This window comes from Paenibacillus sp. FSL P4-0338 (assembly GCF_038002365.1).
Lineage (GTDB): Bacteria > Bacillota > Bacilli > Paenibacillales > Paenibacillaceae > Paenibacillus_AQ.
This window is the reverse complement of sequence record NZ_JBBOCG010000001.1, coordinates 5,193,617-5,424,302: the sequence shown is the minus strand read 5'-3', so window position 1 is coordinate 5,424,302 and position 230,686 is coordinate 5,193,617. Positions and strand designations below refer to the sequence as shown.

Below are 230,686 nucleotides of genomic sequence, written 5' to 3'. Positions count from 1 at the left end.
AGACTAGAACAGGTTTTTAATTCCTTTGAACAGATCACCGAAAAAATCACCGATGGCTCTCAGCAGCAGCTTGAACCAGCCCGCTTTCTCCGCTTCCTCGGCAGTAATCAGGTTCACCGTCTTCTCTTGCGTCTGAGACATTCCTTCAATCTTATAGGAATACGTGACCTTACCTACCTTGCTGGCTCCGGCAATCGGTGCAATCAGCGTAGCCGGATCATTCGTGACCACTGTAGTCTTGATCTGCGGCGATACAGTACCCTTAGGAACCATGAACGTTACACCAGCGTCCGTTACTACGGATACGTCTTTATTCTTGCCCTTCAGCACAGGCACAGTTTCAGTGCCGGCAATCACGGCCTTAGGCGCAACTACCTGCTTAATCTCAAAATTATTAAAGCCGAAATCCAGCACCTTCTTCGTTTCGGTGAAACGGTGGGCTTCGGAGTCTGCTCCCATTACTACGCTGATAAGACGCATACCGTCACGCACCGCTGTACCGGTGAAGCAGTTACCGGCGTTAGTCGTATGTCCGGTCTTCAATCCGTCCAGTCCCGGATAAGCGTAAGCCTTGAAATTGGGGATATCCTTGTTGGCTTCCAGCATCCAGTTATAGTTAATCATCGGCTTCGAATCACGCTCACGGAATTTATACGATTGGATTGTCGTAAAATCTGTAAACTCCGGATGATCCGTAACAATATACTTAGCAAGAATAGCCGCATCCATTGCAGACATTACCGTCTCACGGTCCTCTTCAGGCCGGTATTTAGCAGGCATGTCTTTCCGGTCAAGACCGGTGGAATTAATGAAATAAGCCGTCTTCATGCCCATCTTCTGTGCGGTCTCATTCATCTGGGTCACAAACTGCTGCTCCGAGCCCGACACCAGTTCAGCCAAGGCAACGGTAGCATCATTGGCAGAGCCTACCGCCATAGCTATGTAGAGTTCTTTAACCGTATGTTCATCGCCCGCTGCCAAAAAAATACGCGATCCTATCTGCTTGGAAGCATTCTCCTGTATAATTACTTTCTGGTCCCAGGAAATCTTGCCGCTATTCACCGCTTCTGTGACAAGATATTCTGTCATCATCTTCGTCATACTCGCCGGAGGCATAGGCTGGTCCGCATTAAGCGAGAGCAGAACCTCACCTGTAGTAGGCTCAATCAATACTGCCGATTTCAATTTCAATCCGAGGGATTCCACGGTTGGAATCTTGGCTACTGCCGTTTTGGCAGGGGTAGCCGCCGCCTTGGTTCCAGCCTCTGTTGTAGCCGGTTTATTCACTGCCTCTGCCATCGCAGAAGCCGCAGGAAATGCTAACATATTTAAAAGCAGACCTACTGTCGCTGTCTTAATCACAATTTGCTTACTGCTTAGTTTTCGCTTGGACTTCAATGATTACTACTCTCCTTTAATCCTCAGATCAGTGCTTGTTCTATTCTAACACAGGGGTATCTGCAAAAAAAGACAGACAGGACTAAATTAGTCCTGTCTGTCAGCAAAAATAGGCGATTCTTCCCGGCTTATAGGGAATAGTTCGGAGCTTCCTTGGTGATCTGCACATCATGAGGATGACTCTCACGCAGGCCTGCTCCAGTGATCCGGATGAACGAGGTATCATTGCGCAGTTCTTCTAATGTCTTCGTTCCGCAATAGCCCATACCGGAGCGCAGTCCGCCGATCAATTGGTGAACCGTGTCTGACAACGGCCCTTTAAAAGCTACACGGCCCTCAATACCTTCCGGTACCAGCTTCTTATCATCATCTTGGAAGTAACGGTCTTTACTGCCCTGCTTCATGGCGCTCATGCTGCCCATGCCACGGTACACCTTGTATTTACGTCCCTGATAGATTTCCGACTCTCCGGGGCTTTCTTCCGTACCAGCGAACAGGCTTCCCATCATGACTGCAGCAGCACCAGCGGCGATGGCCTTGGTAATCTCTCCGGAGTACTTAATCCCCCCGTCTGCAATCACTGGAATACCGTATTCACGGGCTACTGTCGCACAATCGTAGATCGCAGTAACCTGCGGAACGCCGATCCCGGCAATTACGCGGGTAGTACAGATAGAACCTGGACCGATACCCACCTTGATTACGGAGGCTCCTGCTTCAATCAATTCGCGGGTAGCTTCGCCTGTAGCCACATTACCGGCTACAATCGTTAGATCAGGATAAGTCTCGCGCAGCTTACGCACTGCATCGATAATATTAATGTGATGGCCATGTGCGGAATCCACGGTAATCAGATCCACACCGGATTTTACCAATGCTTCTGTCCGTTCAAACGTGTCCTTGGAGATCCCAATTGCCGCTCCAACCAGCAAACGTCCGTGGGCATCCTTGGCACCGTTGGGGAACTGGATGGCTTTCTCTATATCTTTAATAGTAATGAGACCTTTGAGAATATTATGCTCGTCTACCAGCGGCAGCTTCTCAATCTTGTGACGCTGCAGAATGCCCTTCGCCTCTTGAAGAGTGGTTCCTACAGCAGCCGTAACGAGATTCTCATGAGTCATCACTTCTTTGATCTGAATATTGAAATCATGGATGAAACGCAGGTCGCGGTTCGTCAGAATACCGACAAGCTTGCCCTCTTCATCTACGATAGGCACACCCGAAATGCGGTATTTGCCCATCAGGACTTCAGCGTCGGATACCCAGTGGTCCGGCGTAAGTGAGAATGGATTGGTAATAACCCCGCTCTCCGAGCGCTTCACACGGTCCACCTCTTCTGCCTGCTGCTCCACGGACATATTCTTATGAATAATGCCGATTCCGCCCTCACGGGCGATAGCAATCGCCATAGCGGCTTCTGTGACTGTGTCCATACCTGCACTCATCAAAGGAATATTCAGCTTCACATTCTTGCTGAGTACAGTGGTTAGATCCACTTCCTTAGGTAATACCTCGGATTTACGCGGAACCAGCAGCACATCATCGAAAGTGAATCCCTCTTTACCAAACTTATCTTCCCACACCTGGGTCATTCCTCCTCTAAATTCTTTTCTCTACCCGCCCGCCAACTTATGAATAAAGAAACTCCTGCGTCAAGTCCATACCCGATAGACAGCGGTAGAGGCCTGGGAGTTATACATAATCGTGTCTTCTGTTAAGGTTTGAGAGGCTTGTCCAAAAATATATTAGAGCTATCTTAGCAAAGGGCATTTGGCCTGTCAAGAATATTACACTGCCCTGTGAAGGGATTAGGCAATCCGGCCTCCGGTAAGCGAATTCTTGGACTAAAGTCCGTCTACAGTGGACAACGGAGCAGCTCTTGGCGGCATGGGCTAAGTAATTGGATAAAATTCAACTGCTTCCTTTAAATGTTACATCGCTATCTCTCAGACTGTGTCCAGGCATTCCAGAATATACAAAAAAGCCATTGTCGAATTGTCGACAATGGCTCATGTGTGCTTGGCAACGTCCTACTCTCCCAGGACCCTTCGGTCCAAGTACCATCGGCGCTGGAGGGCTTAACGGTCGTGTTCGGGATGGGTACGTGTGGAACCCCTCCGCTATCGCCACCAAACATGCGTCTGTGAAACAGACGCTGCCGCTAGAAATTCGGTTCATCACGAATGTGTGAATGAATTTCGTTGCGTTCAGGAACTTGATTCCTGAAAACTGAATCCGAAACAAATCTGCGTGATAGAAATTTGGATAAGCCCTCGACCGATTAGTATTGGTCAGCTCCATGCATTGCTGCACTTCCACCTCCAACCTATCTACCTCGTCGTCTTCAAGGGGTCTTACATACTGGGAAATCTCATCTTGAGGGGGGCTTCACGCTTAGATGCTTTCAGCGCTTATCCCGTCCGTACGTAGCTACTCAGCCATGCTCCTGGCGGAACAACTGATGCACCAGCGGTACGTCCATCCCGGTCCTCTCGTACTAAGGACAGCTCCTCTCAAATTTCCTGCGCCCACGACAGATAGGGACCGAACTGTCTCACGACGTTCTGAACCCAGCTCGCGTACCGCTTTAATGGGCGAACAGCCCAACCCTTGGGACCTACTTCAGCCCCAGGATGCGATGAGCCGACATCGAGGTGCCAAACCTCCCCGTCGATGTGGACTCTTGGGGGAGATAAGCCTGTTATCCCCAGGGTAGCTTTTATCCGTTGAGCGATGGCCCTTCCATGCGGTACCACCGGATCACTAAGTCCGACTTTCGTCCCTGCTCGACTTGTAGGTCTCGCAGTCAAGCTCCCTTATGCCTTTGCACTCTGCGAATGATTTCCAACCATTCTGAGGGAACCTTTGAACGCCTCCGTTACTCTTTAGGAGGCGACCGCCCCAGTCAAACTGCCCGCCTGACACGGTCCCCGTACCGGGTTACGGTACTAGGTTAGAACCTAGATACGATCAGGGTGGTATCCCAACGGCGCCTCCAGCGAAGCTTGCGCTCCACTCTCAACGGCTCCCACCTATCCTGTACAGATCGTACCCAAATTCAATATCAAGCTGCAGTAAAGCTCCATGGGGTCTTTCCGTCTTGTCGCGGGTAACCTGCATCTTCACAGGTATTAAAATTTCACCGGATCTCTCGTTGAGACAGCGCCCAAGTCGTTACGCCATTCGTGCGGGTCAGAATTTACCTGACAAGGAATTTCGCTACCTTAGGACCGTTATAGTTACGGCCGCCGTTTACTGGGGCTTCGGTTCACAGCTTCGGGTTTAACCCCTAACCACTCCCCTTAACCTTCCAGCACCGGGCAGGCGTCAGCCCGTATACTTCGCCTTACGGCTTCGCACAGACCTGTGTTTTTGCTAAACAGTCGCTTGGGCCTTTTCACTGCGGCCCCCTCGGGCTATTCACCCTACCGAGGCACCTCTTCTCCCGAAGTTACGAGGTCATTTTGCCGAGTTCCTTAACGAGAGTTCTTCCGCGCGCCTTAGAATTCTCTTCTCGCCTACCTGTGTCGGTTTGCGGTACGGGCACCTTCTCCTGACTAGAGGCTTTTCTTGGCAGTGTGAGATCATGACCTTCGCTACTATAATTTTCGCTCCCCATCACAGCCTGGCCTTAATAGTGTGCGGATTTGCCTACACACCAGCCTCACTGCTTAGACGGACATCCATCAGTCCGCGTCACTACCCTCCTGCGTCACCCCATCGCTCATAGCGGATTACGGTGGTACAGTAATTTCAAACTGTTGTCCTTCGACTACGCCTTTCGGCCTCGCCTTAGGTCCCGACTTACCCTGAGCGGACGAGCCTTCCTCAGGAAACCTTGGGCTTTCGGCGGATCAGATTCTCACTGATCTTTTCGTTACTCATACCGGCATTCTCACTTGTATGCTGTCCAGCGCTCCTTACGGTACACCTTCAACCCACATACAACGCTCCCCTACCCCAGATGCAAAGCATCTAGCCATAGCTTCGGTGGTGTGTTTAGCCCCGTTACATTTTCGGCGCAGAGTCACTCGACCAGTGAGCTATTACGCACTCTTTCAATGGTGGCTGCTTCTAAGCCAACATCCTGGTTGTCTGTGCAACTCCACATCCTTTCCCACTTAACACACACTTGGGGACCTTAGCTGATGGTCTGGGCTGTTTCCCTTTTGACAATGGATCTTAGCACTCACTGTCTGACTCCCGGCAAGAAGTTAATGGCATTCGGAGTTTGACTGAGCTTGGTAACCCTTGCGGGCCCCGCACCCAATCAGTGCTCTACCTCCACCACTCCATTCACCGAGGCTAGCCCTAAAGCTATTTCGGGGAGAACCAGCTATCTCCGAGTTCGATTGGAATTTCTCCGCTACCCCCACCTCATCCCCGCATTTTTCAACATGCGTGGGTTCGGGCCTCCAGTGCGTGTTACCGCACCTTCACCCTGGACAGGGGTAGATCACACGGTTTCGGGTCTACGTCCACATACTCAGTCGCCCTATTCAGACTCGCTTTCGCTGCGGCTCCGGCTTCTCACCTTAACCTTGCATGTTAAACGTAACTCGCCGGTTCATTCTACAAAAGGCACGCCATCACCCATAAAGAGGGCTCTGACTTTTTGTAAGCACACGGTTTCAGGTTCTATTTCACTCCCCTTCCGGGGTGCTTTTCACCTTTCCCTCACGGTACTGTTTCACTATCGGTCGCCAGGTAGTATTTAGCCTTAGCAGATGGTCCTGCTGGATTCATACGGGGTTTCACGTGCCCCGCACTACTCGGGATCCGTCTCGGAGAGAACACAGTTTAGGCTACAGGGCTTTTACCTCTATCGCGGGCCTTTCCAGACCTCTTCGCCTACCATATTCCTTTGTAACTCCATGTGAGACGTCCCACAACCCCAAGAGGCAAGCCCCTTGGTTTAGGCTGTTCCGCGTTCGCTCGCCGCTACTGACGGAATCACTATTGTTTTCTCTTCCTCAGGGTACTTAGATGTTTCAGTTCCCCTGGTCTGCCTCTGCGTATCCTATGTATTCAGATACGAGTAACTGCGAATTACCACAGCTGGGTTTCCCCATTCGGACACCCCCGGATCAAAGCTTGCTTACAGCTCCCCGAGGCAGTTTCGTTGTTCGCCACGTCCTTCGTCGGCTCCTGGCGCCTAGGCATCCTCCGTGTGCTCTTAGTAGCTTAACCAACGTTCCGGTGTTTTGCTTGTTTGCACAATCAAAAACCTTCACTTTGTAGCAACTAATAACTATTTCAACTTGCTTACACAAGTTTCAGCTAAAAGATGTTCTAAAACGCAAATTCGTTTCGGTATCCAGTTTTCAAGGATCAAGGTAAAGATGAGAGCTTAAACTCTCAAAACTGACCAACGAGTGAGTAACAGGCCTAAACCTGATTGGTGGAAGCAAGCTTCCGATTTGAATGTCACCGTTGCAGGTGACAATTCTCCATAGAAAGGAGGTGATCCAGCCGCACCTTCCGATACGGCTACCTTGTTACGACTTCACCCCAATCATCTACCCCACCTTCGGCGGCTGGCTCCCTTGCGGGTTACCCCACCGACTTCGGGTGTTGTAAACTCTCGTGGTGTGACGGGCGGTGTGTACAAGACCCGGGAACGTATTCACCGCGGCATGCTGATCCGCGATTACTAGCAATTCCGACTTCATGCAGGCGAGTTGCAGCCTGCAATCCGAACTGAGACCGGCTTTGCTGGGATTGGCTCCACCTCGCGGCTTCGCTTCCCGTTGTACCGGCCATTGTAGTACGTGTGTAGCCCAGGTCATAAGGGGCATGATGATTTGACGTCATCCCCACCTTCCTCCGGTTTGTCACCGGCAGTCACTCTAGAGTGCCCAGCTTAACCTGCTGGCAACTAAAGTCAAGGGTTGCGCTCGTTGCGGGACTTAACCCAACATCTCACGACACGAGCTGACGACAACCATGCACCACCTGTCTCAACTTTCCCCGAAGGGCACCTGATGCATCTCTGCTTCGTTAGTTGGATGTCAAGACCTGGTAAGGTTCTTCGCGTTGCTTCGAATTAAACCACATACTCCACTGCTTGTGCGGGTCCCCGTCAATTCCTTTGAGTTTCAGTCTTGCGACCGTACTCCCCAGGCGGAGTGCTTACTGTGTTAACTTCGGCACCAAGGGTATCGAAACCCCTAACACCTAGCACTCATCGTTTACGGCGTGGACTACCAGGGTATCTAATCCTGTTTGCTCCCCACGCTTTCGCGCCTCAGCGTCAGTTACAGCCCAGAAAGTCGCCTTCGCCACTGGTGTTCCTCCACATATCTACGCATTTCACCGCTACACGTGGAATTCCACTTTCCTCTTCTGTACTCAAGTCACCCAGTTTCCAGTGCGACCTCAGGTTGAGCCCAAGGTTTAAACACCAGACTTAAATAACCGCCTGCGCGCGCTTTACGCCCAATAATTCCGGACAACGCTTGCCCCCTACGTATTACCGCGGCTGCTGGCACGTAGTTAGCCGGGGCTTTCTTCTCAGGTACCGTCACTCCGGCAGCAGTTACTCTACCGGACGTTCTTCCCTGGCAACAGAGCTTTACGATCCGAAAACCTTCATCACTCACGCGGCGTTGCTCCGTCAGGCTTGCGCCCATTGCGGAAGATTCCCTACTGCTGCCTCCCGTAGGAGTCTGGGCCGTGTCTCAGTCCCAGTGTGGCCGTTCACCCTCTCAGGTCGGCTACGCATCGTCGCCTTGGTGGGCCATTACCCCACCAACTAGCTAATGCGCCGCAGGCCCATCCCCAAGCAGCAGATTGCTCCGCCTTTCATTCTCTCCTCAGGAGAAAAAAGAAATTATCCGGTATTAGCTACCGTTTCCGGTAGTTATCCCAGGCTTGAGGGCAGGTTGCCTACGTGTTACTCACCCGTCCGCCGCTAAGTCTGAAAGGAAGCAAGCTCCCTTTCAGACTCCGCTCGACTTGCATGTATTAGGCACGCCGCCAGCGTTCGTCCTGAGCCAGGATCAAACTCTCCAAATTGGTATTTAGAAAGAGCGATTGCTCATTTTAAAACATCTGACGAGAATTTACATTCTCTAATTTGGATCTCGCCGAAGCGATCTCCAGGTACTCACTCGTTGTTCAGTTTTCAAAGATCAAGCTCGTTGTCAGTGCCGCTCACCGCGTCACCAGCAACTCTTATAATATATCACATCCAACCGATCAATGCAAGCTCTTTTTTCAACTTCTTTTCGAGCTCGGCGTTGATGTTTCGCGGCCAGAAATAGAATATATCACGGATAGAGATTCATTGCAAGCATTATTTCTAAATCATTTGACCAGAGCATTTAATCCCCCGATGCCAAGAGAACTGCCTGAGCAGCTCTCTTAGTTATCCGGGTCGGACTAAGAGAAACCCTTAGTCTTTATTACGCATATGTGGGAACAGCAGTACATCACGGATAGACGCTGAATTGGTCAGCAGCATGATCAGACGGTCTACACCGATTCCAAGGCCCCCTGTTGGCGGCATGCCGTACTCCAGAGCACGGATGAAATCATCATCCATCTCATGGGCTTCATCATTGCCCTGCTCTTTCTCGTGAATCTGTGCTTCGAAGCGCTGGCGCTGGTCAATCGGATCATTCAGCTCGCTGAACGCATTGGCATGCTCGCGGGCTACAATGAACAGCTCGAACCGGTCGGTGAAGCGCGGGTCCTCTTCATTCTTTTTGGCAAGCGGTGAGATCTCTACAGGATGTCCCATAACGAAGGTCGGCTGAATCAGCGTCTCTTCCACAAACTGCTCGAAGAACGCATTGAGGATATGTCCAAAGCTCATATGCTTCTCCACTGGTACCCGGTGTTCCTTAGCCAGAGCCTGTGCTTCTTCATCCGTCATCTGAACACCGAAGTCCACCCCGGTTACTTCCTTAACGGCATCCACCATAGTCACACGGCGCCAGCCTGGAGACAGATCTACTTCCTGTCCCTGATAATTAATCACCTGGGAGCCAAGTACCTCCTGGGCAATATGAGCGATCAGGCTCTCTGTCAGATGCATAATGTCCTTGTAATCCGCATACGCTTCATACAGCTCGATCATTGTGAATTCCGGATTATGGCGTGTTGAAATACCTTCATTACGGTATACACGGCCAATCTCATAGACTTTCTCCAGACCGCCGACGATTAGACGCTTCAAGTGCAGTTCAATGGCAATCCGCATATACAGCTGCATGTCCAGCGTGTTGTGGTGGGTAATAAACGGACGGGCCGCTGCTCCGCCTGCGATAGCATGCAGGGTTGGAGTCTCCACCTCCAAATAGCCCAGCGAGTCCAAATAACGGCGCATCGACTGGATGATCCGTGAACGCATGATGAAGGTCTGCTGTACCTCAGGATTAATGATCAGGTCCACATAACGCTGACGGTAGCGGAGTTCTACATCCTTCAGACCATGATACTTCTCAGGAAGCGGGAGCAGGGACTTGGACAGCACCTCAAGGTTATCTACTTTAATAGAGGTTTCGCCGGTCTTTGTCTTGAACAGGGTTCCCCGGATACCGACGATATCGCCAAGATCAAGGATCGTGAAGGCTGCATATTGTGACTCAGGGATACTGTCCTGGCGCACATAGATCTGGATTTTGCCGCTAAGATCCTGGATGTGAGAAAAGCTTGCCTTGCCCATGACCCGTTTCGCCATAATGCGTCCAGCCACACTGACCTCCAGCGCCAGCTCGTCCAGCTCTTCCTTGGTTTGCCCGTCGTATTTGGCCAGAAGATCGCCAGCAGCAGCGGTACGCTCATATTTCTTGCCAAAAGGATCGATCCCGAGTGCGCGGAGCTCGTCCAGCTTACCCCGGCGGATCTGCAGCAATTCACTTAATTCATTCTCTGTAGTTTCGACGTTGTTGATTTCTTCCGTCATGTTCTTCATCCTCTCTTACTCACTATACAAAAGAAGAAACGGCTCCACCCCGATCTTGAGGACAGTCCGTTCCGGTACAAAATATAAGCTGTATGTGTTCACCCATATTTTACGGCTGGTATTTACTTTGAAAAAAGCTTCCCTAAGGAAGCTTTCGGAACCGTCTTACTTCATTTTGATATCAAGAATTTTATATTGAATGACGCCTGCAGGGACACTAACATCCACAATCGTACCAATCTTCTTGCCGATGATCGCTCTGCCTACAGGGCTCTCATTAGAAATTTTGTTGTTCAGCGGATCGGATTCGGCAGTACCCACGATAGTGTACTCCATAATGTCGCCATACTCCATATCCTCAACGTTCACCGTTACCCCGATGCTTACCACATCTGTCACGATCTCATCGCTATTAATGATACGGGCATTGCGGAGCATCTTCTCCAAAGTAAGAACCCGTCCTTCAATAAAAGCCTGTTCATTCTTCGCGTCTTCATATTCCGAGTTTTCACTGATATCTCCGTAGCCGATGGCCACTTTGATACGCTCCGCCACCTCGCGGCGCTTCACGGATTTGAGGAACTCCAGTTCTTCTTCCAGACGCTTAAGTCCGTCCGGTGTAAGGATGACTTCTTTATCGCTCATCTCAACCGATTCTCCTGTCGTATACATTTATTGAAAACACCATACTATATGCGAATCCGGAGGGATCAGAACCCTCCTTCACCATTGCTCCTGCTGTAACGGCGATTTTATACTGTGAAATTATATTGGAACCGCTACAAAATGTCAATGACGCCCCATATAATGTTTAGCAATACTCAATAAAGCACACAGGAACGGGGCTTAGTCCCAGGAATATGTGAGGCTCATACGGCGAAAAGCTCGCTATCCGCGCTATTCTGGTCCTCATCCTGCCTAAGCTGACCGACAAAATCATTCAAAATCCGCACCATCTCGTCACGTTTCGTTTCTTCCATAATAACGTCCTTCACGCGGGCCGCCGCCTTAAAGCCCTTCAAATACCAGGCCAGATGCTTGCGCATCTCACGGACTGCCACCGCTTCACCCTTAAGGGCAATCAGGCGGTCCATATGAAGAATAGCTACCTTAATCTTCTCTTCGGCGCCAGGCTCCGGCATCAGCACACCACTATCCAAATATTGAATCGTCCGGTACAGCATCCACGGATTGCCCAGTGCGCCACGCCCGATCATTACACCGTCGCAGCCGGTCTGGTCCAACATCGCCCGCGCATCCTCCGGCGTATTCACATCGCCATTGCCGATCACCGGAATCGATACTGCCTCTTTAGCCATACGGATATAATTCCAGTCGGCGCGTCCAGTATAGAGTTGTTCGCGGGTCCGCCCGTGTACGCTAACTGCCGCTCCGCCAGCCCGTTCCACCGCACGCGCATTCTCTTCAACGAAGATATGCTCGCTGTCCCAGCCGATCCGCATCTTCACGGTGACCGGTTTGTCCACGGCCTCGACTACTGCGGATACCATCTCATAGATTTTGTCCGGATTCAGCAGCCAGCGTGCTCCGGCATCGCATTTGGTCACCTTCGGCACCGGGCAGCCCATATTAATGTCGATGATATCGGCATTGGTTTCTTTGTCGACAATTCTCGCCGCATCCACCAGCGATTCCCGATCTCCGCCAAAAATCTGCAGGCTCAGCGGTTTCTCGCGCTCATCGACAAACAGCATCTCACGCGTACGCTGGTTGCCATGTACGATCGCCTTGCCGCTGACCATCTCCGCACAGACCAGGCCAGTCCCGAATTCCTTGGCAATCAGACGAAATGCCGGGTTACATACGCCAGCCATAGGCGCCAGCACGACCTGATTCTTCAATTCAATATCACCAATCTTCAGCATGGCCCAATCACTTCCCTACCTCAATTTGTAACGTTCAGCCCAGTCTTATGGTGCCGGATGGGCCAATTCCTCTACTGTCACTTCCAGAAAATCCGCAATTTTATTTAAAATTTGATCTTCCAAACGTCGGTTGCCCCGCTCCACTGCGCCAAGCACAGCAAGTGATATTCCGACAGAATCCGCCAGTTCCTGCTGCGTGTAGCCCTTCAGCTTCCGGAACGCTCTGACCCGCATTCCCATACGTTTGTTGTCCACAGGCGAATTCCTGCCTTTCCGTCTATGTCTTGCAGCGCTGTTGTAATTAATCTGCGGAATCCGGAAGACTCTTCGTTCTGCGATAGGATATCGCTTAGCGGCAGAAGGACAAACGCCCGCTCCAGCATCCTCGGATGAGGCAGCGTCAGATCCGGCGTGTCCAGGGTCAGCCCCTCTACCCACAACAAATCCAAATCTACCGTTCTCGGTCCATACCGCACATCCCGGACCCGGCCTAACTGGTTCTCTGTGTCCAGCATCACATGAAGCAGCTCCTCGGGTGCCAGTGTGGTGCGCAGAACAGCCGCCATGTTAAGAAACTGAGGCTGATCCAGATAACCGACAGGCTCCGTCTCGTAGACCCGGGAGGTGCGCACTACTTCAATCTTGTCGTGATGCTCCAGCCGGTGCAGGGCTTCTCTCAAGGTGCCTTGACGGTCACCCAGGTTAGCCCCTAAAGCAATATAAGCCTCTGATGCCTCAGAGGTGGAAGGTATGTTCATCAGTCTGTCTCACTTTCTCGTCCGGCGCAATTCTACAGTGACTCCCTGGAAATGAATATCAAAAGGAGGATGCGGCTTGGTCACCTGGACCGTTACTGCATTGATAACAGTATAAGTGTCCAGTAACCCGGATGCAATATGTTCCGCCAAAGCTTCAATCAGCTTGAAGGACTGGGTTTCGACAATTTTTTTGACTACAACATGAACTTCAGCATAATTCACGGTCTGCTCCAGATCATCGCTGAGCCCTGCTCCCTGCAAATCAAGCTCCAGCTCAAGGTCGATATAATAACGCTGGCCGAGCTTCCGTTCCTCTTCAAACACTCCGTGGTAACCGTAGTACTCCATGCGGTGCAGCTTCATTTTATCCATTAAGGGTACCTGCCTTCTCTTGAAGAATATAGTCTATACGCAGAGCACAGGTGTCCCTGCATATAACATGGCGTCACACATCTCTACGGTACGTTTCATCGCCGCAATATCATGAACCCGAACAAGCTGACAGCCCTGCGCAATCCCGAAGGCGACAGTAGCCGCGGTTCCCTCAAGAACATCATCTGCGGGCAGACCGAGGGCGGTGCGGATGAATTTTTTGCGCGAAGTGGCCAGCAGCACCGGATATCCCAGCTTCGTTAGTGCGCTCAGACCGGTCATGACCTGAAGATTCTCTGTATAGTCCTTGGCGAAGCCGATTCCGGGGTCCAGAATAATATTCTCCGGCTTCACTCCCGCTGCCAGCGCCAGGTGAATGCTCTCGCTCAGGTCATCCGTCATATCGCTGATCAAATCGTTATAATTACGGTCATGCCGGTTATGCATCAGAATGATCGGACAGTCTGCCTGCGCAGCAACCGCCGCCATCTGCGGATCGGCCTTGGCTCCCCATACATCATTGATGATATGCGCACCGGCCTGAACCGCCTGACGGGCGACTTCCGCCTTGTAGGTATCTATAGAGAGGGAGAGATGCGGGGCGGCTTGATGGATGCGCTCAATGACAGGAAGTACACGGGCCAATTCCTCTTCAGCACTCACCGGCTGGTGACCCGGACGCGTGGATTCTCCGCCTATATCGATAATATCGGCCCCCTCTGCCGCCATTTGCAGCGCATGCTCTACGGCTCTATCCCGCTCCGTCCACAGGCCCCCATCCGAAAAGGAGTCCGGCGTCACATTGAGTATCCCCATAATCAGCGTACGCTTGCCCAATTTCAGCTCACTGCTTCCGCAGCGGTAAGTCCGTTCATAGATCATCGGCTTCATATCAGCATATCCGTCCTTTCTCTGTACAGCTTCATAAGTGCAGCCGTCTGCTCTCCACAGCGCCCGCTGCCTATGGTTACCCGCCGGTCTCCATTCCATAAGGTGCTTACTGGTACAATCTCCTGCACAGAATTGGTGAGGAAGATTTCATCCGCAGCCGCAAGCTGCTCCCAGCGGTACAAGCCCTGTTCAGGCTGAAGGCTGGCCGCTGCCAGCTCAAGCACCATTTCCCGGGTAATTCCCGGAAGAATCCCGGTGGCTACATCGGGGGTATAGAGCCTTTTATTGGAGATGAAAAAAATATTGCTCACAATGCCTTCGGCGAGCTCTCCCTGTGCGGTCAGCATCAGCCCCTCGGCCCCTCGCTCTGCAGACGGATATCCGGCCAATTCACGTTTTGCCAGAATGTTGTTCATATAGTGCAGCGATTTGAGTCTTACCGGGCCCTCTGGGGTATTGCGCCTGTGGTTCAGGAGCTGTAGCTCTTTGCCTTCCGTGTAAAGGCTGGCTGGTGTAACCGGAAGGGCTTTGATATAGAGCAGATGATTAGGCTGCTTATAGGCTACGGATGGCAGACCCAGAATATCCTCACCGGCCGTAACGGTGTAGCGGATATACGCCTCGTTAAGCTCATTCTTGTCCATTACAAGCCGAATCCATTCCCGCAGCCCCCGTACATCCGGCTCGAAGGGAATGCCCAACTGGCGGCAGCCCTCTGCCATTCTGCTCAGATGACGCTCCAGCAGGAAGGGCTGCCCCCCATAGGTGCGGAAGGTCTCGAACAGACCCATGCCGTACAAAAAGCCGTGATCCAGAGCGGAGACCACGGCGTCTTTGGCGTCGACTGCTTTGTTGTTAAGTCCTATATATTTCATGCCGGTTCTCCGGCTCTCCGTTTCAGGAAATTGCGCAGTATGGTATGCCCGTGATTCGTAATGATCGACTCGGGATGGAACTGTACCCCTTCAATCGGGTATTCCTTATGCCGCAAGGCCATAATCTCGCCTTCAGCGGTCTCGGCGGTAATCTCCAGACAATCCGGCAGACTCTCGCGTTCCACGATCAGTGAATGATAGCGTGTCGCTGTGAATGGAGACTCCAGCCCTTCAAATACGGAGGTGCCGTTGTGATGAATCGGCGAGGTTTTGCCATGCATAAGACGTTCTGCACGGATGACATTACCGCCAAAAGCCTGTCCAATCGCCTGGTGTCCGAGACATACGCCGAATATGGGGATGATGCCTTTGAAATGCTGCAGCAGCGCAAGGCTGATGCCTGCCTCATTCGGTGTGCAGGGACCCGGAGAGATCAGAATATGATCGGGGGCTAATGCTTCTATCTCCTCAATGCTGATCTCATCGTTGCGTGCTACCTTAACTTCTTCCCCCAGCTCACCCAAATACTGCACCAGGTTATACGTAAAGGAATCATAATTATCGATGACCAAGATCATAATGCGCTTCCTCCTTCGGCGCCGAGGGCAGCCCGCTCTTCCTGCTCGCGTTCACTGCAGAGAATGGCTTTGACTACCGCTTTGGCTTTGTTGTGGCATTCCCGGTACTCACGGTAAGGGTCCGAATCGATCACAATTCCCGCACCTGTCTGAATGTAGCCGATTCCGTCCTTCACTGCGAGCGTACGTATGATTATATTTAATTCCATATTGCCGTTATAGTCAATCCAGCCCATTGATCCAGTATATGGCCCCCGGCGGACCGGCTCCAGCTCTTCGATGATCTCCATGGTGCGCACCTTGGGCGCGCCCGTGATGGTGCCGCCGGGGAACAAGGCGGCAATGACATCGTACGCATCCCTGCCGGGTGCGACGATTCCCTCGACCTGCGAGACGAGATGCATCACATGCGAGTATCGCTCTACGGTCAGCAGCTCCGGCACGCTGACCGTTCCGTAGGCAGCGACACGGCCGATGTCGCTGCGCTCCAGATCGACAAGCATAATATGCTCGGCGATCTCCTTCTCGCTCCCGCGCAGTTCCGCCTCCATGGCGGCGTCCTCCGCGGGAGTATGGCCCCGCCGCCGGGTGCCGGCAATGGGGCGGGCGCTGACCTTGTCCCCGTGCAGCTTGACGAGCAGCTCCGGCGATGCGCTGGAGAGCGCGAAGCCGGGCGTGCGGAGCAGCCCCATGTACGGGGACGGGTTGAGTCTACGGAGCCATTCGTAGACGTCCTCGGGTGTCGATTTGAGCTGCGCCTGCTGGCGCAGCGAGAGGTTTACCTGGAATACATCCCCGGCGCGGATGTATTCCTGGACCTTCAGCACAGCCTGCTGGAAAGGCGCAGCAGAGAAATCCGAGCTCATGCCGGGCCACTCGCCGGTAATCTCGGCCTCGCTCTCTACCCTGCGGGTAAGCCCGGCGTACCTTGCAGCGGCGGCTTCTTCCGGCCCTGCCGGTGCGTAGAGAAGGCTCCACTGCTCCAGCATCCACTCCGCACGGTGCACAGCAGCCTCATACAGACTCCTTAGCCCGTCCAGGTTACCGGATAAAGTATCCGTTACAGGAATATGAACTGCACAGTAGAGCTGCTGCTCCTGCTCATCGTAGATCCACACTTCTTCCAGTCTCATGAACAGATAATCCGGAAATTCAGGGTTGTTCCTAGCAAGCGACGGCAGCTTCTCCAGGGAACGGGCCACATCATAGCCAAGAAATCCGATACAGCCTCCGGTGAATGGCGGCAGACCGTCAAGCGGCAGGCGGGGAGACGTATATTCCCTCATCCATTCCTGCAGCACTTGCAGCGGTTGGCCTTCCGTTACGGCAGACTCTATATGCCCTGAAGCCTTGGCTCCGGGAGTATAGCTCTGTGCAACAGCTCCTCGGCCTTCAATGATGGAGACAGGACTTAGACCCAGATAGGTGTAGCGTCCGCCCTTGCCGCTCTCCAGGACAACCGAATAGGGGGAAGCCTGTTCCCAGGCCTGCTTCCAGCTGCGGGGCAAGCCCTGATTGTCCTGCCGTTTCCTCAGGATCAGGGGCAAGACGCTCCAGGCTTCATCTGCCTCTGCCCACTGCTCCCAATCCTGCCAAGCCGTTAAGATCTCCACAACCATTCTCCCGCCTCATCGATAGTTTATTGCCTGTCAGTATACTGTACATAGGGTTACTTTGAAAAGCCCAAACGCCGCATGAAATATATTCATTCTTATATTTTCACAAAAAGAGCCTGCGCTATCCCTGTGAAAGCGGATAGGGCAGGCTCTTCTAACGAGCTGAATTCTCAGCAATTATACTTCAAAGTTATAGAGCGGAGTGCTCAGGTAACGTTCGCCGTTACTTGGGATGATAACAACAATCTTCTTGCCTGCGCCCAGTTCCTTCGCTACCTTCAGTGCAGCAAACACAGCCGCACCGGAGGAAATGCCGGACAGCACGCCTTCTTCCTTGGCTACGCGGCGGGCAGTTTCGAACGCTTCATCATTCTCAACATGAATAATCTCATCATAGATATCCTGGTTCAGAATTTCTGGCACGAAGTTAGCGCCGATACCCTGAATCTTGTGCGGGCCCGGTTTGCCTCCAGCCAGAATCGGTGAAGCTGCAGGTTCTACCGCATAGATCTTCACGCCCGGATATTGACTCTTCAACACTTCACCCGCACCGCTGATCGTTCCGCCTGTGCCGACACCGGCAATGAATGCATCCAGCGGGCCGCCGACAGATTCAATCGCTTCAACGATCTCCGGTCCAGTGGTCTCGCGGTGGATCTTCACGTTAGCCTTGTTCTTGAACTGCTCCGCAAGGAAATAATCCGGATTCTCGCTCAGAATCTGCTCAGCCTTCTTAACCGCACCGTTCATTCCTTCCGATCCCGGAGTCAATACCAGCTCAGCGCCGTAGGCACGCAGCAGGTTGCGGCGCTCAAGGCTCATCGTTTCCGGCATAACAATAATGGCCTTGTAACCTTTGGCAGCTGCCACAAGCGCCAGGCCGATCCCTGTATTACCGCTGGTTGCTTCTACAATCGTGCCACCCGGCTTCAGCTTGCCTTCTTTCTCAGCCTCTTCTACAATGCTGATGGCAATACGGTCTTTCACACTGGAGCCTGGATTCTGGTATTCCAGCTTCAGGAAGATCTCTGCCGAACCTTCCGGAACAATCCGGTTCAGGCGGACGAGCGGTGTGCCACCGATCAAATCTGTTACACTGTTGACGACTTTAGCCATGAGTAAAAACCTCCTTGGAATGATAAATGAATTAGGGTGCGGAACTTATGACAGATGCTATCAGCATATATTACCGTAGCTCCCGGTTCGCAATGCCTGGGTAACTAACAGTTGAAATTGTACCGCTTAATATTCCCGACTAAATCAGTAGGTTTTATATTTAATTTCATATTATCAATCTTGCAGGCTGTTGTCAATATATATTGCTGTATCGTATTTGACCCGTAATTCACGCTCCACCTGCTGCAAGGGCGCTGCCTGCTCCAGTCTCAGCTGCTGGCCGATCATCCGGTGCAGCTCCTCCTGGTCCGGCTTCACAGGATCAATCAGCTTCTCCAGACGGATCACCGCATACCCGCCGTCAATCTGCAGCGGTCCTGCGATATCCCCCTTCTCAAGCCCGGCTGCTGTCTCCAGCAGCTCCTCAGGCCAGAACGGGTCCTTCTCCTCGACCGTTCCGATACTGCCGCCGTGCTGGCGGCTTTCCTTGTCGATCGAGACCTCCCGGGCCAGCTCTGCAAAATCCTCCCCCTGCTCCAGGCGGTCCATCACTGTACCGGCCTCGTTATAGGTGGAGGTCTGGATGATAGAGAGCTGCATTTGCTTGCGGGGCATGAATCTCTCGCTATTTTGCTTCAGATAATCATCAATTTCCGCTTCACTGACCGTAATTCCGGCCGTAGCTATTGCCTGGAGTGTCAACCGGTATGCCGTCTCCTCACGCAGCTCCTGGCGGGATAGTCCAAGCTCAGACTCCATCTGCTGATAATACTGCTCTTCTGAGCTATAACCGGAGATACCGCGCAACAGTTCCTGCTCAATCTCTTCATCCGTGACCGTAATTCCCAGCGCTGCAGCTTCCTTACCCACCACAATGTGATTGAGCATATTCAGCAGCACTTCTTCCCCGTGCTTCTTCTGAAGCTCCTCTATCCATTCCTGTTCCGTGACCGGCTGGCCTCCGGCAGCAGCGACATCCGAGGCTTCTCCTTCAGCCGTCTCTGCCTTCAGCAGTGCCATGGCACGCAGGCTCCAGAATAATAGCCCTCCCAGCACCAGCGTTGCCACGGCAAGTAATATAACGGCATTGCGCAGCGCGCGCTCCTGTCTTGTCACCATCTCATATCCCTAAGACTTCGCTTGATCGAGGATTACCTGCAGTTCATCCTTGTTAAATACATAGCTCTCATTGCAATAATGGCAGACGACTTCTGCCGTATCATCTTCTTCAATCAGCCGTTCCAGTTCGTGCTCACCCAGGCTGACCAGAGTCTGCTCAATCCGTTCCCGTGAGCACTGACATACAAAGCGGACCTCCAGCTCATCCAGGATCACAGCATCCGGCAGCAGCAGCCGCAGCATTTCCTCAGGCTCAAGCCCCTGATCCAGCACGGACGTAACCGAAGGCATGGCTCCAACCGCTTGCTCAACCTCGGTAATTTGCTCATCTGTCAGGCCGGGCAGCAACTGAATAATAAAGCCTCCAGCAACTCTAACCGAATTATCAGTCTCCACCAATACTCCAAGTCCTACAGCAGCAGGCGTTTGCTCCGAGAGAGCAAAATAATAAGTGAAATCCTCACCCAGCTCTCCCGAAACGATAGGCACACTGCCGCGGTACGGCTCCTTCATCCCCAGATCCTTGCTGACATCAATGAAGCCTTCCGTTCCTACCGCCCCTGCGACATCCAGCTTGCCCATACTGTTGCTTGGCAGATGAACATGAGGATTGTTAACATAGCCGCGAACTTCTCCCAGGGCATTGGATTCAGCCGTAATCTGCCCGAGTGGACCGTTTCCTTTGACCATAATCGCGAGTTTCTCCTGCCCCTTGAGCATGGCCCCCATTATAGCTGCGGCCGTAACCGTACGTCCAAGCGCTGCCGTAGCCGTCGGATACGTATCATGTCTGCGCCGCAATTCATCGACAAGCTCTGTGGTACGGACAGCGAACGCTCTGACTCTTCCGTTCATAGCCGTCCCCCGGACCAGCCGGTCCTTCTTATTATCCATTGGGTGCATACTCCTCCTATCTATCTGTTCTGTATAGGTTCATCTTTAAGATTATTTGTTACGGTTGTAAATAATGCGCAATCCTTCAAGCGTCAGCATCGGATTAACCTCGTCGATACATTCTGTCTCACTGGCAATCAGTGAGGCCAGCCCCCCGGTGGCAATAACCTTGAGAACAGGAGCGTTCATCTCCTGCTTGATGCGTCTGACGATACCCTCAACCTGACCGGCATAGCCAAAAATTATCCCTGCCTGCATCGCATGTACAGTATTGCGTCCGATTACCTTCTTGGGCTTCTCCAGCTCGATCCGTGGCAGCTTGGATGCCCGCAGATACAGGGCCTCCGTGGAAATGCCCAGACCCGGCACGATAGCACCGCCCAGATAGTTGGCCCCGGCATCAATGCAGTCGAAGGTGGTTGCCGTACCGAAATCAACAACGACAAGCGGACATTTATACTGCTCAATCGCCGCAACGGCGTTCACAATCCGGTCCGCCCCCACTTCGCGCGGGTTCTCATAACGCAGATTAAGCCCGGTTTTGATACCGGGTCCCACAAGCAGCGGGTCCTTGCCAATGAATTTGACACACATCTCCACGATGACCTGCACGAGCGGCGGAACAACGGATGAGATGATGACCCCCTCGACATCCCTGAACGACAGATTCGACATGTTGAACAGATTATGAATCATCACACCGTATTCATCGACAGTGGACCCGCGGGCAGTGCTCAGCCGGAAATGGTGCAGCAGCTCACTGCCCCGGTAGACACCCAGTACGATGTTTGTATTGCCGATATCAACGACAAGTATCATCAGAGGGTTCCCTCCTTCTTGGCGTTCAGGTCCAGACTGATATCGAGACTCGCGAAGGAATACGTTAGCCGTCCTACCGAAATCACATCCACACCCGATTCAGCAATGCCCCGGACCGTCTCCAGAGATACATTGCCCGATGCCTCAATGGTGACATGCTTCGCCTTGGTCCGGATTCTTCTCACGGCTTCAGTCATCTGCTCAGGAGACATGTTATCGAGCATAATAATATCCGCTCCGGCCGCTAGCGCTTCCTCTACCTGCTCCAGACTCTCCGTCTCTACTTCAATGGTCATGGTGTGCGGGATATTGGCACGGGCACGCCCTACTGCCTGACGGATGCCACCGGCCCCCTTGATATGATTATCCTTAATCATTACCGCATCATACAGACCGTAACGGTGATTGGCTCCGCCGCCTATACGGACTGCATATTTCTCCAGCATCCGGTGGCCTGGTGTGGTCTTGCGGGTATCCACCAGGCGGGTCGGCAGTCCTTGAAGCTTCTCTACAAAGGAAGCCGTTCGTGAGGCCACACCGGATAACCGCTGCATCAAGTTGAGAGCAAGCCGTTCACCGGTCAGGATGGCATGGGTGCTGCCTTCTACTTCAGCAAGCACAGTGCCCTTGGAGACAGCCTGCCCTTCCTGGACCAGCGCCGTGAATACAAGCCCAGGATCAACGACCTCGAACACCAGCTCGGCCACGGGGATTCCACAAATAATCCCGTCCTCCTTAGCATGGATAATTCCCTTGGACTCATGCCCTGCGGGTATGGTTGTACGGGTGGTAATATCCCCCGAGCCGACATCTTCCTGCAGCCAGCCCTTAATAGCCTTAAGCAGGTCTTCATTATATCCGTTAAACATCATCACTTAATTCCTCCACTATTCCAAGTTCGCGAATCTGGAGCAGATGCTTCTGCCACTGTGCGTCACTGCGCAGTGGATAATCCTCACGATAATGCGCACCGCGGCTCTCCTCCCGTGCCAGGGCCGATTCGGTGATCAGCAGACAGCATGTAAGCATATTGGCGAACTCGTATTCTTCCCGTGTTGTCAGTTTGGTCTTAAAAATCGGCAGCTGGCGCTTTATCTCATCCAAGCCTTTATTCAGCATTTCCCGGTTCCGCCTCAGTCCGGCGTACCGTACCATAGCCTTTTGCAGCTTGAGCCGCCGTTCTACAATCGCCTGTGCAGGAGCTTCCACCCTTGCCTGATGATAGGCTGAGGGCAGGTTATCCCGGTCAAGCGGCGGAAGCTGGCGGATGCGTTCAATAATCCGGCGGCCGAACACAACGGCTTCCGACAAGGAGTTGCTGGCCAGCCGGTTAGCTCCCTGCACACCAGTAGATGATACCTCACCACAGGCAAACAGGCGGGCAACTGTGCTCTCTCCACTCAGGTCGGTCTTCACGCCCCCCATCATATAATGCGCAGCAGGAGCCACCGGAATCCAGTCACTTGTAATATCCAGCCCGTAGCTCATGCAGGTCGCATAAATGGTCGGGAAGCGGCGTTTAACCATATCCGCCGGTTCATGTGTAATATCCAGATAGACAAAGGTTGATTTGGTCAATTCCATCTCGCTTACAATGGCACGGGCAACAATATCCCGCGGGGCCAGCTCCTGCAGCTCATGATAACGTTCCATGAACCGCTCACCTTTAATGTTCCGCAGCACAGCACCTTCTCCCCGCACAGCCTCCGAGATCAGGAAGCGCGGAGCACCAGGATAGCTGAGTGCAGTCGGGTGAAACTGAATGAACTCCATATCCCGGATATGGGCACCGGCACGGTAGGCAATAGCTACCCCATCTCCGGTAGCCACCTCAGGATTGGTCGTGTAACGGTATAGCTGCCCTGCTCCACCGGAGCACAGGATTGTTGCATCTGCCTGCAGGAATAACCGCCCTCCATCAGGCCGCTGTACAAGCGCTCCCAGACACTCTCCGCCCTCCGTAATCAGGTCAATGACATAATGGTCATCCCAGGTCTCAATATTCTGATGCCGGGCAGCCTGTTCAGCGAGTGCGCGGACAATCTCATATCCAGTAGCATCCCCATTTGCATGTAAAATACGGCGGTGGCTATGCGCCCCCTCCTGGGTTAAGGCTAGTACACCATTCTCCTTATCGAAAATAGTGCCAAGCCGGATCAGCTCGCGTACGCCTTCGGGTCCTTCATTGACCAGCACATCGACAGCCGCAGAGGAGTTCAATCCCGCGCCGGCCATCAGGGTATCCTGACGGTGATACGCCGGCGAATCGTCCTCCGAAATGACGGCTGCAATTCCGCCCTGGGCATACCGTGTGTTGCTCTCCATTACGGTCTTCTTCGTAAGCATAATAACCTTCCGGTCTTCGCTGGCCTTGATTGCTGTGAATAACCCGGCAATACCGGAACCAATGACAAGGCAGTCTGTCTTAACTACAGGAAGTCCCTGAAGATCAAAATCAACCAAATATTGTGGAATCATGACCGCTTTTCACCTGTTTCAACGAAAGAGTAGCGCATGCTACCGGACTTGTAGCATGCGCTCTAGGGATGTTCTGGCTTTGTCGGCGACTGCAGGCGGTACATAGATCTGCGGCTTCATCGTCTCCAGGCATTTGACCAGCTTCTTCAAATTATTAACCTTCATATTAGGACACACCAGGAATTTGGTGGCAAAATGAAACTCCTTATCCGGGCTGTCCAACCGCAGCTGATACCCGGTTCCATCCTCAGTACCTACAATAAACTGCCGGCGGTCCGATTTCCGGCAATATTCCAGAATTGAGGTAGTGCTGCCTACATAATCCCCCATTGCCACGACTTCCGGGCGGCATTCGGGATGTACAACAAATTCAGCTTCCGGGTATTTGGCTCTCATCTCCATCACATCTTTGACGGTAAGCATGTCATGAGTATTGCAATAGCCCTCCCAGATAATCAGCTTCTTACCGGTCTGATCCTGCACATATTGACCCAGATTCTTGTCGGGTACCCAGATGATTTCTTCGGCATCAAGCGATTCGATCACCTTCACCGCATTCGCTGAGGTGCAGCAAATATCTGTCTCCGCCTTAATCTCTGCCGAGGAATTGATATAGGTTACTACCTTCGCACCCGGATGCTGCGCCTTCAGTTTCCGCAGCCCATCCACATTGACCATGTCAGCCATCGGGCAACCCGCACGTTCGTCAGGAATCAGGACCGTCTTGTTCGGCGCCAGAATCTTGGCACTTTCCCCCATGAAATGAACGCCGCAGAATACGATTACATCTGCCTCTGTCTCCGCTGCCTTCTGGGCCAGCAAAAAAGAGTCTCCCCGGAAATCGGCGACTTCCTGAATTTCATCACGCTGATAATAATGAGCCAGAATAATAGCATTCCGTTCCTTCTTAAGCTGTTCGAGGCGCACACGAAGTTCACGATTCTGTTCCTGCTTGCGCTCAAGCGCCAGAGCTTCCACGGTCAGTCTCCCCCTTATGTCTTCATGGCTTGCCGCCAATACATTTCTTATAAATGATAAATTTAATATTTATTCACTAATGTACACAACGTTCCACCCCCTGTCAATCCAAGCGGGTGCTCTGTTTCAGAGCGAAACCGGAGGACAAGTTACCATGTGAAACCTATACATTCTTATATTGTAAAAGAAAAGCCCGGAGAACCAGTGGTTCTCCGGACTAGATTACACAATTTCCTACGGTACAGCTTAGATTAGGCTTCCGCCACCCTTATTCCCGTCATCCGGTCCGTTGCCCTCTTCAGGGTCCGGCTTGTTCGGAATATCCTTAGACAGGTCTAATGGGGACTCTTCGTCATTCTTACCTTGAATCCGGACACGCACATCACCGATGGAATCAATAATCGGCTCGCCCGCTTCATTGGTAATAGCATCGCCTTCTTCTGGCTTACCATCCTCACTCAGGTAGCCTTTCTCAATCAGTTCTGCGATCTGATCAAGTTCCAGCGTTTCCTTCTCAAGCAGGGTGTTGGCAATCAGGTGCATTTCTTTGGAATGCTTAGTCAGCAGATCTCTGCAGCGCTCATAGCTGCTGCGGATAAGGTTCTGCATTTCCTGATCAATCTCATAAGCGATGGAATCGCTGTAATTCTGTTCATGTCCGATATCCCGGCCCAGGAAGACTTGGCCTTGGGTTGCGCCGAACTGCAAGGGCCCGAGCTTATCACTCATCCCATATTCCATAATCATCGCACGCACAATGCGCGTAGCCTGCTGGAAGTCACTATAAGCGCCTGTGCCGATTTCACCAATGAATAATTCTTCAGCAACACGTCCTCCAAGCAATCCGGTAACCTTATCCAAGAGTTCCTGCTTGGTAACGATCATCCGGTCTTCCTTAGGAAGCATAATGACATATCCGCCGGCACGGCCACGCGGGATAATCGTAACCTTGTGAACCACATCAGCATGCTCAAGGAAGTAGCCGGCAATGGTATGGCCTGCTTCGTGATAAGCGACAATCCGTTTCTCGCGGTCACTGATGACGCGGCTGCGCTTCTCGGTACCGACGATGACACGGTCAATCGCTTCATCCACTTCACGCATCGTAATGTCCTTGCGGTTACGGCGTGCAGCAAGCAATGCCGCTTCGTTCAGCAGGTTCTCCAAATCCGCACCAGTGAAGCCGGTAGTACGCTTGGCGATAACGTCAAGTCTTACATCCTTAGTCAGCGGTTTGTTGCGGGAGTGAACCTTCAGTACAGCTTCACGGCCCTTCACATCTGGACGGTCAACCGTAATCTGACGGTCGAAACGGCCCGGACGGAGCAGCGCCGGGTCAAGAATATCTGCGCGGTTGGTAGCCGCGACAATGATAATGCCTTCGTTGCCGCCAAAGCCGTCCATTTCAACGAGCAATTGGTTAAGGGTCTGTTCACGTTCGTCATGTCCGCCGCCAAGTCCTGCGCCGCGCTGACGTCCCACAGCATCGATCTCATCAATAAAGATAATACAAGGTGCGTTCTTCTTCGCGTTCTCGAACAAGTCACGTACGCGGGATGCGCCGACACCGACGAACATTTCCACGAAGTCGGAACCGGAGATGCTGAAGAACGGAACGCCTGCTTCCCCTGCAACTGCACGGGCCAGCAAGGTTTTACCTGTTCCCGGAGGACCTACAAGGAGTACCCCCTTCGGAATCCGGGCACCCACCGCTGCGAATTTGCGGGGGTCCTTAAGGAATTCAACAACCTCAACCAGCTCTTGCTTCTCTTCATCAGCCCCTGCAACATCCTCGAAGCTGATCTTCTTCTTCTCTTCATTATATAACCGGGCCTTGCTCTTGCCGAAGTTCATCACCTTGCCGCCGCCGCCCTGTGCATTATTGAACAGGAAGAAGAACAGGATGAACATGATGACCAGTGGAATCATGGAAGAGAGGAATGTCAGCCAGATGCTGTCACCTTCCATTTTTTTCTGGCTCAGTTCTACGCCGTTCTTATCGCTTGCAGCCACAAGTTCATCAAGGGCCTGGTCTGTAGGAGGAACATAAGTGGAGAAATTCTTCGATTTAGCCTCGGGTGGCAGCTCTCTATATTCGCCAGTAACCAGAAATGCATTCCCCTCAAACTGAACCGTCATGCTCTTCACATTATTGTTCGAGATCTCCTGCCGCAACTCGTCATATCTAGGGAGATCGGCGGATTCATTTCCATTGCTTACAAACTGGACTATGCCCACCACGACTAAAAATAAAATCAAATAAAAACCAGAATTCCGGATGAACCGATTCATCCCCTACCTCCTCTCGCAACGCTCAAGTTATTGTACCATAGCCTGACCGGACTCCTCAAATTGTCAGGAAATCCAGAAAAGTGATCCGTAGATCTAAGGCTGTCGGGTAGTTCATTTGGTATAAATCTCAGGCTTCAGTACACCGACATAAGGGAGGTTCCGGTACAGCTCGGCATAGTCCAGTCCATAGCCTACGAGGAATGCATCAGGAATCACAAAGCCGGTATACTGGGCTTCAAGATTCACTGCACGGCCTGACGGCTTGTCGAACAGAGTGACTACGTTGACAGAAGCAGCGTTGCGCCCCTGCAGCATGTCAATCAGATAGCTGAGTGTAAGGCCACTGTCGATAATGTCCTCGACAATCAGAACATCACGGCCTTCAACCGATGTGTCCAAATCCTTGATGATTTTGACTACGCCGGATGATTTAGTTGTACCGCCGTAGCTGGATACCGCCATGAAGTCCATTTCAACGGGTACTGTAATCACTTTAACCAGATCCGCCATAAAAATAAACGCACCTTTGAGTACACAAATCACTAAAGGTGTGCGGTCTGCATATTCCTTGCTCAGCTGGGCGCCAAGCTCCCTGATTCTTTGTTGAATTTCTTCTTCGCTGATCAAGATTTCCTGAATATCATTCTGCAACTTGCGAACCTCCTAAGATATACTTATGAAAGACTTACTTCGGCCATTACGATTCTTCGCCCTGTTCCAGGTCTTCCAGGGTCAGGAGCAGAACCGAGGCCGTGTGCCGCCCAACTGCGGCATGCACCGAGCGCCTTACGCCCGGAATCCAGACGATATTGCCGAGTGCATCACATACGAGGGGAATTGCAGGCCGTTCGGAAGAAGGTATTTTATCATCAATGTAAATATCTTTTACCTTTTTGCTTCCGTTTAATCCCATAACCCTTATGGTATCTCCAGGCAACCGGGAACGAATGGTGAGCGGCAGGACAAGATCATCCCAGTCAAACCAAGCCGAGTTCTTCCCGTAATCCTCCTCCTGTGCAGAAAAAACTTCCCCCGCAAGCCCCCTCATCGTCATAACCTTTCCTATCTCCATAAGCTTAATCCGGGGATGAGTCAAAGACAGCCGGTATGTATAGCCTACCTGCCGGGTCAAGGGCTTGGACGAGAACACAATGGTATCATATTGCCGCACGCAGACATAACCGCCACCCATATCCAGCGTCCAGACGGTAGGGTATTCCTGCAGCGTTCCCCGGCGTACTGCTTCAATCTTGGAAAAATCCATGAATGATGAATCCGCCGACAGATAATTTAATATTAGTTTAATCAAACGCCGTTGTAAAGCGGAGGGTATGGCCGCAAAGGCAGCTCTTTTCAAGGTGTATTTTCCATGCTCGGTGAAAACAAGCTCATCAAAGCATTTTGCCGCATTCGCCTCCATATATTCATCTTCCGCCGAGGCAATTTCAGCCAGCTGCAGAAGCGATTGTCTCACTCTCGGATTATGCTGCTCCAACACAGGCAACAGCTCCAGCCTAACTGCATTCCGCTTGTACTGCGTCAGAAGGTTTGTCGCATCCTCCGCATAGGCCAGGCCCTCCTCCCGGCAAAAGCCGACAAGAGCCGTTTTGTTAATACGCAGGAAGGGGCGGATGAGTTCCACCTTTTTTTCAGTCCGTTTCCAGCGCATGCCGGCAAGGCCCGAAGGCCCGCTCCCCCGCAGCAGCCGCATAAGCACCGTCTCGGCCTGATCGTCTGCATGATGGGCCAGCGCCACCGATCGCGCCTGATAACGGTGTGCGGTTGCGATCAGGAACTGGTAACGCTTCTCCCGTGCAGCGCCTTCCGGGCCAAGCCCGCTCTCCTTAATGATGGATGGAATATCGAATTCGCCCAGCTCGAAGGGAACGCCCAGCTCTGCCGCGAGGGTCCGGACCAGCTCTGCTTCCTCTGCCGATTCGGCTCTGAAACCGTGATTGACATGGGCGCATATCAGCGTCAGCGGCATCCGGGTCTGGGAGATCTCATGCAGAATACGCAAAAGAGCCACAGAGTCCGGCCCTCCGGAAACTGCGACTACAATGGTGTCATGAGGCGCCCACAGCTCATATTCAACCGCAGCCTCCATTACGGATTCCACCAGTTCCTTCCTGTGCTCCATAGGGGCTTCCTTTCCTGCCATCCCTAACACGGCCTGATCCGGCGGTCAGCATCTTGGTGATTATGTACGATTACAGCATACAATTAATTATCAGAAACGGAAAACCCAGTATAGCGTGAATGCCAGCAGAAATAAAGACAGCGCGAACGCATTTTTGAGCCAGCGCGGGGTCGCCATCGTCTCATGTCCGGTCTTCCGTCCTCTGTAGATGTGGCTTCTCCAGATCTCCGCAGCCTGCGCAGAACCGGGGAAACCGCCTTTGAGCGCGAGGCATAGCCAGGAGGACAGTTTCTTGTCCGGCAGCTCCCGGGCCAGCTTCATCAGCTCCTCTACGCTCCTTGTCTGCGGCAGCTGCTGGGCGGCAGACTTCAGCCCTTCTTCATTAAGGAGACGCAGGCACAGGACGGCAAAAGCAAACAGGTCATAGCTCTGGTCACCTGTCCGGCTGCCGGCATTCCAGAATCCGCGGTCATGCCATTCGGTGAACTGCTTCACGCTGCGTCCGATGGGACTTGCCCCTCCGTAATCAATCAGCTCGGCTTCCCCGTAGCTGGATACCATGACATTCTCCGGCTTCAGGTCTCCGAATACGAAGCCGCACTCATGTAGCGTCTGCAGCTTCTCCAGAATCGTCATTCCGACAAGCCCCAGCCAGGAGGCACCATTCCTGGACAGGAAATGATGCAGCGGCCTTCCTTCCACATAGCGCATCACATAAAAGGGCGCCTGGTCCCGATCCTTGAAATCATCCGATTCCAGCAGGTAGGAGGATAGCGGCGATTCCTTGCGTGCCCGGTGCTCTCTGCGTTTGCGGCAGGACTGCAGGGAGGTCAGCACGTTAATCTCAGACTGCAGCTCCAGCGTATCGTATCCGATCTTAAGCGCATACCGCTCCCGTCGGCCTTCCCGCTGCACCAGATATACGGTTCCGTTTGCCCCTTTCCCCAGCACACGTTCCACGACATAACGGTTCCCCCGCCATTTGCCGGTAATCACTGTGCCTGCCGGATAGGATGGATTAGACGACATACCCATCAATCATCCCTTCTCTTGCCCCGTCATCTTCCCCTGGAAGATAATTACGATGTTCCTCCAGTTTATCATAACGATAATGTTCCAGCACCTTGAAAATAGCCGGTCCGGTCGGCGTTGCCCCCCGCATCTTCAGTCTGGAAAAGAGGGAGCGGACCTCGGACACATTCCGGGTCCAGTCGATATCCAGCATGGCATCCTCACTGCCTGAGCGGCCGGGAAAATGGAACACGGCAATCTCGCTGCGCCCTTCCCGGGCCTCCAGACTAAGCGCCAGATCACGGATGGCGTCCTCTACCGCGCCAAGCTTCGGCTTCATGCTCGCGCTTGCGTCAATTAACAGCGCTATGCGCAGCGGCGATATCTCGGTCAGCTCATCGACCACGGTAACCACCTGCGAACGCTGCTGCGGAGGCAGCTCCGCCAGCGAGCCGTCGCCGAGAATTTTTTGCACCTCTTTATTAACCGCCTGCTGAATGGTTTGAACCACCGTCTTGCGTGTCATCATCTGAATGGTCTGGGCCAGCTGCGGGGTTCCCACGATCCGGCTGATACCGCCCCCTGCCTTGGCAATATCGGCAATCTCACGGCTGCCCAGCTCACCGATGGTTCCATAATCCACAACCCCCACAACATTGACCGTGATGCCCTCCTGACGGGCGTGTGCAGCCGCCAGCACCGGACTCTCCCCCACATTTGAACAACCGTCCGTGATCAGCAGAATTTGCTTCATGACCGTTCCTCCCTTCCTTGTCTAGTTACTAGCATTGCCAAGGTAGAGAGATTTCAAACGCCGCTGGACACTGGAAGTTGATTTGAAAATACTACGTAAAAATGAGTCTCTGCGAGACTTTTGGGCCTCCGATCGCTGTTGTCTTCCGATTTCTTGATTATAGTACCGCGGCTGGCGGTTGAAATCGGAAGACAAAGGCGAACGCTGACGCTTCTGCGGCTCCAAAATTCTCTCCGTTCCGTTTATTTTACTATGTTATTCAAACCCTACCCTTCAACCCCCTAACCAGCAGCGGTTGAAACGGAGCGGAGCAAGGGCTGGCGAGTGGCTGGAATGCACCCGCCGAATAATTTAAAGACACCCGCCTTTCAGCACTGACTGTGCACTCGGCCCTTGAATGTTACTGTTACTCTAACTCATATTGTTACTCATGCTTCATGCACTTACACCAGTCCCCTACTCTGCCTACAGCCTCCTACTCTTTCTCCAGCTCCGAATCCAATAATCCTGCCTAAAATGCAACATTCCTCTCAATAATCCCTCCTGGTAAGGAATATGTTGCACAAAAGGCAGGATTCCTCCCCCCGTAAGTCAATTAGCCGAAAGAATATTGCAATTTATGCAACAATCCACTAAAGTACCGGGGTATCTTCAGCGTCAAGCTGCATTATGTGCAACATTTCCAGCTTACTCACTCAATAGACTAATTAGTTGTCAGGTCAATGGCTAGCTGGTTAGCTAACCGTACGCGGGCGCTCCATCCGGCCGACGCCAGGCATATGCAGGCTGGACCATTCCGGATGGTAATGATCCACACGGCTGACCACGATGGTCATATCATCATGGACCTCATTCCCCTGATAGCGGATTACCTTATCCAGCAGCTCGTCCGCCATATCCTGCGGGTCATCGCCCTCCAGTTCCTGAATCAGACGCTTCATCCATATCTCCTTATTAACGGCATATCCGGGCGCATCATAAATACCATCGGTCATCATAATCAGGATATCGCCGGGACGAAGCTGCATGGTGACCAGATCCACCTCGATGTCTTTGATGATGCCGATCGGCAGATTGCTGGCCGTCACGGGAATCACCTCGCTGCCCCGCCGGATGAAGCTCGGAGCAGAAGCAATCTTCATGAAGATGGTCTGTGCAGAATACTGGTCGATCAGCGCCATATCTACTGTCGCATAGAATTCATCTGGGGAGCGCAGCAGCAGAATAGAGTTGACGGATTTCACCGCCAGCTTCTCATCCATTCCCGATTGCAGCAGCTTCTCCAGCATGGATAACGCAGCGCTGCTCTCCATCCGGGCCCGCTCCCCGTTGCCCATTCCGTCACTGATAGAGACGGCAAAGGTACCGTTACCCAGCTCCACCGTGCTGAAGCTGTCCCCCGACAGCATATCGCCTCCCATGGCGGCGGCAGCTACGCCGGAGCTTATCTCATAAGCCTTGGCCGAGCCAAAGGTCACCATCGACAGACCCTCGCGTGGATGGATGGCAGTCTCACTGACCACTGCGATATTCTCCTCCAGAATATCCGAGAGCAGCGGAGCGATCATTTTGCGGCATTCATCGAAGCCCCGGGTGTAGGCATGTACAACCTCAATCTCCACACGGCCGGGATCGAGACTCAGGATCTCAATGCTGTGAATGGAGAGGCCCAGCTTCTCCAGCGCCTCCCGGATCTGGCTCTCCTGCCGGTACATCGCCTGCCCTTCCCGCTTAATCTCTTTCGCCAGGTCCTCCATGACCTGCGAGACGCCGGATAATTGCTCGGCCACAAATTGGCGGCTGTCGTATATTTGCCGCTTCCAGCGCATATCATGCTGGTATAGCTCATATTGGCCCTTCATCACCTCAAGAACCTCCCCCGTCCTGCCGCAGATCCGGCTCCACTCCGGCGGCAGCTGGGCAGCGGTAATGTCCGGGCACTCCTCGACCGTGGTCATCATGTCCGTCATATACCTGTAGGTCTGATAGAACTTGGCATCCCAGCAGTGGGTCCGCCGGATGCACCCGGCGCAGGCTCCTTCTGTTACCGTATTCATAAAGTCCTCCATCTCACGGTCGCTTTTGCCCGCCTCTGCGGCCCGGGGAATCTGCCCGAAACTGCTGGAGAGCTGCTGGAATACCTGTGAGAACTGGGTCACCCGGTCTGCTGTAATATCCCGGACCCTCCGGGCATATTCATGCTGGGTACGGCTGTGATCGGCCGTGCCTGGTACATATTTGGCAATGGCAGTAATCATCCCCTTAGGTGTTAGAAGAAACAGCACTATGGCTGCGCAGGTCTCCCAAGTAGAATTCATGACATCGCCCGGTCCCATGAAATAGACGGATAGGATCGTTGATCCCAGCAGCATCCCGATCGAGACCGCCCCTTTGCGTCCGGACTGCATCATGCCTGCCAACATCCCAGCAAAAGCCAGCAGGCTCATTTGATAGATGGCTCCGATATCGGCCAGACTGAGAATCAGCCCGGTCACTACGCCAACCGCAGCACCAAGCGGCGCGCCTCCGGCCAGGGCAAAGATCAGAATCAGAAACCTTGATAACACATGCTCCAGCGATAGACCGTTAATGGTCCAGCCAACAAGGCCGGTCATGACGGAAGCCAGCAGGATGATCAGACAGAGTACCTCCTCATTGCGGAGTGCCCTGCTTTTCTGCTTATAGGTGAATACAGGAAGCGCCTGCAGGAATACAAGCGTCAGCACGAACCCAAGTATGGCATCAATGGCTGCCATCATCAGCGGATACCATGTGAGCGAAGGACCGATGACGACCTGGAACAATCCCACCATAAAAGTAGCCACGAACACCATCAGCGGGGCATAAGACAGATCCACCCGCTGGAAATTCTCCAGCCCTTTATAGATCAGGTAAAAAATAATCAGCTCCGCAGCAACCACGATGGCACCCGGAAACGGTGTGAAGAGACTGCCGAGCACGATGGCTACGGCCACAGGCAGCATGGAATCCCTGCGCATAAATACAATGACGGCGAAATAAGCAGCAGCAAACGGGGTAAGCTCATCCAGGATCATAGCCCGTCCCAGCAAAAAGCCCATTAGGCTAAGCAGCAGCACCCACTTCTTGACCGCGATGAACTGGACAACCGGCAGCTTGGTGCCCCACGCCGTAAGGCGTGTACCTAAGGCTTCTTTCTGATTTTTGTCTTTGCTTCCTGCTCTTGTCCACTCCGGCAAATTCACCACATTGCTTTTACTCATTCCCTGCACCACCCGTTTATGAATTTTATGGTTCTCATTATATAGCGGGGGTCTTAAGAAAGTTTGTCAGAAACGGAGAGCAATCTGTAAAAAATTTCCGACAAAAAAGCCTGTCCCGACATTCTGCGGAAAAGCCTCCCAATCCCGTACGGGGTAAAAGATTGGCTGCGGACTGCCGCAGTCGCACTGCCGGTTGCAGGTAATGCCCGCGCGGACATTCGTCAGCGATTGCCCTAGAGTTATGTGAGAATGGCATGGATGCTGTCGGCAATTTGCCGGGTACCGACAAAAATAGCCGGAAGCTGGGGCGCGCGGTATAGAGCTGGGGCGCGCTGGGCTGCTCATACTCTGCGTTGCGAGCAAATTGTAATCGGTTTTCCGATTACATTTGGTCAATACACCTCCACGTTGCCGATTGTAGTCGGTTTTCCGATTACATTTGGTCCGTACGCCTCCACGTTGCCGATTGTAGTCGGTTTTTCGCCTACATTCGGCCCGCGGGCACAAACACAAAAAAACCGCGAAGGGCGTAAGCGCCCCAGCGGTTTATTTATGATGTGCAAGACTCAGATTATACGCGCTTGGCTCCACGGCCGCCGCGCTTTCCTTCTGTGTTCTTCTTGATCGAAGATATCCGTTCTTCGCTGTCTTTCAGGAAGCGTGACATTTTATCCTCGAATGAAGGTTTACCGGCTGCAGGCTTGAATGGACGCCCACCCCGTTCACGATTGAATCCACCGCCGCCTCCACCACTGCCGCCACCACCGCCGAAACGGTCTCCACCGCTTGGACGTTCAGGTCTTGGAGCTCTGGGGGGACGTACTTCCGATGCCGGCTTATCAACGGCTTGCTTAATGGAAAGTCCGATCTTGCCGTCCTTGTCAACATTGATCACCTTAACGGTTACTACATCCGCAATCTTCAAATGATCGTTAACATCCTTGACGTAGTTATCGGCGATCTCCGAGATGTGAACGAGACCTGTGACACCTCCTGACAGATCCACAAATGCTCCGAAATGCGTGATGCCTGTCACCTTGCCCTCTAACTTGGTGCCCACTTCAATTGCCATAGAATAAAATGATCCTCCCTTAAAAATATACAGACGAATATAATGTCCATCCTGTCTGCGGTGATTTGATTATACAGTAAAGAGCAAAGCAAGGCAACACAGCGTAAGCCTCTTTTCGCCTGCTTTTATTGCCCGGATTGCTCGGTACGGATAGGTGATTCCCCTGCAGGATACATATTGTACCATTTACGCGCTAATTGTCCGATATACTCATCGTCATTCAGCCGCGAGACCTCATATTTCAATTGATTCAGCGTAGCTGTTACACTCTCACTGTTCTCTGTCTTACGGGCGAGCTGTTCACTCTTGTCGGCGATTGCTGCGCTCTGGGCAAAGAAAGTGTATCCGGCCCAGCCGAAGAAAACAGCCATCACAAGAATCCATATAAACTTTCTTCTCTTCGCGCCTGCGGCCGAAGCATTGTGGTTCGTATTCTTCTCTTCCGCAGAGAATCTGTTCATTCAGCTTACCTCCAGTTCCAGGGTTCAAGGTCAGCGCTTCCGCCACCCTGATATCCACTCGGTGATTCTCACGATCCGGGCGCTATGAACGAACCGGGATGTATACGGAGAGGCCCACCTTACAGGAAGTACCCAGATTGGCTTGGTTAGACGCAGCAGCAGCTTACAAATATAAAGAAGGACCCGGCCGAGCAGCAGCACTGTTCCCTTAACCAGGCGCCACAGCCAGAGAATCGGACCTCCGATGACTATGGTAACGAAACGCCATAACATCCTGCATACATACTGAACCGACTGAATTAACCTTACCACAAAACGCTGCACCGTAATACTGAAGATCAAAAAATAGATCCATACACCTAGAAAGAGGCCAAGAACGACATAAAACCTCAATTGTCCCTGGTTTCCGGCATAAAGCATGCGAAAGACCAGTAGGGCCGCCCCTATCCAGTACAGCAGATCCAGCAGCGCATTCAGCCAACGGGGAAACCTCAGCTTCTGCGACAGCACCCGGTAGCTGTCATAGGCCAGTCCCATGGCAATGCCGGCCAGAATCATATATAGCAGGGTGATCCATTGTACGGAGGGATTCATTTAAACAGCTTGCGGAGAATCCCTTTATTTTTGCCTTGCGTCCCGGGGTCCAGATAAATCAGGGAATGAACATTGCCTTCAAGGGACAGCATTCCATTCTCCAGACTTAGATTCTTGATATGTAAATGAGTACCCCGTATAGTCAGTTGGCCGAGTTCTGTACTCAGCAGAAACTCTTCGCTATCAAAGCTCTCCACATTCTGCACACCGGTAAGCTCAATCTGCTTGCGGCTGCGCATGTGCAGATCATGCTGTTTGCTCACTTTGGCTGGCTCGATCATAGCATGTACCCCTCCTTCTTGGTTCTAATCTATGAAGGAAGGACAGGGTATAGAACCGGTTAAAAGAAGAAAAAAGAGGTATTCCGCTCCGCCGTCTTCCGGCTTTGGGAATACCTCTTAACCTTACACTTCGATGATCTACTACCAATCGAGTCCAGTACTTTTGACAACCGGCTCTTCACGGAGCAGGGTATACATTCCGGCGGCCTCGTCCTTGCGGGTAGTTTCCACCAGCTTTTCCACTTTGACCGTCACAAGCTTTTGGCCGAACTGCACGGTAATCTCGTCACCGATCTTCACCGTACTGCTTGGTTTGGACTCCCGTCCATTGATCAACACGCGGCCCTGTTCGGACACATCCTTGGCCACGGTGCGGCGCTTGATCAGACGGGAGACCTTCAGGAACTTGTCCAGTCGCATTAGTTAACGGCTTCTTTGAGCTTGTTGCCTGCCTTGAAGGCCGGCACTGTGGATTCAGGAATTTCGATAGGTGCGCCCGATTGCGGGTTACGGCCGGTACGGCCGGAACGTTTGCGCGTTTCAAAAGTACCGAAACCGATCAGCTGTACTTTATCTCCGCTTGCTAGAGCTTCTGTAATTTCGCCCAGAACTCCGTTGAGTACGGTTTCTACGTCTTTTTTGGCCAATCCGCTTTTCTCGGAAATGTTGTTTACCAGATCTGTCTTGTTCATAATTTGAAGTTCCTCCTAGGATACAAAAAATAAATGAAAATCAGGTTTACCGGAAAATCACGGCAAATCGTCATTTCGTCTTTATGATATTCTGGATTCCACCCTCAATTCCTGCCACGTTCCGCCGTTTTTTTTGAAAAAGTAACATCTTGCGTAGGATATGGGGGCATATAGCACTATAACATTATAAACCTCTCATTGCATTTCAAATCAGAGATTAGCGCCGTAGTCACAGCATTGCCGTGAACCGCGCGGGATATACTGCAGAAGACTATAATTCTAGAATCTATTGCTTCCGCTCTTCCGCCTTGGCTTCCTGCCAGAGGGCTTCCATCTCTTCGAGCGGGCTGTCCTCCAGCCGGACCCCCTTATCGCGCAGACGCCGCTCAATATATTCGAACCGGGCTACGAACTTACGGTTGGTGCGGGTCAGTGCTTCTTCCGGATCGGCTCCAATGAAGCGGGCCGCATTGGTGGCTGCGAAAAGCAGGTCGCCCAGCTCCAGCATCTGCTCCCCGGCAGACTGTCCCGTCTCAATCGCCTCCTGAAGCTCGTCAATCTCCTCGCGGATCTTAGCCAGCACATCGCTGGTATTGTCCCAGTCGAATCCGACTTTAGATGCCTTCTTCTGCAGCTTGTACGCCTTCATCAGTGCCGGCAGATCCCTTGGAACCCCGCTAAGTGCGGACAGGGCTTCGGGCTCCACGCCTTTGCGCCGCTTCTCCTCGGCCTTCATCCCTTCCCAGTTCTGCAGTGCCTCCTCGGCATTGCCAGCCGCTTGATCACCGAAGACATGCGGGTGGCGGAACAGCAGCTTCTCATTCAGCCCCTCAATGACATCGTAGACACTGAAGGCTCCCAGCTCTTCTTCCATCTGGGAGTGCAGCATAATTTGGAGCAGCAGATCGCCCAGCTCTTCCTTCATATGGTCCGGATCATCCTCGTCAATCGTCTCCAGCACCTCATAGGTCTCTTCGATTAGATTTTTGCGCAAGGATTCATGCGTCTGCTCACGGTCCCAGGGACAGCCCTCAGGGCTCCGCAGAATATCGACAATTTCATGCAGCCGGGCAAAGGTGCGGTTACGCGCTTCATCCGCACGGCTCGCCGGAACATATACCAGTGACAGATTACCATAGCCGTCCAGCCGGTCCAGCTCGTACAGCGGCACACGGAGAATCTGCTCCTCGCCTTCCACACCAAGCGCATGTGCAGCGATCACCTCATACTCAGGCGGGTACAGTTCCATCAGGCAGAGCTTGGTTTCAGATGCGGTGAAGCTGTCATAGACCTGCCCGATCAGGGTATGCAGCTCCGGGTGAAGCTGGGAGCTACGGATACCAGAGGCATCCAGCAGCTGGAAGCCTTCAATCGGATCAAAGCCCAGACGGACGAACGCTTCATCCAGGAAGCTCTCTCCGCCGAGGATATTCAGCTCAATGCCTGCCTCCGGGCAGCGCCCGCGCAGCAGGGAGACAGCGGATTCGGCCACCATGGGATGCCCCGGCACGGCATAGACAATCTCCGTCCCCTGCGGAGCGGCCGCAGCCTTCTCGATCAGCGTTGCCGTAATGGCTTCATAGACCTCAGGGAAGGACGACAGCGTCTCATACAGCCCGTCGAAGGACTCCCAGGCGATCTCCATCTCCGCCAGTGCAGCCATAACAGGATGCTCTGCGGTCCGCACGTATACGGCCGAGGCCGCCTTCAGCTTCTTGATGATGCCCAGTGTCAGCCGGTCCGGATTCCCGGAGCCCAGGCCGACGATCGTTAATGTTGCGCTCATGCCAGTCTACTCCTTCCAGGCAGCCGCCCTCTGCTATGCGCAGAGGCGGCTACGCTATGTATGGTCAGCGCCTTAAGGGAACAGGCGCAGCTTTTTTAGCTTGTCCGCCAAGCGGGGGCCGAAGCCCGGAAGCTGGCGCAGCTCGCTCTCGCTGAGCAGCCGCAGCGTCACTGCGCCGAGTGCGAAGACGGCGCAGCCTGCGAGCACGCCGAGCAGGCTCTGCGCCAGGGCCGCGGTCCGCCCGCCTCCGAAGCCGGCGGCGTCTGCCGCCCTGGCTGCGCCGTGGCTCACGGCTGCGGCAACCAGCCCCAGGCCCGCGAGCAGCGCCGCGGGCTTCAGCAGGACATCTGCGGCGCGCAGCCGCAGATGTCCCTGCCGGTAGAGCAGCAGCACGTTCAGCGCTGCTGCGAAAAGATGTGCGGCCACGCCGGCGATGGCCGCACCGGTAATGCCCTGCTGCGGGACTAGCAGCAGGTTGAGGGCCGCCTTGAGCAGAGCGGCGGCCAAGAGATGCAGCGCCGGCGCGCGCACGGCGCCCAGGCCTTGCAGCAGCGCGGCGGAGATGATGCTGACCGTACCGCCTGCGGCGGTGAAGGCCAGCCAGGTCATCGCGCCGCTGCCGGCGGCGTCCCCGTACAGAGCCGTGTTCACCGGCTCTGCAAGCACGGCCAGGCCTACGGAGGCGGCCAGCCCGAGCAGCCAGAACCAGCGCAGCGACAGCGTGATGCGCGTGCGGATCAAGGCCTCATCCCGCTGGTACTTCGCTTCGGCCAGCGCCGGAATGAAGACGACCGAGAGTGAGGTCGCCAGCATCGTTACGATCTGCACGAGCGGCAGCCCGCGGTTATAGATGCCGAACTGGGCCATCGCCGCCGTCTCGCTGCTCCCGCTCCCCGCCAGCAGACGGGGAACTGTGAAGACATCGACGAGGCCGATTAACGGAACCGCAAGTGCGCCAAGCATCACCGGGAGGCCATAGGCCAACAGCTCGCGGGCAGGAACGCCCTGCTTAGCACTTCGTACGGCTGATGCTGTTCTGTTCTTAAACGAAGCTTGGGGCAGCCTGTCCTGCAAGTCCCGGCGGTGGCTTCGCCAATACAGCAGCATTACGCCAAGACCGGCGATACCGCCTCCAGCGGGCCCCAGCATCGCACCGGCAGCAATTCCTGCCGCATCTGCGCCAGCGCCCGTCAGATACAGCAGAAGCGCGATCATGACCGCCACGCGGACAGACTGCTCGACCACCTGTGATACGGCGGTCGGCATCATATTATGCAGCCCCTGGAAGTAGCCGCGCAGTGCCGCCATCAGCGGTACCACCGCCAGCCCCCAGGCGCTGCTGCGCAGAGCAGGGACAATATGGGAGCTGCCGACCCATACCGCAATGAGCGGAGCCCCGGCGTAGACCAGAATGCCGAGCAAAAGGCCGCTGGCCGCCGTAATTCCGGCTGATAGCAGCAGCACCCGCCGCCCCTTCTGCGTGTCCTGTGCCGCCGAGGCCTCGGCCACGAACCGCGAGATGGCGGCAGGCAGCCCGAGCATCGCCACCGTAACCAGAATGGTATACAGCGGATAGACCGTATTGTAGATGCCGAACGCGGCGTCACCGCCCATATTCTGCAGCGGTATCTTCTGGAGCGTACCGATCAGTTTCGAGAAAATAGCTGCCGCGCTAAGAATAAAAGCGCCCTGCAGCAGCTTCGAGCCTTGAGTATTGGATGTCATCGTTTACCTGCTTCTACAGCCATAACTGCCATAATATAGAGCTTGCTTTAACCTAAGCAAATGAATTTCTATATTATAACTTATCTAAGGGAAGAAGTGTAAATGGCCATGCATACATTCCTGAGGGACCGCCTCCACAGCAAAAACCCGCCATTCCCTTAAGGTTATCATAACCAAAGGAAAAGCGGGGCTCTCCAGCACCAGCTGATTACTGCTCCATTTGCTTGCCCAGGAAGGCAGCGGCTGTCTCAGCCATTTTCACTTCCATCTGGGCCATCTTGACCGAATCATCCTTATTCAGCAGCACTACGCAGCCGATGGGGTCTCCTCCGGAGATAATAGGCGCTGCCACATACGTGGATAACAGCTCCGTGTGGTCCTTGCTGATGTCATAGCTGCCTGCATTGTTCTCAAGCATCGTTTTACGGCTTTCCATTACCTTTTCCAGCAGTACACCCACTTGCTTCTCCAGATAATCCTTCTTGGAGCCGCCGGCGAGCGCGATGAACGTGTCCCGATCCGTAATCATGGTAATATGCCCTGTTCCTTCATACAGCGACTCTGCATATTCCTTGGCGAAATCGCCCAATTCACCAATCGGCGAATATTTTTTCAGTATAACCTCACCATCGCGGTCTACAAAAATTTCCAGAGGATCGCCCTCACGAATCCGCAATGTGCGTCTAATCTCTTTGGGGATAACAACTCGTCCGAGGTCATCAATACGTCTTACAATACCAGTAGCTTTCATTTCACATGTTGCCCCGCTTTCTTAAGAAGTATGGTCCAACTACTGTCCATTATGGGAATGGTTAATCCCAGTGATTTATCGTAATATCTGACCATAGTATTCATCTCTTCCCAGTTCCTTATACATCCGTCACCCCGCATATAATTGTTCATGCAGAATGAGAACGCCCCGGTCCCGCATCATTCCAGTTATGATCACTAACGGGGGTTTCTATACCACCACACCATTCTTCCCGGTTCCTTCTGTATCGACAAAAAATAACCCCACAAAGTGGGGCTTTAGCTTGGATGATGACTCAGGTACTTTGCGGGGACCCCAAAACATATAAATTCTTTTAAAAAAGCCGCCCGGATGCGTGGCGCATCCGGCGGCTTGTCCAGCCTAAATTTATTTTGCGGCTTCTGTAGCAGCCGGTGCATCTGTAGCGGCTGGCGTGTCAGAACCCGCAGCAGGAGCTGGTGTAGCTGTGGCTCCCGCGCTGCCTGCAGCAGCAGAGCTCTTCGGCAGATTGATTTTAATCTCCAGACTATCCAGGTCCTTCTCCAGGAAGGTCTCCAGGCTGGCAGAAGCCGCAGCGTTCTTCAAGGCTTTGAGCTGGTCGGCAGTCAGCGTATCGAAGGTAGTGTCCTTGCGGCCCTCCACCTTGATAATGTGATATCCGTAAGTAGTCTTGACCGGCTCACTGATCGTATTCAGCGGAAGACTGTGGGCCGCAGCCTTGAACTCTGCTACATAATCTACCAGAGCCTTGTCCTTATATTCACCGCCGGTTTCCTTCGTGCTGGTATCATCCGAGTATTCCTTGGCAACGGCAGCAAAGTCCGCACCGCCATCCAGCTTCGCCTTCACTTCCTGAGCGCGCTTCAGCGCATCGGCATCCGTCCGCTCCTTGCCGGCGCTATCAGTAAGGCCAACCAGGACATGGCGCAGCGTAGCCACACTATAATCAGCCTTGGTGGCTTCATAATGGGTCTTGACCTGCTCGTCCGTTAATTTCAGCAGCATGTCCTGATATACGGTAAGTACACGCTGCATATAGGAACGCAGGTCCGACTCGCTCAGATCCTGTTCCTTCAGCGTGCTTTTGTATTTGTCGCCCAGCGCAGTCTTGATCGAGCCGATCTGTGTATCGACTTCTTTCTCCGCAGCCTTCTTCGCTTCATCCGTGGCCTTGTCCGCCAGGTATTCGAATGCGACCTCCTGCTTCAGGATGGACTCCTTGAACATATCAATCTCCAGATACTGCGCCTGCTCGGGGGACAGGAATTTCATTACGCGGGTATCCAGATTGAATTCCTTCTGGGTAATGGTTCCGCCCTTATACGTTGCCACCGCAGTATCATCACTTTTATTGCTGCAGGCAGCAAGCATGGAGAAGGACAGGGCTGCGGTCAGCGAGACCACCAGTACCTTCCAGGATTTTTTATTTAACGACATTGTGTAATTCTCCCTTCGATTTTAAAGACTGTTTGGCTGCCGTCAGGAATTGCTCCAGCACATCTAGCAGCTCCTTATCACCTAAATCCTTAGCTTTGATCCGAATTGTTGCCTGGGCATCCTTATCAAATTGTACACGCCTTTCAAAGCTATTACCAACTTTGGCGAGCTTTGCCGTATCAAAGGCCCCGAGGCTGCCCTCGTGGAAATTAAGCAGGACCTCATCCCCGCGCCGGACCATGGATTCCATGCCGTACAGCTTGCCGTATACCTTCAGCCGGGCCACAGAAAGCAGATTAATAACGGCTTCCGGCAATTCGCCGAACCGGTCCAGCAGCTCATCTTCAAGCTCGGAGGCATCCTCGAAGGAGTCAACTGCAGCCACTTTTTTATAGATTTCTATTTTTTGGATACTGTCGTAAATATACTCGGAAGGAAGATAGGCGTCAATCGACAAATCAATGACCGTATTCCCCTGCTTAAGCGAAGTATCCTCTTCGCCCAGCACGCTCACCTTGCGTTTGCGGATTTCCTCCGCCAGCATCTGTGAGTACAGATCGAAGCCGACCGAGGCGATGAAGCCATGCTGCTCCGCCCCCAGCAGATTGCCTGCTCCCCGGATGGAGAGATCGCGCATAGCAATTTTGAAGCCGGACCCGAGCTCTGTGAATTCCTTGATGGACTGCAGACGCTTCTCAGCCACCTCTGTCAGCACTTTATCGCGCTGGTAGGTGAAGTAGGCATAAGCAATCCGGTTGGAACGGCCGACTCGGCCGCGCAGCTGGTAGAGCTGGGACAGGCCCATTTTGTCAGCGTCATGAACAATAAGGGTATTAACATTAGGAATATCGACACCCGTCTCTATAATACTGGTGCTGACCAGCACATCATACTCCCCGTCCAGGAAGTCGAGAATCGTCTTCTCAAGCTCCGATTCCGACATCTGTCCATGCCCGATACCCACTCTTGCCTCCGGCACCAGCATGGAGATCTGCGCCGCCATTTCCTGAATCCCCTGTACACGGTTGTACAGATAGTAGACCTGCCCGCCACGGGCCAGCTCGCGCTCCACAGCTTCCCGGGTCAGCGTCTGGCTATGCTCCACCACATACGTCTGTACGGGAAAGCGGTTCTCCGGTGGTGTCTCAATAACTGACAAGTCACGCACCCCGAGCATCGACATATGCAGCGTGCGGGGAATCGGTGTAGCCGTCAAAGTCAATACATCAACATTGGTCTTCAGCCGCTTCAGCTTCTCCTTGTGGGTCACGCCGAAACGCTGCTCTTCATCGACAATCAGAAGGCCGAGGTCCTTGAAGACCAGATCCTGTGACAGCAGCCGGTGTGTGCCGATAATGACATCCACTGTTCCCTGGCGTACTCCCTTGATCGTATCATTCTGCTCCTTGCGGCTGCGGAAACGGCTCAGCACCTGAATATTCAGCGGATAATTGGCGAAGCGCTCGCGGAAGGTCTCGTAGTGCTGCTGCGCCAGAATCGTCGTCGGCACGAGCACCGCCACCTGCTTGCCCTCTATTGCAGATTTAAAAGCAGCCCGGATCGCCACCTCTGTCTTGCCATAGCCTACATCGCCGCAGAGCAGCCGGTCCATCGGACGGTTCTGCTCCATATCCTTCTTGATCTCTTCGATCGCCCGCAACTGGTCACGGGTCTCCTCATACGGGAACATCTCTTCGAATTCGTGCTGCTCCTGCGTATCCTTCTCGAAGCCATAGCCAAGCGCGCTCTGGCGCTCTGCGTACAGCTTGATCAGATCATCGGCGATATCCTGAACCGAGCTCCGCACCTTGCTGGTAACCCGGGTCCATTCATTGCCGCCCAGCTTATATACCTTCGGCTCCTTGTCTTCCGAGCCGACATATTTCTGAATCAGGTCAATCTGTTCAATTGGAACAGAGAGCTTGTCGCCTCCTGCATAGAGGATATGCATATAGTCGCGGTGGATGCCGCTGACCTCAAGCGTCCCGATACCCATATATTTACCGATCCCGTGATTCTGGTGAACCACATAATCCCCGATCTTCAGCTCGGTATAGCTCTTTATCCGTTCGGCATTATCAATGCCCTTGGAGACCTTCCGCGCCTTACGCTGCTTCTGCGAGAACATCTCACCTTCAGTGATCACCGCGAGATGAATCGAAGGAAGCTCGAAGCCGGAACCCAGGTTGCCCTGCAGGATCGTCGGCTCCTCAATGCCATAGTCATCCAGTACCCGGCGGATACGCTCCGTCCGCTCCTCGCCGTTCGCCAGCATGATAACCTTCACGCCGGACTTGTGCCAGCGCTCCATCTCGGATTTCAGCACATTCATCTGGCCATGGAAGTCCTGCATTCCGCGGCTGATGAAGCCTAAGATATTCTGTGGCTGAATATGCGGAACCTGACGCAGAAATATCGACATAAACAGGCTCTGGAACGGACGCTGGTACATAATAACATCGCTGTCAACAGAGAGCTGCAGCTCAGGCAGCGTTTTGCCGTTCTGCAGCAAGTGCATATTCCATTCCGACTCATCACGCTCCAGCTGCTTGGCGGTCTCCAGAAGTCTGGCCGGCTCATCCAGGACAAGCAAAGTATCCTGAGCCATGTAATCATACAGATGAATGCGTTCAGGGTAGAGCAGACTGATATATTTATAGACTTCCGGGAAATAGGTGCCCTGCCGCAGCATTTCCAGCTCCCGGCCCATCTCCTCACGCAGACGCAGCTTGGCCTGACGGTCACTCATCTTCTCAAGCTGCCGCTCCAGCATCGCAGACGCAGCGGTAGAAGCCGCATCCTGGCGGAGTTGATCGAATATAATCTCCTTGGCCGGTGTAATCTTCACACTGCGGACCTTATCAATGGAGCGCTGATCCATAGGGTCGAAGGTGCGGATGGAATCTACTTCATCATCAAACAGCTCCACCCGGTAAGCCAGTGGAGAGGTCATGGGATAGAAGTCGATAATACCGCCGCGTACACTGAGCTCACCACGGTTCTCTACACGCTCCACCCGCTCATAGCCCATCTCAATCATGGACATGAGGAAGTCATCCAGTGGCAAGGTTCCGTCCTGCGAAACCGTAAGCTGGGCTTCAGCCATGACATGCGGAGCGGGTAGCAGCCTCCGAACGCCGGAGTAGGGAACGACTACAATTCCACGGAAGCCTTGGGCGCAGCGCGTCAGTACATCAATCCGCTGGGCCAGCGTCTCCGGGCTTGAGACAGCGGCCTCAGCCGCCACAAGCTCATTCGCCGGGTAGAGCAGCACCCGTTCCGGGGAAAGCGCTTCCTGTAAATCATCAGCCATCTTCTGGGCTGAGAACATATTATGGGTCACAACCAGCAGCGGACGCTGCGTCTCCTCATGCAGGGCAGCCAGCATGATTTGTCTGGCCGAGCCGGACAGACCGGAGATAAGCTGTTCCTTCATACCTGCTGCGATGCCACGGGTGACAGACTGGAAATCAGTATCCTTGGAAAAAGCTTCTATAAGACCTTGTAACAACAGGTGCACCTCTCTTACTAAACAGGCTGACAGCAGCAGCGCCGCTGTCACCTATTATAATTGGAATCGAAAACAAGCCTCAGCGGATAAGGCCAAGGCTTGCGGATGACGATAGAGACAGGCGCTTCCACCTTACTGAAGCGGACTGGCCAGCAGACTGAGCTCAGGGTTGTTATCCAGCGCCTGCTTGCAGTAATCGCAGGTCACCTTCACCGTAATCTCGCCTTCTGAATCATACGCTATTATATCTCTGCGCTCCGCAGGGGTCAAGGATTGCAGCCCCAGCTGCATCTCTGTAATATCGCTTCTGCCAATGCTTCCCAAGAACGTCCGGCAGTGCCTGCATACATAGTGTATTGCCATCTATATGCCTCCTGAAGGTAGTATATACCTCCAGTATGCCCCGCCCGGGAAGGCTTTAGCCGCAGGGTCTTGAACCCTATGCCTTATATTTCATCCGTTGAATTTGGCCATGGTCTGTTCAAAGGTATGCTGCAGGCTGAATTCCACAGCATCGCAAGTATCACTTTTCATGCTCTCAAGCCTTGCTCCATCCTTCTTGGCGAAGGTAGACAGTACGTAGTCCACGATAGCAAAGCCAGGCTCCGGACGGGATATGCCCATCCTCACCCGGTTGAAGCTCTGGGTGCCCGTATGCTGAATGATGGACTTGATGCCATTGTGCCCGCCGGCACTGCCCTGATAACGCAGCCTGATCTTACCCAGCTCCGTATCCAGGTCATCATAGACTACAATCATATCTTCCAGCTGGACCTTATAATAATCCATATAAGCCCGTACCGCTTCCCCGGACAGGTTCATGAAGGTCATCGGCTTGATCAGCACCGTCTTCACACCGCCGATTATCCCTTCACCGATTACCGATTTGCATTTATTCTGGTTAAAGGCAATTCCGTGTCTGGACGCAAGCTCATCGAGGGCCATGAAGCCGACATTATGTTTGGTCTTCGCGTACTGCGTTCCGGGATTCCCGAGTCCAACAATCCATTTCATATTTATGGTTTTCCTTTCCGCCCGGTACTCTCAGCAGAAGAGTTCCGTTTTTGGTACAATAAGTTTATACTCCGGAGACAGGTGATGAACATGCCACATCAGGGCGATATCTTAACACTGCAGCGCCATTTCCAGTACCATATTCAATATGCTGTGCCTGTTGAAGTCTATAGGGGGAACGCGCACGTAGACATCGGTGTGATTACAGCAGTGGACGAAGGCTTCGTAGAGCTGCAGGGTACTTTGTACAACCGCAGCCTCTTCACCTTCATCTCCCGTCCGGGATATTGAAGCTTATAAGAGCCTCAGTCCCAGCCGCTGAATCACGCCGATAAGGGTTACACCTTCCGCTTGACGAAAGGTGTAACCCTTTTTCTGCTGATCTGCCTGCGGCCTATTCGATTTCGAACAGCTTACTGATCGACAGCTCTTCATGTACGCGAATGATAGCTTCGCCCATAAGCGGAGCTACCGACAGCACCTTGAGCTTGGAGGTCGGGTTGCTGCTGCGAATTGGAATGGTATCCGTCACGATTATTTCTTTGATCGGAGAGTTTTCCAGACGTTCATGCGCCGGACCGGACAATACAGGATGCGTACAGCAGGCGTAGACTTCTTTCACGCCGCCTTCCATCAGAGCATTGGCTCCCAGAACGATCGTTCCTGCCGTGTCGATGATATCATCGATCAGGATCGCCGTTTTGCCTTCAATATTACCGATAATGTTCATAACCTCACTAACGTTCGGTTCAGGACGGCGCTTGTCGATAATCGCCAGCGGAGCGTTAAGGAAGTCGGCCAGCTTTCTGGCACGCACCACACCGCCATGGTCAGGAGAGACGACCACCGGGTTCTGAATTTGCTTCGAACGGAAGTATTGGGCCAGAATCGGAACACCCAGCAGATGATCCACAGGAATGTCGAAGAAGCCTTGAATCTGCATTGCATGAAGGTCCATAGTAATGACGCGATGTGCACCCGCCTTCTCAATCAGGTTCGCTACCAGCTTGGCCGTAATCGGATCACGGGAACGGGCCTTACGGTCTTGACGGGCATACCCGTAGTAAGGAATCACGACATTGATGCTCTTCGCTGAGGCACGCTTAAGCGCATCTACCATCACCAGAAGCTCCATCAGATTGTCGTTCACCGGTCCGCAGGTGGACTGTACGATATAGACATGACAGCCCCGGACACTCTCCGACAGCTTAACCTGAATTTCTCCGTCACTGAAGCTGGTCGTATGGGACTCGCCCATCGGAATGCCGATATAATCAGCAATCTGGCTGGCCAGCTTAGGATTGGAGTTGCAGGTGAAAATCTTGAGTTTGGAATCACAATAAGTCATAAAATATAAACCCTCCGTGACGGAATTTAACTGGCCAAAGCACCGGCGCGGATGTGCAAGAAGTCCGTCCGGCGCTCTAAGCCTACAGCTGCTTTCGTGCTTACACGCTTTACGATGGACTATGCTGGCCCTTCTTCGCCTTGGCCCGGGAGCGGATCTTCTCTGCATAACCCGGCTTATTCTCCTGCCTTGCTCTGGCAATCGCCAGATCGTTCTCCGAAACTGGACGCGTAATGGTGGAACCGGCGACAATAAATGCGCCCTTGCCCACTGTAACCGGAGCAACAAGGTTCACGTTGCTGCCGATAAAGGCATCATCGCCAATCTCAGTTCTGAACTTATTATAGCCGTCATAATTTACGGTGATCGCGCCGCAGCCAATATTTACATTCTTGCCGACCTCAGCATCGCCTACATAGCTTAAATGAGATACCTTGGAGCCGTCGCCGATTGTAGCATTCTTGATCTCTACGAAGTCGCCGACCTTAACACCCTCACCCAGAACGGTGCCGGGACGTAAATACGCAAAAGGCCCAACGGAAGCCCGTGTGCCGACCTGAGCCTGATTCAGTACGGAATGCTTCACAGCCGCTCCGTCCATAATCACGCAGTCTTCAATTTCACTTGCCGGACCGATCACACAATCTTCGCCGATCACTGTCTTGCCCTTGAGCACCGTGCCTGGATACAGCACCGTATCTGCTCCAATCTCAACCTCTGCCCCGATATAGGTTGAAGCCGGGTCGATGATAGTGACTCCGCCGAGCATATGCTTCCGGTTGATGCGCTGACGCATATAGCCTTCGGCTTCAGACAACGCCAGACGGTCATTTACACCAATGGACTCCGCTGAATCATGGGCCTGATAACCCAGAACGATATCGCCCTGCGCCCGGAGTATGCCGATAACATCCGTCAAATAATACTCCTGCTGGTTGTTGGTGTTCGTAACCTTCTCCAGAGCGGCAAAGAGCTTAGCATTATCAAAACAATACGTCCCTGTATTGATCTCATGAACCGAAGCTTCACTCTCTGTGCAGTCCTTCTGTTCCACAATCTTCAGCACTCCGCCGTCTTCGCCGCGGATAATCCGGCCATATCCGGCAGGCTGCTCCATAACAGCAGTAAGGACAGTTGCAGCAGCATTCTGTGCTTCATGCAAAGCCATCATGCCTTCAAGTGTCTCGCTCATGACAAGCGGCGTATCGCCGCAGATAACAATGGTGGTTCCTTCTTCACTGCCCAGAAGATCCTTGGCCTGCTTAACAGCATGACCGGTTCCAAGCTGGACATCCTGCAGCACATATTCGGCATCCTCGCCTAAATATGCCTTAACCTTCTCAGCGCCGTGGCCTACAACAACTACATTACGCTGGCATCCGGTCGCTTTCACTGTATCAAGCACGTGCCCTACCATCGGTTTACCGCAGACAGGGTGCAGCACCTTGTATAATTTAGATTTCATGCGCTTGCCTTGACCTGCAGCAAGTACAACAGCCATTCTTTTCAAGAATGCCAACCCCCTACTTCTTGAACTCACTACTGAATATATCTCATTCCGGGCAAAAAGAAAAGAGAACCATGCAGGCATGGTTCCCTTTTCTTCGAACCCCAATAAAATCACCCCACAAAGTGAGGCTTTGGCTCCGAGGCTGACCCACGTATTTTGCGGGGACCCCGAAACATATAAAGCGGTGTGGGCTGGTGCCGCCCTTGGGGAGGCAGCAACTCCCAGAGAGTCAGCGGTTCACCGCTTAAGCTCCCTCTTCAATAACTTCCTCTTCCTCCGTAGCGGCACGTTCGTACTCGGCCAGAACCGCAGATTGAATCTTTTCGCGCGTTCCCGAAGAAATCGGGTGTGCGATATCGCGGAATTCTCCGTCAGGTGTACGCTTGCTGGGCATTGCAACAAACATCCCGTTATTCCCGTCGATGACGCGAATGTCATGAACAACAAACTCGTTATCGATTGTAATGGATGCGATTGCTTTCATTCTCCCCTCAGAGTTGACGCGGCGGAGTCTGACATCCGTAATTTGCATGTGTGTGTTCACCACCTTTTTCCATCAGAGACTTGGTGTATAATTCCACACAGCAAAGCGAATTCCTTCTTTTTCATTCCAAATAATGCCTGATTAAGAAGATTATTTTTGCTGAAACCCTAATTTCGACAGATTTCGTGCAGTTATCTTAAGAATCCTCACAGTTTCGACATTATGCCCTACTTTTCAGAACCGGCATTTATCACTCATTCAGGAGGAGAAATAGTTGCCCGGAAACGCCGAAATACGCCGTACCTTGGAGTCCACCTCTGTCAGCTTCACCAGCGATACGTAGTCATGCAGCAGACGCTCTTCGTTCTCCACATCGCCGGACTCTACGAGCACGCCTACACCTGCAACCTCAGCATTGAACTCACCCAGCAGATCTACCATTCCGCGTACGGTGCCGCCCGCCTTCATGAAATCATCGACAATCAGCACCCGGGATTTCTCGCGCAGTGCCCGTCTGGACAGGGACATCGTATGGATGCTCTTATGGGAGCCCGATACATAGTTGATGCTTACAGCTGAGCCTTCCGTTACCTGATGGTCACGGCGGACCAGCACAACCGGCAGCCCCAGCTGCGCAGCCGTTGCGTACGCGAGCGGAATCCCCTTGGTCTCCACCGTCATGACGACGTCAATCTCCACGCCGTAGAAGGCGGTGGCAATGATCTTGCCGGCCTGCTCCATCAGGGACGGGAGGCCGAGCAAATCCGACATATACAGATAACCGCCCGGCAGAATCCGGTCACTCTGCTCAAGCTGCCCGCACAGACGGTTCACGAAGGCAAGCGCCATATCCATGGGCATGCTCGGAATATACCGCACTCCGCCCGCTGCCCCGGCCAGTGTCTGCAGCTCGCCCATCCCTTCGCCTTCAAATACCTCTTTTATAATAGCCAGGTCCTCGCTGATCGATGACTTCGCCGCACCGTACCGCTCTGCAAAAGTGGACAGCGGCAGCAGATCATGCGGCTTCTCCAGTAAAAATTGGGTCATGTCAACTAACCGTTGGCTTCGTTTAAGTTTTTTCACGGAATGCTCCTCGCCAAAACCGAATATTACTATGAATAATATCATTATTGTACGGATTTACACAAGCGGAAACCGCTTTGCCGCCGTTATGAGAGCATGGTCCCGTTCCGCTTAGCTAAGCGAACGCACTGCATAGACTTCCTTGCAGAATCCGCGCAGACCGTTATAGATTCTCGCCACCTTGGAGTGCTTGGAGACAAGGCCAAATACGGTCGGACCGCTTCCCGACATCAGCACGCCGTCCGCACCCAGCTTCAGCATCGCTTCCTTGAGCTGCTGCACTTCAGGGTGCAGCTTCAGGGTCACATCCTCCAGCACGTTGCCGAGGCCCTCACAGACGGCTGAGAAGTCACCGGCCTCCAGAGCCTGCTGCATGCGGAGCGCGGACGGATGCACCGCTATGTTGCCAGCGCGCACACGTCCGTATACCTCAGCCGTCGATACATTGATCGGCGGCTTCGCCAGGATAACCCACATTTGCGGCGGATTCGCGATTGGGGTCAGCCGTTCGCCCCTGCCCGTCGCCAGGGCAGTGCCTCCTGTGACGCAGAACGGGACGTCTGAGCCCAGCTCAGCGCCCAGCTCCTGCAGCTCCTGCACCGGGATGCCCAGGCGCCAGAGCCGGTTCAGGCCGCGCAGCGTAGCCGCGGCATCGCTGCTTCCGCCGGCGAGACCGGCAGCAACCGGAATTCTTTTGTCCAAATGGATATGTACGCCGCTTCTGACGTTATACCGGTCCTTGATCAGCCTTGCCGCCTGGAAGGCCAGATTCTTCTCATCCAGCGGAATATATCCGGCCTGGCTTGAGATAATAATCGAATCCCGCTTCAGCTCCGACAGCTCCAGACGGTCCGCCAGATCGACCATTGTCATTATCATTTCCACTTCATGAAATCCGTCAGCCCGCTTATGCAACACATCCAGCATCAGATTAATTTTTGCCGGTGCCTTCTCATACATTTTCAAGGCGTTCACCCACCCTCAGCTTTTCCCGTACAAAACAACTTAACATATTATATGAGAAACTGACAGTGAAGTCCATTAAATATACATCCGGTTCTATGATGAAGAAAAGGTACCGCCCGCAGGCGATACCCGGTGCGGCATGACACCGCTACAGCAACTTACGATTTCCGCGCAGCAGCCTGCTCTGCCAGCTGAATTGCCCGCTTCACCATATTCCCGGCGTCGACTGCCCGGATTCCGCCCCAGCCCTCCTGCTCAACCGTTTCGTAGAACCCAAGCTCCTTAGCCAGCTCCGTCTTCAATTCCTCCGACATCATGCTCCGTCTTCTGCGGCTCATTACAAATTCCTCCCTTGTATGTTGCTCTATGATGAATGTACTGCCTATGTAGTATGCAGCCAGGAGGCCAGTGTCATGCAGCATAATTCAGGAAGACCCCTACATGCAAAATAACCCCACAAAGTGGGGCTTTAGCGTAGGTGATGACCCAGGTACTTTGCGGGGACCCCAAAACATAAAAATTCTATCAAAAAACAGCCCCCCTGCAGGGAGACTGTCATGACGCTAAGCTTTGATATACATAATCCGCATCTGCCCATCGTCTTCGGTAACTGTGATTTCCACAGATTCAGTAAGTATATCGGCATAGCTATAGGAGACACGCTTGAATGTCTGCTGCTCCTGATCGAGTTTGACAATAAATACAGAAGGGTACGTTTCTTCCAGGACACCGGTGCGTTCAACGGTCTTCCGACGGCCACCGTTAGCCCGCAACGTGATCTTATGACCGACGTGAGCTTCAAGACTGCGTTTAATTTCCAACAGCGCGTTATTAGCCATTGCCTGACGACCACCTCTTTCCTTGTCCATTATACAACTTCTATAACCACTTGTCAAATTAAATAAATAATTATAGATGATGATAAAAAAGTTGTCAACGGAATTTTTTTAGACGGGGAAAGTCCTGACTCAAGCACCTTGTTATCAGTAATGAAGACTGGCTGCTCCCTGGCCCATCTTGTGTTAGAAGCTGCTTGCATGGCAGCAAAAATAGGATAAGCACGAATGCTTACCCTATTCCTTCCGCCTGTTCAGTTATCACTTGCCCGGCTACAGCATCGAAGGCGCTACCTTCAGCGTAGCCAGGTTCTGCAGTTGGGGCATTCCGATCCGGAAGCTGCCCCGCGTCTCTATTCCGCCCATCCCCTGATTGCCGCTGATCGTATGGCTCAGCACATCGCTTAAGTTCACTGTATCCCGGATGGAGGTAAAAGAGGCCTTGGCCGCGATATACACCGGATCCAGGGCATGAATGAGTATTCTGCCCGGGGAGCTGGCGAAGTTGGCACCATTGCCCAGGAGAGCCTCAAAGTGCGACTGGCAGGCTCCGGCTACGATCGTCAAGGCATCGAAATTCCGCTCGTACTCACGGGCCACCCGGATGGCTGCCACAAAATTCTGTGAATTCTTATAGCTGCTCAGACTGTACAGATCATAATTCTGCTGTTGCTTAAGTACTCCATCATGGCCGGTAATCACTACGATATCGGGACGCACACGGGGCAGCAGGCGGTACAGCGTCTCTGCCATTTTGGATTCGTTGACATGATGTCCCTCCGCCGGTATGCGCAGCTGCTCGTAGAGGCTCAGGCTCTTCTTCAGATAGAGCGCATCCCCGTCCAGATGCAGGACCTTGCCCGGCACTTCAAAGTAAGCCGCCTCCTTCGGAGATTGGCCCCAGGTTCCCGTGGACCCCGATACACTCTCTCCGCTTCGCTGGCTCTGCACCTGCCGGTCTTTACGCAGCCAGGTTAGAGATTCTGTTGCCTTGATCTGTGCACGCTGTCCCCGCTCGGTAACCCGTGTAGGAGGCACCTGAACCAGATCCTCCAGCGGAGAATCCGCCAACAGACGGAACTCCGTGCCTTTGATGACTGCTCTATTCTGCAATATATTGTCTACCCGGAAGGTCACATCGCCGCCATAGGATTTACGAATGACCAAGTCTCCTAGATTCATCACAACACCACCTCTACCCCATGTTATGGGCAAAAGCCCCGGTTGGTTCATCCGCCGGGAGGGTTTTCTGTATTCTATGCGATGCCTGCGGCCAGAAGAACCGCACTGAGCCGGGCATACTCTTCAATGCTAAGCGTCTCGCCGCGCCGCGAGGGTTCAATACCGGCTTCGGAGAGCAGCGCCTCCAGGCGCTCCCGCCCTTCTTCCGGGAAGAAGCGGGCCTTAAGATTATTGGCAATCGTCTTGCGCCGCTGGGTAAAGGACGCCTGAACCACACCAAAGAAATGCTTCTCGTCCGCTACCTCCACCGGAGGACGTTCTCTGACCTTCAGCCGGATCACAGCAGATTCAACGTTCGGCTGCGGGATGAACACCGTACGCGGCACCATGCAGACCAGCTCAGGCTCGCTGTAATACTGGACGGCAATACTCAGGCTGCCGTACTCCTTGCCGCCCGGAGACGCCGCCATACGCTCGGCAACCTCCTTCTGGATCATGACCACGATATTATCCAGCGGCAACTTCTCCTCCAGCAGCTTCATGAGGATGGGAGTAGTCACATAATACGGCAGATTAGCTACTACACTAACCCGGTCGTTACCCGCGAAATCCTCAGCGAACAGCTCCTGCAGATTCACCTTCAGCACATCGTCATTGCGGATCTTCACATGGGGATATGGCGACAGGACATCCCTGAGAATCGGAATCAGCCTGCGGTCAATCTCTACTGCAGTAACAGCCCCGGCCGTCATCGCCAGCCGTTCCGTCAGTGCTCCGATTCCCGGCCCAATCTCAAGTGCACCGGCTGTGCTGTCCAGACCGGCGGCATCCACGATTTTGTCCAGAATATTCTGATCGATCAGAAAGTTCTGGCCCAGACTTTTTTTGAAAGAGAATCCGTAACGCTGAATTATTGCTTTGGTTCTTGTTGGGGACGAGATATTCTCGATACCGCTCATGAAGTAATGCCTCCCTGATCAATTTGGGCGAGGGCCTGCGCGAATTCTTCGCGGGTAATGCCGAACATCGCCAGACGTTTGTATAGCTGTTTGCCATTGCAATAACCGATACCGAGCAGATTGCCAAGCTGCATTCTGCGCTCAGCCGCCCGAGGATGCACCATCAGCCCTGCGGCCATGAGCTCATCCAGCCCGATAATAGGCGGCGCCCCCTCGAAGGAGGTATGTACATGCTCCAGCGCATGGCGGATAGCCTCAGGCGAAGCATTCTCTATTCCGATATCGCCTTTGCGGGTTGCATCCTTCTCAGGGATGAAGGCATGCTTGCAGCCCGGTACCTTGGCCGCAACGATTTTGCGGATTCGCTCTCCGGCATGATCCGGGTCGGTAAGAATAATTACACCCCGGCGCTCCATGGCCAGCTTGATCTTGGCAATGACCCTGCTATCCACTGCCGAACCCCCGGTTTCAATCGTATCGGCCTCAACCGCCCGCTTAACGGCAACAGTATCGCTTTTCCCTTCAACCACAATTAGCTCTTTAATCATAAATATTTTTACTCCTTACTCCAGAACGCAAAAAGAAGAGGATTCGCTCCCCTTCTTTTTGGCTAAAGAATGTATAAGTGATGAGCGGCAGCTCTCTGAAATTTCGTAAGTGCTTCCCTCACTATATCGTATTAACCGCTAATTTGCAAAAGACTTTACGTTTAGTTCAGCTCCGGCTTCACAGGTCCGATCACATAGAGTGTGCGCGACTTACGGCCGAAATTACGGGCATGGCTCAATGAATCGTAATAGACATCCACCTTGTTGCCTTTGATGGCACCGCCGGTATCCTCTGCTCGGCGAAACCCTAATCCTTCAATGTACACCCACCAGCCAATCGGTATAACACTAGGATCTACAGCTATAGTGCGGCCTTCCGTTACGCGTGTGCCGGAGGCAGTACGTGTTCCAATACCCGGTTCCTGCGACGAATACGCAGTCATGGATACGTTTTTGATCATTCTTTTGTACTCGAAATCCAGACCAGCCTTACTGGTAACATTGCTGACCCTTGCACTGGCTTTAGATGAGTTGGAGGTTGTTACAGGTTTGGAGACTTTGGCAGTAACTACGACGGGCTTAGGAAGCGGCTTGGTTCCAATGGCAATGACTTTGTCCTTGGTAACAGTCTGTACTTCCTTGCCGATCATGCGCATGGATGCCAGCTCGCCATCTTGATAGATCTTCTCGATGTGCTGAATCATTACGCCCGGCTTACCTGCCTGTGCCACTCTTACGGTTCCCTTGGTCAATGAGGGGTCTGCTGTCTTAATGACCCGGAAAGGCAAATTAGTTGTCCGTTGAACCACATGCTTGTTAATCCGGACAATTTTGATTTCCATGTCTGCAGATACTGCGGTTTCTAGCGAAGGGTAAATCTTGTCTAAGCCTTCCAGGCTATAGCCCAGCTTGTCGATGGCCTGACCAATAGTATCCTCGGTCGTAAATAACGTCTCGGTCTTTCCGTCTACGGTAAGAGCGAACTTCTGCGCAGTGTTAATCACGATACGGTCGCCGTCTTTTATTTCATCACTAAGGCCAATAGATAATTCATCATGCGCCTGCAGCGAAATCTGTTCCTTAGCCAGCATATCACTGAACAGCGTTTCCCGCGTCTCCAGTGTCTGTACCTGTCCGTCTATTACTAGGGTAATTTCTTTTTTGCTCTGACCGTGTACGTACAGCAGTATTAACAGTGCGATAACAATCGATGCCACACCGGCAAGTAAAACTACGCGGGGATTCACTTGCTTCAACCGTAATGCGAAAGACCTGCTGGATGATTGCGAATCATGGGATACCTCTGGTTGGAATACGCCCACTCTTTCCATCCTCCTTACATAGCCCCGTCGTCCAAGTTATATCAAGGTGACTGTATCACTTCTGACGAAACTAAGTTTGAGTTTGCAACAGGATACGCCCGCACTTGCTTCAGCGTTTCCTGCTCATGGATCGCCTGCTCGGCATAGTTACTCCGGAGATCTGTTATATAACAGTATGCCGGGAGCATTCTCATTATTCAAAACAAAAGAAGCCTAAAAAAGAGTTCTTAGAGGACTCTTTCGTGGCTTCCCGGTGTCGAATACGTCGGAATGCTTATGCACGAGGTTTCCTCTCTTACTTGCGCTTACGGGGTTAGCTGTCGGGTTCGGACATAAGAGAGACGCCCTATCTCAGGTCACCCGCTCACGGCGGTTGCCCTCAAATTCACCCCAAAGACCACGTAAAGAAATCAAATAATGCCTGCGGCAATTCTGTGCCAGTACTCTTGTACGTTCATGCGGCAGCGCATTATTGGTTCCCCCGTTCTCCATACGGAGACTCAGCGAGACGATCCATGAAATTAGTGACTGTCACAGTTACAACAGCTCACTGCACTGAAAAGATGATATCCTGTTTTGATACATGTTGTAAAGGACGATTCAACCACGTTTACGTAAAAAAATGATTAAAATATTGTAATAATCGGCCGTTTTTCAGTCAAAAAAGTTTAATACATCCGCTATACTTCATTTTTCACCGCTTTTACTCCCGTTTTCAGAGTATCCCAAATCGTTCCAGTGCGTTCGCATACGTAATTTCAGCCAATTCCTGTAATTCAATCCCTTTTATTGCCGCGGCCGCCTCCGCTACCAGCCTCACATGAGCGGTCTCATTTCGCTTGCCCCGGAAGGGGTGCGGAGTTAGATATGGGGAGTCGGTTTCGATCAGCAGCCGGTCTAGCGGAGTCTGGGCAAGCACCTCTTTGGGCACCCGGGCATTCTTGAACGTAATCGGTCCACCAAAAGAAAGATGGAATCCTAGTTCAAGACACATCTTGGCACTTTCCCAGCTGCCGGAGAAGGAGTGCATTACGCCGCCAACCTCGCCCGCCTTCTCCTCGCGGAGGATACGGATCACATCTTCATGAGCATCTCGGTTATGAATACAGATTGGCATCTTCAGCTCACGGGCCAGACCGATCTGCTTGCGGAATACATCATGCTGTACATCCTTAGGGGAGGTGTCCCAGTAGTAATCCAGCCCGATCTCACCGATGGCAACCACCTTGGGATGAGAGCATAAGGAGGCGATCCATTCCAGGTCTCCGTCCCTCATCGTGATGGCATCCTGGGGATGCCATCCTACGGCTGCAAAAATATAATCATATTTCTCGGCAAGCTGCATGGTCGTCGGTATCGTGTCCCGGTTAAAGCCAATGTTGATCATCTTGCTGACGCCGGCTTCCAGCGCTCTGGCAATGACCTCTTCGCGGTCTTCGTCGAATTGTGGAGCATCCAGATGGGTATGGGTGTCGAATAACTGCATTACATTACATCCTTTCGGCCTGTTGTGTTATCTATAATTCCAAGCTTGATCTGATTATTTGGCAAAAATCTCTGCGATGGACGGCGGCAACTGTGAAAGGGCTTTCTGCAGCCTGTCCTGTGGAAAATACAGATGGTATCTGCCGCGGTGAATACCGCTGATGGAGCGTACAATGTCCGATACCTCGGAGATTTCCCTCAGCCGCTCATGCTTGTCCAAAAGCAGGATCTGCTTGCTGTCAAAGCCCTCTCCCGGACGGAACACATCATAGGGAAGATCGGTGGGATAATCAATTTCCAGGTCATAATCGGGCCGGAGTCCCGCACCGGCGAAGCTGCGGCGGATTTCGTCAATTGTGTCAGAATCCAAATGCTCCATTTCCACATATTTATACAGTTTACGATGGATAAACCGGCTGCACAAGTCGCTCAGGATGTCATCCTCCTCCAGCGTCCACTGCATGAAGGCAGTCTGCATCAAGGCTTCATCCAGCAGCAGATACTGCCCTACCGTTACCTCTCCGCTGAACAGATCACTTAAGGGCTCAATCATGAAGCGGAAAGCATGCTGCTGCTGCACCAGCTCCTTGGCCCGGCGGAGAATCTGTCTGAGAATAATCTCTGAGCTGCGGGTTACCGGGTGGAAATAGACCTGCCAGTACATCTGATACCGTGACATTAGGTAATCCTCAATCGCATGCATCCCCGATTCCTTCACAACCACCCGGCCGTCATAAGGACGTAGCATCCGCAGAATCCGGTCGATGTCGATGGTTCCGTAATTCACCCCCGTATAATATGCATCCCGGAGCAGATAATCCATTCGGTCAGCATCAAGTGGTCCCGACACCAAATTGACAACAATTTCATGCTCGTAGGTTTTGGAGATGACTGAGGCCACTTTATCGGGGAAATCTTCAGCCACATCACGCAGAATAGCAGTGATCTCTGTATCCTCCAGAATGATACGGCAGGTCCAGTCTTCATGATCCATTTCGAAAGCTTCTTCTATAGAATGGGAAAAGGGTCCATGCCCCAAATCATGCAGCAGTGCCGCACACAGGGTAAGTAGTCTCTCCTCCGGCATCCAGTCCTTGTAGCCGCTCCGTTCAAACTGGGAGATAATCCTCCGCGTAATCTCATATACCCCCAGAGAATGGGAGAAGCGGCTGTGTTCTGCCCCGTGAAAGGTCAAATAGGAGGTCCCAAGCTGCCGGATGCGCCGCAGACGCTGGAATTCCATAGTATTGATCAGTCTCCAGATAATAGTGTCCTGTACGTGGATGTAGTTGTGAACCGGGTCCTTAAATACCTTCTCTTCTGACAGCGGTTGCTTCATGAAATCATCTCCTTTTCTTGTTTTATATAATATATTGTCGCTCTTTGTCGAATATTAGCGATTCATATACTGCCAAATCGACAAACATCTTAATAAGCTATTTTAGACTCAGTTGCCCTATCAAACGCGGAGTAAATGTAGTCTCAAAATATTCCTTAAAATTCGCCTGAAAAAAGGTTGACTGTTTTGGGAATGGTTGGTATTATAAATATCATAAAACAGTGAAGAATGTCGAATAATGACGCTTTTGAACATTGAGAGGAGCAACGATTGTAATGATGAAATCAACAGGAATTGTACGTAAGGTAGATGAGCTTGGACGGGTCGTTATTCCAATAGAATTGCGTCGTACCCTAGGCATTGGGGAAAAAGATGCGCTCGAAATTTACGTGGACGGTGAGCGGATCATGCTTAAGAAATACGAGCCTGCTTGCATTTTCTGCGGCAATGCTGAGAATGTAACTTACTTCAAAGGTAAAATTGTTTGTCATGAATGCATTTCGGCTATCCCTACCCCTGTGACAAACTAAAATAAATAGGGTATAATAGGAACTAATCCAATTGTTAATTCTAACCTTTTTATATCTCCTTGGCCTCCCGTTCGCGCGGGAGGTATTTTTTTATGTCTACCCTCTCTACAGGGAGGGCCCCAGCCCTCTGGACACCCGGAAGCTTGGTGGATCTCTGTAGCTAGCGCGGAAGGAAGCGGGGTTCGGTGGTGGACCGACCCTGTTCGGCCTCCCTGCGGGATACACTTTACATCGGAGCGTTCTGCCTACAGGATACGGCTTTACGAGGGAGCGCTCTCCGTGCGGGATACACTTAACTGCACTGGTTACTGGCTATACAAAGTAGAATATTTTCGGATGGAAAATTTGGATAGCTGTATTCTATACAGTTATTTACTGGTATAATGTCCGCCCGGGCAGGTTAGTAGTACTTCATGTATTTATATCCAGATAAAACCTTTATAATATCTATTTACCTATACACATAAATGTATAAACTACATCTAAAACTAGTTTAAGGTAGATTTTCAACCATAAAAGTGTTCATAATACATTTATTTCAATGGTTTCACTGATTATATAACCCATTTATAAGTTCCAACTTGGTGTCAGCCTTATCCCTTATTCCCGCTCCAGGAGTTCATTATAAATATCGCGCTTGGACAGGCCACGGTCAGACGCTGCCTTTTTCATAGCATCCTTACGTGTTAAACCTGAGGCTTCATAATGAGCCACATGCTCCCCGGTACTAAGCTGGCGCCACCAGGAAGACTCGGCCAACTCCGCCTCCTCTTTACTCTCTCCCTCAAGTACGATCACGTATTCGCCAAGCGGGGGATGCTCCTCCAGCCAGGCCAGACACTCCTCAATGTTTCCGCGCAGGAACTCCTCATACCGCTTAGTCAGCTCACGAGCCAGTGTAATCCGGCGGTTGCCGAAGGCCTCCTGCAAATGAACGAGTGTCTTGGCAACGCGGTGAGGTGATTCATAGAAGAGAAGTGTCCCTTGGGCAGAACGCAGAGGTGCCAGAACAGCCCGGATATCCTTGCGCTCCCTAGGCAGGAAGCCGATGAATGTGAAGCTGGCGGTAGGCAGTCCTGAGGCAATCAAAGCCGACAATGCGGCATTCGCCCCAGGCACTGGAATCACCGGAATCTGATGGCTGACAGCCAGAGCTACCAGATCGGCACCAGGGTCGGAAATCGCCGGCAGACCAGCATCGCTGACAAGTGCCAGATTTTTACCTTCTATTATATAGCGTATCAGCTCCGGCCCACTGGCCGCCTTGTTATGCTCATGGTAACTGAACAGCATGGACGGTGTAATTTCAAAATGGCTCAGCAGCTTACGCGTCTGCCTCGTATCCTCAGCGGCGATAATATCGCATTCCTTCAGCATGCGCACTGCCCGGTAAGTCATATCCTCCAGATTGCCGATCGGTGTAGCCACCAGATACAGGCACCCGCATCCTTCGGGCTTCGCTCCGTCATGGTTGTTTTGAAAGCTGCTTTGGCATTGTATGGTCATTGGCTCGTATCCTCTTTGTTTCCGTAATAAATATCCATAATCTCAGGGCAATATTGATTGTCCTCATTATATACGATTAAAGGCGGTTGTAAACGCACCTCGGGCTTCCCGTCACGCGCAGCCTCAATCAGAACCATATTCGCTTCCAGATGGGCGCGGGGATGCACAAAGCGGATCAGCTTCGGCTCCAGCCGGTGCTTCCGCATCAGACTGATAATATCTACAAGGCGCTGCGGCTTATGCACCATGCTGACTTTGCCTCCGGTACGGACCAGCCGGACACAGGCCTGAATGACCTCCTCCAGAGTACAACCGATTTCATGACGGGCCATCGCCTGATGGGAATTCAGCTTCAGATCACTCCCGTTCAGCGGCATATAGGGGGGATTCACCGTGATCGCATCGTATACGCCATAGCCCGCTGTAAGATGAAGTTCCCGCAAATCGCCCTCATGAATTTGTACCTTCTCTTCCAGACCGTTAAGCGATACACTACGCCGGGCCATATCCGCCAGACGGGGCTGAATCTCGATTCCTTCAATAGAAGCCTTCGTCCGTGTAGACAGTAGCATGGGAATTACCCCGTTACCCGTACACAGGTCAAGCACCCGTCCGCGCGGCGGTACACTGGCGAACCGTGCCAGCAACACGGCATCCATCGAGAAGCTAAATACTTCGTCACTCTGGATAATTCTCAGATCATGGGTGAGCAGATCATCAATCCGTTCTGCTTCATGCAAGGATACAGGTGTATTGTTCATTGAATGGGTCATTGTAATCTCCTAAAAGTTTTTGTTGAGCATATGCTTCAATCTGTATATTCTTCGAAACAAAACTTACTTCGGAAGCATAGCCTTACATTCAAAAAAACCGTAGGCGACAATCTCCTACGGCTGGATATCCTCATTTATTAAGAAAAGAAAGGCAGAACAGACAATCGCCTTCCGTCCGCAAATGCCCAAAGTAGACATTGCAGATGTGGAAGCCTTCGTGATACAGCCGGGCCAGATTATCGTAGCCTTCCCCGACAACCTCCTCTTTCCCTTCGGCAGCAAGTATAGCCTCCGCCTCTGCAGACAGCGCGGCCTTATCTACAGGCGCTTCCCTTTTCAATATGATACGAAGTTGCTCGTTCTCCAGACTCAGCTTCTGATTCGCTTCCATCAGCTCTTTGACCGTCTGCTTCCAATCGCTCAGAGTGGTGCGCATCTCATCCATCTGCGCTTCCATCTCCTGCATGTGTATAAATATATTTTTCTTCTCCAAGTTTCCACCCCGAAAGTAACCTTATAATGGTTTACTTGACGACAACATCATCCATTGGAAGTTCTTTAACTTTACCCACTTCAAACAGCTGCACATGAACCGTGCGGCTACCGGCATTGATACCGACTACCTTGCCGTCACCCAGTGAAGTAACGACCATTTTGCCTACGGCCGGCATTTCTTCCTTCGTGCTCTCATAATTATCATGCTCAAACTTCAGACAACACATCAGCCGTCCGCATAATCCCGAGATTTTGGTCGGGTTAAGCGACAGATTCTGATCCTTCGCCATCTTGATGGACACCGGCTCGAAATCACCAAGCCAAGAGGAGCAGCAGAGCACACGTCCGCATGGTCCTAGTCCGCCCAGCATCTTGGCTTCATCACGCACACCAATCTGCCGGAGCTCAATGCGGGTACGGAAAATGCTGGCCAGGTCCTTCACCAGCTCGCGGAAATCCACGCGTCCCTCGGCCGTGAAATAGAAAATAATCTTGTTGCGGTCAAACGTAAACTCCACATCCACCAGCTTCATTTTGAGGCCATGATCGCGGATTTTATTTAAACAGGTGGTAAAAGCATCCTTCGCTGCACCCTTGTTCTCTTCCACCACGCGCGCGTCGGTCTCGCCGGCAATACGCATGACTTTCTTGAGCGGCAGTACAACGTCTGCTTCCTGCACCTCTTTTTTGCCTACGACAACCTTACCGTATTCGACCCCTCTTGCAGTCTCAACAATTACGCATTGATCGCGTTCAATCGGGAAATCAAGCGGATCGAAATAATATATTTTACCCGCTTTTTTGAAGCGGACACCTACTACGCTGTACAAAAATTAACCCCCTTGTTTGACGGTAAAGGAACCCTTAAGCAAGACTGCTTCCCTGATGATCCATGCTTGTCCTTCCTCGTCCGCTATACCCGGTCTTTCCAGGGCTGAGGATTATATCCCGGAGGATCTATTATAAATAACCCGAACCTCTAGCTTTCCAGCCGGATTAAAAACTGCTCCAGACACAGCTGGGCATTGGCATTGGAACGCAGCTTCCGCTTGCTCTCCGCCGCATATTCCATATAAGCCACCCACTGCTGCGTACTCCTCTGACGGGCAGCCCTCGAAATAAAGTCTAACTGATCTATGAAAACGATACTTTCGTGCTTTCGGTACAGGAAGTAGAGCATATCTTTGAACCATAAGTGGAACATGCTGAATAGAGTATCCAAATGTTCACCAAGTCCGGTCTTGAACAGCTTCGAACCCGCGGTTGCCACCGCAGTGCTGCCCTTGCCCAGAGACTCCTTCGCTAATTGTAACACTAGATTTCTCATTTCTGCAAACCAATTCTGTGCCAAAAGTTCCCTGCAGCCGTCAAGACCGGCAGTCAGCGATACCGCGCATCGCGCCAGCGGCACCGGAACCCCTTCGCCGGACAACACCTGCAGCATAATATCTGGATGCAGCGGGCTAAACGGAATGCGCTGGGTTCTGGACTGGATCGTCGGAAGCAGGGAACTGCTGTTATCCGAAATCAGAATACCAACCGCCGGGGCTGGCGGCTCCTCCAGAAATTTCAGCAGACTATTGGCGGCTTGCACCGTCATTTTGTCCGCTCCTTCTATAATATAGACCTTCGGGTTAATCCCTTCCGAGCGGTAGGAAAAAACACGTTGAAGCTCACGAATCTGGTCGATCTTAATACTGGCCCCATCGGGACGCAGCAGGGTCAGATCAGGATGATTGCCATGCTCCACCTTGCGGCATTCCAGGCACTCTCCGCAGGCATCATCCTTGCTGGCGGTACAGAATATCGCCTGGGCGAACGTCAGTGCCATCTTCACCTGCCCGCTGCCTGCCGGACCCGTGAACAGATAGGCATGGCTGACAGCATCCTTACGTAAGGCATTCTGAAGCAGCCGCTTGGCGTCCTCCTGGCCTAATAGTTCATGAAAAGACATAGGTTCCTCCAAGTTGTCAGAAAGAAAGATTAATCAGCAGCCCGCGGATCTCTCCAACCCGTCCCAGGAGATCGATCCGGCCCTGCTCGCTGTCGAGCAGATCATCTGCCATATTCAGCAGAGCGGCATCAACCTCCTCAAGCAGCTTGTAGCGTTTGCCGCGGCCCCGCCGGTCCCAGCCTTTGGTGTCCTTCAGCATCACTCCACGGCGGGCCGTCTCCTCCAGAAACCGTTTGATCAGGTTCCGGTAGATCGACAGCTCACGTACAGTCATGGATTTGGAGAGCCGGTCGCCTTGCAACTGGATATCTTTAATCTGACGGTTCAACTCATCTATAGTTTTCTGCTGGCTTTGCTGTTGAAATACATCGTTGAAGTTTTTTTGCTGGACCGGCCGCCTCTCAGCCTCCGTGGTCAGCATTTCGCTTTTTAAGGGCCTGTAGCCCGGGTTGATTTTCAAGGATATCTACCGCCCTTATGGTCTAATGCTCATTATGCTCAATAATGCTCGAAACGATCGACGGGAAGTACGAATACGGTAGCTCCGCCCACCTGCACTTCGACAGGAAGCGGCAAATAGGAATCTGTCGTGCCGCTCATCGGCGTGACCGGAGTGACCAGTTGCTCACGCACTTTGCAGCTGTTACGGATTACATTGAGTACTGCGTCTACCTGAATATCATCTACCCCAATCAAAAAGGTAGTGTTACCCGCACGGAGAAATCCGCCTGTACTGGCCAGCTTGGTGGCGCGGAAGTTCGCCTTCACCAGTTCACTGGATAGCCGGTTGCTGTCTTTATCCTGGATAATTGCAATGATCAAATTCATCTTCGTATCCCCTCCTATTAGTTATGTTCACAGGCTTTCCGCACAGCATTAGTTCAATCTGCAGAGAAGCCCTGTTCATTCATTATACCTCTATGTTCTATTTGACAAAACACCTTAGAAATCCTTTAATATCCTGTCCTTCAGTACACGTACAATATCCTGCTCCACCATATGGATGGGACGATTGGCATCAAGCACTACAATCCGCTCCGGATCGGAGCCGATAACCAGCTCATAGCCCGCTTTTACCTTCTGGTGGAACTCAAGGCTCTCCAGATCCAGCCGGTTCACTTCCCGGTTCTGATTGGCGGCAATCCGAGATAGGCCCACTTCAGGATCTACATCCAGGTAAAAGGTAAGATCGGGCATTCTCCCGCCAGTCGCAAACCGGTTAATCCCCCGCACCTCTTCGATGCCCAGCCCTCTGGCGTAACCCTGGTAAACCAGACTGCTATCTACAAAACGGTCGCAGAGCACGGTAATTCCCTCCTGCAAGGCAGGCTCGACTACCTGCGCCAGATGCTGGCTTCTTGCTGCCGCATATAGGAGTGCCTCTGTCCGGGCATCCATGGCCGTATGCGCCGGGTCGAGGATAATAGAGCGGATCTTCTCGGCAATCTCAATCCCTCCCGGTTCACGGGTGATTAAATAGGGCATGGAATGGTTCTGCAGATAAGCTGCCACCCTGCCTAGTACGGTTGTTTTGCCGGAGCCGTCGCCTCCCTCCAGTGTAATGAAGAATCCTTCTCGCTTCACTTATGCTTCTCCGCCCTTCTGAATGTTGTATACCTTAATATGCTGTAAGGCCGGATCAGTACAGGCCTGGAATTTCGCCCCGCCTGTACGCAGACGGATCAGCCTGTCACAGACAGACGCTGTAATGCTCTCTCCTGGATACAGGAGCGGAATGCCAGGCGGATAGGGAATAACCATCTCTGCCGCAATCCTGCCCACACTTGCCTCAAGCTCTATGCTCTCTGTCTCACCGGCAGCGACCGGCCGGGTTGAGAACGCAACCGGAGCTGATGCTGCCGGAATGTCAAAATTGTTCCACGTGGAAATATCGCCGGAGAAGGTTGAGTCCCCTTCTCTGCTATTATATGACACTGCCTGGGCTGCGTTCCGTGAGCTGGAGAAGGATTCTCCGCCTTGGGGAGCGGGAGCTGAGGCAGTGTCTGAGTAAGTAGACTGGCCGGGCCCAGCGGTAAGATCTAGACCAGAGACAGGTTCAGGATCAGAGATATGATCAGAGCCAGCAATATGATCAAGGTCTGATGAGGCAGTGGTCCCGCCTGTCTGCGGCTCTGCCAAGGAAGTCAGCGCTGCAATGTCCTGCAGCACTGTCAGCAGCTCCGCTGCCTCTTCAGCCTTCGAGCCGAGGCTGAAGGCCAGAACCACGTGCCGGTCGTCGCTCATCTCCGGCACGATTCCCCTCTCTTCGAGCCTGCGCTGCAGCTCGAAGCCCCCCAGGACCCCTGCGGCGTCATAAATGACCGCCTTAAAGGGGTCCTGGGTCACGTACGCCGCCCCGCGCAGCGGCGGCGTACTCGCTCCTGCGGCGCCCGCCTCGCCGCAGACAGGCTGCTGCAGCGAAGCCGGCTGCAGCAGCCCGAAGCGCGGCAGCGCCGCCAGGCCGCGCCGCAGGACATCCACGGCGGCGAGCCCCGCCGTGAAGGCACTGGCGCCCTGGCTGTGCAGCAGGCGCCGGGCCAGATCGAGCGAAGCCATCACGGGGTACGATGGGCTGGAGCTCTGCACCATGGCCAGGCGCTGCCGCAGCAGCGCGCGGTCCAGCCATGGCCCTTGCACATGCAGCATGGCGCCCATCGTCAGCGCGGTCAGCATCTTATGCGTGGACTGCACCACTCCGTCTGCGCCCCCGGCAAGCGCCCCGGCTGGAAGCGCCGGGTGCTGTCCGTAATGCGCCCCGTGCGCCTCATCTACCAACAGCGGCACGCCGCTTGTGTGACAGGCCTGCGCGAGGGGCGCAAGGTCAATGCCCATGCCGTAGTAGTTCGGCATTGTGACCATGACACCGGCTGCCTCCGGATAGGCATTCAGCGCCGCCTGCACCGTCTCAGCAGACGGAGCCACGGCGAGTCCGCTGCCCGGATCAATCTGCGGCTCCAGGAAGACTGCACGCGCTCCTGCCAGCATCAGTCCATGGATTACGGACTTATGGACGTTGCGCTGCAAGAGAAGCAGCCTTCCGGGCTCTGCACACACCGTCAGGATCAGAGCCAGATTGCCGGCGGTGCTGCCACCCACCAGCATATAACTCTCCTCCGCGCCATAACAATCGGCGGCCAACTCCTGTGCTTCCCTTATTACCCCTTCCGGATGATGAAGATCATCCGTTCCGGTAATCTCCGTCACATCGTAACGCATTACTTCCGTGAGATACCCCGCACTCTCTGCACTGACAGTACGCCGGTAAGCCTCCCCGTTCTTGTGTCCCGGCACATGATAAGATATATTACCCTTAAGTCTATATTGTTCCAGCATTTCGTATACAGGTGCCCTGCCAGGCTGTAGCTTGTCCATAGATTCTTCCTTCCCTGGGGGTTACCTTCTATTTTAACGCAATTACACCCAAACGCCTATCACTTCCGCAAGGGACCCCACAAGCAATAAAACGGCTCCCCTCACCCGGTCAGGGCGGAGAAGCCGTTAAGAGGAACTTTGTATTTGCAGCCAACGCGACACAGATTCACCGCCCGCTCTTTATATGTTGCTTGTTACAGGTACTGCAATTCGTGCATTAAGCATGCATACGCAGATTGATCTTCTTCATCCGGCTAATGAAAAAGTTGTACTTCACATCCTCAGCCTCCGTACGCACCATCTCACTCTCACAGTCTTCACAGATGAAATGCGAGACAATCACAATGCCCTCTTCCTTTTCCTGCCCGCAGATAATGCAAGCCTGCCCTGTTTGCTGTTCCATTTTCATCCCACCTTGACTCTTTTAAGAACAGTATGGTACACCTTCTATCATTTTAAACCTTTTCATAGTTTTTTCCTAATCCTTCATAGCCTAAAATATATATATTCGCCTGATACCCATTCTGTGAATCTGAGCCCGTTGTTTAATAAAACACAGGAGCAGGCCGATAATAATAACAAGAGAACTTGCGAGGAGGTCCGAATTCCAGGTATGGAACCAAACACCAAAGGTGCCGCTACATTCTATCAATACAAGCTTATCAAAAAAATTACTATTACAGCATTACTGCTGCGGGTCTATATCACCCTACCCTTTATATGTCTTGTGCTCGAAAGTGTCTTTCTCTCCTGGCTGAGTATCCTGTTCATGATTATAGCCGGACCTGTCATGCTGTGGATTCAGTATGTCATCTCACGCTCCGTCCTGCTGATTAGCGGACACCCTATCGCCAAGCGCTGGAAATTGTCCCTGCGCCTGCCCTGGCCCGGTTACATGCCTGATCAATATATCAATTACGGCATCTTCCGCTCCGTACAGCTGCATAACCTCTGGATCGGTCTTTGTATAGCCGCACTCTTCATCGTCTGGGCTCCGCCCGCCTTCACGGCTTCGCTGGCGGTATGCCACCTGTGGCTGCTGCTCCCCCGTCTGTATGCGCTGCTGCGGTTAAAGAGTGTAGCCAAAGATGGGATGCTCAAGTTCAATGCAGCAGACGCCTCCTATTACGCCCAGTGATCCCAACCAGATATACATAGCTCTGTATTTAAGCGGCCAAGCATGCACACAAAAAATCGCCATCCATAACCGGACGGCGATTTTTTATCTGTTCTTCAAGCCTTTGGTTGTGACCTTCTTTTCCTTCGGAATCATCACGATGAAATAGTCATCATGCACGGTCAGATGTACAATAAGTCCTTCTTTCTGAAAAACACGGGAGCTTCCGGAATCGTCTGCTTTCTGTTCCTGCTCTTCCCAGCCCCACGCCTTAATGGCAGCAAGATAAGGCTCCGGAACGCCTTTCTTCTCCTTCAACCCCGGCAGGGAGTACCGTACATAGTCCATAGCTACGTTTGTAGTTGTTCTGTCGGGTGAGCTTGCCTCTTTGGGCACGGGGAAGTCTTCCTCATTAAGTGCACCGTTAAAAGTCTCCCAAGCCGGCTCCTTCGTTCCGCAACCCGCCAGCATTACTCCGACTATACAAAGAATAACTAATATCCACAAAGGTTGAGTTCGCTTCATACCTTAAATCCTCCTTACCTCTACCATGCATCTAAAGACGCAAGAAAATTCCAAGATAGAATTTATACGTAGTTCATTCGTATTAAGGCTTTTGCTTATTTATTGCACTTTCCCATTATACTTGGAACCATCGCCTCGTCGGTAACAAAAATGTCACTCGTTTGTAAGCGTTTTTATACTAAAGCGCCATACCCCTTCCCGCTTTTTATATACGCGGATATACAAAAAAGCCATTGTCGACAATTCGACAATGGCTCATGTGTGCTTGGCAACGTCCTACTCTCCCAGGACCCTTCGGTCCAAGTACCATCGGCGCTGGAGGGCTTAACGGTCGTGTTCGGGATGGGTACGTGTGGAACCCCTCCGCTATCGCCACCAAACATGCGTCTGTGAAACAGACGCTGCCGCTAGAAATTCGGTTCATCACGAATGTGTGAATGAATTTCGTTGCGTTCAGGAACTTGATTCCTGAAAACTGAATCCGAAACAAATCTGCGTGATAGAAATTTGGATAAGCCCTCGACCGATTAGTATTGGTCAGCTCCATGCATTGCTGCACTTCCACCTCCAACCTATCTACCTCGTCGTCTTCAAGGGGTCTTACATACTGGGAAATCTCATCTTGAGGGGGGCTTCACGCTTAGATGCTTTCAGCGCTTATCCCGTCCGTACGTAGCTACTCAGCCATGCTCCTGGCGGAACAACTGATGCACCAGCGGTACGTCCATCCCGGTCCTCTCGTACTAAGGACAGCTCCTCTCAAATTTCCTGCGCCCACGACAGATAGGGACCGAACTGTCTCACGACGTTCTGAACCCAGCTCGCGTACCGCTTTAATGGGCGAACAGCCCAACCCTTGGGACCTACTTCAGCCCCAGGATGCGATGAGCCGACATCGAGGTGCCAAACCTCCCCGTCGATGTGGACTCTTGGGGGAGATAAGCCTGTTATCCCCAGGGTAGCTTTTATCCGTTGAGCGATGGCCCTTCCATGCGGTACCACCGGATCACTAAGTCCGACTTTCGTCCCTGCTCGACTTGTAGGTCTCGCAGTCAAGCTCCCTTATGCCTTTGCACTCTGCGAATGATTTCCAACCATTCTGAGGGAACCTTTGAACGCCTCCGTTACTCTTTAGGAGGCGACCGCCCCAGTCAAACTGCCCGCCTGACACGGTCCCCGTACCGGGTTACGGTACTAGGTTAGAACCTAGATACGATCAGGGTGGTATCCCAACGGCGCCTCCAGCGAAGCTTGCGCTCCACTCTCAACGGCTCCCACCTATCCTGTACAGATCGTACCCAAATTCAATATCAAGCTGCAGTAAAGCTCCATGGGGTCTTTCCGTCTTGTCGCGGGTAACCTGCATCTTCACAGGTATTAAAATTTCACCGGATCTCTCGTTGAGACAGCGCCCAAGTCGTTACGCCATTCGTGCGGGTCAGAATTTACCTGACAAGGAATTTCGCTACCTTAGGACCGTTATAGTTACGGCCGCCGTTTACTGGGGCTTCGGTTCACAGCTTCGGGTTTAACCCCTAACCACTCCCCTTAACCTTCCAGCACCGGGCAGGCGTCAGCCCGTATACTTCGCCTTACGGCTTCGCACAGACCTGTGTTTTTGCTAAACAGTCGCTTGGGCCTTTTCACTGCGGCCCCCTCGGGCTATTCACCCTACCGAGGCACCTCTTCTCCCGAAGTTACGAGGTCATTTTGCCGAGTTCCTTAACGAGAGTTCTTCCGCGCGCCTTAGAATTCTCTTCTCGCCTACCTGTGTCGGTTTGCGGTACGGGCACCTTCTCCTGACTAGAGGCTTTTCTTGGCAGTGTGAGATCATGACCTTCGCTACTATAATTTTCGCTCCCCATCACAGCCTGGCCTTAATAGTGTGCGGATTTGCCTACACACCAGCCTCACTGCTTAGACGGACATCCATCAGTCCGCGTCACTACCCTCCTGCGTCACCCCATCGCTCATAGCGGATTACGGTGGTACAGTAATTTCAAACTGTTGTCCTTCGACTACGCCTTTCGGCCTCGCCTTAGGTCCCGACTTACCCTGAGCGGACGAGCCTTCCTCAGGAAACCTTGGGCTTTCGGCGGATCAGATTCTCACTGATCTTTTCGTTACTCATACCGGCATTCTCACTTGTATGCTGTCCAGCGCTCCTTACGGTACACCTTCAACCCACATACAACGCTCCCCTACCCCAGATGCAAAGCATCTAGCCATAGCTTCGGTGGTGTGTTTAGCCCCGTTACATTTTCGGCGCAGAGTCACTCGACCAGTGAGCTATTACGCACTCTTTCAATGGTGGCTGCTTCTAAGCCAACATCCTGGTTGTCTGTGCAACTCCACATCCTTTCCCACTTAACACACACTTGGGGACCTTAGCTGATGGTCTGGGCTGTTTCCCTTTTGACAATGGATCTTAGCACTCACTGTCTGACTCCCGGCAAGAAGTTAATGGCATTCGGAGTTTGACTGAGCTTGGTAACCCTTGCGGGCCCCGCACCCAATCAGTGCTCTACCTCCACCACTCCATTCACCGAGGCTAGCCCTAAAGCTATTTCGGGGAGAACCAGCTATCTCCGAGTTCGATTGGAATTTCTCCGCTACCCCCACCTCATCCCCGCATTTTTCAACATGCGTGGGTTCGGGCCTCCAGTGCGTGTTACCGCACCTTCACCCTGGACAGGGGTAGATCACACGGTTTCGGGTCTACGTCCACATACTCAGTCGCCCTATTCAGACTCGCTTTCGCTGCGGCTCCGGCTTCTCACCTTAACCTTGCATGTTAAACGTAACTCGCCGGTTCATTCTACAAAAGGCACGCCATCACCCATAGAAAGGGCTCTGACTTTTTGTAAGCACACGGTTTCAGGTTCTATTTCACTCCCCTTCCGGGGTGCTTTTCACCTTTCCCTCACGGTACTGTTTCACTATCGGTCGCCAGGTAGTATTTAGCCTTAGCAGATGGTCCTGCTGGATTCATACGGGGTTTCACGTGCCCCGCACTACTCGGGATCCGTCTCGGAGAGAACACAGTTTAGGCTACAGGGCTTTTACCTCTATCGCGGGCCTTTCCAGACCTCTTCGCCTACCATATTCCTTTGTAACTCCATGTGAGACGTCCCACAACCCCAAGAGGCAAGCCCCTTGGTTTAGGCTGTTCCGCGTTCGCTCGCCGCTACTGACGGAATCACTATTGTTTTCTCTTCCTCAGGGTACTTAGATGTTTCAGTTCCCCTGGTCTGCCTCTGCGTATCCTATGTATTCAGATACGAGTAACTGCGAATTACCACAGCTGGGTTTCCCCATTCGGACACCCCCGGATCAAAGCTTGCTTACAGCTCCCCGAGGCAGTTTCGTTGTTCGCCACGTCCTTCGTCGGCTCCTGGCGCCTAGGCATCCTCCGTGTGCTCTTAGTAGCTTAACCAACGTTCCGGTGTTTTGCTTGTTTGCACAATCAAAAACCTTCACTTTGTAGCAACTAATAACTATTTCCACTTGCTTACACAAGTTTCAGCTAAAAGATGTTCTAAAACGCAAATTCGTTTCGGTATCCAGTTTTCAAGGATCAAGGTAAAGATGAGAGCTTAAACTCTCAAAACTGACCAACGAGTGAGTAACAGGCCTAAACCTGATTGGTGGAAGCAAGCTTCCGATTTGAATGTCTTCATTGCAGAAGACGATTCTCCATAGAAAGGAGGTGATCCAGCCGCACCTTCCGATACGGCTACCTTGTTACGACTTCACCCCAATCATCTACCCCACCTTCGGCGGCTGGCTCCCTTGCGGGTTACCCCACCGACTTCGGGTGTTGTAAACTCTCGTGGTGTGACGGGCGGTGTGTACAAGACCCGGGAACGTATTCACCGCGGCATGCTGATCCGCGATTACTAGCAATTCCGACTTCATGCAGGCGAGTTGCAGCCTGCAATCCGAACTGAGACCGGCTTTGCTGGGATTGGCTCCACCTCGCGGCTTCGCTTCCCGTTGTACCGGCCATTGTAGTACGTGTGTAGCCCAGGTCATAAGGGGCATGATGATTTGACGTCATCCCCACCTTCCTCCGGTTTGTCACCGGCAGTCACTCTAGAGTGCCCAGCTTAACCTGCTGGCAACTAAAGTCAAGGGTTGCGCTCGTTGCGGGACTTAACCCAACATCTCACGACACGAGCTGACGACAACCATGCACCACCTGTCTCAACTTTCCCCGAAGGGCACCTGATGCATCTCTGCTTCGTTAGTTGGATGTCAAGACCTGGTAAGGTTCTTCGCGTTGCTTCGAATTAAACCACATACTCCACTGCTTGTGCGGGTCCCCGTCAATTCCTTTGAGTTTCAGTCTTGCGACCGTACTCCCCAGGCGGAGTGCTTACTGTGTTAACTTCGGCACCAAGGGTATCGAAACCCCTAACACCTAGCACTCATCGTTTACGGCGTGGACTACCAGGGTATCTAATCCTGTTTGCTCCCCACGCTTTCGCGCCTCAGCGTCAGTTACAGCCCAGAAAGTCGCCTTCGCCACTGGTGTTCCTCCACATATCTACGCATTTCACCGCTACACGTGGAATTCCACTTTCCTCTTCTGTACTCAAGTCACCCAGTTTCCAGTGCGACCTCAGGTTGAGCCCAAGGTTTAAACACCAGACTTAAATAACCGCCTGCGCGCGCTTTACGCCCAATAATTCCGGACAACGCTTGCCCCCTACGTATTACCGCGGCTGCTGGCACGTAGTTAGCCGGGGCTTTCTTCTCAGGTACCGTCACTCCGGCAGCAGTTACTCTACCGGACGTTCTTCCCTGGCAACAGAGCTTTACGATCCGAAAACCTTCATCACTCACGCGGCGTTGCTCCGTCAGGCTTGCGCCCATTGCGGAAGATTCCCTACTGCTGCCTCCCGTAGGAGTCTGGGCCGTGTCTCAGTCCCAGTGTGGCCGTTCACCCTCTCAGGTCGGCTACGCATCGTCGCCTTGGTGGGCCATTACCCCACCAACTAGCTAATGCGCCGCAGGCCCATCCCCAAGCAGCAGATTGCTCCGCCTTTCATTCTCTCCTCAGGAGAAAAAAGAAATTATCCGGTATTAGCTACCGTTTCCGGTAGTTATCCCAGGCTTGAGGGCAGGTTGCCTACGTGTTACTCACCCGTCCGCCGCTAAGTCTGAAAGGAAGCAAGCTTCCTTTCAGACTCCGCTCGACTTGCATGTATTAGGCACGCCGCCAGCGTTCGTCCTGAGCCAGGATCAAACTCTCCAAATTGGTATTTAGAAAGAGCGATTGCTCATTTTGAAACATCTGACGAGAATTTACATTCTCTAATTTGGATCTCACCGAAGTGATTTCCCACTCACTCGTTGTTCAGTTTTCAAAGATCAAGCTCGTTGTCAGCGCCGCTTATCGCGTCACCAGCAACTCTTATAATATATCACATCCAACCGATCAATGCAAGCTCTTTTTTTAACTTCTTTTTCGAGCTCGGCGTTGATGTTTCGCGGCCAGAAATAGAATATATCATGGATAGAGATTCATTGCAAGCATTTATTTCAAATCCATTATCTAAAGCTACGCTTCCCATAACTAGCCTTATCCCGGCAAGCAAGTTAGCATAGCTCTACTCCTCTGTCCGCGTGCTTAAGCTATAATCTCTTGAATATGCAGCTCCCGTTCATTAATCAGATTAACGATGTTTCCTTCAACCTGAACCATAGGTCTTGTCGGGTTGTTACGGTCGGTAAAGATGATTTCCCCGTGACGTCCGTCGCTGAGCCGTATCCGTGTACCGTTATATAGGTCTGTCGTCTTTTGAATGAAGGTCTGTACGATTACCGGATCGAGCTTCCCGAAGCTTTCTTTCTGCAGCTGCTCCAATACCAGATAAGGCGACTGTGCCTTTCTGTAGGCTTTTCCCAGCGTCATGGCATGGAAGATATCAGCGACTGCCACAATCTTGGCGTAGAAATGAATCTGGCTGCCATCCAGCCTAAGCGGATAGCCTGAACCGTCTATCTTCTCATGGTGCTGCAAGGCGGCTAGTCTAACCCCTTCGTTAATGGCTGTAACATTGCGCAGCAGCTGATAACCGTATGTAGTGTGCCTGCGTACCTCGTCGATCTCTGCAGCGCTAAGAGGGGTCGGCTTCAGCAGCAGCGCTTCGTCCACCTTAATGTTACCTATATCGTGCAGCAAGCCGGCAAAAGCAGCCTGCATCCAGTCCTTCTGCGGATATCCGCACCACTGGGCAATTCGATAGGAGGTCAGGGCAGACAAAACAGCATTATGATAGTTGTATTCCTGGTCAATCAGCACACGCGGCGCAAACTTTAGGACATGGTAATCCTTCAAATGGGTAATCAGCTGCTCCAGCTGACTCCGCAGTTCGAAGATCGGAAGAGCCGCTGCGGCCGCTGCACGGTAGCTTTGCTTGATGAGCACCAGCATTTTCTCATACTCATCATGAAGCGGAGAATTACTCTTGGCCAGCACCGATTCATTAATCAGGGCACCCGCCTTGGCCGCTTGCTGCTTCACTGCCGGTTTAGCGCTCTCTGCCGGCTTATCCTCCCCTTGTGCCCCTTCAATCTCAACCTGTCCGATCAAAAAAGCCTGCAAAATCTCAATATCCCGGGGGAGAATGATCTTGCCCCTCCCGAACAGTACTCCTCCTAAAGGAGTAATTACATCCTTTATAATCTTTGAACCCGCTTTAATCTCTCCAACGGATATGTTTGGCATTAGCCTAAGCCCCTTTATGTCGGTGACACCTGTAATTCTCTAATTATAGTATGGAACCCGGGAAGCGGCTAGATAGAGAATTCCCCGTTCGTTAGTTAATAGGGTATAAAAAAAGAGCATGGATTTCTATACATCAGAAACCCATGCTCTCCTGCAATCCTTATTCGAGGTTGTCGTCTTCGTTCACGGTACCCGCTTCAGGCTGGCTGACTTCGCCCTCGCCTTCTACCGGAGTTCCTTGAATGTCTTCGCCGTCCTCATGTTCAGACAACTCTTCATCCTCTTTGTCAGCTCTGCACAGTGTAGCTACAGCATCATCCTCACGGATGTTAATCAGCTTAACCCCCTGCGCATAACGGCCCATGGTGGATATTCCGTCCATACTGGTACGAATCAGGGTACCGCTGGTCGTAATAATCATCAGATCCTCGTCCTGCTTGACGACCTTCAGCCCGACAACCGGCCCGTTCTTGTCCGTAAGGTTAATCGTCTTGATACCCTTACCGCCACGGGTCTGGGACCGGTAGTCACCGGCAGGCGTCCGCTTGCCGTAGCCCTTGGTGGTTACGATCAGTACCTCAAGCTCCGGATCTACGCAGTCCATGCCAATGACATGGTCATTGGAATCAAGCGTAATCCCCTTCACTCCGGTAGCACTGCGGCCCATTGAGCGCACATCATTCTCCGAGAAGGTAATCGACATTCCGCGTGCAGTCCCGATAATCAGATTCTGCTCTCCGTCGGTCAGCTTCACTTCAATCAGTGAATCCTCTTCACGGAGATTGATGGCAATCAGGCCGCCCTTGCGGATGTTATTGTAATCTTCCAGAGGCGTCTTCTTCACAATCCCCTCACGGGTAGCGAAGAACAGGTATTTATCGCTGTCCGCTTCTTCCACCTGGATAACCGCGCTGATCTTCTCTCCCTGCTCAATTTGAATCAGGTTAATGATCGGCGTCCCCCGGGCAGTGCGTCCAAGCTCCGGAATCTCATAGGCCTTGATCCGGTACACCTTACCCTTATCGGTGAAGAACATCAGGTAGTTATGGGAGTTGCTCACGAAGAGATGCTCCACAAAATCCTGGTCCTTGGTGTCCATCCCGATGACACCGCGCCCGCCGCGCTTCTGGCTGCGGTAGGTGTTGACTGGAAGACGCTTAATGTAACCGGTGTGGGTGATTGTAATTACAACCTCTTCACGCGGGATCAGATCCTCGTCAAGAATACTCTCTTCCCCAACCGTAATTTCTGTACGGCGGTCATCGGAGTACTTATCCCGGATCTCCTGCAGCTCATTGCTGATAATATCCAGCACGAGATGCTCATTAGCCAGAATCTCACGGTATTCTGCGATTTTGGCCAATAATTCATTATATTCATTCTCAATCTTCTCGCGTTCCAGACCGGTCAGGCGCTGCATCCGCATATCGAGGATCGCCTGGGCCTGCTCTACGCTCAGACTGAAGGTCTCCATCAGGCCCTCACGGGCAATGTCGGTGGTGCGTGAGGCGCGGATCAGGGCAATAACCTCATCCAGATGATCCAGTGCTATCCGCAGACCTTCCAGAATGTGTGCCCGTGCTTCCGCCTTCTTGAGGTCGAAGATGGTCCGGCGGCGGATGACTTCGATCTGATGCTGCAAATAGTGATACAGCACATCACGCAGGTTCAGAATCTTCGGCTCCTTATTGACGATCGCCAGCATGTTGATCCCGAAGGTGGACTGCATAGAGGTGTGCTTGTAGAGATTGTTGAGTACAACGCTCGGGTTCACATCCCGTCTCAATTCAACCACTACGCGCATTCCGTTACGGTCAGACTCATCACGCAGATCCGTAATGCCCTCGATGCGTTTCTCACGCACCAGCTCCGCAATCTTCTCTACGAGCCGGGCTTTGTTCACCTGGTAAGGAAGCTCATGCACAATAATCTTTGCCTTGCCGTTATTCTCTTCAATGACCGCTTTGGCACGCATGGTAACCGATCCGCGTCCGGTGCGGTAAGCCTGACGGATTCCTTCCCGGCCCAAAATATAACCGGCCGTCGGGAAATCCGGGCCTTGAATATATTCCATAAGCTCCATAGGTGTAATATCCGGGTTCTTGATCATCGCCTGTACTCCGTCAATGACCTCACCGAGATTATGCGGAGGAATGTTGGTAGCCATACCCACCGCAATCCCGCCTACACCATTGACCAGCAGGTTGGGATAACGTGCAGGCAGAACTACAGGCTCATTCTCTTCGCCGTCATAGTTGGGGGCGAAATCAACCGTTTCCTTGTTCAGATCACGGAGCATTTCTCCGGCAATTTTGGACAGGCGCGCTTCGGTATAACGCATCGCAGCTGCCATATCTCCGTCGATGGAACCGAAGTTACCATGACCGTCTACAAGCATATAGCGCATGGAGAAATCCTGTGCCATACGTACCATTGTTTCGTAGACTGCCGAGTCACCGTGAGGGTGATACTTACCGATAACCTCACCGACGATTCTAGCTGACTTCTTGTGTGGCTTATCCGAGGACATTCCAAGTTCCGACATCGCAAACAAAATGCGTCGGTGAACAGGCTTGAGTCCGTCCCGCACATCCGGCAAAGCCCGGCTTACAATGATGCTCATTGCGTAATCCATAAAGGATTCGCGCATTTCCACGCCAATGTCCCGATCCCTGATTTGCGGGTTATTTTGTTCAGCCATGAGTTGGTGGACCTCCTTCAGTTAAAAACCGCTACCCTATATTATATTACTTTCACAAAACCAGCACAATTAAACATGATAGCCTGTTATCGTCTATATTGATTTTCTTTTAGTACGGATAAGGATATACGCCCTCTCCGCTGCTGTCTTCAGTACATAGACTGTAGAGACAAGAGGATTGGCTTCATGCCCCTGTTTTCGTCCCAAATAGCATAATCTCATATCCTTATATTATAACATTATTTAGCTTTCTTGTCCTGAAAATTCGCGATGCGTAAAGAAACGGAGGCAGAACATGAAGATTCAGCGCGTGTCCAGCAAATGGGCAAAAACGAAAGTCATTCTGCAAAACCGTCAGCTCTCGGTCTACATTCCCGAAACGCGTAAATACAGCCTGGAGGAGCTTAAAGAAATGCTACATCTGCACGGCACGGTATATATCAAACCTGACCGCGGCACCTATGGCAGCGGAGTGATGAGAGCCGAGCAAAGGATAGTGCACTTAAGTCCCAGCGGGCAGCAGCCCGATACCGATGGGCCGGAGGCAGAATCCGAAAGCAGTGAAGCAGAAGTACCGGCAGAGCCGAAGCTGATGTATATCCTGCGCTATGCAAAGGACGCCGAGGTCTTTTATAGCCCCGAGGAGCTTCATGCTGCACTGTTGCCCCGGGTTGGAGACCGCACCTACCTGGTCCAGCAGGGCATTGATCTGCTTCAGCATCAGAACCGTCCCTTCGACCTGCGCGTGCTTACCCAGAAGAATCCTCAGGGAAGCTGGGAGTCTACAGGCATGCTTGGCCGGGTCGCCGCGCCGCAGAAGGTGATTACGAATTATCACAGCGGGGGCAGTGTTTTCCCGGTAGATACCCTGTTCAAGGAGCATATGAGTTCTGACGAAATGTCTGCAACCATCCAGCAGCTGAAATCCCTGGGCGTCCGAATCGGCGCGCAGCTCGAGACGGCTTATCCAGGTCTTAAGGAGCTGGGGCTTGATGTAGCCATGGACCAGCATCACGATCTATGGCTGCTTGAAGTAAATACCTTACCCTCCATCATTGTCTTCAAATTGTTCCCGAACAAAGCAATTTACCGCAGAATCCACCGTTATGCTGTGGCCTATGGACGGTTGAAGCCTAAACGGAAGTCCGTAACCAGCCGCCGCAAGCGAATATTGAACATCTAACTCTATGTATTCAAGTGGCAGGCTATATACCCTCCATCTAGAGTAAAGGGCTGGTGCAACCCAGCCCCTCCTCATCAAACCGTACGTGAGGTTTTCCCTCATACGGCTTTCCGATGTTTGTCATTCATCGGCATGCAGATTACAATAGCGTTTTTAGTCCATATTGGATGGTCAAATATCTAACTTCTGACCGGGATCTCATCCATCTTCCTCGTTGTCTCTTCTTCGCATACCACCGGGTAAATCGTTGCAGAATATACCAATCCAGTTTTGCTAACCTCTTTTGGCTGTACTTTGTGTAATAGTAGTTTCTCCATCCTTGAATCTTGGGATTGAGCCATTCCACGTGTTCCGCAAACGATTTCGAACGCATGCTGGGCGGTGCTAATCTTTCTTTAACCACGCCTCGAATTCGTTCCTCCGCCTTCTTCGTTAGCCACTGCTGCGTGGTGTAATACACCTTGCCTTGGGATGTTTCTGCCTTCTTTTTCCGGTGGTGCATTCCTAAGAAGTCGAATCCTTCGTCTCCTGTCCATAAGCCGACAATACGGGTTTTGGTTGGGTGTAGCGTCAGCTCCAGACGTTCCATGATTCTGCGTATGAGTTCATACGCATGTCCGGCGTCCTTTTTAGTTTTACAGACCACCACAAGATCGTCTGCATACCTCGTGAGTTCACCTACTCCTTTCCCGTGTTTTTCCCACAGTCGGTCAAAATAGTTCAGATAGATGTTCGCCAAAAGTGGTGAGATCACTCCACCTTGTGGTGTGCCTAAATCGGAACGTCTTACGTTTCCTTCTTCCATGACTCCCGCCTGAAGCCACTTCCGGATTAACTTCAGGATTCGTCTGTCATTGATACGCATTTGTACCAATTTCATCAGTTTCTCCTGGTTAATATTGTCGAAGTAACCTTGGATGTCGACGTCGACTACCCAATTTCCTTTGCGGTTGCAGGCTTTCCGGATTCGATCCAGTGCTCCTTTCGCACTTCGCTTCGGGCGAAATCCGAAGGATACTTCTTCGAAATCCGCTTCGAAGATCGGTTCAATGACGAGTTTGGTTGCCATCTGCACCACTCGGTCGCGCACGCTGGGTATGCCCAGCGGTCTTGGTTTCCCGTCTTTCTTTGGGATATAGTGCCGCCGTACGGGCTGTGGGTGGTAGTTACCATCCTTTAATGCTCGCTCGCAGTCTTTGAGAAATTGCACTTCTCCTTGTTTCTCAATATCCGCGAGCGTCACCGTATCTACTCCGGCAGCCCCCTTGTTCGCTTTCACCCGTTTCCAGGCTTCACTCAGCACATCCCAGCGGTAGACTTTGTCGTACAGTGCATGGAATTTACGCTTGTTGTTCTCCTTGGCCGCATGACCTAGCTTTTCTTGGAGTTCTTGAACTTTTTCCTTAGGTGTCGTTAGCCTACTGGCATTCACTCACTCGTACCTCCTCCAAAAGCATAAACAAAGCAGGGCTCCTTCTCTCCCTAAGGTTATGTTGTCCTTAGGTTCCTCGGTACTATGAGCCCCTCGGACTCCCTTCCCACAGACGGTTCATTTCATCTTTTGGACTTATAGAGCGTCTTTTTACGGGTTTCTAAAAAAAAAATCCTCCCGTGTGGGGGAGGGTCTCCCCAGTTCACTATGTCTTCTTTCCTTCCATGCCGATCCCCATACGCCGGAGGATTCTTCACTGCCGTTCCAAGTTCTCTGCAGCTTCCATGGTCTTCACCCATATAAGCGAGGTTCGACTTCCTCTCTTCCCCCTTGCGGGGCCTTTATGACGACGCGGCAGGATTCACTTCATGTTACGGCCTGGCGGGTTGCTCGCCCTGTCTCTGACCGGACTTTTGTCGATGCGCTTCTACGCACGGATTTCGCCGTACGCAGGCATCCTAGCTACACGGGGGCTTGGCCCCTCCCGTGACCGGACTTTCACCGGTTAGAAGATACGCGCTTTCTGGGCACGCCTTATACTTAAAAACCTCCGGCTTCACCCGCAAGGGATGATCCGGAGGTTCGCTGTAAACTGATCAAATATCCAGGTTCTTGACCGATTGCGCATGCTCCTGAATGAATTCGCGGCGCGGTTCGACATTGTCCCCCATCAGGGTGTCAAAGATACTGTCTGCCAGCATGGCATCCTCAATGGTCACCTGCAGCATGGTGCGGCTCTCAGGGTCCATCGTAGTGTCCCAGAGCTGAGCGGCGTTCATCTCACCGAGACCCTTGTAGCGCTGAACGTTAACCTTCACGTTCTCGCCGAAGGTCGAAATGATCTCATCGCGCTCCCGCTCGCTCTGTGCATAGCGCACAACCTTGTTGCGCTCGATCTTGAAGAGCGGCGGCTGGGCGATATAGATATATCCCGCATCGACAATCTTCCGCATGTAACGGTAGAAGAAGGTCAGCAGCAGCGTTCGGATATGGGCACCGTCAACGTCCGCATCGGTCATGATGACCACCTTGTGGTAACGCGCCTTCGAGAGATCGAAATCATCGCTGATCCCGGTTCCGAGAGCAGTGATAATTGCCCGGATTTCCGCATTGGACAAGATCCGGTCCAACCGGGCCTTCTCCACGTTCAGGATCTTGCCGCGCAGCGGCAGGATGGCCTGGAAATGACGGTCCCGGCCCTGCTTGGCAGATCCGCCCGCAGAGTCACCTTCGACGATGTACAGCTCACTAATGGATGCATCCTTAGAGGAGCAATCCGCCAGCTTGCCCGGCAGGGCACTGACTTCAAGCGCGCTCTTGCGGCGGGTTAGCTCACGGGCCTTTTTGGCCGCTTCACGGGCACGAGAAGCCTGCAATGACTTCTCTAGCACCTTGCGCGAAACGGCAGGGTTCTCTTCCAGGAACTCCTGCAGCTTCTCGCCGAACAGCGATTCTACAATCCCGCGGACTTCACTGTTGCCGAGCTTTGTCTTGGTCTGACCTTCGAACTGCGGCTCAGGAATCTTGACGGAGATAATCGCCGTCAGACCCTCCCGGACATCATCACCGGTCAGATTCTGACTGCTGTCCTTGATTACGCCTGCCTTGCGTGCGTAGTCATTAATGATCCGCGTCAAGGCACTCTTGAAGCCGGATTCATGCGTTCCGCCTTCATGGGTATTGATATTATTAGCGAACGAATAGATATTCTCTGTGTATGAATCGTTATATTGGAGAGCCACTTCAACCGCGATCATATCCCGTGAGCCTTCCACGTAGATGGGATCCTCATGAAGAGCTTCTTTTTTCTCGTTAAGATATTTCACATACTCCACAATACCGCCTTCATACTTGAACGTATTGTTGACCCCGGTCCGTTCATCCAGCAGTGACAACTCAATGCCCTTGTTCAGGAAGGCCAGCTCTCGGATACGGGTAAGGAGCGTGGAGTATTCAAAAGTAGTGGTTTCGGTAAAAATATCCGGGTCCGGGTGGAAGGTGGTGGTGGTCCCCGTCTCCTCTGTATCCCCAATCACTCGGATGTCATATTGCGGCACACCGCGGTTGTACTCCTGCTGGTAGACATGCCCGTCACGTTTGACAGTGACAACTACCTTCTCGGACAAGGCGTTAACCACAGAGATCCCTACGCCGTGAAGACCGCCGGACACCTTGTAACCCCCGCCGCCGAACTTACCGCCCGCATGCAGGACAGTCATGACCACTTCAAGCGTGGACTTCTTCAGCTTGACGTTCTCACCGACAGGAATTCCCCGCCCGTTGTCAATAACAGTCACACTATTATTTTCAGTAATTATGACTTGAATCCGGTCGCAAAAACCTGCCAGCGCCTCATCGATACTATTATCGACAACCTCCCAGACCAAATGATGCAGACCTTTGGAGCTGGTGGAGCCAATGTACATGCCGGGACGTTTCCGAACTGCTTCCAGCCCTTCCAGTACCTGAATCTGGCTCTCATCATATGTCGGTTGATTCATTGACATGCCTTCACCTACTTCTTTCAGATTATCTCCTGTAGCTTACGAAACTTATATTTCTAACAAGATCTTGGCTCTTTTTTTGAGAGTGGAGGAGGAGATCGGGGAGTAGTAGACAATATTCCTGGTCACGACAATAGACTTCGCTTCCTCTTCACCAATGCGTTCCAGCTTCTTATCCTGCTGGGAATGAGTCATAAACTGCTTCGATACCTTGGAGGATTTCTCAATCGATATATCAAATATAGCAATCAGCTCTGAGGATCGAATAATTTTTTCTCCGCCCAAATGAATATACATGGTCTTCCTCCGCTCTTTATAGCCCCACTTTGCCGCCATGGACATGATACAGGATTGCACCCTTTAATTTATCAGCATTCAGTCCCTCAACACCGGTAGCAGTGATGAAGGTCTGCACCTTGCTCTGAAAGGTTTCGATAAGCTGGGTCTGACGATAGGGATCAAGTTCGGACAAAACATCATCAAGAAGCAGCACAGGGTATTCTCCGATCTCCTCATGGATCAGTTCAATTTCCGCCAGCTTGAGCGATAAAGCTGCCGTACGTTGCTGCCCTTGGGAACCGTAGACCTGAGCTTCTCTTCCGTTGATAAAAAAGGACAGGTCATCCCGATGGGGACCCGTCAGCGTCATGCCGCGCCTGATTTCCTGATCTCTTGTTTGTGATAACTTTAACATAAAATTGTCCAATAAGACAGCTTCATCTTCCTCTTCACGCTCACCAAACGAGGGGACATAGAGCAGTTTGAGCTCTTCTCCGCCGTTTGTGATGCCCCGGTGGATGCTTTCTGCCCATATTTGCAGCTTCTTTATGAATTGTTTCCTTTTTTTGACGATTTTAACACCATGTTCTACAAGTTGGGCATCCCAGATGTCCAGAAGCTCCCTGCCGCCAGCCTCTTTGCCCCATAGCTGCTTCAGCAGATTGCCCCGTTGGACGAGAATTTTCTGATACTGCTGCAGATGGAACAGGTAGCTCGGCTGGACCTGGCCAATCTCCATGTCAAGGAACCGCCGCCGGATTCCCGGAGTGCCTTTGACAATCTCCAGATCCTCCGGAGCAAACATCACCACATTCAGCGAGCCTACGAATTCGCTGAGCCGGCGCTGCTCCAGCCCGTTAATTCTGGCCTTCTTGCCTTGCGGGGACAGGGTCAGCTCCAGCTTAAGATCCCCGTATTTACGCTCTACTTCAGCAACAATCTGCGCGGAGCCCGCCGGAGCATCGAAGGAGATCAGCTCCTTGTCCTTGGAGGTCCGGTGGCTTTTGGTCATCGCAAGGACAAACAAAGCCTCCATGAGATTGGTTTTGCCCTGGGCGTTCTGTCCGAGAATAAGATTCACATCACCCAGATGCTCAAGACGCAGCAGCCCATAGTTGCGGTAATCCTGCAGTCCGATATTTTTGACAAACAAGAGTCTGTTCCTCCTTAGGGTTACTCCTCCTTGACGCCGCCGCCCTCAACTTCAAACACGCCGTTATCCTGTACCTCGATAGTATCACCCGGGTAGAGCTTCCGGCCACGCCGTTCCTCCACCTCACCGTTCACCTGCACATGCCCTTCCTGCAGCAGCGCCTTAGCCATCCCCCCTGTGGATACACAATCGGAGAGCTTCAGGAACTGGTCGAGCTTAATATATCCACTGTGGATAACTATTTTTTTCATGTTTTTGATCCTTTCGGCCACTTATCCACATGTTGATGAACAGGGCGTTAATTAGTTGTCCGGTATGGCAGAATCACATACAGGCTGCGGCTCTCATCGAGCGGTCTGAGAATAATCGGACTCATCATGCCGGTGAAGGCAATCACGAGCTGCTCACTCTCCACAACCTTCAGTACATCGAGCATATATTTGGAGTTGAAGGAGATGCGCAGCGGCTCGCCTTTGAAATCCATGACTTCCAGCTCTTCACGGACCTTCCCTAGCTCGGAGGAGCTGGAGGAGATCTCCACATCGCCGTTCTCCAGGGTCTGCATCCGGACGATGTTCGTTTTCTCTTCACGGGACAGCAAATAAGCGCGGTCAATCGATTCGCTTAATTTTTTTGTGTCCAAGGTTAGTTCTGTTTTGTAGGTGGTTGGAATAATTCTAGAAGTATCCGGATAAATGCCATCCAGAATCCGCGAATAGAACAGCACTTTGTCGATTTTGAACAGCACCTGGTTATCGGCGACGACAATATCCACCAGCATATTCTGATCAGGGATAATTTTGCTCAGCTCGTTCAGCGTTTTGCCGGCAATGACAATATTCGCGAACTGGATATTCTCTGTACCCTCCAGGTGTGCAGCTCGGGTTGCGAGCCGGTGGCGGTCGGTAGCCGTGAACTTGAATTCATTGTCGGCCAGATTCCACAGAATGCCTGTCAGGATCGGTGTTGTCTCTTGAGTGGAGATGGAGAAGGCGGTCTGCTTGATCATATTCTTCAGCAAATCACCGGGCATGGAGATGGTTTCATTCTCCTCAATGCTTGGCAGAACAGGGAATTCTTCAGGATCGAGACCCACAATCTGAATCTCCGTAGAGCCGGAGGAGATATAGGTCTGGAAGCCTTCTTTAACTTCCATGTGAATTTCTTTGGAGGGAAGCTTCTTGATAATCTCTACGAAAAATTTGGCGGGAAGCACTACGCTGCCCGGCTGCTCTACCTTAACGATCGTCTGGCTGTCATTCTCAGCAGGGATGAAGGATTGAATGGAAATATCCGTATCGCTTGCAGTCAGTGTAACGCCCTGATGGCTAACCTCAAACTTAATGCCGGTCAGAATAGGAATCGTTGTTCTGCTGGAGATAGCCTTGGAGACATGGCCGATGGATTCGTTAAGTTCGTTTTTGAGAATGCTGATTTTCATGATTTCACTCCTAGCTGAAAAATTGGGAATTGGGTGTACGTAAATGCTCTTTGAAACCTGCTCTTAGAAGATGAATTATTATAGTTATTTAATAGTATTAGTAGTAGGGGCTCCGTTTATGTGGATAAGTCGCTAAACAGCATAAAATTAAGCCTACCCACATGTGTATAGATTGTGTATAGGCTCTTTGTTCCTCTTAGGAAGGATTTTTAATTTTCTCCGAAAGATTATTTACCACTTTGTAGAGCTCCTGGTCCACCTTTAATTGCTGCGTAATCTTCTCATGGGCATGGATAACCGTTGTATGGTCGCGTCCTCCGAAGGCCTCGCCGATCTTGGGAAGCGAATAATCAGTTAACTCACGGGAGAGATACATGGCAATCTGTCTTGGAAAAGCTACGGCCTTCGTGCGTTTCCGCGCTTTGAAGTCCTCCATGCGTAAATTGTAGTATTCACCGACTTTTTGCTGAATATCGTTAATGGTGATCATCTTCGGACGGCTCGAAGGGATGATATCCTTCAGCGCTTCGGCTGCCAGATGCGTTGTCACATCCTGGTTCGTCAGAGACGAATAAGCCACTACACGGATCAGCGCGCCTTCCAGCTCCCGGATATTCGTATCGATCTGGTTGGCAATATACATCATGGCTTCATTCGGGATATCCAGGTTCTCCGCCTTCGCCTTCTTGCGCAGAATGGCAATCCGCGTCTCCAGATCGGGAGGCTGAATATCTGTAATCAGTCCCCATTCAAACCGTGAGCGCAGCCGTTCTTCCAGCGTAGGAATTTCCTTCGGAGGCCGGTCGCTGGAGATAATAATTTGCTTGCGTTCTTCGTGAAGAGCATTGAACGTATGGAAAAATTCCTCCTGCGTTGACTCCTTGCCGGCCAGGAATTGGATGTCGTCAATCAGCAAAATGTCAACATTGCGGTACTTGTTGCGGAAGCTTTCGCCGCGGTTATCACGGATGGAGTTGATGAATTCATTCGTGAACTTCTCGGAGGAGATGTAAATCACCTTGTTGTTGGGGTTGTGCTCCAGCACATAATGGCCGATCGCATGCATCAGGTGAGTCTTTCCGAGACCAACGCCCCCATAGAGAAACAGAGGGTTATAGGCTTTGGCCGGTGCTTCGGCTACAGCAAGGGAGGCTGCATGCGCAAAACGGTTGCCTGAACCGATCACGAACGTGTCGAAGGTGTATTTGGGATTGAGCAAATGCGTCTGTGCTTCTTCACGTGAAACAACGGGAGTAGGCGCACTTTGCTGAACCACAGGCTCAGAGGGCTTGTTCTCCTCAATGACAAATTTGACTTCCACTTGCTGTCCGGTAACTTCATATACCGTTGCTCCTACCAGTTTGGTGTAGCGACTTTCCAGCCATTCTACGGCAAAGGTTGTAGGCGCCGAGATGATAAGAGCCTGGGAATTGAACGTCATGGCCTTGGTGGCCTTGAACCAGGTATCGAAGCTCGGCTTGCTTAGTTTGGTTTGAATAATCGATAATATTTGCTGCCATAATTCGGAAGTATGGCTGTCCACAGACTGTCACTCCTTTAAATCTTCCAAATGTGGCATCAGCCATGAAGTGGAAATGTCGAAGAAAATGGGTTAGTGCTGAATCTTATCCCCAGTATGCAACTTCAAGAGACAAAAAAACATGGATAAATTTGAATTGTTCACAACTTTATCCACAGCTTGTTGATAATTTATTGAACAAACAAATCTATTCACATTCAAAAGTAATACCATCATAGCAAAACGCCCCTTATTTTTCAATGAGCCACGCTATTTTATCCACAAATTCAATCACTTGTGTATAATTTTTAGGCACACCACTACATATTGTTGATAATTTGTTTACGGTTCGACAGTTTCCGCGACTGCGCCAATTTTTTTATACACAGGTTGTGCTCATCTGTGAGCAAAATCTGCCCGGAATTAATCACAGGTGGATAACTGGACAAGCCTGTGGATTATTATTTTGGATGTGTTCCTTTGTGGATAAGCGGTTAAAGTTAGGATTAGTGAGGAGACGGCGCAAGCTGGGGATAAGATTCTGGCTTTCGGGCTGTTCCAAAAAACGAGTGTACAAGGGGAGCAACCTGAAAAAGAGGGAGAAAGAGAGATAGTTGACTTTTGGAGCAAAAATATGTTTAAATATATAAAGGTGTTTTCTGTGAGGATATGTCTCCAAATTAAATTGATAATACTTGTAGATACTGTCCCTACTTTAAGGACGGCTTAGTCCGTTTCTGCTTATATGACAGTAATTAGTTCCTGTAAGGGAGGTGCAATACATGAGACCGACGTTCAGACCAAATGTGAGCAAACGCAAAAAGGTGCATGGTTTCCGCAAAAGAATGAGCACGAAAAACGGCCGCAAAGTGCTGGCAGCCCGCCGCTTGAAAGGCAGAAAAGTTTTGAGTGCGTAAGATAGGCCACTTTGGGACCACTGCTGTGGTCCTTTTTTACGCTTTATTTGCAGAATGCATCAGCTGTTTTTATTTCTCTTCTATATATAGCGCAGAATGGGATGACGCTCAGCGAGCAGATACCCACGCATTACTTCTGCTGCCGCAACAATAAATACTAGGCTCTGCAGGGGATGTAACGCTACTGCGGGGCTTTTTTTTAAAGGTATCTTCCTTTTGAAGGACTGCAAAGCTGTTTCCACTTGATTATAGATCCACAAACCGTCTGTTTTTGTCAGCAGGGTGTCTCCAGGGCCGCGGGACTAACCGTTTATGGTCTCCCTTGAATGACAATACTAATAATAGAAGATGAAATGCCGGAGCCTGGAGAAATTCCGGTATTTGAATAGGAGATTCCCGTGCACAAAAGTTTACGATTACGAAATCGTGCCGACTTCAGCCGTGTATACCGCCATGGGAAGTCATTTGCGAATCATCAGTATGTAGTATATTGGTTCCCCAGAAGAGAAGTGGAACGATTCCGGGTGGGCATATCCGTCAGCAAAAAGGTCGGGAATGCTGTAGTCCGCAACCGGATGAGAAGGCTGGTCAAAGAGATTGTCCGTCATCACGAGGCGGAAATTGCCGGCAATCTGGATATCGTTTTCATTGTCAGAAAAGGAGCACTCTCCAAAGATTACGCCGAGCTGGAGAAAAGCGTGCTGCATGTGCTGCGCAAAGCCAAGCTGCTCAAGGCTTTACGCAAGTAAAAGAGCCTGAAGAGGGCTTGTTTATTTGTATCCATAATTATGTTATGATTTACGGTGCAATGGAATGTTTATGAGAGGGGTTTTGAAGTGTCTCTAATGAAGACTAAGCGAGGAAAAATGTTTCTTCTCCTCGGGTTAATGGTTCTAATGATCGCTGTTCTGTCGGGATGCTCTCCGTCTGCGACATCAGTGACGCACACTACGGAGGATTTGAAAAATGGAGGCTTCTGGCAGAGTAATGTAGTCTATTATTTCGCCATTGCCCTGGATACTTTTGCGAAATGGTTCAACGGCCAATATGGCCTAGCCGTTCTTGTAATGGTTATTATTGTCCGTACGCTGATTCTTCCGCTTACGATTAAGCAGGTGAAGAGCTCGCGCGCCATGCAGGCGATTCAGCCGGAACTTGAGAAGATTAAGAAGAAATATAAAGATGAGCCCGAAAAGGTTCAGCAGGAAACGATGCGGCTGTTCCAGGAAAACAAGGTTAATCCGATGGCGGGCTGTCTGCCGCTGATTGTGCAGATGCCAATCTTCATCGCCCTATACAACTCGATCTACTACAATCCGGATCTTAGATTACATGACTTCCTGTGGCTGCAGCTCGGCAAACCCGATCACCTGTTCATCCTGCCGGTTCTCGCTGCCGCAACCACCTTCATTCAGACCCGCATGATGACCAAGATGAACCCGGTCCAACAGCAGGGGCCAATGCAGTTCATGATGATGGTCTATCCGGTTCTGATCTTCATCATGTCCTACAATTTCCCGGCTGCTCTGCCTCTGTACTGGGTATACAGCAATATTTACACCATTGTCCAGAACTACTTCTTGTACCGCAACAATGATAAGCACAAAGCAGCACTTGTTGCTGCCAATGCTACGGTAAGTGCAGGCAACAGCAAGGCCAAGGATGTAAACCTGACGAAGAGCAAGAACAGCAACTCTAACGCCCGCAAAGATGTAACTCCTACTGCTAAAGGAAACGGAAGCAATGGGAAGAAGGGGGTCAAAAAGTCAAAATGAGCAAAGTCGTCGCGACAGGGAAAACCATTGAAGAAGCTGTAGAACGGGGACTTAATCAGCTTGGAGTTCACAAGGACCGGGTAACGGTCAACGTACTTGAACAGCCGTCAAAAGGATTCCTTGGATTGATCGGTGCGAAGGGAGCCAAGGTAGAATTGACCTTGATCCCGGAAGCCGCACCGGCATCAGCGGCGAGTGCTCCGCTACTGTCTCAGCAGACAACAAGAGAGAGCAATACAGAGGCGATCAGCGGTGTACCGCGCCAGGATTCCGGACACCCGGTAGAAGAAGCATACGGTCAGGCCGTTCATTTCATTGTAGATGTCGCCAAGAGCATGGGGCTTGAGGTGGAAGTTGAAATTGTTCATGCCAAGGAATCAACTGTTCTGCAAATTTCCGGTCCGGAGCTTGGGCTGCTGATTGGCAGAAGAGGACAAACTCTCGATGCTTTGCAGTATCTGGCTAATATTGTTGCCAACCGGTATTCCGACAGCTTCATCCGGCTCGTGCTGGATGCGGAGAACTTCCGGGAGCGACGTAAGAAGACACTGGAGGAGCTGGCTGACCGTCTGGCCGGGCGTGTGGTGAGGACCCGCAAAGAGGTGGTCCTTGAGCCCATGTCCCCGCAGGAACGCAAGATCATCCATTCCAGATTACAGGATCACAAGCAGGTGAACACCCTCAGCAAGGGTGAAGAGCCGAACCGCCGCGTCGTTATAACTTTGAAGTAGAACCATATGCCGCAATGACTCCTTGACCTATGCGAGGAGTCATTTGTTTTTTGATACCATACCCAGAGGTGAATTACAACATGCTTAGTGACACTATTGCCGCTGTATCGACAGCCTTGGGTGAGGGCGGTATTGCCATCATCCGGGTTAGTGGACCGCAGGCAATTCCCCAAGTAGCCCCCTTGTTCAAAAGCCGCATCCCCCTTACGGAAGCTGAGTCTCATACCGTGCATTATGGACATATCGTGAGTCCACAGGACGGGGAACAGCTGGAAGAGGTGCTGGTAACCGTCATGAAGGGACCACGCTCTTTTACTACGGAGGATGTGGTGGAGATCAGCGCTCATGGCGGTGTAATCTCTGTAAGAAGAGTAATGGATCTGCTGTTGCAGCAGGACATCCGGCTGGCCGAGCCAGGAGAGTTCACAAAGCGTGCCTTCTTGGGCGGACGGATTGATCTCTCGCAGGCCGAGGCCGTGATAGATCTGATTCGTTCCAAGTCGGACCGGGCCTTCTCGGTTGCCCTCAAGCAGGTTAGCGGCTCATTATCCGCACGTATTCATGAGCTTCGGCACACCCTTATTGAGATGCTGGCCCATATTGAAGTAAATATTGATTACCCCGAGCATGACGTGGAATCCTTAACTGCCGATTTCATCAAGGATAAGAGTCAAGAGGTTATGCAAGGCATAGATAAGCTGCTTCGAACCGCCAATGAAGGAAAGATTCTGCGCGAAGGGATTACGACAGCTATTGTGGGCAGGCCCAATGTTGGGAAGTCCTCACTGCTGAACGCGCTTGCCCGCGACAACAAGGCGATTGTGACCGACATTCCGGGAACAACGCGTGATGTGATAGAAGAGTATGTAACGATTAATAATATCCCTCTGAAGCTGCTGGATACTGCCGGTATCCGTGAGACGATGGATGTGGTGGAAAGAATCGGTGTGGAGCGCTCGAGGGCAGCTTTCAGTGATGCGGATCTGATTCTGCTGGTGCTGAATGCCAATGAGGAGCTTCATGAGGATGAGCTGGCGCTGATGGAACAAATCCACGGTAGACAAGCGCTGGTCATCATGAATAAAATGGACTTACCGTCCCGTCTGGACACGGGGAAGCTGCACTCCTTTTTCGCTGACACGAGTATTGTTCCGATGTCGGTGCTGGAAGAGGAAGGACTCGACACACTGGAAGAGGCGATCTCCGCACTCTTTTTCGGGGGCAAGCTGGAATCGGGCGATCTGACCTATGTAAGCAATGTAAGGCATATAGCCTTGCTTAAGAAGGCACATAAATCTCTACAGGATGCTTATGAAGCAGCGGATATGCTGATTCCTATAGATATGATACAGATTGATGTACGTCTGGCCTGGGAGCAGCTAGGGGAAATTATTGGAGATACGGCAGCTGATTCACTGCTGGACCAGATCTTCTCGCAATTCTGCTTGGGCAAATAAGAAGGAGGAACCGTTATGAATTATGATGGAGGCAGCTATGATGTTATCGTCATCGGCGCCGGTCATGCCGGCTGCGAAGCAGCTCTGGCTGCTGCACGGATGGGCTGCCGCACACTGATGATCACAATTAACCTGGATATGGTGGCCTTCATGCCATGTAATCCTTCGATTGGCGGACCCGCCAAGGGCCATGTGGTGCGTGAAATCGATGCACTGGGCGGAGAAATGGGCCGCAATATAGATAAGACCTTCATTCAGCTGCGAATGCTTAATACAGGCAAGGGACCTGCAGTTCATGCCCTGCGTGCACAAGCAGACAAGTTCCTCTATCAGCATGCGATGAAAGAAACGATGGAGAAGACTGCTAACCTGACACTGCGCCAGGGGATGGTAGAGGAGCTGATCGTGGAGGATGGACGCTGCGCCGGAGTGGTGACGAAGACAGGGACGGTATATCACAGTAAGACCGTTATTCTAACTACAGGGACCTATCTGCGCGGCAAAGTGATTATGGGTGAGCTGACATATGAGAGCGGACCAAATAATCAGCAGCCGTCCGTACGCCTGTCCGAGAATCTACGCGAACTGGGGTTCGATTTGGTCCGCTTCAAGACCGGAACGCCACCGCGTGTCCACAAGGATTCGATTGATTTCTCCAAGACAGAAATCCAGCCGGGCGATGAGAAGCTGAAATTCTTCTCTTTTGAAACCAAATCCTCGGATAATGAGCAGTTGCCTTGCTGGCTGACCTACACCTCTCCGGTTACCCACCAGATTATTAATGACAATCTGCACCGGGCACCGATGTTCACGGGTATTATTGAAGGAACGGGTCCGCGTTATTGCCCTTCCATTGAAGATAAGGTTGTCCGGTTCAGTGATAAATCACAGCATCAGATCTTCCTGGAGCCGGAAGGTAAAAATACATCGGAATACTATGTACAGGGTCTGTCGACAAGCCTTCCTGAGGATGTGCAGCTGGCGGTCCTGCGATCTATTCCCGGCATGGAGAAGGTAGAGATGATGCGCAACGGCTATGCCATTGAATATGATTCCATGGTTCCTACGCAGCTCTGGCCATCTCTGGAAACCAAACGTCTGCCAGGACTATTCACTGCAGGACAAATCAACGGAACCTCTGGTTATGAGGAAGCGGCAGGGCAAGGTGTAATTGCCGGAATCAATGCAGCGCGTAAAGTACAGGAGAAAGAGCCAGTGGTGCTGGACCGTTCGCAGGGCTATATTGGCGTTCTAATCGATGATCTTGTCACTAAGGGAACGAATGAACCTTATCGCCTGCTGACTTCCCGCGCGGAATACAGGCTGCTGCTCCGTCATGATAATGCGGATCTCCGCCTGACACCAATCGGCTATGACATTGGGCTGATTACAGAGCAGCGCTATGAAGCCTTCCTTGATAAGAAAGGCCGGGTCGACCGTGAGATTATCCGTCTGCAGGAGACGAAGGTTAAGCCGATTCAAGTGAATGAAGCTCTAGCCAGTTATGGATCTGCACCAATTGTTGACGGAAGCAACCTGCTGACCATAATGCGCCGCCCTGAGATCGCCTACAGCTTCGTGGATATCATCTCTCCTTCTCCAGAAGAACTGGATGAAGAGATGAAGGAGCAGGTGGAGATCCAGATTAAGTATGCCGGCTATATTGAGAAACAGCTCCTGCATGTGGAGAAGCTGCAGAAGATGGAGCAGAAGAAGATCCCTGACGATATCAACTATAATGAGATTCATGGACTGGCGATGGAGGCACGGCAAAAGCTGACCAAAATCGCTCCAATCTCCATTGGGCAGGCTTCGCGTATCGGAGGCGTTACCCCGGCAGATATCTCAATCCTGCTGGTCTATCTGGAGCACTACAACCGTGTAACAGCGGCGAAAGGATAATTTATGGATACAACGGTAGCCGAGTTCACCTCCCTGCTCAAGGAGCATGGGCTGGAACTCTCAATGAAGCAGCTTGAACAATTTGAACTCTATTATCAGGAGCTGATTTCCTGGAATGAGAAGATGAATCTAACCGGAATCACAGAACGGAGCCAGGTATATACTAAGCACTTCTATGATTCTTTATCTTTAGCCTTCTACGTGAATATGCAGGAGACGAAGAGTCTTGCTGATATCGGATCAGGGGCAGGGTTCCCTGGAATTCCGCTAAAAATATGCTTCCCTGATCTCAAGCTGACGATTGTGGATTCACTTAGCAAACGGATCACTTTCTTGCAGCATGTCTGTGATACCCTGGGGTTGAAGGGTGTAAAGCTTATTCACGGCCGGGCAGAGGATGTCGCCAGACAGTTTGTTCACCGGGATGCTTATGATGTAGTCACTGCCCGTGCGGTGGCGCGCTTATCGCTTCTGAATGAATTCTGTCTGCCGTTCACCCGCAAGGACGGCATCTTCGCTGCCATGAAGGGGAGTGATCCGACGGAGGAATTGCAAGAAGCCAAGCGCAGCTTCAAGGAACTGCGTGCTGAACTGCATAAGGTAGAATCCTTCAGTCTGCCAGTGGAAGAATCTTCCCGGCATATTATTCTTGTACGTAAGACTGGGGCCACCCCCTCCAAGTATCCGCGTAAGCCGGGCGTACCTGCGAAATCACCGCTCATCTAATTGTTTCACGTGAAACAACATTTGACAGTCTTCTGTTATACTGGATCAAGCTCATGCGAATGTGAGCTTGATCTTTTTTTGATAGATAAGAATTTATATGTTTGGGGTTGTTTCGTGGAAAGCTGGGTCAATTCGGGTGGGTTTGCAGGAAAAATAGGTCATTATGGAGAATAGGATTATTAGTGGAAAAGTGATAGAATAATATAGTAAGACTTTTAATAGATGTGATCAGAATGAATGCTAGGCCGTCTTTAAGAGAAGTGGCTAAGAATTACTTATGGATACTTTTCTTACGCTGTACGATAAGCTTTTCGCAGGAAAGGTTAAGAAGATCGTACTATAACGAAATTAGGTGGTTATGAACGGAATGAAAGAACAATTCACCAAGCTTTTTGGATTTACTGAGCGGAGCAGCGGAGAAGAAGTCAAACAAATCCCAGTTCATGAGGTCATCAGCAGTCCTTATCAGCCACGGACTATTTTTGATGATGAGAAGATAGAAGAGTTGTGTCAGACTATCAAAACTCATGGAGTAATCCAGCCCATCGTTGTGCGTATGCGTGATTCCCAGTATGAGATTATTGCAGGCGAAAGACGCTGGCGGGCGGTTAAAAAGCTGGGCTTGGACACCATTCCGGCGCTTGTCCGCGAATTCAATGATTCACAGGCTGCGTCCATCGCACTGATAGAGAACTTGCAGCGTGAGGGCTTAACCTCTATTGAAGAGGCGATCGCGTATCAGAAGCTGATTGACTTGCATCAATTGACCCAGGAGAGTCTGGCTCAGCGGCTTGGTAAAAGCCAATCCACCATTGCCAACAAAATCCGCTTGCTGAATTTGCCTGAACAGGTCAAGACGGCATTAATGGAAAGAAAAATCACCGAGCGCCATGCACGCTCACTCTTGTCGCTGGACACGGAGGAGATGCAGCTTAAGGTTCTGGCAGAGATTATTTCAAAGGAATTAAATGTAAAACAAACGGAAGCACGTATCGCCTTCTACAAGGCTGTTACTCAGACCAAAAAATCAAAACGGACCTCCTATACCAAAGATGTTCGTCTCGCTCTTAATACAATTCGGCAATCTATAGACATGGTGACCGGTTCAGGAATGGAGATTAAGACCTCCGAGAATGACCGCGGAGATCATTATGAGATTGTGATCCAAATTCCAAAACGATAAATGGAAACAAAAGCTGAAGGCGGCCCTGAGGTGTTGGCCGCCTTTTCTATGACTAGCTTCGAACGTTATCACATATACACTCTAAGGATAAGTTGTTGTCTAATTGTTATTTATCTACATCTCCGCAAAAGTGATGCCGTAGATCAAGATTATTATGCCGTTAACAACTATGAACTACAAGATGATTCTTTCTAAACAATTCGAGGTGAAATAAGTGTCCAAGATTATTGCCATAGCAAATCAAAAAGGCGGGGTAGGTAAAACAACAACCTCTGTGAACCTGGGTGCCAGCATGGCTACTCTGGGGAAGAGAGTGCTGCTTGTTGATATTGATCCGCAAGGCAACACTACGAGCGGCGTTGGCGTCAACAAAGCGGATGTAGAGAATTGCATTTATGATATTCTTATTAATGAAGTGGATCCACAGGAAACGATTCAGGAGACCCGGATTGAAGGCCTTCATATTATTCCGGCAACCATTCAGCTGGCAGGAGCAGAGATCGAGCTGGTCTCTACGATATCGCGGGAACTGAAGCTGAAGAAGGCGCTGAATGCAGTTAAGGCGAATTATGATTACATCATCATAGATTGTCCTCCATCATTAGGGATTCTTACCATTAACTCTCTAACGGCTGCAGACTCAGTGATTATCCCTATACAATGCGAATATTATGCGCTTGAAGGATTAAGCCAGTTGCTCAATACTGTAAGACTGGTTCAGAAGAATCTTAATCCGCATCTCAAAATAGAGGGAGTATTGCTCACGATGCTGGATGCCCGGACCAACCTGGGAATTCAGGTGATTGAAGAAGTGAAGAAATATTTCCAAGAAAAGGTATACCAAACGATTATTCCGCGTAATGTACGCTTAAGTGAAGCCCCTTCACACGGGCAGTCAATTATTACCTACGACTCCCGTTCCAAGGGAGCGGAAGTATATTTAGAGTTGGCAAAGGAAGTGATCTCTTATGAGTAAGCGCTTAGGGAAAGGCTTGGATGCATTAATACCTTCTCTGTCGATCAACGAAGACGATAAGGTATTAGAGATTCCATTAACGCAGCTCAGAGCCAATCCTTATCAGCCGCGCAAGGATTTCAATGAAGAGGCTATCCAGGAGCTTGCAGAATCCATACGGCAGCATGGAGTGATCCAGCCGATCATTGTTCGCAGTGTGTTGAAAGGGTATGAGATTATTGCCGGGGAACGCAGATTCCGGGCCTCGCAATATTGTGGTAAAGCTACGATTCCGGCAGTGGTCCGCAGCCTCAGCGATCAGCAGGTAATGGAGATTGCCCTTATAGAGAACTTGCAGCGTGAGAATCTTAACGCGATGGAAATAGCAGTTGCTTATCAAGGGCTGATGGATCAATTCTCACTGACACAGGAAGAGCTTTCTCTTAAAGTCGGAAAGTCCAGATCGCATATCGCCAACTTTTTGCGGCTGCTTAGCTTGCCGGAAGAAGTAAAGGATTATGTTTCACGTGGAACAATTTCGATGGGACATGCCCGGGCAATTGTGGCTCTGAAAGATCCAGAGGTCATTAAGCAATTGGCTGCACAATGTGTAGAGCTTCAGTGGAGCGTTAGAGAACTGGAAGAGGTAGTTAAAAATCTCGACCGCAAACCTGCTAACGGGATCAAGGCCAAGGTCGTTAAGCGCGATCCTTATATTGACAATGTAGAGGAAGTATTACGGGAGCGGTTCAAAACAACGGTCAAAATCAAACAAGGCAAGGAAAAAGGGAAAATCGAATTAAACTATTACAGTGCCCAAGACTTGGAAAGATTACTGGAGTTGCTGGGGAACTGATTTGGATATTTGTACCGAAGACATATCCTGAGATATCCTTAATACGGATATGGAGGGGTATGTTTTTTAAATCGAAAAGAAGGAGGGTGGAAGATGGAGAAACTGGTATATCTCGATCACGCAGCCACTTCGTGGCCCAAGCCACCGGAGGTGGCTGCAGCAATGGTGGAGGCCTTGGAGCTGTCAGGGGCTAATGCTGGGCGGGGCAACCACTCACTGGCTATCGGTACGGGGCGGGTATTGGTTCGTGCACGAATGCTGTTGGCAGAGTTGTTTGGTATAGCGAATGCCCAGGATATTGCGTTCACTCATAATACAACTATGGGGCTAAATATGGCTATTAAGGGTACACTTCAACCAGGAGATCATGTCGTGTCAACGATGACGGAGCATAACTCTGTGCGCAGACCCTTGGAGTATTTGCGCCGGAGCATCGGGATTGAAGTCGATTATATACAGGCAGACCGCGAGGGCCAAATCAACCTTCAGGAGCTTCAGCGATCTCTGCGTCCTAACACCCGAATGGTGATCTGCAATCATAGCTCCAATCTGCTGGGGAGTATTCTGCCGATTGGGGATATCGGCGATGTTGTGAAATCGCATGGGGCTGTATTCCTGGTTGATGCAGCTCAGAGTGCAGGGGCGCTTACTATTGACGTGGCGGCCATGAATATTGATCTGCTGGCATTTCCGGGACATAAAGGGCTGCTCGGTCCACAAGGGACCGGGGGGCTGTATATCTCTCCTGGGCTGGATCTGGAGCCGCTGATGCATGGAGGGACTGGCAGCCAGTCGGAGAATAGCGAGCAGCCCAATGTTCGTCCGGACCGTTATGAGGCAGGGACACAGAATGCCGTTGGAATAGCCGGTCTGCTGGCTGGCGTGAAGGCGGTTAAGGCACTGGGAGTGGAACAGATTCATATGCAGGAATGGAAGCTGACACAGCTCTTGATGGAGGGTCTAGCTGCTATTCCGGGCATGCGGGTTTTGGGTCCAGCGCCAGGCGCTCCGCGTAGTGGGATTGTGGCTTTTGTTGTAGAGGGGCAGGAGTCGGCGCATATTGCCCACCGGCTGGACCGCGAATACCAGATTGCCGTACGGGCAGGAATGCACTGTACACCGCTGGCCCATCAAGCAGCGGACACTCTGGATAGCGGAGCGGTAAGGGCGAGCGTGGGAGTAAGCTCCACGGAAGCGGATGTTCAGCGGCTGCTGTTAGCCATGGAGGAAATGTATGGCGTATCACACTCAAGCTAATAAGTGAATAAGGATTCAGGTGGATTATACAGGTCGGTATCGTTGCAGCGTGGGAATTCTTATTTTTGTATAAAGGGTGATTCAACATGTCGGAGTTAAATGAAATCATAAACGAGTATTTATCGGCATTCATCATGAGCTTTGCCGGGGTAATCATATTGATGGCCATTCTGATGCTCGTCCAGGGTGCCAAGCTTCGTAAAATGCGCAGCCGGTATGAAGCCATGATGAGCGGGAATGGAATCGAGGATCTGGAGAATCTGCTGGTCAACCTGAAGAATCAGGGGGACATGCTGGAGGAGACTCAGCAGGAGCAGAAGGCGCTGCTTGAAGCGGCACATACCAAAATGCGCGGCATGAAGTCGAAGGTGGCCATGAAGCGCTATAATGCTTTTGGAGAACGAGGTAATGACCTGAGCTTCTCGCTTGCCATTCTGGATGACAACCATAGCGGAATTGTGCTGAGCAGTCTGCACAACCGCGAGAACTCATATATCTATGCAAAGCCGATTGAAAAGGGAGAGTCCCCTTATGCTCTGTCACCGGAGGAGAAGGAAGTTATTGCTCTCGCGTTGCAGCAGATCTAGCATGCAGGTTCCACTGCTTCAAGGCAGAGTACAGGCTGGATGAAATAATATCCGACAAGCGCATCACCAGGCTTAATCTGGTGTTTTGCAATACGAAGTATTCCATGAATCCTCCCACATTAACGATGCCGGTCAAATGGATATCGCCAACAGGGGGAAGCTGCTTGTTGACCCCTGCGCCGGGACGCAGCGGACCTTCAACCACCTGGATGCAGCCAACGCTAGTGGACTGGCCGAGGCAGGCGTCAATGGCGATGATGAACGGGTTGGCATGCTTTTGGTACACAAGGTTAACTGTCTCTTCCAGGTTAATGGCATGTACCGGCTCCTCCAGCGTTCCGTAGAGATGGAACAGCGGACTGTGGAAGCGGGCCAGTGTCGTGCCGACCAGGGGGCCAAGTGAATCGCCGGTCGAGCGGTCTGTGCCCACGCAGATAATGACAATGGGCGTATCTGGACGGGTGCGCGAAAAGTGGAACAGCAGACGGTGGGTAATGGCAGAATAGATATTGGGGTCGGCATGTGATATTTTTAAACAAGATGGTTCTTGTAGTGGTGGAGCTTTGGAAGAGAAATTCATATAATCGTCCTTTCTGAGGCAGCGACTGCAAATCACGGGAAAATCAGCTGAATAAGCGGTCAGGCTGCTGATTATGCAAGGCTTACGTCCGCGGGAGCGTGTTCTGATGATCCTAGTATATGGATGGAAGTGGTTTTTTATACTATGGCGGCAATAGATAGGACCAATAGCCCAGGGGAGGCGTGGAGTGTGGAGGAGGAACTGCTGATAGCGTTTGATTCGACCCAGCAGGCGCTGCGCGCCGAGATGCTGCTTGAATATGCGGAGATTGAAATCGATATCTTCCCTACGCCCAAGGAGATCACTGCCGGCTGTGCGATGTCGATTCAATTCTCCCGGAGTGCACTGGAAGAGGTGCGGGTCATTGTAGCAGAGCAAAGTATAGAGATCCGCGGGATCTATGCCAAAGCTGCTGAGGGAGACGGTTATATAGAGGTAGGGGAAGAAGGAGGGGTTAGATGAATAACTGGCTGCTCGAGACAACAAGCGGAGAAGCCCTCGAGGAAGCTGCGCGCTTCAAGGATAAGGTATGGGACTGGCTAAGCAATGCGGATATGTGGGCCGCGGTGCTGTTTGCCGGGATACGGATTCTGCTAATTTTCATTCTGACCCGGGTGATTATCAAAGTGGTCTCCAATGTGATTGACCGGTCTCTTGAGCGGGAGACGAGGGGGAGGGCATTAGTCAATAACCGGCGCTTCTCTACAGTTGGCGGACTGATGAAGAATGTGGTTACCTTCTTCTGTAACTTCACCATGATTCTGCTGGTTCTGTCGGAGTTCAACTTCGATCTGAAGCCGCTGCTTGCCGGAGCAGGGGTAGTCGGGCTCGCTATAGGGTTCGGCGCACAAAGTTTAGTCAAAGATGTGATTACGGGCTTCTTTATTATTTTTGAGGATCAGTTTGCAGTCGGGGATGTTATCCAGAGCGGGACTTATAAGGGAACGGTAGAGATGATTGGCCTGAGAACGACCAGACTGGTAAGTGCTACGGGCGAGGTACACATCATTCCTAACGGCACGATTGTTAATGTGACGAATTATTCGCTGGCGAATGCACTTGCTGTAGTTGATGTTCCGGTCAAAATCGAACGCGGGCTCGAAGCCACTCTGTCCCTAATCGGCGAGGCGCTTCAGGGCATCGAGGAACGCAGCTCCAGTGTCATTGCCTACCCTAATATTCTGGGAATTCAGTCGATGAGCACCTCTGAGTATGTCATCCGCATAGCGGCGAATTGCCTGCCTAATGCCAGAGATGCCGCCGAACGGCAGATTCAGAATGATATCAAGCATGCTCTGGAGAAACAGAGCGCCCTGGAGGCCGCTAAGGCCGAACAGGAGGCGCTTGAGCAGGCGGAGAGAGAGGCAGCCCGCAGAGCCCGTGAGGAGCAGGAGGCCAGCCCAAGAAGGCAGATGGCAGCTGCGCAAGAGGCAGAGGAGGGGGAAGAGTAATGGAACGCAAGGTATTCGGGCTGGGTGATATTGTGCAGATGAAGAAGCAGCACCCGTGCGGAACGAACGAGATGGAGATCATCCGTATGGGAATGGATATCCGGATTAAGTGCACCGGATGTCAGCACAGCGTCCTCATTCCCCGCGCCAAATTCGAGAAGAATCTCAAGAAGGTCCTACATTCAGCGGATAGTGGAGCAGTGAATGATTAAGCTGGCGCAGGAAGCGAAGCGTAAATGAATAACGCTTGCAATTGTGAGCTTGGCATGATATGATAATTCTTGCTGCGGAGAGGTACCCAAGAGGCCCAAGGGGGCTGACTCGAAATCAGTTAGGCGTGTCACAGCGTGCGTGGGTTCGAATCCCACCCTCTCCGCCACTTCAGCAATTATATTCTTAAATGATGAGACCTCCGTTCTGATACGGGGGCTTTTTTGTGTCTAAATGCTTCATTGTTCAGCCTTATATAGAGAGAACGCAAAAAGAGAGACCTTCGCAGGTCTCTCTTCCAGAGGCAGTACATCAATGACGTTCGGATATCTCTGTCTATAGCTACTACTGCGATAGGGTAATGCCAAAGCTGTTACTCCTTTTTACAGAGCCAGCTTCACTCTCCCCGGGTACGATAGCTGCTGAATTCAGAATCCCTGTGATCGTGTTCGTCTTCGACGTTCAACGGAACCACACCTCTCTTTTGTACTGCCTGGGTATAGTATGTGCAGTCTTTAGTGTTTTATACCTGGCTGCTGAAATTAATGGACACGGGCTTTCTCGACCTTTTTCCACTTGCGGTTCTGGTTGGTGGTCTCCGGGAAGGTGTCGCCTTTCTCCATTGTGATCCGCTTCGGATTCTGAATCTCCGTGTGGAAGCTCCGCGCTTCGCCTACTTCGGTGTAAACGCCCGGGTTGGGGGCTTTGTCGCCCTTTTCATACTCAGTCTGTTCGCCCATTGGTGAATAACCTCCTGTTATCGAATGATGAAGCTGTTATATTGTGGCCCTGACGTTGAGGGATTACTCTAGGGTTCTTACGGAATCCGGCAACAGTTTTTTCTTGGGCTCCAGCATCTGGTACGTATTAATAAAACTTGCAATCCTCTGCTGGGTTTGGTATATTGATTTGGTGCGAGTCTATGTTTGTGCTCGTTCCTTGCTCCTGACCTGATCAGGGGCCGCAGACCATAAGGAGGTGAAAATTATGCGCAAATATGAAGTCATGTACATTATTCGTCCTGACATTGAACAAGAAGCCGTTCAAGCAGCAGTCGAAAAATTCCAAGGCATCATCTCCAACGGCGGAGAAATTACAAAGCACGACGTGCAAGGTAAACGCCGTCTTGCGTATGAGATCAAGAAACATCGTGATGGCGTTTTTGTTTTGGTTAACTTCAGTGCAGAACCTGCAGTAGTTACTGAACTTGAGCGTATCATGAAGATTTCTGACGAAGTAATTCGTTATCTCATTACGAACGACGTTGCCTAAGATATTGACAAGCTTTGTAACGAATCGCGCTATTAAGGAGGGGACCTAATTGTTGAACCGTATCATTCTGATCGGTCGGTTGACCCGTGACCCGGAACTTCGTTATACTCCTGCTGGTGTTGCCGTAACACAGTTTACGCTTGCCGTAGACCGTAACTTTACGGGCCAGAACGGTGAACGCGAAGCGGACTTTATCCCGGTAGTAACCTGGAGACAGCTGGCTGAGACCTGTGCCAATTACTTGCGCAAAGGAAGACTGGCAGCCGTGGAAGGACGCATCCAAGTACGGAATTACGAGAATAACGAAGGCAAACGTGTATACGTTACTGAAGTTATTGCCGATAATGTCCGTTTCCTGGAATCCGCGCAGAGCCGTGAAGGCGGAAATGCATCAAGTGGTGGAAGTATGCCTGAAGAGCCAGCCTTCGGTGGCGGCGGTAACGGCGGGAACAGTGCTCGCGGAAATGGAAGTAACAATAATTTCTCGCGTAACAACAATACCCAAGATCCTTTTTCGGGCGATGGAAAACCGATCGATATATCGGACGATGATTTGCCATTTTAATAAGGAAGGACTGAACTGAACATGGCTTTCAAACCAAGAGAAGGTGCGGACAACGACAAAAGACCGGCACGTCGTGGTGGACGCAACAAGCGTAAAAAAGTGTGCTATTTCACTGTGAACAAGATTACTCACATTGATTATAAAGACACTGAGCTTCTTAAGAAGTTCATCAGCGAACGCGGAAAGATTTTGCCGCGTCGTGTAACTGGTACAAGTGCAAAATACCAACGCGCTCTGACTATTGCTGTAAAGCGCTCGCGTCAAATCGCGCTGCTGCCTTACACAACAGAATAGGACGTTTTATGAAGCAGCCGGCTATGCCGGCTGCTTTTTTTCTTTTAAATAGAATTTATAGGACGATAAAAACGGGATTACCTGGGTGATGAACTGCTCACCTATAATTGACAAATGGATTCCAGATGTAGTAAATTACAGGTATCCTATAACTAAAGGGGAAATATTGATGTTGGTGAGCGTTCTTAACTAAGCAATTTCATATCGTTCCGGCTGAAGCCGCCGCATGCTCTGATTTTGCCAGGGGCATGTCTTGTTAGAGTCTGTCCTGGCGACATCTCTGACTGATTAGACCGCGGGCTGCTGGAATGAATGATTTAGTTAAGAACACACGCGAAGCGTCATGATGGCCTCTTGATCCGGCTATTGTTCTCTTTGTGATTAACCGTGCTCTTGCAGCACGGTTTTTTCTGTTTTCAGGTGTCCTCCCGAAAGGGGCGGGCCTCTGAGGCAAAGAGAAAAAGTAGCAACAAAAAGAGGGCGAAGACTGCCGTGGTGGCGGTTCTTTGCCCTCTTTTTGCGTTATGCGCAGTTGATTAGGATAAGAAATATACTTGTATACAAGGAGGAACTTAGATTGAATCTGCAGAGTCTGCACACATTGGAATATGAGACAATTAAGCAGGAATTGATGCGTCATGCGGTATCTTATGAGGGAAGAAGGTATGTCAGAGAGCTTCAGCCGATGATCTATCTGCCAGCGATACACAGGGCGCTTGAAGAGGCGCAAGAAGCTAAGGAGCTGCTGGAGCGCGGAGCAAGTGTGCCGATTCCCTCGCTGGAGGGCATTGAATGGGTGCTGTCACTGCTCGGGACCGGCTATATGTACAATGAGCAGGATTTCACCGCAGTCTTGCTGTTTCTGAACAGCTGCGGGCAGCTCAGGAAGTATATGGCCGCCAAGGAGCAGATAGCGCCGCGTATCGCCGCATACGGGGCATCGCTTCAGGAGCTGAATGGGGTCCGGGACGAGATAGAACGGTGTATCCGGCTGGGCGTCATCGATGACCAGGCCAGCAAAGGGCTGGAACGGGTCCGCAAAAGGCTGGCGGTTGCCAAGGAGCGTCTGCACCGGAAGCTGGACAGTATCATGAACCGCCACAAGTCCATTTTGCAGGAAAGTCTGGTCAGTATGCGCGGCGGGCGGTATGTCATCCCGGTGAAACGGGAGTATCACAAGCAAATTAAGGGCTCGGTGCTGGACCAGTCTACCAGCGGGCTGACGGTATTCGTGGAGCCGGATGAGGTGGCCTCATTACAGGGAGAGATTGAGCTGCTGACTGCTGACGAGACCCGTGAGGAAGGAATAATCCTGAGTATGCTGACAGGGCTGTTAGAGCAGGAGCAGGCCGCTATCCGGCTGAATATTGAGGTAACTGGTATGTATGACTTTATTTTCGCCAAAGGGAAGGTTGCCCGGGTAATGGATGCGGGGCCAGTTGCGCTGAACGAACGCGGCTATGTGAGGATGAATGGAGGCCGGCACCCGCTGCTGAAGGATATGGTGCCGGTCAGTCTGGAGTTGGGCCAGGGATATAAATCGCTGATCGTAACCGGGCCGAATACTGGTGGTAAGACGGTTGTGCTCAAAACCCTGGGTCTGCTCGTATTAATGGCACAGTCCGGCCTGCTGGTACCGGTTGATCCCGGCAGTGACTTCGCTGTCTTCACCAATGTAATAAGCGTTATCGGAGACGGACAAAGCCTCACACAGTCCCTAAGCACCTTCTCGGCACAGATGAAGAGTATTGAAGGAATGCTCTATGATGCTGGCAGAGGCGTGCTGCTGCTGATTGATGAGCTGGCTGCCGGTACAGACCCGGGTGAAGGGTTCGCGCTGTCCATCGCGATTCTGGAGGAGCTGAACCGAAAGGGGGCTAATATCGTGGTAACGACTCACTTCAATGAGCTGAAGGCCTTCGCGGCGGCAACGGCAGGCTTCGAGAATGCGCGCATGGAGTTTGACAAGAATACTCTGCAGCCGCTGTATAAGCTAACGATTGGTGAAGCTGGCGAGAGCTACGCGCTGCAGATCGCCGAGAAGCTGGGTATTATCCATTCCGTCATCGAGCGGGCGAAACAGCTTGTGACAGAGCAGCAGGGACACAGAGGCAGCCTCAACCCGTGGAAGGACGCTATCAGAGCTGCACAGAGGGCTAAAGCAGCTGAAGCTGAGATACCCGCAAGAGCGGGTAGAACGGCTGACGGAGAAGACAGTGCATCACAGGAGACGAATGCTCCGGCACCTGAATTTGCGGTAGGGGATGCTGTCTATGTCAGCTCTCTGGGGCGCACTGGAATTGTCTATGAGAAGAAGGACAGCCGGGGTAGGGTCGGAGTGATGATTCAGAAGCAGAAGATGAGCATTAACCATAAGCGGTTGAAGCCTTATCTGTCCAAGGAGGAGCTGTATCCCGAGGATTATGATTTTGATATTATTTTTGAGAGCAAGGAGACCCGGAAGAAGCGTAAGCTGATGCGGAAAAAGCATGTGGAGGGCCTGAGCATCATCCATCCGGGAGAGGAAAATTAAGGCGCTGCTGTGACTGAAGTCTGCCCGTCAGGGCAGGCTTTTTTTAGTATCAGAAGGGTTCTTGGCTGCCCCGGAATAAATTAAAGACTTCACATTACAGCGAATATTGTATATCCTCTATAATGTGGAATAATTAATTGTCCATAATCTGCATAATAGGCATTACAGTAAAATCTAGTGAAGAAACCGCTTACATTACTGTGTGATCCAACCCGGGAGGGAAGAAATATATGTCAAACCGACTCATCGGCAGACTGATGCTACCGCTTGCGCTCTTGGTGGCATTGTCGGCATGCAATGGGCCAAGCCCGGCCGTCAAGAATGTTGTGGCGCGCTTTAGCGAAACAGCCGATGAACCCATTACAGGCGGGACTGTGACCTTTGGCTACCCGTCCTCTTTTCAAGGTATCTTTGAACCGGCATTCTTCGAAGGAGAAGATGATTCCAATGTGCTGGAGTTCACCACTGAGGCTATGTTCACCGTGAAGGATGATTTGTCCACAGCTCCTAATATCGCCAGCTGGCAGGAGTCCGAGGATCATACGGTGTTCACATTTACCATTAAACCAGGGGTCCGCTGGCATAATGGGGATGAGCTGACGGTGGAGGATTGGAAATTTGCCCTGGAAACTATCGCCAGCCCGGAGTATACGGGTTCCCGATACTATAGCGTTGAGATGATCAAGGGAGCAGAAGCGTACCACCAGGGCCAGGCGAAGGAAATTACAGGGCTTAAAGTGATGGACCCGTATACGCTGCGCATTACAATGAATTCAGCACGGGTGAACGTGATTGATAGTCTGTGGGCCTACCCCATGAACAAGCGGTATTTCGAGGGAGTGGCCGTTAAGGACATGATGGACAGCGATCAGGTGCGCAAGCAGCCAATTGGCACGGGTCCGTTCATGGTAAGCAGCATTATACCGGGCCAGACGGTGGAAATGAAACGGTTCGATAATTATTACAAGGGCGCAGCGCTTCTGGATGGGATTACTTATAAGGCAATCGACAGCAAGGATATCACCGCTCTGCTGGAAGCAGGAACTGTCGATATGGCGGCTTTACCGCGTGATGCCTATGAGGCTGCAGGGCAATTGGATAATGTAGAGATTAGGGTCACACCGGGAATGTCGTTTGAATATATCGGGTTCAAATTTGGACACTGGGATGAGACAGACGGTCAGGTGGTGATGGATAATCCCAAGTTCCAGGATAAGAGCCTGCGTAAGGCAATGTATTATGCAATTGACCGGCAAGGGATTCTAAATAAATATTCCTATGGCTTGGGAACGCTTATCGAGACGCCTATTCCAAGTTCTAGCTGGGCCAAGATCGCAGATGAGGAGATCGATACCTACCCTTATTCTCCCGAAAAGGCCGGTCAGCTTCTGGATGGGGCCGGGTATCTGGATATGGACGGGGATGGACTCCGCGAAGATCCCGGCGGCAAGAAGCTCGTTATTCACTATGATGCCATGAGCGGCAGCAAAACGGCTGAGGCGCGGACGGCAGCCATTCTTCAGAATTGGCGTGATGTCGGGCTGGATGTGCGGCTCAGCGGAGGAAGCCTGAAGGAGCTGAATGCCTTTTATGAAGCGGTGGAGTCGGATGATCCGGCAGTGGAGCTGTTCAACGGCGTGTGGGGACTGGCCAGCGACCCTGATCCTTCGGGCTTATGGCGGGCTACGGATTCGTGGAATTACTCCCGGTGGACCTCGAAGCGCAGTGAGGACCTGATCCGGGAAGGAGTCAGCCTGAAGGCGTACGATAAGGACTTCCGGAAGGAAATCTATTATGAATGGCAGAAGCTGATCAATGATGAGGTTCCGATGATCTTTTTCGCTGAACGCTCGGATATTACTGCGGTGAATAAGCGCCTGCAAGGGGTAACAATGAATGCTTTAAGCAATATCATCGATCCGCAGAGCTGGTGGATTAAGGATACTGAATAAACTGTGGAGGACGGTCTGGATTGCTGCGTTAAGTGGCTGAACAGACTGTCTTTTTTTTATTTTTTTCCCTGAAAAAGAATCAAAACGCCATTTGCTGCGTCATATACTTTATGGAATATAAGCGGCCTAAGTGTCAAAGTTGTCGTTATTTGTTGTTTCTTTTTAGTGGTGAAGTGATTACAATAGAAATATTGTTTATGTGTCAAAGCCGTTTCCCAGGTTTATTCTACAATTAGAACGACCCGAATCCCGGAAAGGGGGGAATAATACCATCTGAAGCAGGGCGGCGTACAGCAGCTAGAACAGCCCACTCATGACTGCCCTGGAAGCCCAGGCGGCCATTGTAAATAGATTACGTTCATAATATGTACATTCCACCATAAAGAAGGAATCAAAAATGATGAATAAGCTTAAAAAAATAAAGAAAAGATATATTGCGCTCATTCTGGTACTGGTGATTGCTGCAGGAGCGTTTCTGTTCCAGAAGCCGCTTGCTGTGCTGGCCTTTGACCTCTTTTTATCCGATCAGGTAGAGAAGAAGCTGACGGATGAATCCTTTGTGCCTCTGGAGAATAACACCACCAAAAATCCGACAACCGTTAAGGCCGAACCCGTGGCACTCAAAAACGATCCGTTCTCTCTGATGCTGCTGGGTACAGATCAGCGGAAGAATGAAACCGCACGCTCAGATACCATGATGTATGCGGTGATCCGGCCGGAGGATTATAAGATTCTGCTGATCTCCGTACCCCGGGATACCTACACTGAAATTATTGGATACAAGGATAATAAGAAAGATAAAATTACACATGCTTATGCGTTCGGCGGACAGCAAATGTCCAAGGATACACTGGAAGCGCTCCTCGGCCATGATATTCAATATTATGCCACCATTAACTTTCAGGGGTTGAAGGATGCTGTCGATGCCATTGGCGGTGTGCCGCTCCCGATCAAGAAGGATATTGTCAATAAAGGCAAAGACCATGAGAAATTCACAATTAAGGCCAATAAGTCGAACTACAGCGGCGAAGAGGCACTTAACTATACTCGCTACCGTGAGGATAGCGACTTCAACCGGACCAAACGTCAACAGGTCTTTATTGATGTCGTAGCGAATAAAATGTTATCGATCAGCCAGATCGGCAATATCCCTGAACTGCTGGATATCATGGGCGACAATTTCAAAACGGATATTCAGCCCTCAATGATCATCAGTCTGGCTAAGAAGTTCATGGGCGGCAAGGATATGGATATCTCCAGCTTCACGGTGATGGGCGAAGGCAAACGGATGGACGGGATCTATTACGATATCGTGAACGAAGAGGATCTGACTAAAGCCAAGGCCCTGATCGACAACTGGATGAATCCCAGTACACCTGTTGACCAGCTGATTGAACCAGGCAAGGCCGGCAATGCGCTTGAGCCTTCGGCCACACCCGCAGTACAGTAAGGATCAGACCGGATATTCTTGACCCGTTATAAAAACAGCAGCCATTCCCGCAAGGTTAATGGCTGCTGTTTACTGTCTTCATGCTATAATGGAATGGAACTTATTGCTGTAGGCAGACGTATAACTACGGTGGGCTTTAGTGCAAGGAAGGTAAAGTAGCATTCCTTCGGAATTCTTTGAGGAGGATCAAGAGATGAATATTGCGTTTTTTTTACTTCCGAAGCAGGAGGTCGCATGTGTTACCATGGATTCCACGCTGCGGCAGACCCTGGAACGGATGGAGTTTCACCGCTATACAGCAGTGCCGATCCTGAACCGCAACGGAGAATATGCCGGAACGGTTACAGAAGGGGATCTGCTCTGGTATATGAAGGATTCGGGCGGCGCGGTCACTTTTGAGAATGCTTCCAAATTTCTGCTTAAGGATGTCCCGCTGCGGATGAACAATCTGGCGGTCTCGATTGATGCTGATATGGAAGATCTGATTAATTTGGCCAAGGTCCAGAACTTTGTACCGGTGGTCGACGACATGAAGCGGTTCATCGGCATTGTACGCCGGAGTCAGATTATTGAATACTGCGAGAAATTTGTCTCACGGCAATCGCTCGAATCGTTATAAGGAACCAAGGCCTGTATTTCCGGCGAAACGGAATGCGGGCCTTTTTTGAAAGATGGAAGGCGATATTCAGGGGCGGCAGGCGTCCGTGTGGCTCGGAAATTTTTATGCTATAATGGAGAATAATGCTTTTTGCCGGAGGTAGAGAGACAGTGCCCAATGTGCCGAAGGATCTGGATGTGGCCAAACGCGCCAAGGTAATTGAGTGGTTAAAGACGGAAGTAATTGATCAAGTCTCAAGGTTATTCAAAGCGCTGTGGGAAGGCAGTACCACGCGTGTCGGCGACAGTCTGGCCAGCCTGATTATGAGTTCGTACATCTTAGGGCGCAGACTCGGTATCCCTTATCGCGAGCTGGATGATTTACTGCTGGAGAAGCTGAGAAAGCACAGGCAGGAAGGCCATCAGCTCGAAGAATGGTACCAGGATATATCTGCATTAGAAGAACATATGCGTAAGAGGTGAATACTGTTGAAATTTCGCTGGACATCTGTGGCTTGGAGCATAGCTTATCTGTTGCTGCTGTTATCTCTGTCAACCCCGCTACTACTTATTACAACATTCTTTATGATTATTCCGGCCATAGTGCTCTTTACGACCCTTAACACCAAGCAGTTCATTCTGCATCTGTTACCGGTTCTGCTAATTGTGGGTCTGATTACCCCGATGTATATCCTGATTGCGGCCTATTTCCTGATCCCGGCCCTTGTGATGGGACGATGGTACAAGAAGCGTGCTTCAGCGATTTCTACTCTGATTGCCGGCATGGTCGCTATACTAGCTGAATTCCTGCTGATCCTGCTGATCAGTACGACGTTCCTTAAGTTCAACCTATACGACTATGTCTATGATGTTCTGAAGACCTATGCGGACTGGCTGGCAAGTATGGGTGCAAGCAATCCGCTGCTGTCCGAGATATCCATCTCCTCTGATCAGATTGGCCAGATGAGCTGGCTGACGATCCAGGCGATTCCAATGACGCTGATCCTCAGTGCGTTCGTGATTGCGGTTATTACCCATTCCATTGTCCGCCCTATTCTGAACAGTATGGAATATGCGGTGCCTAAGCTGAAGCCGGCGCGGGAATGGAGACTGGCCAGATCGTTCATCTGGTATTATCTGCTTGGCGTGGTCATCAGCCTGCTGTTCGGCGGTGCCGACAGCGGCTTCATGCTAATGGTTTCAGCCAATCTGCTGCCGCTGCTGCAGATTGCGTTCAAGATCCAGACCGTCGGCTTCCTCTTCTTCCTGGTGCATGAACGGAAGTGGAGCAAGATCATCGCTCTTCTGCTGGCAATCCCTGTGATTGCTCTGCCGGGATTCTGGATTATTGGTGTGGTAGACCTGGCGTTTCCGCTGAGGGAGCTTGTGAAGAAATCGAAACGATAGGGTGAGGGCTCATGCCAAAATTTCTGCAAAGACGCTGGCACGGCTATCATACCGTGTGGGCGTTCTTACTGCTGCTGGTCCTGATTATAGTAGTCAGTATCTATAACTGGGTCCTCGGTGTTGCCAGTCTCTTCCTGGCCGGCACATTGTGTTTCACCATGCTGCAGGCCGAGCTGTCGTTCCGCCGCAACCTTGTAGATTATATCAACGGCCTGTCTTTCCGCATCAAGCGGGTGGAGGGGGAGGCTGTAAGCATGCTTCCGCTCGGGATTATCCTGTACAGTGAGGGCCGGGCAGTGGAATGGCATAACCGGAATGCCGGCCAGATCTTCTCCCGCAAGTCGCTTGTTGGTGAAGATATGCAGGAGCTGATGCCGGAGGTTATGGCTTCTCTGCAGAACCTGCCGTCCAAGCGGGAACCGGTTAAGGAAGGGGTATTGAAGGAGCACCGCCATGAGCTTACGGTCGATGACCGTTATTATGAGGTCGTGGTGATTCCAAGTGAACGGCTGCTGTATTTATTCGATATTACCGAGCTTGTTGTGCTGCGTGAGCGGTATGAGGAAGAGAAGCTGGCGATTGGAATTGTCATGATGGATAATCTGGATGAAGCCGCTCAGGGGATGGATGATCAGCAGCGTACTTCGCTGATCGCCAAGGTAGCCAGTGAGATTACCGAGTGGAGCAAGCAATTCGAGGTATATCTGCGCCGGTTGTCTTCCGAGCGGTATCTGATGCTGCTGAATCACCGCAGCCTTCAGGCTCTGGAGGAGAGCAGGTTCGTGGTGCTGGACGAGGTCCGTGAGATGACGGCCGACCTCAAGGTGCCGATGACGCTGAGCATAGGCCTTGCCTACGGTTCGGAATCGGCCAGTGAGCTGGGAGCGCTTGCCCAGTCGAGTCTGGACATGGCACTCGGCAGAGGCGGGGACCAGGCCGCTGTGAAGGCGGGCCAGCGGCTCTCCTTCTACGGCGGCAAGACCAATGCCGCCGAGAAACGCACCCGCGTCCGGGCGCGGGTGATCGCCCACGCCCTGCGGGATCTGATGCAGGAGAGCGACCGGGTGCTGATTATGGGGCACCGGATACCGGATATTGATGCGGTAGGAGCGGCGATTGGCCTGCTTAAGGCGGCACAGATGTACAATGTGGAAGCAAGCATAGTGATGGAGACGCCGAATCCTTCGATTACCCGGATGATGGAGGAGATCCGCAAGGATGAGGCGCTCTACAAGACCTTCATCACGCCAGAGCAGGCTCTCCAGATGATGACGGAGCATACGCTGCTCATTGTTGTGGACACCCACAAGGCTTCCATGACTATGGAGCCGAGACTGGTGCAGTATGCCAGCCGGATTGTGGTGGTTGACCATCACCGCCGGGGTGAGGAATTCATCAATGACGCTGTGCTCGTGTATCTGGAGCCGTATGCGTCATCGACTTGTGAGCTGGTGACGGAGCTGCTGCAGTACATTCATGACAAGATTAAGCTCAGCCCGCTGGAGGCCACGATGCTGCTGGCCGGGATCACGGTCGATACGAAGCATTTCGCACTCCATACAGGGTCGCGGACCTTCGAGGCTGCCGGGTTCCTGCGCCGGGTCGGGGCGGATACGATTCTCATTCAGCGCATGCTGAAGGAGGATTTGCAGGAGTACATCTCGAAGGCGGAGATCATCAAGCATGCGCGCATGGTGTATGACCAGATAGCGTTAGTGGTCACACAGCCCGGGATGAAGATCCCGCAGCTGCTGATCGCCCAGACGGCGGATACGCTGCTGGGGATGACGAATGTGGTAGCGTCATTCGTCATCAGTGAACGTCCTGACGGCCTGATTGGTATCAGCGCCCGTTCTCTGGGACGGATGAATGTGCAGGTAGTCATGGAGAAGTTGGGCGGCGGCGGGCATTTGTCCAACGCGGCTGTACAGCTTGAAGGAACAACAAAAGAAGCGGAAGCCAGACTGCTCGCAGTGCTGGCCGAAATCGAGGCGAAAGAGGGGTTATTTGAATGAAGGTCATATTCTTGAAGGATGTTAAGGGTCAAGGCAAGAAGGGGCAGGTTAAAGAGGTGTCGGAGGGCTATGCAGCCAATTTTCTGCTGCCGCGCGGGCTGGTTCGTCCGGCTACAGACGGCAATGTGAAGACACTGGAGAACCAGACGGCAGCCGAACAGCGCCGCAAGGACCAGGAGAAGGAGGAAGCGGTACAGCTGGGCAAGAAGCTGGATGAGCTAACCCTGACTCTGAAGGCCAAAGCAGGCGAAGGCGGCCGTCTCTTCGGCGCTATCACCAGCAAGCAGATCGGCGAGACACTGGCAGCTACTCAGGGGATCGTCATCGACAAGCGCAAAATTGAGCTGAGCGATTCGATCCGCCATGTAGGTACGTTCCAGGTAACAGTTAAGCTGCATACTGAAGTAAAGGCTAACCTCACGGTTCAGGTAACGGAGGAGTAGGATGGGTGGAGATCTCTTTTTCGATCGGGTTCCCCCGCAGAATCTGGAGGCAGAACAGGCCGTACTGGGTGCAGTTCTACTGTCGGATGAGGCGTTAATTACCGCGATGGAGCGGGTGAATACCGAAGACTTCTACGACAAACCGCATCAGATGATATTTGAGGCGATGGTGCAGCTCGGAGAAGAGAGCCAGCCGATTGATCTGATTACATTGACATCCCGGCTCCAGGATAAGGGGGAGCTAGAGGATATCGGCGGTGTCAGCTATCTGGCGAAGCTGGCGCATGCGGTGCCGACTGCGGCCAACGTCGATTATTACGCCCAGATTATTGAAGAGAAGGCGATGCTGCGGCGGCTGATCCGTACAGCCACGCAGATTGTCAGCGAAGGCTATACCGGCGGCGAAGATGTGGGCATTATGCTGAGTGACGCTGAGCGGAGAATCCTGGAAATCTCGAATCGCCGTAGCGGTAGCGGGTTCATTGCCATCCGCGATGTGCTCATGCAGGTATTCGACCGTGTAGAGCTGCTCCATCAGAATAAAGGCGGAACCTCGGGGATTCCAACCGGATTCGTTGACCTGGACCATATGACGAACGGCTTCCAGCGCAATGACTTAATTATTGTGGCGGCCCGTCCTTCCGTTGGGAAGACGGCCTTCGCCCTGAATATCGCGCAGAATGTAGCGGTACGGGCGAAGGAGACGGTAGCCATCTTCAGTCTGGAAATGTCGGCGCCCCAGCTGGTTCAGCGTATGATCTGCGCAGAGGCCAATCTGGACGCCAATATTATGCGTACCGGCGATTTCAAGAGCGATGATGACTGGTCCAAGCTCACGATGGGCATCCAGTCGCTGTCCGAGTCCGAAATCTACATCGACGACACCCCGGGCATCACGGTTACCGATATCCGTGCAAAATGCCGCCGGCTCAAGAAGGAGAAGGGACTCGGAATGATTGTCATCGACTACCTGCAGCTGATCCAGGGCCGGGGCAAGGCCGGTGAGAACCGCCAGCAGGAGGTATCGGAAATCTCCCGTACCCTGAAGCAAATCGCCCGTGAGCTTGACGTTCCTGTCATTGCCCTGTCACAGCTCAGCCGCGGTGTGGAGCAGCGCCAGGACAAACGGCCGATGATGAGTGACCTTCGTGAATCAGGCTCTATTGAGCAGGATGCGGATATCGTAGCGTTCCTGTACCGTGATGATTATTACAATCAGGATACCGAGAAGAAGAATATTATCGAAATTATTATCGCCAAGCAGCGTAACGGTCCGGTAGGGACGGTGGAGCTTGTGTTCCTCAAGAACTTCAACAAGTTCGTCAACTACGAGCGGGCCCATGCAGAACCTTTTGCAGGTTAGGCAAATTTCGCACAATACACGAACGATCGCACATTCAAGCCTGTGATCGTTCGTTTTTATTTGACTTTAAAAAGTGCCGCTGTTACACTGATTATTGTGCTTTGGCGGCCTGCCCGCCTGGTGTCCGGAGGGCTGCGTAAAAGATGAAGCGCGTACAGAGCCCCTATGATAAGCGGAAAAATAATGGTGCTTGCTAGCACCTACGGAGGAATGTACATGTCAACGGTAGTCGTCGTGGGAACACAATGGGGAGACGAAGGCAAAGGCAAGATCACGGATTTTCTGGCGGAAAGTGCAGATGTGGTCGCCCGGTATCAAGGGGGTAACAATGCCGGTCACACGATTCTGATTGACGGAAAGAAGTTCAAACTGAGCTTAATTCCATCTGGTGTATTTTATAAAGAGAAGACTTGTGTTATCGGCAACGGAATGGTCATCAACCCGGAAGCGCTGATCCAAGAAATTAATTATATTCATGACAATGGCTTCGATACGAAGAACCTGGTAATCAGCGATCGTGCCCATGTCATTATGCCTTATCATATGGTGCTGGATGCGCTTGAGGAAGACCGCAAAGGCCCGAACAAAATTGGTACAACACGCAAGGGGATTGGCCCGTGCTACATGGATAAGGCTGCCCGTAACGGCATCCGGATTGCCGATCTGATGGACGCTGAGGAATTCGAAATGAGACTTCGTCCATTGATGGAAGAGAAGAATCAAGTGATCACTCAGGTATACGGCGCTGAGCCGCTGAATGTGGAAGAGATTCTAACCAAATATCTGGAATATGCAGAAGTGCTGCGCGGCTATGTAACCGATACTTCGGTGGTGCTGAATGATGCGATTGATGCGGATTCCCGTGTGCTGTTCGAAGGTGCGCAGGGCGTGATGCTCGATATCGACCAGGGAACTTATCCGTACGTTACTTCATCGAATCCATCAGCTGGCGGAGTCTGCATAGGCTCAGGCGTGGGTCCGTCCAAGATCAAGCAGGTTATCGGTGTGGCTAAGTCTTATACTACCCGCGTTGGAGACGGCCCGTTCCCTACAGAGCTTAACGATGCGACCGGTGATTATATCCGCGAGACCGGGCATGAGTACGGAACAGTAACCGGACGTGCCCGCCGCGTAGGCTGGTTCGACAGTGTGGTGGTGCGTCACGCCCGCCGTGTCAGCGGAATTACCGGCCTGTCGCTGAACTCGCTGGACGTACTGAGCGGTCTTGAGACTGTGAAGATCTGCACCGGCTACAAGTACCGTGGAGATATTATCACACATTACCCGGCAAGCCTCAAAATGCTGGCAGAATGTGAAGCGGTCTATGAGGAGCTTCCAGGCTGGAGTGAGGACATTACTGCGGCGAAGACGCTGGAGGATCTGCCGGCTAACACACGCAAATACGTGGAACGTGTATCGGAACTTACTGGTATTCCGATCTCGATCTTCTCTGTGGGCCGCAACCGTGAACAGACCAATCAAGTGCTGCCAATCTATATCTAGACTGAAGCAGAACTGAATAAATACGTATAGGAGCAGGGGCCTCGATGAGGCTCCTGTTTCTGTATGTCTAGAAGATTTTTCAGCAGGTTAAACAGCCTTTCTGTGCTTCGGGGACGTTTCCCGGACGTTGTTCTAGTCAATACTATGAGAATGGGATCATAGCGAACTGATTCTTTAGAGGTTGAATAGAGCAGGGTGTAAGGGAGTGATGGTGGTGAAAATAGTGAAGCGTACGCTGAGCGTCTGCCTGATTGTGGTGCTGGCGAGCGGTCTGTCCATGCTGACAACGGCATATGTGGTGAATACGTATATCCAGTCGGTGCTGGCCAGCTTCGATATCAAGCTGGACGGGCCAGGGCCGGGAATCGGCGGCTTCGTGAAGAGTCTGACCGGTATGGGCGGCAGCGGGGCTGCCTCTAAGGAGAACTCCAAAGCGGCCTCAAGCGAGACTAAGAACTCCATCAAGGAGGCTGATTCGGGCAAGACGGACGGTGAGAAGAAGGACAACAGTAGCGGAAAACCAGGGAATCTTCAAGAGAAACCGGTGGACGAGACAGTGCCGGATAATGCACTGCCTGTAATGGGACAAGCCGCGGCGGGAGAAGAACAAAGTGAGCAGGGGCTGGACCAGAATCTGGTGATGACGCCGGAGGCTATGAACGATCTGAAGCAGAGTCTGCCCGCTAATGCGAAATCCAATATCTTCAATATGCTGATGAACAAGCTTCCCCAGGAGGAGATGATCAAGATCTCCGCTGCCCTGGAGGGCGGCTTGACAGAGAGCGAAGTTACGGAACTGCAGGATATCATTGCGAAGTACGTAGATGAGGATGAATATAAGGCGTTGATGAAAATGCTTACACCGGATAGCGGAGAGATGAATCAGAATTAATAATTGTCACTTTTTGGTCACGGGATCGCCGTTTGAAACGCATATTTTGGGTATAAACCCGCGAATTTCGCGGGTTTTGCCATGGGAGCAAAGTTGAAATTTTTCTTCAGGCTATGGTACAGTAAAAAAGGACTAATAAGGGTTAATATTTTGTAACCTTTTTCGTGTGCGTCATACAGTCATATTCGTACTCATGCAAATCGGATGCGCAAAGCATATACATTCTTGTTTTTACAGCCGAAAGGGAGAGTTTGATGAAAGGATTTAAGTTTATACGCCGGATGGGGAACCTGCGGAACCGCGTAGAAGCATCCACAGGATCTGGTGCAGCAGGTGAACAAGGTACAGATGCAATGACTTCGGGTGAACCCCGTGTCTTTCAGCCGGAGATGAAATCCCGTCGCCGCCGGCGGTCATGGCTGCTGGCTTCAGCCGGTCTGGTTCTGCTGACCACCTTCCTCGTGGGGGCACAGAAGAAGCATGTAACAGCGAATACAATAACCTACTACAAGGTGCTGGTGAACGGCGAGGAGATTGGTGCACTGAACCAGCAGGCGGAGTTGAACAAGCTGTTCGAGGAGAAGAGACGGGAATATCAGCTCAAGTATCCTGACTCTGTGATGGTCCTGCAGACTGGAGGTATTACTACCGAGGCCGAGCGGGCCTACAAGCCGGAGGTGAACAGCGAGGCTACACTGGACAAGCTGGATGGGATGCTCAAGGCTTATGCCGTAGGCGTACAACTGGCTGTGGATGGTGAACCGCTGGGGATCGTGAAGGATCAGGAGACAGCGGCGGCAGCGCTTCAGGCCGTTAAGGCGCATTACGCTCCGCAGAATGCGGCAGCTCCGGGGGCGAAGCTGAAGAAGACGGCGGCCAAGGCGGGAGCGGCTGGTTCAGCCGCCAATGATCAGGTGGAGTCAGTCAAGATCCGGGAGGAAGTGAACGTCGTTCCGGTGAAGGCAGATCCCAATAAGGTGCTTAGTGTAGAAGAAGCAGTGAAGGTACTCACCGAAGGCAGGGAAGCGCCGCTCCGCTATGCAGTTCAGGAAGGCGACACAGTCTCTGCTATTGCTTCCCGGTTCAACATTACCCAGGCGGAGATTTTCCGCAATAATCCTGAGGTGAAGGAGCTTAGTCTGCAGATTGGAGATGAATTGCAGCTAACGGTGCCGCAGCCTGACCTTACGGTAGTGACCGTAGAACAGGTAACTGAAGAGGTGGTTACGGAGCCTGAGGTTATTATCCGCAAGAGCGACCAGCTGCCGGCAGGCAAGCGTAAGGTTGTCCGACCCGGACAAACCGGGCTCAAAACGATGCAGTACAGGCTGACCAAAGAGAACGGACAGGTGGTTCAGGAGGAGTGGCTGGGTCAGAGCGTAGTAAAGGCTTCTCTGCCTGAAGTGGTCTATTCCGGTACCAAGGTTGTAGGTGAAGGAACAGGAATGTTCGCCTGGCCGGTTAGCGGAGCGATGATCTCCAGCAGCTACGGCGAGCGTTGGGGACGCACACACAAGGGAGTCGATCTGGTATCGGGTAACCGTACCATCAAGTCTGCGGATGCAGGGACGGTCAGCTTCGCCGGTGTGCAGAACGGTTATGGCAATGTGGTGATTGTTGACCATAACAACGGATACGTTACGTACTACGGGCATTTAAGCAGTATCTCGGTCTCAACCGGACAGAAGCTGGGACAGGGAAGTTCCATCGGCATTATGGGCAGCACCGGGCGCTCGACGGGGACGCACCTGCATTTTGAGATCCGCAAGAACGGGACGGCCATCAATCCGATGAAATACCTAAAGTAATGAATGACAGATAGGCTTCCATTCTATAATTCCCTGCCGTCCGGATGATTTCGGGCGGTTTTTATTTTCCGTTGTAACGCATTTCTACTTGAATAATAGGCTTTTGGGGCCCCCCGGAAAGTACCTGAGTTCTCTTCGAAGCTAAAGCCTCACTTTGTGGGGTGAATTTGATGTGACGCCAAGGCAGGTATGTTAAAATAAAGGAATCAGGGTTTCGAGTATCGTTAGAAAGGTGAAGCTGAGCTTATGCAAATGGGAACGATTCTGGTAGTGGATGATGAACAACCTATTGCTGATATATTGAAATTCAATCTGGAAAAAGAGGGCTACGAGGTCATCTGCGCCTTCGACGGCAACAGTGCGGTGGAGCTGGCTCTGTCCAAACGCCCCGATCTGATGCTGCTGGATCTGATGCTGCCCGGCAAGGACGGAATGGATGTCTGCCGTGAGGTACGCTCTGCCCATCTGGATATTCCTATCATTATGCTTACCGCGAAGGATGGAGAGATCGATAAAGTGCTGGGTCTTGAGCTCGGTGCGGATGATTATGTGACCAAGCCGTTCAGTACACGTGAGCTGCTGGCCAGAGTTAAGGCCCAAATGCGGCGCCAGCATAAGCCATCGCAGTCGGAAGCGCCGAGTGAAGCGGTGGAGAGCAAGCAGGGCGTCTATCATTTCGGATTATTCATTGATACGGATATGTATATGGTGTACAAGGATAGTGAGCCGCTGGATCTGACGCATCGTGAATATGAGCTGCTCTATTATATGATCCGCCATGCGGGCAAGGTAATGACCCGGGAGCATCTGCTGCAGGCTGTGTGGGGCTTCGAATATTTCGGCGATGTGCGGACAGTGGATGTGACCATCCGCCGGCTCAGAGAAAAAATTGAGGAGAATCCCAGCAAGCCGGAGTATATTCATACCCGGCGCGGACTCGGTTATTTGATGCATAGCCCCAAAAACGGAGGGTTGTAATGAAGGCACTGTCCTTTTTCCGGACGATCCAGGCCAGGCTTATCGTGATCTATGTACTGCTGATTCTGATTGCGATGCAGCTGATCGGCGTATACTTTGTCAGCTCGATGAAGAACTCGCTGACGGATAACTTCACCAAGGATCTGAAGGCACGGGCCGAGATGCTCTCGATCCTCACCGCTGACAAATTCGGCAGCGAGACAGGAACAGCCGATGAGGAATCGGCGGTGGAGAGCCTGCGCGGCATGGTGAACAATCTGTATATCAATGGCGCAGAAATTCAGGTGCTGGATGCGAGCGGCAAGATTATTACCACCTCGATCCCTTCCCAGAATGACTATGTCGGCCAGCGGAACACGCAGACCGTGGTCAGCCGCGCCTTGCAGGGCATCAGCGATAATGAGGAATATATTATCGCTGATGATAATGTGCGCAAGAAAGTAGTGGCAAAGCCGGTAATTTCCGGTGATAAGGTAGTAGGCGCCATATATATAGCGGCTGATATGAAAGACTTATATGCCACCATGAGCCGGATTAACAGTGTGTTCCTCTCGGGGCTGCTGCTGGCGCTGGCGCTCACGGCAGTGCTGGGAGTTATCCTCGCGCATACGATCACGCATCCGATTAAGGAGATGACCAAGCACGCCACGGCTGTGGCGGAAGGGCGCTTCAACCGGAAGGTTCCTGTGTTCGGCAATGATGAGATTGGGCAGCTGAGCCAGGCCTTCAACTATATGACGGACCGGCTGCGCGAGGCGCTGCTGCAGAACGAAGAGGAGAAGGAGAAGCTGTCCTCCATTCTTGCCAATATGAGTGACGGTGTCGTAGCAACAGACGAGAGCGGCGCGGTCATTCTGATGAATACACGCGCCGCCTTGATACTGGGTGCGGAAGGACCACTGCCTGCAGGGGCCTCGCTTGGCGGGCTGCTGGGTCTGGAGCCTGAGCAGTCTGTCTCCGTAACCCAGGGAATTCCCCAGTCGGCTATGCTTCACCTGTCTCCCATGGGCGGAGAGGATCCCAACATTGTGCGGGTGACCTTCACCCCGATTCACCGCCGCGAAGGCGGACGGATTGCCGGGACGATTGCGGTGCTGCAGGATGTTACGGAGCAGGAGAATCTGGAGGAGTCCCGCCGGGAGTTCGTGGCGAATGTATCGCATGAGCTGCGGACGCCGCTTACGACGATCAAGAGCTATGCGGAGGCGCTGGATGACGGTGCGCTGGAAGATCCGCAGCTTGCCGTGCGGTTCGTCGGAGTTATCCGCAATGAGACGGAGCGCATGATCCGGCTAGTTACGGATCTTCTGCATCTGTCGCGGCTCGATTCCAAGGAATCCAGTCTGCGCATTCAGCAGACGGATATCTCCGAGATGCTGGAGGATGTGGCGGACCGCTTCTCCTTCCAGATCCGCCAGAAGCGGATTCACATCAGCACCAGGGTTCGTAAGGATGTCGCCATAGCCTGGCTGGACCGCGATCAGATTGATCAGGTGCTGGGTAATCTGGTCTCCAATGCCCTCAAGTATACACCAGAGGGCGGGACGATCCGGCTGGAGGCACATAAGAACGAGGACGGCATGTTGGCCGTGTCTGTCCGCGACTCCGGGATAGGGATTCCGAAGAAGGACATTGAGCGCATCTTTGAACGCTTCTACCGGGTTGATAAGGCACGCTCGCGGAACATGGGCGGAACAGGTCTGGGACTGTCCATTGCCCGGGAAATTGTCAAAGCCCATGGCGGCTCCATTTCCCTGCAATCGGAGCTGAATGAGGGCTCGCTGGTCACGTTCACGCTGCCTTTGATGAAGCAAAGGGGGAGTGAGGCGTGAAGGAGAGAATCAAGTCATGGATGCTGGTCTTGCTTATACTCGGAAGTCTCGTGGAGAGCTATTATCTGATCTACAGGCTGCCCGGTAGCGACTCGGCAGTGTTGTCGAAGACCTTATATGTGAAGACGGATAATATGGGGCCGAAGGAAAAGGTGGAGAACCTGCTCTACCCCGATAAAATGATTATTCATATGGGCGGAGACAAGCATACACTGTTCTACCCCAGCTCCACTTTCTATAACCTGATTATGAACCGCCTGAAGGGCCGCAGTTTCGAGAGCTTCCAGCGGCGGTCCGTACAGGATTTCGACTGGGACAAGATCCGAAGTGAGAATCCGGGCATTGAGCTGTCGTTCGGGGCAGGCATTCCGGTAACGCTGCTGCAGCGGGTTATGCAGATCTCGTCGGATTCGCTGTTCGAGGGGGAGAGCATTGACCGGATCTGGATCTACAATATCAAAAATGACTCCAAAGCCCATGTTATCTTCTTCAGCACACGCGGGGATATTGTGTACGAGGCGGCTAAGGCTGATCTTACGGTCCAGGATGTGCAGCAGCATGTGGACTTCGGTAAGAATCTGACGCTGTATACAGCCGTAAACGGTGAGTATTATGTCCCTGAGGCGGATGTTCCGCTGGTTAAAGTTGTGATGCCTGCGAGTATGTATACCATTGAGCAAATGCAAAGCAATCTGTTCTTCGATGCAGGCAATACAAGGTATATTCCTGAGAAGGACGGCTCCAAAATCTATACTGACAGCAAACGCAGCCTGCAGGTGGACCAGGAGCAGAACTGGATGAGTTATAGTGATCCTGCAGCACTTCCGGACGGGGACAGCACACCGGCGAAGGATGCACTGGTGGCGGTGGAATTTGTCAATAACCATGGCGGCTGGAACGGAACCTACAGGCTGGCTGCTACGGAGGAGAGCCGGCAGGACCGCAAGGTTTCTTTTCAGCAATATTATGGTGCTTATCCGTCCGGCTCCTATCCGATTATGAGCAATCCGCAGCTTCAGTATGGCGTAATCCATCTGGAGCTCCAGCAGGGAACGGTCTCTTCCTATGAGCGCTCCCTGATGTACACGAATGAGGAAAAGTCTGAAAAGACCATTGTTAAGCTGCCCGGCGGCGAACTGCTGAAGCAGCGGCTGGCGCAGATCGGCAGCTCCTTGCGGATCATTGAGCTTACGCCTGCCTATATGCCTGCGCTGGCCGGGGAGAAGCTGCAGCTTCATCCGGTCTGGCGGGTTACACTCAGTGACGGCAGTGAGCTTACATTGAATTAGGGCGGAGATAAACCAAGCGGACAGGATACGATTCGAGGAGGGACGTTATGGACTGGGGAAGGGCTAAGAGTGTATTGATATATGCCTTTCTGGTGCTGAATCTGCTGCTATGCTATCAGCTATGGATTGATGTGCGTGATCAGGTCAGCGCTGGACTTGACTTCACTTCCCTGTCTGCTGAAACTAAGGCGGTGATGGAAGAGAAAAACATCAGGCTGCTGTGCCCGATTCCGGCTGGCACTCCACAGCTGCCTGATATCACGTACCGTTATTCGGCCGAAGAGCAGAATGAACTGCCTGTGAAGCTTAAGGAGCCGATTGACAGCAAGCTGATGTACTCCTCGTTCTCGGAGCTTAGCAATCTGCTGAAGAGCCAGATTCCCGACATTGCCAATTACCGGTTCGATTCACAGGAGAGCGAGGTTGGCAAGTTCGTCCTGCATCCGCTGGTGGATAACAAGTGGTCTCTGTTCAGAGTGAGGCTGGAGCTGATCAACAGTGACCAGAAGATTGTGGCCTACCGCTGGCCGAAGATTGAGATCGCAGCCAGCCGGAGCGAGGATCTGCAGAAGGTTCTCCCGGCATCGCAGGCGCTTAGCAGTCTGATCGAGAAGTATTTTCCTGCGGATGCCGCAGTGAAGGAGATTGAGCTGGGCTATTATGGTGAGCTGTTCAACTCCGAGAGCCAGGTGGCTTCGCCGATGTGGCGGTTCATCTTGGAGGACGGCAGCGCCTACTATATGGATGCGATCAGTGCGGACATTATCAGTCCGAAGACAACAGAGTAGAAGGAGCAGGAGAGATATGGGGATTTCATTTACAGTACTGTCCAGCGGTTCTACCGGGAATGTGACAGTAGTGCGTAACGGCGAGACCACACTTATGATCGACGCGGGGCTGAGCGCCAAGCGGATTGACGAGCTGCTGGCCATGCGTGAGCTGACGGGAGCGGAGCTGGACGGGATTCTTGTGACTCACGAGCATTCGGATCATATTAAGGGGCTGGGCGCGATGGCCCGCAAGTATAATCTTCCGATCTATGCGAATTCGAATACCTGGGGAGCTATAGAGAAGGGGATTGGCAAGATTGAGGAGCATAACCGGGTCATTATGGAGACCGGGCAGCACCGGGATTTCGGCAGTATGCGGGTAGAATCCTTCGCCATCTCCCACGATGCTGCGGAGCCGGTAGCTTACAATTTCTATGACGGCAAGGAGAAGCTGTGTGTAGCGACAGACCTCGGGTATGTCAGCGACAAGGTGAGAACGGCTATATCGGATGCCGATGTGCTGGTGCTGGAGTCGAATCATGATATCGAAATGCTGCGGATGGGGCGTTATCCCTGGAATACGAAGCGGCGGATTCTTGGCGATCTGGGGCATCTGTCCAATGAGGCGGCAGGCGCAGCACTCAGCGAGATTCTGAGCGGGCGGACCAAGCGTGCCTATCTGGCCCACTTAAGCAGAGACCATAATATGATGGATCTGGCGAAGATGTCCGTGCGCGGGGCGATGGAGGACCGGGGCTGCTTTTACAAAGACAGTGAGTTCAGACTCTGCGACACCTACTATGACCGGCCTACGCCATGGGATAAGGTGAGCCAGTCATAAGGCGTTCAACCTCGGTAATCTTGTGCTCCAGCTCTTGGCGGGAGAATAGCCCTTTATCAATTAACAGCTCAATCATTGCATGCTGGGCAAGAATCAGCTGATAATGTTCATCCTTAAGGTCCCCCAGCTTACCAATGAATTGCACCAGATCCTTACTTGTTGAAAAAGACTCCATAGTCCGTCCCTCCTTGTGAAATGGATGTATTGAGACTGTGAATAATTTACATTTTTTTAACATAGAAAACATGTGGGCAGCGCGGCTGCCTGTGATACAATCATATAGAGCGTTCTAATCCTATTGTAGTCTTTTAAGTTGCAAAATATTCCGGATACAAGCTGTTAAACTTTTTAGTAGCTTATTAGAGTAATAGACATCCCTTGCGCTTAGAACCCACTGGAATGTGGTGAATAAATCAAGTGAAACCTTTTAGTACTTCGTGAAGTCTAAGAGATATAGCGGTTAAGCTCGGGCGTGGTTGCTTGGCGTTCAGGTCGTGAATGCGGTGGCAATAGAGGGGAGAGAGTGTAACATGGGATTATTCGATGATGATTTCTATTCAACCAAGGTGTCACGGCGCAAAAGCGGCAATTCTAAATCAACTGGCGGATATACTGACGGCAAGTGGGCTGTCCGCAAATCGAAGCGGTCGCTGGCAACCTGGCAGATCTCACTGATCAGCTCTGTCTGCAGTGCTGTGGTGGCTGTGCTGCTGTTCAGTCTGGTAACGGGACAGTTCACCGCTGAGAGAGCTCAGGCTCCGGTGGTTATTGATAAGGTGGCTGCGAGCAGCTCAGATCCGTACGACCGGATTATTCAGGCTGCTGCCCATGTCCGCCCTGCGGTAGTAAGCATCATTAATCATAAACAAGACAATAAGGAACTTAATATTCTCGATGAATCCGCTCTAGGCTCGGGAGTTATCTATAAGAAGGATGACAATAAGGCATTTATCATTACGAATAATCATGTCATTGAGGGTGCCGGCAAGCTGGAAGTGGTTACAGTAGACGGCGTGACCCACAAGGCGGAGCTGGTAGGCGCTGACAAGGTGAGTGATATTGCTGTGCTCTCCATTGACGGCAAGGGAATCGACCGGATTGCTGAGATCGGGGATTCCTCCAAGTTGCGTCTGGGTGAGACTGTCATTGCCATCGGCAACCCGCTGGGGCTTGGGGATACACTAACTTCCGGCATTGTCAGCTACACAGAGCGGACGATACCGGTGTCACTGAACCAGGATGGCGTGTACGATTGGGAGCAGGAAGTGATCCAGACGGATGCGGCCATTAACGAGGGCAACAGCGGCGGCGCACTGGTGGATCTGGACGGCAAGGTGATTGGTATCAATACGATGAAGATCTCCGATACGGGGGTAGAGGGGTTGGGCTTTGCGATTCCCGCCAATCGTGTAGTGGACACAGCCAATGAGCTTACCTCCAAAGGGCGGATAGCACGTTCATACCTGGGTGTATATTCGGTGGATTTGAATAATCCGTATGTTCCGCTGGCCGATGACCAGCGCAAGGAGCTTAATCTTCCGTCTGTAGTTACTGATGGGGTTGTGGTTCTGGATGCTGTAGGACCGGCGAAGGATGCAGGCCTGCAGCTTAACGATGTGATTACGAAGTTCAACGATAAGCCGATTACCTCCACGCTGTCGCTGCGCAAATATCTGTACGATCATACCAAGATCGGCGATAAGCTGAAGATTACCTTCTACCGCAATGGTGAAGTGAAGCAGACAACAGTTCAGCTTCTTGAGAAGCCGGAGGAATAAAATTGGAAATGGCCGTATATAATAATGAGGCAGTCACGATTACGGAAACAGTTGAAGCCGTCCTTTTCAGGAAAAAAGAAGAGGGCGGGGCTGTTTCAAGAATAAATAAATGGGGTAACTGGTAGTAATGGGTATAAATATTACAAATTAATACGACTGGTAGCCCTTACATTGGGAAGTGGCCCTTATAAGGGGAAAAACGGAGAAATTAGGATAGAACAGCTTGCCTTTGTTATTAAGGTGTGGTAACATGAAATTATTCATACATTGATACCTTATTCTCGCATTGAAAAGGGCTGTCAACCAAAGATACAACCTTTCTCAATGTGTGAATTTTTTCTTTGTCTGAAGATAAAAAGAACATATTAATTTAAATTTGTGGAGGTAACACACATGCAAACAGGTACAGTTAAATGGTTCAACGCAGAAAAAGGATTCGGTTTCATCGAAGTTGAAGGCGGAAGCGACGTATTCGTTCACTTCAGCGCAATCACTGGCGACGGCTTCAAAACTTTGGACGAAGGCCAACGCGTTGAATTCAACGTTGTTCAAGGCAACCGCGGACCACAAGCCGAAAACGTTGTAAAACTGTAATTAATAGAAGACACCGTCCCCGCTTGTGAAAGTTGGGACGGTCTTTTTTTATCATTACTTGCTTGCAACATAAAGGAAGGAGGAACGGCAATGAACTACCGGAAAAAGCCTTTGGAGGAAGTACCGGAAGAAAATACCGCAATTTGGGCCTGTACCAATGAGGATTGCAATGGATGGATGAGGGATAATTTCGCATTTGAACACGCGCCTTCCTGCCGTCTCTGTCATTCCCCAATGGTTCGTAGCATGAAGATGCTGCCGCAATTGCTTAATTCAAATGGCGATCTCAAATCGCTTAAGAAAGGTATTTCCATTACCTAGACCAATACCTTTATGAATCAAGACAACTATATACTATACATGCTGGATAAATGTAAGACGGTGAAACCGTCTTATTTTTTTTGCTTTCTATATGCAATATTGTGATATTTGTCACAAATATTTTGTTTTTCATGCCTAAACAGGGTGTATAATGTGACAATCATCACACTTAAGGCGTCGGAAATTTGACAAAATAGACATAACGAAATAGGGAGAAGGAAGGGGAGAAATATGGATACAGTACTGCTGTCACGTATACAATTTGCGTCGACGACAATTTTTCATTATTTCTTTGTGCCAGTATCGATCGGACTTGCGCTCATAATTGCCATTATGGAGACCATGTACGTAAGAAAGGGCAATGAAGAGTACAAAAGAATGGCGCAATTCTGGGGGAAGCTGTTCCTGATTAACTTCGCAGTAGGTGTAGTAACAGGGATTTTGCAGGAATTCCAGTTCGGAATGAACTGGTCGGATTATTCGCGCTTCGTCGGTGATGTGTTCGGGGCTCCGCTTGCGATTGAAGCCTTGTTGGCCTTCTTCCTGGAGTCCACATTCATCGGAATCTGGATCTTCGGCTGGGATAAGGTGTCCAAGCGGATTCATCTATTATCGATCTGGCTGGTGGCCTTCGGGACGATGCTGTCGGCATTCTGGATTCTGGCGGCTAACTCCTTCATGCAGCATCCGGTCGGCTTCCAGATTAACAACGGCCGGGCTGAGATGAATGACATCTTCGCACTGATTACAAACGGCCAGCTGCTGGTGGAATTTCCGCATACAGTGCTTGCCGCTTACGCTACAGGTGCCTTCCTGGTAACAGGGATCAGTGCTTACAAATTGCTTAAGAAGCAGGACGTCGCCTTTTTCCGGAAATCATTCGAGATCGCAGCAATTGTAGGGGTTATCTCTTCCTTCGGCGTTGCGGTTGCAGGACATGCACAGGCTCAATATCTGGTAGAGACACAGCCCATGAAGATGGCGGCTTCCGAAGCGCTGTGGGGTGAGAGCGGCGACCCGGCACCTTGGACGGTATTTGCCAATATCGATGTGAAGAACCAAACCAACAGCAATGAAGTTCAGGTTCCGTATCTGCTGAGCTTCCTGTCCTACAGTAAATTCTCCGGTGATGTGAAGGGGATGCTGGAGCTACAGAAGGAGTATGAAGTAGCCTACGGACCAGGAGATTATATTCCGCCGGTCAAAACAACCTTCTGGAGCTTCCGGATCATGGTTGCTGCCGGCACGCTGATGATGCTGTTCGGGGTATATGCTATCTACCTCATGTGGCGCAAAAAGATGGACAGACCCAATACCTGGTTCATGCGCTTCATGTTCTGGGGACTGCTGCTTCCGCCGATTGCCAATACGGCCGGCTGGATTATGACAGAGATCGGGCGTCAGCCATGGACTGTATTCGGACTTATGACTACAGAAGACAGTGTGTCGCCTAATATTACCAGCGGACAGGTGCTGTTCTCGGTGATTACTTTTAACGCGATCTATGCCATATTGGGTGCAGTGCTGGTCGGCCTGTTCGTCAAAGTGATTAAAAAAGGTCCTTATGCTATGGATAACGAACACGGTGAATCCCACGATCCGTATAACAAGGAGGGCTAACCAATGTCACTTAATGAATTATGGTTTCTGCTGATTGCGGTGCTGTTCGTCGGCTTCTTCTTCCTGGAAGGCTTCGACTTCGGTGTAGGGATGGAGACACAGATATTGGCCAAGAATGATACGGAGCGCCGGATACTGATCAATTCGATCGGGCCGTTCTGGGATGCGAATGAGGTATGGCTGATTACGGGTGCCGGTGCAATGTTCGCGGCCTTCCCGCATTGGTATGCTACGCTGTTCAGCGGTTTCTATATACCGTTTGTAGTTGCTCTGCTGGCGTTGATCGCCCGTGGTGTCGCATTCGAGTTCAGAGGTAAGCGTGATTCCAAGACTTGGCAGAAAACATGGGATGTCTGCATCTTCTTCGGCAGCTTCCTGCCGCCGTTCCTGCTCGCCGTGGTATTCGCCAGCTTCATCAAGGGCTTGCCGATCGACAAGGATATGCAGATGTATGCCGGATTCTTCGATATCGTCAATACGTATACAGTGGTTGCAGGGATTACGGTTGTCCTGCTGTGTCTGGTACACGGGCTGATGTTCACTACGCTCCGTACGCTTGGAGATCTGCAGGAACGGGCGCGTAAGCTGGCCCAGAAGCTGCTGATTCCACTGGCGGCGCTGCTGGTAGCCTTCGTTGTAATGACGTATACTATGACGGATATCTTCGATAAACGCGGAACGCTGCTGTGGATTGTAGTCGTTCTGGGTGTAGCAGCTTATCTGCTGGCCGGATATTTCATGACTAAGAAGAAGGACGGCTATGCCTTCGGGATGACTGGTGCTGTGATGGCCCTGTCTGTTGCATCGATCTTCATCGGACTGTTCCCGCGGGTTATGATTAGCTCGCTGGATCAGGCGTTCAACCTGACGATTACGAATGCGGCCTCCGGCCAATATTCGCTGAAGGTGATGACGATTGTAGCACTGACTCTGCTGCCGTTCGTGCTGGGCTATCAGATCTGGAGTTATTTCATCTTCCACAAACGGGTTCATGAGAAGGAGCATCTTGAATACTAATGGATAAAAATTTGCTTGGGTACAAAGGAGTTAAGCCGGTCTTTCTGCTGGTTGGCTTCCTAACCCTGGTGCAAAGCTTCTCCATTCTTCTGCTGGCGAAGTCGTTGGCAGAAGCTGTCTCTGCGCTGTTTGCGGGAGAACCGCTGAAGGAACAAGGGGCTAGAGCGCTCTTGTTCCTTCTTGCGTTTCTTGTGCGTCATGCCTGTGCCATGCTGATGAGCCGGGCGGCGTACCGCTTCGCGGAAGCGACCGGCAGCAGCATGCGGAGACAGATGATGGACAAGCTGTTCCAGCTGGGACCAAGGCTGGCTGGCGACCGGGGGACCGGAAATATGGTCACATTAGTGCTTGAAGGAGTAACGAAGTTCCGCACATACCTGGAGCTGATTATTCCGCGGATGGTCGGTATGGCGATAACACCCGCTCTGCTGCTTGTCTATGTGTTCACCCTGGATACGTCCAGCGGTGTGATTCTTACCTTAACGATGCCGATCATTATTGTATTCATGATCCTGATCGGGATGACGGCCCGCAAGCAGATGGACCGTCAGCTGAAGTCTTACCGTACCTTATCGAATCACTTCGTGGATTCGCTGCGCGGTCTGGAGACGCTGAAATTCCTTGGACGCAGCCGCAGCCACAGTGAGAGTATTGCCAAGGTCAGTGACCGCTACCGTTCAGCAACTATGCGTACGCTGCGAGTCGCCTTCCTGTCTTCGTTCGCACTGGACTTCTTCACTATGCTGTCTGTCGCTTCGGTAGCGGTAAGCCTTGGTCTGCGTCTGGTCAATGAGCAGATGACGCTGGTTACCGGACTGACGATCCTGATTCTCGCGCCGGAATATTTCCTGCCGGTGCGGCTGGTGGGCGCAGATTTCCATGCCACCTTGGACGGTAAGGAAGCCGGTGAAGCGATGAAGAGCATCATTGACCGCGAGACGGTCCAGGCGAAGCTGCTGGAGCAGGGTGGGCAGAAGGAGATGGCAGGTCAGAGCGGAGCTTGGTCAGGCGACTTTTTCACGTGGAACAATAATAGCGACCTGAAGCTTGACGGGGTAGGCGTGACTTATGAAGCGGACGGAGTGTCGTCACTGGAAGCTGTTCATCTTGAATTCAGCGGGCGTTGCAAGATTGGTATTATCGGGGAGAGCGGCGCAGGCAAGTCTACACTGATAGACGTTCTGGGCGGCTTCCTTCATCCAACCTCTGGAACCCTTACGATTAATGGAAGCCTGGTCAGTGCGCTGACCGATGAGGGCTGGCGGAAGCAGACGGCTTATATTCCGCAGCGCCCGTATATCTTCAGCGGCACGCTGGCTGATAATGTCCGGTTCTATTATCCCGAGGCTTCACAGGAGGCGGTAGCTGCCGCGCTGGAGTCGGCCGGTTTATCGAAGCTGGTGTCCTCGCTGCCGGAAGGTCTGAACGAAATGATCGGCGGCGGCGGCCGTACGCTCAGCGGCGGGCAGGAGCAGCGTGTGGCTCTGGCCCGCGCCCTGCTGAGCAGCCGCCCGATTATGCTGCTGGATGAGCCGACGGCTCATCTGGACATTGAGACGGAATATGAGTTGAAGGAGACGATGCTGCCGCTATTCGAAGGCAAGCTGGTATTCCTGGCTACACACCGCCTGCACTGGATGATCGATATGGATCTGATTGTCGTTATGCAGCAGGGACGGGTGGCTGAAATAGGCACACACGACGAGCTGACTGCGCGGAGGGGTGCTTATTATGAGCTTATTCAAAGTCAATTGGAGGGAATCCATTGAAACGTGAAGGATGGTTTGCTCCCTATTACTCTGCCTACTTCTGGCGGTTCGTGTTAATCATCTTGCTGGGCGCTCTGACTATCTTTTCTGCGTCCTCGCTGATGTATACTTCAGGCTTTCTGATCTCGAAGGCCTCGATTCCGCCGGAAAATATACTGATGATCTATGTCCCCATTGTCGGTGTGCGCACCTTCGGGACCAGCCGGGCTGTTATCCACTATGTGGAGCGGTTGGTGGGACATGACACGATTCTGCGCATTCTGTCGAAGATGCGGGTCCGGCTGTACCATATGCTGGAGCCACAGGCGCTGTTCTTGTCCTCACGCTTCCGTACCGGGGATATTCTCGGTATGCTTGCCGATGATATCGAATATTTACAGAATGTGTATCTTCGGACCGTCTTTCCGAGCATTATCGCGCTATTGATCTACGCAGCGGCGATGATTGCGCTCGGGACGTTCGATGTGGCCTTTGCTCTGCTTATGGGACTCTATATGCTGGTGCTGGTTGTCGTATTACCGCTGATCTCCCTCCTGCTGACCCAGAAGCGTCAGCGTCAGGTGAAGCAGGAGCGCAACCGGCTGTATCAAAAGCTGACAGATGCTGTGCTCGGGCTGGGAGATTGGGTAATCAGCGGACGGCAGAGCCAGTTCGTCGATACGTACGAAGCGGACGAGCAGGCGGTTGCCCGCATAGACGGTTCGCTGCGGCGCTGGGCACGGCTGCGTATGTTCATCGGGCAGGCGGTTGTTGGCCTGGCCGTGTTGTCTTTGTTATACTGGGCGGCTGGACAGTATGCTGAAGGGGCGATTGCCGGAACGCTGATTGCGGCGTTCGTGCTGGTGGTCTTCCCGGTGGCGGATGCCTTCCTGCCCGTATCCGAGGCTGTGGAGAAAATTCCGCAATACCGGAATTCACTGGAGCGGCTGGAGGGTGTGGAACCCCCGGCGAAGGCTGTGCTCTCTGAGGCGGAAAAAGGCAGGAATGCCGAAGCTGCGGCTCAGGTCGCTACTGCTGCCGAGGCTGCCAAGGCCAGCGGACAGGTTCAGATTGAACTGAGGTCGGCGGGCTACCGCTATGCGGCAGGTGACGACTTCTCTGTTCAGGGGTTGGATCTTACGCTGCCGCAAGGGCGGAAGGTTGCAGTTATCGGCCGCAGCGGAGCGGGTAAATCGACGCTGCTCAAGATGGTGCAGGGCGTGATTGCGCCCACCATCGGCTCCGTGACGATTAACGGGATCGATGCTGCGGCTTACGGTGAGCGGATTCCACAGCTCATCGCGGTGCTGAACCAGAGCCCGCATCTGTTCGACACCACGGTGGCGAACAATATCCGGCTCGGGGACCCGGGGGCTTCGGAGGCAGCGGTCCAGCAGGCGGCAGCCCTGGCGAAGCTGGATACGCTGATCTCTTCGCTGGCGGAGGGCTATGATACTCCGGTACGCGAGGCGGGGCAGCGCTTCTCCGGCGGAGAGCGCCAGCGGATGGCCTTGGCCCGTATTCTGCTGCAGAATACGCCAGTGGTTGTACTGGACGAGCCAACCGTTGGCCTCGACCCGCGCACGGAGCGCGAGCTGCTGGCCACTATGTTCGAGGCGATGGCTGGAAAGACGCTGGTCTGGGTCACGCATCATCTGGTGGGCGCCGAGCAGATGGACGAGGTCATCTTCATGGAGAACGGCCAAGTGGAGATGCGCGGCACCCATGCCGAGCTGATGGAGCAGCAGCCGCGTTACCGCAAGCTCTATGAGCTGGACCGGCCGGGGCAGGCGAAGAATGTGGCGGACGGCGAGTAAAGGCTAGGATTAGAATCGAGGCAATGTAAGTACGATCAAAGAAGCTCTTCCTGTCCCGTTGGGGACGGGGAGAGCTTCTTTGATCGTAGGCCGGATGTATGCGAAAAAGCGACTACAATCGGTGAGCGCAGGGGATTGTGAGCCAAATGTAATCGAAAAAGCGAACACATTGGGTGAGTATGCTGGTGTGTGGCCGGATGTAATCGAAAAACCGAATATAATGAGCGAGTTGGTATTATCCCCTTCAAGTAGACACTCGTAAAAACCCTCATGTGTTAACATGAGGAAGTGAGTGACCATGGAGGGGATTTTGGTATGGCCAAAAAGGGACAAGTATTTCAATCGTACACAGAGGAATTCAAGAAAGAGGCTATTCAAGCCTATTGTACAGGAGGGGAGAGCTATAAGGTCGTCTCCGACAGGTTGGGGATTGTGAACTGTACCCAGCTTAAAGTATGGGTAAAGAAATATCGGAATGGGGAGCCACTCCATACACCAAAAGGGGTAACAAGCCCCTTAAAAGGACGTCCACGATCTACATTTGCCAGTATAGAAGAAGAACGAGATTACTTAAAGGCACAGGTGGACTACTTAAAAAAGCGGTATCCAAATCTATAAAGGGAGGGAAGCTTGGACTACACGACAAATACGCCATCCTTGAAGAACTACGTGACCAACATGGCGTCACCCGCCTATTAGCCATTGCAGAGGTATCGCGGGCGAATTACTACAAGTGGCGAGGTACACAGGCTCGACGAATGGAGGCCCATGAGCAAGAGCACGCTATGAAAGAGCATATGGTGGCGATTCACCTGGCTCATCCCTATTTCGGGTACCCTCGAATGCAGGCAGCCCTGCGGGAGGCAGGCTACCTCGTCAACCACAAGAAGGTATGGCGGCTCATGAAAGAGCTATCGATCCAGTCCGTCATTCGCAAGAAAAGGCGTCGTGCGGGCTCTGCTCCTTCCGTGGTCTACCCGAACCGGTTAAAGCGTAAGTTTCATGCGACAGCCCCACAGCAGAAGCTAGTCACGGACATTACGTATATCTCAGACGGCACCCGCTTTTATTATCTGTCTGCGATTCAGGACCTCTTCAACAATGAGATTGTAGCTTGGCAGATCTCGGAGCGAAACGACGTAAACCTCGTCCTGGATACGGTGGAACAGTGGACACGGAAAAGAGACGTGTCTGAGGCCGTGCTCCATTCGGACCAAGGCTTTCAGTACACGTCTCAGGCGTACAACACACGATTAGAGGCATTCAGCGTCAAGGGCAGCCACTCTCGCAAAGCAACCTGCCTGGATAACGCCTGCATCGAATCCTTCTTTTCGCATCTGAAGACAGAAAAGTTGTACCTTCACCAGTGTAAGTCAGAAGCAGAGATTCATCAAGCGGTGGAGGAGTATATCTACTTTTACAATTACCAACGTTTTCAGGCAAAACTGAAACAGCGCGCGCCGATTGAGTATCGGCACGCGCTGGCTGCTTAGCTTTTTTTATCTGTCTACTTGACAGGGGTATGACCAAGTGCTGGGATGTGCGGGCCAGATGTATGCGAAAAAGCCAATACGGCTGCTGCTGTATACCATTAGAAAGTTGGTGGATGATGGGAGAAACTAATGAATTAAGGTATACTGAAATGGATGATCCTGTCAGGATCAATTAGAACGGGGTGGAAGCATGTGATAACGGAGGGCTCCTGCGATTATAAATAAGGAGAGATTAATCAATGGAATTAACAACGTGCGAATTAACATGGAATCTGGACCGGATCTATCCTTCGTTCGAGTCGGAGGGATTTCAGCAGGACCGCAGGCAGGTGGAGAGCCTTGCCGGGGAGCTGAATACATGGTCGGCCTCGCAGCCCGTTAACGGGCAGGACGCTGCAGACCTGATGGAAGAGTTCCTTAAACAATATAATGCGTATCAACAGCTATATTTGCGTCTGTTCAGCTATGCGGAGCTGCGGTTCAGTGCGGACAGCCAGTGTGAGGAAGCTGTGAATCTGATGGACGAGCTGGAAGAGGTGACTAGCGGGGCGGGTGAAGCCTTGGTCCGCTTCAGCAAGTGGTTGGCGGGGGTAAGCGCGGATGAACTGGAGCGGAGTTTCCGTTCTAGCGCTTATCTGGAGCAGCATAGCTTCTATCTGCGCGGATTACAGGGGAAATCGCAGCATATGCTTAGCGCAGAAGGCGAAGCGGTGATTGCCAGGATGCAGAACACCGGCTCCAAAGCGTGGGAGCGGCTGTACATGCAGACGCTGTCTACACTGCGGACTGATCTAGATCTGGCCGGGGTGACCCGTAGTGTGACGCTGGCGGAGCTGCGGAATCTGGTCTACGACCCCGATCCTGCGGTACGGAGGGCGGCGGCTGAAGCAGAGCATGAGGCTTGCCGCAGCGTGGCGGAGCAGAGTGCTGCCTGTATTAATGCCGTCAGTGGTGAGGCGGCGACCGTCTATGAGCTAAGAGGATATGCCTCCCCGCTGCATAAGGTGCTGGAAGCAGCACGGATGGATCAGGAGACGCTGGAGGTGATGCTTCAGGCCATCCGGGAGAGCCTGCCGGTCTTCCGGCAGTATTACGCCGGGAAGGCTGGGCGGCTGGGGCATTCGGGGGGACAGCTGCCGTTCTGGGATGTTTTTGCGCCCATTGGCATGGAGACTTCAGTCCGCATAACCTATGCTGAGGCTCAGGCGATGATTATGGCGGGGTTCAGCAGGTTCAGCCCCGAGCTGGGCGGGTTCGCCCGCAAGGCGTTCGGGCAGCGCTGGATCGATGCTGAGCCGCGCAGCGGAAAGGGGAATTTCGGGATGTGTGTCGATATCGTTCCGATAGGGGAGAGCCGAATCATAACAAGCTTCCACGGCCAATATATAGATGTGAGTGTACTGGCTCACGAGATTGGGCATGCGTATCATACCAGCCGCCTCGCGGGACATACGATGGTCAACATGGATTATCCGGTGCCGATTGCGGAGACGGCATCGATTTTTTGTGAGAGTCTGATTCATGTTGAACTCTTGAACTCGTTGCCTGCGGAGGCAGCGGATGCGATCCTGGAACGGAGTCTCTCGGATGCAGGGTATTATATTGTCGATTTCTATGCCAGGTACTGCTTCGAGAGCGCGCTCTATGCCCGCCGGTTATCCGGTCCCCTTTCATTGGAGGAGCTGAACGCATTGATGCTGGAATCGATGGCTGCGGCTTACGGGGATAGTGTGCTGCCCGGGTCCATTCATCCTTACCAGTGGATTAGCAAGGCGGGGTATTATATGGCAGGCAATGAGTTCCTGAACTTCCCGTATTCCTTCGGGCTACTGTTCTCCAAGGGGCTGTATGCCCAGTACCAAAAGCAGGGGCAGGTGTTCGTGAGCCGCTATGAACAGTTCCTGTCAGCAACCAGTACCCGGAGCATCGCAGACGCTGCGAAGCTGATGGATATTGATGTACATTCTCTGGAATTCTGGCAGGAGGCGCTCGGATTCATTGCCGGGGATGTCCGGAAGTTTACAGGGCGGGAATAAGGGCGCGTTTTGCGCTGCGGGAGGTTCCTTTTTGCAGGGAAGTGTGGTAGAACAGTAGTATAAGTCTACGCCGCAGCGGCACAGAAAGGGATGCTTGATTGAATGTATGTAGTCTGTAAGGAACACGTAGAGCTGGCCATCGACAAATTTGTGGACGAGTACGAGGATGCACCGGATGTAGTCGATCTGAAGGAGACGGAGTTCTCGGACTGGGACCCGCCGGCGAAATGTGCGGAATGTGAACGAAATGCGGAATATCTGGTCGTCTGAGGACGGCCGGAATAAGAAACACCCTGTGGCTGTGAAGGCTGCAGGGTGTTTTGGCGTGCGGGTGTATGCGCGAATGGTACAGTTGCGGATTTAGCATTACCTAAAATGTATCTAGCAGTCCGCGGCTTTCGCCATCTCGGACAGCGGGCTGCGCTGACTGCCCCGCAGGTAGATGGAGGCGGAGCCAATCGCCACGATTGCCGCAACTGACAAGCCCCAGTAGATGTTGGAGTAAGCGGCCTGAAGCGGCAGGCTGCGCTGCCATTCCAGGGCGCTGGCGGCCATCGCTACGCTGAAGGCACCGCTGAAGAACTGCAGCAGCTGGAAGAGCCCCATCCCGGAGCCGATCTGCGAAGCAGGCAGGATACGCGAGATTTCATTCGACACACTGCTCGACAGTACAGTGAAGGACAGGCTCATAATCATGTAGACGAGCATGACGGCGATCCAGGATTGTCCGGCGAATAAGGCGAACAATACGGTGGCGGCCAGAACGAGCAGCGGTGCGAAGCGCAGAATTCCGGTGTTACCGTAGCGGTCAATCATCCGTCCGACCAGGCGGGAGACGAAGATAGCCAGCAGTGAGCCCGGGAAGATGACCAGACCGGCATGGCTGGCGCTGAAGCCGAAGCGGTGAGTCAGAATCTGCGGCAGCAGGAACAGGGTAGCGAAGCTGCACAGGTAAGAGGCAACCCCGATCAGTGCGAGTACGAGATATGGCCGGTTGCTGAATAGCGCGGGCAGTACGAATGGATCAGGGGTTGTGCGGATACGCCCTACAAATAAGGCAATCGCGGCGATGCCAGCGATCAGCGCGATCCACAGTCCGCTGGTCAGGAACAGCAGCAGACCGGTAGTACCCACGCCGAGGAAAATTCCGCCCAGGATATCGAATGAGCCGCTAGCCGGAACTTCCTTGGGCAGCAGGATCAGGAACAGCGGCACCAGCAGCAGAATGGCGGCAGTGACTGCGAACAGCCAGGTCCAGCCGAGGTATTCAACAATGGAGCCGCCAGCTACCGGACCCAGACCCAGTCCCAGGGAGACGGCCGACATGATCGTCGCCATGGCTTTGCCGCGCCGGGCCTGCGGAATGTAGCGGGTGAACAGGACAAGGGACAGTGACATCACGGCGCCTGCACCTGATGCTTGCAGAATACGCACAATCAGCAGGAAAATGAAGCTGGTACTGAAGAATCCGGCCACAGCAGCAAGCCCTAAGGTGAGCAGCCCGATAATCAGCAATCGGCGGATCGGCAGGAAGTCCGAGAGCCGGCTGTATGTGATTGAGGCAATAGAGAACATGATGGAATACCCGGTTACAATCCAGGAGGCGGACGCTGCGGTGATGCCGAAGGTCTCGGTTACATCAGGCAGGGCCAGATTGAACATCGCTGTGTTCATAATAACGAGGACGACAGCAACGCTGAATAGCAGAGTTAGCAGTCCTTCCCGTGGTAGAGCCGCTTGCGGAGCAGCCATTGAATGCTCTTGATCGCCCTTAGAAGCAGGTGATGAGGTCATGAGAAAGCCACTCCTTCATTATGTTATTGTATTATTCGATTACTTACGAACTATTGAAATATAGCATGGGCTAATGTAAAATGCAATTAGGAAATCATCGTGAAAAGAAGTACTATTATATACTCTGAAGGAGTTTTATTCATGAAGCAGCTCCATCATCCCGACCGTAAGGACATTCAGCTCGCCTCAGTGTTGTACGCGCTTAGCGATCCGATCCGTCTATATGTAGTGTCGGAGATCTGTAACCACGGCCCGCAGTCCTGCAACAGCTTCAAGGTACCGATTGCCAAGTCTACGCTGACCCACCATGCCCGGACGCTTCGCGAAGCGGGTGTCATTCATACCCGGGTGCAGGGTACCCAGCGTATTCTGTCCCTGCGGACGGAAGATCTGGACGAGCGGTTCCCAGGGCTGCTGGATTCCGTATTGCAGGCTTACGTCAGTCCTGGTCCAGATGAGGGGTTCGGGGAGCCGGAAGAGGAAGGGCAAAAGCAGGGATAATCAATCATATACCGTATGAAGTCATCGCCACTCCAGGTTCTGGGGTGGTTTTTTGATCTGGTTAGTGCATACAACCGTTACCATTGACAGAATTGTGTAGGTTGCAGTAATATTTTAAATTGTAATGATAATCATTCTCGATTGGAAAAGAGGAAGTCAACGCTATGTTCGCATCTAAAGGTAAGAGGCTGCTGCAGGGCCTGCTCGTATTAGTGGTTATATCCATGGTCGCTGCAGGCTGTTCATCGAATAATACAGACAAACCATCGGCTGCCGGCGACGCGCAAGCCACGAAGACCCTTACAATGGCGTGGCCCCGGGATATCGGACCAATGAATCCGCATTTATATAATCCGTCCCAGCTGTTAGCCCAGTCTATGATCTATGAGCCGCTTGTCAGTTATCAAGACGGGAAGATTGTCCCGGCTCTGGCCGAGTCCTGGACGCTATCGCAGGATGGCAAGGTATACACGTTCAAGATCCGCAGCAACGTCAAGTTCTCGGATGGAACGGCTTTTACCGCACAGCTGGTGAAGAAGAATATGGATGCGGTCTTACATAATAAGAAGCTGCACACATGGCTGGGCATGATCCCGCTGATTGAGAAGACAGAAGCGGTCGATGACACTACGTTCCGGCTCACGCTGACGGAATCCTATTATCCGGCACTGTACGATCTTGCGGTGGTGCGGCCGGTACGCTTCCTTGGCGAAGCGGGCTTCCCCGACGATGGCGATACGTCCAAGGGTATTCGCAGCCCGATTGGAACCGGACCTTGGGTGCTAAGCGAGTATAAGAAGGATGAGTCGGCAACCTTTACACCGAATCCTTACTACTGGGGTGAGAAGCCGAAGGTGGACAAGGTGGTGGTGAAGGTGATCCCGGATGCGGAGACGCGCGTGCTGTCTTTTGAAAAAGGAGATCTGGATCTGATCTACGGCGAAGGTCTCATCAGCTATGACGCCTACAAGGGGCTTGAGAGCACCGGAAAGTACGTCACTAAGCTGTCTGAGCCGATCGCCACCCGCAATCTGGTGCTGAATACCATGAACGCGAAGCTGGCTGATCTTAAGGTCCGTCAGGCACTTAGCATGGGCTTCAATAAGGAAGCGATGGTCGAAGGGGTGACGCTGGGACTGGAGGAGAAGGCAGACAATATCCTGCCGCCGAATCTGCCTTATGCCAATATCAAGGTGAGCCCGGTGAAATATGATGTGGAGCAGGCGAATGCGCTGCTGGATGAAGCGGGCTGGAAGCTGCCTTCAGGTGGGGGCGTGCGGGAGAAGGATGGACAGAAGCTGGAGCTGGAGCTGATGTATGACAAGGCGGATCAGACGATGAAGGGGATGGCGGAGACCCTGCAAGCTGAATGGGCGGGGATCGGTGTGAATCTGAGAATCACCGGCGTCGAGCTGACCGTCTACATCCAGCGCAGAAAGGCCAATGAGTTCGATATGAATTTCTACTCGACCTTTGGTGCGCCGTATGACCCGCATTCCTTCATGACAGCCGTGCTTCAGCCGGGCTATGGGGTCTCGGATACCCTGGCGGCTCTGCCAATGAAGGCGGAGATTGATAAGAAAATCAAAGCAGGTATGGCAACAATAGACGATAAGGCCCGTACCGAGCTGTTCGGCTCTGTGCTCACTACGCTGCAGGAACAGTCCTCGATTCTTCCGATCTCTTACATCAAGCAGATGGCGGTGTACCGGGACAATGTGGCTGAATTCAAGTTCCCGTCCAACCGGGATGAATATCCGCTTCATGGCACCAAGAAGAAGTAGTAGTCACGCAGGAGGGTTCTAAGTGGGCGTATATATCGGAAAAAGAGTGCTGGCGATCATCCCCATCCTTCTGTTCTCCTCATTGCTGATGTTCGTGATGATCCGGGTGGGGCCGGTAGACCCGGCTGAGGCCTATCTGGCAGCGGCCCATATCCAGCCGGATGATGAAGTGTTGGCCGCCAAGAGGCATGAATTCGGGCTGGACCAGCCGCTGCTGGCGCAATATGTTCAATCGGTAGGCCGGCTGCTCCGGCTGGATTTCGGCCATTCCTACCTGTCCAATATGCCCGCCTGGGGAGAGGTTGCCCAGAAGCTGCCCGCAACGCTTCAGCTTGCGTCCGCCAGTATCGTGCTGGCGCTGGTGGTTAGCATCCCGCTTGGGGTGTTAGCAGCGATTTACAAAAACCGGCTGGTGGATCATGTGATCCGGGTATTCGCCTATATCGGCGCCTGTGTTCCGGTCTTCTGGATCGGCTATCTGCTGATGTTCTTCATCTCGGTCAAGCTGGAATGGCTGCCTGTGGAAGGCAGAGGGTCCGTGCAGCACCTAATTCTTCCGTCAATTACCCTGGCGCTCTGGCTGATTGCCATCTACGCGCGCCTGTTGCGGACGACCGTTCTGGAGGAACTGAAGGAGGCTTATGTCCGATATGCCCGGGCCAGAGGGATTAAGGAACGTGTGATTCTGTATAAATACGTGCTGAGAATTGCCATAGCGCCGCTTATTACAGGACTGGGTATCAATCTGGGGAAGCTGCTGACAGGAGCAATTATCGTAGAGCAGGTATTCTCCTGGCCGGGCTTCGGCCGGTACTTCATTGAAGCGGTCATTAACCGTGACATTCCGGTGATTCAATGCTATGTCATGCTCTCGGTCTGTGTGATTGCCGGGAGCAATCTGATCGCCGATCTGCTCCAGCTGTTCCTGGACCCGCGAATTGCGCGTAAAGGGAGGGCCAGCCAAGGATGAATAACTTAAGCAGCCGTTTCAAAGGCAGGAGAGTCATCATGATCTGCGGCAGCCTGCTGATCCTGTTTGGTCTTGCTGGCCTGTTGGCCCCGTGGATCTCACCGCATGATCCGATCCGGGTGAATCTGGCAGCGAAGCTCAGTCCGCCTTCATGGGAATATCTTCTAGGGACAGATCAGCTGGGCCGGGATAATCTATCCAGGCTACTGTATGGAACACGGATCTCACTGGGCTTTGCTTCACTTATTTTTGCTGCTTCCTTAGGGGTTGGACTGCTCGCAGGAGTGGTTTCGGGGTACATCGGCGGGTGGCTGGATGCTGTGCTGATGCGGTTGTGCGATGGCATTATGTCTTTTCCCAGTATGATTCTGGTCTTCGGTCTGATCGGGATTCTGGGGCCGGGCCTGTCTCAATTGGTTATTGCGCTGATGCTGGTGCAGTGGGTGTACTTCGCCCGGATGTTCCGGAATATGATTGTCAGCCTCAAGGAGCGGAATTTCATTACGGCAGCGCGGATCAGCGGCTCCTCCCCCTGGCAGATCATGAGCAGACACCTTATTCCCAACATCCTGCCGTCGATTGTGGTGATAGGGACGCTTGAGATGGGCTGGGCGATTATGGATATCTCCGCGATGTCCTTCCTGGGCCTGGGCGTCCAGGCACCTACACCGGAATGGGGGGCAATGCTGAACGAAGGGAAATCCTTCATCCGCAATCATCCCGAGCTGATGCTCTATCCGGGCCTGATGATTATTATGGTTGTAGCTTCGTTTAATCTGCTGGGCGAGGCGCTGTCTGAACGGTACGGGATCAAACGAGGCTCCTGAAAGAAGGAATGAGCGAATCATGGAACAAGCGGAAGTTGTGCTGCAGGTGAAGGGTCTGAAGGTATCTGTGAAGACAGCGGCAGGAGTTCTGCCCCTCATAGAGGATGTTAACCTGGAGCTGAAGCCGGGGCGTGTGCTGGGTCTTGTGGGAGGCAGCGGCAGCGGAAAAACCGTTACGTCGCTGGCGCTCCTCCAGATGCTGGACCGGCAGACGAGTGTAATCGAAGGCAGTATCCGGCTGCATACCCGTGAGCTGAACGGACTCCCGGAGAAGGACATGCGAAGGCTTCGCGGCAGTAGTCTTGCGCTGATTATGCAGAATCCGATGACGGCCTTCTCTCCGGTGTATACCATTGGTGCGCAATTCGTGGAGTCGATTCGTACACATATGAAGCTGGGGAAAAAAGAAGCCAGAGCCTGCATGGTCCGTTCCCTGGCCGATGTGAATCTGCCCGATCCCGCAGCGCTGCTGCACAAGTATCCGTATGAGCTGAGCGGCGGGATGCTCCAGCGGGTGATGCTGGCGCTCACCCTGTGCCTGAAGCCCTCCGTGATCATTGCCGATGAACCTACTACGGCTCTGGATGTGTCCAATCAGCTTCAGGTGCTGCGGCAGCTGGACCGAATTCGGCAGGAGCATGGAACTGCTATTCTGCTGATCTCCCATGACCTCGGCGTCATTGCGGAGCTGGCTGATGAAGTTGCGGTCATGCAGCACGGGCGAATTGTTGAGACCGCTGATGTATTCGAGTTGTTCGACCATCCCCGGCATGAATATACCCGGGAGCTGCTTGCAGCAAGGCCGCTGCTTCAGCTTGGTCCGCAGTTAGGGGGTCAGCTATGACCGGAATAGCGGCAGAATACATGCTTGAGGTCAGGGAGGTTACCCATAACTATGCTGCATCCCGCCGGTGGGGGCGTTCAGAGGAGCAGGAGCATGTGCTGTCCGGCGTGTCTCTTCATATAGAAGAGGGAACCTGCCTGGGGCTGCTGGGATCAAGCGGAGCCGGTAAAAGCACACTGGGCCGGGTTATTCTCGGGCTGGAGCCGCCCCGCGCGGGCCAGGTGCTGATTCAGGGACAGGATCTGTATAAGCTGAGCCCGCAGGCGCGCAGGACCATACGCCGCGATCTGCAGGTGGTCTTTCAGGATTGTTATTCAGCCGTGAATCCCCGGATGACAGCCGAGCAGATTATTGGCGAGCCGCTGTCCAACTACGAATCCTTGAGTGTTCAGGAGCAGAAGCGTACGGTAGGCGAGCTACTGGAGTGTGTCGGACTAAGCACGGCAGACATGCAGAAGCAGCCCTACCAGTTCAGCGGAGGACAGCTGCAGCGGATTAATATTGCCAGAGCGATTGCGCTCAAGCCTAAGCTCATCGTGTTGGATGAGGCGGTTAGTAGTCTGGATATGATTAACCAGACTACTATTCTGCGGCTGCTTGGTGAGCTCAGGGCTGCGTTCGGCCTCTCATATCTGTTCATCACCCATGATATTAAGGCCGCCTGTATGATCTCAGACGCACTGGCTGTCATGGATCAGGGCAAGATCGTGGAATATAACGACAGCAAGGAGCAGTTCCTGCAGTCCTCTCATCCTGCGGTTCGCAGCTTGCTCGACTCCATGCTTGCGGAGCATCCGCGCAGCCGGCACAGGGATCTGCCCGGGAACGCTGTACAATAATGGTAAACATCCGGTGAGCAATCGAGGAGACTACAGTCTCGCTTTTTGCTCACCTTTTTGATGTGGATCAAGCTTCTTATAGGACTCATTTGCTTCCGCCAGTACCTCCGCTCCGCCCGCCGCCAGGAACTCCTCCACGAACTCCCCGAATTCCTCAAGCGGACGCTCCCCGGTGATGAAGGCAATATACGCCTGGTCTCTTAGCTTAATAAGTCCAGGGCCGTTCCTGATCAGAGAGGGAGTAGCCACCTCCAGGGCATTATAAATGCCGTCGTGATCCAGCCCCAGGGTTGCCGCCCACTGCTCGCTCCGGCCGGCAGGAAGGATGGGCAGAGTCATACCGATCCCCGCGCCGATTGTATTCTGGTAGCTGAACATATGGTTATACGGCGGCAGCAGGATGATATCCTTCTTGTCCGTTCCGGCCCAGTCCCAGTGTGTCCCCTGAATACCATACTGTAGAGCTGCTGCCTCATCGGGGTCAGGATTTGCGCTGATGTAGTCCAGCAGCTGGAGGATCTTCTCCAGCTTGCCCGGCTCCCGGGTGGCATCCGCGCCAATAGCGGTGAAGCTCATCATCATATCATAGGCTTTGGAGCCGCGCCTGCCGTCCGGGCCGCTAACCGGCCGCCCGAAAGCGATCTTGGCCTGCGGATGCTTGGCGGTTAACTCCTTGACGTTAAACATGGCTTCTACCGGAACCAGCCTGGCTGCCTTCTGGTCATCCAATCTCCAGTCCGTATAAGCTCCTGCCTGTGTCCAGTGATAATAATTGCCCATGGAGGTCATGCCGATCCGCCCGTTAATGAAGGCGTGCGACAAATGCTTGTAGCCTCCGCTATTCTCCCCGGTGATGAACTCGGGATCAATGACCCCGTCCTTGTACCATTTGCGGAGATAACGCAGCGCTTCCTGCATATCCGGCTCCAGAGCGCCAATGACCAGCCCCTGATCCTTCCGGCTGAAGTAGAGCTGATCCGTGAAGACCATCTGCCCGAATGCGCCGAAGACAACATTCATGCCCTCCTGCGACAAGCCGTAGGTGTCCCGGATCCCGTTGCCGTCCGGGTCTTCGTTCGTAGCCGCATAGATGAATTTCTCGAAATCGGCCAAGGTGTCCGGCACCTTAAGGCCGACCTTGTCCAGCCAATCCTGCCGGTATACCACAGGGACCCGATAGATATTGGTAGGATTAATGACCGGAATGCCATAATAGGAACCGTTAATGCGGCCATATTGCTGATAGGCCGGTGCATTCTCGCGGATGGCCTTAAGAATATTGGGAGCGTAGGTGTTCAGTAATTCCTCAGGAATTGGAGCGAGCACGCCCTGTTGCTGGTACTTCAGCAGATCCTGGGTCTGCCGGACCCGGAACAGGTCGGGAATGCTGCCTTGCACCAGCTTCAGGTCGAGCAGGGATTCGTATTTGTTGTTCGGCAGATTCCAGAAGTCCAGATCTACGTTGAACTTCTGCTCCAGCTCCCGCACCATTACGGCATCCTCCGCAACCGGCAGATTCTGATGCATGGTCCAGGAGATTTTGAGCTTCGGGGCAGAGGCAGCAGGAACAGCAGAATTAGCAGAATTAGCAGAATCAGAAGCGGAAACGGATGGATCCGGCAGCTCTTGTCCAGGCGCAGACGGAAGGGAAGCTGAATGCCCGCTGCAGCCGCAGATCAGCCCCAGAAGGGGTAAGAGCACTAATCTTTTATACATATCCATATGGCACCCTCCCTATCCCATGCTAATCTCCGCCTGCGGCGGCAGTGTATTCACGGTCCGCAGATAATTCCCCGGTGTACAGCCGTAGATCTCCTTGAAGCGCTTGATGAAGTATGGAGTCGTTCCATAACCGACCGTGCCGGCAATTTGTTCAATCGACATATTGTTGTTCTCAATCAGCCGCCGGGCCTCTTCCATCCGTATGCCGGTAATATAGTCGGTGTAGGTGATCCCCAGCTCTTCCTTGAACAGCTTGCTTAGATACTTTGGACTGATGAAGACCTTGGCAGATACGGCATCCAGCGATAGATCCTCGGACAGATGCTCCCCGATATAGGCCTTGGCCGCTTCAATGGTCGAGAGTGCGCGGTCACTGTTCCGCTTCTGCGTCTCCATGATGAAGGTGCCGATGGAGGCGGCGAACCACTCCTGCAAATGCCGGATATCCGGCAGGGCAATATATTCGTTATACAGATCTAGTGGCCCGTGGGCGGAAGGGGTGTAGCGGATGCTTTTCAGATAATCCGAGTACATAAATACGGTATTCGCCAGAACGAAGTGGCAATAATCCGCCGGGTAGCTGCCTTCCCGCATGACGGCTATCAGCTGCTCCAGCGCGGCCAGTGTCTCATCCAACTGACGGGTCTGCAGCTTATCCTTGAATCTCATCAGCACAGGCTGCGGGATTTCATCAAGACTCTGCTCCTTCTTCAGCAGCTCCCGGTCCTTCAAGACCCTGCTCTCCGGCAGAAAATAAGCATACTTCATCAAGGTCTGCGCTTCAGCGTAGCTCGTGTGGAGAAGGCTGACGGCATCCACCCAGCAGCCCTGCGAGAGCTGAATATTCAGCTGGAAATGCTGCTCCGCTGCTGCTGTAATCCGGTCCGAGAGCTGTTCGAGCAGCGTCTCGGAGGCTTCGCGCGCGCTGATAACGACAACCGTCTGCTTGTCCGGCAGCTCCTCAGCCAGAATGCGGATTCCCTGAAGCCGGATCGCCTCAAGCGTCCCGGTCATCCCGCTCATGGCTGCCTGTAAGCCGCTCAGACTCATACGGGCGTAGGCTCCACGGGTGTTGAGGAGCAGGCAGCAGTAATAACGGTGCTCCGGAGAGAGTCCCAGGAATAGCGGATCTACGGTTACACTGCCTTGGGCAGGGCTGTCCTGAAGGAGATTCAGGATCATATTCTGCCGGATATGCGGACTGCTGGCCTCAAGCGTCCCCTCCAGTGTGGTGACTTTGTCGTTCAGACGGATGAAGGCGGAGTCAATAATTCCGAATTCGTTAAGGGCGGGTCCCGGCACTCCTGGCACCTCAGGCCCCGGGCCGTAGAGGTCCTTAATAGTGCGAAGCAGCCGCTTAAGCGGACTGTAATTCAATTTGGCCAGAATGCCGGACAGACAGATTCCTACCAATAGAGCAATCAGACACAGGGAGAGGATGACCCTCTGGACAACGAGCCATTTCTCATAGAACAGGTTCGCCGGAGCCGCACTGAAGAGCTTCCAGCCGGTAGTCGGCAGGTCCTGATAGGAAATGACATAGGTGCTGCCCCCGATCTCCTGGCTCATGTTCCCGGATGTCTCAGGAGAGGCTAGCGCATTCGAGATACTAGCAGCATAGGTATCGGCCTGAGCGGCAGCATCCGGACTCGAACCGGCCAAGATTCCCCCGGTGGGCGTAGCAATGAAGCTGCTCTGATAGCGGGCAGGCATCATATTCTGCAGAATGGCGCGCAGCGCGCTCTCCTTCAGATCAATGGCAATTAGCAGCTCACTGGCTGCCCCGGGGGACTGGAACGGATAGCTGTGCACATAGGTGATCAGCTGGCTGCCGCTGCCGCCGGGGATGCTGGAGACGATATCGTCCGGCACGAACCGGGCCTCTGTCCAGAGGCTGTTACGGGAATTAAGGTTCATGCCGTTCACCCAATCCATCCAATAGGCGGCACCCGCCTGCTGGTCCGCACGGAATTTCAGCCCATACAGCGAGGACAGCAGGAGATGCTGCCTGGGAGCATACAGATGTACGGCTTGGATCAGATCCGAATGATTGGATACCTGCATGTTCAGCGACTCCTGGAGACTGCTTACCTTGCTGAGATTCGCTGGAAGTGAAGCATCTGGCAGCATACGGAGCGCCGACCGCTGGTTCAGAGAGACTTCCAGATAGATCTGCTGGACCCGCTGAAGCACGGAGGCTTCAAGGGTACGGGCGGTATTGTCAAGGATGAGCCGGTTGCGTCCCTGAAGCTCTTCCTTATAATGGTTCGAGAAATACAGATAGAAGGCAGAGCAGAGCAAGAGGACAATGACTAGCACAACAGAGATGTATGAAGCGGCAAGGGCAGCAAAGGCAGAGTTCCATTTTCGCAAGTTGTATTCTCCTCCCAGGCGGATTATACACTAGCCCCTCACAAATCTGTTCGGGATTCATGTTAAATCAATGTAAAATAGCCGGAAAAAAGCTGAATTGTTCCCAAAATCATAGAATTGCGAAATTGTGTTATTGAGCGCGGTGGAGGCAGGTGCTATATTGAGTCCGATTCAGGCAATCAAAATAACAAGATAGGGGCTGACACATTGAACTTGAAGTCGAAAAGAAAGCTGTTGTCTGTTACGGCAGGTCTGGTACTCCTCACGAATTCTATCGCGGTACATCCTGCAGAGGCGGCCACGGGTAATTCATTAACCGAGCTGCCAGCTGCTCCGGCATGGGGACATTTCGTAGATACTTATAAGAATAACACACCTGTGAATATGGCGGTGTATTCCAACCCCTCGATCGGTGTTCTCTCCGGCTTCCTGGATCTCTGGACACCGGGCGCCACCTGGGATACCGGAACGAAGCTGAACAACGAAGTGCTGGATTACAACATTCAATATGTAGCGGATCTGTCTAAGACCCGTACTCCGGCAGAGGAGGAGGCAGCGTATTACGATGACCGGCGGAACCAGACCTATGGAGCGGCTGACGGCCTTGGTCCGTTGTCTGAGGTGTACCGATCCAAGTCGGGAACCTTCACGACCATTAACAGCATCCCTGCTGATGCCACCTCTGTAAAATATAATGACGGAAATGACAGCAACAAGGCTGGCGATTCCGGTTCTGAATTGGGCAAAATGGTAGACTTGATCGGAAAAGTCCGCGGCGACTATGCTTCAACGAGTCAGGCTAAGAAATTCTACAGCTACATGCGTCCATTCCGCTGGAAGGATACCTCTGTCATCGTGCCGACGCTGGTGCCGGCGAGAAGCAGTACGCCTGCCACAGACGGCGGTTTCCCGAGCGGCCATACCAACGCTTCCTATCTGGCAGCCCTGGCTCTGGCGTATTCCGTACCTGAGCGCTTCCAGGAGCTGATGACCCGGGCCTCGGAGATGGGCAACAACCGTGTCATTGCCGGGATGCACTCACCGCTGGATGTTATGGGCGGACGAGTAACGGCGATGGCCTTCGCAGCGGGAGCACTGACCGACCCGGATAATGCGGCGCTGAAGCAGGCAGCTTACACTCAGGCCCATGAAGTGCTGCTTACACAGACGGGTACCGCAGAAGACCGGTTCACAGATTATACGAAGAATAAGGCCCAGTATACCCAGCGGCTGACCTATGGCTTCCCGCAGATTCACTCCACGACTGAGCCTGCTGTTGCTCCTAAGGGAGCAGAGGTGTTGCTGGAGACCCGTCTGCCTTACCTGAGTGCGGATCAGCGTAGAGCAGTTCTCGTAACAACAGCACTTCCATCCGGCTATCCACTACTGGATGATCCTGAAGGCTGGGGACGATTGAACCTATTCGCCGCTGCCGACGGGTACGGTGCATTCGCTGAGCATGTAACAGTAGCGATGGACGCTGCGAAGGGCGGCTTCTACGCCGCAGACCGCTGGCGCAATGATATCTCCGGCACAGGCGGGCTGACCAAGGAGGGTACAGGCACGCTGAAGCTGGCCGGCAGCAATACGTATTCCGGCGGTACTGAGGTGAACGCAGGTGTCCTGGAAGGAGACTCGGCAACAGCCTTCGGCAAAGGGAATGTGACGAATACCGGCGGTTCTGTAATTGAGAACGTCTACGGTAAAATAGTGATCGGCGGCAGCTTCACCCAGGCCTCCGAAGGTACGCTTGTACTGGGCCTTACCGGAGCAAAGGATGTCCTTGAGGTTGAGGGGGCCGTGAAGGCTGACGGGAAGCTGAAGGTGAACTTCGCAAACAGCTACGTTCCAGGCAGCGGCCTGATTCCGCTCATTACGCATGGCGTCAGCCAGCGCAGCGGGCAGTTTGCTTCCGTGCAGGTTGAAGGATTGCCAAGCAAATATAACGCCCAGGTAGTATACCTGAGCGATCAGATTGCGCTTAGTATTACAGATACGACAAGCGGTGGGACGGGCGGCGGTAATCCGGGCGGAACGCCAGGGACTCCGGCTGGAAATACCGGAACGGTACCAGGGACCACCGGCACCACGCCAGGGAACGGCAGCACTACTCCTGCTGAACCGGAGAAGCAGCCACAGGGCGGCGTTAATCCGTTCCAATCCGGAGTGGTCAGCAGAGAAGTGGTATACAAGACCGTGACTGAAGCCATTGCAGCCACGAAGAATCAGAGCCTCAGCTTCAAGGACACCACAGGACACTGGGGCAGCGGCACCATTGCTACAGCTGTGAAGCTGCAGATCATCAGCGGCTATGCGGACGGCTCCTTCCGGCCGGATGCACCGGTGACCAGAGCTGAATTCGCAGCTATGATTGCCCGTTCCTTCGGGATAGACACTACATCGGCAGCCTCTAAGTTTGGGGATACAGCCTCCAATTGGGCGGCTGGCTATATCAGTGCCTTGGCCGATAAAGGTATCGTAACCGGCTACTCAGACGGCAGCTTCAAGCCGGGAGCGACCATTACCCGCGCTGAGATGGTTACAATCATCGGCCGTGTGCTTGATCTCGGCGTGCTCCAGACGGGCACTCCGGCAAGCTTCAAAGATGTCGGCAGCAGCTACTGGGCAGCTGACGCCATCCGCCAGGCGGCTTCGGCTAATCTGGTGAAGGGCATCTCTGCCTCAGCATTCGCACCGAAGAATCAGGCTACCCGCGCCGAAGCGGTGGCGGTGATTATCCGTGCGCTGGAGAGCGACAGTTCCGTTAAAGCTCTGATTGCAGGGTTGTAAGCTGCAAGTGAGTGACAGGAGTAAGTAAGTTCTTATGAATAGAATTCTTATGGATAGAAAGCAGGAAGTACAAGCCGCGGGCTTGTGCTTTTTGCTATGTACCGTTACTGTGAGTGTCGTTCCGCGTGCTTTCACCACGGTGTGGGCATATTTGACAAATTAAATCTACAAGTGTAATGTATAGAACAGAGCTTGTATTTACATTTGTAGATTGAACGCCGCCGCGATGGAATGGAGCTGTTATGATGAGTACAACCCCGAAGATTTCGGAAGCTGAATGGGAAATTATGAAGATTATCTGGGAGCATCATCCGCTCACCTCAGAACAAATTACCCGGCTCCTGCCTGCATCTGTGGAATGGAGCGAGCAGACGGTGCGCACCTTCGTCACCCGGCTGCTTAAGAAGAACGCGATAGCGTATGAGAAATCCGGCCGGAGCTATCTGTATTATCCGCTGGTGTCAGAGAATGAGTGTGTCCGGGCCGAGAGCCGCTCCTTCCTGAAGCGCGTATTCGGCGGAGCCACCCAGTTAATGGTGACCAGCTTCCTGGAGGATGTGGAGCTGTCCAAGCAGGAGATTGAACAACTCGAACAGCTGCTGAGGGAGAAGAAGTCGCAGGGCACCAGCGGAAACTCAGGTAAGCAGGAATGAATATGCTCTACGGATGGTTTGCCGGGATCGCAGAACAGACACTTGCAGCAAGCATGGTAATTCTGGCCGTGTTGTTCCTGCAATACGTTCTGCGGAGGTTCATCAACGCCCGGGTGCGTTACCTCCTGTGGCTGCTTGTTATCGCCCGGCTGTTATTGCCTGCCGTACCGGACAGCCCTGTCAGCATGCTGCATATTCTCGGCAATAGTAAGCATTTCTTAACAACTATCCTGGATAAGGGGCCGGACACTGGAGCTTCTAAGGGTGAATATCAGGAGCTTCTGCCGGGAGAGGGAGATCCGGTTACATATCCGGTCGATAACACCGCTCTGAATGTACAGGGGCAGACAGACACCCTCCGGGCAGAGGATGGTGCTGTAGCGGATAACCGCAGCTCTGCGGGGGCCGTGGGCTATCCACTCTGGATGAAGATAGGCACAGCAATCTGGCTGCTGGGCGTCGTGCTTATGCTGCTGAATGGATTGTTGTATATACGGAGGATGCAGCGTGAGCGCAGACGGCTTAGACGGGTGAATGCCCCGGAGATTCTTCAGGTGGTTCTTGCCACCAGACGCCAGTTTGGAATAAAGAGAGCGATACCTATCTATACGGGAGGTTCTGCTAACAACCCATATCTGTCAGGATTAATGCGTCCATGGATCTTTGTCCCGGAGCAAGCTCTACAGGAACTGGATGCTTCCCGGCTGCGGCACATCCTCGCGCATGAGCTTGCCCACTGCAAGCGGAGGGATATGCTGTGGAACCTGCTAGGGAGCCTGGCCGCCACGATACATTGGTTCAATCCTCTGATGTGGCTGGCGATCCGGCGGATGAAGATCGATAGGGAGGTCGCCTGTGACGCCTATGTGTTGGAGGTATTAGGGGAAGAGGAGGCCATCGATTACGGGCTTACTCTGGTAGAGTTCCTGAAGCGCTTCTCACGAGTCCGGGAGAGGAGGGGGCATCTCTATTTCTCCAATCCGCAGCAGCGGCAACAGATCAGGAGAAGAATCAGTATGATTCAATCTTTCCGCAAAGGCTCCTACCGCATCTCCGCAGCAGCTGTAATTCTGGTCGCCCTGCTCAGCATCGTGACGCTAACGGGTGCCTCAAGAGAGCCTAGTGACTCTGCTGCCACAGGAACTAAGGCCAAACCCGCTGGCACACTGACTGAAAGCGTTCCCGGAGAGGAACGTGCAGAACCGGCAATGGAGCAAGGGGAGGCCCTGGTGCCGTTATTGAACATGGATGTAGAGCAGACGGAGTATGTGAGCCGCCATCATCTGCTGAAGCCGATGAATGTGGAGGTTGCCCAAGACGGCTATAAGGTCAACGTCACAGGCTTCATGGCAGACAGGCATCAATTGGTTATTTTTTATACGGCGCGTGTTGACGGCGGGAGATCACTAGTCTCCGATGATCCTCGTTTTGTAGAATGCATCATTACGGATGGTGTGACTGGCAAGGTGATCAATGGCCGGACTCACCCCATAACCAGCACTAGCAGCCCGGAGAAGCATATTCAATATACGGCTGCCAGACTTCGGTTCGATACGCCTTTGACGAATCCGCCCTCAAAGATCAAGGTTGAATTCCGGTTGCGCTCACAGGCAGCAGGCGGAACTAAGATACAGGAGTCCCCGGCACTCCAGACCACCTTCGATGTGAGCGCAAGCTACTGGAAGCAAGAGAAATATACGATCCAATCGAAGGAAACGCTTGATGTTGGCGGACACAAGATCAGAGTGAAGCTACAATTGACACCGCTCACAACAATAGCCACTTTTTATTCCGATGAACCGGTTTTTAAAAACAATGAATTCATAAAAGCTTTCCATGAGAAGTATGGCTCTCCATTGCTCTGGTGGAGCAAGACAGGAACGGGAGACTATACGCAGCAAACAGGCAGCGCATCTGTTACGGTTACAGATTATGAGATGAAGATGATTACAGAAACCTATTTCTTGATGGATAAACCGCAATCTCTGCGGCTGGATTTCATAAATTCAGCGATACTCACGGGAACGAGAGAGCCAGAGTCTACCTATCAAATGATATTTGATACTACCGGGCAGAGTCAGAGCTGATTGAGCGGGAACACCCACTTATATTGAAGGAGAGTGTAACAATGATTAGAATGAAGCGGAATGAACTGGAGATCTCACATGCGGCGCAGGCGCAGCCTGTACAGGAGCAAAAGCAAGGGTCAGCGCCAGATAAACGGCGGTCCTCCAGGACCCGGCTATCTACCGCCATCGTCGCAGTCATGACAACCGCAGCGCTGGTGCTGAGTCCTTTTGCTGTGACAGGTCAAGCTTTGGCCGCCTCGGCAACCGCCGCGAAACCGTCGGCAACGCTTGCCCCCTTTGTGAATTCGGGGATTCAGGGTTATCGGCAGGTTGAATATGCAATTAAACACAATCTGGTACAGCCTCTGAACACTGTGGTCAAAAAAGACGGTTACCAGTTGACGGTAAATGGTTTTATCGCCGACAAATATGAGCTGATCGTTCTTTTTACAGCCCAGGCTGACAGTAAGAGAGCATTCGTGTTCATGCCGCCCAAAGGTCATAGTCTCCAATTGACTGATGCCGTTACCGGCAAGGTCATTAGCGGGAAGAAAATGAATGCGGCTACCATTCAGAGTGCAAGTCCGGCAAAGAAAAATCATATTATGTATGGAATTGCTAAAATTCCGTTAAGCAGTCCATTGACCACGCCTCCTAAAAAAGTAGCTGCTGAGTTTCAGCTAGGCACATTAACCGCCATTGAGCTGAATCAGTTAGAGGCACTGGATGCTGAAATGCTCGTTGTCGCCGAAAAAGCCCGTGCGAACGACCCGGACCAGACCACACCGTTCAGCTGGAGTCCTGAACTGCTTAAGAAGTATAATACGCTCAAGTCCAGCGTGAAATATAGCCCTGTGCTGAAGGCGGCCTTTGATATTAACCCCAAGGTCTGGAAGCAGGAGACCCGGACATTGTCGCCGGAGGAAACCATTGATGTGGCAGGGCATAAGATCAAAGTTAAGCTGGAATTGACACCGTTCACGACTGTCATCACGCTATCCTCCGATGAGGCTTTGTTTAAAAACAAAGAATTTTTAGAGATTTTCAATAAGGACTACTCTCCTTCACTCTTGGTCAAGAGCGGAACCGGTGATTACAAAACGGAAGAGGGTACTTCTATCTATACCTATACAGACCATGAGATGAAAATCATCTCACAAAGCTACTTCTTCTTAAATAAGCCGCAATCGATTCGGCTGGATTTCACCACTATGAAAGAGCGTACGATTAAACAGCAGTTGATTGTTGATTTGTCTAAGCAATAATTGCAGGTATTGCAGGTTATTCGTAGTGTCTAAGGGCCATCCGTGAAGGGTGGCTCTTCTTTTGGCGTTACAGGGTGTGCGGGGAATGTCGCCTAGGCAGGGCATGTTATGGGCAGGGATGTGATAAAATACAGGGACATGACAAGATCAGACCGATGGAGGAATTATGTTAATTCAACTGATAAGCGTAGGCAAATTGAAGGAAAAGTATCTGACGCTCGGCATCGCGGAATATGCCAAACGGCTCACGCCCTACCTCAAGTTCCAGATGATTGAGGTGGCGGATGAGAAGGCCCCTGATAACCTCAGCGATGCAGAGGTTATTCAGGTGAAGGTACGCGAGGGTGAGCGTATCCTCGCGCAGATTAAGAGCGAGGCGCATGTCATTGCGCTCGCGATTGACGGCAAGCTCTGGAGCTCCGAGGAGCTTGCCGCCGAGATCGACCGGCTCGGCACCTACGGGACGAGCCATGTCGTCTTCGTCATCGGAGGCAGCCACGGGCTCTCCGATGAGGTGATGCGCCGCGCCCAGCAGCGCATGAGCTTTGGCCGCATGACGCTGCCCCACCAGCTTATGCGGCTGGTTCTGGTGGAGCAGGTTTACCGGGCGGTGAAGATAAATCGGGGGGAACCGTATCACAAGTGATGGTAAAGGAAAAGTTTGAGATAACGATACCTTATGAGATGGTGACTGAAAATCTTTATAATAGTCGATAGTAAATAGACAAAAAACTCAAAGGCCAGTTACTGAAGCCTTTGAGTTTTTTTGTTAAGGTATATGCTAAAATATGATTAGGTGAAACAAATACGATAATTTTATTATGAGGAGTAAGAGCAGTGGAAGAGCAAAAATGGATTACCTCGAATCCCGATTTTCATAGAATAATGGATGATTTTGTTAATGTGGTGGGCAATAGCGAGTTGGAACAAGAATTTTATAAATATGCCTTAAATTATAAAAAATCAGCACACATACTTACGAATCATTTGTTCGAATCTTCCCCTAATATAAGAAAGCTTGATACGTATTTTTTTTCTGTAGCATACCTTTACAGACATAGTCTTGAATTGATTTTAAAATCAATTGGCTTCAAGTACATTACAGGCATGGACGATCGTAAATTTTTTGTAAAGGATACATTTCATAATTTATCAAGTGTTTTAGATGTTATAACGCCTTACATTGATAGTTTTATTAACGGAGACATTGCAGCATATAATTGGCTTGTATCATTGTTTGATGATATGAGCCTTATTGATAAAGAGTCTGATTCATTCAGATACCCATTTGGTATTACAGTGGTGAAGGATGATGATCCATTTTCAGAAAAGCCTAAGCAATATGCTATAAAACCATTTATCGAAAAGCAGACACATATTGATCTTGTTGCATTTGCTAATAAAATGGAGATAGCTTTTGATATACTCAATAGTTACTACTTTGAATCAGTACAAATAAAAGATTACTATAAAAAATACCGCCCTATCTTATTGGAAGAAGGTGGTAGTTATTATGGGCAAAGTGTGCTTGGCTATTCATATAGTAGAAACCGTTTTTCTCCCTTTGTTGAATCATACACCGAATCAGCTAAGTGTCTTTTAGACTTTGTTGCTGATAACAAAAGCGAGAAAGAAACGCTTCTGTTTCCGATTTGTTACTTGTACAGAAACGCGATTGAATTGGCATTAAAAGAGATTTTATTCGAAGAAAGCTCGTACGATTACCAGTCGGCTCTTAGAAAAATCTCTAAAAGTAAACATAAAATCTTAGGCCTTTGGAACTCAATAAAGGGCGATATAGGAAGGCATGCAAATGCACCTGAGAACGATTCAAATCTAAATAATGCAGAAAAATATATTAATCAGCTGAATGATTTTGACAGTGCAGCTGATAAATTTAGATATCCAACAAATAAGTATTTGGAATTACATTTTAAAAAGGCAAAAAAATTAGATATTAATAATGTGGCGGAGTTCTTTGGACAATTGGCGTATTTTTTACAAGGTGTTTGTTTGATGATGTCTCACCAAAATGATATGCAAGCGGAGATGGAAGCAGAATATAGGGAAGAAAGTGATGACTACTATTCTGATTATTATTAATTGAATAGTGTTGGGGATTATAAGAATGGTAGGGGGATTGGAAATGCACCCACGGCATATTTCCTCGAAAGATTACGATACCTTAATGCATCAGGCGTTAGAAATGGGGGATAGGAAATGGTTTGAGGAACTGGCAAAGCAAAAGAATGAACTTCAAACCTTAGAAGAGGAAGCCCGCAAGGATTTGGGGCTTAAGAGATAACTAATAGTTAGAGAAGGAAACAGGCCGATTTGAGGCCTGTTTTCTTATTTCTGTGGAAAAGTATTAAAAATCTCAAGCAAGATATTTTTTGTCATTCTGATGTGCGTTATATCTTTGGTTTTTAATATGGCCATCAGTTCTTGAAGAGCGAATTCCCTTTCTTCTGGTAATGGGGTAAGGAAAGGCTCGTCAAAATCAAACAACATCTTGGGCTCAACATCTAATGCGTTAGCAATTTTGGATATATTTTCAATAGATATATTACGCTCCCCTCGCTCTACGCCACCGATATATGAGAAATGAAAGCCGCATATTTCGCCGAGTTGGTCTTGTGATAATCCCTTGGTCTTACGGTAATCTCTTATTTTTGAACCTACTAATTTTCTAATATCTGGCATTGTAAACACCTCTAAGTAAAGTGTAGACAATGGTTAGCGGTGCGGTAAGTAACATAAAAGTATCTTGCAAAATAATACTTATTAGTATCGTAAAACTGCATTAAATCATGTATAATTTTGGATGTCATACTATGTCGAAAAGGGGATTGATTTATGCAGGGGAAGAACATATACTCACAGAAAACAGGGAATAAGCCAGTAGATCAAAATCGTCAACCCTCTAGTAGCATCAATAAAAGTAAGGGGGTACCTTCTCAATCGTCTCAAAAATCAAAACCTCCTAAACAAGGTGCAACTAAAGTTCAAGAAAAATCAAAAGGTGGATTTTTGCAGGGGTGTCTTGGATGTCTAGGCGTTACGGTACTATTAGGAATTGTTGTAGTTGTGGTTTTTGCTATTCTTGGGGACGACAATAATTCCTCGGAAGTCAACGTTGCATCAACTGGCACTATTGCCACATCCCAGCAGGGCATTAATGAGCAAGTTTCCTCATTGATCGCGAATGCTGTAGGGGCTAAGACCAATAATGATGAGGAAAAGATTATTGAACTTCAAGTAAATGACCATATGGGGACGGAAGCAAAAAGCGATAAAATTGTAGTAGCGAAACTGCATGGAAACGACAATCTCAGCAGTAATATGATTAAAGGCGGTATGCAACTGGAATCAATTAAAATATTCAAACAACTCTTTCAACTTAAAGAAGTTGAAGAAATTGATCTAATTTGGCAGTTTCCAACAACAGACAAGCTGGGCAACTCTACACTGAATACAGCTCTGAAAATCAATCTTTCGCGTACAACATTTTCAAAAATTAATTGGGACGGCTTTGATAAAGACAATTTTGCTTATGTTGCAGATAGCTATTGGGAGCATCCATCATTACGTGAAGATTAATTCTCCGGTTTACATTAACAGGAGTTCGACTGTAAACTATAAATGTAAACTTCTAAACTTAAAAAACCTTCAAACTTGTAGCCTTTTCCACTTACGGAAATGGCTTTTTATGTTTCTAAGAGAGGGTGAATGATATGACGAAGAAAGAAGCTAGTGAATTTGTCGGTCAGATTAAACAGGAAGAATTGAAACTCCAGGAGATTGAAGATCGAATCGAGTCGTATTCATCAAAAGCACGCGAATGCCGAAACATTATAATTTCCTTGCAGGCAGGGGAACCAAGTCCTGATATACCAACTAAAATTTCAGAGTTACTCAATCAGGCAAGTTATTATGATTCTCTTGCAGAGCATACGATGCATACCGAGAGATACACTCAAATTCAAAATTATGATTTTGTGAAGGAGACAGCATCAAGGATACGTCATACCTTAATGTACAACAAGGGCATTCTATCTAATTATCTTGAAAGCTTAGATGACATAAAGCAAACAGCAAAGAAAATGATTATTGAAGCTGAACAAAAAATCAATAACGTAGAATTTTTAATAACGCAACAGGAGAGAGAATTGATTGCCCTTGAGGGGGAATGTTCTAATGGATAAGGAGCTTTCACCTGAGGCAATAATTGCAAGGCGTCAGTATAATCGCGATTATATGAGGAAATGGCGGCAACGTCCAGAGAACAAGGATAAGGAAAAAGCGTACGAGAAGAAACGTTGGGAGCGTTATGCCACCCGGACAGAGCAGTGAGACAAACGAGAAGGGGGTAAATTCACCTTGGAGAAGGTAATGGGGTGTATTTATTTCGATTAACGGTAGAAACGCTTTAAAACAAACTATAGCAAGGGAGAATTTAATATGTCTGAAAATGAAGATAAGTTTATCTTAGAGCAATTAGAATTGTCCGATCAATCCAATTATCGACTAACTTGCCTATTAGAAAATTACATTGATTTTATCAATAAGGAAGGCTTGAGTAATCAATTTAACGAGTTTCTAAATAGAAAACCGCGATATAAACCGAACTGAGAATTATTAGGGGGCATTTTAAGAAACAGTACCCCATGCAAAGAAAGGGGTGATGACATGGATAGCCCGTTGTGCGGCGCAAAAACACGGTCTGGTGCTACCTGTCTTAAGAAGCCAATGAAAAATGGTCGTTGCTATATGCATGGAGGAGCAAGTACAGGGCCAAAGGATAAAGGAAAGCATCGCCAGAGCATGAAGCAGAACAAGAATAGTGTCAAAACTGGCGAGTACGAACGAATATGGTTTGAATCTTTGGCCCCTGAAGAGGTTGGGCAATACGAAGCCACCCCAACGGAAGCATTACAGCAACTTGACCATGAAATCCGTATAGCTGATATTAGAGAACGACGAATGATGGAGCGTGTTACGGGGGCTAGAAAATCGAAAGACAAGCATCTGGATGAGAAGTTGTTAAGACTGGAGGACGGACTAAGCCGTGTTCAGACGGTCAAGTCGCGTCTGATTGATCAGAAGATGCGTCTTCAAGAGATTACAGACATAGAGAATGATAATGGTTCTTTAGGTCAGTTGGTTGCTATTGTCGCGCAAGCACGAAAACGCTATGACGTACAAAAGTAATTGAGTAGAAAAGCGTATGGGAGGATTAAGTGTGAAAAAAACCGACGAAACACCTGTTTTCGTTATAAACGGCGATATTTATATTGAAATTGAGGACGAAGAAATCATCGAAATCGATTAGAAAGGAACATGAGAGCAGCACCGATATGGTAGCTGCTTTTTGTTTATGGTGATAGATACGCGCAAACCGGGGATGCTGACGCGAGACGAGTATAGTCCACGAGTATATAATCGTATGATACTTGAAACGGTGCAGACGCAAAGCTCGTAGGTTTAAACGTTAGAATTGACCGACACAAAAGAGTATGTAATAATCATTTCATAGTGGACAGTCATGAATAGGCTGCGAGCAACTTCTTAAACTTAGAGCACTTGAATGATGCCATAATGGGCGGATTTCAGGTGCTCTTTTATACTTCAAAGACGATGAGTAGAAGGGGAATGGTGGTGACCATATAATACTTATTAGTCGTCTAACTGTTAAATTTTAAGCGTAAACAGAACAAAAATACCGCAGTAGCATGGGAGAGGGCGTAATGGTTCAAGTATCAACGGACAAGTTGGTAGTCGAGTACCGGGAAGTTCCAGTTGGGTATTTCATGGGTTGGTATGGAAGGTTGTTATTTCAGCAGAAATATAAGGTCAGGCGGACGGAGTACAAGAAGATATTCGTATATCAGCTCCATATCCGGTTGGAACAAAGCGTTTATTTACATGTGTTCTACCAGAATTTCAGGGAAACAGGCGGCGGCTTGTATACGCTCCGACTTGAGACTCGCCCGGAACACTATGAACGGTTCATCGAATGGTTGGAAGAGTTTAGGCTGAAGGCTGCTGGTATTGACTTTGTAAGCTGCGATGTCGCGTACGATGTTCCTATGCCGTTAAAAGATGTATTTGTAGCGAGTCAGCATCAACGGCGCAAGTTACGACTACATAAAGGAACGAGGTATTTTGGTTTACAGCATCAGCGGAAATGGAACGGATACTGCCGGATATACGATAAGAAACTTGAACTATGGCAGAGGCACGGAATCAAAATGGATAAGGACTTGACTCGGATTGAGATCGTATATAAGCCGGAAATGCGGATACTGCTAAGTGACATATATCAATACCCGCCGGAGCAAAGCCAGCAATACTTTGCTAGCGTGATTCAAGATTGGGCGGCACTTCCAGCTAAACGGATAGAGCAGATCCGAAACTGGCAGACTGGAGCCGATACGTACACCCGGCATATTAGAGAAACCATAAAAAGGACACTTGCCGACCGAGCGATAGATTTCAATCAGTTAGCAAGCGAACAATGGACGAATATAATTAGTGAACCTGTGATGACATTGTTACACGGTCAAACAGTTTGACTGGTATCTTGAATAATAAGAACCTGCTCTACTGAGATATTCAGCTTCAAACAGATGATTGCGAGAGTATTAAAGTAAACTCGATCGACTTGATTTTTACATAGAGAACTAATAGTGCTTTGGCGCAACCCAGTTAGTAGGGCTAACTGACGTTGCGTCATTTTTCTTTCGCGGAGAATTTCTTTTAGGCCTATATGAACTGTACCCATAACCTATAACCACCTCTAACATCATATTGATTAACAACAGTTTAAGACCAAATGGATGTAGAAGTAAAATAGTTTTAAAAATTGGGTTGTGTAAAATATTGGAAATGTCCTATAATGCTTTTAACGCTTAAGCGTTATTTTATGGAATATATCCACAATTCGTAACATGGACTCAAATTACTGTAACGGGAGGACTAGAACATGGAGCAAAGAGCGGTTGGTTATATTCGGGTATCGACCTATGGACAGATGAAGGATGGATACAGTCTGGCTTATCAGCGTGAGGAAATTGAGGGTTACTGTAAGAAACATGGAATTGAACTCTTAGACATATATGAAGATCAGGGACAAAGTGGAGCTACAGTTGATGAAGAAGGTCTAACGGTTGAACGTGAAGGTCTTCAAGATTTATTGGCTGATCTAAAGTGTCATAATGTTCAGCTGGTTCTTGTACTAAATACTTCTCGCTTATGGCGTTCCGATATGGCCAAAGTGTTAATTCAACGAGAGTTAAAGCGAAATCATGTTGATGTAAAAGCGATCGAGCAACCCAATTATAGTATCTATGCCAGTGATCCGAACGACTTTCTAATAAACGGCATGATGGAACTGCTAGACCAATATCAACGCTTAGAAATAACAATGAAGTTGAGCCGCGGCAGAAAGAAGAAAGCAGAACAAGGCGGCTATGCAGGTGGTGGTGTTCCATACGGTTATTCATGTCCGAAGGGTCAGAAGGAGTTGAAAATAAACCTGAAAGAAGCATCTGCTATTTTACGATTGTTCGAACTAAGGGGATTGTTCCCCAGTTGGTCGTTGTCTGAGTATGCTTTTCAGCTTAACTATGATGGGTTTTCTACGGCAAAGGACAAGCCATTTACTAAAGTGCAAGTTAAACGGATTTTAGACAGGGAAGATTTTTATAAGGGCCTTTATTGTTATGGTGATATCTCTGTCATGGGGCAGTATTCTGCCATTATATAAAAAGTTGAAAGGTTATTTTCAATCCACTTAAAAAACGGGGCATCTTTGCAGTAAGTTAGGTCAGATACCTAAAGGAGGACTTAACATGAGTCAAGAAAGAAAGCCCCTACAACAACCATTAGAACAGGTAGAGCAGGTACTAAAAGGACAAGTCTATGCTCTGGACATTGCAATGAGTCAGTTAGTCAAGTATAAGCCGGAGGAGTGGGGAGAATCCGTCGATCCTGTAGGGATGAAGTGGGTTCTTAACCACCTTCATGCGAAAAAGATGCAACTTGAAGGTAAGTGCTTCTTAGTTAGAAGCAAACTTCAGTTGCAGAATCTTTGTCCTTCATATGAAAAGAACATTGATGGGTCTCAGTTATGAGAAATGAACGAACATCACCTGTAGTGATACCGAAAGAAACCGAAATAAAACGGCGTGAACTTATCGGCGTACTAGCAAACATCATCAAAAACTATGCAACATTAAAAATTAACAAATAACATATTGGGCAGGTTATCTATGGGTAACTTGCCCGATTCTCGAATCGGAGGGATGAACGATGAGTGATAAGATGCTTGCAGTAATTTATACCCGAGTATCAACCGAGGAACAAAAAAAAGGAGGGTATTCCCTTCAAGCACAGGAAGATGAACTTATGAGATATGCTGAGCAGAAGGGGCTAAGAATTGTCGATGTATATTGCGACGGGGGCTATTCAGGCAAAGACGTAAATCGACCTGAATTTCAGCGGATGATGAAAGGTTTGGATAGTGGTAAGTTTCAGGTCATATTGTCATGGCGGGTAGATCGGATTTCCCGAAATAACAAGGACGTGTTAATACTTATCGAAAATGAGTTGAAGCCCCGGGATTGTAAACTTTTAATAAGCTCAGGAGACATTGATAGTTCGACAGATAACGGTTTAATGTTTATATCGTTATTGGGGTCATTAGCGCAGTATGAACGCTCGTCCATTATTTCAAGGGTAAAGTTAGGGATGCAGAAAAGGGCTGAAGACGGTCTGTGGAACGGTGGATTAATTTATGGATATGATTGTGTAGATAAGCGGCTTGTTATTAACGATGTAGAAAGTGAGGTTGTACGAAATATTTATTTGATGAGGCTGGATGGCACGGGCTATAAAGCAATTGCGAGTAGGCTAAATGAACGTGGGATAAAAACAAAGACAGGAAAGTTATTCAGTATTTTTGGGATTAAGACGATTTTATCAAATCCAACTTATGCCGGTCTAAACAGATGGGCGTACCATCAAGAATGGAATACACTTCGCCGCAAAGGTAAAAATGAAGATGTTCAAATTGTTGAAGGGCAGCATGAAGCTGTTATTAGCATGGAGCTATGGGAAAAGATACAGGCTGTCCAGTTGGTAAGCAAGAATAGTGTTTCAACAAACAAAAATTTTAACGGGGAGTTCCTTCTATCTGGTCTGCTTAGATGTCCTAAGTGTGGCTCAGGGACGGTAATGAGCAAGACTAAAAAGTACGATGGTTCAGGGTATAATCATTATTACATGTGTCAGGCATACCACAGCAAAGGGAAACTTGCTTGTAATACAAACTTAATCCCTAAAGAACGCATTGAAGAACAGGTAATACTAACCATTAAAGCCCTTCTTCATTCAGAATCAATAATTGAAGAAGTATTAGAGAAATTGGAGCAAGATGTGGAGCGGGATACCCATGAAATATATCAAACTATGAAGTTTGTTCAAAAAGAATTGTCAAAGAATGAAGTCATGCAGAAGAAGTTGGATACTGATTACTTTGAAGGTTCCATAGCTGTTCAGCAATATAATCGTCTATCAGAGCAGTTACGGATACAAAATGAGGAACTTGAAAATCGGAGTGAAAAGTTTCAAAGGTTGTTGGATGCCGAATACGCTAAAATAAGAATTGACAGGGAAATGGTGAATCAAGCCCTAATCAATTTCAATACATTATTCGACTCGGCAACCAACGAGCAAAAGAAGGCACTAATAAGGGCGCTAATTAAACGTATTGAAGTTGAGTCTGACAGGCGAACGGTTAAGGAAATAACGTTTTGGTTTTTTGACACGCCTAGTTTACCACTTAGTAAGGTCAGGGGAACCGTATCATAAATGACGGCTAAAAAGTTAAGGTTTTGATGTGAGAAGAATATGAGTAATTGTAGATAATCTAGCACCTTGACCGCATCAAGTTTCAAGTACAGTTCTGCGATTAGAGCACACTGAATCAAGCTGCTGCCTCATGGGAAAACCTGTATTTGGCTCAGTCAAGATACTAGAGTGTAGTTTTAGTTTACTAGTGGGTTATTATTAATGTTTTTCCATAGTGTGGTATTATTAGAGAGTGACTTAGTTTCGAATATAGGTTATAAAGTTTCATGAATGAGCAATCTTAAATAGAACTCAAAATTTGAAAGAGAGTGGTTAATGATGAAGTTAATTAGTATATTTAACAATAAGGGCGGGGTTGGAAAGACGACTTATATGTATCATATTGCAAATATTTTATCAGATAGAAAAGTCAATACTCTTATGGTTGATTGTGATAGTCAGTGTAATTTAACAGCATATTCCTTGAAAGATAATGAAATTGAAAAAAGCTGGGAGGAGAAAGGAAATAGTATCTACAGGAATATTGAGCCCGTAGATAAAGGACTGGGTGATATCAGAATTAGAAGTCCTTACAAATTAAACGAGCACCTTCATATTGTTCCTGGAGATATTAATCTAAGCACTTTTGAAGATAGATTAGGTGATACTTGGACAAGTGCACCTAATCAAGAATCAGCAGTTAGAGTTCAAACTGCAATATACAGATACATAAAATGGGCTGCTGCTAAAGTTAAGGCAGAAGTTGTTTTGATTGATTTAGGCCCTAATTTAGGTGCTTTGAACAGAGCTATATTAGGTGGGAGTGATTATTTTATTGTGCCGGTGTCACCTGATTTATTTTCTATAAGAGGAACAGCGAACTTAGGGAATAAGCTAACTACATGGAATTTAGAGTGGAGACAAATTTTTGATAGATGGAAAGATAAAATTGATGTTCCAACAGGGACCCCTACATTTGCAGGGTATGTTACTCAACAGCATAATTTAAGAAGCAATTCAAATGGGATGACACAAGGATGGAACATATTCGGAAAAAGATTAGAAGCAGCGATAGAGAAGAATATTGTTAAAAAGTTAAAACCACTTAATCAGGTTGTAGAATGGGATGATGATAACTATAACTTAGGACAGATACCTAATTTGCATAGTTTAATACCATACTCACTTGAAGCTAGGAAGCCGGTTTACAAATGTGGTTATGCAGATGGTTTGCAGGGGGCTCATATTACAAGGGCTAGGGAAAGTGAAAGCTTCTTTTATGGGATGGTGGATATTATTCAGCAAATAACAACTTGATTGTAGCAGTGATTAACCCTATATTGACTACTGCTCTCAATGATTCGGCAGTAAAATAATTTGGAAGGAGAGAACAGACAGACAAGGGATTAATAGTGGTCGATCTTTTGCAGATACTTATAGATTTAAACATGGGGATTTTTCTTAACGTAGTTAAATATTATCCAGAGGCGGTGTGTAACTTGACTTACAGCTTAGTAGATGTGAAGAAAAAAGTAGAGGAATTTGATTCTATTTGGAAATGTAGAATTATATCTGGTTGTTTCCATCTAGATATTAATAATATTCGAAGAGGTGAAATTAATTTTAGAACGATCACTGCTCAGTCCAGTATTATTTCAGGAATATCAATTAAAAGTAAATTGAATCAGCCAGAATTTTCATTCTATGCTAAAGATATTAATCCAGAAAAAATTGAGATTGGTGAAGGTTTGATTACAATTCATTTCAAATCAGAAGGTGTTATTAAATTCTTTTGCAACCCACCATCATAATTGGTTTTAACATTGCTCTTAACTCAACTTTTGCAGAGTCAAAATTGAGTTGACCCCAAACAGGGGTGAAGGGGAGCTTGTTCTAGTGTTGATATTCAAACTGTTTCATTTAAATGGAATGGTAAATTCTTGGGATAATTGATCTGCAATGCAGACCACTACCACCAAAAAAAGGATATGCAATAATCTTCATACCTAGTAAAGCAACCTCTATCCAATTGGATGGAAGTTGCTTTCTTTTGTCTTGAATGGATTATCAAATACTAAAAATGAATAGGGGAATAACAATGGATAATACTTGGCAGGACCGATTGCTTGACTACCTCAAGCTAGAATTTTGTCCAGATGATACGACTCACATATTAGCTGTTTCTGTGGTTAATCCGAAGCACGGTGAATACAAGCTTAAGAGAAAATTCAAGGTTCGGGTGGCCTTGACCTTTTTAGAGGACGAGGGTGTAAATCCCTACTTCGACGGTACTGATTTATACGTTTCCATTACCCCTACTGATATTTATTTTGAACGAGAAGACGAGTGGGCAGATGGTCCTCCAATTATGGAGGGTAGCCCGATTGAGCTGGCGCTGGGGTGGGTTTCCGAATTGGCCCTACCATTCTATGTTTCTTTGGAAGCTCAGGAGACCGCAAATAAGGAAAGGGGGTAAACAGCCATAGAACGCCTAAGAGCCGAACATACCCGCTTGATTGAACATGAGGAGGACTTGTTGGCACAAACAGATACCTGTCATCTAATTATGGTTCAACTATTGAGGTTTATCAGAGAGAGCAAGGAAACACTTCATCCAGAATTACTAAAAGAAATACTGCTGGCTGTACAAGCCATTGAATTACGCGTACAAGCTAAGCTTCTAGAAATTCGACTTGAAGATCTAATTTTAGAAAAACAACTACGTCAGAAAAGGGAACTTAATGATTCTGATTCCGGTGTTAGTTAATGTTTGTTCCCTTCCCTACTCGTATCAAACGTCTCCAGCATATCCTTCACTATCCGATGTACCATGCGTACTTCTTCCAGGCTTCTCCCTCTTAGCAATGAATTATGTATTTTTAAAACCTGCTCTATCTCAGTTGCATCCTGTTCAGGGTCAAGATCATGAAACCGGAACGCCTCGGAAGTTTCTACCTCAAGAACGTTCACAATCTTCTCCAACGTCAGTAAGGAAATATTTCGTTCCCCTCGTTCTACCCCGCCTATATAGGTATCCTGCAACTCGGCACGGTGCGCGAGCTCCGCCTGTGAAAAGCCTCTTACCTTTCTGAGTCTACGTAATTTTGCTCCAACCAATTTAAGAAATTCAGACATTCTTACCACCTCTTATCCCGATAGTAGTGAAGGAATAGAAAGGTAAGAAGTCCATTAAACTATAATATAGTATTGAATAAATACTTATAAGTTCTTATAATCGTTATATAGTACGTGAGTCCCAAGTTTTTACACTGTGATATCAGCTTACCATCCGATGGTATTACAAAACGTTATAAAACAAGATAAAGTATTATCTTTTCTTACAAAATCAAACCATATTACAACTACAAGGAGGCTCATCCCATGATTCTCATGAATGAAGTAGAAGTTCTTATTAAGTAAGGTAAGGCCAATCGTGCGCGTTTTACGCTGATTTCCCAATCCCTTTAACATCCATAAATACAACAACAGAGCATTGATAGGCTCATAAACCGGAGGAATATACAGATGAAAGTAAAAAACCAAATTATCACTACGCTTACCGTGGCTACCTTGCTCTTCACACAAGTTGGGACCGCTCTTGCAGACAGCACAATCAACGTGTATCTGAAAGGAAAACTACAAACCTTCGAACAATCGGCAATCATCAAGGACGGATCAACATTGGTTCCCATGCGGGCCATTTTCGAGGCACTAGGTGCAACGGTCAAGTGGGATGGCAAGCAGCAAATCATCGACGCTACAAAAGGTGAAAAGGTCATTCGCTTGCAGATTGGTTGGAAAGGCGCTTGGATCGGGGAAACCAAAGTGGCATTGGACGCTGCTCCACAAATTATAAATGGCAGTACAATGGTGCCACTACGCTTCATCGGTGAAGCTCTTGGTGAGAAGGTGGAATGGGATAGCACTTCTCGTTCCGTCCTCATTTCAACTGACAAATCCCAGCTTCCGAAAGCGGATAGCGGGGTGTATAAAGGCTATGCCACTGTCATGCGGGACGCGATAAAGAGCGAAACGTCAACAGGTGTCAAGATGCCAGATGCTACCTATAAGATTCTGGAGAGTAACAGTGACGCGTTCTTTGCGGCTAATCGGGACAAGTTCTCTCTCTACGACAAAGCAAAACAGGTAAGTTCAGCTGAACTATCAAAAAAACCAGCCCAGTACAGCTCCACGATTGCTGAGGTTAATCGAATCCGAATCTTTGAGGTACAGGAACTGACCGCTAAAAGTGGTCAAATTACCACTATGGCCTATGGAGAGAGTGAAAGCGGGGGCTTGTTCTTCCAAATTTTCTACGCCGGTTCTAAGAAGCTGGCTAAAGAAGATGTCATCGAAATGGTGGGGATTTCCGCAGGCAAGTCTCAAATCAGTGTGCTCAATCGTCAAGGCAACCAGTACGATGCCCCTGTGACAGTTATTGTAGCCGGTAACATCTTTACTGCTTTAGAAGAGTATCAGTTGCAGGCAGAACGCGGCAAAGGTCAGGCCATCGAGTTCGACGATGAGGCGCAAGCGCGTCTGGATAAAGGAAAAGAGACGAGTTACACAGGCGAGATGGGTCTCGTGCAGGCGGCTGAGGACGGAGTGCTTAGCGAAGTACAGCGTCTAATCGGAACAAACCATGTCGATGCTAACGCTCTACCCCAAAACCGGACACCGCTGATGGCAGCAGCACTTAAAGGCAACGACGAAATCGTCACGTATCTGCTGTTCCAGGGAGCCGACCCGAATTTAGGCTATTCCTTTACCTCACCACTTAGTTCAGCAGCATACAGCGGAAAAGCTTCAACCGTGAAGCTGCTGCTTCAAGCAGGTGCAGTTCCAAATGACTTTGCCCTAAGTACGGCAAGGGATAATGGATATGCTGACATCCTGACGCTTCTGGAAGCTTCTACGAAGTAACCAGTCTTTTACAAGTCCCCATGTCGCTTCTAAAGGACATGGGGAATCTATAAATAATAGATAGTAGAATGGAGGCGTAGCACTTGGCAATTCTTTTTTTTGACATGCTGAAAAACAAAATTGATATGACAAAAGCGGAAGCAGCGGTGAGAAGAGCAGAGAAACAAGACAACAAGCGATTCCGCCAAGCACAGACGTTCTCAGATCGGCAAGTCACGATCAGCACTAAGGCGGAGCTGGAGGATGCTGTAAGTAAGAGATACGGTACAATCATCGTTGTAGGAGAGCTAGCTAAACATGTCAGCGCAGGTTATAAGGCCAAGCATAAACTGGCTGCGTTGGAGAAGGCTCCGCCAGTAGTGTCGGCCGGAGCCTTAGTTGCTGTCGGCATAACGGAGTCTGTTGTCATAACCGCAATTATTGCGCTAGCCGTTATTCTAGTTGTTGCATTATTCAAGAATTACGATATCGATACCGATATTCAAATAACCAGTGAACAAGGGGAGTTACAGCCGAAGCTTAAGCTGAAACTCTTAAGGAAAATGGAGTCCCAATAGATTTCTTTCCCTCATATGAGAAATTCATTTTTTGTATGGTATTGTTTATTCTTTGGTAAAGAAACATCGTGGTTGGAGCAATACCCCGAATGTGAATCAACGCCTTAAATAGCTCGTAATAAAACTGTGGCGTCCAATTTCTATTGGGCGTTTCTTTTTTTGAGATAAGCTGGGCTATAATAGTATGTAAAACCCATTTCGAGGTGATTGGATTGGACCATTGGTGTGACCACAAAATCAATGAGTGTAAGTCTCTTACTGACTTTGTAAAGGATTTGAGGGGTTATCGTAAGATAAGCAGCAGGAAAGATGAAGTGTATAAGCAATTTGTGCATCTGTTAAATATTGTGTTAAATCTGGATATTGATCCGAAGGAAAAAAAGGAAATATATTTTGATACATCTGAAGAAGTAATAGTGAAGGAAGTCATAATCGAACTTGAAGGCCCTTTTTTAAAGAGGTTGGAAAAAGAGACAATAAGCGACACGTTTAATGAAAAGGATACAGATGCGGTCGCCTTTAGAGATAGGATGCTTAAGTTAGCTGAGGCCATTAGCGATCCGGAATTGAGCGGTATTTGGACAGAAATCATTGAAACGCTGAGCCGATTAGAAAGCAGAAAGTACCTTTTTGAAATCATGGGGGAACTAAGCAATCAACTATTTCTAAGCAAAGATACGCTTTATGATAGATTTATGGATTTGATGCGTTTTGGGGATATGAATATGAAGAATTTAAAGGAAAACGGAAGACAATACTGTTTCTTTGTGGAAGAAGAAAGGTTTATCAAAGATATGGTAACTGAAATGGTGCAAGGCAATTATCTTTCCAAGTTTACAAAAGGAAAACCAGCAGGAAAGAGCATAGAGGAAGACGATAAGATTGCTTTAGAGTTCCGTGAGCGAATGCTTGAAAAGTGTAAGAATATTGAAAATGAGGATTTATACAAATCATGGCATGGGATTATAGAATTACTTAGTCAACATGAGCTTCGATTACAGAGAAGGAAGACTATGGAGATTCTGAAAGAAGGCATGGAGGGACTAGTGACAGTTACCAGCGACAAAAATAAGACCTATGAAGAGCGCATTGATACATTATATAGATTAAATGGTGTTCTCAATGCCATATTTAAGCAGTATAATACCCCAAAAGATAAGTAAAAAGATAAATAGATATTATTATCATAATCCGTTGACAATGTCAACGGATTATTTTGCATTTCCATTGGGTTTTTCCTCATCTGATTTTGCCCAAATGCCTAAATATCAATGTCATGGCACAATACAAAATGTAAAGAGAAAACACACCTTCCAGACCCCGAGGGGCTGCAAAACAAAAGGAGCAATCTACAATGCCAAAGAAGATTGAGATTCAAATTCGTGACCGCAATAACCAAAACCTTTTTGAAGAAGCTTACAAACCATTGTATGTTCTCATCCGCGAAATGGGCATCGAAGGAGCTTCTTGCAAGATTAGTGAGATGATGAAGAGCGAAAGACATTCTGCCATGATCCGTCTTACCCATGAAGTGGACGGAAATACTGAAATGATGATGCCAGATTTCGAGCTTGTCTTCAAGGTTGTTGGAGATTCCCAAGAAAGAAAGGAATCCATTCGTCAAACCGTTCTTAGTACTTTTAAAGTCATTGAATACGAAGAGGCCGATGATGAGATGCGGTTTACTAGCTACAGAGGTGAAGGGCCGCGTGTTTACGACATAAGAGATGTTATCACGGTCGCCAATGGAAAGTATGGGCAGGAAATTGACAAGAGAATGGCTTCAGTCGATTTGACCGACTATAAAGTCATTTTCACTGTTTGTGATTGCTGGTGAATTCCTCTCAGCTATGAGCTTCAAGTAGCGTAAGTACTTTATTTTCCGAATACAATACTAAACCATTAGGAGAGTGCGTTAACCATGTTTACAAATAACCTGCAACCGAAGGCACAATTGAAACTGAGCTTAGAAGATTTCGGCGGAATCATACATTTGTGTGATGGGAAATCACCGATGTACAGGCTTAATGCTGAGTTTGACAACTATCAAGACACGAAGTTGTCTCAATATCCAAATAAAGAAAAGGCACTACAAGACTTAACGCAAGCTCTAAGCAATACTAGCTGCCCTCCTGACCGAGTTTTTATTTCAGATATTTCTGACTTGCACGTAAGTGCTGACTGGTACCCTCCAATTCCGCTATTGTTTACAGATGTTGAGCATTATTGGATGCTGATCAATAACTTTTCGAAGTATATTGGTACGTTTGATTTTACAAAAGGACAATTTAATACGGGAGTATTTGCTGATAGCCCAAACGAATTAAGTGAACGTGAGGAGCAATTCATCACTACATTTGGCATAGGTGTTCAGATTATGTCGAAAAGCAGGCTTGATTTCTATGCACAAACTAAGAAGTACTCGCCGCAAAAAATTGAAGTGGTTGATGCGAGATAACACATTAAAGTCTTCATTTAATTAAAAATATGCCTCAATTAGCGTCTGTTGCTTCTTACACAATTGACGCTAATTGCGGGACTTACAATCGAAGGGTAGTGATAGCAACCATGAGCAGCAAAAATTCTAAATTTAAACTTCAAGATTACGCCATTCCAACTGACGAGGATCCCTTAAATGATGACGTAAAAACGAAGCTAGAGGTACGTGGCTTTTATCAAGATGAACAAGGTAAAATACGACTTAATGCAAACATATTTGTTGACTATGTGCTAAAGCGCCTTCGTTTACTTTACAATAACAGCTTGTTCCATATTTATCATATCAGTCGTGGTCAATGGATCGATATCACGGAACATGAGTTGCTCATTCTTACTCGTGAGATCATCCATGAAGCCCAAGAAAACTTGTACCATAGCAGTTTCAGCAGAGAGTATATGCAGGTACTCAAGCTAGAAACGCCGCAGGTAGATCGGTTAAACCCTAATAAACATCTTATAAATCTGAAGAACGGAATGCTTGATATGGTGACGAAGGAGCTTCTCCCGCACTCGCCTGAGTACTATTCGACGGTCCAGATTGATTTGAATTACGTTCCGAAGTTTATTGCTCCGCGATTTATTCGTTTTGTAGAAGAGATTACACAAGGAGATACTTCACTTATGGCTCTCTTACAAGAGATATTGGGTTATATTCTTTCAGCTGAAACATGCATTCAGAAAGCATTTTTCTTTGTTGGAACTGGTTCCAATGGAAAAGGTGTCCTTACAAGGTTAATCACGTTACTAGTAGGGGGACAGAATGTCTCTAATCTTTCGCTTAAGGATTTAGGAAACCCCTTTCGATTAGCAAACCTTGTTGGTAAAACGGTGAATATCGCGGCTGAAAATGAGGTTGGTCAACGTGGATTCCAGAGCGAAATTTTTAAGCAGCTCATCGGGGGGGATGACATTACGGTTGAACGAAAGTATGAGAATTCATTCAGCTATTCTCCGACATCTAAATTTATCTTTGCTGTAAATACGTTGCCTTTTACCAATGATCGCTCATATGGGCTCTACCGAAGGCTCCTCCTGTTTCCTTTTAGCCGAAAATTTAAGGATGACGAGCAGGATCTTAAACTTATTGATGAATTGACGAAGGAACTGCCTGGTATCTTAAATTGGGCTCTTGAAGGTCTGAATCGACTTCGTGAGCAAGAGTTTAGGCTAACAACCTCTGATAGAGTAGATGAGCTTTTGAACCAATATAAACAAGAGCAGAATCCGCTGATTTACTTTGTTCAAGCCTATATATCAGTAGGTGATGATTCAGAAAGGTTGAGCCGCGATGAGATACGTACAGTTATAGAAACATGGTCGAGAAGGAATGGGTATGATGAAATAACGAAAATGTCAGGGCAGCGGCTGTGGTCACTATTCAGATCGGTGCTCACTGAGATGGAAATACCCGTTTTTACACAAGACAGTAATGGGAAGAGGTACTTTCGCCGCATTAAGTGGAAAATAAAACCTCCAACAGCTATTACTCTCAATCGCTAATAAATTGTAGGGCAGAGCAGTGCAGATGCAGTGCATCTAATGTTAACTCTAAATGCTTATGCCATATAGGAAAGTGCAGAAGTGCAATTACATTGAAGAATAATATTTATAGAAAATGGTAGGTTCAGAATCATATTTAGAAAGTTTTTTCTATGATCCGCACTTCTGCACTATCCCAAACGCTTCAAGGTCTTTTGAATGATTCAATCAGCGCTTTATCCGTACTTTCATTGTACTAAGTTACTAAATACGACTAATCGGGGGAATCTTTCATGGCTATAATCCGGAGATCGGCTCAACCAGAAGATAATAAATGCTATCAAGGTGAAGTGGATAGGGTGGACTATCTCCCCAACACGACAACCAACTTTGGAACCAGAGATATACTGAGAATCGTATTTAAGCTGGACGATCGGGGCATGCAAACAAATGTAAGTGAACGGTACAATCTCCCACTTATCCCAGAGAGTAGGTTGGGACGGGTAATAACGACCTTGCTTGGTGGCATACCCGAAGAGTTAGACACGGATCAACTTATAGGTCTGTCATGTCGCGTTTTGATTGAACACAGGTATCTTTCCGATGGCAATTTGTGGAATGGAGTTAAGGAGGTCCTACCTCTTCTACATGCTACCGATAATGACACATTGGAGGTTATTCCAGCTATCACTAATAGTGTATCTCCATCAACAATGGATTTATCAATTCCAAGCATAATGAAGAAGACAAAGGTTCTCCCCATTTCTGGAATTAAATCAGCACTTGCCAAAAGGTCACAAATAAAGAGTTCGTCATCTTTTGACGCCGCACTCCTATTTGAAAGTGACGAATCAGACGAATTAGAAAGTAACGAGGAATGAAAATATGGCTATTTTACGTCGCAGTCGATACGATGGTAGCTATATTCCCGAGGGTATTTATCAAGCCGTTATACTCTATGTTTACATTGACTCTGCGGTGAAGGTTGGAGATAACCTAAGCGATCAAATAGTTATCGTTTACCAGGCTGCTGTTGGTCAGTTCCTTCGGACGGTTAGGGAGAGATACTTTCTCCCGTACCGTGAAAACTGCCGCTTAGCATCTGTATTACAATCATTTCTTGGCTATGTACCAGACCAATTTGATAGTGATAATTTAATTGATATGGATTGCTATATTAGGATTCATCACAAAGAATTAGCTTCAGGTCAAACTTGGTGCTATGTCGATGAGGTCTTTCCTATGGTAGATGAATCATAGGGGACAAGAACCGGTGTAATATTCGTTGATAACCTAATTAATGCGGAAAGGGGTAACCTTAGTGCGTAAGCACTCTGTATTGTCCCTTATACAAGAAAATAGGTTGATAATGTAAATAAATAGATTTTAAGCAGATATTATTCCTATAGAATCCTGATTCTTTCAGGATAACTTCTATAGGAGATGAGTTCAATGCATACCATTATGAGTCACGAACATATTGGCAAACTGCTCGAAAGCGACCAGTTTCCTGCTGCTGTGAAAGGATACCTAAGAACCGAATATGAATCATTGCAATCTGCGCTCCATTATGATGAGGAGCAGCCCTACTCCATGGAGACTCACGGATACAATATGGCCGTGTTGGAGTCTAAAGATGGCAACGAAAATCTATTAGTGGGTACCCGTGGTCTTGACCTTCTGAATTCGACTCCAGAGTACGTAGAAGTGGTAGAACTGCCCGATGGAGTTTGTATGTACCGAGCCTGCCTAATGCCCGACAATGAGTGCTTTCTGCTGATATACGCGCTCAGGGGCGCTTTAAGGCTAGAACTGGAACAGTGGTTTGCGGAGCAATCTGAATGCCTGGCTAAGGAGGACTTCGAATGATTAATTCTAAGCCTAAACCAGCTAAACGTATTGAGGTTATTTCTCTGCGAATGGTACGGGAAAAAACATCATTGCTCTATCCCAATCGGGTGATTCGCTCACCTCTAGATGCAGTTGACTTGTTCCGCCAATTCATCGGTGATTGTGATCGGGAATCGTTTTGTATACTATGCCTCAATACGAAAAATGAGCCAACGGCTATACATCAGGTATCCTGCGGGTCGCTGAATGCCTCAATTGTCCATCCTAGGGAGACGTTCAAGCTGGCCATATTAAGTAATTCGGCATCTATCTTGGCCTGTCATAATCATCCATCAGGCCAGCCAGATCCCAGCCCTGAGGACATTGAGATTACAGAGCGACTGCGGGATAGCGGATGCTTACTTGGCATTGAGCTACTCGACCACCTTATTCTTGGAGAAGGCATTCAATTTACAAGCATGAAGGAAAGGGGATTGATGTAGTGTCTTATACATTTGATTCCCAACGATACGTAACGCGAGGCGTAAATAATGAGCTCAACCCTGAACTGCAACTGCTTCTATGGGCGTTACTGGATGAACAAATCCTAAGCAACGTACAGATGGACTACCTTCAAGTATTTGATTTGACTACTGAGAACGAGGGAAGTCATAGGGTTCAACAGCTCCTCCACTCTCAAGAGCAACCGGAACGTACAAAGACCTATAGTTATCCTGGCATTAATAAGCCTCTGCATGGTATTACCGTGTGGATAATTGATAGCGACGAGTATGTGACCATGCTCTTGCCATCAGAATATTGAGAGGGTGGGACAGATGAATCCAAGGGTTATTAATCTCATTATCGTAGCGCTTCAAATAACTATCGAAATCATCAAAAGTAGTAGGAATCAAAAATAGATTGAACAAGCCTGCTTGTAAAGGGCAGGCATACTTTGAAGGGGGAAAAGCTATGAGCGAGGACTTCAATGTACAGTACGAATTTGAATCCGCTATTGATTTGCTCTCGGATATGGTCATCAACTACATTTCCAAGCAAGAAAGAAGAGTATCATACCGCGCAGAAGTTATGCTCTGGTTGGAACCGATCGAATTGCTGGAAATGGAAGAACTGGCCAACCATGAACTGACCTCACAACTTCTTGGGACAGCAGACTACCAAATGGTCGCCTGAGAATAGGAGGTCAACCTAATGGAATCAACAGTAGCCGTCTACATTCGGGTCTCCACAGATGAGCAGGTGGATGGTTACAGCATAGATGGTCAGATGGATATGCTAAAGGCATTCTGCGGACGGCACAATTTAACTATATACAAAGCATATATAGATGCAGGAAAATCAGCGAAGTCGATTCAGGGCAGACCCCTTTTGCAGCAGTTACTTGTGGATGCACAACAGGGATGTTTTCAAAATGTCTTGGTATGGAAGCTAAATCGGCTTTCACGCAACCATAGTGACTTACTGCATATGGTGAAAACTCTTAATAAGAGCAATATCGGAATAAAGAGCGTGACAGAAGATATTAATACCGATACGACGATGGGCAGCTTTGTCGTACAGGTACTGAGTGCTATTGCTGAGCTAGAACGAGAACAGATTTGTGATAATGTTCGTTTAGCTGTACAAGAGCGTAATCGGCAGGGACGCTGGAATAGCGGGAATATGGTGCTCGGTTACCGGTGGCATAAAAATCCTGACCCTGGACAGCAACAGCTTGAAGTTGTGGAACCTGAGGCTGAGCTAGTCCGAACTATTTTTACCATGTATGCAGATGGATTAGGGTACATGGCAATCACCAATCGACTAAATGCTGCAGGCTATCAGACCAAGAAAGGCCTAGCTTTTGGCATCGCAGCGGTGAGAGGCATCCTAACTAATCCCAACTACATCGGTAAAATACGCATTGGTACAAGCCAGCGCCATACAGGGGCTGAGGTAAAACTGGTGGAGGGTGAACAAGAAGCAATCATAGCTTTGGAACTGTGGGAGCAAGTCCAAGCCAAGCTACGAAGTCGATCGAACCCACCATTGAAGATGATCAAACGGCATTTTCCATTGTCAGGATTGCTCAAATGTCCTAGGTGCGGGTGCAGCATGGTTGCGGCACACACGAAGAGCTATAACAAAAACGGGACAATTCGGAAGAACTACTACTATGTGTGCTCGATCTATAGGAGTAAGGGCTCCGCAGCGTGTAGCTTAAACGCGATTCGTGCAGATGATATGGATTGCTGGTTCTCTCAACAAATGCAGGAGCTTGTGACTAAACCCCCTTTACTGAATCAAATCATCTCGGCAGTGAACGATAAGCGGGATCTAAGCCGTAAACCTCTTGAGGATGAAAAGAGAGGTCTGACTAAGGAGTTGGCTGCATTTGATCAGCGGCAGCAGAGATGCTTTGAGTTATTTGAAGAGGAGCATATCCCTCAGGAAACCCTAGTGGTGCGGCTTAAGGAACTTGAAGAGAAGAAAGCTGTTAAGCAGGAGGCCCTGCGAGGTATTGAAGAAAAACTTGCCAATCAACAGATGCAATTGGTAGATAGCAATAAGATTCTTACAGCATTGAAGAATGTGTGGGCGATGGTCCAAACCTCCTCGCATGAACAGCAAAAGAAGCTGCTTAAGGGTTTATTTGATAAAATTACGCTCCCTACTGACAGGGATATATCAAAAGCTGTCTTACATGGCAGTGCATCGTTAAATCATATACTACTCATAAAGGATATGGAGGAACTACAATGCAAAACCAACAACAAACCTGCATAAATCGAGTCGGGCTGGAACCAGAGTGAGTACTCCAATGTTAATGACCTCTGATAAGGTGCGCCGAGTCGGTATTTACGCCCGTGTGAGCACGGAGGAACAGGCTGAGCATGGATATTCCATTGATGCTCAAATTGGAACATTAAGGGATTATTGTAATCTTTATGGTTATGAAGTTTACCGAGAGTACGTGGACCGAGGGATCAGCGGTAAAAGCATGGATAATCGCTTTGAGCTGCAGCAAATGCTTCAGGATGCAAAAAGCAATCTAATAGATATTTGCTTAGTGTGGAAATTTAATAGGTTGGCGAGGAATGCAGGTGATCTTCTTCATATCGTTGATACACTGCATAAGAATAATGTAGCTTTCATGTCCATGTCCGAACAATTCGACACCTCAACCTCTCATGGAAAATTCATGATGCAAATCATGGGTGCTGTAGGGGAATTAGAAAGAAATACTATAGTTGACAATGTTAAGTTGGGTCATAAACAACGTGCTAGGACAGGGAAACATAACGGTAAACTACCGCTTGGGTACCGAAGTGTAGAAGATGTCGTGAATGGAGTTCGGATTCGGGAGTCAAAAGTAGTGATAGTCCCCGAGGAAGAAGTCATCATTCTCAAAATATTTGAACGCTTCGCAACCGGACGAGGTTTCAAGTCGATTGCTAATGAACTGAATCATGAGGGCTATATAACCAAATCGGGAGGAGCCTTCTCCATCAGTGGTGTGAAGGAGATTCTGGACAATCCATTCTTTGTTGGAAGGATACGTTATGGAAGATATGAAAACTGGAGTGAGAAAAGGCGTAAGGGCCTTAACACCAAACTGGAGACTTTTGATGGGATTCATCCCGCTATTGTTTCGGAAGAATTATGGAACAAAGTGCAGTACCTACGCAAGAAAAAATCAGTAGTCTCCCTGAAGCGGTTCGATGGCGAGTTCCTGCTAACCTGGCTCATCCGCTGTCCAAAGTGCGGAGCGCCGATGGTAGCTAATCGGACTCAGAATCGTAAGAAGGACGGTAGTAAGGTCATGCGTCTATACTACTCTTGTAGCAACTTCCGTAACAAGGGGAGCAAGGTATGCAGCGCCAACAGCATTCGGAAGCTGGAGGCAGAGAATTATGTAATCGAACGGCTTAAAGAAGTATTAGCAAAGCCTCAAATTCTGAAGGCCATCGTGAAAAATATTAATGAAAGGAAAACGAAGCGTGTCAAACCCCTCCAGCAGGAACTTGAGCATATTTTGGTTAAGATAACAGAGCTGGAGGGGAAGCGGCGAAAGTATTTTGACATGTACGAAATGAACGGTTTAGATAAGACGATGTTCTCCAAGCGGCTTGATGACATTGGTGAAGAACTGGAACGACTACATCTCAAAAAGGTGGAGCTGGCTGCTGAAATGAAAGACGACCATGCGGAGCCCGTCTCCTACGAAGTTGTCCGCGCTCTTCTGAACAAGTTCGATAAGCTGCTGGACTCGTCATCCTTTGACCAACGAAAGACCCTGATGCATTTGGTCATCAAGCAAATTACAATCAAGGATTCAAAAACCATCGACCAAATCGATATGAACTTCGATGAGAATACGGTACACCATTTTTTAAACACAGACCCTTCTGTGACCCATGCAGAAGGGTCTTTTGCTGTCCAGATGAAGCGAGAGATCCATGGTCGAAGTATCTCTATTGCAATTTGACTGTTCGGGTGACCGTAACCCACTGTATGCCTAGAATTGCGTCAGTTGGTTCAAACGTTCTTTTTAAGCTGCTGAGGTTGCTTCTTACAACACTGACACTAAATACAGTTCAAAAGGGGGAGCGGGCAGCGAATGAGATTCTGCGGGTGGGGAGGGCGTACTCAGAGCACATAACGGATGACATTCCAAATGGCTTATGGGAAACTGAATCTAAGAGAATATGGAGAGATGTTAAATGCTTGAATTGACGAAGAAGGAAATTGAGTCAATAGCCAAAACTATTTCAGAACATTTTGTAGAATATACATCTAAATACGAGTTAAACAAATATCCAGAAGAGCCATATTTAAAATGGAAGGAAAGCTTTTCTGATCCTAAAAACGTTGAACATAATGAAATAAGTCAAGCGTTCGAGTGGAAATACGGCCATTGGGAAAAGCCAAGTTACGTCCCCGCCCATAAAGTTATTATTGCCAAGTTACAAAAATATTGGCCTGAGTTTGCTGAAACAGGCAAGCTGGAGCTTGATGACATTTTTGCATTTTGGGAAGAGAAGTTAGCAGGACATCAATCCTTCATTACAATAGCATTTTTATCACATCTAATAAGCTCGAAGAAAGTGGAGCTTATAGATCAGCATAATTTTCGGGCAATGAACTATTTGATGTCCACTGTAAGGCCGGATTGGGTGTGGAAGAGACAGCCTGTCAGCCAAGAAGACATTACGGATTTTTCTGTGTTCTTACGCTCTGTGCTCCCTGGAGTCAAAGAGGCGAAGGGGAACAAACGTGACCTAGACAAGTTTCTCATGATGTTTGGGAAGCATAAGGTGAAGAGCATTCCGGTGTCCCGTTCCAAAGTAGCTCCAGCAATTTCTAAAAAGCATGACTGGAATTCATTTTCATCAGAGGTCTTCGACATAGGAAAGATCACATTACGATCCAATGCCGATTTGCTCTTTGCTCTACTACTCCAATCACTCGATGCAGATAAAGCTGGTGATGGGGTCACATATACAATAGAAGAAATCCAGAAAAGAATACCGATGCAGAAGACAGGAATTGCGGTTAGCTCCAGCTACAACTACGCGATGGTTGCCTTGTTCGGGAATCAGAGAGGAAGGGATTACTTCAAGTTTGATAATGGAAGCTTAGGTGTGTACTTCACAGAACAGGCTAACGACCCATCCAGGGATAATACTTGCTGGAAGAAATATCTCGATGAGATGGTCAGCATTAATCCGAAATACGTGAGAATGAGTAAATAGTGGGCAGTCCGAAGCTCCCATCCAATTTCCAAACTAAAAATGCGTCAGAAGCGACAATAGTGTCAAACGGCAGAAAATCAATGGACACTACTGACACTTCCCGCAGATGGTTCGAGTGAAGAGGCTGTTGCGGTAGTCGCATTTAAGGCAAAGAGACATCAGAAATTTAGCCTTTCCCGTTATAGTGTGTAAGGCCGAAACTGAATGAATAATGAGTACGAAAGACACTGGAGCGCACCCGAATGTAAAAGAATCGGGTGCGTTTTTATTTTTAATTCAGAATCTAATGCATTATATTGGTTAATTTAGTGAATTTAATTAATTATTTCCTATAAATATGTGAATGCTAAAAAAGGAAGAGAGTAAATATAAACACGGAAATTGAGTTTCGTTCCTGGAAAATCAGCAACTAAGTAATACAAGTCGAAGTAAATGTGAAATTGATGCTCCATACCGAATTGCAGAGATTGATCAATGCCTAGTCCAGTATCATGGTTTCAGAGTTGTCAAAGTAAGAGGCGCGTACTACAAACTACATACCAACCTGAGGAGGGAACGTTAGTTCGTTCCCTAATATATAAATATCGTTCATAAAAAATAGGGACAATAAAAGAAAAAAAGATTAATTCGTTCTTTATTTATTAGATTCGTTCAAGTATAATGATAAGGGAGGTGGATGGTTTTGAAGTATTCAATTGAGATAGGAAAGATTGTTGAAGGAGCTTTGAAACACGATCAAGTCAAGGTGCTGAATTACACTAGGCAATTAATCGCGAAGCTGGAAGAAGATAAAGAGGAACGTGCAGTAAATAAATTTACCAAGTTGCTTACTATGCAACAGGAATCAACCCTATCTGCCATGGGTACCACAAACAACAATAACATTCCAGTTGATGCAGAGTCTCGGACCACATTAGCTGATGTTATCTATCCAAATGAAAATAACATTGAAGTCGTCTTATCACAAAGCAATTTAGATAAATTAAATTCATTCATTTTAAGTTATAAAAACTCAGACACATTAAACTCTCTTGGGTTAGGGGGTTCAAACACACTGTTGCTCTATGGTCCTCCTGGGTGTGGGAAAACAAAGTGTGCATATCTCATTGCTAAGGAACTGAAACTTCCATTGATTGTAGCGAGACTTGATAGTTTGATCTCATCATATTTAGGTACCACGGCAAAGAACATTCGCACGCTCTTTGAATTTGTTCAGAAAACACCATGTGTTTTATTCCTTGATGAATTCGATGCTATAGCGAAAGCTCGTGATGATAGTAATGAGCTAGGAGAGTTAAAAAGGGTTGTAAACAGCCTGCTTCAAAATGTTGATGCTATGAGTAGTGATAGTTTGCTTTTAGCTGCAACCAATCATGAGAACCTTTTGGATAGTGCAGTTTGGAGAAGATTTAATTATAAATTGGAAATAGAACTTCCAGATATAGAGGCTATTTACAAAATGATTAGCTTATTCACGAATAATAACTCGATATTTACCCATAAGGATAAGCGTGAAATGGCGACTTCATTTGTAGGTTTAAGTGGGGCGGATATTGAGGAGATTGTTAAAAAGGCAATGCGAAATTCGGTAATCTACGGTTATGCATTATCAAAAACCAGCATTTACGATGAACTATTTATATTTATGAAGATCCTTCCGCAGAATTGTAAAGATGAAAGGGAAATTCAGAGAAAAAAAGCCAAATTTCTACGCAACCGTGACGATAAGGTATTCAGCTATGCCGTAATAGCAAATATCTTGGGCATATCAAAAACATCTGTATCTAAACTAATTGTAGAGGAGGAAGTAGTATGAGTGATAAAAATCTACCAATTAAATTGGTTCTTCAAAAGGCATCAGATACCAAGAGAAATCTGGGTGGAGGAAAGGTTAAATATTTTGGGGAAGTGAATTCAAAGTTGCAAGAAGAAATGATAGGCAAATTTGATCATGTTTTGAATTTCTACAATGATGTATTTACAGAAAATGAACACATCCCTGCTGTTGGGAAAATTGTAATGAAACAAGAAGCAATTGCAAAGTCGCATAAACCTAGTGATTTTTGCCGAGAACTTCCAATCATTGGCGGCGAGGATTTAGATGAAATATATATTAAGGTAACAAAGAAAAATATTAATAAAACGATCGATTTGATTCGGAATCCTCCATCCCAAAAATTTAGTGCGAATTTGACTGCTGTATTAGATATTAAGCCAATAACTGTTGAAGATAAAATCTCTAATGAATTAGTGCAGTTATCACAGCAGGGGCTCTTTGACAGCGTTAAAAGCAAAATAAAAATAAAGTACTTTGATTTTGATGATGCTTATGACGACAGCCAAATTGTTGATTATATTACAAAAAAAATAAATGCAATAGGTTTAGCGAATAATTACGAATTCATCACTTATGGAGATGGAATCAAATTTATCAAAGCTGATGTATCTTCTTATAATGATATAGAAAAAATTGCTGCAATAAATGGGGTGAAATCTGTTGATTTTTTTCAAGAGTATTCACTCCCATTGGGAAGAATTGTAGGAACTGATTTGGAAGCATTTTTGGATGATGATTATTCAGAAAGTGAAATAATCATTGGTATTATAGATGGCGGTATTAGTGACAATAATGATCTACTATCATCTTCTATTTTTGCTCGCGAAGAATATGTAAATGAATCCTACCGTAACCCCAGCCATGCAACTTTTATAGCATCTACAATCCAATATGGTAATAAATTGAATGGAATAAATGCAAGTAATCCAAAACGTTTCAAATTTTTGGATGTTGTAGCCATACCTAATAGTGATGAGAAATTTGGACCTATAGATACAGTTGGCGAAGAAGAGTTAATGGAAATAATTGAAGATATTATGCAAAAATACTCTACAACTGTTAAGGTGTGGAACATATCGTTAGGAATTGAAAGTTTAATATGTCAAGGAGCAATGTCTGACTTGGGTATTTTCTTGGATTATATTCAAGATAAATATAATGTCCAAATATTTGTATCAAGCGGCAATTATAAGAAAACATTTCGAACTTGGCCTCCACAAGACAATATAGGTGAAGAGGATCGTATAATTTCCCCTTCTGATTCAGTAAGAGCTATTACTGTAGGTTCGGTAGCCTTATATGATTCGAATAATTCCATTGTAAAAGGTAACGAGCCATCACCTTTCAGTAGAAGAGGTCCAGGTGCTAACTACATAGTAAAACCTGACGTAGTAGACTTTGGTGGTAATATAGATGAGACTTTTAACATCACAGGTCTTGGTATGAAAGGATTAGGTATTAACGGCGAAGTAATTGAAGGAATCGGTACTAGTTATTCCAATCCTAGAGTAGTTCAAAAATTTTCTTCTGTTTATGATGAAATGGTTGAAAAAGATTTGTTGCTGGCAAAAGCAATGATTATTCATTCTGCGAGAATGACTTCACGCGAACTACTAGAACAGAATCAAGATAATATTAAATACTATGGTTTTGGTATGCCATCTGTTCATACCAAAGATATTCTCCAATGTAGTGAAGATGAAATAACTCTGGTTTTTAGACAAAAGATAGTGCAAGGAACACATCTTGAGTTATTTGATTTTCCATATCCAACTTCACTAATTCGTAATGGAAAATGTATTGGAGAAATTGGAATGACGCTTGCTTATAGCCCAGTGCTTGATCAACGTTATGGTCAAGAATATTGTAGAACGAATATAGATGTGAGTTTCGGCACATATAAATATGAATCTGATGGTAAAATTAAGTTTGCTGGGTGCGTCCCACTAGAGTGCTCATGGGATGAAAAGTTTGAAAAATCCAGAGTTGAAAACGGATATAAATGGAGTCCTGTGAAATCGTATTACCGTAAAATTAGCAATAAGGGTATTCAAGCAGGTGACGGTTGGAAGATTCGAATTGATATGAACTCAAGAAGCGGACTAGTTGTTCCAGGACAAGAATTTGTACTGATTGTTACAATAAAAGATCCTAGTGGCAACGACATCTATTCCGAGATGGTCAATGGATTGAGAACGCGAGGTTATGTAACAAATAATCTAGAAACAAAACAGCAACTTCGTCAACGTCAATAATACCGTTAATAGCAATATTATTTATAATACTTTGAATTTCAGAGAAAATAAACAGACGAGGGACTTTGATCTCTTGTCTATTCCTTTTTTCGTGAGGACGTTCATTATCTTTAAATCGGCACGCTGCAAGCGTATCATAAATGACTATTAAATAACTAATCCTATTCCAAGGCAAACTTTAGCCGTTATAGTGTGTAAGCTGAACCGTATCACAAGTAGGGCGAAATATTATGAATTTTTAACTAAGCATATCGTAGCCTAGAAATGAAATCATATATCAAAGTTAAAATTAGAAGTGAAAGTAGATCTCCGGTTTAATAATGGATATGTGGTTATTATTCTAAGTTTATAATTATCTACAAAATGATTGGGAAACATTGTATAGTAATTTTATATACACTAGGGAGGCAGGCTATACAATGGTTGTAAATCATACTACTAATGAAAAGTTTGAATTGGAAAACTTAATACAAAAGATTAAGGATCCGCGATATAAATTTTTAACTTTAGGAATAAAAATAACAGATGAAATATTAAGTGCTATTATTAAGCAAGCTATGGAAGAACAGTGGGAACATATTAGATTTGCTAGCGCTGGGATTTCATCCATACCAAAGGATATTGGTAAAATAAAATCTCTTAAAAGTTTATCATTTGAAAGTTATGATTTTTTTGATGATGAATTTATCAATTCGATTAAGGTGATACCTGAGGAACTCTGTGAACTTGAAAATCTTGAAGCCCTTGATGTATCTGGATGTCCCATTATAAGTTTACCTAGTGGAATTAGTAAGCTTCAAAAATTATCATCCCTTCATTTGGCTAATACGAAAATTGAAATGCTGCCAGAAGAGCTATTTAGGCTAAAGAATTTAGAACTATTGAATATAGTAGGTTGTCCAATTGAAAGTTTAACTCCCCAAATCAGTAATCTTAAGAAGCTATCATCACTATATTTTCATGGAACTAAAATTTCAACTTTTCCTCAAGAGATTTTTGGACTAAGAGAGCTGCGTAACTTAGGCCTCAGCAATAAAATAGTTGAAATTCCTCAAGAAATCACAAAGCTGCGTAATCTCACTTCTATAATGCTTATTGGTTCGGAACTTACTGAAATACCTGCTTATTTTGGTTCTTTAAATAAATTACAGGAACTTTACCTACATGGAAGCAAAATTAATTATTTTCCGGATTCACTCAAAAATTTGGTTAATATGAAGAAGATCGATATCGATAATACTCCTTTTGTAGATTTTATTCCGCCGGAGATAATGAAACAGCCTGCTATTGATGTTGTTAATTACATTCTTAGGTATCAAGCAGACCCGAACAAGCTAAAATTGAATGAGTCTAAGATGCTCATTGTCGGACAAGGAGGTGTAGGAAAAAGCTCTCTGCTTCAACGATTGGTACATCAAAACTACAGCGAACCAGGGGAAATTGATTCTACGGAAGGCATTGATATCGAGCGATGGTGTTTCCAAGTTGATGGACATGATTACAAATTAAACGTGTGGGATTTCGGGGGACAAGAAATTTATCATTCTACACACCAATTCTTTTTAACGAACCGCTCAATGTATATCCTCGTATGGGATGCAAGACAGGAAGATGAGTATGGGCGTATTGATTATTGGCTCAACACTGTAGAGTCATTTGCTGGTGAAAGCCCGATACTACTTGTAATCAATAAATGCGATGAACGCAAAAATATAAAGCATGTTGATCTTAAAAGTTTGCAAAACAAATTTCCTCAAATCGTTGATGCTTATAAGGTGAGTTGCAGTAACGGAATGGGGATAGACGACTTAGAAAAGAGTATCAAAGAGGAAGCAATTACACTCCCATTAACCAATATAGTGTGGTTGTCGTCTTGGATTAAGATACGTAGTCATCTGGAAAATCTCGCGAGTTTTAAACATTTAATTTCTTACACAAAATATTTGGAAATATGCAATCAGTATGATGTCAAAGAAGGTGAGGCAAAAAGTTTAAGTCAGTATTTGCATGATTTAGGTATAATTTTGCATTTTAAAGAAGATATGTTGCTAAAGGACTTCGTTATTTTAAATCCCGATTGGGGAACAGATGCTGTCTACAAAGTATTGGATGCGGAAGACGACTTACTGCAAGATCGCAATGGAATGTTATACATAGATGATCTCCCTGCAATATGGACGAATCGAGAAGTATATCCAGAAGATAAATACTCTCTTATCCTTAGATTAATGGAAAATTTTCAGTTGTCATTTGAGGTTGAGAGGAATAAAACATACCTAATTCCTGAACTTATGGAAACTGAAGAAATTGAACTGAAAGATATTAATTTTAATGATGAAACTTGTTTAACATTTCAGTATGAATATGAATTTCTACCTGCTGGTGTGATGACGCGTTTCATAGTCAAAGCACATAGTTATTTGCTAAATAGGAGTGGAAATAATAAGGCATGTTGGAAGAAAGGTGCTTACTTACAGTACAGGGGGTCTATGGGAAAGGTTAGATTATTTGATAATGTTTCTAATAAACGTATTGAAATTCATATTGCTGGTAGGAACAAAAGACAGAATCGGGAATTACTACAACGTATCCGTTATTATTTTGATGAAATTCATAATAGTATTAATAAGTTGAAATTGACCGAGAAGATTCAATGCAATTGTAATATAGGCTGTGAGCATAAATATGATTACAAAATGCTACTTAGGTACGAAGAGTATGCTTATGAGGAGGCTGTATGTGAAAAATCAATGATGAAGATTTCAGTCACCTCACTCCTCGATGGAATCGAATCATTTAAAGAAAGACAAAAGGAGAGGAACGTATTTATGGATGGAACTCCACATATTATATTTAATAATTCTATTCACAATAACAATCACAGCGATAATAAAAGCAGTAGTGAAAATAGCAACTATAATGATAATGAAAATCGTAATAAGAATGAAAATACCACAACGATTAGTATTGAAATTAGAAATACAATTGATGCCCTGCAAGGTGATCTGCAATATATGAAGGAAGAAGTATGTGCTGAGCAACCTGAATTAGTTATTGAGTTTGAAAAATTAGAACAAGGATTGAATAAGCTAAATTCAGTCGAGTCAAAGGAAGAAATTGTTAGATCAGGAGCATTGGGGAGATTCAATCGTTTCATGCAGGAACTTCAGGATGACAATTCGCTGCTTGGTAAAACGATTAGAAATTTTAGACATGGCGTCTCAATTGCACAAGATGTGGCAGATAAATATAATTCGATCGCAGAATGGTGTGGTATGCCGATTGTGCCAAAACTATTTTTGAAAAAATAGTAGTAATTTCCTTAAGAATTTGATTTAGGTTACTGTGAAATGCACCACAAATAATATCGCCTTTGTATGGTAGGGGATCGTAACATTCGTAAGGCGAATTTTTGCACGTGTAGGCACAGGGAACTTCACCCTACAAATGTTACGGTGAACCTTATCATAAGTAGAGGCAAGTTTTTTGAAAAAAAGCTCGCAGGAGCCTGTATTTACAGCATATAGACCATAGGAGTGGGGTAGGTCAGACTCTGGTCAGGATGGTGAGTAAACGGGCTTCTGCGAGTTTATTTGTACTACAGAGTATGTAGTAAGATAGTAAGATATTTTTTTTCATATACTATGAAATTTAGTATTTTTATGAGGCGGATAGAATGAAAAAGGAACAGAAATCCGTTGAATATATGGGATATATAGGATAAAATAAAAAGGGGCGGTGAAAACTGTTCCCTACTACGGGCATTGTACTCGTAGCTCTGCAGTTCGGAGGAATTTTAAATTGCCGCATATGTGCGGAGGAGAAGATCGACCCATTGGGCCGATCTAAAAAGAAGAGTTAAAAAGGCGATAATTCGCAAGAGAAAGTAGAACCTGTTAAAGCAGGGAATACAAAAACGTGTTCTGCCTAGTTTCGGTACGTGCCTTCATTATCTGGAGGTAGCGGATGAAAAAAGGTAAGAAGAACAAAAACAAAAAGAATAGCTTATTGGAGCAACTAATAACGGGCGTAGTGATCAGCGTAACTGCTGAATTAATCATTGTGCTTATTCATAAGCTGTTTCAGTAAGCTTGAAAGGAAGAGGGGGTGCGCACCCCCTCTTCCTTTCATTATATTCTCAACGAATTTATTGATTTGTGAATCGATGGGGCGACTATATTGTCAATATCCGTAGTGGAATGTTACATGACGGACTATATAAAAGTAAACTAATATTGCTCTGAAACTATAGAACACTGTCTACATAAATGATACACAAATAAAAATTATGTTAGGGGGAACAAAATGAGTGAAAGTTTTTTAGTATCTGCGATAAAAGCATTCTTTCCAAACTCGCCGTTGGCAATGTTTTATATCCTAATATCCCTTGTATCCATTTGGATGTACAAACAGTTCCGGGCATATTTAATTGAGAATCAAAAAAGTACAATAGGAAAAACAGAGAAAGCAATAGAAGTATATTCTGAGCTTGAAGTAACGATTCGGAAAATATTACGGGAAAATATAGTATCGACATCACTTGATGAATGTATTACCAAATCAAGTTCATATTTACCTTATGAATTATTAAAAGATTACTATTATTGGGTGGAGACTGAAGAGGAGGTAGAAGGGGATAGAATTAGAAAGCTTAAAGAATTGCATCAGAAAGTAAAGGATGAAGTATTAAAACTAAAGAGAACGCAGTATGATTCAGTTACATATAGAAATAACGGTGGAATGATGGAATTTATAGAAGTTTATTATAAAACTAAGCTTGTTTCCTTGTTTGAACCGTTGTTTCATACGGCAATAAATTTGCTTATTTTACTGATAACAGTTTTAGTTGTCGGAACCATTGCGGTTACTGATGAATGGACTCAAAAAGTGTTTTTAATATCAATCTTAATTTCAGGAATTTTTTTCCTATTAGTACTTGATTTAATCCTTTCGGAGGTCCTGTTAAAGAAAAGGTTTAAACACTCATCTAAAAACTGGATCATATTTGGATTATTTATAATTGTACCAATCCTTTTAGCACTTTGGGGGCAATGGTATATTGGTGTAATTATAATAGTTATCATTATTGCTTATGCTTATTATGCTGCGAAATTCAGTATTAGAACTGTAAGCGGGGCATAATATTTAACTTGCATTAGCCTGTGTTTCTATCATAGGACATGACTTGTGGCCAGATAGCGTTCATGTGGAGAAAAGTGAACTTTCATAAGGTTGACTGAACTGATACAGACAAATTAAATTTTTGCTTTTTTGGAATTTATAATTTCTACTTTTTCCTCAAAAGAAACTGTCCTTTTTTGAAGATGTATCGCCCTGTTGTATTGTTAGAAATATAATAAGGGCAGTGTTACAAAACATAAGTGAAGACTGGCGGTGATTTTTATTAAAGAACTACTCTGGAATCTGTATCCAGATATTAAAGAAAGAAGGCACTTTGCTGGGGAGTGAACTACAATATCTCATGGCCGAGACAAATATTAGACCTAATAATAAAAAGCTCGTAGGAGCCTGTATTTACAGCATGCCAACCGAAAGAGTGGGGGGGGGGGGGGGGGGGGGGGGGGGGGGGGCCCCCCCCCCCCCCCCCCCCCCCCCCCCCCCCCCCCCCCCCCCCCCCCCCCCCCCCCCCCCCTCTGGTTGGAACGGTGCGTAAACGGGCTTCTACGAGTTTGTTTGGTTTTATAGATGTAACGATTAAGTTTTTCTATTTACTTCAAAGCCCCCTCCAAATGTAGAAGGAAGATATACTACCCAAACCACGCGTATCTTGCCGCTCTCGATGTCCTGAAGGGCAGGGCGCTTGCCCATGGATTTACCGGAAATACTGGCATCTACATATTCCTTGTAAACAAATAACATCAATATTCTATTTAGCGGACTTCCAGATTTTTAGTCGTCTGGGGTATTGAATGGGCGACTCTTCATTATCTTCATTTTCATAGCTCTTGGAGTCATCGGTGTAGGAATTAGGCTTCATGCTATAGGAATCGCAAGAATTGAACTGCAAATACTTGTTCGATTCACCATAAATGTCGCCCAACAATTCAAGGATTTCGCCCTTAGAAGGATCAGAAGGGTCTACAAATGGATACCACTGCCGCGAACCTCCATTGAGTTCAATATCTCTGTAACGAACAGAATTTATAAGAAAACATGATTTTGTGACCAGTAAAGGTCTGAAGTAGATCAAAAAGCTTTGAACTGGGCTAAGAAAGAGATTAAGCACTAGAAAATATTGACACCTGACTGGTACAATGGACTTATGTATCTAGTTGTCCAAAAAGTATTCGGCTAAAGAGTAAGACCTCCTTGTATCATACATATGAAAAAGCAAAGGTGGTTTCAAATGAAATTAGTCAGTTTTAGAGTTAAGCAATTTCGTTCTGTTGAAGATAGCGGTTGGATCAACATATCTGATGTAACAGCATTTATAGGTACAAATGAATCAGGTAAGACTAATTTGCTTGTTCCATTGTGGAAATTAAATCCTGCAAAAGATGGGGAAATAAATGCTATTCAAGATTATCCTCGCGACGAATATCATATAATTCGTGCTCTCAAGAAAAAACCAATTTTTATTGAGGCTAAATTTCATCTCTCAGAGAGAGTGAACGATAAAATTTCAGAACTAACTGGTCTTCCCAAGGTACAGGAGTATTACCATAGAACCTATAAAAAATTGAGAAAATTAATAAATTGAGTATAAAAACAGGAAGGAAGATTGGCCGAAGAAAATTGTATTCTTTATACACACATTTGGGGTATAACTACAAGGGTCATGGTAACTTTATTTCTTACTCCAAAAGGGCCCATCTGGTATTTAAAGAGAATGACAAAATTGAAAGTTTAATAAACCTTCAAACCAAAAGGCACTGGAACAAGATACAAAGGAGATTGATTAGAATTCCTTAAGAGTATTCATATAAGGTAGAAAATTATACATTCTAAAATAAAAAGTGATAAGGTCGCCGAATAAGGTATGGTCTTATCACTTTTTATGTGACTTCATAATTGCTTTGTAGTCAAAAACTTGCCGCTTCAGCTAGCACGGTGAACCGTATCACAAGTAGGGGCAAGTTTTTGGGGAAAAGATAGTTGAAGCCACAATTGGCTAGAAAATCTGTTTAGCTCCAGGAATAAGGTGCAGCAAAGCAGATATCAGGAAAAGAGGATGATGCTGAGAGTGGACGGAGGCCAGTAATGTTGTGAAAGGCGATCATCTAGAACACAATGACAGCTCAGCCATTTACTTAAGGCCCCAACTGTGTGGAATCAAGAGCTCCAGTTAGGGTTAGGCCGATTGGCAGAATCGGAATGGCATAGGTAGCAGCCCTCCCTCCCACAATATCTGAGTTCGGGTAGGATGCGACTATGCCGATGTATTACAAGGATTTAGGACCATGCTTTCGACCACATTTCCCGGTGGCAGGCCGTTTCAAAACCAATTTTGGGATAAAAGTCGGGAGCGCCTCCGAAACAATAAGTAGCTCCTAATGCTTCCGTGCGCTTCATTAGCTCGGTTACGGCTACAGTTGCCAGCCCTAAACCGCGATATCGCGGATCTGTAGCAAGGGGTTCAAGATATGCAAAATCGTTCACACCATCCACCCACATTCCGGCAAAACAGGCGTACTCTCCATTGGGGGCTTTAATAATTGCGGTAAGGTCCTTTCTGAAATGAGGACCACTCTGCATGAGCAGCCTGGAATCAAGGTCATCGTCCGGTTCGTCTCCATGATCAAATCCCCGCCAGATGACATCGTTAATTTTACGTAGGTCATTTTCGTTTTCTAAAGTGATGAGTGTAAATCCCTCGGGTAAGGTGCGCTTGGAAAAACCTGAACTGAAATTGTAAACTCGGATCGGCTCACTGTATGTCTTGTGATATCCTTTTTGGACTAGTGATTTGATTAGTGGTTCTTCATAATCGTATACCCTAACATCGAGGCTGTATTGATCAGCTGATCTCTTGGATAGTTCTGTCTCTGCATATTCAAGCATTTCTTGTTTTAAAAAGTCGTATCCTTTTTTGGTTGAAAAGTAGCATTCGCCAATGTTCATTTCATAGCAAGCTACACCTACAATTTCATCATTCTCCTCCCATATGCCAAACCGGTGTGTTAGAGAATGGTTGAAATAGGGATGCGTATGCGCATATTCCCAAAAAGGTTGTGGGACATTACCTCCCAACTGATACTTCTTGAAGTTTAATCGCATGAACTGAGAGACTCTTTCGAAATCAGAAAGTAATCTATACCTTCTTAACGTGGTCTTCATGTTTTACCTCCGGGGTATAATAATAGATCATTTGTGCTGGAAGGATGAGCCTGAACAATTCTTTAGGATTGGAATAGGAAATAGTAATGTTCACTTTATAGGTCCCCTTTTACGTTTATACAAAATATGGTATCGAAAAAATCATTATAAATCTATGCAAAGAACATATTAAATAAAACTTGCCCCTTCAGCTATTGCGGTGAACCGTATCATAAGTACCCTACAGATGTTACGCCGAACTGTATCATACATGAGGGCAAGTTTTTTGCTGACTTTTTCGTGCAGAAATTGCAAGGTATTCATTTTTTATTTCCGATAAAATTACCTTGAAGGGAGGGAATACGATGGATTGGTTGGACAGGATGAATAGTGCCATGGAATATATCGAAACAAATCTAGTGGACACTATTTCATTAGATGAAATAGCACAGAGAGCCTGCTGCTTCACCTATCTTTTTTAAAGAATGTTTCCATTTATTACTGGCTTATCTTTATCGGAGTACATTCGACATCGACGGTTGACATTGGCGGCATTCGAACTGCAGACAATAAATTTATCGCTTCCTTTCCTTACTTGCTTTTGCGAATACGCTTATTGCGTTTTTTCATCTGTAAAATCTGCCGAAGAGGCAATACGGGAACTCGGTCAGCGGTAAATGAAATGTAATTATTGTCTGCTAATTGAGGAAGGAGGATAAATTCATGTTTACCTATATAGGAAATGGGGCGTATTGTTATTCCAATTCCACTTCCATGCTTCTTGACACTGTGGGGGAAAGAATACCTGCGGAATCTATTGAAGTCTTGTCTGGCGTTGGACTTGGAGCGCTCTGGTTTAAAGAGGACAACATGGTATTCTTTTCGAACGGCGTTCCACATATCGGAGTAAGCAAGGCACTGGACATACTGGGATTCACCATTACCGAATATTCAAGCATAGATAGTTCAAATATTGAAGGAATACTTACAACTGCAATCAAACAACATCCAGTATTGCTAGGACCGTTGGATATGGGTTATTTAAGATATATGCCTAATCATAGTTATCTACATGGTTGCGATCATTATGTGCTGGCTTTTGGGGTAGAGAATGGAGTGGTTAGACTCCATGACCCTGCAGGATATCCTTATGCAATGCTTCCAATGGAAGACTTGATAAAAGCAAGTAAAACAAGTCATCTTCAATACCGATTGTATCCACATGATATGACCTATCATTACTGGTGTGCCCCCAAACGAGTTAAGCACCCGAATCATCAGGAAATATGCGTTGAGGCTATCCGGTATTTCAGACAAGTTTATAACGATATAGAAGGACAATGCTCGGAACGTAACTGGTTAATAGGAAGTGATGCCATAGCAGAGTTAAAGAGATATATTCTGGGTGGCGATATTAACCCTAGTTTGCTGGGTCATTTGACACATTTTGCGTTTCAGGTAGCGGCAAGACGTGCATTGAACTTTAGCGAATTCTTCCGAAGTGAGAATGGTGGTTTAGCCGAAATTAAGCTGTTACAGTCAGAAGTGTATGGCAGGTGCCACTCGCTGGCGGTAAACGGTGATTGGCGTATGATAGGTGAAGCTTTAAGTCATTTAGCAGAGCTGGAAATTAAGTTTCAAGAAGCTATATTTATGTAATGTTCGGCGGTACTAAAATATCAGAGCCATCTTAGACATTCAGGGCTTGGCTGCGGACGATAATATGAGGGAGCTCGAAGAGACGCGGCATTTAACCAGGAGCTGTATTTGTTTACGGAACCGTGAGCCGGACGGCGTCACGTACAGGCCAGCGAAAGAAATCCACTACACTCCCAAGTTGGGGAGCTTGTTAAACATGTCCCAAGCGAAATAGTCCTCAATCTGATCGAGGAGTGCCGCCGAAAGTGTTCTGGCGCTGCGCAGCATGTTAACGCTCTGCTGTGTTTTGATGATCCTCAAACTTAGAAGCCTCCTAAAAATGAAAATGAACCCATTAGAAGGGGTCAGGGTAATTGATTCAGAATATGGTATCGATTTTTTTCAAAATATTTAGCAGTGCCCGTTTCTTTTTCGCGGTAGCTTTCGTTATATATTGCGAAGAACGATTTGAAGGAGGATTACTTTATGGCAGTCAACGTTAAAACTATGCGGTTGTCTAATTATTGGTTCGTGATCTGGAAGCTTCCGTGAGGTGGTACAAGGAGATGCTTGGCATTCCATTCACGTTTGAATATGCCCCAGGCGACCAAGAGGCTTGGCTAAACGTCGGGGGTGTCGGTTTGGGACTTATTGGCTGCCCGGAGGTACCGAAGTTGGACTTCACGAACAGCCGGGGTCAGCTACAGCCGATTATCTCACTTCAGGTGGATAACATTCATGAAGCGTACGACCCGGATAGACATATGGGCAACTCGTGGGGCGGTTGGCCAAAGGAAGAAGGTTAGTGCTTGCAAGGCAGGATAAGAAGGGGTGTTCTTGTCATCTGAAGATGACAGAGGCCCCCCCTTTGAACGGTTGCGAAGCATTTTCTCAAAGGTATCTTAAAAGGGGCTTTAAATTTGCCGTTACAGACAGCGCGGTGACCATATCATAAGTGACGGCGAAAAGTTGGGTTGAAATTTCAATACTAATTCCATGAGAAGCGCCTAAGACCCAACTCATGTGGCATCAGTCACATATGCCAATACGAGCCCCTAATCAAGAATAGTTCTCCACCATTTGATCTAAAAATTTACGAAAGTCTTCTACATAGGTTAAGGGCTCCGCAACTTTTAGATGAGTACCGAAGCTTGCTAAAAGTTGAAATCCTATATGATTTTGAGGGACATACAGGGTTGCTAATAGAAGTCCGGAACCATGGTCCTCAATGCTTTTTCGACCGTACCTTTCGATGATTTGATCTTTTATGTTAGGTGATATCCATGCCTTAATCGTGACGAATTGCGGTAGATAACTTGATTCATGTCCTTGCTCCGGCCAATCGTCTCTGGGCTGAAAAGCGCGTTCATTCATCGTAATATGATCGATCCTAGATAGCTTGAATGTTCGAGATCCCTGTCGATGCAAACAGAAGCCTTTTAAGTACCAACTCGATTCGCTGAAATGCAGCTCATACGGCTCGACCATTCTATTCGTTACAGCCCCGTCTTTATCTGTATAATCAAAGTAAACAAGCCTATTCTTTGAAATGGATTCTTGACAGGTCTTTAAGGTTTCAAGTATTTCGGACCGACCTTGCCAATCATAAAACGACAGTCGAATGGAACGATTCAGAGACAAGGGGCTAACCATTGCCTCTATTTTTTTTATCGTTCTTTCAACGTCTTCAGTAAGGAGAAGTTGTTCCAATCCGCCCAGCGCGGTTAATATATTTTGTAAATCGGAGCTGCTTAATAGGCGTTTATCCACCTTGTATTCATCCATTAGGCCAAAGCCGCCTTTGACCCCGATGACAGAGTAGATCGGAATGTTGCATAAGCTTAATGTTTCCATATCGCGCAGGATCGTTCTTTTGGAAACATGAAATAGCTGCGAGAATTCCCTTGTAGAAACAACCTTTTTTTTCAGCAATATCATGATAATCGAAATGAGTCTCTCCACTTTGTCCATAATGGCCCTCTTTTTTGTACATGATTTTAGAATGATGACAATAAGATGTCATCCTTTATCCATTATACTACATGTATCACAAGAAGGAGGTAATTACATTACATGTTTAATCCAACCGATTTTCCCAAGTCAACCCTTATTTCAGTCAACGGTGTGGAACTCGAAGTTTTTGAAGCAGGCCGGCAAAATGCCGGAAAACCCATTGTCCTCTGTCACGGCTGGCCAGAGCATGCCTTTTCTTGGCGCCATCAGGTGCCCGCCCTTGTCGCAGCGGGCTACCATGTCATAGTACCCAACCAGCGGGGTTACGGCAACTCATCTCGTCCGACCGAAGTAACAGACTATGACATTGAACACTTGTCGGGTGATCTTATTGCGCTTCTCGATCACTATGGATACGAGGACGCTACCTTTGTCGGTCATGACTGGGGTGCATTCGTCGTTTGGGGACTGACCTTGTTGCATCCAAACCGCGTCAATAAAGTGATAAATCTGAGCTTGCCTTACCAAGAGCGCGGAGAAAAACCCTGGATCGAGTTCATGGAAGAAATACTTGGCGGCGATTTCTATTTCGTCCACTTCAATCGACAGCCAGGCGTCGCGGACGCCGTATTCGAAGACAATACATACAGGTTCCTTCGCAACCTGTATCGGAAGAACGAGCCTCTCAGAGCACCTGAACCAGGTATGGCGTTGATCAATCTCGCCAGAGCAGAAACACCGCTCGGTGAGCCCGTATTGAGCGAAAGCGAGCTGGCCGTTTACGTCTCCGCTTTTGAAACATCAGGGTTCACGGGCAGCATAAATTGGTACAGGAACCTTGACCGCAACTGGCGCTTATTGGCGGAGGCGAACCCCATCATCCAGCAGCCGACCCTCATGATCTACGGCGACCGGGATGTGGTTGCGAAGTCTGAAAACCTGACGAAGTTCGTGCCCAATGTGGAAGTGGTCAATCTGGACTGCGGTCATTGGATCCAGGAAGAAAAGCCGGAAGAAACAAACCAAGCGATTCTGAGATGGCTGAAACAGCAGGATGCCATCTAGCTGAGACTGCAAATTTGCAATTCCTTTTTTTATGCTACTAACGTGCGTTCTTATTTTGCATAGGGTATTCCACTATCGAGGAACGTTAGTTTAATTAAGCGAGATCTAAGAAAGGGCCACCCCACTAAGGATGGCCCTAAAACTTGCCGCTTCAGCTAGCGCGGTGAACCGTATCATAAATAACGGCAAGTTTTTACACACTGCATTTGCTGTTTTCTATTAAATAAAGAAACCCCGCTGTCACTAAGGCGAGTTCCCTGATTTCTAGGCCTGGATTATAGTGATTTCCTTTTCTATTTAAGAGTAGGCGTACAACCCGTATCGTTAAAATCCGGATCCTGTATAATTTCATGATAGTGATCTAATTTATATTCGATGATCTTCTGAACCTCCATTAATCTAGAGATTTCATTTTGGATCTTTTGCTTATGAATTTCTAGCATAGACATCTTTTCAGGAATGGCATCGGTACCGCGGCTTGAAAGCTCCCGATATCGCTTCATTTCTTCTATCGTCATACCCGTGGCCTTCAGTCTAGTTAAAAATAGGATACTTTGCACCTGTTCACTACTATAGACCCGATGCCCATTTTGTTTTCGATCCGCATAAGGCAGCAAGCCGATTTTCTCATAGTAGAAAAAACACCGCTTCGTTTGGTAAAGTAAGATTGTCGAGATTCACTAGAAGTATGATAGAAGTCGAACCGGATGGAAAAGACATAAAAGAAATTGTGTTTTGGTTACGCGGTGAACCGTAATATAAGTATGGCGAAATAAATCTGTGGCAGGCGCTGTCCCCAGGTACCGTCATCCCAATCAAACCTAAAGATCAAATTTATAAAGAAATAGCGGCGTAGGGATCACCTCCCTTACGCCGCTATTATTCTAGGTTAATTCATTGTATTCCAACAAATCGTTAACGACAGCTTGGAGCTGATTGCTGTTAGTTAAAGAAAACGGCGGGTTATATTCATATCTGTGATCATGGGCATACCCAATCCCTTCCAATACTTGGTCTAAATTGTTAGTGGTTACTCCCGTTATCCCTGCAACGGCAAATGTTGTTGCGTCAGGCTTAGGGGCATATCCAGGATCCCAAAAGTAATTACTGATCTCTGTCAACGCTAGTCCAGCACGAACTTCATTAACTATCGCTTGAATATCAGTTACGGTCCATGGAGATTTCGCGTCCGTGCTCAATGCATAATCAATATAGATTAAGTTCGATTGAGTGACACCTGTTACTCCAGCAATGTCAAATATGGATTCGTCAGGCGTATCGACATTTGGCTCTGGCTGGCCATAGTAAGCATTAATCGCTTCCAACGCAGCTTGTGGAGTCATTGGTGTTGGCGTCGGTAATGGTGTTGGTAATAGTGTTGGTAATGGTGTTGGTAATGGTGTTGGTAATAGTGTTGGTAATGGTGATGGTAATGGTGTTGGTGTTGGTGTTGGTGTTGGTGTTGGTGTTGGTGTTGGTGTTGGTGTTGGTGTTGGTGTTGGTGTTGGTGTTGGTGTTGGTGTTGGTGTTGGTGTTGGTGTTGGTGTTGGTGTTGGTGTTGGTGTTGGTGTTGGTGTTGGTGTTGGTGTTGGTGTTGGTGTTGGTGTTGGTGTTGGTGTTGGTGTTGGTGTTGGTGTTGGCGTCGGTGTTGGCGTCGGTATTGGCGTCGGTAATGGTGTTGGTGTTGGTATTGGTGCTGGTGCTGGTGCTGGTGCTGGTGTTACTGCTGGTAATGGGGTTGGGGTTGGTATTGGTGCTGGTGTTGGTGTTGTTCCTGATGCTTCAGCTTTAGCTTTGTCTATAGCTTCTGTTGCTGCATAGGATCCGACTACAAGATCGGCGCGAGTAGCAAGCTTGGCTCCATCGTTGCCTAGATCAATACCGCTCACTTTGGCAACATCTAAGTAACCCTGATACCATGGAGTCGTCGTTTGCACCTCAGATTTTTTACCAAACCCCTTAACTAGCATTGTAGCAAGCTGCCCAGTAGTTACGTTATCCTTTGGTGCAAATGTGGTGTCCGTCATGCCATTAATGATTCCAGCTTTTTTTGCCGCTTCAATAAACGGAATTGCCCAAGCCGAAGAAGCATCCGTATCGTTCACATCTTTAAAGGACGAATTGGCTCCCGGCTGGACGGTTAAGTCAAAAATTTTAGCTACAAGTTTAGCAGATTCCGCACGCGTCATGTTTCCCGTAATATCAAATTTGTCGGTGCCATTACCTTCTATGTATCCCTTGGCTAGCAATGCATCAATTTTGGCAAGAAGAGACGCATCCAGACCTGCCAAATCTGTAAAATCTTTAGAAGTCTTTGTAGGTGGCGAGGTATCCCCTGCTGCGGCAACTACACCTGGAATGAGTAAGCAAGCTACTAACGATAGAAGAATCGATTTTGAAACTTTCCTTTTCATAGAAAAACGCTCCTTAATTTATTTTTTTAAGTGTAAATCTGACTTAAGGCTTATATCGGCATTTAATTTAAATTTAAATAGATTTTCGATGAAAAATATTCTACGCCCCGGGGTTATTTAGCAGCTGGTGACTTTAAGGATAGTTGGGCATTCTCAACAGGAACCCTCAAAAATTCTTATCGATGCCGAATCTCGGTCTCAGAAATTTTGTGGCATAGGAACGGAAGAGCCATGGCCCTGATTTTTCGCCGATAGACTCGTTAAGCTGAACCGTATCGTAAGTAGTGGTAAAGCAGAGGATCGAATTGAGGGTGGAAGCTGCAATGCTCTATCTGCGGATAGGGGCGTAAATGCTCCACAGATGTGGAGTGCTGTGTGTTGCTTACGCGAATATAAGAAATACGTAGGAGATGAGGGTAAATATGATTAAAATAGATGGTCTTTACAAAATTACGAATGAAAAGATCACGCCTCCCCACTGTCCTAGCTTTTCGGGAATTGTTGCCGGCCAGTGCAAAGGAGATTTATGGGTTGATAATGCTGAATATCCCACTGTTGCAATTGCAAACTCTTATCCAGTTGGGGGATTTGCTTTTTTAGGTGAAATCAGATCCCAAGAGACATACAACACAATTTTAGCATTTGTTTATGAAGAATTATTCCCACTGCTAAAGTTGAGAAAGATAGACTGCTTTGAGTTTTCAATTGAAAGCGAGAATTTAAGAAAACATGTTTTGGAGATGTTTTCAACCGAATCTATACAAAGCGAAAAAGAGTTTCATTACAGAAAAAATGAGAGGTACCCTAAACAGATTAATCTGCCTGAACAATATTCCGTACATGAAGTTAATTCTGAATTATGGAATCTGATAAAAGAGAGGAAGATTGAAAATCAAGAAATGCTTACTGAACGAATACTAGGGTCTTGGGAGAGCATAGACGACTTTTTTAATAAGAGCCTAGCTTTTTGCATCATGTGTGTTGATAAAATTGTTGCTGTTATTGTTGGAACTGCCAGATTTAATCGTTATATTGCAATTGACATTGCAACAGAGGAAGAACACCGAAAAAAGAGTCTCGGGCAGATACTTACTCAAACGTTTGTTAATGAATGTATAGAAAGAGGGTTACTGCCCCAATGGTCATGTGTGGAGTCCAACCTTGCTTCTAGAAAACTTGTTGAAAAAGCGAATTTTAAATTTCTAAAGCAAAACGATGTGTATTGGTTTAATATATAGTCACTTGAAAAATGGAGATTTCCAAATGCATCACATGTGGAGTGCTGTGTGTCGCTCATAAGAGAATAGCATTTAAGAGCCGCATTTAGGAGACTTGTCTACACTTTGGACATGGAGAGGTGAACACGGTGATGGATAAGGAATTATTGAAGCAGGTAGGCGCCCGGATTCGTGCTCTGCGGAAAGAGCGGGGCCTGTCGCAGGAGGCGCTTGGGGAGATAGGCGGGTTTCAATACATGGTTACTGCAGCAGAGCGTGATATTTAGGATATGGTAGGCATGCTCCGTGAGGCTAATGAGGAGAAGGTACGTGTGGCTAAGAATGTACTGAAGGAATTATTATAAAGAATCATTATGAAGCAAGCCTATCTATTCATAGTATAAACAACAGAGGCGGCCTTCCAGGCCGCCCTTTGTTTTCGCAGATAGACCCTTTAAGCGAAAGGGATTAAGGCTGCATAACCTTCACCATCTGCGCCTCGAATTCCGCGTAAGTGATTTTACCCAAAGCCAAATCCATGCTATGAAGGTAGATTTGTTCTGTTTTCGAATAGTCGCGCTCCACTTTCAGTGACTGCTCCTCGCCCGGGAGGGGCTCCAGGACATGACACTTGTTCGCAAAAGCTTCGAAATAGCGGTAGCCAAATTTGCGTTGCGAAACCGCGTTGATATGAATGCCATCAGGATTCGCGGTCAACTCTGCTGCCGTTACGAAATAACAATGTGGCTGTTCGTTAGCGAAGCGCAACAATTGTTCATTGATCTGTCTATACTCTGTCGCTTGCTGTCCAAAACCAGTCTTCCCAAGGAAATCGCCAAGTCCGCCAATGATGAGCGGCACCTCATCAAGATTCAATTCGTTTCTTAGGGTCTCGATGATAAGGGTTAATTTCTCGTAATACGTTTCATGCAGCGATTGATAACTGTCGCTCTCACCCTGGTGCCACAGAATCCCGCAGATTTGACTGGACCGCAAGGCGAAGCGGGCTTCGGACAAAGCATGCTGAAAAAGGATGCCCTCCGGATGCCAATCATTCAAAGAACTGCCACCTTCTGCACAGGGAATCAACCCAATTTCTTCGTCAGAATGGGCTTTCGACCAGGCATTGGCGAAAGACGCCGCCAGGCTTACTCCGGAGACCGGACGGTCATAATTAATCGGCTCTGTCATCATCTGCCACTGTCCATTACGCAGCATTTTTATTTTTTCATTATATATAGGGTCGACTTCATGCAAAAATCCACGGCCTGCCATATTAGATTGACCCAACATTAAAAATGATTTTATCATTTAATCTTCATTCCTTTACATAACTAATATAGGCTAATTGAGTCATTATATAGTCTGATTAGACTAAAATCAATTAATGATCATTATGCCTGGAATTAGAGATAAACCAAGAAGATTTCTTTACTATCGCGGAAGTGATACATGCGGTCATCCAATAAAGCTGAGAATTCCGTTGAAGGAAATTCAAAGGATTCTGCAGAGTGATGAGTCCAGGATCGCACTTGCTGTGTTCCAAGAAAAGATGTATGAACTATCCAGCGAAATGACGGCATTGTCTGTCATTCACAATGTACTGCAAAACTTGGTAGATCAACTCAAGCTCCATGCCGAAGTGAAGCTGAACCCGGGAGTCTGGAAGGATAAAACTCTGCTACAGATCGTTGAAGCCCTTCCTTTATCCAAAAGTAATCTCAAGGAGGACCTATCCATGAACGATTTGATCAAGGCAGATCAACATTTATCCACGCTTAAGGATGTACGGATTGTTTACCTTCCGCCTTCACCAGTGGCTTCGATCCAAGTAATTGGAAAATCACCGGAGTATGAAACGGGGATGGAGTTGCAAAAGTTTATGATGTATGTATGGTTCAAAGGAAGAGCATTTGAATTACATCAACCAGTATCATTTAAGCAATGAGGAAATCGATAAGGTGGTACAATTGGATTTACTACTTCCGATAAAGTCAAAGTTGAACCGGTAAATGATACAAGGCCATCCCGTAAAGGATGGCCTTAAAACTTTTGAAGAGAAACGGCCAGTTGATTGGATCCGTGAGTCTTTCAAAATTCCATGGGCCGGAACTTGCCATTCCAACCGTTACGAACCGTATCATAAGTAGGGGGAACAGTTTGACGTGAAGTCCTTGCTGGCAGTGGAACGAGAGGGTGTTCAGCTACCAGAAGCTTGCTTCATTTAGTTTGATCGGGATGCCGAATTCCATTTCGCACTGTCCATCCGGATGGTGAAGGGAGTTGGGGAAGTAAATCTCTAGGGCCGGACGTGAAACGTCCCATATATACGGGCTTAGGGGAAGCCACTCGATGGAGACCAGGTGCAGCAGATCTTTCACCGTATCCGGTCTGTCGGTCATCCGCACAATGGCGTATTTGCCTCCAGGAATCGTCCGGATGCCCAGATCGCCAGTCGGCGTCATCCGTTGCTCCGTTGTAATGCAAGCGTCATACCTGTGTCTGCCGTCCGGCGTGATGAAAGGGTCGTCGAGGATGAGTCCGACCGTCATACTTCCTTTTTTTAGTGCTTCTCTCGCGTCCAACCACGAGGCTACCCGCTCAAATAGCCCCGTAATGTCCGAATTGATTTTTCCTTCATTGATGGTTCCCCTATACCGGGCGTAGATAGCAGTCATTGGAGCAAGGTTCCGAATCTCAATCGGGAGTTCCGCCAGCTTGCGGGACAGTTCGGTGGACTTTTCAAAGGTGAACCGGGCCCTAAACCGTTCCGCAATCGTCTGGAGAGGAAACCTGTCCCGGCATTCGGAAGCACTCAGGCCGGTATGCTCGCGGAACACTCTGCAAAAGTGGGCCGGGGTTTGCATACCACAATCCAAGGCGATATCAGTTATGCTCCGGTTTGGGTGGAACAACAGTAGCTTGATTGCCTTCTCGATGCGGATCCGCCGGGTAAACCCGTGCACGTTCTCACCCATCACCGCTTTGAACACCCGATGGAAGTGAAAGGGGGAGAAGGCGCCCACGTCCGACACTTCTTTAAGGGTTAATGGATCCGTAAGATGCTCCTCCATGTAGTTGACGACATGGTTGACCCGGTACCGGTATTCCAATTCCAAGGCTTTGGCTGTCACCATCCGTTTCACCGCCCTCCCTTATTCCCATTATTGATTAAATCCGATCTCTATTATAGCAAGAATTGTTAATCGGGTAGCAAGAAATTGGAAGACGATCCACGCCCATTACACTACCATAAGGGAAGATAGAAGAATAACCTTAAAGGGTGTGTTCATGTATGACCGAAATATTCCGTTATGCCAAGCTAGCCGTGTTGGCAGGGGCAGCTTGCCTGATCCTTACCACGTCCGCTTGCTCTCCGGAAAAGTCCTTAGCCCCTGCGTTGTCCCCCGGCAACTCCAAGGTGATCAACTTGCCAAACGGGGAGTGGCCGATCGGCACTCCAGAGCAGGTTGAGATGGATCCCAAGGAAGTCGAAGCAGTGATGCAATATGTCAAGGAATCGCCGGTTCTCTCCATGCTAGTTGTTAAGGACGGCACAATTGTCTCCGAGTATTACAAGGATGGCATGTCGGATACCAAGCTGGCTATAAACTCGATCACCAAGAGCGTGACATCGCTCTTGATCGGGATAGCTATCGACAAAGGTTATCTGAAAGGAATAAATGAGCCGATAGAGCCATTTTTCCCCGAATATAAGGAGTTGTTCGATTCACCCGATAAGAGATCCATTACATTAGAGCACTTGCTCAGCATGACAAGTGGCTTACATTTCCCGGAATGGACTGATTGGAATTATATGATCCAGCCTATGACGGAGACCAAGGACTGGAACCAATTTGTACTCAGCCAACCGATGGATTCTAGGCCAGGTGAAATATGGAATTACAATACAGGCGGTTCCCAATTAATGGCGGCGATTCTCAGGAAAACGACTGGGCAATCCGAACTCGATTTTGCCAAGGAGCATCTGTTGGGTCCTCTCGGAATTGATAGCATGAAGTGGCCCCATTCACCGGACGATTCGAATTCAGGGGGCTTCGGCCTGAAGATGAAGCCAAGGGATCTGGCCAAGATTGGCCAATTGGTGCTTAACCGTGGCGTATGGGATGGCAAGCGCATCGTCTCGGAAGCATGGATCCGGGAATCGACCTCTCGGCATTCGGAGGGAAATGTGTTTTTCGGCGAATATGGCCACCATTGGTGGATGAATCAGTACGGCGGGCACGAGGCAGTTTTTGGTATGGGTTATGCCGGCCAATATCTGACCATCGTACCCGACCTGGATCTAGTGATCGTCGTGAACTCGGCTGCCACCGGGAATCCCCGGGATACCACCCTTCCTATTCAGTTTATCGAGAGCTTGGTTAAAGCGGTGAAGAACAAATAGAGGACATAGTCCTAGCCTGCCGCTGTTTTATTGAGACTCCAATCAACGTTGACATTTGAATTTATACCACAATTAAAGGGCACCCACACGAATACTCTTTAATTTCGCAATTATGACCCAAGTGTTTGATAATGAAGCATCACGATCTGACCCATTCTCTCGGAATGGGTTAAAGTTAGATTCTCTGGCACTGTTCCGGCAGGGAATAAGGGAATGCCTTCTCCCAGAATGGTGGGAATAAGCGCAATTTGGAGCTCATCCAGCAATTGAAGCTTCAGGACGCTCTGGACAAGCAATCCACCGCCTACAATCCAGACCTTGCCTTCTGAGGTTTGTTGTAACCGGGGGATAAGCCGGTCAATGGATTCGCCTGTAAAAACAACATGTGGCGCAGGAGATTGCCCGGAACGCGTAAGGACAAAAGCCGGTTTATCTGCATAGGGGAATTCATCGGCTAGCTTCAGCACCTCTTCATAAGTATTCCGCCCCATCACTACGCTTCCCACAGTTCCATAGAATTCACTATACCCGTTATCCCCTCCATTCCCTTCGATCTCATACAACCAATCGACAGAGCCATCGGGCTTTGCGATGTAACCATCCAGACTCATAGCGATGTATAGCACAACTTTATGTTTTGACATTGTTATCGCTCCCTTCTAGATTCAATGATACACTTGAACTATGACAAAATATGACGTAGTTAGGTGAAGCCATTGATTAATCGAAGACTGGAAATTATGCGGACATTGGATTCAAGGACCAAATTTACGGCCCGCCAGCTGGCGGAACGATTCGGAGTATCGCTAAGGACGATCCAACGCGATCTGGATTATCTGCAGCAGATGGGGGTTCCTCTGTATTCGGAGGTAGGCATACACGGGGGGTACCGGGTGCTGCCGAACCGGATTTTGCCACCCCTTCAATTAACACAGCACGAGGCGTTGGGATTGTTCCTGATGATTGAATATTTGGAGCATATTCCGGATTTTCCCTATGGAATCATCCGGGCTCAACTGGCAGATCAATATTATTCCGGATTGCCGGATGATGTGCGGGATCTGATTAGGCGTTCGAAGCAGCATCTTGCCGTTCTTCAGCACTCTTCGATACGCCCAGCGCCGTTAACGACCCAGGTGTTAGGTGCAGCCGTGGAGAAGAGAGAGATTTCATTTGCTTATCATTCCCGCAGCGGCAAGAAGAATGTGCAGGTCTATCCGCTCGGGATCTATTATGAACAAGGGTATTGGTATATGCCCGCCAGCAAGCAGGGTGAGATTCGCCTGTATCGGGTCGATCGGATGGAGAAGCTGGAGGAAGGGCCTCACCGAATAGAGGAGTCACTTCCAACGCTCGCAGCATGGATGAAGGCCGGGGAGACCAGGGATAGCACCGAGGTCATATTACATTTTACAGATATGGGCGTAAGGCTGGCGGAGTCGGACTGGGTATTCGCTTCAGTTCTGGACAGGGAATGGCGGGGCCTTATTCCTGTGGAAGAGTTCCCGTTCACGGCGCAGAAGCTGCTTGCATACGGACCGGAAGTGAAGGTGGTCTCTCCAAGGGAGTTGCAGGAATGTGTCAGAGAGTTGCTGGAGAAGACTATAAGTCAGTATTCATAACATACTCAATATCCATTTTCTTGGGGTGTTGACGTTTTTTTGTATGATAAAGTTGACATGGTGTATGGTTTGGTATACATTATGTTTAGTGAACTATACTAAAGGCGGTGTCATACATGACTTATCAGGAAAAGAAGAGCATCGTATCGCTAATCAGCACCCTGCTCATTTTTACAGTGTATTTGCTGTACAGGTACCCGCAGTATCCAAATGAAGTGTTGGATTCAAAAGTAACCTTCCATTACTGGGGTTCCTTCATTCTTGTATTGACCTTGGTTTCCATCGCGGCACATATCGTGATCAGCATTGTTTTTAACATCATCTTCCGCATGACGACAGGTGAAAAGGAACCTGCATTCGCGGACGAACTGGATAAGCGCATTGACTTGTTGGCCCTCCGAAATTCATTTGCTATGTTTGTCAGTGGCTTCCTATTGGCTATGGGCTCATTGGTTATAGACCAGCCTTTGAAGGTAATGTTCATCATCCTAATCGCCGCTGGATTTCTGTCAGACGTAACCGGTTCAATATCGAGACTGTATTACTACAGGAGAGGAGTCTAAGATGGGCAAAGTTCTTGTTGGCAATTACATCAGAAAATTACGATTCGATCTTAATGAAATGACCCAGCAGCAGCTGGCCGACAAGGCAGGTGTAACCAGACAAACGATCGTAGCTCTCGAAAAAGGAAATTACTCTCCTTCACTGGAGTTGGCCTTTCGTATAGCCCGCACCTTTAACTTGCCGCTCGAAGAGGTATTCTTTTACGGGGGAAATTCAGAGGAGCCAAGTGGGAAATAGATAGGGGGTAAAGGATGAGAGCAATGGTATATGCCAAATACGGTTCGCCTGATGTGCTTCACCTGAAGGAGCTAGAGAAACCTGCACCGAAGGATAACGAAGTACTTGTCAGAATCTATGCGGCAACGGTAACAGCGGGGGACTGGCGTATGCGAAAGGCCGCCCCGTTCCTTGCAAGATTGTACAATGGTCTCTTAAGGCCCAAAAAGGTAACGATATTGGGGTTTGAGTTAGCCGGGGAAGTTGAAGCCGCAGGCAAAAATGTAACACGCTTTAAGATTGGCGATCAAATATTTGCGTCTTGTGGTTTCGGCTTCGGTGCATATGCCGAGTACAAATGTCTGCCTGAAGATGGACTGGTGGTCATGAAGCCGGTCAATGTGAGCTATGAGCAGGCTGCTGCTGTTCCCGTCGGGGGGCTCACCGCGCTGAACTTTCTAAGGAAGGGGAACATCGCGAGCGGAATGAAGGTGCTTATTTATGGAGCCTCTGGAAGTGTGGGAACTTATGCGGTCCAGCTTGCCAAATATTATGGGGCAGATGTAACAGGGGTATGCAGTACTGCTAATCTTGAGCTGGTAAGATCTATAGGAGCCGATCGGGTCATAGATTATACGAAACAGAAGTTTATGGCGCATGAAGAAAGCTATGATCTGATCTTTGATGCCGTCGGGCAAACGATATCGAAAATCAAAAAATCGGCATTCAAAAAAGCCCTGCGTACGAACGGGACGTATGTGAGTGTGGATATGTCACACAAGCCTCGCGTTGAAGATCTTATCTTCCTCCAAGAGCAGCTTGAGGCCGGTACCCTTAAGCCTGTTATTGATAGATGCTATTCGCTGGAACAAATTCCGGATGCCCATCGTTATGTCGAACAAAAACATAAGAAGGGGAATGTCGTCATTACTGTAAGTTCCCTATCCTAAGAAGCAGCTCAAAGGGAGTGTGAGAACACTCCCTTTGAGCTGTTATGGTATGTTATCCGAATGTCAAATTTAAAGCGCTTACTATTATAGTTTTATATAAAATGTATTTATTAACATTATTCGACAAAATTCACCTTACTTTTACGTGGTAGCTATGATATATTCTGGGTGAATATGGATAGTAAAGAAGTGAATGGGGAAGGAGAATGCGTATGGAGGCGCTTGTGTGGACATCGAATCATAAGCTGGAGCTCTGCGAATGGGAAGAGCCTAGAATTGCAGCACCGGATGAAGTCAAGATCCGGATTGAGATGACGGGTGTATGTGGAACAGATTTAGCAGTCATCACGGGGAAAGAGGAGGGGGTTCCAGGCGTTATTCGCGGTCATGAGGCTGTGGGGACCGTAATTGAAACCGGCAGCAACGTTGACCGCGTTAAGGTAGGCGACCGCGTGGTTATTGATCCGAATCAAAGCTGCGAGAAATGTTATTTTTGCTTGAAGAAACAGCCGCACCTCTGTACGGGCACCGATGGAAATGGGATGCCTATTGCAGGTTTGAATCGAAATGGGACATTCACTTTTTTTTACTCTACTGTACAAACGTTTGCACACCAGCTTCCTGACCATATGAGCTGGGAAACAGGGGTTTTGATCGAGCCTCTTGCCTGTGTGCTGCACAATTTCAAAGAGGCTAATGTCACTGCAGACGATAAGGTGCTCATTCTTGGATCGGGTCCGATGGGATTGTTAAGTCAAATTGTGAGTAAATCCAAGGCGGCGCTTACCGTTGCGACGGAGATTAATCCTTACCGGCTGGCTTTTGCCAGAGAAATCTCAGATTATGCTCTGACACCTTCCCAATTACATGAAGCTACTGTAGACGAGATCTGCTCGGGACATAAGTTTGATGTGATTATCGACACGGTAGGCACTCAGCTCGAAATGGCGGAGCAATGGATTGAGCGTGGAGGCCGCATCGTTCCTTTTGGTATTAATGCGAATTACCGGTACACCTTTTCTCCTACCAAATTCGTACAGCATGCCATCAAAATTATCGCAGCAGGCGAATACCGCTACATGTTCGAGGAAGCTATACGGTTTGCTGCTGAGACACCTGAACTGGAGAAACTGGTGACTAGAAAAGTTAAGCTCAATCAGCACGAAGCAGCAATCAACGAGTTGATCGGCTATGAATTGAATTCTTTGAAGGTGGTTGAGAGTGATACCGTGAAGACGGTTTTTGTTCCCTAAATGTGGAGCTGTAATTAGCGAGGGGTGGATCTATTCATGGGCAAAGAAGGAAAAATTAGACTTGTTCAGGATTACTTGTCTATGCACAAGGCCAGAGAGGTAGAGCCAATTTGGATACCTGCAGTGTGGAATGAGTGCAGCTATAAGCCTATTCTCTTCGAAAAAGACGGTGAAATATGTGTGCATCCGTACGATTTTTTGACAGAGCATTTGAGGTATGTAGACAAGCTTTCCTGGAGGTATTTGCTCAAGGAACGCACGAATTTAGACGAAAGCACGATCTATTCTGCGTTAATTCGTTATTCGACGGCCTGGGATTACAACCATGACGGAACAGTCGAATCGGGCACTTTTCTAAGATTCCTTATTCTTCTGCCGCTGTTAAAGAAAATGGGCGTCAATATTCTGTATATGCTTCCAGTAAACCAGTACAGCAAGTTAAATCTGAAGGGGGATATCGGGTCACCTTACGCTGTGCAATCGTTATTCCACTTGGACCAGAATCTGCATGACAGCTTGTTGGACGGTATGGAAGAGTTCACCATCCACGATGAGCTTAGCGCTTTGGTAGAAGCTTGTCATTTGCTTGATATCAAGACGGTTGTCGATTTCATTCCTCGTGTAACGGCGAGAAACAGTGCATTCATTACTGAGCATCCCGAATGGGTGTACTGGATCAAGCTTGAGGAATTAGAAGGCTTTGCGCCGCCGCCGATTCCTGAGCTTGGATTCTTTGAGGAATGTACGCCTGACCACTTGGAGACGGTCTACCACAGCCAGGAGACCGCAGCATTCCTGCGGAAGTTCTCACCGCCGCCCCATGAACTTCATCCCAGCCTTTGGCAGCAGTTGAAGGAAAGAGCTGCTAATCATGGAGACGAGCTATTAACTTTGGTGGAGCAAGAGATGGGAATAACAACCTCTCCGGCGCATTCGGATTGGATTAATGATGTGCAGCCGATTTGGACAGACATTACGTTCTTGCGCCTCTATAAAGATTTCTCTCCGCAAGTGAGACATCTTATCAGCCCGACTCAGGCGCCATATGTCCTTTTTGATACGATTAAATGCAATGACTACCCGGGAGAGGAGCCGAATTGGGAGTTATGGGACGTTCTGGAGCAGGCAGTACGCTTTAATCTCGAAAAGTATGGGATTGACGGCTTTCGCATCGACATCGGACATGTGCTTCCTATTCCGTTGTTGACTCGTATTTTTGACACGGTTAAAGAGATGAATCCGAATGCGCTTCTGATCAGTGAAGACTTGTTCAACCGCAATCACAGGAAGGCAGCGAACACGGGCTACAACATTATGCTTGGAAGCGGATGGAACGTGATGACGGAGATTACTAAGGAGAACCTGGTTTCATTCTTAGAGGAACTGCCTGAGTTGAATATTCATGTGTTTGCTTGTGCAGAAACGGCAGATACTCCCCGGATCACGAGCCGTGGCGGTGTCGGGGTTGCCCGGATGATCGCAGTATTTAATCAATTTCTTCCGAACGCAATTCCTTACGTGACAACAGGCTATGAAATGAATGAGGAGCAGCCCCTCAACTGTGGTCTTGGTGACAACACGAACGGTGAGGAGATTTCCCGCGCTTTTTTTAATGTCATGCAAATTAATTGGACTAATCCTGCACCCATGCTGCCGCTGCTGGCGGAGCTAAGTGAATTTAAGGAAGCTTGGCACCACCTCGTGAAGCCGGAGAACTTTTTCGTGGCTCAATCCCCGGAAGGTACTGCTATATACGGGTATATGCAAGGGGATGAGATGATGCTGTGCTGCTTTAACTTGAGTGCCGATGCTTTCTGCCAAGTCGATTTAAACGTGGCCGTACCCGGCCGATGCCCATTGACCGTAGCACTGGATAGCTCTTTAACGGGTAGCAGCGTAGGTCAGGCGTTCGACTTCTTGCAGCTTGCGCCTAATCAGGCTCTAGTGCTCATAAACAATTTTTAGAAAAGGGAGAGAGGCTGCGAATGGAAAAGAACAACAAGGAAATCGTGCTATGGCATGAGTTTGACGGTCCGGGAGATACCTCGATTGAAGTGCTGGAGGGGATTTGCAAGCTGTATACAGAGCGCTTCAGCGTACAAATTACGCCACAAGTGATGAACATTACGGATCTGACTGCGCGCTTGAACCGAATCAAACATACCCGCCAAGGTCCGTATCTGGCGATGGTTCCTGCCGATATGTCCTCCTATGTCGACAATGGTCTTTACTCCGAGGTTCCGGGCGGGTTGTTTGAGGATGTGCTGACTGAGGAGGCCCTTTCCACGATGCAAATGGAGGGTGTCCAGTATGGTATCCCGGTCTTGCGGGGCAATCATCTGGTTCTATATTACAATCCGGAGATTTACCCCAGTGCACCGGCGACATGGGACGTGTTTGAAGAGGCAGCAGAGAGGTTAACCGCCCAAGGAATCGTACCCATTGGGGCGGATCTACAACAGGGCTATTGGTTTATTCCGTTCCTTACAGCTTTCGGTGGCTGGCCTGTACAGAATGGAAAGCCGAATATCGTCAGCCCTGAGATGAAGCAAGCGCTTGAGTTCATCCGCGACAAGATGGATCAGGGCGTACTCGTCAGTCTCGACGGTTCTACAGGACTGCTAGAGCAGTTCATTGACGGTAAGATCGGCGCTATTATTTGTGGGGAGTGGATCTACAACCATCTGGACAAGCATATGAACGATAGGCTTGAGGTTTGCCAGCTTCCAGTCATAGAAGGCCAGCAATCGCTATCTATGTCTTCTTCCATCGGCCTGATCTACCCGAATTTTTCGTTAACCACGGAGGAGCGGGAAGATATTTTGTCATTCACGCGTTTTATGCTGAGTGACGAATGCCAAACCCTGTGGACGCAGGGCGTGCAGCGAATTCCGGCTCAGGAGCAGGTGCTACACCGCCTAAGTGCCTCTGCTGCACCTAATAAAAGAATGATTTTGTCGCTTTTAGACCACACACGGCCGATGCCGACTTACCCCTTCATGATCCATGTCTGGGAGGCGCTCAATGCGGGTCTGATCGAGTTGCCTTTAAGCAATCCCGAACAAGCCTTGAAAAAAATGGAACAGACCCTCCAAGCATCCTGGGGCGCATTAAAAAACTAATCAGATAAGGGGAAAAGAGAAATGAAAACAACGATATTCAGCCAAATTTCAATCGACGGAAAGCTCACGATGGGAGCCGGGAATTCGAGTAAAGAGCTTTTTTCTTTATTTTCCAGTGAGGATATGGAATTCATCCATCTGTTCCGGGGGAATGTGCAGGGCATTATGGTTGGTAAAAATACAATCCTGACCGACAATCCATTTCTTACGAATCGGTATGAGGAGAACAAAAATCCAATCCGTATCATACCGACGACTACCCTGGATATTCCGATGGACTGCAATGTGCTTTCGGATCAGGGAAAGACGATTATTGTCACGACCGAGAAAGGACGGGATGAAGGTAAGATCAAGCAGATCCGGGAAAGAGGGAAGGAGTGCCTCATCTGCGGCAAGGATACCGTTGATTTTGTGGAGCTTGAACGTCAGTTAGAGGAACACTACGGGATCACCAGCCTGATGGTCGAAGGTGGCGGATTTTTGAACTGGCATATGTTCAACCAAGATATCGTCGATGAAATTATTCTGATGCAGCTCCCGATCATCATCGGCGGCTCCACGAACATTACATTAGTGGATGGAGACGGGTATCAGCAATTGAGCTTTGCTAAGAAGTTCAAGGTTGTAGAAATTCAGCCAAACGATAATTACACACTCATGCGCTACAAAAAGGTGATATGACCTCACACTAAGTCATAGACTGCAATGGCTATGGGTTAATGGAAAAATATAGAATATGGGGGTTGTGTACGAATCATGTCAGAGAAAAAAGAGTTCTATAAAAGTGTGTATAAAATCGCTGTGCCCGTTACGCTTCAAAGCTTGCTGATGGCGCTGCTCAATTTGACGGATCAATTGATGATCGGGCAGCTTGGAGATGTGGCCATTGCCTCGGTGGGGATATCCACCAAAATATATGGGATCATCGCGGTTGTCTTAGCCGGTTTATCGACGGGTGTATCCATTTATGCTGCCCAGTTTTGGGGGAACAAGGATTCCAAAAGTGTCTCCCAAGTGCTGGGTCTCGGGCTGATCGCCGGTTTCACGTTTTCTTTCCTGTTCTCTGCGGCTGTCTTCATGGATTCGCCGCTCTTTTTGAGCCTGTTCACTACAGACGTGAATGTAATAGATAAGGGGTACATTTTCCTTCAGGTCATGTCGATCGGCTTTGTGCCTGTTATGCTCACGATGATGTATTCCGCGATTTTGCGCAGTACGGGCCATGCCAAATGGCCGATGTATGTAAGTTTAATCTCAGTGGGTTTGAATATTATACTGAATTACGTGCTTATATACGGCCATTTCGGCGCTCCTGCGCTTGGTCTGAAGGGCGCGGCCATTGCTACCCTTATTTCCAGGGTCTTAGAATGCTTGTTGATCATTGGTGCCGTGTACCGATATCGTTTACCGGGAGCTGTCGGGTTAAAGAACTTGTTCATCATTCCTAAACCGCTCATTCGCAAGTTTTTTGGAACGACCTATCCGCTGCTATTGACTGAATTGATCTGGGTATTGGGTGAAACGGTATATGCGATCATATATAGCCGTATGGGGTCAACGGAAATGACTGCGATGACTATTACCTTCCCACTGCAGGGTCTTTGCATCGGCTTATTATCGGGACTGGCCAGTGCAGCAGGAGTAATGGTTGGTAACCGTTTGGGTGCGGACGAAACTGAACTTGCACTCGATCACGCGAAAAGGTTCATTCGCCTTGGCATCATTATCTCTCTGATTGTCGGGGTTATTATTGCGGCAGGTTCGAAGCTGTATGTCTCTGCATTCAATATCTCCGAGGATGCTAAACAAATGAGCATGTATATCGTTATCGTGTTTGCTGGATTTCTTTGGGTCAAGGTGTCAAATATGATTATAGCTGGCGGAATTCTAAATAGCGGGGGAGATAGTAAGTTCGTGTTCACCTTGGAATCGACCACAACGTGGCTGATAGGTGTCCCATCCGGGCTGCTGCTGTCCTATATCTGGAACCAGCCTGTCTACCTTGTGTATCTCGTCATCTCCCTGGAGGAGGTTGTCCGCTTTGGCTTCGGATACGCCCGGATTTACTCCCGCAAGTGGATAAGAAATCTAGTTCATGATGTGGCTGAAAAGGCCATGTAACAGACGACACTGCAATGCGGGTTGACACAAAAGTAATTAGGTGCCATACTATGTGTATGAACAACAACAATAGAAAAATAAATGACATGGAGGCTATTCCCTCCCTTGTACAATCCCAGCGTCAGATTGATCGCTATAACCTGGACATAGACGCACAGGCTATACTCGTCGCATCTAGGCTAATGGCAGCGGGAGCCCAGCTTGGTCAGGCCTCGGAGATTCATTTCTCCAGATTCGGCTTATCAACAGGCCGATATCGTGTATTGGCAGATCTCGAAGATCACGAAGGAGAAGAGTTGCCTTCGCAATTAGCAGAGCATCTAGGCGTTACACGTGCTACAGTGACTGGTCTGATCGACATTCTTGAACGGGATGGCCTAGTATCCAGGCGGTTAAGCTCAGAGGATGGCCGTCAGAAATCGGTTATTTTGACGGAAGAAGGAGCGCAGAAGCTACGTGAAATGGCTCCTGAGCATTTCGCTTGGCTGGAGGCCATGGTGGGCTTACTCAGTATAGACGAGCGCAGCGTATTCCTCGACTTGCTGGGCCGGGTTACACTAGGCATCTCTGCCCTTATGGACGAACCAGGCTCGAAACCAAAATGAAACATCAGTAATGAGTAGAATGGGCTAGTAATGCTAGCCTCTTTTTACTCCTATATAGTTAGGTTCCTAATTATATCTCGCTGAAAGCACTCGACGGAATGATCTCAGAGAAGGAAGGGGTAACGAAATGAACCAGATGAAATACCCGTATCCGCCAGATGATGCTTACGGTATCAAGACGGTGGGTTCCAGAAAAAAGCCCTTTGCACTATGGCGTGAAGTTGTAATGGCCTATGCTGCTCCTGCCATCATGGCAGGTATTGGGGGATTGGTTACTGCTGATAGGGGGCTTCAAATCGGAGCATTGACCACAATTGGCGGTGCATCAGCCTTGATGGCTTTGATGATTGGCCTTATATTGCGCAGCCGGGTGGGTCATATGCGATGGGTCACAGGTGCACCTCACTTGGTTGTGGTAGGAGGGTTCGCAATAGCCGGGTCCTTGTATGGCCTATGCGCGGCATGGGTGACATCTGGTGTACTGGAACTTATGATGCCGGGCCATCACTTGGCCTGGGTCGATCGCGTCTGGATCGATTTCCCGTTGTCTGGATTCATAGCAAGCACGATAGTGACATGGCGGTGGCGTCTTGCCGTTACCACCCATTTGACATCCAAAAGGAGAAGAAAAAAATGATAGTTATTGTGGGAGCAACAGGTACGATAGGCAGTGCGCTGGTGGAACGGTTGGCTGATCTTGGCGTGCCCGTCAGGGCTCTGAGTAGAGAGCCGGAGAAGTTGCGTAAGCAGATCGGAGAAAAGGGCCGATCAGCTATCGAGGTCGTATGGGCAGATGCTGCTGACCCCGAATCGCTGCGCCGCGCATGTACAGGTGCCAGCCAGCTCTTCCTCGCCATGTCCAACAGTCCAAGACAAATTGAATTGGAAACTTCAATCATTCAGATTGCAGGCGAATCTGGAATCGAGCACATCGTGAAAATATCCAGCCCTGCCTTTGAGCAGAGCTCTCCAGTAGCAGTGGCGGGCTGGCATCAAGAAATCGAGCAAGTGCTGAGGGGATCAGGTCTCACCCACACCGTGTTGCGCCCTTATGCATTCATGCAAAACCTAATGCGCTTTGCACCAACGATTACAACCCAAAATGTTTTCTTCGGCTCCATGGGCCATTCACCGTGTAACTTCATTGACTGCCGCGATATCGCAGATGTTGCCGCAGAAGCTTTAACTAACCCTGAGGTATCAGGCCAAATATATACGCTTACAGGTTCAGAGATTTTCAGCTATCCTCAGATCGCGGCTCGGCTATCCGCCCTGCTTAATCGGCCAATAAGTTACATCAATATGGAACCCCAAGAACTACTCCGTAATCTTATCGAGCACGGGCATATGCCTCCTTGGCTTGCGAACCACGTTGTGGAGATTCAAACCATGTCCAGGGTGGTTCCAGAAAGTCCAAATGACACGGTGAGGCGCCTGCTCGGCAGAGAGCCGCGTAAGCTGGAAGCCTTTCTGCATGAGAGTGTGGAGAATTACCGGTAGAGAATGTCAATAACACGGGGTTGTGAAATCACACCGTTTTGGCTAACGTATCAACGATGGTTACAAAAAGGGAGATTAGCAGCTACGAACAACTGTTAATCTCCCTTTTGCAACCCTGCTATTCGCTTACTTCTTTCTCCGTCTGCCGAAAAAAATACTAATATTATGAATAAGGATAGCTATGCTGATTAGCACCAATATATATGAATAATCCGTTTTATCTGCCAGTAAAAGAGACACACCAAACAATGTAAAAGTAATTATAAAACTCAAAGATGTGTTTTGAGGGTTACGGTCTTTTTTGTAGGCTGAGTATATGCTAAAAAACATAAGCCAGGCAATACCAATCACTATAAATATCTTTAAATACATAGGGGATCAAACCTTACTAGTGAATTTTAAAGTTGGGTGATGTAAATGTACGACTTTTGCATATCCATCTTTGCAGTATTAAATTCATTAATAGTTACACCTGCAAGAACTGCCAGGCCTCCTCCCGCAATAAGCCATCCTGCAGAAGACCAGACAAATTCGCTCCCGCAAACCCTGATGATCCAGCTTTGGCTAACATTAGTTCAGAGTACACGTTAAGACTTTGTCTCCAAATGCTTTAATATCCTCCAAGTAGTCGTACCCTGGTGGATTTGGACCTGCTTGATTGTACATTCTAACCGCGACTAGCCGATGTTCAGGAATAACCAAACAGGCAAGATTGGCTTCCCCCCTTGGTCATCAGCATATTCTTCATTTAACCATACTAAATTGTCATCGCTATTCTTACACCAACCTGTCTCAATGAAATTGCAGGGTTTGAAAACATATTGTTGCATAACCTCTGACAGGGGTGCCTCAAATAACTTCCGTATTATTCTAATCAGCATATTGATCCCTATATTGTTATAATTCCAACCCGTTCCTGGCGGGAAAAGAAGTGTTCATATGGATCGGCTGTCGACAGAAGAGATACAAGATCAACAGGAGTTACTGGAGGCGATCACTCTTTATGTTAATAAGTTGGACCTAATGGTTAAAAAAAGCTCGTAAACCTTACTCTCTCTGTATGATTTGAATATAGAACCTCAATATACGTAGAGAGGTTAATCCCATTGGACTTTTTTCAAAGGTAAATTAGCTGATCAAATTTTTTCACTTAATCATTGATTGAAATACCTGCGGCTTTAAAATGTCCTTGAGTTAGAATTTTACCAAATTGAGAAGCGAGTTCCTTTGGGGTATAGGAAAAATCATTTTTAACCCACCACACCACAATACCCATAAAAGTAGATGCGATATATTGGAGTAATAATTCCTTTGAAATCTTCAATGGGGCATCATTCAAGCCGTCCTCCACTGTGTTTTTTATAATTTCCTCCATTTTTGACTGAAAACCATAAATTCTATTCTCATCCACTAACAATGCTTTGTAAAAGGGGATATTGTCCTGGATTTTCTCCAGGATGGTTTGCATTAGTTGTTCAAGCATAGAACCGCTTAACGGAGTTTTGCTGCTTGAGCATTGCTTGAGTGTACTCTTTAGTTCTTCGATTAACTCGTCCATAGATGCATTTAACAAATCGGGTTTGTTCTGATAATGAAGGTAAAAGGTATTCCGGTTAATCATCGCTTTATCGGCAATGTCTTGAATCGTAATTCCTTCGTATCCCTTTTCCGTAAGAAGCTCTATAAACGCTTTTTTGATTGAATGTTTGGAGCGAATGATACGCAAATCGGTTTTTTTGTTCATTAGAACTCATTCCCTTAATTTTTTTGTGAGATATACGACATTTGAGCTGAAATTGCATGTTATCTCTCAAAATCAGAAATATTAAATATTGAATGCTGACCTTTTATTAATCATAATAAACACAAGACAAATATACAACACATTGACCATTATTTATCTTATTGACCATTAATTCTAATTGAAAGGGAGATATCAAATGAAAACTATAGCTATTGTTGGAGCAGGAGCAGGTTTAGGAATGTCCATTGCGAAGAAATTCGGACAAAACTGCTTTCGCGTAGCTCTTATTGCCCGAAATGAAGATAAGCTGAAACAGCTGGTTATTGAATTAGAACAATTGGGAATTGAAGCGGCTCCATTTCAAGCGGACATATTAAATAAAGAAGAAATTGAGAGAGCCTTTGCCGCTGTTAAAGAGAAATACGGATTTATTGATGTTCTTGAATACAGTCCAACGCCGGGCTTCAACACCGTAGCGCCAACATTAGATGTAACCGAAGAAAATGCGTTATACCAATTTCAATTTAATGTTTTAGGTGCGTTATCGAGTGTTCGGCAAGTGCTGCCGGAAATGCTGGCTAAGCAAAGCGGTGCCTTATTATTTACTACTGGAGGCGCTGCAATCCACCCGGTACCGACGATGGGTAATGTCGGAATTGCAGTTTCGGGGCTTCGTAATTATATCTTTAATTTGAACAGCGAATTAGCGGACAAAGGTGTGTATGCGGGTCACCTTTCGATCGTCTGGATGCAGCCGAACTCAGGAGTTCAAGACAAAATCGCTGATATTTGGTACGACATGTACACCAAAAGAGACAGAGTAGAAGAATTTATAACTGAAGACCGGGTGTGAATATGAATATCACCATTTTTGGTGCAAGTGGTGCAATCGGACAGCTGGTAACACGATTAGCTCTAGATCACGGAGATTTTGTTAAGGCATATGTTAGAAACTCCCACAAAATTAGCCTCAAACATCCCAATTTGAGCTTTGTACAAGGGGAACTATCGAATGCTACAACCATTGAGCAGGCTGTTGCTAAATCAGATGTCGTAATCAGCACACTAGGACCAGCATCCGATATGTCACGAAAGCTTAAAGGGACGCCGATTGCAGACGGACATGAGCTGATGATTAGGGCTATGAAGAAGCATAACAAAACAAGGTTAATTACACTTGCGACGCCGGCTTTGCAATCAGATGACGATAAGAAAAACATGTCGACGATACTTCCAGGTGTGATGGCCAAAGTTTTCCTTCCAAACGGTTATGCAGAGATGAAGAAAATGGAAGGAATTATTAAACAATCGAACCTTGATTGGACAGTTGTCCGAATTATTAACCCCAATGTTAAACACAAAGGGCAATCCTATGACTATTCATTCGGAGATCAATCGGCTAAATTATCGGTTTCCAGGGAAAATGTTGCTAATATCATGTACGCTGCCACCCGTGACAACCATATGATTAGAAAAATGCCTATCGTCTACAACAAATAAGCTCCAAAAAGGAGGCTTGGAAATGAAAATCGAGATATGGTCGGATTATGTTTGTCCATTCTGTTATATTGGTAAACGGCGGTTAGAATCTGCACTGGAGCAATTCGCTCATCAGAATGAAGTGGTGATTGAATTTAGAAGCTTTGAACTTAATCCGCAAGCATCATTGTACTCTGGCAAAAATATGCATCAAATGGCCTCTGAGAAACATGGTGTGAGTATCGAGCAAGCGAAAGAGGCAAATGCTAAGCTTGGGCAACAAGCGGCGATGATGGGTCTGGTGTATAATTTCGACGGAATGAAGCCTACCAATACGTTTGATGCTCATCGTCTAACCCAATATGCCAAATCGGTTGGTAAAGATAAGGAATTATCCGAGAAGCTGTTCTATTCGTATTACACGGAAGCCAAGCTGATTAGCGATCATGATACATTAGCAGATATTGCAGAATCCGTTGGAATGAACAGGGACGAGACAAAGGCAGTTCTTCAGGACCCATCCAAATATGCTAACGAAGTGCGTTCAGATGAAGCCACAGCCAAACAGTTAGGAATAACAGGAGCCCCTTTCTTTGTCATTGACAGAAAATATGCAGTTTCCGGCGCACAGCCCGTTGAGATATTCTTAAGCGCCCTTAACCAGGCAGCTCAATAAATAAGCCCCGCAAGAATCATGCACAAGCCACTCGCTTGTGCTTTTTGCCGTAGCTTAAGTTGCAGCTCTTATTTTATGATTAATGGTGCTGAATTTGAGCGGTTATTGAAGCAGGAGGTAAGGATCATTTATGACTGAATTATTAGCGCCAGCAGGCAGTATGGAAGCTTTGAAAGCTGCAATATCCAATGGTTGTGATGCAGTATACTTAGGCATGCAAAAATTTGGTGCACGCGCATACTCCTCTAATTTTGACTTGGAAACGTTAAATGAGGCTGTTACGTATGCGCACCTGAGGGATGTTAAAATCTATGTTGCCATGAATACCATCGTGTTTGAGAACGAAGTGGAAGAGATGAAAGAGCAGATCCGCGAATTAAATGAAATCGGTGTGGATGGCATTATCGTCCAGGACCTGACGGCGTTTGATTATATTGTTAAAAACTTTACTGATCTGGAAGCACATTGTTCCACTCAGATGGGAATTGACGATGTAGACGGAACTTTATTATTCAAAGAACTTGGCGCGAAAAGAGTGGTTCTGTCCCGTGAGGTTAAGATTGAAACAGTCAAAGAGATCAAAAGAGTAGCTGACATCCCTTTAGAAATCTTCGTTCACGGTGCGTTATGTGTATCTTATTCGGGAAACTGTCTAATGTCTGGATTAAGCGGCTTTCGGTGCGCAAATCGCGGAAGATGTGTGGGTTCCTGCCGTAAGGAATACGATCTGATGGATCAGACAACAGGTACATCTTTAGGCAAAAGCTATATTTTATCCACTAAGGACTTGAACACAATTGATTACATTCATGATCTAAAAGAAATCGATTCTTTAAAAATAGAAGGCCGAATGAAAGTGCCTACGTATGTGGCTAATGTGGTATCCAAATATCGTATGGCCTTAGATCATAAAATCACTGAAGCAGATAAAGAAAATCTGAAGAAGACATTCAATCGCACCTTTACCAAAGGATATTTGTTCCACGAGGACCGGAGGAATATTACAAACATCGCAAGACCTAATCACTTTGGTTATGAGATTGGAACCATTAGCAGGGTTGAGAAGGACAGGTATGAAATCACACTTACACGTACTTTAAATCAAAACGACACCATCCGGATCAATCATGACAATGAAGATGTTAATTTGACGGTTGCCAAGCTATACAACAAAGACGGTGACTTAATCAACACAGCAGATGATGTCTGCTATATCAAAGTCAAAGAAAAGATGTCTGCGGGAGATGTAGTCTATAAAACGAAGGATTATTTCTACCACAAGGAATTAGAAGCCTCACTGGAAAAAGAATTTAAGCGGTTTGACCTAGATATTAGCGTATATGCATATCCAGATTCAAAGCTTGTCATAGAGGCGGAGGGCTTTGGTTTTAATTATTCCTATGAAAGTGAGGAAGTATTAGGCGAAGCCATTAATAATCCAACCACCAAAGACCAGGTCATCAAGCAATTCTCCAGATTAAATGATACGATATTCGAACTCAATAAGGTCGATTATGAGGAAGGCAATGCGTTTATTCCAGCCAAGCTGTTAAATGCAGCAAGAAGAGAAATTGTAATGGGCTTATATGACCTAAAGCTTAACAGCCAGCAGAAAAGAACCAAGGCTGCGAAAGCCAAAGAAAAAATAAGCTTTGCCCCTGTACAACCATACCTCACGGCTTCTGTAACGACTAAGGAACAGTATGATGCTTGCGTGAGCTGTGGAATTACGGAAATCTATTTTGACAATGTGGTTAGAAGAAATCAGAACGATTATCAGGAAAAAGAAGGGCAGCTGCTGATCGGAGGATATGGCGGAATTCATCACTACAGAGACACCAATCCGTTCGTTACGGACTATTCTCTAAACGTTATTAATGCAACTAGCTGCTATGAACTATATAAATTAGGGGCCAAGCGAGTCACTTTATCTTATGAAATGAATAAGGGCCAAATTGAAGATGTAATAAATGCCTATGTTGAAGACAATGACGGCTATCCTGCGCTGGAAATGATTGTGTATGGCAAGGCTCCATTGATGTTCACCAAATATTGTCCGATGAGAAAAATGAATCAATGCAGAGTTTGCAGAACGAAAAGCTATGAGTTAAAAGATGAACAAGCAACGTTCCCTATCCTTTCCCATGAGGATTGTACAGCGACTATTCTTAACGGGAAGACGCTTAATCTGCTAGATGAGCTGCCAGACCTCAAAGGAATCGAGGCGCTCCGGTTAAACTTCACAGTTGAATCTAAAGAGCAGGTTGTGAACGTCATTCATATGGCCTCAGGCAAATTAAATGGCTCAATGAATAATGCTGTCTTCAATCAGGAAACAGACACAAGAGGACATTTTAAAAAAGAGATTGTGTAGGTAGGTTGAAAGACAGTCATTCGAAGAAAAGCTCGCAGGAGCCTATATTTACAGCATATCGACGAGAGGAGCAGGGTAGTGACGCTCCGGTCGGAACGATGCGTGAACGGGCTTCTGCGGGTTTATTTGTTCTGGCGATTATTTAGTATTTACTATGTCTTCCTTCGTAAGTCCTTGGTATAGGGTAAGTTTCTCTGCGGCGAGAGAAATCATATAATCAATTTCTTGTCGCTTGGATTCCAGTTCCATCAGATGCTGCTCAAGGATTTCAATCCGCTTTTTTAAAGTAGGACTATAGGTAGAAGGCTTCTCCCCTTGTTGAATTTTATCCATGACACAGCCCTCACGAGTAAATTCTGTAATCTCCTCAAGCGATAAACCCAATTTTTTAAGTTTATTTAGACATTGAATATAGGAAACCTCGCTTTCTTGGTAGACACGTGCCCCTCCATTACTGCGCATGGGTTCATGTAGTACCCCGATTTTTTCATAATAACGGATTGTATAAGGAGTTAGTCCTGTTTGTTCTGACACTTGACTGATGGTGAGCATCGGATTTCTGTTCCTCCTTTATGAAAGCTGATATTGAAAGATATTATACAGCCTTTAGTTAGCTCAAAGCCAATGTGTACATTCGCCCCAGCCTTGTACTGAATAAACTCTTGACTTCCAGTTGACTCTAACTTGTAAGTTAACGTTACTCATTCGAATACAGGAACAAACACTAAAGGGGTGTCATAATGAACAACGAATATTTCACGATTCAACAAGCATCGGAGGGGGTCTGGGGGGCTATTTCGGTTCCCGGCAGCGGTTCTCTGGGGAATGCAGCAATTATTGATCTTGGGGATTTAACCGTGGTAGTGGATACCACCAATCTGCCGCATTCTGCTGCTTTGTTACGTCATACTGCTGAACAATTAACGAACAAACCGGTCAAATACGTAGTGAATACACATTTCCATGGAGATCATGTCAACGGCAATCAGGAATTTATGAGCAGCCAATTGATATCTACTGTGTGGACAAGAGATTTGCTTGCTGATATGGGTGAAGTGAATATAGATGTCATGCAACAAAACATTCGCAAGTTAATAACTAGCCTACAGCATGAACGTTCACAGCACAGAGATCCTCATATGCTCATTGAAATCGATTATGATCTTTCTGTTCAGCATGCGCTGTATGATACGATCCCTTCCCTTCGCAGGGTGGTCCCCACGATAACCTTTGACGATAAACTCGTGATTCGGGGAACAAAGCGAACCATCGAAGTGTTGTCTTACGGAGGCGGTCATTCTTTAAGTGATGCCGTGGTGTACGTTCCAGAGGAGCGAACTTTGATTGCAGGTGATTTGGTATTGACTAAGACCATTCCGGTCATCCCCTACGGTAATCCGTACGCCTGGATACGCATCCTTAAACGCATGCAACAAGATCTCAAGACCGATACTGTCGTTCCGGGTCACGGAGATATCTCTAATTCAGATCGAATCGCAGATGTCATACGCTTT

209 protein-coding genes, 1 tRNA gene, 6 rRNA genes, 2 pseudogenes and 1 riboswitch (1 of these 219 only partly in view) are annotated in these 230,686 nt (G+C 49.0%); of the genes and pseudogenes, 121 read left to right on the top strand and 97 right to left on the bottom strand.

Annotation, left to right across the window (positions count from 1 at the left end):
• Positions 1 to 3 precede the first annotated feature (3 nt).
• The 41 genes from MKZ07_RS24005 to pth form a co-directional block, all read right to left on the bottom strand.
• Entirely contained in the window at positions 4 to 1,398 is a 1,395-nt protein-coding gene (locus MKZ07_RS24005; RefSeq protein WP_036690624.1) for a D-alanyl-D-alanine carboxypeptidase family protein, read from the bottom strand.
• 128 nt (positions 1,399 to 1,526) lie between these two features.
• Positions 1,527 to 2,984, bottom strand: a complete 1,458-nt coding sequence (guaB, locus tag MKZ07_RS24000; protein ID WP_036690642.1) for an IMP dehydrogenase — start codon at positions 2,982 to 2,984, stop codon at positions 1,527 to 1,529.
• A gap of 434 nt (positions 2,985 to 3,418) precedes the next feature.
• Positions 3,419 to 3,535: ribosomal RNA gene (gene rrf, locus MKZ07_RS23995) — 5S ribosomal RNA — on the bottom strand.
• A 127-nt stretch (positions 3,536 to 3,662) separates the two neighbouring features.
• Positions 3,663 to 6,591 (bottom strand): 23S ribosomal RNA (locus tag MKZ07_RS23990).
• Between the two features lie 266 nt (positions 6,592 to 6,857).
• Positions 6,858 to 8,418 (bottom strand): 16S ribosomal RNA (locus MKZ07_RS23985).
• Together the 16S, 23S and 5S rRNA genes form the textbook arrangement of a ribosomal RNA operon.
• Positions 8,419 to 8,797: 379 nt before the next feature.
• On the bottom strand, positions 8,798 to 10,312 hold the full coding sequence (gene lysS / locus MKZ07_RS23980) for a lysine--tRNA ligase (protein ID WP_036696489.1): 1,515 nt from the start codon (positions 10,310 to 10,312) through the stop codon (positions 8,798 to 8,800).
• A gap of 165 nt (positions 10,313 to 10,477) precedes the next feature.
• Positions 10,478 to 10,957: a transcription elongation factor GreA gene (gene greA, locus MKZ07_RS23975; protein ID WP_036696487.1), complete on the bottom strand. Its 480-nt coding sequence runs from the start codon at positions 10,955 to 10,957 to the stop codon at positions 10,478 to 10,480.
• A gap of 224 nt (positions 10,958 to 11,181) precedes the next feature.
• Entirely contained in the window at positions 11,182 to 12,198 is a 1,017-nt protein-coding gene (gene dusB, locus MKZ07_RS23970) for a tRNA dihydrouridine synthase DusB (RefSeq protein ID WP_036696485.1), read from the bottom strand.
• Positions 12,199 to 12,243: 45 nt separating this feature from the next.
• Positions 12,244 to 12,453 carry a helix-turn-helix domain-containing protein gene (locus MKZ07_RS23965; protein ID WP_036696484.1) on the bottom strand — a complete coding sequence of 70 codons (210 nt, stop codon included), beginning with the start codon at positions 12,451 to 12,453 and terminating at the stop codon, positions 12,244 to 12,246.
• Positions 12,405 to 12,956 carry a 2-amino-4-hydroxy-6-hydroxymethyldihydropteridine diphosphokinase gene (gene folK / locus MKZ07_RS23960; protein ID WP_076161674.1) on the bottom strand — a complete coding sequence of 184 codons (552 nt, stop codon included), beginning with the start codon at positions 12,954 to 12,956 and terminating at the stop codon, positions 12,405 to 12,407. Before folK ends, MKZ07_RS23965 begins: the two co-directional genes overlap by 49 nt.
• A gap of 9 nt (positions 12,957 to 12,965) precedes the next feature.
• Positions 12,966 to 13,328: a dihydroneopterin aldolase gene (gene folB / locus MKZ07_RS23955; protein ID WP_036696480.1), complete on the bottom strand. Its 363-nt coding sequence runs from the start codon at positions 13,326 to 13,328 to the stop codon at positions 12,966 to 12,968.
• A 33-nt stretch (positions 13,329 to 13,361) separates the two neighbouring features.
• Positions 13,362 to 14,219 (bottom strand): dihydropteroate synthase, encoded by an 858-nt coding sequence (folP, locus tag MKZ07_RS23950; protein ID WP_036696478.1) that lies wholly within the window; start codon positions 14,217 to 14,219, stop codon positions 13,362 to 13,364.
• The gene (locus tag MKZ07_RS23945) at positions 14,216 to 15,094 is read right to left on the bottom strand and encodes an aminotransferase class IV (protein WP_341027842.1); all 879 of its coding nucleotides are present in this window, start codon (positions 15,092 to 15,094) and stop codon (positions 14,216 to 14,218) included. The genes folP and MKZ07_RS23945 overlap by 4 nt, the downstream gene beginning before the upstream one ends.
• Positions 15,091 to 15,672 carry an aminodeoxychorismate/anthranilate synthase component II gene (gene pabA / locus MKZ07_RS23940; RefSeq protein WP_036696474.1) on the bottom strand — a complete coding sequence of 194 codons (582 nt, stop codon included), beginning with the start codon at positions 15,670 to 15,672 and terminating at the stop codon, positions 15,091 to 15,093. Before pabA ends, MKZ07_RS23945 begins: the two co-directional genes overlap by 4 nt.
• Positions 15,669 to 17,291 (bottom strand): anthranilate synthase component I family protein, encoded by a 1,623-nt coding sequence (locus MKZ07_RS23935; protein ID WP_036696472.1) that lies wholly within the window; start codon positions 17,289 to 17,291, stop codon positions 15,669 to 15,671. Before MKZ07_RS23935 ends, pabA begins: the two co-directional genes overlap by 4 nt.
• 174 nt (positions 17,292 to 17,465) lie before the next feature.
• Entirely contained in the window at positions 17,466 to 18,404 is a 939-nt protein-coding gene (cysK, locus tag MKZ07_RS23930) for a cysteine synthase A (RefSeq protein ID WP_036696469.1), read from the bottom strand.
• Positions 18,405 to 18,578: 174 nt separating this feature from the next.
• On the bottom strand, positions 18,579 to 19,523 hold the full coding sequence (locus MKZ07_RS23925; protein ID WP_051493677.1) for a peptidylprolyl isomerase: 945 nt from the start codon (positions 19,521 to 19,523) through the stop codon (positions 18,579 to 18,581).
• 9 nt (positions 19,524 to 19,532) lie between these two features.
• The gene (gene hslO, locus MKZ07_RS23920; protein WP_036696468.1) at positions 19,533 to 20,417 is read right to left on the bottom strand and encodes an Hsp33 family molecular chaperone HslO; all 885 of its coding nucleotides are present in this window, start codon (positions 20,415 to 20,417) and stop codon (positions 19,533 to 19,535) included.
• 51 nt (positions 20,418 to 20,468) lie between these two features.
• Entirely contained in the window at positions 20,469 to 21,236 is a 768-nt protein-coding gene (locus tag MKZ07_RS23915; RefSeq protein ID WP_036696465.1) for a type III pantothenate kinase, read from the bottom strand.
• Positions 21,236 to 22,108 (bottom strand): carboxylating nicotinate-nucleotide diphosphorylase, encoded by an 873-nt coding sequence (gene nadC, locus MKZ07_RS23910; protein ID WP_036696463.1) that lies wholly within the window; start codon positions 22,106 to 22,108, stop codon positions 21,236 to 21,238. The genes MKZ07_RS23915 and nadC overlap by 1 nt, the downstream gene beginning before the upstream one ends.
• On the bottom strand, positions 22,098 to 23,714 hold the full coding sequence (gene nadB / locus MKZ07_RS23905) for an L-aspartate oxidase (protein WP_036696459.1): 1,617 nt from the start codon (positions 23,712 to 23,714) through the stop codon (positions 22,098 to 22,100). The genes nadC and nadB overlap by 11 nt, the downstream gene beginning before the upstream one ends.
• A gap of 39 nt (positions 23,715 to 23,753) precedes the next feature.
• Entirely contained in the window at positions 23,754 to 24,692 is a 939-nt protein-coding gene (nadA, locus tag MKZ07_RS23900) for a quinolinate synthase NadA (RefSeq protein WP_036696456.1), read from the bottom strand.
• Between the two features lie 246 nt (positions 24,693 to 24,938).
• Positions 24,939 to 26,984: an ATP-dependent zinc metalloprotease FtsH gene (gene ftsH, locus MKZ07_RS23895; RefSeq protein ID WP_036696453.1), complete on the bottom strand. Its 2,046-nt coding sequence runs from the start codon at positions 26,982 to 26,984 to the stop codon at positions 24,939 to 24,941.
• Positions 26,985 to 27,095: 111 nt separating this feature from the next.
• Positions 27,096 to 27,635 (bottom strand): hypoxanthine phosphoribosyltransferase, encoded by a 540-nt coding sequence (hpt, locus tag MKZ07_RS23890; protein WP_036696450.1) that lies wholly within the window; start codon positions 27,633 to 27,635, stop codon positions 27,096 to 27,098.
• 46 nt (positions 27,636 to 27,681) lie between these two features.
• On the bottom strand, positions 27,682 to 29,124 hold the full coding sequence (tilS, locus tag MKZ07_RS23885; RefSeq protein ID WP_036696447.1) for a tRNA lysidine(34) synthetase TilS: 1,443 nt from the start codon (positions 29,122 to 29,124) through the stop codon (positions 27,682 to 27,684).
• A 90-nt stretch (positions 29,125 to 29,214) separates the two neighbouring features.
• Positions 29,215 to 30,153: a serine/threonine protein kinase gene (locus tag MKZ07_RS23880; RefSeq protein WP_442792452.1), complete on the bottom strand. Its 939-nt coding sequence runs from the start codon at positions 30,151 to 30,153 to the stop codon at positions 29,215 to 29,217.
• On the bottom strand, positions 30,143 to 30,889 hold the full coding sequence (locus MKZ07_RS23875) for a hypothetical protein (protein ID WP_036696441.1): 747 nt from the start codon (positions 30,887 to 30,889) through the stop codon (positions 30,143 to 30,145). The genes MKZ07_RS23880 and MKZ07_RS23875 overlap by 11 nt, the downstream gene beginning before the upstream one ends.
• A 734-nt stretch (positions 30,890 to 31,623) precedes the next feature.
• Positions 31,624 to 34,131, bottom strand: coding sequence for a stage II sporulation protein E (gene spoIIE, locus MKZ07_RS23870; protein WP_036696440.1), 2,508 nt, complete (start codon positions 34,129 to 34,131; stop codon positions 31,624 to 31,626).
• A 571-nt stretch (positions 34,132 to 34,702) separates the two neighbouring features.
• The gene (locus MKZ07_RS23865) at positions 34,703 to 35,203 is read right to left on the bottom strand and encodes a S1 domain-containing RNA-binding protein (protein WP_036696437.1); all 501 of its coding nucleotides are present in this window, start codon (positions 35,201 to 35,203) and stop codon (positions 34,703 to 34,705) included.
• A gap of 125 nt (positions 35,204 to 35,328) precedes the next feature.
• Positions 35,329 to 35,664: an FtsB family cell division protein gene (locus tag MKZ07_RS23860; RefSeq protein WP_036696434.1), complete on the bottom strand. Its 336-nt coding sequence runs from the start codon at positions 35,662 to 35,664 to the stop codon at positions 35,329 to 35,331.
• 30 nt (positions 35,665 to 35,694) lie between these two features.
• Positions 35,695 to 36,258 (bottom strand): spore cortex biosynthesis protein YabQ, encoded by a 564-nt coding sequence (gene yabQ / locus MKZ07_RS23855; RefSeq protein ID WP_036696431.1) that lies wholly within the window; start codon positions 36,256 to 36,258, stop codon positions 35,695 to 35,697.
• Positions 36,255 to 36,539, bottom strand: a complete 285-nt coding sequence (yabP, locus tag MKZ07_RS23850; RefSeq protein WP_036696429.1) for a sporulation protein YabP — start codon at positions 36,537 to 36,539, stop codon at positions 36,255 to 36,257. Before yabP ends, yabQ begins: the two co-directional genes overlap by 4 nt.
• A 141-nt stretch (positions 36,540 to 36,680) precedes the next feature.
• The gene (locus MKZ07_RS23845; protein WP_036696426.1) at positions 36,681 to 36,959 is read right to left on the bottom strand and encodes an RNA-binding S4 domain-containing protein; all 279 of its coding nucleotides are present in this window, start codon (positions 36,957 to 36,959) and stop codon (positions 36,681 to 36,683) included.
• Positions 36,959 to 37,231 carry an HU family DNA-binding protein gene (locus tag MKZ07_RS23840; RefSeq protein WP_036696423.1) on the bottom strand — a complete coding sequence of 91 codons (273 nt, stop codon included), beginning with the start codon at positions 37,229 to 37,231 and terminating at the stop codon, positions 36,959 to 36,961. The genes MKZ07_RS23845 and MKZ07_RS23840 overlap by 1 nt, the downstream gene beginning before the upstream one ends.
• A gap of 286 nt (positions 37,232 to 37,517) precedes the next feature.
• The gene (gene mazG / locus MKZ07_RS23835) at positions 37,518 to 39,017 is read right to left on the bottom strand and encodes a nucleoside triphosphate pyrophosphohydrolase (protein ID WP_036696420.1); all 1,500 of its coding nucleotides are present in this window, start codon (positions 39,015 to 39,017) and stop codon (positions 37,518 to 37,520) included.
• A gap of 72 nt (positions 39,018 to 39,089) precedes the next feature.
• Entirely contained in the window at positions 39,090 to 40,742 is a 1,653-nt protein-coding gene (locus MKZ07_RS23830) for a putative polysaccharide biosynthesis protein (RefSeq protein WP_341027833.1), read from the bottom strand.
• Between the two features lie 208 nt (positions 40,743 to 40,950).
• On the bottom strand, positions 40,951 to 41,493 hold the full coding sequence (spoVT, locus tag MKZ07_RS23825; RefSeq protein ID WP_036696414.1) for a stage V sporulation protein T: 543 nt from the start codon (positions 41,491 to 41,493) through the stop codon (positions 40,951 to 40,953).
• 387 nt (positions 41,494 to 41,880) lie between these two features.
• Positions 41,881 to 42,930, bottom strand: coding sequence for a peptidylprolyl isomerase (locus MKZ07_RS23820; protein ID WP_341027832.1), 1,050 nt, complete (start codon positions 42,928 to 42,930; stop codon positions 41,881 to 41,883).
• Positions 42,917 to 46,441, bottom strand: coding sequence for a transcription-repair coupling factor (gene mfd, locus MKZ07_RS23815; protein WP_036696407.1), 3,525 nt, complete (start codon positions 46,439 to 46,441; stop codon positions 42,917 to 42,919). Before mfd ends, MKZ07_RS23820 begins: the two co-directional genes overlap by 14 nt.
• A gap of 132 nt (positions 46,442 to 46,573) precedes the next feature.
• Positions 46,574 to 46,804, bottom strand: a complete 231-nt coding sequence (locus tag MKZ07_RS23810) for an anti-sigma-F factor Fin family protein (RefSeq protein ID WP_036696405.1) — start codon at positions 46,802 to 46,804, stop codon at positions 46,574 to 46,576.
• 90 nt (positions 46,805 to 46,894) lie between these two features.
• The gene (gene pth / locus MKZ07_RS23805; protein WP_036696402.1) at positions 46,895 to 47,455 is read right to left on the bottom strand and encodes an aminoacyl-tRNA hydrolase; all 561 of its coding nucleotides are present in this window, start codon (positions 47,453 to 47,455) and stop codon (positions 46,895 to 46,897) included.
• Positions 47,456 to 47,539: 84 nt separating this feature from the next.
• On the opposite strand from pth, the gene MKZ07_RS23800 reads away from it, so the two are divergent.
• On the top strand, positions 47,540 to 47,746 hold the full coding sequence (locus MKZ07_RS23800) for a hypothetical protein (protein WP_379254216.1): 207 nt from the start codon (positions 47,540 to 47,542) through the stop codon (positions 47,744 to 47,746).
• A 103-nt stretch (positions 47,747 to 47,849) separates the two neighbouring features.
• Here MKZ07_RS23800 and MKZ07_RS23795 read toward each other — a convergent pair whose 3' ends face one another.
• From MKZ07_RS23795 to MKZ07_RS23735, 13 genes are all read right to left on the bottom strand, one after another.
• Complete coding sequence (locus MKZ07_RS23795; protein ID WP_019914487.1) at positions 47,850 to 48,803, bottom strand: ribose-phosphate diphosphokinase; 954 nt, start codon at positions 48,801 to 48,803, stop codon at positions 47,850 to 47,852.
• Positions 48,804 to 48,912: 109 nt separating this feature from the next.
• A complete protein-coding gene (gene glmU / locus MKZ07_RS23790) occupies positions 48,913 to 50,313 on the bottom strand; it encodes a bifunctional UDP-N-acetylglucosamine diphosphorylase/glucosamine-1-phosphate N-acetyltransferase GlmU (RefSeq protein WP_036696398.1) in 1,401 nt (466 codons plus the stop codon).
• A gap of 244 nt (positions 50,314 to 50,557) precedes the next feature.
• Entirely contained in the window at positions 50,558 to 50,845 is a 288-nt protein-coding gene (gene spoVG, locus MKZ07_RS23785) for a septation regulator SpoVG (protein ID WP_036696395.1), read from the bottom strand.
• Positions 50,846 to 51,055: 210 nt separating this feature from the next.
• Positions 51,056 to 51,883: a pur operon repressor gene (gene purR / locus MKZ07_RS23780; RefSeq protein ID WP_036696393.1), complete on the bottom strand. Its 828-nt coding sequence runs from the start codon at positions 51,881 to 51,883 to the stop codon at positions 51,056 to 51,058.
• A 111-nt stretch (positions 51,884 to 51,994) separates the two neighbouring features.
• Positions 51,995 to 52,849 carry a 4-(cytidine 5'-diphospho)-2-C-methyl-D-erythritol kinase gene (gene ispE, locus MKZ07_RS23775; protein WP_036696392.1) on the bottom strand — a complete coding sequence of 285 codons (855 nt, stop codon included), beginning with the start codon at positions 52,847 to 52,849 and terminating at the stop codon, positions 51,995 to 51,997.
• A gap of 158 nt (positions 52,850 to 53,007) precedes the next feature.
• Complete coding sequence (locus MKZ07_RS23770) at positions 53,008 to 53,187, bottom strand: small, acid-soluble spore protein, alpha/beta type (RefSeq protein WP_036696389.1); 180 nt, start codon at positions 53,185 to 53,187, stop codon at positions 53,008 to 53,010.
• 225 nt (positions 53,188 to 53,412) lie between these two features.
• Positions 53,413 to 53,688, bottom strand: coding sequence for a biofilm formation stimulator Veg (gene veg, locus MKZ07_RS23765; RefSeq protein WP_036696386.1), 276 nt, complete (start codon positions 53,686 to 53,688; stop codon positions 53,413 to 53,415).
• Between the two features lie 270 nt (positions 53,689 to 53,958).
• Positions 53,959 to 54,867: a sporulation peptidase YabG gene (yabG, locus tag MKZ07_RS23760; protein WP_036696383.1), complete on the bottom strand. Its 909-nt coding sequence runs from the start codon at positions 54,865 to 54,867 to the stop codon at positions 53,959 to 53,961.
• A gap of 74 nt (positions 54,868 to 54,941) precedes the next feature.
• The gene (rsmA, locus tag MKZ07_RS23755; RefSeq protein WP_036696381.1) at positions 54,942 to 55,826 is read right to left on the bottom strand and encodes a 16S rRNA (adenine(1518)-N(6)/adenine(1519)-N(6))-dimethyltransferase RsmA; all 885 of its coding nucleotides are present in this window, start codon (positions 55,824 to 55,826) and stop codon (positions 54,942 to 54,944) included.
• Entirely contained in the window at positions 55,823 to 56,374 is a 552-nt protein-coding gene (gene rnmV, locus MKZ07_RS23750; protein ID WP_036696379.1) for a ribonuclease M5, read from the bottom strand. The genes rsmA and rnmV overlap by 4 nt, the downstream gene beginning before the upstream one ends.
• 161 nt (positions 56,375 to 56,535) lie before the next feature.
• The gene (locus MKZ07_RS23745) at positions 56,536 to 57,696 is read right to left on the bottom strand and encodes a 3D domain-containing protein (protein WP_036696377.1); all 1,161 of its coding nucleotides are present in this window, start codon (positions 57,694 to 57,696) and stop codon (positions 56,536 to 56,538) included.
• 287 nt (positions 57,697 to 57,983) lie between these two features.
• Positions 57,984 to 58,212, bottom strand: a riboswitch (cyclic di-AMP (ydaO/yuaA leader).
• A 199-nt stretch (positions 58,213 to 58,411) separates the two neighbouring features.
• The gene (locus tag MKZ07_RS23740; RefSeq protein ID WP_036696374.1) at positions 58,412 to 59,182 is read right to left on the bottom strand and encodes a TatD family hydrolase; all 771 of its coding nucleotides are present in this window, start codon (positions 59,180 to 59,182) and stop codon (positions 58,412 to 58,414) included.
• A gap of 54 nt (positions 59,183 to 59,236) precedes the next feature.
• On the bottom strand, positions 59,237 to 60,520 hold the full coding sequence (locus tag MKZ07_RS23735) for an HD domain-containing protein (protein WP_036696372.1): 1,284 nt from the start codon (positions 60,518 to 60,520) through the stop codon (positions 59,237 to 59,239).
• A 275-nt stretch (positions 60,521 to 60,795) separates the two neighbouring features.
• On the opposite strand from MKZ07_RS23735, the gene MKZ07_RS23730 reads away from it, so the two are divergent.
• Positions 60,796 to 61,050 (top strand): AbrB/MazE/SpoVT family DNA-binding domain-containing protein, encoded by a 255-nt coding sequence (locus tag MKZ07_RS23730; RefSeq protein ID WP_019914502.1) that lies wholly within the window; start codon positions 60,796 to 60,798, stop codon positions 61,048 to 61,050.
• A 600-nt stretch (positions 61,051 to 61,650) separates the two neighbouring features.
• Here MKZ07_RS23730 and rsmI read toward each other — a convergent pair.
• The 10 genes from rsmI to MKZ07_RS23680 form a co-directional block, all read right to left on the bottom strand.
• Complete coding sequence (rsmI, locus tag MKZ07_RS23725) at positions 61,651 to 62,556, bottom strand: 16S rRNA (cytidine(1402)-2'-O)-methyltransferase (RefSeq protein WP_036696369.1); 906 nt, start codon at positions 62,554 to 62,556, stop codon at positions 61,651 to 61,653.
• Positions 62,553 to 63,329, bottom strand: a complete 777-nt coding sequence (locus MKZ07_RS23720; RefSeq protein ID WP_156949656.1) for a tRNA1(Val) (adenine(37)-N6)-methyltransferase — start codon at positions 63,327 to 63,329, stop codon at positions 62,553 to 62,555. Before MKZ07_RS23720 ends, rsmI begins: the two co-directional genes overlap by 4 nt.
• Before the next feature lie 130 nt (positions 63,330 to 63,459).
• A complete protein-coding gene (locus MKZ07_RS23715) occupies positions 63,460 to 63,822 on the bottom strand; it encodes an initiation-control protein YabA (RefSeq protein WP_036696367.1) in 363 nt (120 codons plus the stop codon).
• A gap of 31 nt (positions 63,823 to 63,853) precedes the next feature.
• Positions 63,854 to 64,654, bottom strand: a complete 801-nt coding sequence (locus tag MKZ07_RS23710; RefSeq protein ID WP_036696365.1) for a PSP1 domain-containing protein — start codon at positions 64,652 to 64,654, stop codon at positions 63,854 to 63,856.
• 149 nt (positions 64,655 to 64,803) lie between these two features.
• Positions 64,804 to 65,778 carry a DNA polymerase III subunit delta' gene (gene holB / locus MKZ07_RS23705; protein WP_341027820.1) on the bottom strand — a complete coding sequence of 325 codons (975 nt, stop codon included), beginning with the start codon at positions 65,776 to 65,778 and terminating at the stop codon, positions 64,804 to 64,806.
• A 16-nt stretch (positions 65,779 to 65,794) separates the two neighbouring features.
• A complete protein-coding gene (locus MKZ07_RS23700) occupies positions 65,795 to 66,238 on the bottom strand; it encodes a YaaR family protein (RefSeq protein WP_036696360.1) in 444 nt (147 codons plus the stop codon).
• Positions 66,239 to 66,276: 38 nt separating this feature from the next.
• Positions 66,277 to 66,606 (bottom strand): cyclic-di-AMP receptor, encoded by a 330-nt coding sequence (locus MKZ07_RS23695; RefSeq protein WP_036696358.1) that lies wholly within the window; start codon positions 66,604 to 66,606, stop codon positions 66,277 to 66,279.
• A gap of 114 nt (positions 66,607 to 66,720) precedes the next feature.
• A complete protein-coding gene (gene tmk, locus MKZ07_RS23690) occupies positions 66,721 to 67,362 on the bottom strand; it encodes a dTMP kinase (RefSeq protein ID WP_036696355.1) in 642 nt (213 codons plus the stop codon).
• Positions 67,363 to 69,150, bottom strand: coding sequence for an aminotransferase class I/II-fold pyridoxal phosphate-dependent enzyme (locus tag MKZ07_RS23685; protein ID WP_036696353.1), 1,788 nt, complete (start codon positions 69,148 to 69,150; stop codon positions 67,363 to 67,365).
• Positions 69,151 to 69,367: 217 nt separating this feature from the next.
• Positions 69,368 to 69,553 (bottom strand): sigma factor G inhibitor Gin, encoded by a 186-nt coding sequence (locus MKZ07_RS23680; protein WP_036696352.1) that lies wholly within the window; start codon positions 69,551 to 69,553, stop codon positions 69,368 to 69,370.
• Between the two features lie 210 nt (positions 69,554 to 69,763).
• Here MKZ07_RS23680 and MKZ07_RS23675 point away from each other — a divergent pair, with 210 nt between their 5' ends.
• A complete protein-coding gene (locus MKZ07_RS23675) occupies positions 69,764 to 70,288 on the top strand; it encodes a hypothetical protein (RefSeq protein WP_036696350.1) in 525 nt (174 codons plus the stop codon).
• An 84-nt stretch (positions 70,289 to 70,372) separates the two neighbouring features.
• On the opposite strand, the gene MKZ07_RS23670 is transcribed toward MKZ07_RS23675, so the two are convergent.
• From MKZ07_RS23670 to gyrA, 6 genes are all read right to left on the bottom strand, one after another.
• Positions 70,373 to 70,792, bottom strand: a complete 420-nt coding sequence (locus MKZ07_RS23670; RefSeq protein ID WP_036696346.1) for a hypothetical protein — start codon at positions 70,790 to 70,792, stop codon at positions 70,373 to 70,375.
• A gap of 263 nt (positions 70,793 to 71,055) precedes the next feature.
• Positions 71,056 to 71,172, bottom strand: a 5S ribosomal RNA gene (rrf, locus tag MKZ07_RS23665).
• A 127-nt stretch (positions 71,173 to 71,299) separates the two neighbouring features.
• Positions 71,300 to 74,228: ribosomal RNA gene (locus MKZ07_RS23660) — 23S ribosomal RNA — on the bottom strand.
• Between the two features lie 266 nt (positions 74,229 to 74,494).
• Positions 74,495 to 76,055, bottom strand: a 16S ribosomal RNA gene (locus tag MKZ07_RS23655).
• Between the two features lie 372 nt (positions 76,056 to 76,427).
• Positions 76,428 to 77,528, bottom strand: coding sequence for an HD-GYP domain-containing protein (locus MKZ07_RS23650; RefSeq protein WP_036699899.1), 1,101 nt, complete (start codon positions 77,526 to 77,528; stop codon positions 76,428 to 76,430).
• 160 nt (positions 77,529 to 77,688) lie between these two features.
• On the bottom strand, positions 77,689 to 80,229 hold the full coding sequence (gene gyrA, locus MKZ07_RS23645; protein WP_036699897.1) for a DNA gyrase subunit A: 2,541 nt from the start codon (positions 80,227 to 80,229) through the stop codon (positions 77,689 to 77,691).
• Between the two features lie 295 nt (positions 80,230 to 80,524).
• Between gyrA and MKZ07_RS23640 the strand changes: the two genes are divergently transcribed.
• Positions 80,525 to 81,412 carry a YheC/YheD family protein gene (locus tag MKZ07_RS23640; RefSeq protein ID WP_036699896.1) on the top strand — a complete coding sequence of 296 codons (888 nt, stop codon included), beginning with the start codon at positions 80,525 to 80,527 and terminating at the stop codon, positions 81,410 to 81,412.
• A gap of 139 nt (positions 81,413 to 81,551) precedes the next feature.
• Here MKZ07_RS23640 and ltrA read toward each other — a convergent pair whose 3' ends face one another.
• The 7 genes from ltrA to dnaA form a co-directional block, all read right to left on the bottom strand.
• Positions 81,552 to 82,844, bottom strand: a complete 1,293-nt coding sequence (ltrA, locus tag MKZ07_RS23635; RefSeq protein WP_036694821.1) for a group II intron reverse transcriptase/maturase — start codon at positions 82,842 to 82,844, stop codon at positions 81,552 to 81,554.
• Between the two features lie 596 nt (positions 82,845 to 83,440).
• Positions 83,441 to 85,351 (bottom strand): DNA topoisomerase (ATP-hydrolyzing) subunit B, encoded by a 1,911-nt coding sequence (gyrB, locus tag MKZ07_RS23630; RefSeq protein ID WP_036699893.1) that lies wholly within the window; start codon positions 85,349 to 85,351, stop codon positions 83,441 to 83,443.
• A gap of 45 nt (positions 85,352 to 85,396) precedes the next feature.
• A complete protein-coding gene (remB, locus tag MKZ07_RS23625; protein WP_036699891.1) occupies positions 85,397 to 85,645 on the bottom strand; it encodes an extracellular matrix regulator RemB in 249 nt (82 codons plus the stop codon).
• Between the two features lie 16 nt (positions 85,646 to 85,661).
• Positions 85,662 to 86,780: a DNA replication/repair protein RecF gene (recF, locus tag MKZ07_RS23620; RefSeq protein WP_036699888.1), complete on the bottom strand. Its 1,119-nt coding sequence runs from the start codon at positions 86,778 to 86,780 to the stop codon at positions 85,662 to 85,664.
• Positions 86,781 to 86,800: 20 nt separating this feature from the next.
• Positions 86,801 to 87,031, bottom strand: a complete 231-nt coding sequence (gene yaaA, locus MKZ07_RS23615; RefSeq protein WP_036699885.1) for a S4 domain-containing protein YaaA — start codon at positions 87,029 to 87,031, stop codon at positions 86,801 to 86,803.
• Between the two features lie 47 nt (positions 87,032 to 87,078).
• On the bottom strand, positions 87,079 to 88,221 hold the full coding sequence (gene dnaN, locus MKZ07_RS23610) for a DNA polymerase III subunit beta (protein WP_036699883.1): 1,143 nt from the start codon (positions 88,219 to 88,221) through the stop codon (positions 87,079 to 87,081).
• Between the two features lie 196 nt (positions 88,222 to 88,417).
• Positions 88,418 to 89,764 carry a chromosomal replication initiator protein DnaA gene (gene dnaA / locus MKZ07_RS23605; RefSeq protein WP_036699882.1) on the bottom strand — a complete coding sequence of 449 codons (1,347 nt, stop codon included), beginning with the start codon at positions 89,762 to 89,764 and terminating at the stop codon, positions 88,418 to 88,420.
• Between the two features lie 758 nt (positions 89,765 to 90,522).
• Between dnaA and rpmH the strand changes: the two genes are divergently transcribed.
• The 12 genes from rpmH to MKZ07_RS23545 all read left to right on the top strand — a co-directional run bounded on the left by rpmH (position 90,523) and on the right by MKZ07_RS23545 (position 102,086).
• The gene (gene rpmH, locus MKZ07_RS23600; protein WP_039295761.1) at positions 90,523 to 90,657 is read left to right on the top strand and encodes a 50S ribosomal protein L34; all 135 of its coding nucleotides are present in this window, start codon (positions 90,523 to 90,525) and stop codon (positions 90,655 to 90,657) included.
• Between the two features lie 398 nt (positions 90,658 to 91,055).
• The gene (rnpA, locus tag MKZ07_RS23595; RefSeq protein WP_036699878.1) at positions 91,056 to 91,406 is read left to right on the top strand and encodes a ribonuclease P protein component; all 351 of its coding nucleotides are present in this window, start codon (positions 91,056 to 91,058) and stop codon (positions 91,404 to 91,406) included.
• Positions 91,407 to 91,493: 87 nt separating this feature from the next.
• Positions 91,494 to 92,432, top strand: coding sequence for a YidC/Oxa1 family membrane protein insertase (locus MKZ07_RS23590; RefSeq protein ID WP_036699876.1), 939 nt, complete (start codon positions 91,494 to 91,496; stop codon positions 92,430 to 92,432).
• The gene (gene jag / locus MKZ07_RS23585; protein WP_036699874.1) at positions 92,429 to 93,163 is read left to right on the top strand and encodes an RNA-binding cell elongation regulator Jag/EloR; all 735 of its coding nucleotides are present in this window, start codon (positions 92,429 to 92,431) and stop codon (positions 93,161 to 93,163) included. Before MKZ07_RS23590 ends, jag begins: the two co-directional genes overlap by 4 nt.
• A gap of 80 nt (positions 93,164 to 93,243) precedes the next feature.
• Positions 93,244 to 94,620, top strand: a complete 1,377-nt coding sequence (gene mnmE, locus MKZ07_RS23580; RefSeq protein ID WP_036699873.1) for a tRNA uridine-5-carboxymethylaminomethyl(34) synthesis GTPase MnmE — start codon at positions 93,244 to 93,246, stop codon at positions 94,618 to 94,620.
• Positions 94,621 to 94,635: 15 nt separating this feature from the next.
• Entirely contained in the window at positions 94,636 to 96,522 is a 1,887-nt protein-coding gene (gene mnmG / locus MKZ07_RS23575) for a tRNA uridine-5-carboxymethylaminomethyl(34) synthesis enzyme MnmG (RefSeq protein ID WP_341027810.1), read from the top strand.
• A 3-nt stretch (positions 96,523 to 96,525) separates the two neighbouring features.
• Complete coding sequence (gene rsmG / locus MKZ07_RS23570) at positions 96,526 to 97,248, top strand: 16S rRNA (guanine(527)-N(7))-methyltransferase RsmG (RefSeq protein ID WP_036699870.1); 723 nt, start codon at positions 96,526 to 96,528, stop codon at positions 97,246 to 97,248.
• A 367-nt stretch (positions 97,249 to 97,615) separates the two neighbouring features.
• A complete protein-coding gene (gene noc, locus MKZ07_RS23565; RefSeq protein WP_036699868.1) occupies positions 97,616 to 98,431 on the top strand; it encodes a nucleoid occlusion protein in 816 nt (271 codons plus the stop codon).
• 214 nt (positions 98,432 to 98,645) lie between these two features.
• Entirely contained in the window at positions 98,646 to 99,407 is a 762-nt protein-coding gene (locus MKZ07_RS23560) for a ParA family protein (RefSeq protein ID WP_036699865.1), read from the top strand.
• On the top strand, positions 99,400 to 100,242 hold the full coding sequence (locus MKZ07_RS23555; RefSeq protein ID WP_036699863.1) for a ParB/RepB/Spo0J family partition protein: 843 nt from the start codon (positions 99,400 to 99,402) through the stop codon (positions 100,240 to 100,242). Before MKZ07_RS23560 ends, MKZ07_RS23555 begins: the two co-directional genes overlap by 8 nt.
• 93 nt (positions 100,243 to 100,335) lie before the next feature.
• Positions 100,336 to 101,499 (top strand): aminotransferase class V-fold PLP-dependent enzyme, encoded by a 1,164-nt coding sequence (locus MKZ07_RS23550; protein WP_036699860.1) that lies wholly within the window; start codon positions 100,336 to 100,338, stop codon positions 101,497 to 101,499.
• Between the two features lie 86 nt (positions 101,500 to 101,585).
• Entirely contained in the window at positions 101,586 to 102,086 is a 501-nt protein-coding gene (locus tag MKZ07_RS23545; RefSeq protein WP_036699858.1) for a DUF4446 family protein, read from the top strand.
• Here the strand turns inward: MKZ07_RS23545 and yyaC are convergent.
• Positions 102,058 to 102,666, bottom strand: a complete 609-nt coding sequence (gene yyaC, locus MKZ07_RS23540) for a spore protease YyaC (protein ID WP_036699855.1) — start codon at positions 102,664 to 102,666, stop codon at positions 102,058 to 102,060. The genes MKZ07_RS23545 and yyaC overlap by 29 nt on opposite strands.
• Positions 102,667 to 102,855: 189 nt before the next feature.
• Here yyaC and MKZ07_RS23535 point away from each other — a divergent pair, with 189 nt between their 5' ends.
• The 4 genes from MKZ07_RS23535 to MKZ07_RS23520 all read left to right on the top strand — a co-directional run bounded on the left by MKZ07_RS23535 (position 102,856) and on the right by MKZ07_RS23520 (position 104,496).
• The gene (locus MKZ07_RS23535) at positions 102,856 to 103,128 is read left to right on the top strand and encodes a DUF3343 domain-containing protein (RefSeq protein WP_036699852.1); all 273 of its coding nucleotides are present in this window, start codon (positions 102,856 to 102,858) and stop codon (positions 103,126 to 103,128) included.
• Complete coding sequence (locus MKZ07_RS23530; protein ID WP_036699850.1) at positions 103,125 to 104,117, top strand: mechanosensitive ion channel family protein; 993 nt, start codon at positions 103,125 to 103,127, stop codon at positions 104,115 to 104,117. The genes MKZ07_RS23535 and MKZ07_RS23530 overlap by 4 nt, the downstream gene beginning before the upstream one ends.
• Complete coding sequence (locus tag MKZ07_RS23525) at positions 104,117 to 104,329, top strand: DUF951 domain-containing protein (protein WP_036699847.1); 213 nt, start codon at positions 104,117 to 104,119, stop codon at positions 104,327 to 104,329. The genes MKZ07_RS23530 and MKZ07_RS23525 overlap by 1 nt, the downstream gene beginning before the upstream one ends.
• A gap of 76 nt (positions 104,330 to 104,405) precedes the next feature.
• Positions 104,406 to 104,496: transfer RNA gene (locus MKZ07_RS23520), tRNA-Ser, on the top strand.
• 373 nt (positions 104,497 to 104,869) lie between these two features.
• On the opposite strand, the gene MKZ07_RS23515 is transcribed toward MKZ07_RS23520, so the two are convergent.
• Positions 104,870 to 105,067, bottom strand: a complete 198-nt coding sequence (locus MKZ07_RS23515; protein ID WP_036699845.1) for a YjzC family protein — start codon at positions 105,065 to 105,067, stop codon at positions 104,870 to 104,872.
• A gap of 247 nt (positions 105,068 to 105,314) precedes the next feature.
• Between MKZ07_RS23515 and rpsF the strand changes: the two genes are divergently transcribed.
• The 20 genes from rpsF to MKZ07_RS23415 all read left to right on the top strand — a co-directional run bounded on the left by rpsF (position 105,315) and on the right by MKZ07_RS23415 (position 128,131).
• Positions 105,315 to 105,599 carry a 30S ribosomal protein S6 gene (rpsF, locus tag MKZ07_RS23510; protein ID WP_036699842.1) on the top strand — a complete coding sequence of 95 codons (285 nt, stop codon included), beginning with the start codon at positions 105,315 to 105,317 and terminating at the stop codon, positions 105,597 to 105,599.
• A 49-nt stretch (positions 105,600 to 105,648) separates the two neighbouring features.
• A complete protein-coding gene (gene ssb, locus MKZ07_RS23505) occupies positions 105,649 to 106,164 on the top strand; it encodes a single-stranded DNA-binding protein (RefSeq protein WP_036699840.1) in 516 nt (171 codons plus the stop codon).
• Positions 106,165 to 106,185: 21 nt separating this feature from the next.
• Complete coding sequence (gene rpsR / locus MKZ07_RS23500; protein WP_036699837.1) at positions 106,186 to 106,458, top strand: 30S ribosomal protein S18; 273 nt, start codon at positions 106,186 to 106,188, stop codon at positions 106,456 to 106,458.
• Positions 106,459 to 107,035: 577 nt separating this feature from the next.
• A complete protein-coding gene (locus MKZ07_RS23495) occupies positions 107,036 to 108,991 on the top strand; it encodes an endonuclease MutS2 (protein ID WP_341027803.1) in 1,956 nt (651 codons plus the stop codon).
• Between the two features lie 230 nt (positions 108,992 to 109,221).
• Positions 109,222 to 110,943 (top strand): oligopeptide ABC transporter substrate-binding protein, encoded by a 1,722-nt coding sequence (gene opp4A / locus MKZ07_RS23490; RefSeq protein WP_341027800.1) that lies wholly within the window; start codon positions 109,222 to 109,224, stop codon positions 110,941 to 110,943.
• A 397-nt stretch (positions 110,944 to 111,340) separates the two neighbouring features.
• Positions 111,341 to 112,393 (top strand): LCP family protein, encoded by a 1,053-nt coding sequence (locus MKZ07_RS23485; RefSeq protein ID WP_036699832.1) that lies wholly within the window; start codon positions 111,341 to 111,343, stop codon positions 112,391 to 112,393.
• Positions 112,394 to 112,586: 193 nt separating this feature from the next.
• The gene (locus MKZ07_RS23480) at positions 112,587 to 113,012 is read left to right on the top strand and encodes a CBS domain-containing protein (RefSeq protein WP_036699831.1); all 426 of its coding nucleotides are present in this window, start codon (positions 112,587 to 112,589) and stop codon (positions 113,010 to 113,012) included.
• 158 nt (positions 113,013 to 113,170) lie between these two features.
• Positions 113,171 to 113,473: a MazG-like family protein gene (locus tag MKZ07_RS23475; protein ID WP_179090524.1), complete on the top strand. Its 303-nt coding sequence runs from the start codon at positions 113,171 to 113,173 to the stop codon at positions 113,471 to 113,473.
• A 6-nt stretch (positions 113,474 to 113,479) separates the two neighbouring features.
• Complete coding sequence (locus MKZ07_RS23470) at positions 113,480 to 114,397, top strand: DUF2232 domain-containing protein (RefSeq protein WP_036699827.1); 918 nt, start codon at positions 113,480 to 113,482, stop codon at positions 114,395 to 114,397.
• Positions 114,398 to 114,408: 11 nt separating this feature from the next.
• Positions 114,409 to 116,412, top strand: coding sequence for a DHH family phosphoesterase (locus MKZ07_RS23465; RefSeq protein ID WP_036699826.1), 2,004 nt, complete (start codon positions 114,409 to 114,411; stop codon positions 116,410 to 116,412).
• A complete protein-coding gene (gene rplI / locus MKZ07_RS23460) occupies positions 116,409 to 116,855 on the top strand; it encodes a 50S ribosomal protein L9 (protein ID WP_036699823.1) in 447 nt (148 codons plus the stop codon). Before MKZ07_RS23465 ends, rplI begins: the two co-directional genes overlap by 4 nt.
• A gap of 1 nt (position 116,856) precedes the next feature.
• The gene (gene dnaB / locus MKZ07_RS23455; RefSeq protein ID WP_036699821.1) at positions 116,857 to 118,218 is read left to right on the top strand and encodes a replicative DNA helicase; all 1,362 of its coding nucleotides are present in this window, start codon (positions 116,857 to 116,859) and stop codon (positions 118,216 to 118,218) included.
• Between the two features lie 216 nt (positions 118,219 to 118,434).
• The gene (locus tag MKZ07_RS23450; protein WP_036699818.1) at positions 118,435 to 119,721 is read left to right on the top strand and encodes an adenylosuccinate synthase; all 1,287 of its coding nucleotides are present in this window, start codon (positions 118,435 to 118,437) and stop codon (positions 119,719 to 119,721) included.
• 214 nt (positions 119,722 to 119,935) lie between these two features.
• On the top strand, positions 119,936 to 120,613 hold the full coding sequence (locus MKZ07_RS23445; protein ID WP_036699912.1) for a hypothetical protein: 678 nt from the start codon (positions 119,936 to 119,938) through the stop codon (positions 120,611 to 120,613).
• Between the two features lie 254 nt (positions 120,614 to 120,867).
• Entirely contained in the window at positions 120,868 to 122,421 is a 1,554-nt protein-coding gene (locus MKZ07_RS23440) for a M23 family metallopeptidase (protein ID WP_341027796.1), read from the top strand.
• A gap of 246 nt (positions 122,422 to 122,667) precedes the next feature.
• The gene (gene yycF, locus MKZ07_RS23435; protein ID WP_036699813.1) at positions 122,668 to 123,399 is read left to right on the top strand and encodes a response regulator YycF; all 732 of its coding nucleotides are present in this window, start codon (positions 122,668 to 122,670) and stop codon (positions 123,397 to 123,399) included.
• A complete protein-coding gene (walK, locus tag MKZ07_RS23430) occupies positions 123,399 to 125,231 on the top strand; it encodes a cell wall metabolism sensor histidine kinase WalK (protein ID WP_341027793.1) in 1,833 nt (610 codons plus the stop codon). Before yycF ends, walK begins: the two co-directional genes overlap by 1 nt.
• On the top strand, positions 125,228 to 126,520 hold the full coding sequence (locus MKZ07_RS23425) for a YycH family regulatory protein (protein ID WP_076161383.1): 1,293 nt from the start codon (positions 125,228 to 125,230) through the stop codon (positions 126,518 to 126,520). Before walK ends, MKZ07_RS23425 begins: the two co-directional genes overlap by 4 nt.
• A gap of 47 nt (positions 126,521 to 126,567) precedes the next feature.
• The gene (gene yycI, locus MKZ07_RS23420) at positions 126,568 to 127,308 is read left to right on the top strand and encodes a two-component system regulatory protein YycI (protein WP_341027790.1); all 741 of its coding nucleotides are present in this window, start codon (positions 126,568 to 126,570) and stop codon (positions 127,306 to 127,308) included.
• Between the two features lie 16 nt (positions 127,309 to 127,324).
• Positions 127,325 to 128,131: an MBL fold metallo-hydrolase gene (locus MKZ07_RS23415; RefSeq protein ID WP_036699804.1), complete on the top strand. Its 807-nt coding sequence runs from the start codon at positions 127,325 to 127,327 to the stop codon at positions 128,129 to 128,131.
• On the opposite strand, the gene MKZ07_RS23410 is transcribed toward MKZ07_RS23415, so the two are convergent.
• A complete protein-coding gene (locus tag MKZ07_RS23410) occupies positions 128,100 to 128,306 on the bottom strand; it encodes a hypothetical protein (protein ID WP_036699801.1) in 207 nt (68 codons plus the stop codon). The genes MKZ07_RS23415 and MKZ07_RS23410 overlap by 32 nt on opposite strands.
• 355 nt (positions 128,307 to 128,661) lie before the next feature.
• Here MKZ07_RS23410 and MKZ07_RS23405 point away from each other — a divergent pair, with 355 nt between their 5' ends.
• The 11 genes from MKZ07_RS23405 (at position 128,662) to MKZ07_RS23360 (ending at position 140,825) form a co-directional block, all read left to right on the top strand.
• Entirely contained in the window at positions 128,662 to 129,909 is a 1,248-nt protein-coding gene (locus MKZ07_RS23405) for a S1C family serine protease (protein ID WP_076161375.1), read from the top strand.
• A 393-nt stretch (positions 129,910 to 130,302) separates the two neighbouring features.
• Positions 130,303 to 130,503, top strand: a complete 201-nt coding sequence (locus tag MKZ07_RS23400; RefSeq protein ID WP_019914582.1) for a cold-shock protein — start codon at positions 130,303 to 130,305, stop codon at positions 130,501 to 130,503.
• Between the two features lie 90 nt (positions 130,504 to 130,593).
• The gene (locus MKZ07_RS23395) at positions 130,594 to 130,824 is read left to right on the top strand and encodes a cold-shock protein (protein ID WP_036699797.1); all 231 of its coding nucleotides are present in this window, start codon (positions 130,594 to 130,596) and stop codon (positions 130,822 to 130,824) included.
• A 231-nt stretch (positions 130,825 to 131,055) separates the two neighbouring features.
• Positions 131,056 to 132,444, top strand: a complete 1,389-nt coding sequence (locus MKZ07_RS23390; RefSeq protein WP_036699795.1) for a cytochrome ubiquinol oxidase subunit I — start codon at positions 131,056 to 131,058, stop codon at positions 132,442 to 132,444.
• A 3-nt stretch (positions 132,445 to 132,447) separates the two neighbouring features.
• Complete coding sequence (gene cydB / locus MKZ07_RS23385; protein ID WP_036699793.1) at positions 132,448 to 133,461, top strand: cytochrome d ubiquinol oxidase subunit II; 1,014 nt, start codon at positions 132,448 to 132,450, stop codon at positions 133,459 to 133,461.
• Positions 133,461 to 135,230, top strand: coding sequence for a thiol reductant ABC exporter subunit CydD (gene cydD / locus MKZ07_RS23380; RefSeq protein WP_341027788.1), 1,770 nt, complete (start codon positions 133,461 to 133,463; stop codon positions 135,228 to 135,230). The genes cydB and cydD overlap by 1 nt, the downstream gene beginning before the upstream one ends.
• The gene (gene cydC / locus MKZ07_RS23375) at positions 135,227 to 137,026 is read left to right on the top strand and encodes a thiol reductant ABC exporter subunit CydC (RefSeq protein ID WP_341027787.1); all 1,800 of its coding nucleotides are present in this window, start codon (positions 135,227 to 135,229) and stop codon (positions 137,024 to 137,026) included. The genes cydD and cydC overlap by 4 nt, the downstream gene beginning before the upstream one ends.
• 315 nt (positions 137,027 to 137,341) lie before the next feature.
• On the top strand, positions 137,342 to 137,644 hold the full coding sequence (locus tag MKZ07_RS33650; RefSeq protein WP_076157211.1) for a transposase: 303 nt from the start codon (positions 137,342 to 137,344) through the stop codon (positions 137,642 to 137,644).
• Positions 137,560 to 138,519, top strand: coding sequence for an IS3 family transposase (locus MKZ07_RS23370; RefSeq protein WP_445670302.1), 960 nt, complete (start codon positions 137,560 to 137,562; stop codon positions 138,517 to 138,519). The genes MKZ07_RS33650 and MKZ07_RS23370 overlap by 85 nt, the downstream gene beginning before the upstream one ends.
• 239 nt (positions 138,520 to 138,758) lie before the next feature.
• Positions 138,759 to 140,555: a M3 family oligoendopeptidase gene (locus tag MKZ07_RS23365; RefSeq protein WP_341027784.1), complete on the top strand. Its 1,797-nt coding sequence runs from the start codon at positions 138,759 to 138,761 to the stop codon at positions 140,553 to 140,555.
• A gap of 102 nt (positions 140,556 to 140,657) precedes the next feature.
• Complete coding sequence (locus tag MKZ07_RS23360; RefSeq protein ID WP_063829067.1) at positions 140,658 to 140,825, top strand: CxxH/CxxC protein; 168 nt, start codon at positions 140,658 to 140,660, stop codon at positions 140,823 to 140,825.
• 111 nt (positions 140,826 to 140,936) lie between these two features.
• Here the strand turns inward: MKZ07_RS23360 and MKZ07_RS23355 are convergent, their stop codons facing one another.
• Positions 140,937 to 142,349 carry an MFS transporter gene (locus MKZ07_RS23355; RefSeq protein WP_341027782.1) on the bottom strand — a complete coding sequence of 471 codons (1,413 nt, stop codon included), beginning with the start codon at positions 142,347 to 142,349 and terminating at the stop codon, positions 140,937 to 140,939.
• 141 nt (positions 142,350 to 142,490) lie between these two features.
• Here MKZ07_RS23355 and MKZ07_RS23350 point away from each other — a divergent pair, with 141 nt between their 5' ends.
• The 6 genes from MKZ07_RS23350 (at position 142,491) to nikE (ending at position 148,114) form a co-directional block, all read left to right on the top strand.
• Entirely contained in the window at positions 142,491 to 142,850 is a 360-nt protein-coding gene (locus MKZ07_RS23350) for an ArsR/SmtB family transcription factor (protein WP_341027779.1), read from the top strand.
• A gap of 164 nt (positions 142,851 to 143,014) precedes the next feature.
• Positions 143,015 to 144,634, top strand: coding sequence for a nickel ABC transporter substrate-binding protein (gene nikA, locus MKZ07_RS23345; protein WP_341027777.1), 1,620 nt, complete (start codon positions 143,015 to 143,017; stop codon positions 144,632 to 144,634).
• 22 nt (positions 144,635 to 144,656) lie between these two features.
• A complete protein-coding gene (locus tag MKZ07_RS23340; protein ID WP_036699779.1) occupies positions 144,657 to 145,604 on the top strand; it encodes an ABC transporter permease subunit in 948 nt (315 codons plus the stop codon).
• Positions 145,601 to 146,431: a nickel ABC transporter permease subunit NikC gene (gene nikC, locus MKZ07_RS23335; protein ID WP_036699778.1), complete on the top strand. Its 831-nt coding sequence runs from the start codon at positions 145,601 to 145,603 to the stop codon at positions 146,429 to 146,431. Before MKZ07_RS23340 ends, nikC begins: the two co-directional genes overlap by 4 nt.
• 19 nt (positions 146,432 to 146,450) lie before the next feature.
• The gene (locus tag MKZ07_RS23330; protein ID WP_143804414.1) at positions 146,451 to 147,275 is read left to right on the top strand and encodes an ABC transporter ATP-binding protein; all 825 of its coding nucleotides are present in this window, start codon (positions 146,451 to 146,453) and stop codon (positions 147,273 to 147,275) included.
• 20 nt (positions 147,276 to 147,295) lie between these two features.
• A complete protein-coding gene (gene nikE / locus MKZ07_RS23325; protein WP_341028093.1) occupies positions 147,296 to 148,114 on the top strand; it encodes a nickel import ATP-binding protein NikE in 819 nt (272 codons plus the stop codon).
• 30 nt (positions 148,115 to 148,144) lie between these two features.
• On the opposite strand, the gene MKZ07_RS23320 is transcribed toward nikE, so the two are convergent.
• Complete coding sequence (locus tag MKZ07_RS23320; protein ID WP_051493975.1) at positions 148,145 to 149,836, bottom strand: extracellular solute-binding protein; 1,692 nt, start codon at positions 149,834 to 149,836, stop codon at positions 148,145 to 148,147.
• Positions 149,837 to 149,848: 12 nt separating this feature from the next.
• The gene (locus MKZ07_RS23315) at positions 149,849 to 152,209 is read right to left on the bottom strand and encodes an AraC family transcriptional regulator (protein WP_341027770.1); all 2,361 of its coding nucleotides are present in this window, start codon (positions 152,207 to 152,209) and stop codon (positions 149,849 to 149,851) included.
• 207 nt (positions 152,210 to 152,416) lie between these two features.
• Here MKZ07_RS23315 and MKZ07_RS23310 point away from each other — a divergent pair, with 207 nt between their 5' ends.
• The 7 genes from MKZ07_RS23310 (at position 152,417) to MKZ07_RS23280 (ending at position 161,291) form a co-directional block, all read left to right on the top strand.
• Positions 152,417 to 154,999, top strand: coding sequence for an S-layer homology domain-containing protein (locus MKZ07_RS23310; protein WP_445670296.1), 2,583 nt, complete (start codon positions 152,417 to 152,419; stop codon positions 154,997 to 154,999).
• Between the two features lie 245 nt (positions 155,000 to 155,244).
• Entirely contained in the window at positions 155,245 to 155,652 is a 408-nt protein-coding gene (locus MKZ07_RS23305; protein WP_076161349.1) for a BlaI/MecI/CopY family transcriptional regulator, read from the top strand.
• 2 nt (positions 155,653 to 155,654) lie between these two features.
• On the top strand, positions 155,655 to 157,739 hold the full coding sequence (locus MKZ07_RS23300) for a M56 family metallopeptidase (protein WP_341027768.1): 2,085 nt from the start codon (positions 155,655 to 155,657) through the stop codon (positions 157,737 to 157,739).
• A 41-nt stretch (positions 157,740 to 157,780) separates the two neighbouring features.
• A complete protein-coding gene (locus MKZ07_RS23295) occupies positions 157,781 to 158,986 on the top strand; it encodes a DUF4179 domain-containing protein (RefSeq protein ID WP_341027766.1) in 1,206 nt (401 codons plus the stop codon).
• 166 nt (positions 158,987 to 159,152) lie between these two features.
• The gene (gene rlmH, locus MKZ07_RS23290; protein WP_036699737.1) at positions 159,153 to 159,632 is read left to right on the top strand and encodes a 23S rRNA (pseudouridine(1915)-N(3))-methyltransferase RlmH; all 480 of its coding nucleotides are present in this window, start codon (positions 159,153 to 159,155) and stop codon (positions 159,630 to 159,632) included.
• A 191-nt stretch (positions 159,633 to 159,823) separates the two neighbouring features.
• On the top strand, positions 159,824 to 161,089 hold the full coding sequence (locus MKZ07_RS23285; protein WP_341027765.1) for a hypothetical protein: 1,266 nt from the start codon (positions 159,824 to 159,826) through the stop codon (positions 161,087 to 161,089).
• Between the two features lie 43 nt (positions 161,090 to 161,132).
• Positions 161,133 to 161,291, top strand: a complete 159-nt coding sequence (locus tag MKZ07_RS23280) for a hypothetical protein (protein ID WP_341027763.1) — start codon at positions 161,133 to 161,135, stop codon at positions 161,289 to 161,291.
• Positions 161,292 to 161,335: 44 nt separating this feature from the next.
• On the opposite strand, the gene MKZ07_RS23275 is transcribed toward MKZ07_RS23280, so the two are convergent.
• Positions 161,336 to 161,689: a helix-turn-helix domain-containing protein gene (locus tag MKZ07_RS23275; RefSeq protein ID WP_341027761.1), complete on the bottom strand. Its 354-nt coding sequence runs from the start codon at positions 161,687 to 161,689 to the stop codon at positions 161,336 to 161,338.
• 153 nt (positions 161,690 to 161,842) lie between these two features.
• Between MKZ07_RS23275 and MKZ07_RS23270 the strand changes: the two genes are divergently transcribed.
• The 5 genes from MKZ07_RS23270 (at position 161,843) to MKZ07_RS23250 (ending at position 165,561) form a co-directional block, all read left to right on the top strand.
• Positions 161,843 to 162,586 carry a hypothetical protein gene (locus MKZ07_RS23270; protein ID WP_341027758.1) on the top strand — a complete coding sequence of 248 codons (744 nt, stop codon included), beginning with the start codon at positions 161,843 to 161,845 and terminating at the stop codon, positions 162,584 to 162,586.
• Positions 162,587 to 162,720: 134 nt separating this feature from the next.
• On the top strand, positions 162,721 to 163,191 hold the full coding sequence (locus MKZ07_RS23265; RefSeq protein ID WP_341027756.1) for a hypothetical protein: 471 nt from the start codon (positions 162,721 to 162,723) through the stop codon (positions 163,189 to 163,191).
• Positions 163,184 to 163,339: a hypothetical protein gene (locus MKZ07_RS23260; RefSeq protein ID WP_341027754.1), complete on the top strand. Its 156-nt coding sequence runs from the start codon at positions 163,184 to 163,186 to the stop codon at positions 163,337 to 163,339. The genes MKZ07_RS23265 and MKZ07_RS23260 overlap by 8 nt, the downstream gene beginning before the upstream one ends.
• Positions 163,340 to 163,675: 336 nt before the next feature.
• Positions 163,676 to 164,197: an HGGxSTG domain-containing protein gene (locus MKZ07_RS23255; RefSeq protein WP_341027752.1), complete on the top strand. Its 522-nt coding sequence runs from the start codon at positions 163,676 to 163,678 to the stop codon at positions 164,195 to 164,197.
• A 536-nt stretch (positions 164,198 to 164,733) separates the two neighbouring features.
• Positions 164,734 to 165,561 (top strand): replication initiation factor family protein, encoded by an 828-nt coding sequence (locus MKZ07_RS23250; protein WP_341027750.1) that lies wholly within the window; start codon positions 164,734 to 164,736, stop codon positions 165,559 to 165,561.
• Here MKZ07_RS23250 and MKZ07_RS23245 read toward each other — a convergent pair.
• A complete protein-coding gene (locus MKZ07_RS23245) occupies positions 165,549 to 165,770 on the bottom strand; it encodes a helix-turn-helix domain-containing protein (RefSeq protein WP_341027747.1) in 222 nt (73 codons plus the stop codon). The genes MKZ07_RS23250 and MKZ07_RS23245 overlap by 13 nt on opposite strands.
• 201 nt (positions 165,771 to 165,971) lie before the next feature.
• Between MKZ07_RS23245 and MKZ07_RS23240 the strand changes: the two genes are divergently transcribed.
• The 7 genes from MKZ07_RS23240 to MKZ07_RS23210 all read left to right on the top strand — a co-directional run bounded on the left by MKZ07_RS23240 (position 165,972) and on the right by MKZ07_RS23210 (position 171,605).
• Positions 165,972 to 166,754 carry a recombinase family protein gene (locus MKZ07_RS23240; protein WP_341027745.1) on the top strand — a complete coding sequence of 261 codons (783 nt, stop codon included), beginning with the start codon at positions 165,972 to 165,974 and terminating at the stop codon, positions 166,752 to 166,754.
• Between the two features lie 85 nt (positions 166,755 to 166,839).
• Positions 166,840 to 167,121 (top strand): hypothetical protein, encoded by a 282-nt coding sequence (locus tag MKZ07_RS23235; protein WP_341027743.1) that lies wholly within the window; start codon positions 166,840 to 166,842, stop codon positions 167,119 to 167,121.
• Positions 167,122 to 167,299: 178 nt separating this feature from the next.
• A complete protein-coding gene (locus tag MKZ07_RS23230; protein ID WP_341027741.1) occupies positions 167,300 to 168,859 on the top strand; it encodes a recombinase family protein in 1,560 nt (519 codons plus the stop codon).
• A gap of 315 nt (positions 168,860 to 169,174) precedes the next feature.
• Positions 169,175 to 170,155: a ParA family protein gene (locus MKZ07_RS23225; RefSeq protein WP_341027739.1), complete on the top strand. Its 981-nt coding sequence runs from the start codon at positions 169,175 to 169,177 to the stop codon at positions 170,153 to 170,155.
• A 182-nt stretch (positions 170,156 to 170,337) separates the two neighbouring features.
• Positions 170,338 to 170,649, top strand: coding sequence for a hypothetical protein (locus MKZ07_RS23220; RefSeq protein ID WP_341027738.1), 312 nt, complete (start codon positions 170,338 to 170,340; stop codon positions 170,647 to 170,649).
• Between the two features lie 287 nt (positions 170,650 to 170,936).
• Positions 170,937 to 171,314 (top strand): hypothetical protein, encoded by a 378-nt coding sequence (locus MKZ07_RS23215; protein WP_341027737.1) that lies wholly within the window; start codon positions 170,937 to 170,939, stop codon positions 171,312 to 171,314.
• 60 nt (positions 171,315 to 171,374) lie between these two features.
• On the top strand, positions 171,375 to 171,605 hold the full coding sequence (locus tag MKZ07_RS23210) for a hypothetical protein (protein ID WP_341027736.1): 231 nt from the start codon (positions 171,375 to 171,377) through the stop codon (positions 171,603 to 171,605).
• Here MKZ07_RS23210 and MKZ07_RS23205 read toward each other — a convergent pair.
• Positions 171,602 to 171,973 (bottom strand): helix-turn-helix domain-containing protein, encoded by a 372-nt coding sequence (locus MKZ07_RS23205; protein ID WP_341027733.1) that lies wholly within the window; start codon positions 171,971 to 171,973, stop codon positions 171,602 to 171,604. The two genes, MKZ07_RS23210 and MKZ07_RS23205, sit on opposite strands and share 4 nt — an antisense overlap.
• 390 nt (positions 171,974 to 172,363) lie before the next feature.
• Here MKZ07_RS23205 and MKZ07_RS23200 point away from each other — a divergent pair, with 390 nt between their 5' ends.
• From MKZ07_RS23200 to MKZ07_RS23105, 20 genes are all read left to right on the top strand, one after another.
• Positions 172,364 to 173,761: a stalk domain-containing protein gene (locus tag MKZ07_RS23200; protein WP_341027731.1), complete on the top strand. Its 1,398-nt coding sequence runs from the start codon at positions 172,364 to 172,366 to the stop codon at positions 173,759 to 173,761.
• An 83-nt stretch (positions 173,762 to 173,844) separates the two neighbouring features.
• Positions 173,845 to 174,318, top strand: coding sequence for a hypothetical protein (locus tag MKZ07_RS23195; RefSeq protein WP_341027729.1), 474 nt, complete (start codon positions 173,845 to 173,847; stop codon positions 174,316 to 174,318).
• Between the two features lie 314 nt (positions 174,319 to 174,632).
• Positions 174,633 to 175,481, top strand: a complete 849-nt coding sequence (locus tag MKZ07_RS23190) for a hypothetical protein (RefSeq protein ID WP_341027728.1) — start codon at positions 174,633 to 174,635, stop codon at positions 175,479 to 175,481.
• Positions 175,482 to 175,672: 191 nt separating this feature from the next.
• Positions 175,673 to 176,155: a hypothetical protein gene (locus tag MKZ07_RS23185; protein ID WP_341027726.1), complete on the top strand. Its 483-nt coding sequence runs from the start codon at positions 175,673 to 175,675 to the stop codon at positions 176,153 to 176,155.
• 84 nt (positions 176,156 to 176,239) lie between these two features.
• Positions 176,240 to 176,776, top strand: a complete 537-nt coding sequence (locus tag MKZ07_RS23180) for a hypothetical protein (RefSeq protein ID WP_341027724.1) — start codon at positions 176,240 to 176,242, stop codon at positions 176,774 to 176,776.
• A gap of 110 nt (positions 176,777 to 176,886) precedes the next feature.
• Positions 176,887 to 178,317 carry a DNA primase family protein gene (locus tag MKZ07_RS23175; RefSeq protein WP_341027723.1) on the top strand — a complete coding sequence of 477 codons (1,431 nt, stop codon included), beginning with the start codon at positions 176,887 to 176,889 and terminating at the stop codon, positions 178,315 to 178,317.
• A 272-nt stretch (positions 178,318 to 178,589) separates the two neighbouring features.
• Complete coding sequence (locus MKZ07_RS23170; protein WP_341027721.1) at positions 178,590 to 179,177, top strand: hypothetical protein; 588 nt, start codon at positions 178,590 to 178,592, stop codon at positions 179,175 to 179,177.
• A gap of 4 nt (positions 179,178 to 179,181) precedes the next feature.
• The gene (locus MKZ07_RS23165) at positions 179,182 to 179,556 is read left to right on the top strand and encodes a hypothetical protein (RefSeq protein WP_341027719.1); all 375 of its coding nucleotides are present in this window, start codon (positions 179,182 to 179,184) and stop codon (positions 179,554 to 179,556) included.
• Positions 179,557 to 179,748: 192 nt separating this feature from the next.
• Positions 179,749 to 180,165, top strand: a complete 417-nt coding sequence (locus MKZ07_RS23160; protein ID WP_341027717.1) for a hypothetical protein — start codon at positions 179,749 to 179,751, stop codon at positions 180,163 to 180,165.
• Complete coding sequence (locus MKZ07_RS23155) at positions 180,162 to 180,629, top strand: JAB domain-containing protein (RefSeq protein ID WP_341027715.1); 468 nt, start codon at positions 180,162 to 180,164, stop codon at positions 180,627 to 180,629. Before MKZ07_RS23160 ends, MKZ07_RS23155 begins: the two co-directional genes overlap by 4 nt.
• The gene (locus MKZ07_RS23150; protein ID WP_341027713.1) at positions 180,629 to 180,949 is read left to right on the top strand and encodes a DUF960 family protein; all 321 of its coding nucleotides are present in this window, start codon (positions 180,629 to 180,631) and stop codon (positions 180,947 to 180,949) included. Before MKZ07_RS23155 ends, MKZ07_RS23150 begins: the two co-directional genes overlap by 1 nt.
• 149 nt (positions 180,950 to 181,098) lie before the next feature.
• Positions 181,099 to 181,320: a hypothetical protein gene (locus MKZ07_RS23145; RefSeq protein WP_341027711.1), complete on the top strand. Its 222-nt coding sequence runs from the start codon at positions 181,099 to 181,101 to the stop codon at positions 181,318 to 181,320.
• Positions 181,321 to 181,338: 18 nt separating this feature from the next.
• Positions 181,339 to 182,913, top strand: a complete 1,575-nt coding sequence (locus MKZ07_RS23140) for a recombinase family protein (protein ID WP_341027709.1) — start codon at positions 181,339 to 181,341, stop codon at positions 182,911 to 182,913.
• Positions 182,914 to 182,947: 34 nt separating this feature from the next.
• The gene (locus MKZ07_RS23135; RefSeq protein ID WP_341027706.1) at positions 182,948 to 184,615 is read left to right on the top strand and encodes a recombinase family protein; all 1,668 of its coding nucleotides are present in this window, start codon (positions 182,948 to 182,950) and stop codon (positions 184,613 to 184,615) included.
• Between the two features lie 235 nt (positions 184,616 to 184,850).
• Positions 184,851 to 185,882 carry a hypothetical protein gene (locus MKZ07_RS23130; protein ID WP_341027703.1) on the top strand — a complete coding sequence of 344 codons (1,032 nt, stop codon included), beginning with the start codon at positions 184,851 to 184,853 and terminating at the stop codon, positions 185,880 to 185,882.
• Between the two features lie 682 nt (positions 185,883 to 186,564).
• Complete coding sequence (locus MKZ07_RS23125; RefSeq protein ID WP_341027700.1) at positions 186,565 to 187,698, top strand: AAA family ATPase; 1,134 nt, start codon at positions 186,565 to 186,567, stop codon at positions 187,696 to 187,698.
• Positions 187,695 to 189,974 carry a S8 family peptidase gene (locus MKZ07_RS23120; RefSeq protein WP_341027699.1) on the top strand — a complete coding sequence of 760 codons (2,280 nt, stop codon included), beginning with the start codon at positions 187,695 to 187,697 and terminating at the stop codon, positions 189,972 to 189,974. Before MKZ07_RS23125 ends, MKZ07_RS23120 begins: the two co-directional genes overlap by 4 nt.
• Positions 189,975 to 190,393: 419 nt before the next feature.
• The gene (locus tag MKZ07_RS23115) at positions 190,394 to 193,285 is read left to right on the top strand and encodes a COR domain-containing protein (protein WP_341027698.1); all 2,892 of its coding nucleotides are present in this window, start codon (positions 190,394 to 190,396) and stop codon (positions 193,283 to 193,285) included.
• Between the two features lie 994 nt (positions 193,286 to 194,279).
• Positions 194,280 to 195,116, top strand: a complete 837-nt coding sequence (locus MKZ07_RS23110; protein WP_341027696.1) for a hypothetical protein — start codon at positions 194,280 to 194,282, stop codon at positions 195,114 to 195,116.
• A 1,225-nt stretch (positions 195,117 to 196,341) separates the two neighbouring features.
• Positions 196,342 to 196,695: an AAA family ATPase gene (locus tag MKZ07_RS23105; RefSeq protein WP_341027695.1), complete on the top strand. Its 354-nt coding sequence runs from the start codon at positions 196,342 to 196,344 to the stop codon at positions 196,693 to 196,695.
• A 692-nt stretch (positions 196,696 to 197,387) separates the two neighbouring features.
• Here MKZ07_RS23105 and MKZ07_RS23100 read toward each other — a convergent pair.
• Positions 197,388 to 198,272, bottom strand: a complete 885-nt coding sequence (locus MKZ07_RS23100) for a GNAT family N-acetyltransferase (RefSeq protein ID WP_036699735.1) — start codon at positions 198,270 to 198,272, stop codon at positions 197,388 to 197,390.
• Between the two features lie 344 nt (positions 198,273 to 198,616).
• Between MKZ07_RS23100 and MKZ07_RS23095 the strand changes: the two are divergent.
• Positions 198,617 to 198,820, top strand: a pseudogene (locus MKZ07_RS23095) (AraC family transcriptional regulator); the annotation flags it as partial.
• 154 nt (positions 198,821 to 198,974) lie between these two features.
• A complete protein-coding gene (locus MKZ07_RS23090) occupies positions 198,975 to 199,910 on the top strand; it encodes a hypothetical protein (protein WP_036699734.1) in 936 nt (311 codons plus the stop codon).
• A 165-nt stretch (positions 199,911 to 200,075) separates the two neighbouring features.
• Here MKZ07_RS23090 and MKZ07_RS23085 read toward each other — a convergent pair whose 3' ends face one another.
• The gene (locus MKZ07_RS23085) at positions 200,076 to 200,210 is read right to left on the bottom strand and encodes a hypothetical protein (protein ID WP_268748820.1); all 135 of its coding nucleotides are present in this window, start codon (positions 200,208 to 200,210) and stop codon (positions 200,076 to 200,078) included.
• Between the two features lie 203 nt (positions 200,211 to 200,413).
• Between MKZ07_RS23085 and MKZ07_RS23080 the strand changes: the two genes are divergently transcribed.
• Positions 200,414 to 200,695, top strand: a complete 282-nt coding sequence (locus MKZ07_RS23080; protein ID WP_084649065.1) for a VOC family protein — start codon at positions 200,414 to 200,416, stop codon at positions 200,693 to 200,695.
• 253 nt (positions 200,696 to 200,948) lie between these two features.
• Here MKZ07_RS23080 and MKZ07_RS23075 read toward each other — a convergent pair whose 3' ends face one another.
• Positions 200,949 to 201,860 carry a helix-turn-helix transcriptional regulator gene (locus MKZ07_RS23075; RefSeq protein ID WP_036699732.1) on the bottom strand — a complete coding sequence of 304 codons (912 nt, stop codon included), beginning with the start codon at positions 201,858 to 201,860 and terminating at the stop codon, positions 200,949 to 200,951.
• A gap of 102 nt (positions 201,861 to 201,962) precedes the next feature.
• Between MKZ07_RS23075 and MKZ07_RS23070 the strand changes: the two genes are divergently transcribed.
• A complete protein-coding gene (locus MKZ07_RS23070; RefSeq protein ID WP_036699730.1) occupies positions 201,963 to 202,907 on the top strand; it encodes an alpha/beta fold hydrolase in 945 nt (314 codons plus the stop codon).
• 293 nt (positions 202,908 to 203,200) lie between these two features.
• On the opposite strand, the gene MKZ07_RS23065 is transcribed toward MKZ07_RS23070, so the two are convergent.
• A complete protein-coding gene (locus tag MKZ07_RS23065; protein WP_268748821.1) occupies positions 203,201 to 203,530 on the bottom strand; it encodes a MerR family DNA-binding protein in 330 nt (109 codons plus the stop codon).
• Between the two features lie 261 nt (positions 203,531 to 203,791).
• Positions 203,792 to 205,321, bottom strand: coding sequence for an S-layer homology domain-containing protein (locus MKZ07_RS23060; RefSeq protein ID WP_341027691.1), 1,530 nt, complete (start codon positions 205,319 to 205,321; stop codon positions 203,792 to 203,794).
• A 422-nt stretch (positions 205,322 to 205,743) separates the two neighbouring features.
• On the opposite strand from MKZ07_RS23060, the gene MKZ07_RS23055 reads away from it, so the two are divergent.
• Both MKZ07_RS23055 and MKZ07_RS23050 read left to right on the top strand, forming a co-directional pair.
• A complete protein-coding gene (locus tag MKZ07_RS23055; protein ID WP_036695812.1) occupies positions 205,744 to 206,559 on the top strand; it encodes a GNAT family N-acetyltransferase in 816 nt (271 codons plus the stop codon).
• 131 nt (positions 206,560 to 206,690) lie between these two features.
• Positions 206,691 to 206,825 (top strand): hypothetical protein, encoded by a 135-nt coding sequence (locus MKZ07_RS23050; RefSeq protein WP_305954377.1) that lies wholly within the window; start codon positions 206,691 to 206,693, stop codon positions 206,823 to 206,825.
• A 181-nt stretch (positions 206,826 to 207,006) separates the two neighbouring features.
• Here the strand turns inward: MKZ07_RS23050 and MKZ07_RS23045 are convergent, their stop codons facing one another.
• Positions 207,007 to 207,849, bottom strand: a complete 843-nt coding sequence (locus tag MKZ07_RS23045) for a sialate O-acetylesterase (RefSeq protein ID WP_036695810.1) — start codon at positions 207,847 to 207,849, stop codon at positions 207,007 to 207,009.
• A gap of 172 nt (positions 207,850 to 208,021) precedes the next feature.
• Here MKZ07_RS23045 and MKZ07_RS23040 point away from each other — a divergent pair, with 172 nt between their 5' ends.
• Positions 208,022 to 208,486 (top strand): hypothetical protein, encoded by a 465-nt coding sequence (locus MKZ07_RS23040; RefSeq protein WP_051493626.1) that lies wholly within the window; start codon positions 208,022 to 208,024, stop codon positions 208,484 to 208,486.
• 256 nt (positions 208,487 to 208,742) lie between these two features.
• Here MKZ07_RS23040 and MKZ07_RS23035 read toward each other — a convergent pair whose 3' ends face one another.
• Positions 208,743 to 209,675 carry an AraC family transcriptional regulator gene (locus MKZ07_RS23035; RefSeq protein ID WP_036695808.1) on the bottom strand — a complete coding sequence of 311 codons (933 nt, stop codon included), beginning with the start codon at positions 209,673 to 209,675 and terminating at the stop codon, positions 208,743 to 208,745.
• 158 nt (positions 209,676 to 209,833) lie between these two features.
• Here MKZ07_RS23035 and MKZ07_RS23030 point away from each other — a divergent pair, with 158 nt between their 5' ends.
• Complete coding sequence (locus MKZ07_RS23030) at positions 209,834 to 210,946, top strand: serine hydrolase domain-containing protein (protein ID WP_051493624.1); 1,113 nt, start codon at positions 209,834 to 209,836, stop codon at positions 210,944 to 210,946.
• A gap of 110 nt (positions 210,947 to 211,056) precedes the next feature.
• Here the strand turns inward: MKZ07_RS23030 and MKZ07_RS23025 are convergent, their stop codons facing one another.
• Complete coding sequence (locus tag MKZ07_RS23025; RefSeq protein ID WP_036695805.1) at positions 211,057 to 211,590, bottom strand: dihydrofolate reductase family protein; 534 nt, start codon at positions 211,588 to 211,590, stop codon at positions 211,057 to 211,059.
• Positions 211,591 to 211,662: 72 nt separating this feature from the next.
• On the opposite strand from MKZ07_RS23025, the gene MKZ07_RS23020 reads away from it, so the two are divergent.
• The 12 genes from MKZ07_RS23020 (at position 211,663) to MKZ07_RS22965 (ending at position 222,899) form a co-directional block, all read left to right on the top strand.
• Positions 211,663 to 212,568 carry a helix-turn-helix transcriptional regulator gene (locus tag MKZ07_RS23020; RefSeq protein ID WP_143804265.1) on the top strand — a complete coding sequence of 302 codons (906 nt, stop codon included), beginning with the start codon at positions 211,663 to 211,665 and terminating at the stop codon, positions 212,566 to 212,568.
• Between the two features lie 116 nt (positions 212,569 to 212,684).
• Positions 212,685 to 213,131, top strand: a complete 447-nt coding sequence (locus MKZ07_RS23015; RefSeq protein ID WP_036695800.1) for a hypothetical protein — start codon at positions 212,685 to 212,687, stop codon at positions 213,129 to 213,131.
• A 1-nt stretch (position 213,132) separates the two neighbouring features.
• The gene (locus MKZ07_RS23010) at positions 213,133 to 213,369 is read left to right on the top strand and encodes a helix-turn-helix transcriptional regulator (protein WP_036695797.1); all 237 of its coding nucleotides are present in this window, start codon (positions 213,133 to 213,135) and stop codon (positions 213,367 to 213,369) included.
• Between the two features lie 14 nt (positions 213,370 to 213,383).
• Positions 213,384 to 214,298 carry an NAD(P)-dependent alcohol dehydrogenase gene (locus MKZ07_RS23005; protein WP_036695796.1) on the top strand — a complete coding sequence of 305 codons (915 nt, stop codon included), beginning with the start codon at positions 213,384 to 213,386 and terminating at the stop codon, positions 214,296 to 214,298.
• Between the two features lie 212 nt (positions 214,299 to 214,510).
• Positions 214,511 to 215,551, top strand: coding sequence for a zinc-dependent alcohol dehydrogenase (locus tag MKZ07_RS23000; RefSeq protein WP_036695795.1), 1,041 nt, complete (start codon positions 214,511 to 214,513; stop codon positions 215,549 to 215,551).
• 36 nt (positions 215,552 to 215,587) lie between these two features.
• Entirely contained in the window at positions 215,588 to 217,516 is a 1,929-nt protein-coding gene (locus tag MKZ07_RS22995; RefSeq protein ID WP_341027680.1) for an alpha-amylase, read from the top strand.
• Positions 217,517 to 217,536: 20 nt separating this feature from the next.
• Positions 217,537 to 218,673, top strand: coding sequence for a sugar ABC transporter substrate-binding protein (locus tag MKZ07_RS22990; RefSeq protein ID WP_036695791.1), 1,137 nt, complete (start codon positions 217,537 to 217,539; stop codon positions 218,671 to 218,673).
• Positions 218,674 to 218,694: 21 nt separating this feature from the next.
• Positions 218,695 to 219,354: a dihydrofolate reductase family protein gene (locus MKZ07_RS22985; RefSeq protein ID WP_076156144.1), complete on the top strand. Its 660-nt coding sequence runs from the start codon at positions 218,695 to 218,697 to the stop codon at positions 219,352 to 219,354.
• A gap of 75 nt (positions 219,355 to 219,429) precedes the next feature.
• Positions 219,430 to 220,794: an MATE family efflux transporter gene (locus tag MKZ07_RS22980; protein WP_076156147.1), complete on the top strand. Its 1,365-nt coding sequence runs from the start codon at positions 219,430 to 219,432 to the stop codon at positions 220,792 to 220,794.
• Positions 220,795 to 220,850: 56 nt separating this feature from the next.
• Complete coding sequence (locus MKZ07_RS22975; RefSeq protein ID WP_372238063.1) at positions 220,851 to 221,399, top strand: MarR family winged helix-turn-helix transcriptional regulator; 549 nt, start codon at positions 220,851 to 220,853, stop codon at positions 221,397 to 221,399.
• A gap of 127 nt (positions 221,400 to 221,526) precedes the next feature.
• A complete protein-coding gene (locus tag MKZ07_RS22970) occupies positions 221,527 to 222,036 on the top strand; it encodes a hypothetical protein (RefSeq protein WP_036699997.1) in 510 nt (169 codons plus the stop codon).
• Positions 222,033 to 222,899: an SDR family oxidoreductase gene (locus MKZ07_RS22965; protein ID WP_076156150.1), complete on the top strand. Its 867-nt coding sequence runs from the start codon at positions 222,033 to 222,035 to the stop codon at positions 222,897 to 222,899. Before MKZ07_RS22970 ends, MKZ07_RS22965 begins: the two co-directional genes overlap by 4 nt.
• 677 nt (positions 222,900 to 223,576) lie before the next feature.
• On the opposite strand, the pseudogene MKZ07_RS33645 reads toward MKZ07_RS22965, so the two are convergent.
• Positions 223,577 to 223,819 (bottom strand): annotated as a pseudogene (locus MKZ07_RS33645) (serine hydrolase); the annotation flags it as partial.
• A gap of 230 nt (positions 223,820 to 224,049) precedes the next feature.
• The gene (locus MKZ07_RS22960) at positions 224,050 to 224,643 is read right to left on the bottom strand and encodes a TetR/AcrR family transcriptional regulator (RefSeq protein ID WP_341027676.1); all 594 of its coding nucleotides are present in this window, start codon (positions 224,641 to 224,643) and stop codon (positions 224,050 to 224,052) included.
• A 196-nt stretch (positions 224,644 to 224,839) separates the two neighbouring features.
• Here MKZ07_RS22960 and MKZ07_RS22955 point away from each other — a divergent pair, with 196 nt between their 5' ends.
• The 4 genes from MKZ07_RS22955 to MKZ07_RS22940 all read left to right on the top strand — a co-directional run bounded on the left by MKZ07_RS22955 (position 224,840) and on the right by MKZ07_RS22940 (position 229,172).
• Positions 224,840 to 225,496 carry an SDR family NAD(P)-dependent oxidoreductase gene (locus tag MKZ07_RS22955; RefSeq protein WP_341027674.1) on the top strand — a complete coding sequence of 219 codons (657 nt, stop codon included), beginning with the start codon at positions 224,840 to 224,842 and terminating at the stop codon, positions 225,494 to 225,496.
• A 2-nt stretch (positions 225,497 to 225,498) separates the two neighbouring features.
• Positions 225,499 to 226,143: an NAD(P)-dependent oxidoreductase gene (locus tag MKZ07_RS22950; protein WP_036699986.1), complete on the top strand. Its 645-nt coding sequence runs from the start codon at positions 225,499 to 225,501 to the stop codon at positions 226,141 to 226,143.
• 22 nt (positions 226,144 to 226,165) lie between these two features.
• The gene (locus MKZ07_RS22945) at positions 226,166 to 226,798 is read left to right on the top strand and encodes a DsbA family oxidoreductase (protein WP_063829069.1); all 633 of its coding nucleotides are present in this window, start codon (positions 226,166 to 226,168) and stop codon (positions 226,796 to 226,798) included.
• 130 nt (positions 226,799 to 226,928) lie between these two features.
• Complete coding sequence (locus MKZ07_RS22940) at positions 226,929 to 229,172, top strand: U32 family peptidase (protein ID WP_341027672.1); 2,244 nt, start codon at positions 226,929 to 226,931, stop codon at positions 229,170 to 229,172.
• A gap of 138 nt (positions 229,173 to 229,310) precedes the next feature.
• Here MKZ07_RS22940 and MKZ07_RS22935 read toward each other — a convergent pair whose 3' ends face one another.
• Positions 229,311 to 229,724: a MerR family transcriptional regulator gene (locus tag MKZ07_RS22935; protein ID WP_341027670.1), complete on the bottom strand. Its 414-nt coding sequence runs from the start codon at positions 229,722 to 229,724 to the stop codon at positions 229,311 to 229,313.
• Between the two features lie 188 nt (positions 229,725 to 229,912).
• Here MKZ07_RS22935 and MKZ07_RS22930 point away from each other — a divergent pair, with 188 nt between their 5' ends.
• Positions 229,913 to 230,686, top strand: the 5' portion of a protein-coding gene (locus MKZ07_RS22930; protein WP_341027668.1) for an MBL fold metallo-hydrolase. The gene runs 171 nt beyond the window's last position; 774 of the gene's 945 nt are visible here — the first part of the coding sequence; it begins with the start codon at positions 229,913 to 229,915; its stop codon lies off the right edge, out of view.

Excerpts from the sequence above, each read along its gene's own strand:
- lysS (WP_036696489.1), bottom strand. The coding sequence starts at position 10,312 with ATGACGGAAGAAATCAACAACGTCGAAACTACAGAGAATGAATTAAGT.
- greA (WP_036696487.1), bottom strand. The coding sequence starts at position 10,957 with ATGAGCGATAAAGAAGTCATCCTTACACCGGACGGACTTAAGCGTCTG.
- dusB (WP_036696485.1), bottom strand. The coding sequence starts at position 12,198 with ATGCTGAAGATTGGTGATATTGAATTGAAGAATCAGGTCGTGCTGGCG.
- folK (WP_076161674.1), bottom strand. The coding sequence starts at position 12,956 with ATGAACATACCTTCCACCTCTGAGGCATCAGAGGCTTATATTGCTTTA.
- folB (WP_036696480.1), bottom strand. The coding sequence starts at position 13,328 with ATGGATAAAATGAAGCTGCACCGCATGGAGTACTACGGTTACCACGGA.
- folP (WP_036696478.1), bottom strand. The coding sequence starts at position 14,219 with ATGAAGCCGATGATCTATGAACGGACTTACCGCTGCGGAAGCAGTGAG.
- MKZ07_RS23945 (WP_341027842.1), bottom strand. The coding sequence starts at position 15,094 with ATGAAATATATAGGACTTAACAACAAAGCAGTCGACGCCAAAGACGCC.
- pabA (WP_036696474.1), bottom strand. The coding sequence starts at position 15,672 with ATGATCTTGGTCATCGATAATTATGATTCCTTTACGTATAACCTGGTG.
- MKZ07_RS23935 (WP_036696472.1), bottom strand. The coding sequence starts at position 17,291 with ATGGTTGTGGAGATCTTAACGGCTTGGCAGGATTGGGAGCAGTGGGCA.
- cysK (WP_036696469.1), bottom strand. The coding sequence starts at position 18,404 with ATGGCTAAAGTCGTCAACAGTGTAACAGATTTGATCGGTGGCACACCG.
- MKZ07_RS23925 (WP_051493677.1), bottom strand. The coding sequence starts at position 19,523 with ATGGTGACAAGACAGGAGCGCGCGCTGCGCAATGCCGTTATATTACTT.
- hslO (WP_036696468.1), bottom strand. The coding sequence starts at position 20,417 with ATGGATAATAAGAAGGACCGGCTGGTCCGGGGGACGGCTATGAACGGA.
- MKZ07_RS23915 (WP_036696465.1), bottom strand. The coding sequence starts at position 21,236 with ATGATACTTGTCGTTGATATCGGCAATACAAACATCGTACTGGGTGTC.
- nadC (WP_036696463.1), bottom strand. The coding sequence starts at position 22,108 with ATGATGTTTAACGGATATAATGAAGACCTGCTTAAGGCTATTAAGGGC.
- nadB (WP_036696459.1), bottom strand. The coding sequence starts at position 23,714 with ATGATTCCACAATATTTGGTTGATTTTGATCTTCAGGGACTTCCTGTA.
- ftsH (WP_036696453.1), bottom strand. The coding sequence starts at position 26,984 with ATGAATCGGTTCATCCGGAATTCTGGTTTTTATTTGATTTTATTTTTA.
- tilS (WP_036696447.1), bottom strand. The coding sequence starts at position 29,124 with ATGGAGCACAGGAAGGAACTGGTGGAATCCGTAATGGAGGCTGCGGTT.
- MKZ07_RS23880 (WP_442792452.1), bottom strand. The coding sequence starts at position 30,153 with ATGTCGTCTAATCCATCCTATCCGGCAGGCACAGTGATTACCGGCAAA.
- MKZ07_RS23875 (WP_036696441.1), bottom strand. The coding sequence starts at position 30,889 with ATGAAGCAAATTCTGCTGATCACGGACGGTTGTTCAAATGTGGGGGAG.
- spoIIE (WP_036696440.1), bottom strand. The coding sequence starts at position 34,131 with ATGAGTAAAAGCAATGTGGTGAATTTGCCGGAGTGGACAAGAGCAGGA.
- MKZ07_RS23865 (WP_036696437.1), bottom strand. The coding sequence starts at position 35,203 with ATGGCAATTGAAGTGGGCACCAAGTTAGAGGGCAAGGTGACAGGCATC.
- MKZ07_RS23860 (WP_036696434.1), bottom strand. The coding sequence starts at position 35,664 with ATGAACAGATTCTCTGCGGAAGAGAAGAATACGAACCACAATGCTTCG.
- yabQ (WP_036696431.1), bottom strand. The coding sequence starts at position 36,258 with ATGAATCCCTCCGTACAATGGATCACCCTGCTATATATGATTCTGGCC.
- yabP (WP_036696429.1), bottom strand. The coding sequence starts at position 36,539 with ATGATCGAGCCAGCCAAAGTGAGCAAACAGCATGATCTGCACATGCGC.
- MKZ07_RS23845 (WP_036696426.1), bottom strand. The coding sequence starts at position 36,959 with ATGCGACTGGACAAGTTCCTGAAGGTCTCCCGTCTGATCAAGCGCCGC.
- MKZ07_RS23840 (WP_036696423.1), bottom strand. The coding sequence starts at position 37,231 with ATGAACAAGACAGATCTGGTAAACAACATTTCCGAGAAAAGCGGATTG.
- mazG (WP_036696420.1), bottom strand. The coding sequence starts at position 39,017 with ATGAGCGCAACATTAACGATCGTCGGCCTGGGCTCCGGGAATCCGGAC.
- MKZ07_RS23830 (WP_341027833.1), bottom strand. The coding sequence starts at position 40,742 with ATGACATCCAATACTCAAGGCTCGAAGCTGCTGCAGGGCGCTTTTATT.
- spoVT (WP_036696414.1), bottom strand. The coding sequence starts at position 41,493 with ATGAAAGCTACTGGTATTGTAAGACGTATTGATGACCTCGGACGAGTT.
- MKZ07_RS23820 (WP_341027832.1), bottom strand. The coding sequence starts at position 42,930 with ATGTCGTTAAATAAAAAATCCTGGAAGGTACTGGTGGTCTCGCTGACC.
- MKZ07_RS23810 (WP_036696405.1), bottom strand. The coding sequence starts at position 46,804 with ATGGCAATACACTATGTATGCAGGCACTGCCGGACGTTCTTGGGAAGC.
- pth (WP_036696402.1), bottom strand. The coding sequence starts at position 47,455 with ATGAAATGGATTGTTGGACTCGGGAATCCCGGAACGCAGTACGCGAAG.
- MKZ07_RS23800 (WP_379254216.1), top strand. The coding sequence starts at position 47,540 with ATGAACATGCCACATCAGGGCGATATCTTAACACTGCAGCGCCATTTC.
- MKZ07_RS23795 (WP_019914487.1), bottom strand. The coding sequence starts at position 48,803 with ATGACTTATTGTGATTCCAAACTCAAGATTTTCACCTGCAACTCCAAT.
- spoVG (WP_036696395.1), bottom strand. The coding sequence starts at position 50,845 with ATGCAAATTACGGATGTCAGACTCCGCCGCGTCAACTCTGAGGGGAGA.
- MKZ07_RS23770 (WP_036696389.1), bottom strand. The coding sequence starts at position 53,187 with ATGAGCCGCAGAAGACGGAGCATGATGTCGGAGGAATTGAAGACGGAG.
- veg (WP_036696386.1), bottom strand. The coding sequence starts at position 53,688 with ATGGCTAATAACGCGCTGTTGGAAATTAAACGCAGTCTTGAAGCTCAC.
- yabG (WP_036696383.1), bottom strand. The coding sequence starts at position 54,867 with ATGAATCTAGGAGACTTGGTCATTCGTAAATCCTATGGCGGCGATGTG.
- rsmA (WP_036696381.1), bottom strand. The coding sequence starts at position 55,826 with ATGAGCGGTATCGAGAATATCTCGTCCCCAACAAGAACCAAAGCAATA.
- rnmV (WP_036696379.1), bottom strand. The coding sequence starts at position 56,374 with ATGATTAAAGAGCTAATTGTGGTTGAAGGGAAAAGCGATACTGTTGCC.
- MKZ07_RS23740 (WP_036696374.1), bottom strand. The coding sequence starts at position 59,182 with ATGCAGTTATTCGACACCCATACCCATCTGGATGCTCCACAATTCGAC.
- MKZ07_RS23735 (WP_036696372.1), bottom strand. The coding sequence starts at position 60,520 with ATGAAGCAACCGCTGTCAGAAGAGAAGGTATTTAAGGACCCGGTTCAC.
- MKZ07_RS23730 (WP_019914502.1), top strand. The coding sequence starts at position 60,796 with ATGATGAAATCAACAGGAATTGTACGTAAGGTAGATGAGCTTGGACGG.
- rsmI (WP_036696369.1), bottom strand. The coding sequence starts at position 62,556 with ATGACCATACAATGCCAAAGCAGCTTTCAAAACAACCATGACGGAGCG.
- MKZ07_RS23720 (WP_156949656.1), bottom strand. The coding sequence starts at position 63,329 with ATGACCCATTCAATGAACAATACACCTGTATCCTTGCATGAAGCAGAA.
- holB (WP_341027820.1), bottom strand. The coding sequence starts at position 65,778 with ATGTCTTTTCATGAACTATTAGGCCAGGAGGACGCCAAGCGGCTGCTT.
- MKZ07_RS23695 (WP_036696358.1), bottom strand. The coding sequence starts at position 66,606 with ATGAATTTGATCATTGCAATTATCCAGGATAAAGACAGCAACCGGCTA.
- MKZ07_RS23685 (WP_036696353.1), bottom strand. The coding sequence starts at position 69,150 with ATGGACAAGCTACAGCCTGGCAGGGCACCTGTATACGAAATGCTGGAA.
- MKZ07_RS23680 (WP_036696352.1), bottom strand. The coding sequence starts at position 69,553 with ATGGAACAGCAAACAGGGCAGGCTTGCATTATCTGCGGGCAGGAAAAG.
- MKZ07_RS23675 (WP_036696350.1), top strand. The coding sequence starts at position 69,764 with ATGGAACCAAACACCAAAGGTGCCGCTACATTCTATCAATACAAGCTT.
- MKZ07_RS23670 (WP_036696346.1), bottom strand. The coding sequence starts at position 70,792 with ATGAAGCGAACTCAACCTTTGTGGATATTAGTTATTCTTTGTATAGTC.
- MKZ07_RS23650 (WP_036699899.1), bottom strand. The coding sequence starts at position 77,528 with ATGCCAAACATATCCGTTGGAGAGATTAAAGCGGGTTCAAAGATTATA.
- gyrA (WP_036699897.1), bottom strand. The coding sequence starts at position 80,229 with ATGGCTGAACAAAATAACCCGCAAATCAGGGATCGGGACATTGGCGTG.
- MKZ07_RS23640 (WP_036699896.1), top strand. The coding sequence starts at position 80,525 with ATGAAGATTCAGCGCGTGTCCAGCAAATGGGCAAAAACGAAAGTCATT.
- gyrB (WP_036699893.1), bottom strand. The coding sequence starts at position 85,351 with ATGTCAATGAATCAACCGACATATGATGAGAGCCAGATTCAGGTACTG.
- remB (WP_036699891.1), bottom strand. The coding sequence starts at position 85,645 with ATGTATATTCATTTGGGCGGAGAAAAAATTATTCGATCCTCAGAGCTG.
- yaaA (WP_036699885.1), bottom strand. The coding sequence starts at position 87,031 with ATGAAAAAAATAGTTATCCACAGTGGATATATTAAGCTCGACCAGTTC.
- dnaN (WP_036699883.1), bottom strand. The coding sequence starts at position 88,221 with ATGAAAATCAGCATTCTCAAAAACGAACTTAACGAATCCATCGGCCAT.
- rpmH (WP_039295761.1), top strand. The coding sequence starts at position 90,523 with ATGAGACCGACGTTCAGACCAAATGTGAGCAAACGCAAAAAGGTGCAT.
- jag (WP_036699874.1), top strand. The coding sequence starts at position 92,429 with ATGAGCAAAGTCGTCGCGACAGGGAAAACCATTGAAGAAGCTGTAGAA.
- mnmE (WP_036699873.1), top strand. The coding sequence starts at position 93,244 with ATGCTTAGTGACACTATTGCCGCTGTATCGACAGCCTTGGGTGAGGGC.
- mnmG (WP_341027810.1), top strand. The coding sequence starts at position 94,636 with ATGAATTATGATGGAGGCAGCTATGATGTTATCGTCATCGGCGCCGGT.
- rsmG (WP_036699870.1), top strand. The coding sequence starts at position 96,526 with ATGGATACAACGGTAGCCGAGTTCACCTCCCTGCTCAAGGAGCATGGG.
- noc (WP_036699868.1), top strand. The coding sequence starts at position 97,616 with ATGAAAGAACAATTCACCAAGCTTTTTGGATTTACTGAGCGGAGCAGC.
- MKZ07_RS23555 (WP_036699863.1), top strand. The coding sequence starts at position 99,400 with ATGAGTAAGCGCTTAGGGAAAGGCTTGGATGCATTAATACCTTCTCTG.
- MKZ07_RS23550 (WP_036699860.1), top strand. The coding sequence starts at position 100,336 with ATGGAGAAACTGGTATATCTCGATCACGCAGCCACTTCGTGGCCCAAG.
- MKZ07_RS23545 (WP_036699858.1), top strand. The coding sequence starts at position 101,586 with ATGTCGGAGTTAAATGAAATCATAAACGAGTATTTATCGGCATTCATC.
- yyaC (WP_036699855.1), bottom strand. The coding sequence starts at position 102,666 with ATGAATTTCTCTTCCAAAGCTCCACCACTACAAGAACCATCTTGTTTA.
- MKZ07_RS23530 (WP_036699850.1), top strand. The coding sequence starts at position 103,125 with ATGAATAACTGGCTGCTCGAGACAACAAGCGGAGAAGCCCTCGAGGAA.
- MKZ07_RS23525 (WP_036699847.1), top strand. The coding sequence starts at position 104,117 with ATGGAACGCAAGGTATTCGGGCTGGGTGATATTGTGCAGATGAAGAAG.
- MKZ07_RS23515 (WP_036699845.1), bottom strand. The coding sequence starts at position 105,067 with ATGGGCGAACAGACTGAGTATGAAAAGGGCGACAAAGCCCCCAACCCG.
- rpsF (WP_036699842.1), top strand. The coding sequence starts at position 105,315 with ATGCGCAAATATGAAGTCATGTACATTATTCGTCCTGACATTGAACAA.
- rpsR (WP_036699837.1), top strand. The coding sequence starts at position 106,186 with ATGGCTTTCAAACCAAGAGAAGGTGCGGACAACGACAAAAGACCGGCA.
- opp4A (WP_341027800.1), top strand. The coding sequence starts at position 109,222 with ATGTCAAACCGACTCATCGGCAGACTGATGCTACCGCTTGCGCTCTTG.
- MKZ07_RS23485 (WP_036699832.1), top strand. The coding sequence starts at position 111,341 with ATGATGAATAAGCTTAAAAAAATAAAGAAAAGATATATTGCGCTCATT.
- MKZ07_RS23480 (WP_036699831.1), top strand. The coding sequence starts at position 112,587 with ATGAATATTGCGTTTTTTTTACTTCCGAAGCAGGAGGTCGCATGTGTT.
- MKZ07_RS23465 (WP_036699826.1), top strand. The coding sequence starts at position 114,409 with ATGCCAAAATTTCTGCAAAGACGCTGGCACGGCTATCATACCGTGTGG.
- rplI (WP_036699823.1), top strand. The coding sequence starts at position 116,409 with ATGAAGGTCATATTCTTGAAGGATGTTAAGGGTCAAGGCAAGAAGGGG.
- dnaB (WP_036699821.1), top strand. The coding sequence starts at position 116,857 with ATGGGTGGAGATCTCTTTTTCGATCGGGTTCCCCCGCAGAATCTGGAG.
- MKZ07_RS23450 (WP_036699818.1), top strand. The coding sequence starts at position 118,435 with ATGTCAACGGTAGTCGTCGTGGGAACACAATGGGGAGACGAAGGCAAA.
- MKZ07_RS23440 (WP_341027796.1), top strand. The coding sequence starts at position 120,868 with ATGAAAGGATTTAAGTTTATACGCCGGATGGGGAACCTGCGGAACCGC.
- yycF (WP_036699813.1), top strand. The coding sequence starts at position 122,668 with ATGCAAATGGGAACGATTCTGGTAGTGGATGATGAACAACCTATTGCT.
- walK (WP_341027793.1), top strand. The coding sequence starts at position 123,399 with ATGAAGGCACTGTCCTTTTTCCGGACGATCCAGGCCAGGCTTATCGTG.
- yycI (WP_341027790.1), top strand. The coding sequence starts at position 126,568 with ATGGACTGGGGAAGGGCTAAGAGTGTATTGATATATGCCTTTCTGGTG.
- MKZ07_RS23415 (WP_036699804.1), top strand. The coding sequence starts at position 127,325 with ATGGGGATTTCATTTACAGTACTGTCCAGCGGTTCTACCGGGAATGTG.
- MKZ07_RS23410 (WP_036699801.1), bottom strand. The coding sequence starts at position 128,306 with ATGGAGTCTTTTTCAACAAGTAAGGATCTGGTGCAATTCATTGGTAAG.
- MKZ07_RS23405 (WP_076161375.1), top strand. The coding sequence starts at position 128,662 with ATGGGATTATTCGATGATGATTTCTATTCAACCAAGGTGTCACGGCGC.
- MKZ07_RS23400 (WP_019914582.1), top strand. The coding sequence starts at position 130,303 with ATGCAAACAGGTACAGTTAAATGGTTCAACGCAGAAAAAGGATTCGGT.
- MKZ07_RS23395 (WP_036699797.1), top strand. The coding sequence starts at position 130,594 with ATGAACTACCGGAAAAAGCCTTTGGAGGAAGTACCGGAAGAAAATACC.
- MKZ07_RS23390 (WP_036699795.1), top strand. The coding sequence starts at position 131,056 with ATGGATACAGTACTGCTGTCACGTATACAATTTGCGTCGACGACAATT.
- cydB (WP_036699793.1), top strand. The coding sequence starts at position 132,448 with ATGTCACTTAATGAATTATGGTTTCTGCTGATTGCGGTGCTGTTCGTC.
- cydD (WP_341027788.1), top strand. The coding sequence starts at position 133,461 with ATGGATAAAAATTTGCTTGGGTACAAAGGAGTTAAGCCGGTCTTTCTG.
- MKZ07_RS33650 (WP_076157211.1), top strand. The coding sequence starts at position 137,342 with ATGGCCAAAAAGGGACAAGTATTTCAATCGTACACAGAGGAATTCAAG.
- MKZ07_RS23365 (WP_341027784.1), top strand. The coding sequence starts at position 138,759 with ATGGAATTAACAACGTGCGAATTAACATGGAATCTGGACCGGATCTAT.
- MKZ07_RS23360 (WP_063829067.1), top strand. The coding sequence starts at position 140,658 with ATGTATGTAGTCTGTAAGGAACACGTAGAGCTGGCCATCGACAAATTT.
- MKZ07_RS23355 (WP_341027782.1), bottom strand. The coding sequence starts at position 142,349 with ATGACCTCATCACCTGCTTCTAAGGGCGATCAAGAGCATTCAATGGCT.
- MKZ07_RS23350 (WP_341027779.1), top strand. The coding sequence starts at position 142,491 with ATGAAGCAGCTCCATCATCCCGACCGTAAGGACATTCAGCTCGCCTCA.
- nikA (WP_341027777.1), top strand. The coding sequence starts at position 143,015 with ATGTTCGCATCTAAAGGTAAGAGGCTGCTGCAGGGCCTGCTCGTATTA.
- nikC (WP_036699778.1), top strand. The coding sequence starts at position 145,601 with ATGAATAACTTAAGCAGCCGTTTCAAAGGCAGGAGAGTCATCATGATC.
- MKZ07_RS23330 (WP_143804414.1), top strand. The coding sequence starts at position 146,451 with ATGGAACAAGCGGAAGTTGTGCTGCAGGTGAAGGGTCTGAAGGTATCT.
- nikE (WP_341028093.1), top strand. The coding sequence starts at position 147,296 with ATGCTTGAGGTCAGGGAGGTTACCCATAACTATGCTGCATCCCGCCGG.
- MKZ07_RS23320 (WP_051493975.1), bottom strand. The coding sequence starts at position 149,836 with ATGGATATGTATAAAAGATTAGTGCTCTTACCCCTTCTGGGGCTGATC.
- MKZ07_RS23305 (WP_076161349.1), top strand. The coding sequence starts at position 155,245 with ATGAGTACAACCCCGAAGATTTCGGAAGCTGAATGGGAAATTATGAAG.
- MKZ07_RS23300 (WP_341027768.1), top strand. The coding sequence starts at position 155,655 with ATGCTCTACGGATGGTTTGCCGGGATCGCAGAACAGACACTTGCAGCA.
- MKZ07_RS23295 (WP_341027766.1), top strand. The coding sequence starts at position 157,781 with ATGATTAGAATGAAGCGGAATGAACTGGAGATCTCACATGCGGCGCAG.
- rlmH (WP_036699737.1), top strand. The coding sequence starts at position 159,153 with ATGTTAATTCAACTGATAAGCGTAGGCAAATTGAAGGAAAAGTATCTG.
- MKZ07_RS23280 (WP_341027763.1), top strand. The coding sequence starts at position 161,133 with ATGCACCCACGGCATATTTCCTCGAAAGATTACGATACCTTAATGCAT.
- MKZ07_RS23275 (WP_341027761.1), bottom strand. The coding sequence starts at position 161,689 with ATGCCAGATATTAGAAAATTAGTAGGTTCAAAAATAAGAGATTACCGT.
- MKZ07_RS23270 (WP_341027758.1), top strand. The coding sequence starts at position 161,843 with ATGCAGGGGAAGAACATATACTCACAGAAAACAGGGAATAAGCCAGTA.
- MKZ07_RS23265 (WP_341027756.1), top strand. The coding sequence starts at position 162,721 with ATGACGAAGAAAGAAGCTAGTGAATTTGTCGGTCAGATTAAACAGGAA.
- MKZ07_RS23260 (WP_341027754.1), top strand. The coding sequence starts at position 163,184 with ATGGATAAGGAGCTTTCACCTGAGGCAATAATTGCAAGGCGTCAGTAT.
- MKZ07_RS23255 (WP_341027752.1), top strand. The coding sequence starts at position 163,676 with ATGGATAGCCCGTTGTGCGGCGCAAAAACACGGTCTGGTGCTACCTGT.
- MKZ07_RS23250 (WP_341027750.1), top strand. The coding sequence starts at position 164,734 with ATGGTTCAAGTATCAACGGACAAGTTGGTAGTCGAGTACCGGGAAGTT.
- MKZ07_RS23245 (WP_341027747.1), bottom strand. The coding sequence starts at position 165,770 with ATGGGTACAGTTCATATAGGCCTAAAAGAAATTCTCCGCGAAAGAAAA.
- MKZ07_RS23240 (WP_341027745.1), top strand. The coding sequence starts at position 165,972 with ATGGAGCAAAGAGCGGTTGGTTATATTCGGGTATCGACCTATGGACAG.
- MKZ07_RS23235 (WP_341027743.1), top strand. The coding sequence starts at position 166,840 with ATGAGTCAAGAAAGAAAGCCCCTACAACAACCATTAGAACAGGTAGAG.
- MKZ07_RS23230 (WP_341027741.1), top strand. The coding sequence starts at position 167,300 with ATGAGTGATAAGATGCTTGCAGTAATTTATACCCGAGTATCAACCGAG.
- MKZ07_RS23225 (WP_341027739.1), top strand. The coding sequence starts at position 169,175 with ATGATGAAGTTAATTAGTATATTTAACAATAAGGGCGGGGTTGGAAAG.
- MKZ07_RS23215 (WP_341027737.1), top strand. The coding sequence starts at position 170,937 with ATGGATAATACTTGGCAGGACCGATTGCTTGACTACCTCAAGCTAGAA.
- MKZ07_RS23205 (WP_341027733.1), bottom strand. The coding sequence starts at position 171,973 with ATGTCTGAATTTCTTAAATTGGTTGGAGCAAAATTACGTAGACTCAGA.
- MKZ07_RS23200 (WP_341027731.1), top strand. The coding sequence starts at position 172,364 with ATGAAAGTAAAAAACCAAATTATCACTACGCTTACCGTGGCTACCTTG.
- MKZ07_RS23185 (WP_341027726.1), top strand. The coding sequence starts at position 175,673 with ATGCCAAAGAAGATTGAGATTCAAATTCGTGACCGCAATAACCAAAAC.
- MKZ07_RS23180 (WP_341027724.1), top strand. The coding sequence starts at position 176,240 with ATGTTTACAAATAACCTGCAACCGAAGGCACAATTGAAACTGAGCTTA.
- MKZ07_RS23175 (WP_341027723.1), top strand. The coding sequence starts at position 176,887 with ATGAGCAGCAAAAATTCTAAATTTAAACTTCAAGATTACGCCATTCCA.
- MKZ07_RS23170 (WP_341027721.1), top strand. The coding sequence starts at position 178,590 with ATGGCTATAATCCGGAGATCGGCTCAACCAGAAGATAATAAATGCTAT.
- MKZ07_RS23165 (WP_341027719.1), top strand. The coding sequence starts at position 179,182 with ATGGCTATTTTACGTCGCAGTCGATACGATGGTAGCTATATTCCCGAG.
- MKZ07_RS23160 (WP_341027717.1), top strand. The coding sequence starts at position 179,749 with ATGCATACCATTATGAGTCACGAACATATTGGCAAACTGCTCGAAAGC.
- MKZ07_RS23155 (WP_341027715.1), top strand. The coding sequence starts at position 180,162 with ATGATTAATTCTAAGCCTAAACCAGCTAAACGTATTGAGGTTATTTCT.
- MKZ07_RS23145 (WP_341027711.1), top strand. The coding sequence starts at position 181,099 with ATGAGCGAGGACTTCAATGTACAGTACGAATTTGAATCCGCTATTGAT.
- MKZ07_RS23140 (WP_341027709.1), top strand. The coding sequence starts at position 181,339 with ATGGAATCAACAGTAGCCGTCTACATTCGGGTCTCCACAGATGAGCAG.
- MKZ07_RS23135 (WP_341027706.1), top strand. The coding sequence starts at position 182,948 with ATGTTAATGACCTCTGATAAGGTGCGCCGAGTCGGTATTTACGCCCGT.
- MKZ07_RS23130 (WP_341027703.1), top strand. The coding sequence starts at position 184,851 with ATGCTTGAATTGACGAAGAAGGAAATTGAGTCAATAGCCAAAACTATT.
- MKZ07_RS23120 (WP_341027699.1), top strand. The coding sequence starts at position 187,695 with ATGAGTGATAAAAATCTACCAATTAAATTGGTTCTTCAAAAGGCATCA.
- MKZ07_RS23115 (WP_341027698.1), top strand. The coding sequence starts at position 190,394 with ATGGTTGTAAATCATACTACTAATGAAAAGTTTGAATTGGAAAACTTA.
- MKZ07_RS23110 (WP_341027696.1), top strand. The coding sequence starts at position 194,280 with ATGAGTGAAAGTTTTTTAGTATCTGCGATAAAAGCATTCTTTCCAAAC.
- MKZ07_RS23105 (WP_341027695.1), top strand. The coding sequence starts at position 196,342 with ATGAAATTAGTCAGTTTTAGAGTTAAGCAATTTCGTTCTGTTGAAGAT.
- MKZ07_RS23100 (WP_036699735.1), bottom strand. The coding sequence starts at position 198,272 with ATGAAGACCACGTTAAGAAGGTATAGATTACTTTCTGATTTCGAAAGA.
- MKZ07_RS23090 (WP_036699734.1), top strand. The coding sequence starts at position 198,975 with ATGTTTACCTATATAGGAAATGGGGCGTATTGTTATTCCAATTCCACT.
- MKZ07_RS23075 (WP_036699732.1), bottom strand. The coding sequence starts at position 201,860 with ATGGACAAAGTGGAGAGACTCATTTCGATTATCATGATATTGCTGAAA.
- MKZ07_RS23070 (WP_036699730.1), top strand. The coding sequence starts at position 201,963 with ATGTTTAATCCAACCGATTTTCCCAAGTCAACCCTTATTTCAGTCAAC.
- MKZ07_RS23060 (WP_341027691.1), bottom strand. The coding sequence starts at position 205,321 with ATGAAAAGGAAAGTTTCAAAATCGATTCTTCTATCGTTAGTAGCTTGC.
- MKZ07_RS23055 (WP_036695812.1), top strand. The coding sequence starts at position 205,744 with ATGATTAAAATAGATGGTCTTTACAAAATTACGAATGAAAAGATCACG.
- MKZ07_RS23050 (WP_305954377.1), top strand. The coding sequence starts at position 206,691 with ATGGATAAGGAATTATTGAAGCAGGTAGGCGCCCGGATTCGTGCTCTG.
- MKZ07_RS23045 (WP_036695810.1), bottom strand. The coding sequence starts at position 207,849 with ATGATAAAATCATTTTTAATGTTGGGTCAATCTAATATGGCAGGCCGT.
- MKZ07_RS23035 (WP_036695808.1), bottom strand. The coding sequence starts at position 209,675 with ATGGTGACAGCCAAAGCCTTGGAATTGGAATACCGGTACCGGGTCAAC.
- MKZ07_RS23030 (WP_051493624.1), top strand. The coding sequence starts at position 209,834 with ATGACCGAAATATTCCGTTATGCCAAGCTAGCCGTGTTGGCAGGGGCA.
- MKZ07_RS23025 (WP_036695805.1), bottom strand. The coding sequence starts at position 211,590 with ATGTCAAAACATAAAGTTGTGCTATACATCGCTATGAGTCTGGATGGT.
- MKZ07_RS23015 (WP_036695800.1), top strand. The coding sequence starts at position 212,685 with ATGACTTATCAGGAAAAGAAGAGCATCGTATCGCTAATCAGCACCCTG.
- MKZ07_RS23010 (WP_036695797.1), top strand. The coding sequence starts at position 213,133 with ATGGGCAAAGTTCTTGTTGGCAATTACATCAGAAAATTACGATTCGAT.
- MKZ07_RS23005 (WP_036695796.1), top strand. The coding sequence starts at position 213,384 with ATGAGAGCAATGGTATATGCCAAATACGGTTCGCCTGATGTGCTTCAC.
- MKZ07_RS23000 (WP_036695795.1), top strand. The coding sequence starts at position 214,511 with ATGGAGGCGCTTGTGTGGACATCGAATCATAAGCTGGAGCTCTGCGAA.
- MKZ07_RS22995 (WP_341027680.1), top strand. The coding sequence starts at position 215,588 with ATGGGCAAAGAAGGAAAAATTAGACTTGTTCAGGATTACTTGTCTATG.
- MKZ07_RS22990 (WP_036695791.1), top strand. The coding sequence starts at position 217,537 with ATGGAAAAGAACAACAAGGAAATCGTGCTATGGCATGAGTTTGACGGT.
- MKZ07_RS22985 (WP_076156144.1), top strand. The coding sequence starts at position 218,695 with ATGAAAACAACGATATTCAGCCAAATTTCAATCGACGGAAAGCTCACG.
- MKZ07_RS22980 (WP_076156147.1), top strand. The coding sequence starts at position 219,430 with ATGTCAGAGAAAAAAGAGTTCTATAAAAGTGTGTATAAAATCGCTGTG.
- MKZ07_RS22975 (WP_372238063.1), top strand. The coding sequence starts at position 220,851 with ATGAACAACAACAATAGAAAAATAAATGACATGGAGGCTATTCCCTCC.
- MKZ07_RS22970 (WP_036699997.1), top strand. The coding sequence starts at position 221,527 with ATGAACCAGATGAAATACCCGTATCCGCCAGATGATGCTTACGGTATC.
- MKZ07_RS22965 (WP_076156150.1), top strand. The coding sequence starts at position 222,033 with ATGATAGTTATTGTGGGAGCAACAGGTACGATAGGCAGTGCGCTGGTG.
- MKZ07_RS22960 (WP_341027676.1), bottom strand. The coding sequence starts at position 224,643 with ATGAACAAAAAAACCGATTTGCGTATCATTCGCTCCAAACATTCAATC.
- MKZ07_RS22955 (WP_341027674.1), top strand. The coding sequence starts at position 224,840 with ATGAAAACTATAGCTATTGTTGGAGCAGGAGCAGGTTTAGGAATGTCC.
- MKZ07_RS22950 (WP_036699986.1), top strand. The coding sequence starts at position 225,499 with ATGAATATCACCATTTTTGGTGCAAGTGGTGCAATCGGACAGCTGGTA.
- MKZ07_RS22945 (WP_063829069.1), top strand. The coding sequence starts at position 226,166 with ATGAAAATCGAGATATGGTCGGATTATGTTTGTCCATTCTGTTATATT.
- MKZ07_RS22940 (WP_341027672.1), top strand. The coding sequence starts at position 226,929 with ATGACTGAATTATTAGCGCCAGCAGGCAGTATGGAAGCTTTGAAAGCT.
- MKZ07_RS22935 (WP_341027670.1), bottom strand. The coding sequence starts at position 229,724 with ATGCTCACCATCAGTCAAGTGTCAGAACAAACAGGACTAACTCCTTAT.